191 protein-coding genes and 5 tRNA genes (1 of these 196 running past the window's edge) are annotated in these 230686 nt (G+C 35.0%); 113 read left to right on the top strand and 83 right to left on the bottom strand.

The features are described 5' to 3' along the window. From LNP23_RS07260 to LNP23_RS07250, 4 genes are all read left to right on the top strand, one after another. A protein-coding gene (locus LNP23_RS07260; protein ID WP_230004418.1) for a hypothetical protein crosses the window boundary here: on the top strand, nucleotides 1-430 show its 3' portion. Its footprint begins 386 nt before the window's first position; only the last 430 of its 816 coding nucleotides appear in the window; the start codon falls outside the window, past its left edge; the stop codon is at nucleotides 428-430. Next, entirely contained in the window at nucleotides 430-1044 is a 615-nt protein-coding gene (locus tag LNP23_RS07255) for a deoxynucleoside kinase (protein WP_047772834.1), read from the top strand. The genes LNP23_RS07260 and LNP23_RS07255 overlap by 1 nt, the downstream gene beginning before the upstream one ends. Before the next feature lie 476 nt (nucleotides 1045-1520). Beyond that, nucleotides 1521-1607 carry a type II toxin-antitoxin system HigB family toxin gene (locus LNP23_RS22930; protein ID WP_395426694.1) on the top strand — a complete coding sequence of 29 codons (87 nt, stop codon included), beginning with the start codon at nucleotides 1521-1523 and terminating at the stop codon, nucleotides 1605-1607. A 4-nt stretch (nucleotides 1608-1611) separates the two neighbouring features. Beyond that, nucleotides 1612-1980, top strand: coding sequence for a helix-turn-helix domain-containing protein (locus tag LNP23_RS07250; RefSeq protein ID WP_230004417.1), 369 nt, complete (start codon nucleotides 1612-1614; stop codon nucleotides 1978-1980). 51 nt (nucleotides 1981-2031) lie between these two features. On the opposite strand, the gene LNP23_RS07245 is transcribed toward LNP23_RS07250, so the two are convergent. From LNP23_RS07245 to LNP23_RS07220, 6 genes are all read right to left on the bottom strand, one after another. Further along, nucleotides 2032-4590, bottom strand: a complete 2559-nt coding sequence (locus LNP23_RS07245; protein ID WP_047772831.1) for a sodium-translocating pyrophosphatase — start codon at nucleotides 4588-4590, stop codon at nucleotides 2032-2034. 113 nt (nucleotides 4591-4703) lie between these two features. Continuing rightward, the gene (locus LNP23_RS07240; RefSeq protein ID WP_047772828.1) at nucleotides 4704-5234 is read right to left on the bottom strand and encodes an inorganic diphosphatase; all 531 of its coding nucleotides are present in this window, start codon (nucleotides 5232-5234) and stop codon (nucleotides 4704-4706) included. Between the two features lie 111 nt (nucleotides 5235-5345). Then, nucleotides 5346-5945: a DNA-3-methyladenine glycosylase family protein gene (locus tag LNP23_RS07235; protein WP_230004416.1), complete on the bottom strand. Its 600-nt coding sequence runs from the start codon at nucleotides 5943-5945 to the stop codon at nucleotides 5346-5348. 117 nt (nucleotides 5946-6062) lie between these two features. Further along, on the bottom strand, nucleotides 6063-7115 hold the full coding sequence (locus LNP23_RS07230) for an acyltransferase (protein WP_230004415.1): 1053 nt from the start codon (nucleotides 7113-7115) through the stop codon (nucleotides 6063-6065). Between the two features lie 35 nt (nucleotides 7116-7150). Further along, a complete protein-coding gene (locus LNP23_RS07225; RefSeq protein WP_230005142.1) occupies nucleotides 7151-9652 on the bottom strand; it encodes a DUF5686 and carboxypeptidase-like regulatory domain-containing protein in 2502 nt (833 codons plus the stop codon). Nucleotides 9653-9719: 67 nt separating this feature from the next. Then, nucleotides 9720-10697: a pyruvate dehydrogenase complex E1 component subunit beta gene (locus LNP23_RS07220; protein WP_047772819.1), complete on the bottom strand. Its 978-nt coding sequence runs from the start codon at nucleotides 10695-10697 to the stop codon at nucleotides 9720-9722. Between the two features lie 478 nt (nucleotides 10698-11175). Between LNP23_RS07220 and LNP23_RS07215 the strand changes: the two genes are divergently transcribed. The 4 genes from LNP23_RS07215 to LNP23_RS07200 all read left to right on the top strand — a co-directional run bounded on the left by LNP23_RS07215 (nucleotide 11176) and on the right by LNP23_RS07200 (nucleotide 14684). Beyond that, nucleotides 11176-11922: an electron transfer flavoprotein subunit beta/FixA family protein gene (locus LNP23_RS07215; RefSeq protein ID WP_047772817.1), complete on the top strand. Its 747-nt coding sequence runs from the start codon at nucleotides 11176-11178 to the stop codon at nucleotides 11920-11922. 75 nt (nucleotides 11923-11997) lie between these two features. Further along, nucleotides 11998-12966 carry an electron transfer flavoprotein subunit alpha/FixB family protein gene (locus tag LNP23_RS07210; RefSeq protein ID WP_047772815.1) on the top strand — a complete coding sequence of 323 codons (969 nt, stop codon included), beginning with the start codon at nucleotides 11998-12000 and terminating at the stop codon, nucleotides 12964-12966. Between the two features lie 166 nt (nucleotides 12967-13132). Next, nucleotides 13133-13756, top strand: a complete 624-nt coding sequence (locus LNP23_RS07205) for a bifunctional nuclease family protein (RefSeq protein WP_047772813.1) — start codon at nucleotides 13133-13135, stop codon at nucleotides 13754-13756. Between the two features lie 76 nt (nucleotides 13757-13832). Further along, on the top strand, nucleotides 13833-14684 hold the full coding sequence (locus tag LNP23_RS07200) for a thymidylate synthase (protein ID WP_047772811.1): 852 nt from the start codon (nucleotides 13833-13835) through the stop codon (nucleotides 14682-14684). A gap of 29 nt (nucleotides 14685-14713) precedes the next feature. Here the strand turns inward: LNP23_RS07200 and LNP23_RS07195 are convergent, their stop codons facing one another. After that, the gene (locus LNP23_RS07195) at nucleotides 14714-15010 is read right to left on the bottom strand and encodes an isoamylase early set domain-containing protein (protein ID WP_230004414.1); all 297 of its coding nucleotides are present in this window, start codon (nucleotides 15008-15010) and stop codon (nucleotides 14714-14716) included. 244 nt (nucleotides 15011-15254) lie between these two features. Here LNP23_RS07195 and LNP23_RS07190 point away from each other — a divergent pair, with 244 nt between their 5' ends. From LNP23_RS07190 to porT, 4 genes are all read left to right on the top strand, one after another. Then, nucleotides 15255-15602, top strand: coding sequence for a 2TM domain-containing protein (locus LNP23_RS07190; RefSeq protein ID WP_230004413.1), 348 nt, complete (start codon nucleotides 15255-15257; stop codon nucleotides 15600-15602). Nucleotides 15603-15613: 11 nt separating this feature from the next. Further along, nucleotides 15614-16096: a dihydrofolate reductase gene (locus LNP23_RS07185; protein ID WP_230004412.1), complete on the top strand. Its 483-nt coding sequence runs from the start codon at nucleotides 15614-15616 to the stop codon at nucleotides 16094-16096. Between the two features lie 814 nt (nucleotides 16097-16910). After that, nucleotides 16911-17642: a bifunctional demethylmenaquinone methyltransferase/2-methoxy-6-polyprenyl-1,4-benzoquinol methylase UbiE gene (gene ubiE, locus LNP23_RS07180; RefSeq protein ID WP_047772802.1), complete on the top strand. Its 732-nt coding sequence runs from the start codon at nucleotides 16911-16913 to the stop codon at nucleotides 17640-17642. A 1-nt stretch (nucleotide 17643) separates the two neighbouring features. Then, entirely contained in the window at nucleotides 17644-18351 is a 708-nt protein-coding gene (porT, locus tag LNP23_RS07175) for a type IX secretion/gliding motility protein PorT/SprT (protein WP_047772800.1), read from the top strand. A gap of 9 nt (nucleotides 18352-18360) precedes the next feature. Here porT and LNP23_RS07170 read toward each other — a convergent pair whose 3' ends face one another. Continuing rightward, nucleotides 18361-19089: a TrmH family RNA methyltransferase gene (locus tag LNP23_RS07170; RefSeq protein WP_047772798.1), complete on the bottom strand. Its 729-nt coding sequence runs from the start codon at nucleotides 19087-19089 to the stop codon at nucleotides 18361-18363. A gap of 37 nt (nucleotides 19090-19126) precedes the next feature. Here LNP23_RS07170 and tamL point away from each other — a divergent pair, with 37 nt between their 5' ends. The 3 genes from tamL (at nucleotide 19127) to accD (ending at nucleotide 23742) form a co-directional block, all read left to right on the top strand. After that, complete coding sequence (gene tamL, locus LNP23_RS07165; protein WP_047772796.1) at nucleotides 19127-21682, top strand: translocation and assembly module lipoprotein TamL; 2556 nt, start codon at nucleotides 19127-19129, stop codon at nucleotides 21680-21682. A 61-nt stretch (nucleotides 21683-21743) separates the two neighbouring features. Further along, nucleotides 21744-22811 carry a class II fructose-bisphosphate aldolase gene (fbaA, locus tag LNP23_RS07160; RefSeq protein ID WP_047772794.1) on the top strand — a complete coding sequence of 356 codons (1068 nt, stop codon included), beginning with the start codon at nucleotides 21744-21746 and terminating at the stop codon, nucleotides 22809-22811. Between the two features lie 76 nt (nucleotides 22812-22887). Continuing rightward, nucleotides 22888-23742: an acetyl-CoA carboxylase, carboxyltransferase subunit beta gene (gene accD / locus LNP23_RS07155; RefSeq protein ID WP_047772793.1), complete on the top strand. Its 855-nt coding sequence runs from the start codon at nucleotides 22888-22890 to the stop codon at nucleotides 23740-23742. 322 nt (nucleotides 23743-24064) lie between these two features. Here the strand turns inward: accD and LNP23_RS07150 are convergent, their stop codons facing one another. Both LNP23_RS07150 and LNP23_RS07145 read right to left on the bottom strand, forming a co-directional pair. After that, nucleotides 24065-25111 (bottom strand): NAD(P)-dependent alcohol dehydrogenase, encoded by a 1047-nt coding sequence (locus LNP23_RS07150; protein WP_047772790.1) that lies wholly within the window; start codon nucleotides 25109-25111, stop codon nucleotides 24065-24067. Between the two features lie 95 nt (nucleotides 25112-25206). Further along, complete coding sequence (locus tag LNP23_RS07145) at nucleotides 25207-26454, bottom strand: ABC transporter permease (protein ID WP_047772788.1); 1248 nt, start codon at nucleotides 26452-26454, stop codon at nucleotides 25207-25209. Between the two features lie 165 nt (nucleotides 26455-26619). Between LNP23_RS07145 and purH the strand changes: the two genes are divergently transcribed. The 6 genes from purH to rodA all read left to right on the top strand — a co-directional run bounded on the left by purH (nucleotide 26620) and on the right by rodA (nucleotide 33880). Next, a complete protein-coding gene (gene purH / locus LNP23_RS07140) occupies nucleotides 26620-28146 on the top strand; it encodes a bifunctional phosphoribosylaminoimidazolecarboxamide formyltransferase/IMP cyclohydrolase (protein WP_230004411.1) in 1527 nt (508 codons plus the stop codon). A gap of 55 nt (nucleotides 28147-28201) precedes the next feature. Continuing rightward, nucleotides 28202-29230, top strand: coding sequence for a rod shape-determining protein (locus tag LNP23_RS07135; protein WP_047772784.1), 1029 nt, complete (start codon nucleotides 28202-28204; stop codon nucleotides 29228-29230). A 111-nt stretch (nucleotides 29231-29341) separates the two neighbouring features. Continuing rightward, nucleotides 29342-30166: a rod shape-determining protein MreC gene (gene mreC / locus LNP23_RS07130; RefSeq protein ID WP_047772781.1), complete on the top strand. Its 825-nt coding sequence runs from the start codon at nucleotides 29342-29344 to the stop codon at nucleotides 30164-30166. Continuing rightward, nucleotides 30159-30665 carry a hypothetical protein gene (locus LNP23_RS07125; RefSeq protein ID WP_047772779.1) on the top strand — a complete coding sequence of 169 codons (507 nt, stop codon included), beginning with the start codon at nucleotides 30159-30161 and terminating at the stop codon, nucleotides 30663-30665. Before mreC ends, LNP23_RS07125 begins: the two co-directional genes overlap by 8 nt. Then, entirely contained in the window at nucleotides 30662-32629 is a 1968-nt protein-coding gene (gene mrdA / locus LNP23_RS07120) for a penicillin-binding protein 2 (protein ID WP_230004410.1), read from the top strand. The genes LNP23_RS07125 and mrdA overlap by 4 nt, the downstream gene beginning before the upstream one ends. Before the next feature lie 15 nt (nucleotides 32630-32644). Then, entirely contained in the window at nucleotides 32645-33880 is a 1236-nt protein-coding gene (gene rodA / locus LNP23_RS07115) for a rod shape-determining protein RodA (protein ID WP_047772775.1), read from the top strand. Nucleotides 33881-34323: 443 nt separating this feature from the next. Here the strand turns inward: rodA and LNP23_RS07110 are convergent, their stop codons facing one another. The 6 genes from LNP23_RS07110 to xrtF all read right to left on the bottom strand — a co-directional run bounded on the left by LNP23_RS07110 (nucleotide 34324) and on the right by xrtF (nucleotide 39071). Continuing rightward, nucleotides 34324-35004: a DedA family protein gene (locus LNP23_RS07110; RefSeq protein ID WP_047772773.1), complete on the bottom strand. Its 681-nt coding sequence runs from the start codon at nucleotides 35002-35004 to the stop codon at nucleotides 34324-34326. A gap of 128 nt (nucleotides 35005-35132) precedes the next feature. Then, on the bottom strand, nucleotides 35133-35477 hold the full coding sequence (locus LNP23_RS07105; RefSeq protein WP_230004409.1) for a heavy-metal-associated domain-containing protein: 345 nt from the start codon (nucleotides 35475-35477) through the stop codon (nucleotides 35133-35135). Nucleotides 35478-35534: 57 nt separating this feature from the next. Beyond that, nucleotides 35535-37541 (bottom strand): TonB-dependent receptor plug domain-containing protein, encoded by a 2007-nt coding sequence (locus LNP23_RS07100; protein WP_230004408.1) that lies wholly within the window; start codon nucleotides 37539-37541, stop codon nucleotides 35535-35537. A gap of 113 nt (nucleotides 37542-37654) precedes the next feature. Beyond that, complete coding sequence (locus tag LNP23_RS07095) at nucleotides 37655-38053, bottom strand: HYC_CC_PP family protein (RefSeq protein WP_047772767.1); 399 nt, start codon at nucleotides 38051-38053, stop codon at nucleotides 37655-37657. A gap of 45 nt (nucleotides 38054-38098) precedes the next feature. Further along, nucleotides 38099-38545, bottom strand: coding sequence for an exosortase F system-associated membrane protein (locus LNP23_RS07090; RefSeq protein WP_230004407.1), 447 nt, complete (start codon nucleotides 38543-38545; stop codon nucleotides 38099-38101). Next, the gene (gene xrtF, locus LNP23_RS07085; protein WP_230004406.1) at nucleotides 38535-39071 is read right to left on the bottom strand and encodes an exosortase family protein XrtF; all 537 of its coding nucleotides are present in this window, start codon (nucleotides 39069-39071) and stop codon (nucleotides 38535-38537) included. The genes LNP23_RS07090 and xrtF overlap by 11 nt, the downstream gene beginning before the upstream one ends. A 71-nt stretch (nucleotides 39072-39142) precedes the next feature. On the opposite strand from xrtF, the gene LNP23_RS07080 reads away from it, so the two are divergent. From LNP23_RS07080 to rpe, 10 genes are all read left to right on the top strand, one after another. Continuing rightward, nucleotides 39143-39598, top strand: coding sequence for a GAF domain-containing protein (locus tag LNP23_RS07080; protein WP_047772762.1), 456 nt, complete (start codon nucleotides 39143-39145; stop codon nucleotides 39596-39598). A 166-nt stretch (nucleotides 39599-39764) separates the two neighbouring features. Continuing rightward, nucleotides 39765-40031, top strand: coding sequence for a 30S ribosomal protein S15 (gene rpsO / locus LNP23_RS07075; protein ID WP_047772760.1), 267 nt, complete (start codon nucleotides 39765-39767; stop codon nucleotides 40029-40031). A gap of 178 nt (nucleotides 40032-40209) precedes the next feature. Continuing rightward, nucleotides 40210-42345, top strand: coding sequence for a polyribonucleotide nucleotidyltransferase (locus LNP23_RS07070; RefSeq protein ID WP_230004405.1), 2136 nt, complete (start codon nucleotides 40210-40212; stop codon nucleotides 42343-42345). A 710-nt stretch (nucleotides 42346-43055) separates the two neighbouring features. Further along, nucleotides 43056-43826 carry a hypothetical protein gene (locus tag LNP23_RS07065; protein ID WP_047773250.1) on the top strand — a complete coding sequence of 257 codons (771 nt, stop codon included), beginning with the start codon at nucleotides 43056-43058 and terminating at the stop codon, nucleotides 43824-43826. A gap of 4 nt (nucleotides 43827-43830) precedes the next feature. Beyond that, the gene (locus LNP23_RS07060; RefSeq protein WP_230004404.1) at nucleotides 43831-46611 is read left to right on the top strand and encodes a TonB-dependent receptor; all 2781 of its coding nucleotides are present in this window, start codon (nucleotides 43831-43833) and stop codon (nucleotides 46609-46611) included. A gap of 10 nt (nucleotides 46612-46621) precedes the next feature. Next, the gene (locus LNP23_RS07055) at nucleotides 46622-47842 is read left to right on the top strand and encodes a DUF4249 domain-containing protein (protein WP_047772756.1); all 1221 of its coding nucleotides are present in this window, start codon (nucleotides 46622-46624) and stop codon (nucleotides 47840-47842) included. A gap of 84 nt (nucleotides 47843-47926) precedes the next feature. After that, a complete protein-coding gene (locus tag LNP23_RS07050; protein ID WP_230004403.1) occupies nucleotides 47927-49162 on the top strand; it encodes a DUF4249 domain-containing protein in 1236 nt (411 codons plus the stop codon). Between the two features lie 20 nt (nucleotides 49163-49182). Next, nucleotides 49183-50913 carry a hypothetical protein gene (locus tag LNP23_RS07045; RefSeq protein WP_230004402.1) on the top strand — a complete coding sequence of 577 codons (1731 nt, stop codon included), beginning with the start codon at nucleotides 49183-49185 and terminating at the stop codon, nucleotides 50911-50913. Between the two features lie 282 nt (nucleotides 50914-51195). Next, nucleotides 51196-52059 carry a sigma-70 family RNA polymerase sigma factor gene (locus tag LNP23_RS07040; RefSeq protein ID WP_007804760.1) on the top strand — a complete coding sequence of 288 codons (864 nt, stop codon included), beginning with the start codon at nucleotides 51196-51198 and terminating at the stop codon, nucleotides 52057-52059. 195 nt (nucleotides 52060-52254) lie between these two features. Continuing rightward, nucleotides 52255-52917, top strand: coding sequence for a ribulose-phosphate 3-epimerase (gene rpe, locus LNP23_RS07035; RefSeq protein ID WP_230004401.1), 663 nt, complete (start codon nucleotides 52255-52257; stop codon nucleotides 52915-52917). Here rpe and LNP23_RS07030 read toward each other — a convergent pair. Next, nucleotides 52894-53673: a DNA/RNA non-specific endonuclease gene (locus tag LNP23_RS07030; protein WP_230004400.1), complete on the bottom strand. Its 780-nt coding sequence runs from the start codon at nucleotides 53671-53673 to the stop codon at nucleotides 52894-52896. The genes rpe and LNP23_RS07030 overlap by 24 nt on opposite strands. An 85-nt stretch (nucleotides 53674-53758) precedes the next feature. After that, nucleotides 53759-55942 (bottom strand): carboxy terminal-processing peptidase, encoded by a 2184-nt coding sequence (locus tag LNP23_RS07025; protein WP_047772749.1) that lies wholly within the window; start codon nucleotides 55940-55942, stop codon nucleotides 53759-53761. Nucleotides 55943-56145: 203 nt separating this feature from the next. Here LNP23_RS07025 and surE point away from each other — a divergent pair, with 203 nt between their 5' ends. The 5 genes from surE (at nucleotide 56146) to LNP23_RS07000 (ending at nucleotide 60964) form a co-directional block, all read left to right on the top strand. After that, nucleotides 56146-56925: a 5'/3'-nucleotidase SurE gene (gene surE / locus LNP23_RS07020; RefSeq protein WP_230004399.1), complete on the top strand. Its 780-nt coding sequence runs from the start codon at nucleotides 56146-56148 to the stop codon at nucleotides 56923-56925. Continuing rightward, on the top strand, nucleotides 56918-57190 hold the full coding sequence (locus LNP23_RS07015) for a hypothetical protein (RefSeq protein WP_047772747.1): 273 nt from the start codon (nucleotides 56918-56920) through the stop codon (nucleotides 57188-57190). The genes surE and LNP23_RS07015 overlap by 8 nt, the downstream gene beginning before the upstream one ends. A 68-nt stretch (nucleotides 57191-57258) precedes the next feature. Next, on the top strand, nucleotides 57259-58377 hold the full coding sequence (gene lpxB, locus LNP23_RS07010) for a lipid-A-disaccharide synthase (protein WP_230004398.1): 1119 nt from the start codon (nucleotides 57259-57261) through the stop codon (nucleotides 58375-58377). An 11-nt stretch (nucleotides 58378-58388) separates the two neighbouring features. Next, nucleotides 58389-58874, top strand: coding sequence for a C40 family peptidase (locus LNP23_RS07005; RefSeq protein ID WP_230004397.1), 486 nt, complete (start codon nucleotides 58389-58391; stop codon nucleotides 58872-58874). 53 nt (nucleotides 58875-58927) lie between these two features. Next, nucleotides 58928-60964, top strand: a complete 2037-nt coding sequence (locus tag LNP23_RS07000; protein ID WP_230004396.1) for a ComEC/Rec2 family competence protein — start codon at nucleotides 58928-58930, stop codon at nucleotides 60962-60964. A gap of 13 nt (nucleotides 60965-60977) precedes the next feature. Here the strand turns inward: LNP23_RS07000 and LNP23_RS06995 are convergent, their stop codons facing one another. From LNP23_RS06995 to LNP23_RS06970, 6 genes are all read right to left on the bottom strand, one after another. Next, the gene (locus LNP23_RS06995) at nucleotides 60978-61427 is read right to left on the bottom strand and encodes a thioredoxin domain-containing protein (RefSeq protein WP_047772742.1); all 450 of its coding nucleotides are present in this window, start codon (nucleotides 61425-61427) and stop codon (nucleotides 60978-60980) included. A gap of 272 nt (nucleotides 61428-61699) precedes the next feature. Next, nucleotides 61700-62152 (bottom strand): thioredoxin domain-containing protein, encoded by a 453-nt coding sequence (locus tag LNP23_RS06990; RefSeq protein ID WP_047772740.1) that lies wholly within the window; start codon nucleotides 62150-62152, stop codon nucleotides 61700-61702. Between the two features lie 212 nt (nucleotides 62153-62364). Then, nucleotides 62365-62832, bottom strand: coding sequence for a thioredoxin family protein (locus tag LNP23_RS06985; RefSeq protein WP_047772739.1), 468 nt, complete (start codon nucleotides 62830-62832; stop codon nucleotides 62365-62367). Between the two features lie 50 nt (nucleotides 62833-62882). After that, nucleotides 62883-64367: a peptide MFS transporter gene (locus LNP23_RS06980; RefSeq protein ID WP_047773244.1), complete on the bottom strand. Its 1485-nt coding sequence runs from the start codon at nucleotides 64365-64367 to the stop codon at nucleotides 62883-62885. 1 nt (nucleotide 64368) lies between these two features. After that, on the bottom strand, nucleotides 64369-66045 hold the full coding sequence (locus tag LNP23_RS06975) for a peptide MFS transporter (RefSeq protein ID WP_230004395.1): 1677 nt from the start codon (nucleotides 66043-66045) through the stop codon (nucleotides 64369-64371). A gap of 36 nt (nucleotides 66046-66081) precedes the next feature. After that, nucleotides 66082-68253: a S9 family peptidase gene (locus tag LNP23_RS06970; RefSeq protein ID WP_230004394.1), complete on the bottom strand. Its 2172-nt coding sequence runs from the start codon at nucleotides 68251-68253 to the stop codon at nucleotides 66082-66084. Between the two features lie 185 nt (nucleotides 68254-68438). Between LNP23_RS06970 and LNP23_RS06965 the strand changes: the two genes are divergently transcribed. Then, nucleotides 68439-69752 (top strand): hydroxymethylglutaryl-CoA reductase, degradative, encoded by a 1314-nt coding sequence (locus LNP23_RS06965; protein WP_230004393.1) that lies wholly within the window; start codon nucleotides 68439-68441, stop codon nucleotides 69750-69752. A gap of 94 nt (nucleotides 69753-69846) precedes the next feature. Then, nucleotides 69847-70761: a GYDIA family GHMP kinase gene (locus LNP23_RS06960; RefSeq protein WP_230004392.1), complete on the top strand. Its 915-nt coding sequence runs from the start codon at nucleotides 69847-69849 to the stop codon at nucleotides 70759-70761. 362 nt (nucleotides 70762-71123) lie between these two features. Here the strand turns inward: LNP23_RS06960 and LNP23_RS06955 are convergent, their stop codons facing one another. The 6 genes from LNP23_RS06955 to LNP23_RS06930 form a co-directional block, all read right to left on the bottom strand. Then, nucleotides 71124-73223: a peptidylprolyl isomerase gene (locus tag LNP23_RS06955; RefSeq protein WP_047772730.1), complete on the bottom strand. Its 2100-nt coding sequence runs from the start codon at nucleotides 73221-73223 to the stop codon at nucleotides 71124-71126. Between the two features lie 108 nt (nucleotides 73224-73331). Next, complete coding sequence (locus LNP23_RS06950) at nucleotides 73332-74591, bottom strand: hemolysin family protein (RefSeq protein ID WP_230004391.1); 1260 nt, start codon at nucleotides 74589-74591, stop codon at nucleotides 73332-73334. Nucleotides 74592-74594: 3 nt separating this feature from the next. After that, complete coding sequence (locus LNP23_RS06945) at nucleotides 74595-74789, bottom strand: hypothetical protein (protein ID WP_230004390.1); 195 nt, start codon at nucleotides 74787-74789, stop codon at nucleotides 74595-74597. Nucleotides 74790-74797: 8 nt separating this feature from the next. Further along, complete coding sequence (gene lptC, locus LNP23_RS06940; RefSeq protein WP_047772725.1) at nucleotides 74798-75349, bottom strand: LPS export ABC transporter periplasmic protein LptC; 552 nt, start codon at nucleotides 75347-75349, stop codon at nucleotides 74798-74800. A 50-nt stretch (nucleotides 75350-75399) separates the two neighbouring features. Then, nucleotides 75400-76632 carry a BamG family beta-barrel-assembly machinery protein gene (bamG, locus tag LNP23_RS06935; protein WP_230004389.1) on the bottom strand — a complete coding sequence of 411 codons (1233 nt, stop codon included), beginning with the start codon at nucleotides 76630-76632 and terminating at the stop codon, nucleotides 75400-75402. Next, nucleotides 76625-77359 carry a type III pantothenate kinase gene (locus LNP23_RS06930; protein WP_230004388.1) on the bottom strand — a complete coding sequence of 245 codons (735 nt, stop codon included), beginning with the start codon at nucleotides 77357-77359 and terminating at the stop codon, nucleotides 76625-76627. Before LNP23_RS06930 ends, bamG begins: the two co-directional genes overlap by 8 nt. A gap of 99 nt (nucleotides 77360-77458) precedes the next feature. Between LNP23_RS06930 and LNP23_RS06925 the strand changes: the two genes are divergently transcribed. The 4 genes from LNP23_RS06925 to LNP23_RS06910 all read left to right on the top strand — a co-directional run bounded on the left by LNP23_RS06925 (nucleotide 77459) and on the right by LNP23_RS06910 (nucleotide 81417). Next, a tRNA-Phe gene (locus tag LNP23_RS06925) sits at nucleotides 77459-77534 on the top strand. 1149 nt (nucleotides 77535-78683) lie between these two features. Further along, nucleotides 78684-78759: transfer RNA gene (locus tag LNP23_RS06920), tRNA-Phe, on the top strand. Nucleotides 78760-79690: 931 nt separating this feature from the next. Next, nucleotides 79691-81184 carry an MFS transporter gene (locus LNP23_RS06915; RefSeq protein ID WP_230004387.1) on the top strand — a complete coding sequence of 498 codons (1494 nt, stop codon included), beginning with the start codon at nucleotides 79691-79693 and terminating at the stop codon, nucleotides 81182-81184. Between the two features lie 11 nt (nucleotides 81185-81195). Further along, on the top strand, nucleotides 81196-81417 hold the full coding sequence (locus LNP23_RS06910) for a DUF6814 family protein (protein WP_047777813.1): 222 nt from the start codon (nucleotides 81196-81198) through the stop codon (nucleotides 81415-81417). A 248-nt stretch (nucleotides 81418-81665) separates the two neighbouring features. On the opposite strand, the gene LNP23_RS06905 is transcribed toward LNP23_RS06910, so the two are convergent. From LNP23_RS06905 to LNP23_RS06890, 4 genes are all read right to left on the bottom strand, one after another. Next, complete coding sequence (locus LNP23_RS06905; RefSeq protein ID WP_230004386.1) at nucleotides 81666-84533, bottom strand: alpha-amylase family glycosyl hydrolase; 2868 nt, start codon at nucleotides 84531-84533, stop codon at nucleotides 81666-81668. Nucleotides 84534-84615: 82 nt separating this feature from the next. Next, nucleotides 84616-85713: a SusE domain-containing protein gene (locus tag LNP23_RS06900; RefSeq protein WP_230004385.1), complete on the bottom strand. Its 1098-nt coding sequence runs from the start codon at nucleotides 85711-85713 to the stop codon at nucleotides 84616-84618. A 20-nt stretch (nucleotides 85714-85733) separates the two neighbouring features. Continuing rightward, nucleotides 85734-87341 (bottom strand): RagB/SusD family nutrient uptake outer membrane protein, encoded by a 1608-nt coding sequence (locus LNP23_RS06895; protein ID WP_230004384.1) that lies wholly within the window; start codon nucleotides 87339-87341, stop codon nucleotides 85734-85736. Between the two features lie 36 nt (nucleotides 87342-87377). Further along, complete coding sequence (locus LNP23_RS06890) at nucleotides 87378-90353, bottom strand: SusC/RagA family TonB-linked outer membrane protein (RefSeq protein WP_230004383.1); 2976 nt, start codon at nucleotides 90351-90353, stop codon at nucleotides 87378-87380. A 236-nt stretch (nucleotides 90354-90589) separates the two neighbouring features. On the opposite strand from LNP23_RS06890, the gene LNP23_RS06885 reads away from it, so the two are divergent. From LNP23_RS06885 to LNP23_RS06835, 11 genes are all read left to right on the top strand, one after another. Further along, entirely contained in the window at nucleotides 90590-91621 is a 1032-nt protein-coding gene (locus tag LNP23_RS06885; RefSeq protein WP_230004382.1) for a LacI family DNA-binding transcriptional regulator, read from the top strand. Nucleotides 91622-91801: 180 nt separating this feature from the next. Continuing rightward, on the top strand, nucleotides 91802-93319 hold the full coding sequence (locus LNP23_RS06880) for an MFS transporter (protein ID WP_047777803.1): 1518 nt from the start codon (nucleotides 91802-91804) through the stop codon (nucleotides 93317-93319). Continuing rightward, nucleotides 93312-93971: a beta-phosphoglucomutase gene (gene pgmB, locus LNP23_RS06875; RefSeq protein ID WP_230004381.1), complete on the top strand. Its 660-nt coding sequence runs from the start codon at nucleotides 93312-93314 to the stop codon at nucleotides 93969-93971. The genes LNP23_RS06880 and pgmB overlap by 8 nt, the downstream gene beginning before the upstream one ends. 238 nt (nucleotides 93972-94209) lie before the next feature. Next, nucleotides 94210-96513, top strand: coding sequence for a glycoside hydrolase family 65 protein (locus LNP23_RS06870; protein WP_230004380.1), 2304 nt, complete (start codon nucleotides 94210-94212; stop codon nucleotides 96511-96513). A gap of 25 nt (nucleotides 96514-96538) precedes the next feature. Further along, entirely contained in the window at nucleotides 96539-98653 is a 2115-nt protein-coding gene (locus LNP23_RS06865) for a glycoside hydrolase family 97 protein (RefSeq protein ID WP_230004379.1), read from the top strand. Nucleotides 98654-98808: 155 nt separating this feature from the next. After that, nucleotides 98809-100671, top strand: a complete 1863-nt coding sequence (locus LNP23_RS06860) for a glycoside hydrolase family 13 protein (protein ID WP_230004378.1) — start codon at nucleotides 98809-98811, stop codon at nucleotides 100669-100671. 317 nt (nucleotides 100672-100988) lie between these two features. Further along, on the top strand, nucleotides 100989-101666 hold the full coding sequence (locus LNP23_RS06855) for a glycerophosphodiester phosphodiesterase (protein ID WP_230004377.1): 678 nt from the start codon (nucleotides 100989-100991) through the stop codon (nucleotides 101664-101666). A 140-nt stretch (nucleotides 101667-101806) separates the two neighbouring features. Further along, nucleotides 101807-103015 carry a BaiN/RdsA family NAD(P)/FAD-dependent oxidoreductase gene (locus LNP23_RS06850; protein ID WP_230004376.1) on the top strand — a complete coding sequence of 403 codons (1209 nt, stop codon included), beginning with the start codon at nucleotides 101807-101809 and terminating at the stop codon, nucleotides 103013-103015. A gap of 10 nt (nucleotides 103016-103025) precedes the next feature. After that, on the top strand, nucleotides 103026-103598 hold the full coding sequence (locus LNP23_RS06845) for a Crp/Fnr family transcriptional regulator (protein ID WP_230004375.1): 573 nt from the start codon (nucleotides 103026-103028) through the stop codon (nucleotides 103596-103598). Between the two features lie 60 nt (nucleotides 103599-103658). Beyond that, on the top strand, nucleotides 103659-104330 hold the full coding sequence (locus LNP23_RS06840; RefSeq protein ID WP_230004374.1) for an MBL fold metallo-hydrolase: 672 nt from the start codon (nucleotides 103659-103661) through the stop codon (nucleotides 104328-104330). A 122-nt stretch (nucleotides 104331-104452) separates the two neighbouring features. After that, nucleotides 104453-105178 carry a hypothetical protein gene (locus LNP23_RS06835; RefSeq protein ID WP_230004373.1) on the top strand — a complete coding sequence of 242 codons (726 nt, stop codon included), beginning with the start codon at nucleotides 104453-104455 and terminating at the stop codon, nucleotides 105176-105178. A gap of 314 nt (nucleotides 105179-105492) precedes the next feature. On the opposite strand, the gene LNP23_RS06830 is transcribed toward LNP23_RS06835, so the two are convergent. The 5 genes from LNP23_RS06830 to LNP23_RS06810 form a co-directional block, all read right to left on the bottom strand. After that, on the bottom strand, nucleotides 105493-107052 hold the full coding sequence (locus LNP23_RS06830) for a RagB/SusD family nutrient uptake outer membrane protein (protein WP_230004372.1): 1560 nt from the start codon (nucleotides 107050-107052) through the stop codon (nucleotides 105493-105495). Nucleotides 107053-107063: 11 nt separating this feature from the next. Then, complete coding sequence (locus tag LNP23_RS06825; RefSeq protein ID WP_230004371.1) at nucleotides 107064-110105, bottom strand: SusC/RagA family TonB-linked outer membrane protein; 3042 nt, start codon at nucleotides 110103-110105, stop codon at nucleotides 107064-107066. A gap of 81 nt (nucleotides 110106-110186) precedes the next feature. Continuing rightward, on the bottom strand, nucleotides 110187-111044 hold the full coding sequence (locus LNP23_RS06820) for an ROK family protein (RefSeq protein ID WP_230004370.1): 858 nt from the start codon (nucleotides 111042-111044) through the stop codon (nucleotides 110187-110189). Nucleotides 111045-111062: 18 nt separating this feature from the next. Next, entirely contained in the window at nucleotides 111063-112322 is a 1260-nt protein-coding gene (locus tag LNP23_RS06815) for an MFS transporter (protein ID WP_230004369.1), read from the bottom strand. 136 nt (nucleotides 112323-112458) lie between these two features. Then, nucleotides 112459-115071 carry a glycosyl hydrolase 2 galactose-binding domain-containing protein gene (locus LNP23_RS06810; RefSeq protein WP_230004368.1) on the bottom strand — a complete coding sequence of 871 codons (2613 nt, stop codon included), beginning with the start codon at nucleotides 115069-115071 and terminating at the stop codon, nucleotides 112459-112461. 372 nt (nucleotides 115072-115443) lie between these two features. Here LNP23_RS06810 and LNP23_RS06805 point away from each other — a divergent pair, with 372 nt between their 5' ends. After that, the gene (locus LNP23_RS06805) at nucleotides 115444-116607 is read left to right on the top strand and encodes an AraC family transcriptional regulator (protein WP_047777777.1); all 1164 of its coding nucleotides are present in this window, start codon (nucleotides 115444-115446) and stop codon (nucleotides 116605-116607) included. A 60-nt stretch (nucleotides 116608-116667) separates the two neighbouring features. Here the strand turns inward: LNP23_RS06805 and LNP23_RS06800 are convergent, their stop codons facing one another. Both LNP23_RS06800 and LNP23_RS06795 read right to left on the bottom strand, forming a co-directional pair. Continuing rightward, nucleotides 116668-117657: a tetratricopeptide repeat protein gene (locus LNP23_RS06800; RefSeq protein WP_230004367.1), complete on the bottom strand. Its 990-nt coding sequence runs from the start codon at nucleotides 117655-117657 to the stop codon at nucleotides 116668-116670. Between the two features lie 64 nt (nucleotides 117658-117721). Next, a complete protein-coding gene (locus LNP23_RS06795) occupies nucleotides 117722-118195 on the bottom strand; it encodes a TspO/MBR family protein (RefSeq protein WP_230004366.1) in 474 nt (157 codons plus the stop codon). Between the two features lie 527 nt (nucleotides 118196-118722). Between LNP23_RS06795 and LNP23_RS06790 the strand changes: the two genes are divergently transcribed. From LNP23_RS06790 to LNP23_RS06760, 7 genes are all read left to right on the top strand, one after another. Beyond that, nucleotides 118723-119844 (top strand): diphosphomevalonate decarboxylase, encoded by a 1122-nt coding sequence (locus LNP23_RS06790; RefSeq protein ID WP_230004365.1) that lies wholly within the window; start codon nucleotides 118723-118725, stop codon nucleotides 119842-119844. Between the two features lie 30 nt (nucleotides 119845-119874). Further along, complete coding sequence (locus LNP23_RS06785; protein WP_230004364.1) at nucleotides 119875-120093, top strand: hypothetical protein; 219 nt, start codon at nucleotides 119875-119877, stop codon at nucleotides 120091-120093. Between the two features lie 10 nt (nucleotides 120094-120103). Beyond that, nucleotides 120104-120406, top strand: coding sequence for a type II toxin-antitoxin system RelE/ParE family toxin (locus tag LNP23_RS06780; protein WP_230004363.1), 303 nt, complete (start codon nucleotides 120104-120106; stop codon nucleotides 120404-120406). 3 nt (nucleotides 120407-120409) lie between these two features. After that, nucleotides 120410-121348, top strand: a complete 939-nt coding sequence (locus LNP23_RS06775; RefSeq protein ID WP_047777768.1) for a mevalonate kinase family protein — start codon at nucleotides 120410-120412, stop codon at nucleotides 121346-121348. Between the two features lie 117 nt (nucleotides 121349-121465). Continuing rightward, nucleotides 121466-122056, top strand: coding sequence for a DUF502 domain-containing protein (locus LNP23_RS06770; RefSeq protein WP_230004362.1), 591 nt, complete (start codon nucleotides 121466-121468; stop codon nucleotides 122054-122056). A 50-nt stretch (nucleotides 122057-122106) separates the two neighbouring features. Then, the gene (locus tag LNP23_RS06765) at nucleotides 122107-123063 is read left to right on the top strand and encodes a geranylgeranylglycerol-phosphate geranylgeranyltransferase (RefSeq protein ID WP_230004361.1); all 957 of its coding nucleotides are present in this window, start codon (nucleotides 122107-122109) and stop codon (nucleotides 123061-123063) included. A 194-nt stretch (nucleotides 123064-123257) separates the two neighbouring features. Then, complete coding sequence (locus LNP23_RS06760; RefSeq protein WP_047777762.1) at nucleotides 123258-124166, top strand: pseudouridine synthase; 909 nt, start codon at nucleotides 123258-123260, stop codon at nucleotides 124164-124166. 86 nt (nucleotides 124167-124252) lie between these two features. Here the strand turns inward: LNP23_RS06760 and LNP23_RS06755 are convergent, their stop codons facing one another. Both LNP23_RS06755 and LNP23_RS06750 read right to left on the bottom strand, forming a co-directional pair. Then, the gene (locus LNP23_RS06755; protein WP_047777760.1) at nucleotides 124253-124852 is read right to left on the bottom strand and encodes a DUF937 domain-containing protein; all 600 of its coding nucleotides are present in this window, start codon (nucleotides 124850-124852) and stop codon (nucleotides 124253-124255) included. A gap of 284 nt (nucleotides 124853-125136) precedes the next feature. Further along, nucleotides 125137-125637 carry a DUF456 domain-containing protein gene (locus tag LNP23_RS06750; protein WP_047777758.1) on the bottom strand — a complete coding sequence of 167 codons (501 nt, stop codon included), beginning with the start codon at nucleotides 125635-125637 and terminating at the stop codon, nucleotides 125137-125139. 201 nt (nucleotides 125638-125838) lie between these two features. On the opposite strand from LNP23_RS06750, the gene LNP23_RS06745 reads away from it, so the two are divergent. Further along, nucleotides 125839-126069, top strand: coding sequence for a hypothetical protein (locus tag LNP23_RS06745; RefSeq protein WP_165579382.1), 231 nt, complete (start codon nucleotides 125839-125841; stop codon nucleotides 126067-126069). Nucleotides 126070-126117: 48 nt separating this feature from the next. Further along, nucleotides 126118-126603, top strand: coding sequence for a hypothetical protein (locus LNP23_RS06740; protein ID WP_230004360.1), 486 nt, complete (start codon nucleotides 126118-126120; stop codon nucleotides 126601-126603). Between the two features lie 223 nt (nucleotides 126604-126826). On the opposite strand, the gene LNP23_RS06735 is transcribed toward LNP23_RS06740, so the two are convergent. Both LNP23_RS06735 and LNP23_RS06730 read right to left on the bottom strand, forming a co-directional pair. Next, nucleotides 126827-127930 (bottom strand): glycosyltransferase family 2 protein, encoded by a 1104-nt coding sequence (locus LNP23_RS06735; protein WP_230004359.1) that lies wholly within the window; start codon nucleotides 127928-127930, stop codon nucleotides 126827-126829. Further along, entirely contained in the window at nucleotides 127927-128871 is a 945-nt protein-coding gene (locus LNP23_RS06730; protein ID WP_230004358.1) for a lysylphosphatidylglycerol synthase domain-containing protein, read from the bottom strand. Before LNP23_RS06730 ends, LNP23_RS06735 begins: the two co-directional genes overlap by 4 nt. 170 nt (nucleotides 128872-129041) lie before the next feature. Here LNP23_RS06730 and ruvC point away from each other — a divergent pair, with 170 nt between their 5' ends. The 8 genes from ruvC (at nucleotide 129042) to LNP23_RS06690 (ending at nucleotide 134769) form a co-directional block, all read left to right on the top strand. Continuing rightward, on the top strand, nucleotides 129042-129596 hold the full coding sequence (ruvC, locus tag LNP23_RS06725; RefSeq protein ID WP_230004357.1) for a crossover junction endodeoxyribonuclease RuvC: 555 nt from the start codon (nucleotides 129042-129044) through the stop codon (nucleotides 129594-129596). 62 nt (nucleotides 129597-129658) lie between these two features. Further along, nucleotides 129659-130792: a radical SAM family heme chaperone HemW gene (gene hemW / locus LNP23_RS06720; RefSeq protein ID WP_230004356.1), complete on the top strand. Its 1134-nt coding sequence runs from the start codon at nucleotides 129659-129661 to the stop codon at nucleotides 130790-130792. Nucleotides 130793-130879: 87 nt separating this feature from the next. Beyond that, nucleotides 130880-131656: a cyclase family protein gene (locus tag LNP23_RS06715; protein ID WP_230004355.1), complete on the top strand. Its 777-nt coding sequence runs from the start codon at nucleotides 130880-130882 to the stop codon at nucleotides 131654-131656. Between the two features lie 54 nt (nucleotides 131657-131710). Continuing rightward, nucleotides 131711-132112: a GNAT family N-acetyltransferase gene (locus LNP23_RS06710; protein ID WP_230004354.1), complete on the top strand. Its 402-nt coding sequence runs from the start codon at nucleotides 131711-131713 to the stop codon at nucleotides 132110-132112. Then, the gene (locus LNP23_RS06705; protein ID WP_230004353.1) at nucleotides 132109-132462 is read left to right on the top strand and encodes a DUF4260 domain-containing protein; all 354 of its coding nucleotides are present in this window, start codon (nucleotides 132109-132111) and stop codon (nucleotides 132460-132462) included. Before LNP23_RS06710 ends, LNP23_RS06705 begins: the two co-directional genes overlap by 4 nt. 93 nt (nucleotides 132463-132555) lie before the next feature. Beyond that, a complete protein-coding gene (locus LNP23_RS06700; protein WP_230004352.1) occupies nucleotides 132556-133617 on the top strand; it encodes a DUF4421 family protein in 1062 nt (353 codons plus the stop codon). Between the two features lie 4 nt (nucleotides 133618-133621). Continuing rightward, nucleotides 133622-133993: an MmcQ/YjbR family DNA-binding protein gene (locus LNP23_RS06695; protein ID WP_230004351.1), complete on the top strand. Its 372-nt coding sequence runs from the start codon at nucleotides 133622-133624 to the stop codon at nucleotides 133991-133993. A 71-nt stretch (nucleotides 133994-134064) separates the two neighbouring features. Further along, the gene (locus tag LNP23_RS06690) at nucleotides 134065-134769 is read left to right on the top strand and encodes a PH domain-containing protein (protein ID WP_230004350.1); all 705 of its coding nucleotides are present in this window, start codon (nucleotides 134065-134067) and stop codon (nucleotides 134767-134769) included. Nucleotides 134770-135099: 330 nt separating this feature from the next. On the opposite strand, the gene LNP23_RS06685 is transcribed toward LNP23_RS06690, so the two are convergent. Beyond that, complete coding sequence (locus LNP23_RS06685) at nucleotides 135100-136200, bottom strand: DUF4407 domain-containing protein (protein ID WP_230004349.1); 1101 nt, start codon at nucleotides 136198-136200, stop codon at nucleotides 135100-135102. A gap of 241 nt (nucleotides 136201-136441) precedes the next feature. On the opposite strand from LNP23_RS06685, the gene LNP23_RS06680 reads away from it, so the two are divergent. Continuing rightward, the gene (locus LNP23_RS06680) at nucleotides 136442-139252 is read left to right on the top strand and encodes a TonB-dependent receptor (RefSeq protein ID WP_230004348.1); all 2811 of its coding nucleotides are present in this window, start codon (nucleotides 136442-136444) and stop codon (nucleotides 139250-139252) included. A 75-nt stretch (nucleotides 139253-139327) separates the two neighbouring features. Then, nucleotides 139328-140386, top strand: coding sequence for a phytase (locus tag LNP23_RS06675; protein WP_230004347.1), 1059 nt, complete (start codon nucleotides 139328-139330; stop codon nucleotides 140384-140386). Between the two features lie 199 nt (nucleotides 140387-140585). On the opposite strand, the gene pckA is transcribed toward LNP23_RS06675, so the two are convergent. Next, nucleotides 140586-142190 carry a phosphoenolpyruvate carboxykinase (ATP) gene (gene pckA / locus LNP23_RS06670; protein ID WP_230004346.1) on the bottom strand — a complete coding sequence of 535 codons (1605 nt, stop codon included), beginning with the start codon at nucleotides 142188-142190 and terminating at the stop codon, nucleotides 140586-140588. A 209-nt stretch (nucleotides 142191-142399) separates the two neighbouring features. Next, complete coding sequence (locus LNP23_RS06665; protein ID WP_230004345.1) at nucleotides 142400-142786, bottom strand: DUF423 domain-containing protein; 387 nt, start codon at nucleotides 142784-142786, stop codon at nucleotides 142400-142402. A gap of 193 nt (nucleotides 142787-142979) precedes the next feature. Here LNP23_RS06665 and LNP23_RS06660 point away from each other — a divergent pair, with 193 nt between their 5' ends. Further along, complete coding sequence (locus tag LNP23_RS06660) at nucleotides 142980-144344, top strand: saccharopine dehydrogenase family protein (RefSeq protein ID WP_047777731.1); 1365 nt, start codon at nucleotides 142980-142982, stop codon at nucleotides 144342-144344. A gap of 87 nt (nucleotides 144345-144431) precedes the next feature. Here the strand turns inward: LNP23_RS06660 and LNP23_RS06655 are convergent, their stop codons facing one another. From LNP23_RS06655 to LNP23_RS06635, 5 genes are all read right to left on the bottom strand, one after another. Further along, nucleotides 144432-145907 (bottom strand): M56 family metallopeptidase, encoded by a 1476-nt coding sequence (locus LNP23_RS06655; RefSeq protein WP_230004344.1) that lies wholly within the window; start codon nucleotides 145905-145907, stop codon nucleotides 144432-144434. Next, nucleotides 145904-146275, bottom strand: coding sequence for a BlaI/MecI/CopY family transcriptional regulator (locus LNP23_RS06650; protein ID WP_205625362.1), 372 nt, complete (start codon nucleotides 146273-146275; stop codon nucleotides 145904-145906). Before LNP23_RS06650 ends, LNP23_RS06655 begins: the two co-directional genes overlap by 4 nt. Before the next feature lie 2 nt (nucleotides 146276-146277). Continuing rightward, nucleotides 146278-147237, bottom strand: a complete 960-nt coding sequence (locus LNP23_RS06645) for a DUF6624 domain-containing protein (RefSeq protein WP_230004343.1) — start codon at nucleotides 147235-147237, stop codon at nucleotides 146278-146280. Between the two features lie 11 nt (nucleotides 147238-147248). Further along, nucleotides 147249-147674 (bottom strand): hypothetical protein, encoded by a 426-nt coding sequence (locus LNP23_RS06640; RefSeq protein WP_230004342.1) that lies wholly within the window; start codon nucleotides 147672-147674, stop codon nucleotides 147249-147251. 267 nt (nucleotides 147675-147941) lie between these two features. Then, a complete protein-coding gene (locus LNP23_RS06635) occupies nucleotides 147942-149330 on the bottom strand; it encodes a dipeptidase (RefSeq protein WP_230004341.1) in 1389 nt (462 codons plus the stop codon). Between the two features lie 109 nt (nucleotides 149331-149439). On the opposite strand from LNP23_RS06635, the gene LNP23_RS06630 reads away from it, so the two are divergent. After that, nucleotides 149440-149521 (top strand) — tRNA-Leu (locus LNP23_RS06630). A gap of 368 nt (nucleotides 149522-149889) precedes the next feature. On the opposite strand, the gene LNP23_RS06625 is transcribed toward LNP23_RS06630, so the two are convergent. Next, a complete protein-coding gene (locus LNP23_RS06625; RefSeq protein ID WP_230004340.1) occupies nucleotides 149890-150120 on the bottom strand; it encodes a hypothetical protein in 231 nt (76 codons plus the stop codon). Nucleotides 150121-150241: 121 nt separating this feature from the next. Between LNP23_RS06625 and LNP23_RS06620 the strand changes: the two genes are divergently transcribed. The 3 genes from LNP23_RS06620 to LNP23_RS06610 all read left to right on the top strand — a co-directional run bounded on the left by LNP23_RS06620 (nucleotide 150242) and on the right by LNP23_RS06610 (nucleotide 151999). Beyond that, a complete protein-coding gene (locus LNP23_RS06620; protein WP_230004339.1) occupies nucleotides 150242-150472 on the top strand; it encodes a helix-turn-helix domain-containing protein in 231 nt (76 codons plus the stop codon). A 55-nt stretch (nucleotides 150473-150527) separates the two neighbouring features. After that, entirely contained in the window at nucleotides 150528-150944 is a 417-nt protein-coding gene (locus LNP23_RS06615; protein ID WP_230004338.1) for a hypothetical protein, read from the top strand. A 287-nt stretch (nucleotides 150945-151231) separates the two neighbouring features. Next, nucleotides 151232-151999, top strand: coding sequence for a hypothetical protein (locus tag LNP23_RS06610; protein ID WP_230004337.1), 768 nt, complete (start codon nucleotides 151232-151234; stop codon nucleotides 151997-151999). Between the two features lie 110 nt (nucleotides 152000-152109). On the opposite strand, the gene LNP23_RS06605 is transcribed toward LNP23_RS06610, so the two are convergent. From LNP23_RS06605 to LNP23_RS06550, 12 genes are all read right to left on the bottom strand, one after another. After that, nucleotides 152110-153054: a DUF1574 family protein gene (locus LNP23_RS06605; protein ID WP_230004336.1), complete on the bottom strand. Its 945-nt coding sequence runs from the start codon at nucleotides 153052-153054 to the stop codon at nucleotides 152110-152112. 2 nt (nucleotides 153055-153056) lie between these two features. Beyond that, the gene (locus LNP23_RS06600) at nucleotides 153057-154493 is read right to left on the bottom strand and encodes an MBOAT family O-acyltransferase (RefSeq protein ID WP_230004335.1); all 1437 of its coding nucleotides are present in this window, start codon (nucleotides 154491-154493) and stop codon (nucleotides 153057-153059) included. Between the two features lie 318 nt (nucleotides 154494-154811). Beyond that, nucleotides 154812-156395, bottom strand: a complete 1584-nt coding sequence (locus LNP23_RS06595) for an efflux MFS transporter permease (protein WP_230004334.1) — start codon at nucleotides 156393-156395, stop codon at nucleotides 154812-154814. Between the two features lies 1 nt (nucleotide 156396). Next, nucleotides 156397-157443, bottom strand: a complete 1047-nt coding sequence (locus tag LNP23_RS06590) for an HlyD family secretion protein (protein ID WP_230004333.1) — start codon at nucleotides 157441-157443, stop codon at nucleotides 156397-156399. Nucleotides 157444-157462: 19 nt separating this feature from the next. Beyond that, a complete protein-coding gene (locus LNP23_RS06585) occupies nucleotides 157463-158773 on the bottom strand; it encodes a TolC family protein (RefSeq protein ID WP_230004332.1) in 1311 nt (436 codons plus the stop codon). Nucleotides 158774-159324: 551 nt separating this feature from the next. After that, entirely contained in the window at nucleotides 159325-160149 is an 825-nt protein-coding gene (locus LNP23_RS06580) for an AraC family transcriptional regulator (protein WP_047777711.1), read from the bottom strand. Between the two features lie 210 nt (nucleotides 160150-160359). Further along, nucleotides 160360-160433: transfer RNA gene (locus tag LNP23_RS06575), tRNA-Asp, on the bottom strand. Between the two features lie 1770 nt (nucleotides 160434-162203). Then, a tRNA-Asp gene (locus tag LNP23_RS06570) sits at nucleotides 162204-162277 on the bottom strand. A gap of 86 nt (nucleotides 162278-162363) precedes the next feature. After that, nucleotides 162364-163290 (bottom strand): DUF58 domain-containing protein, encoded by a 927-nt coding sequence (locus LNP23_RS06565; protein WP_047777708.1) that lies wholly within the window; start codon nucleotides 163288-163290, stop codon nucleotides 162364-162366. Next, on the bottom strand, nucleotides 163287-165863 hold the full coding sequence (locus LNP23_RS06560) for a M1 family metallopeptidase (protein WP_230004331.1): 2577 nt from the start codon (nucleotides 165861-165863) through the stop codon (nucleotides 163287-163289). The genes LNP23_RS06565 and LNP23_RS06560 overlap by 4 nt, the downstream gene beginning before the upstream one ends. Before the next feature lie 155 nt (nucleotides 165864-166018). After that, complete coding sequence (locus LNP23_RS06555) at nucleotides 166019-166615, bottom strand: hypothetical protein (protein ID WP_230004330.1); 597 nt, start codon at nucleotides 166613-166615, stop codon at nucleotides 166019-166021. Nucleotides 166616-166642: 27 nt separating this feature from the next. Continuing rightward, complete coding sequence (locus LNP23_RS06550; protein WP_230004329.1) at nucleotides 166643-167014, bottom strand: DUF4082 domain-containing protein; 372 nt, start codon at nucleotides 167012-167014, stop codon at nucleotides 166643-166645. 236 nt (nucleotides 167015-167250) lie between these two features. Between LNP23_RS06550 and LNP23_RS06545 the strand changes: the two genes are divergently transcribed. Together LNP23_RS06545 and LNP23_RS06540 are read left to right on the top strand one after the other, a co-directional pair. After that, entirely contained in the window at nucleotides 167251-167958 is a 708-nt protein-coding gene (locus tag LNP23_RS06545; RefSeq protein WP_230004328.1) for a LytR/AlgR family response regulator transcription factor, read from the top strand. After that, nucleotides 167955-170033, top strand: coding sequence for an ATP-binding protein (locus tag LNP23_RS06540; protein WP_230004327.1), 2079 nt, complete (start codon nucleotides 167955-167957; stop codon nucleotides 170031-170033). Before LNP23_RS06545 ends, LNP23_RS06540 begins: the two co-directional genes overlap by 4 nt. Before the next feature lie 51 nt (nucleotides 170034-170084). On the opposite strand, the gene trxA is transcribed toward LNP23_RS06540, so the two are convergent. Further along, nucleotides 170085-170402 (bottom strand): thioredoxin, encoded by a 318-nt coding sequence (gene trxA, locus LNP23_RS06535; protein WP_012023423.1) that lies wholly within the window; start codon nucleotides 170400-170402, stop codon nucleotides 170085-170087. A 264-nt stretch (nucleotides 170403-170666) separates the two neighbouring features. Between trxA and LNP23_RS06530 the strand changes: the two genes are divergently transcribed. The 3 genes from LNP23_RS06530 to LNP23_RS06520 all read left to right on the top strand — a co-directional run bounded on the left by LNP23_RS06530 (nucleotide 170667) and on the right by LNP23_RS06520 (nucleotide 176902). Continuing rightward, nucleotides 170667-173129: an AsmA family protein gene (locus LNP23_RS06530; RefSeq protein WP_230004326.1), complete on the top strand. Its 2463-nt coding sequence runs from the start codon at nucleotides 170667-170669 to the stop codon at nucleotides 173127-173129. Between the two features lie 240 nt (nucleotides 173130-173369). Further along, on the top strand, nucleotides 173370-173765 hold the full coding sequence (locus LNP23_RS06525; RefSeq protein ID WP_230004325.1) for a (deoxy)nucleoside triphosphate pyrophosphohydrolase: 396 nt from the start codon (nucleotides 173370-173372) through the stop codon (nucleotides 173763-173765). Continuing rightward, the gene (locus tag LNP23_RS06520; RefSeq protein WP_230004324.1) at nucleotides 173762-176902 is read left to right on the top strand and encodes a DUF3427 domain-containing protein; all 3141 of its coding nucleotides are present in this window, start codon (nucleotides 173762-173764) and stop codon (nucleotides 176900-176902) included. Before LNP23_RS06525 ends, LNP23_RS06520 begins: the two co-directional genes overlap by 4 nt. A 59-nt stretch (nucleotides 176903-176961) precedes the next feature. Here LNP23_RS06520 and LNP23_RS06515 read toward each other — a convergent pair whose 3' ends face one another. Then, nucleotides 176962-177195: a hypothetical protein gene (locus LNP23_RS06515; RefSeq protein ID WP_230004323.1), complete on the bottom strand. Its 234-nt coding sequence runs from the start codon at nucleotides 177193-177195 to the stop codon at nucleotides 176962-176964. A 638-nt stretch (nucleotides 177196-177833) separates the two neighbouring features. On the opposite strand from LNP23_RS06515, the gene LNP23_RS06510 reads away from it, so the two are divergent. Both LNP23_RS06510 and wrbA read left to right on the top strand, forming a co-directional pair. Further along, nucleotides 177834-178148: an HPF/RaiA family ribosome-associated protein gene (locus tag LNP23_RS06510; protein WP_047777697.1), complete on the top strand. Its 315-nt coding sequence runs from the start codon at nucleotides 177834-177836 to the stop codon at nucleotides 178146-178148. 228 nt (nucleotides 178149-178376) lie between these two features. Beyond that, nucleotides 178377-179543, top strand: coding sequence for an NAD(P)H:quinone oxidoreductase (gene wrbA / locus LNP23_RS06505; protein ID WP_230004322.1), 1167 nt, complete (start codon nucleotides 178377-178379; stop codon nucleotides 179541-179543). Nucleotides 179544-179916: 373 nt separating this feature from the next. On the opposite strand, the gene LNP23_RS06500 is transcribed toward wrbA, so the two are convergent. After that, nucleotides 179917-180606, bottom strand: coding sequence for a hypothetical protein (locus tag LNP23_RS06500; RefSeq protein WP_230004321.1), 690 nt, complete (start codon nucleotides 180604-180606; stop codon nucleotides 179917-179919). Nucleotides 180607-180958: 352 nt separating this feature from the next. On the opposite strand from LNP23_RS06500, the gene LNP23_RS06495 reads away from it, so the two are divergent. The 5 genes from LNP23_RS06495 (at nucleotide 180959) to LNP23_RS06475 (ending at nucleotide 185791) form a co-directional block, all read left to right on the top strand. Then, the gene (locus LNP23_RS06495) at nucleotides 180959-181450 is read left to right on the top strand and encodes a nuclear transport factor 2 family protein (protein ID WP_230004320.1); all 492 of its coding nucleotides are present in this window, start codon (nucleotides 180959-180961) and stop codon (nucleotides 181448-181450) included. A 263-nt stretch (nucleotides 181451-181713) separates the two neighbouring features. After that, a complete protein-coding gene (locus LNP23_RS06490) occupies nucleotides 181714-183096 on the top strand; it encodes an ammonium transporter (RefSeq protein WP_230004319.1) in 1383 nt (460 codons plus the stop codon). 594 nt (nucleotides 183097-183690) lie between these two features. Then, nucleotides 183691-184368, top strand: a complete 678-nt coding sequence (trmB, locus tag LNP23_RS06485; protein WP_230004318.1) for a tRNA (guanosine(46)-N7)-methyltransferase TrmB — start codon at nucleotides 183691-183693, stop codon at nucleotides 184366-184368. 43 nt (nucleotides 184369-184411) lie between these two features. Further along, complete coding sequence (locus tag LNP23_RS06480; protein ID WP_047777688.1) at nucleotides 184412-185047, top strand: LysE family transporter; 636 nt, start codon at nucleotides 184412-184414, stop codon at nucleotides 185045-185047. Between the two features lie 417 nt (nucleotides 185048-185464). Then, nucleotides 185465-185791, top strand: coding sequence for an MGMT family protein (locus tag LNP23_RS06475; RefSeq protein ID WP_230004317.1), 327 nt, complete (start codon nucleotides 185465-185467; stop codon nucleotides 185789-185791). Nucleotides 185792-185925: 134 nt separating this feature from the next. On the opposite strand, the gene LNP23_RS06470 is transcribed toward LNP23_RS06475, so the two are convergent. Beyond that, nucleotides 185926-187251, bottom strand: a complete 1326-nt coding sequence (locus tag LNP23_RS06470) for a sensor histidine kinase (RefSeq protein WP_230004316.1) — start codon at nucleotides 187249-187251, stop codon at nucleotides 185926-185928. 176 nt (nucleotides 187252-187427) lie between these two features. Next, complete coding sequence (locus LNP23_RS06465) at nucleotides 187428-188774, bottom strand: sigma-54-dependent transcriptional regulator (protein WP_230004315.1); 1347 nt, start codon at nucleotides 188772-188774, stop codon at nucleotides 187428-187430. A 158-nt stretch (nucleotides 188775-188932) separates the two neighbouring features. Here LNP23_RS06465 and LNP23_RS06460 point away from each other — a divergent pair, with 158 nt between their 5' ends. From LNP23_RS06460 to LNP23_RS06450, 4 genes are all read left to right on the top strand, one after another. After that, nucleotides 188933-190177, top strand: coding sequence for an efflux RND transporter periplasmic adaptor subunit (locus LNP23_RS06460; RefSeq protein WP_230004314.1), 1245 nt, complete (start codon nucleotides 188933-188935; stop codon nucleotides 190175-190177). 120 nt (nucleotides 190178-190297) lie between these two features. Further along, nucleotides 190298-191005 carry an ABC transporter ATP-binding protein gene (locus tag LNP23_RS06455; protein ID WP_230004313.1) on the top strand — a complete coding sequence of 236 codons (708 nt, stop codon included), beginning with the start codon at nucleotides 190298-190300 and terminating at the stop codon, nucleotides 191003-191005. Nucleotides 191006-191013: 8 nt separating this feature from the next. After that, nucleotides 191014-191136, top strand: a complete 123-nt coding sequence (locus LNP23_RS22835; RefSeq protein ID WP_255663689.1) for a hypothetical protein — start codon at nucleotides 191014-191016, stop codon at nucleotides 191134-191136. A gap of 3 nt (nucleotides 191137-191139) precedes the next feature. After that, complete coding sequence (locus tag LNP23_RS06450) at nucleotides 191140-193569, top strand: ABC transporter permease (RefSeq protein ID WP_230004312.1); 2430 nt, start codon at nucleotides 191140-191142, stop codon at nucleotides 193567-193569. 168 nt (nucleotides 193570-193737) lie between these two features. Here LNP23_RS06450 and LNP23_RS06445 read toward each other — a convergent pair whose 3' ends face one another. After that, a complete protein-coding gene (locus LNP23_RS06445; RefSeq protein ID WP_047777677.1) occupies nucleotides 193738-195360 on the bottom strand; it encodes a L,D-transpeptidase family protein in 1623 nt (540 codons plus the stop codon). A gap of 431 nt (nucleotides 195361-195791) precedes the next feature. Between LNP23_RS06445 and LNP23_RS06440 the strand changes: the two genes are divergently transcribed. The 4 genes from LNP23_RS06440 to LNP23_RS06425 all read left to right on the top strand — a co-directional run bounded on the left by LNP23_RS06440 (nucleotide 195792) and on the right by LNP23_RS06425 (nucleotide 198441). Beyond that, nucleotides 195792-196922 (top strand): Mrp/NBP35 family ATP-binding protein, encoded by a 1131-nt coding sequence (locus LNP23_RS06440; RefSeq protein ID WP_047777675.1) that lies wholly within the window; start codon nucleotides 195792-195794, stop codon nucleotides 196920-196922. Between the two features lie 196 nt (nucleotides 196923-197118). Then, nucleotides 197119-197358, top strand: coding sequence for a NifU family protein (locus tag LNP23_RS06435; RefSeq protein ID WP_026982674.1), 240 nt, complete (start codon nucleotides 197119-197121; stop codon nucleotides 197356-197358). A 216-nt stretch (nucleotides 197359-197574) separates the two neighbouring features. After that, complete coding sequence (locus LNP23_RS06430; RefSeq protein ID WP_047777673.1) at nucleotides 197575-198060, top strand: hypothetical protein; 486 nt, start codon at nucleotides 197575-197577, stop codon at nucleotides 198058-198060. A 63-nt stretch (nucleotides 198061-198123) separates the two neighbouring features. Next, the gene (locus LNP23_RS06425) at nucleotides 198124-198441 is read left to right on the top strand and encodes a 2Fe-2S iron-sulfur cluster-binding family protein (RefSeq protein WP_047777672.1); all 318 of its coding nucleotides are present in this window, start codon (nucleotides 198124-198126) and stop codon (nucleotides 198439-198441) included. A 378-nt stretch (nucleotides 198442-198819) separates the two neighbouring features. Here the strand turns inward: LNP23_RS06425 and LNP23_RS06420 are convergent, their stop codons facing one another. From LNP23_RS06420 to LNP23_RS06405, 4 genes are all read right to left on the bottom strand, one after another. Beyond that, nucleotides 198820-199326: an SMI1/KNR4 family protein gene (locus LNP23_RS06420; protein ID WP_230004311.1), complete on the bottom strand. Its 507-nt coding sequence runs from the start codon at nucleotides 199324-199326 to the stop codon at nucleotides 198820-198822. 131 nt (nucleotides 199327-199457) lie between these two features. Continuing rightward, nucleotides 199458-200447 carry an aspartate-semialdehyde dehydrogenase gene (locus LNP23_RS06415; protein ID WP_047777668.1) on the bottom strand — a complete coding sequence of 330 codons (990 nt, stop codon included), beginning with the start codon at nucleotides 200445-200447 and terminating at the stop codon, nucleotides 199458-199460. 166 nt (nucleotides 200448-200613) lie between these two features. Then, nucleotides 200614-200991 carry a large conductance mechanosensitive channel protein MscL gene (gene mscL / locus LNP23_RS06410; protein ID WP_047777667.1) on the bottom strand — a complete coding sequence of 126 codons (378 nt, stop codon included), beginning with the start codon at nucleotides 200989-200991 and terminating at the stop codon, nucleotides 200614-200616. 70 nt (nucleotides 200992-201061) lie between these two features. Continuing rightward, complete coding sequence (locus tag LNP23_RS06405) at nucleotides 201062-203530, bottom strand: bifunctional UDP-N-acetylmuramoyl-tripeptide:D-alanyl-D-alanine ligase/alanine racemase (RefSeq protein ID WP_230004310.1); 2469 nt, start codon at nucleotides 203528-203530, stop codon at nucleotides 201062-201064. 279 nt (nucleotides 203531-203809) lie between these two features. Here LNP23_RS06405 and LNP23_RS06400 point away from each other — a divergent pair, with 279 nt between their 5' ends. Then, complete coding sequence (locus LNP23_RS06400) at nucleotides 203810-204415, top strand: hypothetical protein (protein ID WP_047777664.1); 606 nt, start codon at nucleotides 203810-203812, stop codon at nucleotides 204413-204415. Here the strand turns inward: LNP23_RS06400 and LNP23_RS06395 are convergent. Then, entirely contained in the window at nucleotides 204410-205144 is a 735-nt protein-coding gene (locus tag LNP23_RS06395) for a porin family protein (protein WP_230004309.1), read from the bottom strand. The genes LNP23_RS06400 and LNP23_RS06395 overlap by 6 nt on opposite strands. A gap of 190 nt (nucleotides 205145-205334) precedes the next feature. Between LNP23_RS06395 and LNP23_RS06390 the strand changes: the two genes are divergently transcribed. From LNP23_RS06390 to LNP23_RS06380, 3 genes are all read left to right on the top strand, one after another. Continuing rightward, nucleotides 205335-205688 (top strand): hypothetical protein, encoded by a 354-nt coding sequence (locus LNP23_RS06390; RefSeq protein ID WP_047777662.1) that lies wholly within the window; start codon nucleotides 205335-205337, stop codon nucleotides 205686-205688. Between the two features lie 161 nt (nucleotides 205689-205849). Next, entirely contained in the window at nucleotides 205850-208057 is a 2208-nt protein-coding gene (locus LNP23_RS06385; RefSeq protein WP_230004308.1) for a TonB-dependent receptor, read from the top strand. Between the two features lie 245 nt (nucleotides 208058-208302). Further along, nucleotides 208303-209295, top strand: a complete 993-nt coding sequence (locus LNP23_RS06380) for a Gfo/Idh/MocA family protein (protein ID WP_230004307.1) — start codon at nucleotides 208303-208305, stop codon at nucleotides 209293-209295. Between the two features lie 259 nt (nucleotides 209296-209554). Here LNP23_RS06380 and LNP23_RS06375 read toward each other — a convergent pair whose 3' ends face one another. Then, complete coding sequence (locus tag LNP23_RS06375; protein ID WP_047777659.1) at nucleotides 209555-210475, bottom strand: outer membrane beta-barrel protein; 921 nt, start codon at nucleotides 210473-210475, stop codon at nucleotides 209555-209557. Between the two features lie 177 nt (nucleotides 210476-210652). Continuing rightward, nucleotides 210653-215191, bottom strand: a complete 4539-nt coding sequence (gene dnaE, locus LNP23_RS06370) for a DNA polymerase III subunit alpha (protein WP_047777658.1) — start codon at nucleotides 215189-215191, stop codon at nucleotides 210653-210655. A 741-nt stretch (nucleotides 215192-215932) separates the two neighbouring features. Between dnaE and LNP23_RS06365 the strand changes: the two genes are divergently transcribed. Genes LNP23_RS06365 through LNP23_RS06355 form a run of 3 tightly spaced genes read left to right on the top strand, consistent with a single transcriptional unit; the run spans nucleotide 215933 to nucleotide 219663 of the window. Then, on the top strand, nucleotides 215933-216208 hold the full coding sequence (locus LNP23_RS06365) for a hypothetical protein (protein WP_047777656.1): 276 nt from the start codon (nucleotides 215933-215935) through the stop codon (nucleotides 216206-216208). 41 nt (nucleotides 216209-216249) lie between these two features. After that, nucleotides 216250-217035: a GLPGLI family protein gene (locus LNP23_RS06360; RefSeq protein WP_230004306.1), complete on the top strand. Its 786-nt coding sequence runs from the start codon at nucleotides 216250-216252 to the stop codon at nucleotides 217033-217035. Nucleotides 217036-217041: 6 nt separating this feature from the next. Then, nucleotides 217042-219663: a carboxypeptidase-like regulatory domain-containing protein gene (locus LNP23_RS06355; protein ID WP_230004305.1), complete on the top strand. Its 2622-nt coding sequence runs from the start codon at nucleotides 217042-217044 to the stop codon at nucleotides 219661-219663. Between the two features lie 20 nt (nucleotides 219664-219683). Here LNP23_RS06355 and LNP23_RS06350 read toward each other — a convergent pair whose 3' ends face one another. Next, a complete protein-coding gene (locus LNP23_RS06350; protein ID WP_230004304.1) occupies nucleotides 219684-220103 on the bottom strand; it encodes a DUF417 family protein in 420 nt (139 codons plus the stop codon). A gap of 587 nt (nucleotides 220104-220690) precedes the next feature. Here LNP23_RS06350 and leuC point away from each other — a divergent pair. From leuC to leuB, 4 genes are all read left to right on the top strand, one after another. Beyond that, on the top strand, nucleotides 220691-222085 hold the full coding sequence (gene leuC / locus LNP23_RS06345) for a 3-isopropylmalate dehydratase large subunit (protein WP_230004303.1): 1395 nt from the start codon (nucleotides 220691-220693) through the stop codon (nucleotides 222083-222085). A 166-nt stretch (nucleotides 222086-222251) separates the two neighbouring features. Next, nucleotides 222252-222848: a 3-isopropylmalate dehydratase small subunit gene (leuD, locus tag LNP23_RS06340; protein ID WP_230004302.1), complete on the top strand. Its 597-nt coding sequence runs from the start codon at nucleotides 222252-222254 to the stop codon at nucleotides 222846-222848. A 124-nt stretch (nucleotides 222849-222972) separates the two neighbouring features. Next, nucleotides 222973-224493, top strand: coding sequence for an alpha-isopropylmalate synthase regulatory domain-containing protein (locus LNP23_RS06335; RefSeq protein ID WP_047777647.1), 1521 nt, complete (start codon nucleotides 222973-222975; stop codon nucleotides 224491-224493). Nucleotides 224494-224628: 135 nt separating this feature from the next. Next, the gene (gene leuB, locus LNP23_RS06330; RefSeq protein WP_047777645.1) at nucleotides 224629-225693 is read left to right on the top strand and encodes a 3-isopropylmalate dehydrogenase; all 1065 of its coding nucleotides are present in this window, start codon (nucleotides 224629-224631) and stop codon (nucleotides 225691-225693) included. 120 nt (nucleotides 225694-225813) lie between these two features. Here the strand turns inward: leuB and rbp are convergent, their stop codons facing one another. Both rbp and LNP23_RS06320 read right to left on the bottom strand, forming a co-directional pair. After that, the gene (gene rbp / locus LNP23_RS06325) at nucleotides 225814-226167 is read right to left on the bottom strand and encodes an RNA-binding regulator (RefSeq protein WP_047777643.1); all 354 of its coding nucleotides are present in this window, start codon (nucleotides 226165-226167) and stop codon (nucleotides 225814-225816) included. Nucleotides 226168-226313: 146 nt separating this feature from the next. Then, a complete protein-coding gene (locus LNP23_RS06320) occupies nucleotides 226314-226790 on the bottom strand; it encodes a DUF6252 domain-containing protein (protein WP_230004301.1) in 477 nt (158 codons plus the stop codon). A 194-nt stretch (nucleotides 226791-226984) separates the two neighbouring features. Here LNP23_RS06320 and LNP23_RS06315 point away from each other — a divergent pair, with 194 nt between their 5' ends. The 4 genes from LNP23_RS06315 to LNP23_RS06300 all read left to right on the top strand — a co-directional run bounded on the left by LNP23_RS06315 (nucleotide 226985) and on the right by LNP23_RS06300 (nucleotide 229397). Beyond that, nucleotides 226985-227548 (top strand): 30S ribosomal protein S16, encoded by a 564-nt coding sequence (locus LNP23_RS06315; protein WP_047777640.1) that lies wholly within the window; start codon nucleotides 226985-226987, stop codon nucleotides 227546-227548. A gap of 16 nt (nucleotides 227549-227564) precedes the next feature. After that, complete coding sequence (gene rimM, locus LNP23_RS06310; protein WP_047777639.1) at nucleotides 227565-228089, top strand: ribosome maturation factor RimM; 525 nt, start codon at nucleotides 227565-227567, stop codon at nucleotides 228087-228089. 129 nt (nucleotides 228090-228218) lie between these two features. Beyond that, nucleotides 228219-228569: a four helix bundle protein gene (locus LNP23_RS06305; protein ID WP_230004300.1), complete on the top strand. Its 351-nt coding sequence runs from the start codon at nucleotides 228219-228221 to the stop codon at nucleotides 228567-228569. A 120-nt stretch (nucleotides 228570-228689) separates the two neighbouring features. Then, nucleotides 228690-229397 carry a tRNA1(Val) (adenine(37)-N6)-methyltransferase gene (locus LNP23_RS06300; RefSeq protein ID WP_230004299.1) on the top strand — a complete coding sequence of 236 codons (708 nt, stop codon included), beginning with the start codon at nucleotides 228690-228692 and terminating at the stop codon, nucleotides 229395-229397. A 9-nt stretch (nucleotides 229398-229406) separates the two neighbouring features. Here LNP23_RS06300 and LNP23_RS06295 read toward each other — a convergent pair whose 3' ends face one another. Further along, nucleotides 229407-230660, bottom strand: coding sequence for a carboxypeptidase-like regulatory domain-containing protein (locus LNP23_RS06295; RefSeq protein WP_230004298.1), 1254 nt, complete (start codon nucleotides 230658-230660; stop codon nucleotides 229407-229409). Nucleotides 230661-230686 lie beyond the last annotated feature (26 nt).

Below are 230686 nucleotides of genomic sequence, written 5' to 3'. Positions count from 1 at the left end.
GTCAACGCAGAATCAACTTTGGGTTTATAACACATTAAACCAACAAATTGGACTTTTTGACTATCTGAAGAATGAATATAAAATCGTTTCGACTCCATTGACTGAAACGATCCAATATTATCAAACCGATTTTAATGCTTTTTATTGGATAGACAAGAAAAACAACTGGTTCTCCTGCGATATTTTCGGAAAAATAACAGCTCTGGGAAAAGTCCCTGATTTTGATAAAATCGAAATTATCGACCAACACCAATATATTTTCAGGACAAACAATTTATTGTATTTTAAAAGCAGTTCAGATACAAATTCAAGTGCAATTTCTGAAATAGAAATTTCAGAAAAAACCTTTGATAAATTCTGCTACAAAGACCAAATTTTATCTATTTTTACATTTAAAGAAATCATCAATTATAAAATCGTAACACCGTAATGCACATAGCAATAGCAGGAAATATAGGCGCTGGTAAAACAACATTAACCAAGTTACTGGCCAAACATTTTAAATGGGAACCTCATTATGAAGATGTGGTAGACAACCCATATTTAGATGATTTCTACCATCAAATGGAACGTTGGTCCTTTAATTTACAGATTTATTTCTTAAACAGTCGCTTTCGTCAGGTATTGCAAATTCGCGAAAGTGGTAAGAAAATCATCCAGGACAGAACGATTTACGAAGATGCTCATATTTTTGCTCCCAACTTATATTCGATGGGATTAATGACCAGTCGCGATTTTGAAAACTACACTTCCTTATTCGAATTAATGGAATCGTTGGTAAAAGCGCCCGATTTATTAATCTACCTAAGAAGTTCTATTCCTAATTTGGTCGGACAAATTCACAAACGCGGACGTGAGTACGAAAACTCCATTTCGATCGAGTATTTAAGCCGTCTGAACGAAAGGTACGAAGCCTGGATTCAGACCTACACAAAAGGAAAATTATTAATTATTGATGTTGACAATATCAATTTTGTTGATAATCCAGAAGACCTGGGAAATATCATCAACCGAATTGATGCCGAATTGAACGGATTGTTTTAACAGCAAATCAAACGAATATAAATCCTCCTCATTCAAAAAGTAAGGGGGATTTTTAGTTTACAACTTATTGCTTATTTTTAGAGACTTGAAATAATTGGATTAAGATATCAAGTTCAAAAGTTGTAGAGCAATAAAAAATTGGATGTAAAAATTTAGCTTATTAAAAAAAACACTCCATGTTTGTCATTTCGAGGTACGAGAAATCGCACCAGAAATTCCGTGTAGAAAATCGCTAATCTTTGCTGAGCTACTTGTGTGATTTCTCGTGCCTCGAAATGACAAAACGAGTGTATTCTATTCTTATTACTATCTTTTTTTCTCTTCATTGCCATTTCGAGGCACGAGAAATCACACCAGGATTTCCGCATAGTGAGCGACCATTCTTTGTCGAGTTACGTGTGTGATTTCTCGTACCTCGAAATGACAAACGGAGTGTGTTTTGATCTTAATCCAAACAATTTTCGAAGCTACAGAGAATTAATTACGATACTCAAATTGTCTACATTCTATTTGTTGGAACTCATGATGAATACAACAATCTAAAAGACATTAAAAACTTATAGCAATATGGAAATAAAACCTATAAAAACAGAAAAAGATTATGACTTAGCACTTGAAAGGGTAAATACTCTTTTCAACGCTAAACCAAATACCAGTGAAGGTGATGAATTAGATATTTTGGTAACACTTATAGAAAAATATGAACAAATACATTATCAAATTCCTGAACCTGATCCAATTGAAGCCATAAAATTTATGATGGAGCAAAATGGTCTTACAGACGCAGATTTAGGAGTTATCTTAAATAGTCGCTCCAGAGTATCTGAAATCTTTAAGCGCAAAAGAGCTTTGACCATAAAACAAATTAGAATTTTAAACGAGGCCCTTCACATCCCTGCCTCAACTTTAATTAAAGAATACGCCTTAAATCAATAAAAAATGCCTCTGGAAATCCAGAGGCATTTTTATTTTTATGCCACAGCACTTTTATTTTGCTGCTTCAATTTTTGCTTTAACTTCTTCTTCTGTTCCTTCAAAAACTTCTGTAGTTGTTTTTCCGTTTTCCGTTTTAGTAACTGTTCCTTTTGTAACACCATCTACGGTAGATAAATTAACCTCAAGACGTTTTTTCTCATATTTACTTGTATCAAAACAATCTGTTTTTTGATGTACATATTTTCCGTTTGCATCAAAATTAGCCAGACATTTTGCAGTCTCTTCCGGCGTACAGCCTTTTTCTTTACACATTTTAACACATTCTTCTTTGGTCATTCCTGCCATTAAAGATTCATCACCACATTTCGAATGTCCTGCATGTATTTCCGTTTTTTTGCAACAGGAAGCAGCCATTCCGGCTGTATCTGTACCGTGTCCTTCCCCTAAGATTGGTGCAATTACCAAACCAATCAAACAAGTCAGTTTAATTAAAATATTCATTGATGGACCTGAAGTATCTTTAAACGGATCTCCAACTGTATCTCCGGTTACCGCTGCTTTGTGTGCATCGGATCCTTTATAAGTCATTTCACCATTAATCATAACTCCGGCTTCAAAAGATTTTTTAGCGTTATCCCAGGCACCTCCTGCATTATTTTGAAAAACAGCCCAAAGTACACCTGAAACAGTTACTCCAGCCATATATCCTCCAAGCATTTCTGCGATTAACTGATTGTTATCGGCATAAACCAATTTTCCCAACAACACAATTGCAATAGGGAAACCAATCGTTAAAATTCCAGGCAACATCATTTCGCGTAAAGCTGCTTTAGTAGAGATTTCAACACATTTTCCGTATTCCGGTTTTCCGGTTCCTTCCATAATTCCAGGAATTTCCTTAAACTGACGACGTACTTCGTAAACCATGTCCATTGCTGCTTTTCCTACCGAATTCATCGCTAAAGCCGAGAACACTACCGGAATCATTCCTCCCACAAATAACATTGCTAAAACGGGTGCTTTAAATATATTGATTCCGTCAATTCCTGTGAAAGTCACATAAGCCGCAAACAAAGCCAATGAAGTCAAGGCGGCTGAAGCAATCGCAAATCCTTTTCCGGTTGCAGCAGTTGTATTTCCTACTGAATCTAAAATATCTGTTCTGGTACGAACTTCTTTTGGTAATTCGCTCATTTCTGCGATTCCTCCGGCATTGTCAGAGATTGGACCAAAAGCATCAATTGCCAACTGCATTGCTGTAGTGGCCATCATTGCTGATGCTGCTAAGGCTACTCCGTAAAACCCTGCTAATGCATAGGAAATCCAAATGGCGGCTGCGAATAATAATACGGTTGGAAAAGTCGAAATCATTCCCGTTGCCAAACCTGCAATAACATTGGTTCCTGCTCCTGTTGATGATTTTTGCACAATTGCCAAAACCGGTTTTGTACCTAATCCTGTATAATATTCTGTAACGGATGAAATGGCTCCACCAACCACTAATCCAACCAAAGTAGCATAAAAAACTCTCATTGAAGAAATCTGTTGTGCTCCTTCTCCAAAGAATTCCATTGTCATTACTTCAGGTAACATGTGTTTTACCAAAAAGAAACAGGCAATCGCCGTTAAAACAATCGAAACCCAGTTTCCTATATTTAATGCTTTTTGCACTTGTGCTTCTTTTGCATTATCATCTGAGATTTTTACCAATGTTGTTCCGATAATCGAGAATAAAATTCCGAAACCGGCAATTGTCATTGGCAATAAAATTGGGCCTATTCCGCCAAAGGCGTCCTGAATATTTCCACCCATATCTTTAATCACATAGTTTCCTAAAACCATTGCGGCTAATACGGTTGCGACATAAGATCCGAATAAATCGGCTCCCATACCGGCAACATCACCTACATTATCTCCTACGTTATCTGCAATTGTAGCCGGATTACGAGGATCATCTTCCGGAATTCCGGCTTCTACTTTACCCACTAAATCAGCACCAACATCGGCTGCTTTCGTGTAAATTCCACCACCAACTCGGGCAAACAATGCGATTGATTCTGCTCCTAATGAAAATCCGGCCAATGTTTCCAAAACAACGGTCATCGTTTCTGTATCTTTCCAAACTCCATCGGAAAACAGCGTAAAGAAAATTATAAAAAAGGTGGTTAAACCTAAAACTGCCAAACCGGCAACACCCAGTCCCATTACCGTTCCTCCTCCAAAAGAAACTTTTAAAGCTTGCGGTAAACTTGTACGGGCAGCCTGAGTGGTTCTAACGTTAGTTTTAGTAGCGATCTTCATCCCTATATTACCAGCGTAAGCAGAGAAGAGTGCTCCAAAAATAAAGGCAACTACAATTAATAAATGTGTTTTAACTCCCGGAATAAAGGTAATTCCTGCCAATGCAACACTTGCAATAATCACAAAAATTGTCAATAATCGGTATTCTGCTTTTAAGAAAGCAAGCGCCCCTTCATAAATGTGATCTGAAATCTCTTTCATTTTGCCGTCGCCGGCATCTTGTTTTAAAACCCAACTCCTTTTTATTCCCATGAAAAGTAATCCTAAAACTGCCATGACAATTGGCAGGTAAATCATAAATGCATTCATAATATTGTAATGGTTTTTTGGTTAATAGTCAACAAACTAGCAAAACGAATTTAAACAAAAAAGCAATACTCCTGACGGAGTATTGCTTTTTTTATAAAATACAAAGGTTAAAATTATTTAATACTAAACAATCCCTCTGGTTTATTTTCGATATCATCAAAACGTTTTGTGCACTCTGCAATAATAGCAAATGCTTCGTTTACGTCTCCCCATCCTTCAACATCAACCTTTTTGTTTTCAAGATCTTTGTAAACCTGGAAGAAATGCTCGATTTCTTTTACTAAGTGTGGGTTTATGTCTGACAAGTCTGTTAATGAATTCCAGATTGGATCTGAAACAGGTACACAAATAATTTTCTCGTCTGGTCCTTTATCGTCTGCCATATGGAAAACACCGATTGGTTTTACTTCCATAACACATCCTGGGAAAGTTGGTTCAGTTACCAAAACCAATACGTCAAGAGGGTCACCGTCAAGTGCTAAAGTTTCCGGAATAAATCCGTAATCAGCCGGGTACATCATTGAAGAGAATAACATTCTGTCGAAACGCATTCTTTTAATTTCAAAATCGTACTCATATTTATTTCTGCTTCCTCTTGGTATTTCGATTAATACATCGAAAGTTGTTAGTTTGTCTGCGGTCATTTTTGTTTTTTATTAATTCTATAATTTCGGTTGCAAAAGTAACTAAAGAATCTATGTTTACAATAAAAAAACCGCTTAAATTATCTGCATTATCTTTTAAAAAACAAGCATTTAATAGGTAATTTTTCTATTTCGCTTATTTAAGTAATAATGCCAGAGCAAATAGGTCGCATAAGACCGGTAAGGACTCCATTGTCGGGCATGAATTTCCATTTCCTGTTTATCGTGAATATCCAACAATTCTTTGATGGTATTTACCACTGCGATATCTCCAAGCGGAATTAAATCGGGCTCCTGCAAACAAAACATCAGATAGATATCAATAGTCCAGTTTCCGATTCCTTTTAGCCTTATGAGTTCCTCACGTACTTGTTGCGCCGGTTTTATCGCTAAACTTTCAATGTCTAATTCTCTGCTTAAAACAGCTTCTGCTAAAATTTTGATATACAGTGTTTTTTGACGACTCACCCCAAGAGCTCTAAACTCTTCGTCAGACAAAACAGCCATTGTTTCAGGATTACAAATGGTATAGGCTTTTATTTTCAAGAATGTGGCTTTTGCCGAATCTATAGAAACCTGCTGCTCGAGTATGAGCAATACTAATGTTTCAAAACCTTGTGGACGTTTTGGAATTGGGGGCAATCCGTATTTATCAATTATTTCCTGAAATATTGGATTTTTACCGGAGAGGAAATCGATGGCTTCTTGCATAAGATGGATTTTAGCGTCTTCCAAAATTAACTAAAATTATGGATTTATTCCATGCGAAAACATCGGGTCATCAAATTCCAAACGGTCTTATTATCCTGCATTTTTTTCTATTTTCAATTATCCTGAAATATACTTTCCATAAGGCAGTTTATTTACACAATAGATAATTAATGCTGAAATAGACAAACATAAAGCACTAGTAATTGGAATTGCCAAAACAGGATTTATAAAGTCATAGTCAATACCCAAAGACACCAAAAATCGAAGAACTAAAATATGAACCAAATAAATCCCATAACTATAGGTATTTATAAAATTGATTATCTGAACAAGGACAGGATTTGAAATTTTTGAATTTTTAAAGTAAATAAACAATCCCGCAGAAACAATTACAATATTAAAAGTCAGCCCTCCATAAAAATATTCATTAAAACGATTCTCTGCAACTGATAAAAAATAGGTGCCAAAAATCGTAACGATTATACCTAAGAAAAACAACAGTAAAGAAATTTGCTTGAGTGTTTTTACATCATATTTAAATGACTTAATTGACAAATAATACCCTAAGATCAGATAACCCAAAAAACCCGCAAAATAGGTAAAATCAACATTAATCCGAAATTCACGAAAAATAGGCTGATTTAGAAATAAAGTAAAAACCCAGATCGCTATAAAGTAAAGTATCTCTTTTTCATTGGCATTCTGAACCCATTTACTTAGAATTGGCATAAAAAGATAGATCCCAATAATCATGTAAATATACCATAAATGAAAGGAACTTCCTGTCGCAATCAGATTAAGAGCCAGTTTACTCCCTTCTAATAATGACATCTCAGGATGCACTAAAGAGGCGTCACGCAAAGCCAACAGCACATAAAAAAAACTCCAAAAGAGAAAAGGCAAAATTATTCTGGAGAACTTCTTTTTCAGAAAATCACCTAATTCGTATTTTTTGTTGAGCATTAACGCTCCGGTAAGCATCAGGAAAATCGGTACACAAAAACGAACTATGCTGTCATACACATTTCCTGTCCACCAAACAAAATTGGAGATATTCCCATATTTATAAAGGATATCACACGCTACATGAACAAAGATTACGCTAATAGTGGCTAAAACCCTAAGATTAGTTGTCCAATTTAAATTACTAGTTTCTACGGTTGCACTCATAGAAACTAAATTAACAAAAATATATTTACCTTTTACTAAAAATAAAAGCCGAACGATCCTTTTACTGCAAATTTATTTGCATCGGGTGTATTTAAGTAACTTCCTCTCCAAGAGAAATCAATTCGGAATACTTTGAATATATTTCCAATACCGGCATTGTACTCCCAATACACATTTTCAGGTGCATTATAAGGCTGTTGTGAGGCATTTATAGCTCGGTTGGCATTAGATATAGTACCGTGAACGGCTTTTATCCCTACAAACTCTCTCCAGTTTAATTTCCTCATAAAAGGAACTCTGGAGAACAATCTTCCACCAAAATCATGATTCCATTGTAAAGTAGTATACTGATCCGTTATGAATTCATAGAAATTCAAGTTACTAAAGGTATTCTCTATTGTAAAATAAGTTTGATTCCCCGGTATTACACTCATTAACCCCAACGGAATAGTTCCGAAAGTTTTCCCGGTTTCAAGAATAATATTTGATCTTCCTAAAGGTCCGATAATAATGGGTTGCTTGTAGAATAATTGAATTTTTTCGTAGGCAAAATCACTGTCTAAAACACCTTTAAGTCCATAACTGAAATTAACAAAGAAATGACTAAAAGGGCTATCAACAAGTTTTCGTTCTACACCAAAACCAATCGTTTTGCGATTTGGCATAAATTCGAATTGAATGTTTGCTTCGAATTGTTTTACCGCACTTGCTACAACTCCGGCAGGATTTGCAGTTGTTGGCAAAGTCGTATAATAATCTAAACTAAACGTTGGCGAAGCCGATTCTAATGTTCGATACGAAACACCGGCCTGGAAAACGAAATTTTTTAATGGTTCCATTTCGAAGGAAACATTGCTTAAATTGATATTCGTTAATTTTCCGTTACTGCCTGTTGTAAACAAAGCTGAGGACGCAAAACTTCTTCCTAAAATGTCATTGGTTGTAGTTAAACTGGCACCAATCTGCTCGATGTCCCGCCTGTTCCCTCCAGAAATAATGATTCGGTTTTTCTTATCCACCATCCATTTTCCGGAAACACCATATTTAAATTTATTGTCATCAAAACCATACGCCGTGTAAGCCTGTATACGCCAAGGATCGTTTGGCCCAAAATAGGTACGACCTCCTACACGCAAACGCAAACCTTCGACTTCATTGTACCCAAATGTGGAAAAAATAGGTCCGTAATCGAAATTTTTAAACTCGACATAACCGCTTCCTAATATCGAAACTAAACTATAAAGTTGCTTGAATTTTTTAACTGTTTGCAACGTGTCAAGCATTTTATAAATACCGGCTTCGTCTTTATTTAGTTTTTCAAAACGATTTTCTTCCCAAAATTCAGGTGGTCGGTCATAAACCACGTTGTCTATAAAATTGACTTCTTCTTTATAAAATTTATCGGGCTTGGGAATATTAAATTTATGATTCCTGAACAATGTGGTTCGTTTACCATAAACTCCTTTTGATTTCTCTTTTTTATTCAAAGCAAAATCAGACATCATATAGTCACGGGTTAACAGAAAAACGGAGTCATTTTGCACATCAAATTCCTGTTCGATATAAATGTCTTTTACCCAGTTAATATTGGCGCTTTTGGTAACGGCCATATTTATTTTTTTGATGGCAAAAGTGGTGTCATTTACCCAAAAATCTCCTTTAAAAGTCAGTTCATTTTTACGTCTTGGATAAAAAACAATGTTGTAACACCATTTTTTATCGATATAAGTACTGTCTTTCAATACATAGTTATACACATCAATTCCTGTTCTTGAAAGTGGACTCGTAAAGCTCTTATCAAAGAATTTCAGATGGTTATCGTAAATATTGTAATCAGAATAAAGATCCTTTACAAAAGCCTGAATTTGCTGATTACCATTAAATCCTGACGTTTTGTTTCCGGTAATATTTTCTTTTATTTTCTTAATTTTGTTGTCCCCGTAAACATCGTACACCGATTCGCTTATAAAAATAGGCAGATAGGTTTTTCCCGTAACTTCAGAGGTATCAACGTGTTTGAATACAAACTCCATTCCTTTAAAGAGTTTGTTTTTCATGAAAGCACTGTCAATCGTATTCATATCGAATTCGACTTTTTCGTACTTCTGCATTTGATATTGATTGAACTGGTACAAACCGTTTTTACGTTTTCGTTCCCAGATTTTCCTCAAAATATCCAATGCCGGATTGTTCTTTTTGGATGTTTTTCCTGTAAAAATAACAACTTCATTAAGCGCTTCCGCTTCACTTAAAACAATCTTAAAATCATAGTTTACCGCTTTCTCTAACGTAATTTCTTTATCAGAAAATCCTGCCGAGCTCACTAGCAAAATCGTATAGGTATTAGGGGATTCCAGATAAAAACGTCCATCTTCATTAGAAACAATTCCTGTACTTGAGCCTTTAAAAACAACATTGGCAAACGGAATTGGCTGATTAGATTTGTCTAAAACAATTCCGCTCACTTTAGTTTGTGCAGTAGCGATATTCACAAATGCAAATACAAAAAACAGGCTAAATAGAATTATTTTTTTCATCATCTGGTAAAAAAAAACTTCATCAATTAAATATGACTGATGAAGTTTTATAAGTGTTGTTTAAGAACTATTTGTACATTACTTTCTTTACTGCTTTTACAACATCAGCTGCGTTTGGCAACCAGTCTTTTAGTAAAACAGGAGAGTAAGGTGCAGGAGTATCTGCAGTTGTAATACGTTGAATTGGCGCATCAAGGAAATCGAACGCTTGTTCTTGAACGATATACGTTATTTCAGAAGAAATACTTGCAAATGGCCAAGCTTCTTCTAAGATTACTAAACGGTTTGTTTTTTTAACAGAAGTAAGAATAGCATCTTTATCCATAGGACGAACTGTTCTTAAATCGATGATCTCACAAGAGATTCCTTCTTTAGCTAATTCATCAGCAGCAATAAAAGCTTCTTTGATGATTTTTCCGAAAGAAACAATCGTAACATCTTTTCCTTCACGTTTAATATCAGCAACTCCTAATGGAATCGTGTATTCTCCGTCCGGCACTTCACCTTTATCACCATACATTTGCTCTGATTCCATAAAAATTACAGGATCATTATCACGAATAGCTGATTTTAAAAGTCCTTTTGCATCATAAGGAGTTGAAGGTACAACTACTTTAAGACCCGGAGTATTAGCAAACCAGTTTTCTAAAGCTTGTGAGTGAGTTGCTCCTAATTGACCTGCAGAAGCAGTTGGTCCACGGAAAACGATAGGCACATTAAATTGTCCACCTGTCATTTGACGCATTTTAGCAGCATTATTTATAATTTGATCAATACCAACTAAACAGAAGTTAAAAGTCATATACTCTACGATAGGACGACAACCATTCATAGCTGATCCTACTGCAATTCCTGTAAAACCAAGTTCCGCAATCGGAGTATCAATTACTCTTTTTTCGCCAAACTCAGCAAGCATTCCTTTTGAAGCTTTATAAGCTCCATTGTATTCTGCGACTTCCTCGCCCATTAAATATATGGATTCATCGTGACGCATTTCTTCGCTCATCGCTTCACAAATGGCCTCTCTAAATTGTATTGTTCTCATATTTATATTGTATGTTGAATTTTCTGAAGAGCAAAAATAAATATTTTAAATAACTTAAAAGCATAAATTAAATTTAAAATCACAGGAACTTCACTCTCGCTTTAGGTTTTTACTCTAAAAAAAATATTGAGATATTTACGAAATCGATATATTAACGTTTTTATTCTTTAAATAGTATTTTAATAACAAACTCCATTTTATTTGTTTGATTACAATTAAAAAAAACAAACTATTGTAAAATTACGCCATAAATCACATCATTTTCATCGATTATCAGACATTACAAGATTGCAAAATCCCTAAGAATCAACAAAAAAGAATGTATATTTGTTTTTGTTTTCCGATGAAAGGTCATCGAAAATGCGGAATCCTCGAAATCGTAATAGTTTTCAAAAAATATTATGCATGCATAGTATATTATTTCGATTTTAATTTCTAAATTTGTAAATGAATATTATAACTATAAACTATCATACTTATGAAAATATTAGTTTGCATCAGCCACGTGCCTGATACTACTTCAAAAATTAACTTCTCAAATGGTGACTCAGAATTCGATACCAATGGTGTACAATACGTAATTAATCCTAACGATGAGTTTGGTTTAACACGTGCAATCTGGTTCCAGGAACAACAAGGAGCTACAGTAACGGTAGTAAATGTTGGAGGTCCTGATACTGAACCAACTTTACGCAAAGCTTTAGCAATTGGAGCAAACGAAGCAATTCGTGTAAACGCAAACCCAACTGATGGTTTTTTTGTTGCAAAACAACTTGCTGAAGTAATCAAAAATGGTGGTTACGATTTAGTAATTGCCGGAAAAGAGTCTTTAGATTACAACGGAGGAATGGTTCCGGGAATGATCGCAGGAATTACAGGTTCTAACTTTTTAAACTCTTGTACCAGCATAACAGTTGAAGGTAACAATGTAAAAGCCGTTCGTGAAATTGACGGAGGAAAAGAAACTGTAAGCACTACTTTACCTTTAATTATTGGAGGTCAAAAAGGTCTTGTTGAAGAAAAAGACTTGCGTATTCCAAACATGAGAGGAATTATGACTGCAAGAACAAAAGCACTTACTATTCTTGAGCCGGTTGACGCTCCTGTAAATACAAAAGCGGTTAAATTTGAAAAACCAGCTCCTAAATCAGCAGTAAAATTAGTTGCTCCTGATAATTTAGATGAGTTAATCAATTTATTACACAACGAAGCGAAAGTAATCTAGTAATCAGTATTTAGTCACAGTTTTCAGTTAACCAACTTGAAAACTGAAACTTTAAACTTCTAAACAAAAAATAGTATGTCAATATTAATATATGCAGAATCTGCAGAAGGAAAATTTAAAAAAGTTGCTTTTGAATTAGCTTCATATGCTAAAAAGGTAGCCGAAACTTTAGGAACAACCGTAACCGCTTTAACGGTTAACATTAGCGACGTAAGCGAATTGTCAAAATACGGAGTAGATAAAGTTTTAAAAGTAAACAACGACAAATTAGCTGGTTTTACTGCAAAAGCGTATGCTGATGTAATCAAACAAGCTGCTCAAAAAGAAGGAACAAAATTAGTTTTACTTTCTTCTACAACAGACAGTATTTACCTTTCATCTCTTGTAGCAGTATCTTTAGAAGCCGGATTTGCTTCTAATGTCGTTGGTTTACCGGTTAGCACTTCTCCTTTTCAGGTAAAAAGAAATGCTTTCTCTAACAAAGCTTTCAACATTACACAAATCGATACCGATGTAAAAGTGCTTGGTTTAGCTAAAAACTCTTACGGAATTTTCGAAAGCGCAGGATCTGCAACTGAAGAAGACTTTAACCCAACTATTGGAGATAATGACTTTGGAGTAAAAGTAGAATCAGTAGAAAAAGTAACCGGAAAAGTTTCAATCGCTGATGCTGACACGGTAGTTTCTGGTGGACGTGGACTAAAAGGTCCTGAAAACTGGGGATTAATAGAAGATTTAGCTGCTGTTCTTGGTGCAGCAACTGCTTGTTCTAAGCCGGTTTCTGACTTAGGCTGGAGACCTCACAGCGAGCACGTTGGACAAACAGGAAAACCAGTTGCAACTAACCTTTATATTGCAATCGGAATCTCCGGAGCTATTCAACATATTGCAGGAATCAACTCCTCTAAAGTAAAAGTAGTTATCAACAACGATCCTGAGGCTCCTTTCTTTAAAGTAGCAGATTACGGTGTAGTTGGAGATGCATTTGAAATTGTACCACAATTAATTGAGAAACTAAAAGCTTTTAAAGCACAACATTCTTAGATCTCAAAATTCTCTATAAAAATATAGCTGCCTAAAAACAAGATAATCGTATCTTTGCTTTAGGTAGCTTTTTTGTTCCATATTTTTTGATTAAAATTGCACCTTTATTTTTCAATCAAAAAAAGTATTAAAATGAGGCATTAATTGCCCTTTTTTACCCACATATATGAGTCTAGTAAAACTATCCATAAAAGGAATATCATACAGTCAAACTCAAAATGGTGCTTATGCCCTTATTTTGAATGAAGTCGATGGCGAAAGAAAACTTCCCATTGTTATTGGTGCTTTTGAAGCCCAATCGATTGCTATTGCCTTAGAAAAGGAAATAAAACCTCCTCGCCCTTTAACGCACGATTTATTCAAAAACTTCGCAGAAAGATTTGATATTGTAGTCAAACAAGTCATCATTCACAAACTTGTTGATGGTGTTTTTTATTCGAGTTTAATTTGCGAAAGAGACAAAATCGAAGAAATCATTGATGCCAGAACATCTGATGCGATTGCTTTAGCATTGCGCTTTAACGCTCCAATTTTCACTTACAAAAACATACTGGATAAGGCCGGAATCTATTTAAAATCAAATTCTGCAGACACTGATCAGGGCGCTCAGGAAATAGACGATGTATTGTCAAATCCGGAGACTTTTGGGCGCGAAGAAGAAAGCAATCAATCCGGTGATGTTTATGCCAAACATAGCTTACAAGAACTAAACGACCTTCTGGATCAGGCAGTTTCTCAGGAAGATTATGAAAAAGCAGCTAAAATCAGAGACGAGATTTCGAAAAGATAAACATTCTGTTTAATCGTTAAACCGTTTATTTGTGAAATCGATTAAACGATGCAACAGTCAAACGAATAAACCAACTATGAAACAATACTTAGATTTAGTACAACATGTTTTAGAAAACGGTTGTCAAAAAGGAGACCGTACAGGGACAGGAACAAAAAGTGTTTTTGGCTACCAGATGCGTTTTGATTTAAGTGAAGGTTTCCCAATGGTTACGACCAAAAAATTACACTTAAAATCGATCATATACGAATTGCTTTGGTTTTTAAAAGGCGATACCAACATTGCTTACCTTCAGGAAAACGGAGTTAAAATTTGGGATGCCTGGGCAGATTCAAATGGCGATTTAGGACCTGTTTACGGACATCAGTGGCGCAATTGGAACAGTGAAGAAATCGATCAGATTTCTGAATTAATTACCGAATTAAAAACTAATCCAAATAGCCGAAGAATGTTGGTTTCTGCATGGAATCCTTCGGTTTTACCTGATACAAAAAAATCATTTGAGGAGAATGTAGCAAACAACAAAGCCGCTTTGCCGCCTTGCCATGCCTTTTTCCAGTTTTATGTAACAAGTCCTGATGAGACTAAAGGAGAAACAAAAGGCAAGTTATCCTGTCAGCTCTACCAACGAAGTGCCGATATCTTTTTAGGAGTACCTTTTAATATCGCTTCTTATGCGCTCTTAACGATGATGATCGCACAAGTTTGCGATTTGGAACAAGGAGAATTCATACACACTTTTGGAGATGCACACATCTACAACAATCATTTTGAGCAACTGGAATTGCAATTAACACGCGAACCAAAACCATTACCAAAAATGATTTTAAATCCGGAGATTAAAAACATTTTTGATTTTGATTACAAAGATTTCACCTTATTAGATTACGAACCACACGCCGGTATAAAAGGCAGTGTTGCTGTATAAATACAAAATCCGCTTTTTAGCGGATTTTTTTATACTACCAGTACACTATTTTCGCTTCCTGCGAAATCATTCCATTGATACGAGTCTGCTTCGGGATCATTAACATAACTTCCGTCAATTACATATTTAAACTCGTAGATCGCATCTTTAACCAAGTCGTAAGTAGCTTTAAAAGTTCCGTTTTTCAACTTACTCAAAGTACCTTCCTGGGCATTCCAATTGTTAAAATCCCCAACCACAGCTACCGCACTAGCCTCTTTAGCATCAATTGAAAATGTAACTTTACATACCGGTTTTGTTTTTACAAACTGTTTTTTCAAAGCCATAACTATTTAATTTTTAGATTAGTACACCTAAATTACACAAATTCAACTGAACATTCAACATCGGGAAAACCGATTTATGATAATATCAAAAAGGGATTCTATTTTTTTCTCTATTCCTAATTAATTCCATCTTTAATTTTGGATTTCAGATAATTAACTCTTTTAAAAATAAATAATCCATGTTCAAAATATTGTGATTTCAAAATAAATTCTAACTTTATAATCTCATTATTTTTTAAATCTTATGGAAAAAGAAGTGCACGAACAATACGAGTATGCCAGAAGAAGAATCAGACAGAAAAAAGTATTATATTTTCATTTCGTCCTTTTTCTTATAGGCAGTTTGTTTTTATTTATTGCCAATAGGTTTTTTGGATTTGGCGTTACCACTACCAATCAAAATTGGTGCGTTTGGACGATCACAATATGGTTATTTATATTTATACTCCATTTTATAAAAGTGTACATAACAGACCGATTCATGAATAAAAACTGGGAAAGAGAACAAATTGACAGACTTGTTGCTTTACAGCAAAAAAGAATCAGTCAATTAGAGTCAAAAATAAACGAGGATACCGAAAATAAAATTTAGTTCAGAATACCATGATTATAATGATAGCGGCAGTTGCCGAAAACAATGCTCTTGGAAAAAACAATGAATTGGTTTGGCACTTACCAAATGATTTCAAAAGATTTAAAGCTCTTACAACGAACCACCATATCATAATGGGAAGGAAAACTTTTGAGAGTTTTCCAAAACCTTTACCAAACCGGACTCATGTGGTGATAACGCGTCAGGAAAACTATCAGCCCGAGGGTTGTATTGTAGTAAAAAGCATAAGTGAAGCAATCGCAAAATGCCCAAAAAACGAAGATTCTTTTATTATTGGAGGAGGAGAAATCTATACCCTAGCAATGCCTTTTGCTGATGTTTTAGAAATAACAAGGGTACATCACAGCTTTGAAGCGGATGCTTTTTTCCCTGACATCAACAAAGACGAATGGCTGCTAGTAGAATCTGAAACTAATATAAAAGACGAAAAACATCTTTACGACTATACCTACGAAACTTTCGTTAAAGCCTAAAATTAAAAAACATCCTCAAAACGAGGATGTTTTTAATGAAAAATGATCTCCAACTTAGGACTATTCAAGAGTAGAATTTGATAAAAATAACAATCATCTGACATAAATGATTGTTATAAAATTGGATTCGATTTTTTTGAGACACTACTCAAAAAAAAGCCTTTAACACCAAATACCACGAAGGCATTAAAGGCAAAGAAAATTAAAATTTCCAAAAACAAATTTAATCCTAAGAACGTATTGCGCTTTAAAAAGAGTATCACTACAAGAGCCATACTTTAAAAAACTACTGCAAGAACAAATAAATAACAAGCACGGGGAAATTCATTTGATTTAAGTCACTAAGTTGTCAATAATCATTACAAATTCAGATTAACAACAGGACAAAATTGGCCATAAATTCTTACCCTCACAATACCCACTTACCGTGATTTTTGCAAAATACCCTTTTATGGTTAGGGTAAAAAAACCAATACGGATCAAGTTCAGAAGCTGTGGGGAAGTAAAAATTACAACGCTTTTTTCATAAAGAGAAACTATCTTTAAAACTTTTCTGCCAATTCTTTCCTATACATAAAACACTAAACTGTCACCTCTTCAAATAAAGATGAATTCTACAAGAAGCGAAAAATAAATCTAAAATGAACTTACATCACTTATATGGTTTAAATACACCCTCAGTTAACCCCTACTTTGGAACCTAATCCGCCAATACTTCGCTAAATTTCTCCTTTTCTGAAACATTTGATTTACAAATTAAAAAACTGAATTACAGTTAAAGAAGATTTGTATTATATTTGCGTAAATAAAAAAAATGTCTGAAAAAATAACTCCGTATAAAAACTCTACATTAGGCAAAAAAGAACAAGTTGCTCAAATGTTTGATACGATCTCTGGGAACTATGATAATTTAAACCGCGTAATTTCATTTGGAATTGATATTAAGTGGAGAAAGAAGGTATTAAAAATAGTTTCTGATACTAAACCAAAAATCATCCTTGATATTGCCACTGGAACAGGTGATTTAGCTATTTTAATGGCACAAACGAATGCAGAGAAAATCATTGGTTTAGATATTTCAGCAGGAATGCTTGAAGTTGGGAAAAGAAAAGTAGAGGAAAAAAAATTATCAAATGTTATTGAGTTAGTTTTAGGAGATTCTGAAAACATCCCTTTTGAAGACAATCATTTTGATGCCATCACTGTTGGTTTTGGTGTACGAAACTTCGAAAATCTCGAAAAAGGTTTTGCTGAAATTCTAAGGGTTCTAAAGCCAAATGGTGTATTTGTAATTTTAGAAACTTCTGTACCGGACAAAACACCTTGCAAACAAGGATATCGTTTTTACACGAAAAATATACTTCCACTGATCGGGAAATTATTCTCAAAAGACAATTCCGCTTACGGTTATTTATCTGAATCTGCCGCTGCTTTTCCTTATGGTGAGGCGCTGAACAATATTTTACGAAAAATTGGGTTTATAGATGTAGTGGCTATGCCTCAAACTTTTGGAGTTGCAACCATTTACTCTGCTTCTAAGAAATAGTATGAAAAAAACAGTAATCTTAATTTTATTAGCCTTATCGACAAAGGGATATTCACAATTTGCTAAAAACATGTTTAGCAAAGACCCTATTACTAACCTCGAAAACTGGCAAAAACAACGAGTCTATTTTGGTTATTACCTTGGCTTTAATAGTTTCGACTTTAAGTTTGATTACAAAAATCCCGTACAACAGGATATTCAGGTAAAAAAAACAACCGGTTTTAATGTTGGAGTTGTTGCCGATTTAAGATTGCAGGAATATATTAACCTGCGCTTTGAACCGGGCTTGTATTATACCAAGCGTGACTTGTATTACCCACTTCCCGATAAAAAAGATTATTTGAGAGAGGTAAACAGCACCTATATTCATTTTCCTTTATTGTTAAAATTCTCTGCTTTGCGAACAGGAAATATCCGTCCGTATTTAGTCGGTGGAATGTCAACAACGTTGAATCTGTCCAGTAATGCAAAATCGGAAGATGATAATCACGAGCAAAAATTCAGAGTTAAACAATGGACTGCTGCTTATGAGCTTGGTTTTGGAATTGATCTTTTTACAGAATATTTTATTTTCTCTCCTTCTATTAGGGGTATGTTTGGTATTTCGGATGAATTGATTCGAGATAATCCGGGTACACCAAGTCCATGGACAGACAATATTGATTCTATGAAATCGAGAGCAATTTTAGTAAATTTCACTTTTCATTAAAACAAAACACTAACTATTTCGTTTAAACTCACTGAGAATAATTGCTGTTGCGGTAGCTACATTTAAACTTTCGGTTTTTTGCAGCTCTCCAAATCTTGGAATTGTGAGTCGGCTTGTAACCCTTTTTTCAATCTCTTCAGAAATACCGTTCGCTTCATTACCCATAATAATGATCCCGTCCTGCGGTAAATTAGATTGATAAATGTTCTCTCCGTTCATAAATGTTCCAAAAACAGGCAATTTTGTTTGTGAAAGAAACGTGTCTAAATCGACATAATTTACATTTACCCTGGTGATAGACCCCATTGTGGCCTGTACAACTTTTGGATTGTAAATATCAACGGTTTCTTTTGAACAAATAAGTTGCTTAATTCCAAACCAATCACACAAACGCAAAATGGTTCCCAAATTTCCCGGATCACGGATATCATCTAACGCCAGGATTAAACCAGTATCGTTAATTTTGTTTTCTGAAGGCATTTTGAAAACTGCCAGACAGGTATTTGGAGTTGACAAAGCACTTATTTTCTTAAGTTCCTGCTCATTGATAAGCGTGCGCTTTGAAGAATGAACGGTTTCAAAATCATTTTGTGTAGTATACAAATGTTCTAATTCAAAGTTAGATTGCAAGAGTTCCTGAATTACTTTCACTCCTTCGGCGAAAAATAACTGATTTGCAAAACGTTGCTTTTTTTGATGTAAACCTGATATAAGCTTTATTTGGTTTTTACTAACCATAAAATAATGTACTTTTGAATTAAATATTAAATAACACTTGAAAAAGAATTCCACAAAAATACTAGCATTTATTCTAATAGCAATACTTATTTGCGCTTGTAATGCTGTAAAAAGAGTTCCCGACGGGAAAAGTCTTCTTATTAAAAACAATATTCTTGTTAATGGAAAGTCTACAAATGATGAAACGGCATCTAATCAGATGTATCAAAAACCAAACGGAACTTTATTAGGATACAAATTGCGTTTGAATTTATACAACTTAGCCAATTTAAATCCAGATTCTACTTATCAGGCAAAATTCAAAAATAATCCGGGCTTGTACGAGCGCCAGTCGAAACTATTATCTGCAAAACAAGTAGACCGACTTGGGCAGTCTTTTTTATATAAAGGTATTCATGAATTTTTAAAAAATACCGGAGAAGCTCCTGTAATTATCGACACTTCAAAAACAAAAAAAACCTTATTACGTTTGAAATTTTACTATTTCAATAATGGTTATTTTAATGTGAAAACGGCCTATAACATTGACAGTATCGGGCGCAAAAAAGCCAAAATCAATTATAATATTACTACAGGTCCGGCTTATCTTTTAGATTCAGTCAGAACCTCTATTTTAACTCCTGCATTAGATTCCTTATACAAAACGAACAAAGAAACCTCCTTAATAAAATCCGGAAATCAATTTAAAACTTCCGACTTTGAAGAAGAGAAAAATCGTATTACGACCTACTTCAGAAATCATGGTGCTTATTACTTTCAACCTACTTATGTATCGTATGACATTGATACAATCGGCAAAAAGAACAAGGCTGATGTCAATTTAATTATCAGCAACAATACCATTCAGGAAAAAGATTCCAGTCGTACAGAGCCTTTTAAACTATACAAAATTAGTGATGTAAATATCTATACGGATTATTCGGCGGCTAATTCAAAAGGTCAAATTAAAGACAGCACCACCTACAACAACTTTAATTTATACAGTTACAAAAAATTAAAATACAAACCGCGCGCTATTACAGACGCCATTTTTATCACAAAAGGAAGTGTTTTTTCTGATACCCGAACAACACTTTCGTCTCGATACCTGAACAATCTAAAGATTTTTAATTATCCGTCTATACAATACGAAGTCGACAAACGCGACTCAACTGCGCAATCTCTTATTGCCAATGTTTTTTTAACCCCAAGGAAAAAATACAGTTTCGGTGCTACGCTCGATCTGACGCATTCTAATATTCAGGATTTTGGAATTGGTGCCAGTATCTCTCAAACGATTCGAAATGTATTTAACAGAGCAGAAACCTTAGAAATTTCTGCACGTGTAAACATAGGTTCGTCAAAAGACATGGCCAATCCGAATAACAATTTCTTTAATGTTTCGGAATATGGTCTTGATATGAAATTAAATTTCCCGAGAATCTTATTGCCTTTCGGAACAGAAAAAATCATTCCTAAAAGAATGATTCCATCTACCAGTATCTCCAGTGGTTTTTCGAAACAGAGGAATATAGGTCTGGACAAAGAGAATTTTACGGGAGGACTTGCTTATAACTGGTCGCCTAAACGATTCAATACAGCAAAATTCGAATTACTTAACGCACAATTTGTACGGAACTTAAATCCCGACAATTATTTTAATGTCTATACTTCTTCTTATAATGAGTTGAACGATATTGCCAACGTCTACAATACAGATCCCACGAATTTAGATGAAAATGGGGATCTGATCATCACAAAAGGAACAACCAATTTCACCAATCAGGTTCTCAACGGACAAACTAGTCTGACCCCGTCAAATCCTGATTACAAGGAAGTGGAAAGTATCGAAGAACGAAGAGTCCGTCTGACAGAAAATGATTTTATTCTGGCCACTAGCTATACTTTTACCAAAACAACCAAAAAAGATTTAGCGGACAATACATTTTATCAGTTTAAGACAAAAATAGAAACCGCAGGAACCTTATTATCTGCTATTTCAAATATTGCAAGCTTACCTAAAAACACCAACGGTAATTACGAAATATTCAACTTAGAATATTCCGAATATATAAAAACCGAATTTGACTATATCAAACACTGGGATTTTGGAAAAGAAAAAGTTTTGGCCGTAAGAAGCTTTTTTGGAATCGCAATTCCGTTTGGCAATTCCGATTACATTCCTTTCTCGCGAAGTTATTATTCGGGAGGTTCAAATGATAATCGTGCCTGGCAACCTTACTCTTTGGGTCCGGGAAGTACAAATGCATCCAACGACTTTAACGAGGCCAATATGAAAATTGCGCTTAGTGGTGAATTTAGATTTAAAATCTTCGGAGATTTAAAAGGAGCGATCTTTGCAGACGCCGGAAATATCTGGAATGTGCTCGATAATGTCACCGATGAGAAAGCAAAATTTGACAACTTAAACGATTTAGCTGAAATCGCTTTGGGAACAGGATTTGGTTTTCGTTACGATTTAAGCTTTTTTGTTATTCGTTTAGATACGGGCTTCAAGACTTATAATCCGGCACATGAGAAGGGAGACCGCTGGTTTAAAGAATATAATTTTGGTCACATGGTTGTAAATTTTGGAATAAATTATCCTTTCTAATGCTAATTAATTCTTATTTTTGCAACCTAAAAACTAAAAACAACTATAAAAAAAATTAACAATGGCACACAACATTAAACCAGGAGTAGCTACGGGAGATCAGGTACAAGAGATTTTTAAATATGCAAAAGAAAAAGGATTTGCACTTCCGGCAGTAAACGTGACGGGGTCAAGTACTATTAATGGAGTTCTTGAGACTGCAGCAAAACTAAATGCGCCAGTTATCATTCAATTTTCAAACGGTGGAGCACAATTTAATGCTGGTAAAGGATTATCTAATGCTAACGAAAAATCAGCTATCGCTGGTGGAATCGCCGGAGCAAAACATATTCACGCTTTAGCGGAAGCTTATGGTGCAACTGTAATTTTACATACAGACCATTGCGCAAAAAAATTATTGCCTTGGATCGACGGTTTATTAGATGCTTCTGAAGAACATTTTGCAGCAACAGGAAAACCATTATTCAGTTCTCATATGATCGATTTGTCTGAAGAGCCAATCGAAGAAAACATTGAGATCTGTAAAGAATACTTAGCAAGAATGAGCAAAATGGGTATGACATTAGAAATCGAGCTTGGTATTACAGGTGGTGAAGAAGATGGTGTTGACAACTCTGATGTAGACAGCTCAAAATTATATACACAACCAGAAGAAGTAGCTTTTGCTTACGAAGAATTATCTAAAGTAAGTCCTAAATTTACAATTGCAGCTGCTTTTGGTAACGTTCATGGTGTTTACAAACCAGGAAACGTAAAATTGACTCCAAAAATCTTAAAAAATTCTCAGGATTTCGTTCAAAACAAATTCAACACTGGTCACAACCCGGTAGATTTCGTTTTCCACGGAGGTTCAGGTTCTACACTTGAAGAAATCAGAGAAGCTATTGGATACGGAGTAATCAAAATGAACATCGATACAGATTTACAATTTGCTTATACAGAAGGAATTCGTGATTATATGGTTAAAAACATTGACTATTTAAAAACACAAATCGGTAACCCTGATGGTGCTGATGTTCCGAATAAAAAATACTATGACCCAAGAAAATGGGTACGTGAAAGCGAAGTGACATTCAACACAAGACTTGAACAAGCTTTTGCAGACTTGAATAACGTGAATACATTATAATAAAAAAGTTCCAAGTTTCAGGTTTCAAGTTTCACAACTTTGAACTTTAAACCTGAAACAACAAAAAACAACAGATATGGCTTGGTTTAAAAGACAGGAAAAAGGGATTACAACCGCTACAGAAGACAAGATGGACGTTCCGAAAGGATTGTGGTACAAATCTCCTACCGGAAAAATTATTGATGCTGACGAATTAGCAAGAAACTTATTTGTTAGCCCTGAAGATGATTTCCACGTTAGAATTGGAAGCGCAACCTACTTTGAGATTTTATTCGACAACAATGAATTTGTTGAATTAGACAAAAACATGACTTCTAAAGATCCTTTGCATTTTGTGGATACAAAAAAATATGCAGACCGATTAAAAGATGTAATGGAAAAAACTCACCTTAAAGACGCTGTGCGTACCGGAGTGGGGAAATCTAAAGGAAAAGACCTTGTAATCTGCTGTATGGATTTTGCCTTTATTGGTGGATCTATGGGAGCTGTTGTAGGAGAAAAAATTGCAAGAGGAATTAATCACGCAATCCAAAACAAATTACCTTTCGTGATGATTTCAAAATCAGGAGGTGCTCGTATGATGGAAGCAGCTTACTCGTTAATGCAATTAGCCAAAACATCTGTAAAATTAGCGCAGCTTGCTGAAGCTGGATTACCGTACATTTCTTTATGTACAGACCCAACTACAGGAGGAACTACTGCTTCTTATGCCATGTTAGGAGATATCAATATTTCCGAGCCTGGTGCTTTGATTGGTTTTGCAGGCCCTCGTGTGGTACGTGATACTACCGGAAAAGATTTACCGGAAGGTTTTCAAACTGCCGAATTTCTTTTAGAGCACGGTTTCCTTGACTTTATCACGCCTAGAAAAGAATTAAAAGACAAAATCAATTTGTATATCGATTTGATTCAAAATAATGAAATTAGATAGTTTTAAACTTCTAAAATTAAAATCCCAAGATTTGCTTCTTGGGATTTTTTTATATCTAAATATTTGATTAACCTGAAGAGGAAGAAGGCTGTTTTTATTTGGCTAAAGCCCTGCCTTTCTATCAATTTATACCTCCAGCTAAAGCTGGAGGCAATTCAAAAACAAAACCTAAACACAACGCTTTGCAAACTTAGCGCTCAAGACAAAAAAAACCTTGCGTATTTTGCGGTTAAAAAACTTAACTGCAAAACACGCAAGGGTCTACGCAAAGATCGCAAGGATTTAAAAAACTTAGAATCTTAGTTCCTCAGAACCTTAGCAACTACTTCAAAGAAGCCATATCAATCACAAAACGATATTTCACATCGCTTTTGTTCATTCGATCGTAAGCCTCGTTAATATAATCCATATCGATTATTTCTACATCTGATGTGATGTTGTGTTCTGCACAATAATCCAGCATTTCCTGAGTCTCTTTTATCCCTCCGATTAAACTTCCTATGATGCTTCTTCTTTTCATGATTAACGTAAAAACAGGGATTTCTGCAGGCGCCGGAGGAGCTCCCACTACAATCATAGTTCCATTCGTTTTTAACAAATTCAAATAAGCATTATGATCGTGTTTAGCCGAAACGGTATTCAGAATAAAATCGAAACTGTTGGCTAACGAATCCATTGTTTCAGGATTTGAAGTTAAAGCAAAATGATGTGCTCCCAACTTTTTGGCATCGGCTTCTTTAGAGGGAGAATGACTCAACATCGTCACTTCGGCACCAAAAGAAACGGCAAATTTTACCGCCATATGTCCTAAACCGCCTAAACCCAAAACACCTACTTTATGTCCTTTACCTACTTTTAAATAACGCAACGGCGAATAAGTCGTGATTCCTGCGCACAACAAAGGCGCTACTCCTTTTAAATCTAATTTTTCGGAAACATGAAGGGTATAATTTTCATCGACAATAATACTGCTTGAATAGCCGCCACGAGTCGGAATATCTGTTCCTCTTTCTACGCTGTTGTAGGTTCCGGTCATTCCTTCATCACAAAACTGCTCCTCACCTGACTGACAACTTGGACAGGTTCTGCAGGAATCTACAAAACAACCTATCCCGGCCAGTTCTCCAACTTTAAATTTAGAAACTTCACTTCCAACAGCCACAATTCGGCCTACAATTTCGTGACCCGGAACCAATGGGTAATTTATAGGTCCCCAATCTCCTTTTACAGTATGAATATCGGAATGGCAAACACCACTATACAAGATTTCTATCTGAACCTGATGAGCACCAACTTCTTTTCTTTCAAACGTATAGGGTTTTAACGGATTTACAGCATCATATGCCGCATAAGCTTTTACTGGTATCATTTTATTAAATTTTAATTTAGCTATTAAATTTACAATAAAATTCTACACCAAAATAAAACGGGAAGTTGTAAAATCATGAAATTTCAGCATCCAAATTACATTCCCGCTCTGATAGCCTCTACCGGATCTAATTTTGATGCAGAGATCGCAGGCAAGATTCCTGAAATTAACCCGACAATGATCGACAATCCGGATCCAATTATAATATTACTAAAACTTAAGACAAATTCAAAATCCAGTAAACTAGTTAGTAAAATAGACAAAAGCCAAACAATCATAATTCCAATTATTCCGCCTATTAAACAAAGGATAATTGCTTCAAACAAAAACTGAAACAGAATAAATTTGTTTTTGGCACCTAATGATTTCTGAATCCCTATTAAATTAGTTCGTTCTTTTACAGAAACAAACATAATATTAGCCACTCCAAATCCTCCCACTAGAAAAGAAAAGAAACTTATACAAATTCCACCTACACGTAAAGTACCTAAAATACCATCGATAAGATCGGTAAAACCGGAAAGTACATTGACGAAAAAATTATCAATTTCTCCAGCTTTCATTCCGCGAATCCCTCTTATTTTCTGGGCTACTTCTGCTTTATAGGCATCCATATCAACTCCTTTTACAGGCTTCAAAACAATTACAGGTGTCATAGAGTCACTATCGCCATACATTCGTCGTAAAAAATTTGCCGGCAAATAAACAGAAGTATCATTGCTGTCTCCAAAAAAACCGGCTCCTTGTTTTGCTATAACACCAATGACGGTAAAACGCTGTCCGTACAAACGGATATTTTTTCCAATTGGGTCACTTGTTCCAAAAAGGCCGTCGGCGATCTCATATCCCAAAACAATTACCGGAGTCCCCGAATTCGATTCTGATTCATTGTAAAATCTTCCTTTATCAAAACTCAATCCGTCAATATCGACCATTTCAAATGAAGAAGGAACAATATTTACATCGGCAACAGTTTTAGAATCATATTTCAGCGTTTCATGTTTTACAAAAAGCTGATAACCGACCTGATCGGTATTGGTAAGAGAATTTTTCAAAGCAACATACTCATCGTATTTCACATTCGGAAATTGTTCTCTTTTCCATTGTGGGATTTCCGATGGTCCAAAACAATATTTCATCAGATAAATGGTGTTTTTATCTAAACTGCTCAAATCCTTAGAAATTTTACGATCTAACGAATCCACAGCGGCAAGTACGGTAATAATCGAAAAGATACCAATGGTAACACCAAGCAATGACAACAGCGTACGTAATTTATTATTCCGCAAAGCATTTATGGCAAAGCTTAAACTTTCTTTTAACAACCGTAGATAAACCAGCATATGTAAGTATTTTTCTGTAAAGTAAAATTCAAAAAATTAAAATCAAAAACCTAATAAAAGTTAACTTACTCATCAGTAGATTTATTTAGCATAATGTTACATTAATTTTCTTTAAAATAATATATAAAAAAACTACTTTTGCAGTCTGAAAATCATAACTACACAATGAGCACAACTAAAACAATACAATCGGCATTAATTTCTGTTTTTTCTAAAGACGGACTGGAACCAATCGTTAGAAAATTACACGAACAAAACGTAACTCTTTATTCAACCGGAGGAACTGAAGATTTTATTAAAAATTTAGGTATTCCTGTAGTTCCTGTTGAAGACATTACTTCTTTCCCTGAGATCCTTGGCGGAAGAGTAAAAACATTACACCCGAAAATTTTTGGAGGGATCCTGAACCGTCAGGATAATGAAAGTGATGTTAAACAAATGAAAGAATTTGACATTCCACAGATTGATTTAGTTATCGTTGATTTATACCCGTTTGAAAAAACAGTTGCATCCGGAGCTAGCGAACAAGATATTATTGAAAAAATTGATATTGGCGGAATTTCATTGATTCGTGCCGGAGCAAAAAATTTCAAAGACACTGTAATTGTAGCTTCTGTTAACGAATATAGTTTGCTTTTGGATTTGATCACAGAACAAAACGGAGCAACAACTCTTGAGAACAGAAAATTGTTTGCTACAAAAGCATTTCACGTTTCGTCTCATTATGATGGCGCTATCTTCAATTATTTCAATACAGATGAAACCATCTATAAAGAAAGTATTGATAACGGTCAGATTTTACGTTATGGCGAAAATCCACACCAAAAAGGATTCTTTTTCGGAGATTTTGACGCAATGTTCAAAAAAGTTCACGGAAAAGAGTTATCTTACAACAACTTACTTGATGTAGATGCTGCAGTAAACTTAATTAATGAGTTTAAAACGGACGGACCAACATTTGCTATTTTAAAACATAATAATGCTTGTGGTTTAGCTTCAAGAAAAACAATCAATGAAGCTTATTTAGCTGCTTTGGCTTGTGATCCGACATCTGCTTTTGGTGGTGTTTTGATTGCTAATACTAAAATTGATTTGGCTACAGCACAGGAAATCAACAAATTATTCTGTGAGGTTGTAATTGCTCCAAGTTATGATGCTGAAGCTATTACCGTTTTACAAGAAAAGAAAAACAGAATCATATTAGTTCAAAATGAAGTTGAATTACCTTCAAGACAAGTGAGAACATGTCTTAATGGTTTGTTAATTCAGGACAGAAACAATATTACAGATACTAAAGAGCACTTAAAAACCGTTACTACTACAGAGCCGACTGCTCAGGAAATAGAAGACTTAATATTTGCTTCAAAAATTTGTAAAAACACAAAATCAAATACGATTGTTTTTGCGAAAAACGGAACATTAATTTCGTCAGGAACTGGTCAGACTTCAAGAGTTGATGCTTTAATGCAGGCTATTGATAAGGCTAAAGCTTTCGGATTTGATCTAACAGGAGCTTCAATGGCGAGCGACGCATTTTTCCCATTTCCGGATTGTGTAGAATTAGCCAAAAAAGCAGGAATAACAGCTGTTATTCAGCCAGGAGGATCAATAAAAGACGAATTAAGCATAAATTATTGCAACGAAAACAATCTTGCAATGGTATTTACAGGAACACGTCATTTTAAACATTAATTTGTTTAACTTTGTTCGATAATTAATTATAACATTTTAAACCCCTAAAAAACTTATGGGATTTTTTGATTTCATGACCGAGGATATCGCGATAGACCTTGGTACCGCAAACACTTTAATCATACATAATGATAAAGTTGTTATTGATAGTCCGTCAATCGTTGCACGTGATCGAATATCAGGCAAAATCATTGCTGTTGGTAAGGAAGCCAACATGATGCAAGGTAAAACACATGAAAACATCAAGACCATAAGGCCCTTGAAAGATGGTGTAATTGCAGATTTTGATGCCTCAGAAAAAATGATCAATATGTTCATTAAAAGTATTCCGGCATTGAAAAAAAGAATGTTTACTCCAGCTTTAAGAATGGTAGTATGTATTCCGTCTGGAATTACGGAGGTTGAAATGCGTGCCGTAAAAGAATCTTGTGAAAGAGTAAACGGTAAAGAAGTTTATTTGATACACGAACCAATGGCTGCGGCAATTGGTATTGGTATTGATATCATGCAACCTAAAGGAAACATGATTGTTGATATCGGTGGTGGAACAACTGAAATTGCTGTTATTGCATTAGGCGGAATTGTATGTGACAAATCTGTAAAAATTGCAGGTGACGTATTCACAAATGATATTGTTTATTACATGCGTACCCAACACAACCTTTTTGTTGGAGAGAGTACTGCAGAAAAAATAAAAATACAAATCGGAGCTGCGATCGAAGATCTTGAAAGCCCTCCTGAAGATATGTCTGTTCAAGGTAGAGATTTACTTACCGGAAAACCAAAACAGGTAGATGTTTCGTACCGTGAAATTGCTAAAGCATTAGATAAATCAATCCAACGTATTGAAGATGCTGTAATGGAAACTTTATCGCAAACTCCTCCTGAATTAGCAGCAGACATCTACAATACCGGTATTTATTTAGCAGGTGGTGGATCTATGTTGAGAGGTCTTGACAAACGTATTTCTCAAAAAACAGATTTACCGGTTTATATTGCTGAAGATCCATTAAGAGCTGTTGTTCGTGGAACAGGAATGGCACTTAAAAACATTACTAAGTTCAAAAGTATCTTAATCAAATAAGATTCAAAAAATAACAATCAATATCTTTTTATCAGAGTCAGATTGAACCATCTGACTTTGGTAAAACTTGAACCCAAAAGCATATCCTGAAACAAAATAACCGAACAAGAAATGCAGCAAATTTTTAATTTCATTATAAGAAACAGTAATCGATTGCTGTTTTTGCTGCTTTTAGGCATTTCGTTGGCCCTCACAATTCAATCTCATTCCTACCACCGAAGCAGAGTAATCAGTTCCGCTAATTTTTTAAGCGGAGGTGTTTATGAACGCATTAATCGTATCAACGAATATTTGAATTTAAAAACCGAAAACGACGAACTTGTACTTGAAAACGCAAGATTAAAAAGTCTTTTATTCAACAAAGAAGATACAACCAAAATACCTTTAAAAGATACCATTAAAGGGGTAAAACCTGCCGATATCATTGTTTCAAAAGTAATTCACAATTCCTACAGTACACACGAAAACTACATCACCCTGAACTCCGGAGCAAGCGACGGTGTTAAGCAAGATATGGGAGTTATCAATAGTTTAGGAATTATCGGTGTTGTAGACAATACCTCTAACAGATATTCTACTGTGGTAAGTATTTTGAATATGAAATCACAGATCAATGCGAAAATTAAAAAATCAAATCACTTTGGTTCTTTAACCTGGGATGGAAAAAGTACCGGTTTTGTTCAACTGGAAGACGTTCCAAGACTGGCTTCAATCAGAAAAGGAGATACCATTGTTACCGGTGGACAATCTGTAATTTTCCCGGAAGGAATCAATATTGGTACGGTAGACAAAATTTACGTGAAAAACAAAACCAGTTTTTATGTCATAAACGTAAAACTGTTTAATGATATGACCAATCTTGGACATGTTTACATCATTAAAAGCAAAGACAGAGAAGAACTTATTAATTTAGAAAAAAAGGGGAAAGATGAATAGCGCATTGTTACTCAATATTTTTCGATTTATTGTATTACTGGCCATTCAGGTTGTTATTTTCAACAATATGAATTTCCTGGGATACATAAGTCCTTTTCCGTATATTTTATTTATAATTCTCTATCCTGTAAACAGCAACAAATCAGGTCTGATTATCTCAAGTTTTTTACTTGGACTGGCCATGGATATGTTTTGTAATTCAGGAGGAATCCATGCGACTGCTTCTGTTATATTGGCTTATTACAGGCCTTATATTTTCAAATTTTCATTTGGATTGAGTTATGAATATCAAACCATAAAACTAAACGAGTCTTTAACTCCTGAGCGATTCTCCTTTATTTTATTATCGGTTGTATTACATCATATCATACTATTTACACTTGAAGCTTTTCAATTTAAATTCATCTGGGATATTTTGCTTCGAACTTTGTTCAGCTCGATATTTACCATTATCATTTCAGTCATAATAATATATCTTATTAAGCCCAATAAAAGATGAGAAAAGTTCTGCTGCCCTCTTTAATTATTATTGCAGCATCTTTGCTAGTGATCAGGATATTTTATTTGCAAATTATAGATGATTCTTTCAAATTAAAATCAGAAAATAATGCGATAAAAAAAGTGTATGACTATCCTGAAAGAGGTTACATATACGATCGATATGGCAAATTAATGGTTGCCAATCAGGCTTCTTATGACATCATGGTTATTCCACGCGAAATCAAAGAAAACATTAATATTAATGAACTTTGCACGCTGTTGAATATCACAAAAGAGGATTACGAAAAAAAAATAGCAAAAGCCAAAGTATACAGTCCAAGGTTACCTTCTGTATTTTTACCTCAATTAAACAAATCCGAATTTGCTGCTTTTCAGGAGAAAATCAGAAAATTTGAAGGTTTCTATTTCCAAAAAAGATCCCTTAGAGATTACGAAGTAGATTACGGAGCTAATATCTTTGGATTCATCACACAGGTGAATGAAAGATTAATTGCCAAAAACCCGTATTACAACAGTGGTGATTTGATCGGTAAACAAGGGGTCGAAGAAAGCTACGAGGAAATTTTACGCGGAATAAAAGGGGTAAAATACATTCAAAAAGACAAATATAACAGAGAAATCGGCTCTTATAAAGAAGGGAAATACGATACTATTGCAGTAGCCGGAGAAGACATTAATTTAACCATTGATGCTGAACTTCAGAAATACGGCGAAGAATTAATGATCAATAAAAGAGGAGGAATTGTTGCGATTGAGCCTAAAACCGGTGAAATTCTTGCATTAGTTACTGCTCCTTCTTATGATCCCGGTATTTTAGTTGGAAGACAACGATCTAAAAACTATACGCTTTTGTATCATGACTCGATCGCCAAACCATTGTACGACAGAGGTCTTTTAGCAGAATACCCTCCCGGTTCGCCTTTTAAAATCTTAACCGGATTGGTCGCTTTACAGGAAGGTGTCATCAATGAGCAAACTACTTTTATGTGCCATCACGGTTTTAGTTATGGTAGAGGTCGTTTTATGAAATGTCACGGTTTTGGTCCACATCAATTGCACAACGGAATTTACAATTCGTGTAATACGTATTTCGCTCAGTCGTACATGTTAACGATTAACAAATACAAAAACCCGGGACAAGCGGTTGACATTTGGAGCAATCACGTAAAAAGTTTTGGATTAGGTCAGTTTATGGGGTATGATTTACCTACGGGTAAGAGAGGAAACATTCCAACTTCTAAAACCTACAAAAAAATATATCCAAACGGTGGTTGGAGAAGTACAACAATTGTATCAAACTCTATTGGTCAGGGAGAGGTTTTAATGACCCCAATTCAGCTGGCCAATATGATGGCGACCGTTGCTAATCAGGGTTATTATTACACGCCTCATATCATTAAAAAAATTGAAGGAAAAAAAATAGACGCTAAATTCACCACCAGACACGAGACTACGATAGACAAAAAATATTTTCCTCCCGTGATCAGTGGTTTGTTTGATGTGTACAATAAAGGAACGGCTTATTCTTTAAGAGTAGAAGGAATTGATATTTGTGGAAAAACAGGTACAGCAGAAAACTTTGCCAAAATCAACGGAAAAAGAACACAGCTTAAAGATCACTCTATATTTGTTGCATTTGCCCCTAAGGACAATCCGAAGATTGCAATTGCTATTATGATTGAAAACGGAGGTTTTGGAGCAACAGTTGCAGGTCCTATTGCCAGTTTGATGATAGAAAAATACTTACGTAGAAAAATCACTTCAAGAAATGATTTAGAAGTTCGTGTTTTAAACAAAAGTTTGGTAGCGGAATATGCAAAATTAGGAGGAATGAAAGAAGCAAGCGCAATAGAATCCACCCCTAAAGACTCCATCTTAAAAGCTAAGATTATTGTTCCAAAAACAGTAACCCCAAAAACAGAGATCAAAAAAACCACAGTAGACACAACAAAAGAGAATTAATAAAGATTATTTCAAATGAGAAATCAAAGTGTAAAAAATAATATTGACTGGATAAGTGTGGTCATCTATGCTATATTGGTAGTTTTAGGATGGCTGAACATTTATTCTTCTTCATTATTATCTACTGATGGCACTTATGAAAAGCAATTAATATTTATTGCCTGTACGATACCTTTAATATTTGTTGTTCTTTTTGTAGATGGTAAATTCTACGAAAAGTATGCTACTATTATTTTTGGCGTCTCTTTATTATCATTAGCCGGATTATTTCTTTTTGGAAAAACGATCGCCGGTCAGAGATGTTGGTATGCCATTGGAAGTTTTACCATACAACCTTCTGAGTTTGCAAAAGCAGCAACATCCTTAGCTTTAGCGAAATATTTAAGCGATAGTCAAATCAATTTAAAAGAAACCAACAGACAGATTCAGGCTTTAGCCATTGTTTTTCTGCCGGTTCTTCTGATCTTGCCACAACCTGACCCGGGAAGCGCCTTGATATACAGTATTTTTATTGTGGTTTTATTTAGAGAAGGTCTACCTGCATGGTATGTCTGGACAGGATTTTTGGCCATCCTATTATTCGTACTTACACTCGTTCTGGAACCTTACGTTGTGATATTAATTTCACTAGGTGTTTTGACCATCATCCATTTTAAAGGCCGAGTTGTAGATCGAAACCTTCTTTTAAGCGGAATCTTACTCGCTATTGTTTCCTGTTTTGTTTTATCTGTTGATTATGTTTTCGACAATGTCTTCAAGCAGCACCACAGGGATCGTTTTAATATTCTTTTAGGAAAAACGGTAGACATGAAAGGTATTGGATACAACACCAATCAATCTGAAATTGCTATCGGATCCGGTGGTTGGATAGGAAAAGGTTTTCTGGAAGGAACTCAAACCAAAGGAGGCTTTGTACCCGAACAACATACGGATTACATTTTTACAACCGTTGGTGAAGAATGGGGATTTCTAGGCTCAATGGTTGTTATTGCTCTTTTTGTTGGATTATTTCTAAGAGTCATTTACTTAGCCGAAAGACAAAAAACAAAATTCAGCCGCGTATACGGATATTGTGTTGCCGGAATTTTATTCACACACTTTTTCGTAAACATTGCCATGGTTGCCGGAATTTTCCCGACAATCGGGGTTCCTCTGCCCTTCTTTTCTTATGGAGGCTCCGGACTCTGGGGATTCACTATTTTGTTGTTTATCTTCTTAAAAATGGATGCCAATAAGGTTAATGAATGGTAGTGGGGTTAAATTCCAAATTTATGCGTTTAGGGTAAGCTTATTGCAAAGAGCTCTTAACACTCACACTAGCGTTGCGATCTTTGCGGACTATCTTTGTGTCCTTGCCTATACTTTGCGATTAAAATAAAGTAAAGGTTCGCAAATATTTTCTTTTGCACGCAGATTTAGCAGATTAGGCCGATCTTATTCACCTCTTAAAAAAATCTGTGCAATCTGCTAAATCTGCGTGAAAAATTTCTCAAAGCATTAAATTTTTAGTACAGCTTGTATGTGTGTGTGTGCAAAACTCCACAAAAATAAGAATCTAAATTATATATAGTAAGAGCATATTTTTCTTTACTAAAAAAATGGTACAGTCAACAATAGCTTATACTACAAACTTAAAATTCATTACACCCTTAAACACAAAAAAGCCCGAAGTAAACTCCGGGCTTTTTGATTCTTTAGATATTCTCACTTGGTCTTTTCTTTAAAATTTTAAGTAAGACCGGCAAGGTTGAAATGATAATAATTATGATGATTATATATTCAATATGTTGTTTTAAATCTATTCCTTCTTTTAAAAAGACACCGTATAAATAATGTCCAGAGAAGATCAAAATAAACGACCAAAGAAATGAACTCAGTATGTTATAAAACATGAATTTCTTTTTATCCATAGAAACTATTCCGGCAATGATTGGGGCAAAAGTTCTAAAGATTGGAAGGAAACGAGCGTAGATAATAGCTTTACCACCATATTTCTCAAAGAAGTCTTTTGATTGCAATAAATATTTCTTTTTGAACCAGAATGAATCTTCTTTTTTAAATAGGTAATAACCGCTTTTGGCTCCAAACCAATATCCCGTCATATTTCCTAAAACTCCCATTATAGCAACCAAAAGAGAAAGCAAAAATACATTGATAAAATCTCCCGGTATGTGAACAACGCTTTCAACCAAATCACGACTGTAAATCCCTGCCAAAAAAAGTAAGCTATCTCCAGGCAGAAAAAAACCTGCAAAAAGTCCTGTCTCAGCGAATACTATAAACAGAACAATATACAACCCAATTTGAACCCCTCCGACACTTAATGTAATATAAAATTCAGGGTTTATTAATTGAGTCCAGTCAAAATTATTCATATATGCGTTAGGTTATATTTATAAGTCCGTGAAAGTAGCAATAATTTACTTCAACCACAATAAAATGCGGGATTTTAAAGATTAATTAACGATTCAAAAAAAGCCCAGGTAACAACCCAGGCCCTTAATTATTCCTCTCTTACATACTTGCAACAGCTGTGCAAATTATCATAATCGGTTTGGGTTGCTTTTTCCTCTTTGGTATCATGTCCAACTTTAGCAATTGCCTTATTTAAATCTGCCGGAGAAGATTTCTCCTCATTTAAAATCACAGTAAGCTGATGCGAACTAATATCCCAAGAAGCGGTTTTTACTCCCGGCACACTAAAAGCCGCTTTTTCAATACGCTTTTTACATTGTTCACAATTACCGTTTACCTCTGTAGTGTATTTTAAATTCTTATTTTTCTTAGTTTGTGCCTGAGCAGAAAATCCTAAAAAGGTTACCAGTGCAATTAAAATTATTTTGTTCATTTTTTCTATTATTTATTGTTACTATATTATTGATTCTTGTAATTAACCTTAATCTCTTTATTTTATTCTAAATCGCAATCCCGCATAAAACATCTGTCCAAAAATTGGCGCGTATGCAATTGAAGCATCAAAGTTGGGACCAAAAGGATCATCGGCTCCCAGAATTGCTTTTTCCTGTTTATAATTCCCTATGTTTTCTCCACCTATGTAAACTTCAAATACAGGAGAAAAAACACGAGTCACCTGAACATTCATAACCGCATATGAAGGCGAAAAATTAGCAAACTGATCTGCAGCAGGATTAGATGCCGTATAAGGCAATTGCTGTTTTCCCGACCAGTTAAACGTATAATCAAACTTCCACTGTTTATCATTGTTCAAAGCCGTTTCATATTCCAGATTTCCTAAAAAACGATGTTTTGCTTGTAAAGGACGTTGAAAAGTTCCTCTTAAATAATCGGTTTGAATGTCGTAGTATTTATAAGCCGTTCTCAGATTCAGATTGTGAATCAACTCCAAATTAAATTCCACCTGTAAACTATTCGCAAACGACTTTCCTTTTAAATTATAAAACAAAACCTCCTGAGGACTTTGCATGACATCAACAACGACCTGATTTTGAAAATCGGTTCGGTAGAAATCAAAACCTGCTTCGGCATTTTTATTAAACAATTTAAACTTTTGAGAAAAACTCACCCCATAATTCCAGGCAATTTCAGGATTCAATCCATAAATTTTTCCACTATTATCTAAAATAGAAAAGGTTCTTGAACTGGCAAAAAGCTGTTGGTTTTCGGCAAAGATATTAGCCGAACGTTTCCCTCGTCCTGCCGAAAAACGAAGTACTCCATACTCCCAAGGATTATATCGCAAGTGTAAACGTGGTGTTACAAAAACGCCCAGTCGGTTATGACTGTCCACTCTACCCCCTAAAATCAGACTAAAATTATCTGTATTATCATAGGTGTATTCAAAAAATGCTCCAACCGAATTATCAATTCTGCTGTAATCATTCACATTTACAAACTCCTGGTAACGATCGTACGAAAAATTCAAACCGGTTGTAAATTTGTGCTTGGTATTATTGATAATCGAATTGAAAATTAAATTCGAATAATAACTGCTTTGTTTGATATTGTATTGATTCAAACCAAAGTAAGACTCCTGATTATGACTGTTGAAAGCATTCTGAAATCCAATACTCTGAAAAGGCATATCCGGAAAAACATATCCAATTTTTGACGAAACATCAAAACGTTCTGTATTGATTTCCGAACCCCAATAACTTGTTGTTCCTCTGTCTCTGTCTTTATCAAAATCTACTTCTCCGGTTTGTTTTTTATCATTCATATACCTGAAATTGATAAAACTTACCAAACCACTTTCGGCATCATAATACTGATACCGATTCAGAATATTGATTTGTTTTCCTAAGGGATTATCCAGAAAACCATCCTTATTCATATCATTTTTTGCAACACGGGTATTTCCATGAAGAAAAAGACTTGTTGCCCATTTATCCGATATTTTTTTATTGAAATGAGTATTCAATTCAAAACGAGAATCAGTAGATCCGTAAAAGTTCAGAAAAAACGGATCATCGTTTAAAGGCTTTAAAAGTTCCGTATTTATCTGTCCGGAGATACTTTCATAACCGTTAATAACGCTTCCGGCTCCTTTGGTAATCTGCACGCTTTCAATCCAGGTACCCGGCGTAAAAGACAATCCATAAGCCTGTGAAGCCCCACGCACTGAAGGAATATTTTCTTCAGTAATCATTAAATACGGACTCGTTAAACCCAGCATTTTTATTTGCTTTGTTCCTGTTAAAGCATCCGAAAAATTTACGTCAATAGACGGATTCGTTTCAAAGCTCTCAGCAAGGTTACAACAAGCAGCTTTTAATAATTCTTTACTTGTAATAACACTTGTATTAGCAGTGACGGTATAGGATTTTTTAATTCCTTTTTGCTTTTTTGTGATCTTTACTTCCTGTAAATCTTCCTGTGAAAAAACAGAAACGGAAAGCAAAAACACCGCAAAAAGCAGTATATTTTTTTGCATAAGATTGACTTTAATGTGAAATAGAAAACTGTTCTTTAACACTTCTCAAAAAACGAGAAAGGATTAAATAACAAAACACAAGCTATCATTAGCTTGATTCTAAAACATTAAAATCAGGAGTAGAAAATGTACTGACTGTATAATTTGTATAAAGGGGGTGCATTCGCATCAGAATAATACGAAGTAATCTGCTTGTTTTTGAAACCTGGAAGCGAAAGAAAGGCAATTGGTTTAAAATCTTCAATTACGGCAGGAAAAGCAATTTGAAAAAAGAACATCTTAAAGGTAGCATCGTCTGATTTTTTCTCAAAACGAACCACTTTGTCTTTACAACAGGATGATTTTTTTTCTGAAATGCCACAACATTTCTTTTCCGGAGCAACAGAACTCGCAGTATTTAAAGAAACCGAAGCAATCTTGCCTCCACAATAATGCACATCAAAAGCAAACCCGATGTTGGAAACCAACAATAGGAAAGCTAAAAATAATCCTGTGCACTTCTTTAGATTCATACTGCAAAATTATCTAAAAGACTTTTAAAAAAGCCGAATAAACTGTTATTTTTTTAAGTTTTGCATCTGATAATAAAACGCAGGAATAAAAAGCAAGACAAATATGGGCTGAATAATAAATCTTCTCACGTAAAAAAGCAACCATCCTCCGTCGGGAAAATAGGCAACAATTACAAAAAACATCCCAAAGAGAACTACCAGAAAACAGCTGTATAAAAACGCACTGAACTTCAGCATTTCTTTGTCCCGAAATAACACATAAATAAGGATCAGTGATAAAACAGAATTTAAAAAATACCGAAACAAAAGTCCACAAAAAAGTTTAAAAGCATCTACTTCAGGGAAAGCCGAAGTTTTGAAATCAGAACTGAAATAAACCAGGAAAGGATCATAAAACAATGTCTTTTCAAAAGCTCTTATCAAGCCAAAGCCTACTATAATAATAATCGAAAACAGAATTTTGAACTTATGATCTCTTATTTTATTTAGCATACTTTGAAAATTTATTCACCCAAAAAACCCATAAGCTAAAAACCAACCCGTAAATTATTAAAGGAAAAAGAACACCATGAAGAATATGTTCTTGCTCTGGGAAACGAAATAATAAAACCGTTAATAATGCAATTCGAATTACATTCAGAACATAAATTAAAAAAACACCGAACAGAATAAAACCTAAAGTTGTTTTTAATTTCCCTGAAAACGCTAATACAAAAGAAACAAACAGAATCGTAACACTTACCGCATTACATCCCTCCACTATTCTGAGCGTAAATTTAGCATTGTACCAAACCTCAAAATAGGGATTTAAAGGGCTTTTAAAAATTTTACTATCACAATTAAACAATCCCAACAGCCAATCTACATTATGACTAACAACAGCCGTTATCCCATCAACATCAGTTGTGTCAAAACTATCTAAATAAAATTTATAAACTAACGTAAATCCGATATAGGCAGCGAAAAAAGTGCCTATAAAAATCAGAAACGGTTTAAATTGCAGGAAATATTTTTTCAAAAGAAATTTTTAACAAATTTATGTATTTTTTAAATTCAGCATTAAATACTTTTGCATAAAAATCTTGCATTATGACATTTCAGGAATTACAACCAAAAATAAGCGCTATTGTAGCTGATACAGCTGCTGTTAGAGACGAAAAATTACTATCGATCTGTAAACTATTGAACGAAAACGTTGAATATTACAACTGGGTAGGGTTTTATTTTGCCAATCACGAAAACAAGACCCTTCATTTGGGTCCATATATAGGAGCAGAAACGGATCATACGGTGATTCCTTTTGGAAAAGGAATTTGCGGTCAGGTTGCCGAAAGCAATGCTAATTTTGTTGTACCGGATGTTGCGGCGCAAGACAATTATATCGCTTGCAGTTTTACTGTGAAATCAGAAATTGTAGTTCCATTATTTGTTAACGGACTCAATATTGGTCAAATTGACATTGACAGCCATGTTATTGATCCGTTTACAGAGGCTGACGAAAGGTTTTTAGAATTTGTGAATCAAGAAGTTGCAAAATTATTCTAAAAAATAAAGGGATCAAACCATTATCAAATGGTGCTTTTTCGATTAAAATATTTAATATTTAAATTTTTCAATCTTTAAATTTATTTTTTCGAAAAAAAAATGTAATTTTGCACCCGTCTTACAAGAGATGTATGACATACATAAAAATCATTAAATAAATATTGGAATGTATTTAACTAAGGAAAAAAAAGAAGAAATCTTCGCACAACACGGTGATGCTAAAAACACTGGAAAAGCAGAAGGTCAGATTGCATTGTTCACTTACAGAATTTCACACTTAACTGAACACTTGAAAAAAAATCGTCACGATTATAACACTGAGCGTTCTCTTGTACTATTAGTAGGTAAAAGAAGAGCTTTGTTGGACTACTTGAAAAAGACAGAGATCAACAGATATCGTGAGATTATCAAAGTATTGAATATCAGAAAATAATCAATATAGAAAAGAGGTGCGAAAGTGCCTCTTTTTGTTTTTTACGGAATTTATTTATTACAAGCATTTTATAAGAAAAAAAGTTTGGTTTTTCATTGGGTTTTAGAAACAACAACTACACACAACAACAACTACAACACAACTAAAACCCATTGTATAACCAATAAGGAAAAAATTTATGATTCCACAATTATTTGTAGAAAAAATCGATTTAGGTGATGGCAGAAGCATCACAATCGAGACAGGACGTTTGGCTAAACAAGCGGATGGTTCTGTAGTAGTAAGAATGGGCGACACGATGTTACTTGCGACAGCAGTTTCAGCACGTACCGCTAACCCTAATGTTGATTTTTTACCTTTAACGGTAGATTATCGCGAAAAATTTGCTGCAGCTGGTCGTTTCCCTGGAGGTTTCTTCAAAAGAGAAGCAAGACCAAGCGACAATGAAGTATTAACAATGAGATTAGTAGACCGTGTTTTACGTCCACTTTTCCCAGACGATTACCATGCAGAAACTCAGGTTATGATTCAATTAATGTCTCATGACGAAGAAGTTATGCCAGATGCATTAGCTGGTTTAGCTGCCTCTGCGGCTTTAGCTGTTTCTGATATTCCATTTTACAACTTAATTTCAGAAGTTCGTGTTGCACGTATCGACGGAAAATTTGTAATTAACCCAAGTAGAGAAGATTTAGCAAAATCAGACATCGACATGATGATTGGTGCTTCTTTGGATTCTGTTGCTATGGTTGAAGGTGAGATGAAAGAAATTTCAGAAGCTGAAATGGTAGAAGCAATTAAATTTGCTCACGAAGCTATTAAAGTTCAGATTAACGCACAATTACGCTTACAAGCTGCTTTTGGTAAAAAAGAAATTCGTACTTACGAAGGTGAGAAAGAAAACGAAGAAATTTACAAAAAAGTAAAAGCTGCTGCATACGATAAAATTTACGCTATTGCGAAAGTTGGATCTGCTAAACACGAAAGAAGTGCTGCATTTGCTGAAGTAAAAGAAGAAGTAAAAGCTTTATTTACAGAAGAAGAATTAGCTGCTGATGGAGATTTAGTTTCTAAATACTTCTACAAAACAAACAAAGAAGCAGTTCGTAATGTAGTATTAGAATTAGGTGTTCGTTTAGATGGTAGAAAAACAACTGACATCAGACCAATTTGGTGTGAGACTGATTATTTACCAAGAGTTCACGGTTCTGCTTTGTTTACACGTGGAGAAACTCAAGCTTTGGCTACAGTAACTTTAGGAACTTCAAGAGAAGCAAACCAAATCGATTCTCCTTCTGAGCAAGGTGAAGAGAAATTCTACCTGCACTATAACTTCCCTCCTTTCTCTACTGGTGAAGCAAAACCACTAAGAGGAACTTCAAGAAGAGAAGTTGGTCACGGTAACTTGGCACAAAGAGCTTTAAAAAACATGATCCCTGTTGATTGTCCATATACAATTCGTATTGTTTCTGAAGTTTTAGAATCTAACGGTTCTTCTTCTATGGCAACAGTTTGTGCCGGAACTATGGCGCTTATGGATGCAGGAGTTCAAATGGTAAAACCAGTTTCTGGAATTGCTATGGGATTAATTACTGACGGTGAGAAGTTTGCTGTTTTGTCTGATATTTTAGGTGATGAAGATCACTTAGGTGATATGGACTTTAAAGTAACCGGTACTGCTGATGGTATCACTGCTTGTCAAATGGACATCAAAATTGATGGTTTACGTTATGACATTATGGAGCAGGCTTTAAATCAAGCTCGTGACGGTCGTTTGCATATTTTAGGTAAATTAACTGAAACTATTGCTACTCCAAGAGGTGATGTAAAAGCATACGCACCAAAAATCATTACCAGAACTATTCCTGGAAACTTTATTGGCGCTTTAATTGGACCTGGAGGAAAAGTAATTCAAGAATTACAAAAAGCTACCGGAACAACTATCGTGATTAACGAAGTTGATGAGCAAGGTGTTATTGAAATTTTAGGTACAGATCCTGCAGGAATTGAAGCAGTATTGGCAAAAATCCAATCGATTACTTTCAAACCACAATTAGGAGAAGCTTACGATGTAAAAGTGATCAAAATGCTTGATTTTGGAGCTGTAGTAGAATATCTTGCTGCACCTGGAAACGAAGTATTACTTCACGTATCTGAATTAGCTTGGGAACGTACTGAAAACGTTGCTGATGTAGTTAAAATGGGAGATGTTTTCCAAGTAAAATACTTAGGAGTTGACCCTAAAACTAAAAAAGAAAAAGTGTCTAAAAAAGCGCTTGTTCCAAGACCTCCACGTGAGGAGAAAAAAGAGTAATCAGATCTTAGTTTACTAAAGGTTTATTTATAGAAAACCCCAATTCATGTATATGAGTTGGGGTTTTTACATATTGAGAACAATCTAAATCGACAATTCTTCTGCAAGCAGGCATTTGGATCAAGTCAAAAAAATGAACACGAATTACACGAATTTTCACTAATTACTATGTGAACCTTAGAATAGATTAAATCATTTTAATCCTTTAATCAGTGGCTAAAAAATGATTCGTAAAAATTCGTGTAATTCGTGGCAAAACTTTCCAACCAAGAATCTCAAGATTAATCCGTGAAAATTAGTGTAATTCGTGTTCAACTTTTAGATTCGATCCAAGCATTTTCTATTTCATGTAAATACTTAAAATGTAAATACCTCCGTTTCCAGCCAGAAAATCACAAAATCAAAACCTACAGGATAATCCGCGACTAAAGAACAGAATACATTCCTCCATAATGCCTTTCGAAAAACCAGAATATGGTGTAAATAACACAACTATTCAGGTTAATTTATAATTTTACAAATACTACACCTTAGCCCGCTAAATCATTGGGATTTTATTCAATCAAACCCTCGGATTTTTAAGATTTTTTAAAGATTTTATTCTAAATACAGCTACTATTCCTTACATTTTAACACATTTGTGTGTAATACGTAACATTTTTTTGATACATTTGAGATCATCAAATCAAATCATCAAAACCATACAATCTTTGAAAAATTATCAAAATAAGTCAATTTTCCTTATTTTATTTGGATTATTCTTACAAATTTACACCGTACGTAGCCAATCAAGCAATACTACTTCCTTAAACAGCTGGTTTGACAAAACCATTGGCAAAAGCAACTTAGATCTCTATAATGGGCCACGTTATGTGAACCTTTACAGGACTCTTGACAAAAGTCATAGTTTCTACCTGACCAATGACTATAGTAAGGGAGACCTTAATTATCAAAACCAAAATTATCATAATCTTGACCTCAAATACGATGTCAATAATGACATTTTAGTTTTGAAAGCCAATGGCGAATACGACTATTTAGGTATCAGCCTAATCAAAGAAAAAACAGCTTACTTTACGCTTAACAACAAAAGGTTTGTTAATATAAATTTCAACAACCCAACCTGCCCTATCTTCATGAACGGTTATTATGAAGAACTTACTTTCTCTAAGACCAACACGCTTTACATCAAACATCATAAGACCAAGACAAAAGTTATAGACACTAAAAGAATATCAGACGGAACCAACCTGGCCAGTTCTGATGAGTTTAGAGACAAAAACGAGTATATCTTAAAATACAAAGATGTCTACTACAAGATCAGCTCAAAAAGCGATATTATTAAAATTTTTCCTGAGCACAAAAGTGACATAAGAAAGTACTACAACTCTAACTCTCAATTAGAAGAATCCGATAAGAACGTTTTTCTTGAAAATCTAATCAAAAGAATCAACAACCTTATCCCTAATGAAGCCAATTAAAAAAATGAGAAAAATTATACTTACCCTATTTTTATTCGCTTTTCATACATTAACATTTAGTCAGGAAAAAAAGAATAACATCTCCATTGAATTTAAAAATGCTGATCTGAAAACAGCTATTGAAAGCCTCGAAAAAACCAGCGGCTACAAGTTTTATTTTGATGAGAACTGGATAAAATCTAATACTTTTTTGATAAACAAAACCTATACAGACACTTCACTGGACGAAGTACTTGCCGGTGTTTTTGAAAACACGAATCTAAATTACTTCATCACAGATAAAAAAATAATACTGACGAAAAACAGTATCATCCACAGTACATTACCCGATAATTACTTCGAACCTGTAATTGCTACTTCAGCAGTTATTGCGGCAAACAAGACCGTAACAAAACCGCTGTTCCATCAACAACTCGATACAAAAAAACGAAATACTACTGTTAATGGGATCGTATACATAGGGAAAGAGAAAAAGGGAGAAGAACTAAAATCATTCACCTTATCAGGTATCATAAAAAACGAAAAAAACAAAAAACCGCTTTCAAATGTAACCATCAAAGTACGCGATAAAGAGATCAGTACAACAACAAACGAACAGGGATTTTACAAAATCGAACTGCCTTTTGGTCTTAACTATATCCAAATAGAATCTATCAATCATAGAAAAGATACGCAACCTGTTATGATTTATGACAATGGTAGTTTAGACGTATCCCTTCACGAAAGTATTAATGAACTGGACGAGGTTGTTATCAACAAAAATGCCAATAGAAATGTAAAAACAGCTGTAGCCGGAGTTTCTACTATAGACGTGGAAGGAATAAAAAATGTTCCTCTGGTTCTTGGAGAACGTGATATCTTTAGAGTTGCCACTACTTTACCGGGAATAAAAACTACAGGTGAAGGATCTGCAGGCTTCAACGTACGTGGAGGAAAAGACGATCAGAATTTAATTCTTTTAGACAATGCTGTTTTATACAATACCTCACATTTTCTTGGTTTTTTCTCTGCAGTAAACCCGTATACAACCAGCAAAGTTGATATTTACAAAGGGAGTATCCCTTCCCGATTTGGAGGAAGACTATCTTCCGTTTTTGATATTACCACAAAAAACGGTAATCCCGAAAAATTTACAGGTGAAGCGGGACTTGGAGCTGTGACCAGTAATCTTTCGATAAGTACTCCTGTTATAAAAAACAAGTCAAGTTTGATTGTAGGTATTAGAGGTACGTACTCTGAATGGATTCTAAAAAAATTGGAAGACGAATCGCTAAAAAACAGCCAGGCTAATTTTTTTGATGCAATCGTAAAATACAATCACAAAATAACAGCCAATAACACTATTGAATCTACCTTATACTATAGCAAAGACCGTTTTAGTATCTCTTCAGATTCTGTGTACAAATACAGCAACGCACTAGTTTCTTTAAAATGGAATCACTCCTTCAACGCTAAAAGCAAAGCCGATTTAATATTTACAAATAGTGAATACAAGTTTAACATTGACTATAACAACGGAGGAATAAATTCGTTTGATTATGGTTATAAACTAAATGAAAGTCAACTTATTTTAAATGGGAATTACAACCTAAACAAAAAACATGCTTTCAACTATGGTATTTCAAGTAAACTTTATAACGTTGACCCGGGTTATCTTAATCCGAAAAAACCGGATGAAGCAACCCTAATTCCGGTAAACATAGACGACGAAAAAGCAATAGAATCTGCGGTTTATTTTTCAGACAATTTCAATGTAACTGAAAAATTGTTAATCACTTTAGGTCTGCGATATTCAAGATATTCAGCACTGGGCCCAGCAACAGAAAGAATCTATCAAAGTAATTCTCCCATCAACGACGATACCGTCATAGGAACCCAAGATTACAAGAAAAACGAAGTCATTAAAACTTATGGCGGATTCGAACCCCGAATTGCCGCACGTTACTTAATAACAGACGATTTCTCTGTAAAAGCCAGCTATGATAAAACGTATCAATACATCCATTTATTAACCAGCAACACCACGCAATCTCCTACAGATGCCTGGAAGTTATCAGATGCACATATTGCACCTCAAAATGCACAGCAATTTTCATTAGGTTTCTACAAAAACTTAGACGATGATAAATTAGAACTTAGCTTGGAAGGATATTATAAAAAATCAGACAATCTGTTAGATTATAAAGTTGGAGCTGAATTGTTATTAAACAAAAACCCGGAAACACAGCTGCTTCAGGGAGAAGGAAAAGCATACGGAGTTGAGTTACTACTTAAAAAAAATGCAGGAAAACTTAATGGTTGGCTGGGTTATACTTATGCCCGTACTTTTATCAAATCTGACAGTCAGTTTATTGATGAGAAAGTAAACAATGGTCATTATTACCCAACAAATTTTGATAAACCACATGAAGTAAGTGCGGTATTAAACTATAAATTCACAAAAAGATATAGTTTATCTACCAATTTTGTGTACCAATCCGGAAGACCTATCACCTATCCAATTGGAAGTTACGAATACAATGGTCTTAAATATACCTTATACAGCGACAGAAACAAGTTCAGAATTCCGGACTATTACCGTTTAGATGTAGGTTTTAACATTGAGGGCAATCACAAAATTAAAAAGTTATCACATAGCTTTTGGAACATTTCTATATATAACGTCTTAGGAAGAAACAATCCTTATTCTATCTTTTTTGTGACCACTAATGGTCAGATAAAGGCCTACAAAACGTCTATATTTTCGGTGCCAATTCCAACTATAACTTACAATATCAAATTTTAGTAATTTATAGATGAAATATACCATTCGACATATTAATTTGCTGTACAAAACAATTGTTTTGTCTCTTTTTTGTCTTTTCATTAGCAGTTGTACGGAGCAATATGTTTTTAAAACTAATACGTTTGAAAGCATTCTTGTCGTTCAGGCAAACATTACAAATGAATTAAAAAAACAAGAAATTAAAATTACCCGATCCTATCGTCTTGAGGAAAATGGACCAACTCCTGAAGATGGTGCAACTGTTTATGTAACAGATAGTGATAAAAATACTTACGAATTTGAATTTGAAAAATCCTCAGGGTTTTATGTTTCAAACACTCCATTTCAGGCTATTACCGGAAAATTATACCAACTAAACATTACATCCAAGGACGGAAAATCCTATTCGTCTGAAGTTGAAACTTTAACTACTGTAAATGAAATTAAGGTCGAGCCAATAATCGAAACAATCGATGGAGAAAAAGGTGTACAAATAAGGGTAACCAGTAATGATCCAACCTCAAAGTCACAATTTTACAGATTTGAATTCGAAGAAACCTACAAAGTAGTAGCTCCCGATTGGAATCCTAATACAATTATAGTAGACCCGAGTAATCCCGGTCCTTATTTTACTTATCTGGTAGTTCCCCACAAAAAAGAAGCAAGAGTCTGTTACACTACCAAAAAATCTGATGACATCATTTTAATAAGCAACGTTGGCCTTAGTGAAGATCGCATCGATTTACCGATCCGTTTTATAGGTGTTAAGGATCCTATTATTCTTCAGCGTTACAGTATTATTGTACGGGAGTATGTTCAGAATTTAGCCTCATACACCTATTATAAAACATTAAAAAGTCTTTCTACTTCTGCAAGTCTCTTGTCACAAGTGCAACCAGGCTTTAATTATGGTAATTTAAAATCAAATGACGATGCAGACCAGAAAATAGTCGGTTATTTTGAGGTCTCGTCCGTTTCATCAAAAAGAATTTTCTTTAATTTTAGAGACATTTTTATACAAGATCAGTATCCGCCATTTTTTACCCCTTGTTATGTCAAAGAATATGCTAATTGTTGGGGTGAGGTCGGTTGTAGTGGCCCAAAAATACATTCGTTAGTTGCCGGATCGGGATTTGAAGAGGTATATTATGCACAGCGAAACAAGATGGCAACCCTGTTATTTGTTACTGCAGGATGTGGCGATTGTTCTAAAATTTCTTCTAACATCAGACCTTTATTTTGGGTCGATTAAAGAAGTACAGTACACTAATAATAAAAAAATTAGCTGACACAAAATAGTTCGTTAATCAAAATGAAATCACAAATTTATCTCTTTATGAAATCTATAGTTCAACATAGTAACCTTTTATACAAGACAGTTGCCCTGATGCTCTTCTGCCTTTCTATAGGTAGTTGCACTGAGCAATATGTTTTTCAAACCAATACCTTTGAAAGTATACCGGTTGTTCAGGCCAACATTACAAATGAGTTAAAAAAACAGGAAATAAAAATTACCAGATCTTATCGTCTGGAGGAGTATGGTCCAACTCCTGAAAAAGGGGCAAGTGTTTATGTAACCGACAGTGACAACAATACCTATGAATTTGAATTTGAAGATTTCTCCGGTCTTTATGTTTCAAAAAATCCTTTCCAGGCGATTACAGGGAAGTCATACCAATTAAATATCACAACAAACGACGGCAAATCATACTCGTCTGCAACGGAGACTCTGACTCCTGTTAACCAAATTAACGTAGAACCAAAAATAGAAACAATAGACGGAGAAAAAGGGGTACAAATAGTGGTGACCAGTCAAGATCCAAGTTCAAAATCACAATTTTACAGATTCGAATACGCTGAAACCTATAAAATAATATCTCCGGATTGGAAACCAAATAAGTTGACCCCCGATCCAAGTAACCCAGGACCGAACTATACTTATTTGAGTATTCCCAGAGGTAATAGCGAATCAAGAGTATGTTATACCACAAGAAAATCAGACGATATAATATTAGTAAGCAATGTAGGTCTTAGCGAAGACAAAATCAATCTGCCCATACGTTTTATAGATATTAAAGATCCTATTCTTTATGAACGATATAGCATTGTTGTACGCGAGTATGTTCAGAATTTAACCTCATACACTTATTATAAAACACTAAAAAGTCTTTCGACTTCCGCAAGTCTTTTATCACAAATCCAACCGGGGTTTAATTATGGTAATTTAAAATCAAATAGTAATCCCGACGAGAAAATAATTGGCTATTTTGAAGTATCATCCGTTTCCACAAAAAGAATCTTTTTTAATTTCAGAGATATCTTTATAGACGATCCTTATCCTTCGTTTATCGCAGATTGTAGTCAAAAAATAGAATTACCTAATTGCTTTACAGAAAAATTCTGCCGTGGCCCACAAATATATTCTATCGTTACCGGGTCCGGAAGAGAGTACGTCTATTTTGCAACTCTTAGTGGTGGTGGTGACTATGCAAACTATGTTTTTACTCCTGCCCCTTGTGGCGACTGTACTAAAATTTCATCTAACATTAAACCTTTATTTTGGATAGATTAAAAAAAATAACCGGCACAATCATGCTACTAGCAATAAATACTTTTGCTATGGCACAAAATAGTTCGTTGAGCAAAAGTGAACCGATTAGTATCGCTACTAACGAAACCCTATTTGTTCATTTAAACAACACAACCTTAATTGCAGGAGAAACACTGCATTGTAAATTGTATTGTACCAATCCGACCAATAACACCTGGAGTGAAATTAGTAAAATAGCCTATGTTGACCTTGTTAATAGTGACAGCCAAGTTATTTTTAGTAATAAAATCTATTTGGATAACGGAAAAGGACAAGGGGATTTTTTCATTCCAACAACCATTGAAACAGGCAACTACAAACTTATCGCCTATACCAAATGGATGTTGAACAAAAAGGATTTAAAAACAGCAAAAACAGACCTTTTGCTAATAAATCCGTATTTGGTAAGCAACAAAACGAATTCGGCAAGCAAAGAAACCAAAACAACAGGAAACGAATCTGTTACCGAAAATTCAATCAAAGACAAAACGTTTGCCATACAACTGGATAAAACTACCTTTCAGGAAAGAGAACAAGTCGCATTAAAAATAAAATCATTAACCGCTGAAACAAACAAAGGAAGTTACTCTCTCTCTGTAAAAAAAATCGACAATTTACCTTCTAAAAGACAAATGAATGCTGCTGAGTTTGTAAAATTCAACACCAATAATGAGCTGACAAACCGTATGAATGATTCGATCCGTTTTCTTCCGGAACTTAGAGGCGAGATTATTTCAGGCTGCATTACAAACACTAAAAATCCTGGCGAGATAAATCATAAAACCGTGGCTTTATCAATACCCGGTAAAGAATATGCCTTTAAAATAACACAGACAAACCCATCCGGAAAGTTTAATTTTATTCTGGATAAAGACCCTAATTATTCTAATGCTGTTGTTCAAATAATAGGCAATGATAAAAATGACTATAAAATAGACGTTGACAAAAATAAAGGATACAACTTATCTGATCTAAAAAATACAGATGAAACATTCTTAACCTCTGATTACAAAAGCACTATCGAACAACGATCGATCGCTAATCAGATTGAAAATGCCTATTATTCACTAAAAAAAGACAGTATTACCAACGGTTCCAGTGTTTATCCGTTCTATAATCCTTTACAAAAAGAATACATTCTTGGCGATTACACCAAGTTTCCTACTTTAAAAGAAACCATTACGGAAGTTATAAAAGAAATGTACTATCGTGAAAAAGACAATAATTACTCCTTAAATCTTAGAGATATAAATTATGATCTGGAATACTTTTCTGAACCCGCTTTGGTATTAGTTGACGGACTTCTGATTCAGAACGTAAATGAGTTATTTACCTATAAAACAGAAAACATATATAAAGTAAGTATCGTTCCCGGCGTTTATTTTTATGGTCCAAAAGCATTTAACGGTGTTATAAATTTCACAACTAAAAACAATGATTATGTGACTTCAGCGCACGGTAATTTTATTTTAAATACTGAAATTCAAAGACCTCAAAATAAAATCATCGCGTTTAAACAAAATTATAACGACCAAAACAAAGAGAATAGAATTCCGGATTACAGATACCAATTACTTTGGGAACCTCAATTAACTTTAGAAAACAAAGAAAATACCGTTTCGTTTTTCACTTCTGATGTATCAGGAAAATACGAAATAAGTCTCGAAGGTTTTACTGAAAACGGGCTTCCTGTTTCTGCAAAAGAAATCATAGAAGTAAATACTTCTAATTAAATTCACTACCATTAACGAATAAAACTCCTTTCTTCAAATCTTGAAGAAAGGAGTTTTTCGTTATTCAAATTCATTATATTTGAAAACGTATTAGAAACCACTACAATTTTCATTATTAGCGAGACAGAAAACACCTTACTAACTATAAGATTTACAACAAACTAAGCCAACTTCAAAAACTCGATACAATATTTTTAAAATTATTTTCACTTCGTTGTAACTTTTTCTATCCTTCCTACGTATAACTATTTGTACACTTTAAAAAAATAGGGAGACAACAACATGAGACAACTTAAAATCACCAAGCAGGTAACCAATCGTGAAACTGCATCGTTAGATAAATATCTACAAGAAATCGGAAAAGTTGACCTAATTACCGCAGATGAAGAGGTAGAATTAGCACAAAGAATAAAGGCTGGTGATCAAAGAGCTTTAGAAAAATTGACAAAAGCCAACCTACGTTTCGTAGTTTCTGTGGCAAAACAATATCAAAATCAAGGATTAACACTTCCTGATTTAATTAACGAAGGAAACTTAGGTCTAATTAAAGCGGCTCAACGTTTTGATGAAACTCGTGGTTTCAAATTTATCTCTTACGCAGTTTGGTGGATTCGTCAATCGATCCTTCAGGCTTTGGCAGAACAATCACGTATTGTACGTTTACCATTAAACAAAATTGGTTCTATCAATAAAATCAACAAAATGTATGCCTTATTAGAGCAATCTAACGAGCGCCCACCTTCTGCTGAGGAAATTGCAAAAGAACTTGATATGACTGTAAATGATGTAAAAGAGTCTATGAAAAACTCTGGTCGTCACTTATCTATGGATGCACCTCTTGTTGAAGGAGAAGATTCTAACCTTTATGACGTTCTACGTTCAGGAGAATCTCCAAACCCGGACAGAGAATTAATTCATGAATCCTTACGTACTGAAATCGAACGTTCTTTAGAAACATTAACTCCAAGAGAGGCAGATGTTGTTCGTTTGTATTTTGGTCTTGGTGATCAACACCCAATGACTCTTGAGGAAATTGGAGAAACTTTCGACTTAACTCGTGAGCGTGTACGTCAGATTAAAGAAAAAGCAATCCGCAGATTAAAACATACTTCAAGAAGTAAAATTCTTAAAACGTATTTAGGATAAAAATATTTGTTTCAGGTTTAAAGTTTCGAGTTGTTTTAGTAACTTGAAACTTTAAACTTGAAACCTTTTTAACGCAAACAACAGTTTGATTGACTGTTCGTTTTTTGATTGATGATTGAAACTCCGGCTGATTACCGGAGTTTTTTATTTTTTATAAGTACATTTGCAAAAAACAACACAACATACCACTACACAATGAAGAATACACTTATAGCTCCTTCTGTTTTAGCAGCCGATTTTGCCAATTTACAACGTGATATCGAAATGATTAATAACAGTGAGGCAGATTGGTTTCATATTGATATCATGGACGGTGTTTTTGTCCCGAATATCTCTTTTGGAATGCCTGTTTTAGAAGCCATTTCAAGACATGCAAAAAAAACAATCGATGTTCATTTAATGATTGTTGATCCGGACAGATACATAAAAACCTTCGCTGATTTAGGCGCAAATGTACTAAGCGTACATTACGAAGCGTGTACCCATTTACACCGAACGCTGCAAGCAATCAAAGCCGAAGGAATGAAAGCCGGAGTAGCCATCAACCCTCATACCAATATTGATTTATTAGAAGACGTTATCAATGACATTGATCTGGTTTGCATCATGAGTGTTAATCCTGGTTTTGGAGGACAATCTTTTATTGAAAATACTTATGCAAAAGTAAAAAAGCTAAAAGAACTGATTACCCGAAAAAATGCAGCAACACTTATCGAAATTGACGGTGGTGTAACCAATAAAAATGCAAAACAACTAGTAGAGGCCGGAGCCGATGTTTTGGTAGCAGGAAGCTTTGTTTTTAAAGCCGAAAACCCAACAGCAACTATTGCGGACCTAAAAGTCCTGACTACTTTTTAAATTTTTCAAATTCGGAAAGAAATCAATTCCGGTCGTTTTTTCGATCGTTTCTATCGGAACGACAAAATCGTAAAGTGATCGATCGCTATTTTCATTTGGAACTAAAAATGCAATGGCTTTGTGCTGAGTCCCTGATTTAGCCAGAATGATTTTATAAAAATATTTAGGAACAGCAACTTCTTCTGTTCCTATTTTTTTATCCGAATCTTTCAAAACACCTCCGGTAACCACATAAATATCGTTGTATTTTCCTGCCCAGTAGCGTGTTTTCTGTTCTATTCTGTTCCAGATTCCACTATTAAAATCATGTTTTTGAGGCGAAATATTAGAGGTGTAAAAAGTATCGTTATAGGCATTTTTATCAAACTCCATATCACCGGCAGGGCAAAGATGTCCTTTATCATAACCCGATTTTTTATAATTCCTCCAGTCGGCTGAACCTGTTGTTACTTTGGGATCTTCAATAAAATAGGGACGTTTATAATCTCCATTTTTCAAATATTCTTTTTTAAGTTCATACGCCACCCACTCTGCCTGTTCGAACTTTTCATTATAAGACAGCGTGTAGTATTTATGTTTTACAATTTGTTTCGTTGTGGATGTGGGCAAATACGCAACAGTATACAACGAATCTGTACTGTTTTGATTGGAAACAAAAAGAGTTTTTTCTTCCTTTAATTCCTCTTTTACTACTGTTTCTTTTTTACACGAAAAAAACACCATACTTACCAAACTCAAAACAAGAAATCCTCTCATATCATTATACTTTTAATCCATAAAAAAACGCTCCGTAAATATAAACTTTCGGAGCGTTTTAATAACAAATTATTTTTCTTAAAAACTAAGACTTCACTAATTTATCTTTCTTCATTTTTGAAGAATTACTTTTCACCATATTACTTTTGGTTTGTAAATCATCTAAAACATTTAATGCTTCTTCTACATAAACGTCTTTAGATAATGCTTGGTGCCAAGCTTCTCTTTTCTCTTTTAAAGTAGCATCACTTTTAATCTCAAGCTCTTCATAAGGCAAAGATTTAAATACCAGATTGTTTTTATAATCTGAAATTGGTTTGTACTTTTTACCTTCGTTTTCAACCTGTTCCTGAGTCGCTTTAAAGTTTGTAATGTTCAAGCTGTACGTATTCTCTTTGCTCTTCACATCAATCCATTTTGCGTTGTCTTCAATTAAATTGAATTGCGGATTTTGAGCAATTCTGTTTTTACTGTTCGCAATTGCTCTGGTAAAATTTTCGTTTGAAGTCCAGGTAACATAATCAGCCTGATCTATTTTATCCCAAGGCATTGCATTGTCGATATCACGCTCTCCCATTTTCAGATAAGCATAACGATCCGGCATCACCACATCACTATGAACCCCTTCTAATTGAGTTGAACCTCCGTTGATTCTATAGAATTTTTGTCCTGTAATTTTCAAAGCACCTAAGTCGCCATAATTTGCATTACGAACAAACTGATTCAAATCAAGTACATTTTGCACGGTTCCTTTTCCGTAAGTTTGCTTACTTCCAATGATAACACCGCGTTTGTAATCCTGAATTGCCGCAGCTAATATTTCTGATGCAGAAGCAGAGAAACTGTTTACCATAATTACTAATGGTCCGTCCCACTCGATTTTTTTATCTTTATCGTATAAAACTTCTTTCTTTTTACCTGCAGATTTTACCTGAACAATTGGTCCTTCTTCAATAAATAAACCGGCAATATCAACTACTGTAGATAAAGATCCACCACCATCATCACGAACATCCAATACAATTCCGTTGACATCTTCTTTTTTCAATCTCTCTACTTCAAGAGCAATATCTTTTCCGGCATCGCGACCGTCTTTGTTTTCAAAATCGATATAAAATTTAGGTAAATAAATTACACCATATTTCAATCCGTTCTTTTCAACAATACTGGATTTTGCATACGTTTCTTCAATTTCTACTACGTCTCTGATTATCGAAATAACTTTGATGCTTCCATCTACTTTTTTAACGGTAAGTTTAACTTCAGTTCCTTTGTGTCCTTTAATTTTTTTCACAACATCATCCAAACGCATCCCTACAACATCTACAGGCTCTTCGTTTCCTTGTGCTACTTTCAAAATTAAATCCCCTGCTTCAAGTTGTTTTCCTTTCCAGGCAGGTCCACCCGAAATTAGCTCGTCAATTTGAGTAAAATCATTTTTCTTGGTTAATCTTGCTCCAATACCTTCCAGTTTTCCACTGATATTAACATCAAAACGGTCTTTGTCTTCCGGAGCAAAATAACTTGTGTGCGGATCAAAACGTGCCATAATAGAATTTACGTACACAGAAAACCAATCTTCTTTATTTAAATCTTTAATCAGACTGAAATTATCGTCTAGTGATTTTAAAGAACTGTCACGTGTTTCTTTCTCTAAAGCTTCGAAAGATTTTGCTTTGTAAGCAGGATCTGTTTTCTTTTTGTCTTCTTCTATTTTCTGTTTGGCAACAAGTGAAGAAAGGGTAGAAAGTTTAATTTGCTTTCTCCATCTTTCATTAATTTCAGTTGTGTTTTTTGCGTAAGGCAAATGCTCGTAATCAGAATTAAAAGTTTCATCAACACTATAGTTGAATGGCTGCGCTAAGATAGTCTTATATCTCTTTTTGCTTTCCTCCATACGTTTCATCAATCTGGTATAAGTCAGGTTGAAAAAAGTAAGGTCTTTATTTAAAAACTGATCATCCAACATTAGCTCATATTGCTTAAATTCTTCAATATCAGATTGCAGGAAGAATCTTTTTGAAGGATCCAGCGCCTCAATATAATCCTTAAAAATTCCCTTAGAGAACTCATCATTAATTTCTGCCGGACTATAATGTCCTTTTTCTATAACAAAAGCTAATAATTCTAAAAGTGTTTTATCTCTATTTGGGTCCGGATCAACTTTATTATCTGCATTTATTTTGAAAGCAAACAAGGTTACCGACAAACATAATACGGCTATAAGTATTTTATAATTTCTTTTCATAAATTTAATAATAGCATTCATCAATTTTTTAATCTAAGTTACGGTAAAAACTATGCCACTAAAGCCAAGTTCACTATAATTTTTTGTTAAAGGTATAAAAATGTTTGACTTGCCAAAGCCAACTTTTATTTAGTTGATAAATTTTATTTTATTTGTAACTATTCTACAAAAATCTGTCACTACATTTGCTTTTATAATCCTATTAATTACCTAATATTTCTAAAATGAAACACGAAAAACCACTTATATTAGTTACCAATGATGATGGAATTCTGGCACCGGGAATCAGAGCTTTGATAAGTGTTATGGAAACAATCGGAGACGTACTTGTTGTTGCTCCCGACAAACCTCAAAGTGCCATGGGACATGCCATTACGATTAACAACACGCTATACTTGGATAAAATATCTAAAGAAAATGCGAAAACAATCGAATACAGCTGTTCCGGAACTCCTGTAGATTGTGTAAAACTAGCCGTAAATGAAATCTTAAAAAGAAAACCCGATTTATGCGTTTCTGGCATCAATCACGGATCAAATTCTTCTATAAATGTAATTTATTCCGGAACTATGAGTGCCGCTGTTGAAGCTGGAATTGAAGGAATTCCCGCGATTGGTTTTTCTTTGTTGGATTATGACTGGAATGCCGATTTTGAACCTATAAAATCATTCATAAAAAAAATAACCTTAGAAACGCTTGCCAATAAATTACCGGAAGGTGTTGTTCTGAATGTTAATTTTCCAAAGTTAAAAGAGAACGAAATTAAAGGAATAAAAGTTTGTCGTCAGGCCAAAGCGCTTTGGGTTGAAAAATTTGACAAACGACAAACTCCATTTGGTAAAGATTATTACTGGCTTTCGGGAAAATTTGTCAATGAAGACAAAGGAGAAGATACAGACGAATGGGCACTTGAAAATGGATACATCTCAATAGTTCCTGTACAATTTGATTTGACGGCGCACCATTCTATACAGCAACTTAACACCTGGGATTTAAATGAATAAAAAAGAGATACTGGCAGGTTTTATTGTGGGGATTTTCACTTCTCTTTTAGGAAGTTACTTATTCATTACCTTTTTTACACCATTTGACTTCTCAACAGGGATTCAAACTATTAAAGAATATGGTTATTTAGGGAAAATTATCACTTTGGGAACCCTTTTAGATCTTGCTGTTTTTGCTTTTTTCTTAAAACGAAACAAAGAATTTATGGCACGGGGCGTAATCCTGGCAGTGATTGTTTTGGCAATTTCTACTGTATTTATTTAAATCTTATCTTTGCCTTGCAAAAAAAATAGTTGTGTTGAAAAACAGAACACCTCTTCAAAAAAACGAACATGAAATACTACATAATAGCTGGTGAAGCCTCCGGAGACCTACATGGTTCTAATTTAATGAAAGCCTTATACGAGGAAGATCCTCAGGCCGAAATCAGATTCTGGGGTGGTGACTTAATGCAAAAAGTGGGCGGAACTTTGGTAAAACACTATCGCGAATTGGCTTTTATGGGTTTTGTGGAAGTTATTTTTAATCTAAAAACCATTTTAACCAATATTACTATTTGCAAAAAAGACATTGCCGCTTTTCAACCCGATGTTATTATTTTTATTGATTATCCGGGGTTTAATATGCGTATTGCAAAATGGGCTAAAGCTTTAAATTACAAAACACACTATTATATTTCGCCACAAATCTGGGCCTGGAAAGAAAGCAGAATCAAAGCAATCAAACATGATATTGATAAAATGTTTGTCATTTTGCCTTTTGAAAAAAGCTTTTATGAAGACAAACATCATTTTCCAGTAGCTTTTGTAGGGCATCCGCTGATTGATGCGATTCAGAATCAGCCAGCCTTTGATGAAGCTGTTTTTAGAAAAGAAAATCAATTAAGCGATCGACCAATTATTGCTGTTTTACCGGGAAGTCGTCAGCAGGAAATCACCAAAATGCTAAGTGTAATGCTGAGTGTCGTAGACGATTTTCAAGACTATGAATTTGTAATCGCCGGTGCCCCAAGTCAGGATTTTGGGTTTTACCAGCAATTTATCACCAATAAAAATATCAAATTTATCTCGAATAAAACCTATGCCCTGCTTCGATCATCGACTGCAGCTTTGGTTACCTCGGGTACTGCAACTTTAGAAACGGCTTTGTTTAAAGTTCCTGAAGTCGTTTGTTATAAAGGAAGCAACATTTCGTATCAGATTGCAAAACGCATTATTACCTTAAAATACATCTCTCTGGTCAATTTAATTATGGATCAGGAAGTCGTAACCGAGTTAATTCAGAGTGACTGCAATACGAAACGCATAAAAGAAGAGTTATATAAAATACTGGAACCTGCTTACCGTCAAAAATTGTTGCAAAACTATGATATTTTAGAGCAAAAATTAGGAGGTGTCGGAGCCAGTAAAAAAACAGCAAAACTTATTGTTGCTGATTTAAAACCGCTTTAAAAAATTTTATTTTGAAAAAACTACTCGTTTTACTCTTTTCCGCTCTGCTTTTTGCTTCTTGTAAATCAAGCTCCACTGTAGTAGATAAAAAGGAATCAAAGCGGGAGAACAAATATGCAGTAAAACATTTAGTCGATGTAGCAACGGACAATCTTGGTGTGCGATACAAAGCGGGAGGCACGACTAAAAGTGGTTTTGACTGCTCTGGATTGGTTTATACTGCCTTTCAAACCGAGAATATCTCAATGCCAAGAAGTTCTTATGAGCAATCTAAAATCGGGAAAATTATCCAGTTTAAGGATGCTCAAAAAGGTGATTTGATTTTCTTTAAGACCAACAGAAGCAAACAAATCAATCATGTTGGGCTAATTACGGAGGCTAATTCAAACGAAATAAAATTTGTACATTCTTCTACTTCAAAAGGCGTAATAATCTCCTCCACCAAAGAAGCTTATTATCAAAATTCTTTTGCCCAGATCAACAGGGTTCTCGAATAGTCTTTTATAAATAAAATAACTTTTTTCTTACAAATTTTTAATACTTTTAAAACATGAAAGTATTAGATTTTCCGTTGACTAAAATTACGATTGCCTTTATAATGGGCTTATTGGTTTCTTACTATTGGCTACCTGGCTTTTTAGTAACAACTGTCTCTGTCGTAAGTATTGTAATTCTTTTTTCAATCTTTTATTTTGCATCAAAAAAGAATAAAAAACACCTCGTTTTTTTTGGAATAAGCACCTACTTACTTTCCTTTTGGCTGGGTATCATCAGCTTGCTACTGCATACAAATACACTTCAACAATCTCATTACAGTCATTACCAAAAAGGATTCGAAAAGCCACATACTATGTCTTTTACTTTAGTTGAAAAGCTAAAGGGCAATGTTTACAATGATCGTTATGTTGCCGTTTTAAATCCTATTGAAAACAGCTTTTATCAAGGAAAAATTATTGTAAATATCGAGAAAGACAGTGCTTCAAATAGGTTAATTATTGGAAATACAATTCAAACAAAAGCCACTTTACAGCACCTGGGAACAGTAAAAAATCCCTATCAATTTGATTATGGAACTTATCTGGCCAACAAACAAATATATGCCCAGGTTTTTATTTCTAAATCCGAAATCAGAATTAACAAAAAAGTCAACAGAACTATTTGGTTTTATGCCGCAAAGCTACACTCAAGGATCATTTACAACCTTACTAAAGCGGGTTTAAACAAAACCGAAATGAATGTAGCGATGGCCTTAATTTTAGGTCAGCAACAAGAAATTTCACCCGAAACCCTTAAAGATTATCAATATTCGGGGGCAACACATGTTTTGTCTGTTTCAGGACTGCACGTAGGTTACATTATGTTATTTATTCTTTTTCTTCTGAAACCGATCCCCAATACACGTAAGGGCTCTTTTATAAAGCTAATTACCATTTTGGTGGCGCTAGGTCTTTTTGGTATTATCTCTGGCTTATCACCTCCTGTTTTGCGCTCTGTGGTCATGTTTTCCTTTCTGGCTATCGGGAATCATCTTAGAAGAGGCAGCAACATTTATCACACCTTACTGGTTTCTGTATTGTTAATTTTGTTATTTGAGCCTTATTTTTTATTTGATGCGGGATTTCAATTGAGTTATATTGCCTTATTCTCGATTCTTTGGATACAACCATTATTAAAAGAGATTTGGAAACCCACAACCAAAATCCTGACTTATCTGTGGGAAGCTTTAACGATTTCCTTTGCCGCCCAAATTGGAACATTCCCAATTTGTTTGTATTACTTCCATCAATTTCCTTCTTTATTTTTTGTAACCAATATTCTTATTCTTCCGGTCTTATCTTTTACAATGATTGCCGGAATTGTTGTACTGCTCATTTCTGTCTTTACCGGCTGTCCGATAATCTTTATTCAGATTTTTGAAAAAAGCATATATCTGTTAAATACAATCATACACTATATCGCCTCTTTTGATTTTTTTGTTATTCGCGACATTCGCTTTAATTTTTATTATTTACTTAGTTATTATCTACTGATCATTACGAGCGTTATCTGGTTCAAGAAACCAACTTATAGTAAATTAATCGCCACTATGCTTTCTATAGTTTTTGTTCAGCTGGCCTATATTAGCACCAAAAAAGAGGTCGAAAACAAATCGGAACTAATTGTATATCATATCAAGAAAAAAACCATTATCACCGAGCGAACCGGCCAAAACATTACCCTCTTTGCAAATGATACTCTTTTAGGAAAAGACTCCCTTCAAAAAAATATAAGTTCCTATCTGGTGGGGAGTTTTGGAATACTAAAGTCGATCCGTACAATTAAAAACATCTTCTTTTTTAATTCTAAAAAAATCTTCCTGATTGACAGTAGCGGAGTCTATAAAAAAGCTATTTCGCCTGATGTTCTCCTTCTAATACAATCCCCAAAAATAAATCTGGATCGTGTTTTACTTGACTTAAACCCAAAAATAGTAGTATCGGATGGATCCAACTCTTATTCGATTCAAAAACGTTGGGAAATAAGCTGCTCCAAAAGAAAAATCCCTTTTCACTCTACCGGTGAAAAGGGATTCTATAAATTAAACTAGCCACTACTATCTTTTATTCAGACGGATTCAAAATCGAATCACATTCTGATATCCAGCTTCTGGCTCCGCCGTTTCTATAAGATACTTTTCCGAGCATATCAAACGTTGTTTTGCCATTCCTAATTGCTCCATTGACAATACATACTTGTGGTAACTCAATAATTTCGAAAGCATTTTTTAACCTGACATTTTGCTCTTTGATCAAACTGGAGGAAAAATCAGATAAATCGAGTTTTACTAATATCACATTCTTACGAGACCACTTTTCAAATTCAGGGGTTCCAAACACTTCCTCCTGCAGGTTATCGGATGCGCTCGCGGCCGTAAACAAAATTAACATCGGCCTTCTTTGTTCAGCGCTCAAAGCAATTGCATCGGTCACGTTTGTTGTCCAACCAGCATTTTGAGCGTTCATCAAAAATGTAACTAAAAAAAACAGCAATAAAAGTAGTTTTCTATTCATAAAATTGCATAAATTAAGTTAACAAAAAACCAATTTAGCAAAATTTATCTTAAAAAACAAAAATATAATCACTAGAACCAATTCAAAAGTGATATAAAATATATTTTACTATCGAAGCTATAAGGAATACACGCCCTCACATAAAAACAGTAATTTAAACGACACAAAACAATCCTTAAAGAATAAACCTATTTAAAAAAAAACATCCCTTTTTGCACGTTGGCAAAAAGGGACTCTACAAATTAAATTAAGTAACTTAATTTAAATTTTAGTTATTCACTTGGGTGCAAAATAGAATTCGATTCCGAAATCCAAGATTTTGCTCCTCCCGGTTTATAGGAAATTTTTCCCAGGGCACTAAAAGTTGTTTTATTCTTTCTGATAGAAGCACTAGCGTAGCATACTTGCGGAAAATCATTAACGCCGAAGGCATCTTTCAACTTCATGTTTTGCTCTTTATCAGTATCAGATACATTAACATCTGATAAATCCAATTTTACAAGAATAACATTGTCTCTTGACCACACAGCAAAGTCCGGAGTTCTAAAGATTTCATTTTGCAAATTATTCGGCGCATCGGCTGTCGTGAATAAAATTAACATTGGTTTTTTTTGTTCGTTACTTAATGCAATCGCATCCGTCATATTAGTTTTCCAAACTAAGTTTTGGGATTGCATCGAAAATGAACCTAAAAAAACAAGTAGGATAAGTAATTTTTTAGTCATATCAATAGGCTTGGTTAGATTAGATTGACGAAATTAACATAATATTTTAATTTTCCAATTTTATTAGCACAAAAAACAAACTATTTATTTTTCGCTTCTAAAATAAGTATCATTTTAATAATTAAACCCCCGTTAATACGCCTATTCTAAACAAAAAAAACTCCTTACAACGTACTGTAAGGAGTCTTTAGAAAGCTATTTTTAAAATATCTTTATGATTTTTTCGGATGAACAATTCCTTCGGCTACGGCCAACCAGGCAGTCGGACCTCCGGCAACATATCCGGTATGACCAAGGCCTTTAAAATTAACTTTACCGTCTTTAGATTCAGCGCTGGTAAAATAAATGGTTGGAAAACCTTGTATACCAAATGCTTGTTGCAATTCGTTATTCTGATTTTTTAATTCGGGTGTCTGTGGTGTTCTTCTAGGATAATCTAATTCAACTAAAACAACATTCTGACTTGCCCACTTTGAAAATTCAGCCGTTTTTAAAACTTCATTTTGCAGTCGGATACACCATCCACACCAATCGCTTCCTGTAAAAAACAGTAACATTGGTTTGTTTTCTTTATTACTTATTGCAATGGCTTCTTTTACATCTGTATGCCATTTCAACTCTTGAGCCTGGGCAACAAATGCTCCAACCAAAAAGAAAGCTATTAAAAATATTTTTTTCATGTTGTTTATTTTTAACAAATTTAAACAAAATTTGCAATGCAAAATGTCATCTACTTTACTTCTTGCATTAATTTCTTAATTAATGGTGTCGTAACGATTAAAACGATACCGGCAATTAAGGAATAGATTGCCAATTGATAGTATCCGTCTGTATAAGCAATAAGTTTTGACATTAATGTCGTTCCTGTATTGGCATTTGACATTTCTGACCCCAGTTTTCCTGCAGCAAATTGACCAAATGCACTTGATAAAAACCATAAACCCATCATCATACCAAACAATCTTTTTGGTGACAATTTGGTAATTACCGACATTCCGATTGGTCCTATACACAATTCTCCTAGTGTATATACCAGATATCCTAAGGCAAATACGTCTAAAGAACTTAATCCGTTTACATCTACAAAAAATCTTGCGCTATAAAAAACGAAGAATCCGGCAGCTAAAAGGATAAAGGAAAGTCCGAATTTAACAACTGTATTTGGTTCTATTTTTCTTTTGTAAAGAAAGATCCATAACAATCCCACTAAAGGACTAAAAATAATTACATATAATGAATTAATACTATTGTTAACCACATTGGGGTCAATAGTAAAAAACAACAATTTATTGGTCAAATTATCTTTTGCAAATAAAGACAAAGATCCTCCGGATTGCTCAGAAATAGCCATGAACATAAAATATCCGAAGATAAAAACAAACGCAGCCAATAATTTATACTGTTGCTTTCTGTCTTTAATTCTTAGTAATTCGAATAAAAAATACGACAATGCAACCACACCAATAGTGTACATAAAGTATTCTGTAAAATCAGAATTAATTACCATTATATAAACCAATGGTATCACTAGTAATGAACCTACATATACTGCGATCTCATAAAGATTACGTTTTTTAGGTTCGTGATTCTCAAGAGGTGAATTTCCAATTGGTGCCAAATGTTTTTTGGTCAAAAGAAAAGTAATAACTCCAATAATCATTACAATCGCAGCAGACAGGAAGCACAAACTCCAAGAGTAATTTTTACCTAAGTAAATCGGAATCGCTCCTCCTAACATTCCACCAATATTGATTCCGGCATAGAACATTCCGTATCCGGCGTCTCTTCTACCATCATTTTCATGATACAACTCTCCTACCATCGACGATACGTTTGGTTTAAAGAAACCGGTTCCAATAATCGAAAGTGTTATCCCATAATAGAAAAAATCATGGGGTGAAGCTGCAATAAGTAAATTACCTAAAATCATTACTATTCCTCCGAATAGTAATGATTTTTTAAATCCTAAAATTTTGTCGGCGAAAATTCCTCCGATGAAAGTGAAAGCATAAACAAAAGCCTGAATCGCTCCGTATTGCAGATTCGCTTTTCCTTCCAGTAAACCTAATTGGTCTACCATAAAGAATGCTAAAACTCCTCTCATTCCGTAGAAACAGAAACGCTCCCACATTTCAACCAAAAACAAATACCATAATTGCTTTGGATACTTGCCTTTAAAATTCTGTATTTCTTCTAAAGTGATATTTTTTTCCATTTTATCTAACACCATGCATCATTTTTTTCAAAAATGGAGTCAGTGCAAACAATACAACTGCAGCGATACCTGTTAGCACAACAAATACCATGAAAAACTCGTATAAATTATGAATTTCAAATCCTGCAAAAAAGTGATTTGCTGCACTAATTTGATGTTTTTCTAAAAGGACTATTTGTTCTGCTGTAGGTGTTATCGTTTTATCTAAAACAGCCTGAAGATCTATACCTAATTCTTTTGCTTTGGCAAACTTATCACCCGTTGCAGGCAAAATAGAGCCTAAAGTTCCTCCTAAAGCGTAACCTGATGCATTAGACAAGAAAAACACACCATACAATAAAGAAGCAAATCGTTTTGGAGCCAATTTACCTACTAAAGATAAACCGATAGGAGACAAACATAATTCGGCACATGTATTTAAAAAATACAATAAGATCAACCATTTAACCAATAATAATCCTGAAGTTCCAATATAAGAAACCTGTGTCGCGATCATAAAGAAACTAATCGATATTATCACTAGACCTACCGCTAATTTTACAGGAGAGATTGGTTCTTTACTATTGGCTCTTAATGTATCCCATAATATACTGAACGGTACCGCCAATAAAACTACAAACATTCCGTTAAAAATCTGAACCATTGACGGAGGCATTTGCCAGCCAAAGAAATTTCTGTCGGTTTGATTATCTGCAATAAAAGTCAATGATGAACCCGCTTGTTCAAAAGCTGCCCAGAAGAAAATAATAAAAAAGGAAACAATATAAATTACAAATATCCTGTCTCTTTCAATCTTAGTTAAAGAAGTATCCGAAATAATTAATCCTGCCAATGATAAACCACTCGAGTAAATCAAAGTATAAATCAGATTCTGACCTACCACATAGTGAAAAAAGAATCCTAAAGCAACAAAAGCAACTCCTGCAGTTGCAAGGGCTTTGTTAGAGAAATTAGCTTTTTGCGCTTCTCCTTCTTCAAAATCAGAAGCATCATTTTTAGAAGGTAAACCTCCTAGTGGTTTTCCTTCAGGAGAAACCACATATTTATTTTTTAAAAAGTAAAAAACTATAGTCCCGATAAACATGGCTGCAGAAGCTGCCAGGAAACCCCATCTGAAAGCATGAATATCTCTAATACCTCCAGCGTCTTTTACATCTCCTAATAAAGGACAAATAGACTGACCTAAAAAGGCTCCGATATTAATACCCATGTAGAAAATAGTAAAAGCACTATCTAATTTTGTTTTTTCCTGTTTTGGATACAAACTCCCCACCATACTTGAGATATTTGGTTTGAAGAATCCATTACCAAACACAATAACTCCTAATGCAGAGTACATAACTATTTTTGCAAGATCAATATGCTCCCCAAAAATACTTCCGCTGGTAAACAACAACAATTGTCCGATTGCCATTAATAATCCTCCTAACAGGATACAGTTTCTGTTCCCCAAAAAACGATCGGCAACGAAACCTCCTAACATTGGAGTTAAATAACAAAGTCCAAGAAAACCACCATAAATCAACGAGGCTTCTTCTTCCTTCATTAATAAAGAGTTAACAAGAAATAAAGTTAATAAAGCTCGCATTCCATAAAAATTGAACCGCTCCCACATCTCCGTTCCAAACAATACCCAAAGTCCTTTTGGATGCGCCGATTTTACTTGTTTCTCTCCCATATTATTTATTATTTTTTTTAAGGTTATAAAGTTATTCTATAAATTTTCTTTGATAAAGTTAGTCATTTTAGTATAAAGATGAATTCTCGTTTCTGTACCCAGAATATGATGGTCTTTGTCCGGATAAATCTCAGAATCAAATTGTTTGTTAGCCTGAATTAATGCTTCCATCATTTGCATTGAATTTTGCAGATGCACATTATCATCACCTGATCCGTGTATCAACAGAAACTTCCCTTTTAATTTGTCCACATAATTTATTGGAGAATTCTGATCATAGCCACTTTCATTTTCCTGAGGAGTCTGCAGGTATCTTTCTGTATAAACGCTGTCGTAAAAACGCCAGTTGGTTACCGGAGCAACAGCAATTGCCATTTTGAAAACATCATTCCCCTGAAAAATACAATTTGAAGCCATAAATCCACCATAACTCCATCCGAACATTCCGATTCTTGAAGCATCAACATACGGATACGTTCCAAGTACTTTCGCAGCATCGATCTGATCTTCTACTTCGTATTTTCCTAATTCTTTTTGTGTTACTTTTTTGAAATCAGCACCTTTAAAACCAGTTCCTCGACCATCAACACAAACTACAATATAGCCTTGTTGTGTAAGGGATATAAACCAATAATCATCTTTATTGTTCCAATCATTATTTACTTGTTGAGAACCCGGACCAGAATACTGGTACATAAAAACAGGATATTTTTTGGAAGGATCAAAATCTTTTGGCTTTAATATCCAGGTATTTAATTCAATTCCTTTTGCAGTTTTTAAAACAAAGAATTCTTTAACCGGCAAATTATAAGCTACCAATTTATCAGAAAGCGCCTTATTGTTCTCAATCACCTGAATCTCTTTACCCGTTTTTGCTTCGTTTAAAGTATACGTAGTTGGCTGAGCAGCACTAGAGAATGTATTGATAAAGTATTGGAAGTTTGGACTAAAAGTCGCTGCGTTTGTTCCTGTAGTTTTAGCCAGCGCAATTTTGTTTTTTCCGTCTAATGAGATGCGGTAAATTGCTCTGTTAATAGAACCATTTTCAGTAGATTGATAGAAAATAGTTTTTGTTTTTTCGTCGAAACCGTAGTATGAAGTTACTTCCCAGTTTCCTTTTGTAACCTGATTTTTTAATTTTCCGGTTTTGTCATATAAATAAATATGATTGAATCCGTCTTTTTCGCTTGTCCAGATAAAGCTGTTGTCTTTTAAAAAAGTCAAATTATCTGTAATATCAACGTATGCTTTGTCTTTCTCATTCAAAACCACTTTTGCAACGGCAGTTGTCCCATCAACAAATAACAAATCCAGATTGTCCTGATGACGGTTTAAGACCTGTGCAGAGAGTACATTACTATCATTGGTCCATTTTAACCTTGGAATATAAAAATCATTGTAATTTCCAAGATCTACTTTTTTGGTTGCATTTGCGGCAGCATCATAAATATGTAAGGAAACTGCTGAATTCTTCTCTCCTGCTTTCGGATATTTGAAGGTTTCAATTTTCGGATACAGGTCTTTATGATACATTGCCATTGAGAACTCAGGAACTGCACTTTCATCAAAGCGAATGTATGCTAGTTTTTTGCTGTCCTGACTCCAGTCGAATGCTCTTACAAAAGCAAATTCTTCTTCATAAACCCAGTCCGTAATACCATTAATGACTGCATTCTTCTTACCATCTGTCGTTACTGCTGTTATTTTTTTTGAAGTAACATCGTACACATATAAATTATTTTCCTTTGCATAGGCAATTTTAGTTCCATCAGGAGAGAACGTTGGTTCCTGAACCTGAAAATCGAAAAGCTTTGTTAAGGATTTTGAAGTAATATCGTACAAAAAATAATCTGCGATAAAGGAGTGTCGGAAAATCTGTCTGGAGTTGCAGGCAATCAAAATCTTTTTTTCAGAAGAATCGAAAGTGTAACTGTCTATTTTACCAGCTAGCGCTGCGTGATTTTTTGTGTCAATTAAATTGGATACTTTTTTAAGCGTAGCAAAATCATATAAATCGATCTCCATGCTCCCACTTGCCTCATCAGCATTCAATACGGTATACTGGTTTGTGTTTTTCAAGGATTGTAATTTGTCCATTCCTTTGGCCTGAAAAACGCCATGATAAATATTTTCAACAGTGACTTTTTGCTGACCAAAAACAGTCGTAACCAGTAACAATAGTATGACCGTAATTCTACTTGTATTCATTCGTATTATTTTAAAATATAAAAAAGAGCCCAATTTTAGTAAAAAAAATAAACATAATGCCCATTATAAGTGTTAAATGTTAAAAAAAATAACGATTGCGTACTTTCGGATTTTCATTTATAGATTGCAAACAAACCTCTTAAATTGGTATATTTGCCGCAATATTACTATTTAATCTACTGAGAATGAACAACGCCGTTGCCGGATTTTCAAAATTATCCAAAAATGAAAAAATAAACTGGATTGCAAACACCTATTTTTCGACTCCCGACGAGGCTCTTAAAATAATAAGAAATTACTGGAATTCAGACCACAAGCTCCAACAACTGCACGATGAATTCATAGAAAACACCATCACTAATTTATATATTCCGCTTGGAGTTGCTCCTAACTTTTTAATCAACGGGACGTACAAAACAATCCCAATGGCTATTGAAGAAAGTTCTGTGGTAGCCGCTGCTTCAAAAGCTGCCAAATTCTGGGCCACACGTGGTGGATTTAAGGCAACCGTAATGAATACTGAAAAAATTGGACAGGTTCATTTTACATTCAACGGAGATGCTGAAAAATTACAGTTGTTCTTCGATCAAATCAAACCTAAATTTTTCTCAGACACGCAAAGCATTACCAAAAATATGCAACAGCGCGGAGGAGGAATTCTCGATATTCAATTAAGAGACAAAAGAAATTTACTTGACAATTATTTCCAACTGCATGCTACTTTTGAAACCAAAGACAGTATGGGAGCCAATTTCATTAATTCTTGTCTGGAACAATTTGCGACAACTTTAAAAGAAGAAGCTCAAAATTCTGATTTATTTGCCGAAAATGAAACTCTTCAGGTTGTCATGAGTATTTTATCTAATTATGTACCAAACTGTGTTGTCAGAGCCGAGGTTTCTTGCCCGGTTGAAGACTTAACTGAGAAACACATTTCAAATCCGCAGGAATTTGCAGAACGTTTTGTACAAGCTGTTCAAATTGCAGAAGTGGAGCCATTTAGAGCCGTAACCCATAATAAAGGTATTATGAATGGTGTTGATGCGGTAATTCTGGCGACAGGAAATGACTTTAGAGCAGTAGAAGCCGGCATTCATGCTTATGCCTCCAGAAATGGTCAGTATTCGAGTTTATCACATGCCAAAATCGAAAATGGAATATTTACTTTTTGGCTTGAAATTCCACTTGCACTGGGCACTGTTGGCGGACTAACCTCCTTACATCCTTTAGTAAAATTGTGTTTAGAGGTGCTTCAAAAACCTTCTGCAAGAGAACTAATGGAAGTAGTCGCCGTTGCAGGTCTGGCACAAAATTTTGCCGCATTACGCTCGCTAACAACAAACGGAATTCAGGCAGGCCATATGAAAATGCACCTAAATAATATTATCAACCAATTTGAAGCCACCGAAGAAGAGCGTCATTTGATTAAAACGCACTTTAAGACCAATGCAATTTCTCACAGTGCTGTGGTTGAATTTATAGAAAATTTACGAAAATAATCAGAAGTTACTCTCGTGTTTGTTGTCCTTTTATACTCCTCAAATTTTTTGAGGAATATAAAAAAAACATTGTACCGGAGTCAAAAGAGACAGAATGAAAACAACCTTTTACAGTAACGGCAAACTCTTAATTACGGGTGAATATCTGGTTTTGGATGGTGCCAAAGCTTTTGCGCTGCCAACAAAATTTGAACAAAATTTAGTCGTAGAAGATGGAACAAACAAGGAAATTAAATGGAAAAGTTACGATTTTGACCATCAGATTTGGTTTGAAGATTGTATCTCTTTTTCAGATATTATAAACAATCCAATTGCACAAATTGAGACTGTAAAAACGACCTTAATTACGATTTTGCATGAGGCTTATCTCTTAAATCCTGACTTTATTAATCAAGCTCAGGGTTACCATATTACAACGCAGCTTACATTTCCTAAAAACTGGGGATTAGGCACTTCTTCTACCTTATTGAACAATATCGCTCAATGGACCAAAATAGATGCTTTTACGCTACTTAAAAACAGTTTTGGAGGTAGTGGTTACGATATTGCCTGCGCACAACACAATACTCCGATTATTTACCGTCTGGAACAAAATGTACCTGTAGTAGAGCCTGTAACTTTTAATCCGGATTTTACTCAGAATTTATTCTTTGTTTACCTTAATAAAAAACAAAGCAGTAAAACAGCCATAAACGCATACTACAATAATAAAAATCAAAATTTAGCCAACAGCATTACCGAGAATAACAAAATCACGCAGGCGGCCTTAAAGGCAAAAACCTTAACCGAATTTGCTTACGCCTTAGAAAAACATGAAACACACTTAAGTAATATCTTAGAATTGGAAACCATAAAAGAAATTGCTTTTCCTGATTTTAATGGTGTCGTAAAAAGCCTTGGTGCATGGGGTGGCGATTTTGTATTGGTGATTTCAAAAGAAAACCCAAAGGAGTATTTTGCTTCAAAAGGATATGAAACCATTCTTACTTATGCGGAAATGATATTGTAAAATGACACAGTATTACGCAACAATTTAAAAATCATTTGATTATAACATACCAAAAGGAAGCAATCTCGCTGTTTGAGATTGCTTCCTTTTTATTTACAAACACTTTTAAAAAGTTAAATCCAGAAGTACCTTCTTTACAGTAACTTCCTAATTGATTCAGCGAGTTTATATCAAAATCTTCGCTCCCTTGGTAATTTCTTACTTAAAAAATGTGTTTTTCTTCGAAGTGTAACCAGTTGCATTAGCGAAGCATCAATCCTTATTTCTTGCAATTCTGTCCTCACAACTAAGGAAAACAATAAGCAAAAAAAAAGCCATCTCTAATTTTAGCAGAGATGGCTTTTTTAATTATTTTGATAGACCTAGTAGTTAAACTGTAATCTGTTGTCTTCGATTTTAGCATTGTTTTTTAACGCTGGTAAAATTCTGCTTGCATCAGATGCGCTTTGTGCTTTTACCTTTTCGATGTAAGGAGCATGACTTGCAATCGCCGGAGCTTTTACAGTACTAACATTCTTCACTACATAAACTCCTGTATTTCCTTCAATTGGAGCAGAAATTTTATTTGCAGCTAAAGCAAATGCATTACCAACAACTTTTGGCTCTTGTCCAACTCCACCAGGTAAAACTGGATTATCCATAGTTACATTAGCAGCTTGTTGAACAGCAACACCAGCACTTTTAGCAACTGCTTCAAGACTAGATCCTGTCATTTTAGCTTTTAGCATTTCTGCTTTTTTCTTGTTTTTCAAGATTGGCTCTACATAAGGTCTTGCAGCAACTACAGATACCAAACCTGATTTGTTTTCGCTTTTATATTGAGCAATTACGTGACCAATATTAGCGATTTCAAAACGCTTAACATCATTTTTATCTGTTTCTTTATCAAATGCCCATCTTATAATGTTACGTTGATTTCCTAATGAACCAAATGCTTCGTCCATTGCTTTTGCAGTTACAGGAGGAGCTACTTTTAATCCTAATTCTTTTGCTGTTGCATTAAAATCATTCTTAGCAGCATCCATTTCAAATTTAGTTGCCAAAGTAAATACTTTATCAGAAGTTACCTCAGATGGTTCGATTTTTTGAGCTATTGTAGCTAAACGAATTCCGTCTTGTTTGTCTGTGATTTTGATAATATGAAATCCAAAAGGAGTTTCTACTAAACCAACTTTTCCAATTCCGTTACTGAATACAAAATCATTGAAAGGTTTTACCATTTGGTTTGGACCAAAATATCCTAAATCACCACCTTGTTGTGCAGATGAATCATCAGAACTTGTAAAAGCCAACATCATGAAACTATCCGGATTAGCCTGAACCTGAGCTAGAATTTCTTCAGCTTTAGCTTTTGCTTCTTCTTTCGTTCTTTTCTCTTTTGTATTTGGCGTTTGAGAACCTGTATATCCAATTAAAATATGGCTTGCTTTTGCATTAACTCCTGCTTTAAATCCAAGAGATTTAGAAATACAGTAGTATTTACCAAAAACGTAAGGTCCGTAGATTTGACCCGGAGCTAAAGAAAACAATTTATCTGCATCAACTGCAGGCAAGTTATTTTTAGCAACATAAGTAGAATCGTAAGGAACATCAGAATTTGAATTTACAAATTCAGCAATGTTAGTTGCATTTCTGAAACCTGGCAAAGTATCGTTTTTACCTGTTTTTGCATTGTAAACAACACTTCCTGATAACAACGCAGTAATCTTAGCTTTAATTTCAGCTTCGTCTTCTTTTGAAGCTTTATCTTCAACTAAAACATATTGAATTTCACGAGTATCATCCGCTTTGAATTTTTTCTCGTTTTTCTTCATGTAGTCCACAATTTCTGAATCAGAAATTTTCACTTCACTATCTTTAATAGAAGAATACAATCCGGCAACATAAGCAAAATTTACTTTGTTCGCTTCCATTTCGTATTTCAACTTTCCTTCACTAGCAGTTGTGTAAAGTCCTGATTTTACTAATGTATTGTAGATTTGAAATTTTGCATTTAATGTAGCATCTTTCTCTTTATCTGCAATATATTGTTTTGCTTCAGGATTTGATTTAAAGTACTCTTTGAATTTAACGATATCAAACATACCAGCTGCATTTAAGAACATTGGGTTTTTACCAATATTCGGATCAGCTTTCAGAACTTCAATTAAGTGTTTTTCACCTACTCTCAATCCTAATTTTTCAAACTGAGTTGATAATAATGCGATTGAAACCTCTTGGTCCCAAACTCTGTTAGCAGCTTCGGTAGAAGAAATTCCCTGACCACTTTTTTCAACATTACTAACTTTAACTCTAAAGTCTTCAAATGAAATGTCTTTTCCATCGATACTTCCTACATCTTTCGAACTTTGACCGAAAGTCCCTCTGGTGAATAGATCTTGTATTATAAATGCAAATAATGCAAGTGCAATAACTCCTATTAATAAAGCGGAACGCTGTCTAATTTTTGCTAAAACTGCCATTTTTATTATCGTTAATTTTATATTCAGTTTGCGAAAATACAATTATCTAGTTAATAACAATACAACTAGGGTTTTATTTTACACATTTTTTTTCAATTACTAAAAAAATCACTCTTTTATAGTCATTTTTACTAATTCGATTTTCTTATTTGTTGCCTCTTCTATCACGAAATGATAGTTATCAATCACTATTTCTTCCCCTTTTTGAGGAATTTCTTTTGTTGAATTTACTATAAAACCTCCTAAAGTACCGTATGAATCTTCTTCGGGAATACCCAATTTGTAGGTTTCATTCAAATACTCTACATCTAAACGAGTTGAAAACAAATACTTACCCTGGCTCAACTCCTGCTCTATCAATTCCTCATCCAGATCATGCTCGTCTTCGATCTCACCAAAAAGTTCTTCTACAATATCTTCTATGGTAATTATCCCTGCTGTTCCTCCATGTTCATCTAAAACAACCGCGACATTCTTTCTTTTTTTGATCAACAGATTTAACGCGTCTTTTATCGAAATAGTTTCCGGAACAAACTCTACTGTCATCAAAACAGATTTGATTGTTTTTGGCTTCTTAAACAAATCAAAAGAATGCACATAACCCACGATATCATCTAATGAGTTTTGACTCACTACAATTTTAGAATATCCGGTTTCTATAAATACTTCTTTAAGTTCTTCAACACTGTCAAATAAATCCACCGCAACAATTTCTGTACGTGGTGTCATAATATCGCGCGCTTTTACACCCGAAAATTCTAAAGCATTTTGAAAAATCTGAATTTCCGAATCGACTTCTTCATTATCCTCAACAGAACTCATTTGTTCGTTAATATAATTTCCGAGCTCTACTTTACTAAAATACAACTGTACCTGATCTCCCTCTGTTTTAAAAAATTTCTTTAAAACAAAATCTGAAATCCAGATAAAGAAAGTCGAAATATAGTAAAATAGTCTATAAAACAGATAGGCCGGAATTGCAAAAAATTTAATTAAGGAATTGGCATAAATCTGAAAGAAAACCTTAGGAAGAAACTCAGCTGTAATCAAAACTATAAAAGTAGAAATTACGGTCTGAATCAACAAACCAGCAACCTCAGAGAACCGATAACCCAATTGAGTTAGCTGCATCAAGATCAGATCACCCATAAAAAAACCATAAACTACCAGCGCCACATTGTTACCAATGAGCATTGCAGCAATAAATTTAGAGGGATTACCGGTAAGTTTGGTAAGAATTTGAGAGAGAAAATTATCCTGTTTTTTTTCTATTTCAAGATAAATTTTATTCGAGGAAATAAAAGCAATTTCCATTCCTGAAAAAAAGGCTGACAGTATTAAACATAGTATTATAATACCAATCTCCATTTTTTATTGTTTTTTGTTACGATCGTCAAATTTCCTGGCAAATTTTCTCCTGAAGAAAAACATAAAAACAGCTAAACCGGCAATTATAAAACTCATCGTAGAGCCTTCAATTCCTTCGTTTAGCTTTATAACGCCATCATAAATAAAGAAAACTGCAAATAATATGTAAACGTATTGTGTGTATTTTAAATAACCCATAATATAATTTATTCTTCGGCTTCTAATTCGCCTGTTATTCGTTGTGAATTTATCACTTTAAAATCCTTACTAAAATCAATTCCCTGTCCGTAAGAAACCCCTTTTGCATCTGTAAGCTTAAATTTTCTTTCGGTATAAAACCATTCGTTCTTCTGATCAAAATACAACTGCTCTGTCTCCAGCATCTGACCGGTTTCTGATGTGATTTTCACTTTTCCCTGCAAATCAATAATTCCGGTTGGCTTATAGGAAATAGCGTAATTTGATCTTATAAAGGTACGTTTTAGATTTTTATCATATAAAGTAACATCAATTCCCTTTGGAAACTCTGTAAACGGAAAATCGAGATTCGAATAATCCAACATTTTAGAACTAACCAAAACTCCGGTTATACGTCCTGAATCCGTATATTTTATATTTACGGTATCGGCATCACTGCCGGGAACAAACTCTGAAAAGTTACTTTTCTGAACTTCTTTAAAATTACTTTCGCATCCAAAAAACATTGTCACAGCAAGAACTGTGACAATTGTTAGTATATATTTCTTTGGTAAATTCATTTGCCAAATGTAGTAAATTGTACTGAGCTTAAAAAAACATAAAGTTATGTTTAGTTGAATCTGCTTTTCACAAACCATCTATCGTTAAAAGAGAAACTCATGCTAAAATTCATGTAATTTTCTTTAACTAAACCTGATGAAGTAGTTCCCTTTTTACCAAATTCAATTCCAAAATTTACATTTGAAAAAGTCCCTGTAATTGGAAAACCGGCACCCAATGTCATACCAACATCATTAATTGATTCATTATTGATAATCAAACCTACTTTTTCATATTTAAGACCCGCTCTATAGGTAACTCTGCTTAAGTAACTTGAGAAAGAAGTATAGTTAGGAATGTAATAACCCCCAACAGCATATTTTGAAGATTTTTCGTAACGCACATTACTAGCTGTATTGTAATAATTAGCAAGTGAACCTGCATCGCCTTGAAAAGCCATTGTAGTACCTACTAACCATTTTCTCGCTTCTCCAATACCTGCACCAAATGTAAATTTACCAGGAATCTTTAACTTAACCGAATTTTCAGGATAGGTAAACGTGTTCGGATCTCCGTCAACTTCAGTAATTCTGCCATTGTCTGAATTTAAATTACCCGAGAAGGTATAACTCAAACTCGTATACAAGTTCAATTTTTTATCGATCTTCGTCTGATACATTGTACCAATATTAAAGTTCACCCCTGATAACTCAGAAGTATTTGTTTCTCTGGTAGCATTTTGAACATCTGTTTTCATCTCTACGCTTGTAGTCGTGATTTTACCAAAATTATATTGTACATCAGCACCAATATTCCATTTAGGTGTAATTTTATAACCAAGTCCGAAAAACACTTTATTAACTCCACCCTTTCCTTCTAACTGACTGCTTATTGCATCCGGAATAGTGGTTTTGTCATTTGAAATTCTATACCCAACGGAAGTTAAAGGAACCAAACCAATAGCAGCACCAAACTTACCCATCGGAATACCTAAAGCCAAATAATCAAAAGTTGATCTTTGTGCTTTTGAAGTCTCTTTATCCGTTTTTATTTTAGTTGTTCCAAAAGTACCTCCAACACTAAAAGTGGTTTGCCCCAAACTGGCATAACTTGCGGGATTTTCAATATTCAAATGTATCGAATCCTGCTCTACTGCAACTCCCCCCATAGACCTGTATTCAAGAGTTCCTTTGAATCTTGCATCACCAATTCCGTAAAAAGAATAAGGCGATGAAGTACCTTGCTGTGCAAATGAAACGAACGATATAAGTAAACAAGTACTTATTATAATTTTTTTAATCATTGTCGATTTTATATTGAAATGTTTGGTTCAAACTTTCTAAAAGGAAATTTGAATTGGCAAATATGGTATTTTTTAATCGTTTAGCCAAAAAATCTGCATCGCCACCCGTTAAAATTATTATAAAATTTGAAAAATTTGCCCGATACTCCTCGATAAAACCATCAACCTCATAGACAAACCCGTTGACAACACCAGAATGAATGGCCTCTTTTGTAGAATCACCTATATAGTGTTCCGGTACTTCTAAAGTTAGCAAAGGCAATTTGGCCGTAAAATTATGCAGCGCTTCATAACGCAATCTGAGTCCGGGAGAGATTGCACCACCCAAATACTGATCCTGTTCGTCTATAAAATCATAAGTAATACAAGTTCCGGCATCTATCACCAATCTGTTTTGTTTTGGAAACTGCAAAGTGGCTCCGGCTGCCAAAACCATCCGGTCTATTCCTAACGTTTTTGGAGTTGCATATTTGTTTATGAAAGGAAAAACGTCTTCATGTGTCAAAAAATGAATCGTAAGCTGCTTTTCGAAAGTCAAAAAAGCTTGTTTTTCGATATTTCCGACCGACGCAACGACCAAATCAGTACAATTTTGAAATTTTTTTAAAATATTTTCAATTTTATTCTCGAAGTCACTTTTCTCAAAAACGAAGCTCTCCAGAATACTACCTCCCTCAAAGACAGCCGCTTTAATTCTAGTATTTCCAACGTCAACTGTTAAAACCATATTTGTTTTTTTACCTGTGCGAAGATACGAATTGATTTTTTTAAACAAATGTTTTGGATAAACCAAAAATGGTTCTATCTTTGCACCCGCAATCAGCACGGTGCCTTAGCTCAGATGGTAGAGCAATGGACTGAAAATCCATGTGTCCCTGGTTCGATCCCTGGAGGCACCACCAAAACCCGAATAGCAATATTCGGGTTTTTTGTTTTTATACCTTTTCTAAAAAATAAAGACTACTTGTCCTTGATCCCAGATCTGACGTTTATTTAATTCCAAATTTTGAAATTCCAAATTCCAGTCTCGAAGAAGCGGAACGGGTGCAGAAATTGTCTTTCTTGTTTTTAAATTAAACCTAACAGGTTTTTGAAACCTGTTAGGTTTGGCTTTTGAGGTGTTTTTTTCACGCAGATTTTGCAGATTCTAGCAGATTTTTTAGCATTGATTCTGCTTAAATCTGCTAAATCTGCGTGAAACTTTATTTTGTCCCCAACTTATTCTTCATCCCAGATCTCATGTTTATTAAATTCCAAATTTTGAAATTCCAAATTCCAATCTCGAAGAAACGGAACGGGTGCAGAAATTGTCTTTCTTGTTTTTAAATTAAAGCTAACAGGTTTCAAAAACCTGTTAGGTTTGGTTTTTGAGGTATTTTTTCACGCAGATTTAGCAGATTCTAGCAGATTTTTTTAGCATTGATTCTGCTTAAATCTGCGTGAAACTATATTTTGTCCCCAACTTATTCTTGATCCCAGATCTCATCTTTATTAAATTCCAAATTTTGAAATCCCAAATTCCAATCTCGAAGAAGCGGAACGGGTGCAGAAATTGTCTTTCTTGTTTTTAAATTAAACCTAACAGGTTTCAAAAACCTGTTAGGTTTGGTTTTTGAGGTATTTTTTCACACAGATTTTGCAGATTCTAGCAGATTTTTTTAGCATTGCTTCTGCCGAAATCTGCTAAATCTGCGTGAAACTTTATTTTGTCCCCAAAACTCACATGTCATTCTACAAAAATCAACAGCTCTTTGTTAAAGCACCAGGCGCATTTTCTTACAATATAAAGTAAGACCAAAATAAACCTCAAATTAAACCGGTTTGTTATTTTTATTGACCAATCTTATCACTCCCTACAAAGAAAACTCAGGAGTTTACTCAAAATGAGCACACTAGTTTTCTAGGAAAGCCTTCATCTTTCGAAGCTGATTCCTGAAAAACTGTTACAAAATTTCAAACTTTAAAACCTTAGATTTAAATTTTTAAAACAATCGTGTAAAATGTTTTGGATAAACCAAAAATCCTCCTATATTTGCACCCGCAATAAGCATGGTGCCTTAGCTCAGATGGTAGAGCAATGGACTGAAAATCCATGTGTCCCTGGTTCGATCCCTGGAGGCACCACCAAAACCCGAATAGCAATATTCGGGTTTTTTGTTTTTATACTTTATCCTTATTATGGACCAAGTCCAAAAGTTATGGATTCTTACTAGAATCCTTCTTCTGAGTCCGAGAATCTCTCTCGCAAAGTCGCAGAGTCGCTAAGTTTTTTTCTGCTTTTTTTGACCTTTACACCTTTGTTATTTTCGAAAAAAGAAATCCCTACTTCTACAAACCCTTTTTAATTTATAAAATTTAAGGCTCTTTTATTTATTCTGCCACAGATTTAAAGGATTAAAATGATTAATAATTTGTGACGCAGAAAAAATAGACACGAATTACACAAATTAATTCGCGGCAATTGGTGTAATTCATGGCAAACGATTAAAAAAATGCCACAGATTAAAAGATCAAAACAATTAAACAATCTGTGCGAATCCTTTTAATCTGTGGCAAAAAATAATTCGCGACAATTAATGTAATTCATGGCAAACGATTAAAAAGAAAGCCACAGATTAAAAGATTAAAATGATTAAACAATCCGTGCGAATCTCTTTAATCTGTGGTAAAAAAAATAATTCGCGACAATTAGTGTAATTCGTGGCAAACGATTAAAAAACACAGAACACAAATTGATCTTATTTTTCAAATCCGTAAATTAACTTCTCTTTACCATTCGTTAATACCAAAACATTCCAATTTAAATTTTAACACACTACTCTTGCTAATTGCTTTTCGCAACGAAATAGCAGTAAAAAATTACAATAAATAAAAAAGAATGATTGCAACTTTTCAAAGACCTAAAGTACTTTCCTTACAGCAAATCCGAAAAAACCGTTGCTAATAATATAAATTAATATTTCATAAAAAAAGTAGCGAATAAATAAAAAATTATCTTTTATATTCGTAAAAAATTTACATAATGTTTTATTTAGTGTCAAAATCACGTTTTTAATTAATGAGTAAGACTTCGGCAAAAGGAATTTGGAAAGTAATTTCCGCCTCATCCATGGGAACCATGATAGAATGGTACGATTTCTATATTTTCGGAAGTTTGGCCGTTGTCTTATCGACCAAATTTTTTCCGGGCGATAATCCGACTGCTGCTTTTTTATCGACTTTGGCCACTTTTGCAGCTGGGTTTGTGGTGCGCCCGTTTGGTGCTTTATTTTTTGGAAGACTTGGCGACATCATTGGTCGCAAATATACTTTTATGGCTACTTTATTATTAATGGGTGGCTCCACTTTCTTAATTGGATGTATTCCGAGTTATGAAACAATCGGCTTTTTAGCTCCTGTACTGGTGCTGATTCTTCGTTTACTACAAGGACTTGCTCTTGGTGGCGAATATGGCGGAGCTGCTACTTATGTCGCTGAACATGCTCCTGAAGGACAGAAGGGATATTGGACCTCCTGGATTCAAACCACAGCTACTGTGGGGTTGTTTATCTCTTTGATGGTGATTTTGGTGACTAAAAATACGCTTTCGGCAGCAGCTTTTGATTCCTGGGGATGGCGTGTGCCATTCTGGATTTCTATTGTTATGGTTGGTGTCTCTTATTTGATACGAAAAAATATGGATGAATCTCCGGTTTTCGCAAAAGCAAAAAAAGAAGGTACTACCAGCAAAAATCCGCTTAAAGAAAGTTTCGGAAACCGCTATAACTTAAAATTTGTTTTGTTGGCCTTATTTGGCGCTACAATGGGACAAGGTGTTGTTTGGTACACGGGACAGTTTTATGCGATGAGTTTTATGAAAACGGTGATGAATATTAATTCTTCACAAGTTGATAGTTTGTTGGGAATTGCGCTATTACTAGGAACTCCTTTTTTCATCTTCTTCGGATGGCTGAGCGACAAAATAGGACGTAAATATATCATGATGTCGGGTATGTTGCTGGCTATTTTATTCTACAGACCTATTTACAGAACAATGTACACCACAACTGATGTGGAACACAAAACAGAAATCATAGCAAAAACGACACAAACGGTCGAGAATTCAAATAACGGAAGTTCTGTAACTACGACCACAAAAAACTACACGGACGGCACATCCGCTGTCGAGAAAACAACATATGCATCAAAAAAAGAAGCACAAAAAAATATTTCAATTACAATAAACCCAAGTGATAAATGGACTTTAGTTTTTCTGGTCTTTATTCAGGTGTTATTTGTTACCATGGTGTACGGACCGATTGCTGCCTTTTTAGTAGAAATGTTTCCAACTAAAATCAGATACACCTCGATGTCTCTGCCGTATCATGTCGGGAATGGAATTTTTGGAGGTTTACTTCCTGCTATTTCAACCTATTTTGTAACACATGCCAAAGAAGCCGGAAAACCTGACTTTTATCTTGACGGATTATGGTATCCGATCATTATTGCTTCGGTATGTTTTGTAATTGGAATGATTTATATCGATACTAAAAACCAAACCACTCACCTTTAAAATTTTAAAACATGAATGCGATTAAACAAATTTTGGGTGTTTTATGGGTTATCCTCGCGGCGGCGGCGGCTTATTTCTGCGTCTTTGAATTTGGTTTACCAAAACTACTTTCGGACAAACAGGATGATCTAGTTTTTGGCGTTATTATCCTTTTTATCCTTACGCCATTGATTGTCTTAGGTCTGGGTACTTTTGGCTATTTTTCTGTAATTGGAGAGTATAGCAAAAAGTAATAAATTATACTCCGTTGGGTGTAATTCGGAGGAATATGATTTAACACATAGGGATTTAGAATTGACAATTTTAAAACGCTTCAAAAAAAATCGTGTTTTTTATACAGAATCTTTTTAAGCAAAAACATCTTTCAGGCCTTGTTAACTATAGCTCTATGTGTTAAAAAATACAGTCTGCCGGTAAATGAAAACGAAAAAGGCTGTCTCTTATCAGACAGCCCTTTTACCATACTAAAACTAACAAATCATTATTTTTTGATGAATTTCATCACTTGCACTTTGTTATTCTCATCACTTGCTTTAACCAAATACAATCCTGTTTTCAGATCACTTACTGTAAATTGAAAATCTGATTTTCCATTGGTAGCAAAACTTTTCACCAACTGTCCGGAAATCGAGTAGATCTGAACTTTAGTTGTGGTTACATTTAAAGTAAAATAATCTGAAACCGGATTTGGGTACAGACTTACCGTGTTTCCTTTTTCAAAATCTTCGATTGCCAAACTTGCTTGTTTATTACCGTAAATTCGGTATTCTCCCGCCGGTAAACTGATTGGAGCAGCAGCATCCGTAACATTAATCGTTGTATTGTCCATTAAGTTGTACCAGGTTCCTGTATATTGAAAACCGGTTACAACGTTTTGTGTGGTAACGTCAAAATTGGCAATAATTAAAATATCTTTTAATTGTGTTGAAGCCAAACTGCTATTGGTGATTTTTATATTTACACTTAACGAATTTCCGTCAGCAATTGTAGGTGTTCCCAAAAAAACAGGTTCCGTTGTTTTAAGCGTAATCATCTTTGCCCAATCGTTGTAAATTTTATCTCTGTTTGAATCCCCCAACCAGTTCTCTACCCACTGAGGTTGCGGTTTCGTATCTAATTTACAATCTCCCGGTATAGTTGGTGAGGAATCATTTACAGTACCGTTGTTACACGTAAAAATTGATTCGTCCCAGCCTAGTTCTCCAAAATGCCAAATCATTTTTGGCCCCGGAACTAATAAAGAAACTGCTCCAATGGCTGACATTCTTGACAAAGCGGTATTCAATGTTTTTACATTATAAGTTCCATTTGAATTTCCGTATTGGATATTTTTATACATCAAACGTTCCTCATCATGACTTTCTGCATATCCCATCAGGCGATTTGCCTGAAAACCGCGACTTGCACTTGTCATTCTTGAAATATTACTGGTATATCCCATAGACAGTTCGTTGTATGGATCTGTCATTTTACCCCACATCATAATTCCTTTACTTGGTGTTTCGGCAATTCTGTAGTTCGCCCACTCTTTCTCCTCAGCATCCGTTCCTAAATGTTCAAAAATGGTATAATGTGTTGGATCAAGACTCCACGAATAATCTGCATATTTTTTCAATACATCAACCCGATCCTGCTGGAACGCATTGGTACAAGATTCATCTGAAGCAGTACAGGCTTGTGTAAATCCTTTGGTTAAATCCCAACGGAAGCCGTCAATTTTGTATTCTTCAATCCATTGTTTGATCACGCGATCAACATAGTATTGGGTTTTAAGGGATTGATGGTTAAAATCTTCCCCTACACTATAACTGTGCTTGGCAACGGTATTAAAATAAGGATTCTCGGCAGTAGGAGATCCAAAACCATCTCCATCGGGATCGTTCATCCACATTCTTACCATTGGATTTCTGCCGAATGCATGGTTTAAAGCGACATCCAGAATAACCGCAATTCCGTTTTGATGACAGAGATCTATAAGCTCTTTTAATTTATCTGAAGTCCCATAGAATTTATCTAAAGCCATATGAAAAGAGGTATTATAACCCCAACTCTCATTGCCTTCAAACTCCATTACGGGCATCAATTCAATGGCGTTTATTTTAAGATTTTTGAAATAATCTATTTTATCTATTAAATTCTGATAACTTTTGTTAGCATCAAAATCACGAACCAAAACTTCATAAACAACCAACTTCTCTTTTTCAGGTTTTGCAAAATTGGTCACCTGCCAAGGATAAGCCGTTTGTCCCGTTTTAAGTACGGTGACTTCAAATTGTTGTCCGACAGGATAAACCGGCATATTTGGATAAGAAGCAGCAGGAATGTACGGATCATCAAAAGGAGACAATACTAAAGTAGAATAAGGGTCTGCTGTTTTTACCAATGAAGGTGAATTGGCCAGTGGCGTTGCATCCACCACCCAGTATTGATAGGTGTTATTTACTCCCGATACCAAACCTGTTAACTCTAACCAGAATTTACCCGTAGTTGGGTCTTTTCTCATAGCATAAGCTGCTGTTGGCTGCCAGTTATTAAAACTTCCGGCAACGTAAACAAAATCTTTTAAAGGAGCATCCAAAACCAAGGTTGCTTTAGTAGCATCAGTCGTATTATAATTAATTCCATCAATCAAGCCTGCCGGTATTGCCTGCGATACTGTATTGGGATTTACCACTGCTGAAAACTTTTTTACAATTGTAGTCGTTCCCTGAGTGACACTTAATTCATAACTCTGATTGTTTGTAATCCCAACATGAGAATACGAGTAATTTGCAGTACTTGCATTTGTATTAATAACTGCTCCGTTTGCTTTTAAGGTATAACTTGCGGCACCATTTGTGTTTGTAGCTGTAATATTGAAGTTAGCTCCTGAGGTAATAATGGTCGTGCTGTTTTCAATTGGCGCGGTTAGATTGGCCTGAAAAGAACCAACTTCGACCACAATATCCTGCGATTGTTTGTTGCCGCTTCCGTCTTTTGCTTTGACTAGAAATCCTATTCTGCCGATTCCGTTTCTTCCAAAATATACAGATGGTGTAAATGTTTTTGTGTATGTATCTGCTCCGGGATTATAGGTAAACTTACTCGCTTCGTTTGATGCGGTCCAGGATCCGTTAGACGGAGAGTCCATTTGACTGGTATCGTTTACATCATAAGACCATGACCAAAGATATAGCGCATTTCCGGTCACCGACCAGGTTCCTTCGTTGATACTGGTTCCGTTAATCGTAATGGTAATTGGTGTAGTATCCTCAAAGGTTTGTGGATTTATTGAGTAGGTAACGGTTTGATTTTGAGCAAAAGCAGTTACTGCAATCAATAAAAATATTGATAGTAAAGTTTTTTTCATAATAATTGTGGTTATTCGGTTAGTTAGTCAGATTAAAAAAGGGCTATCTAGCAGATAGCCCCTTTTAATATTTGGGAAAATTTTATCCCTGATTAGGAATCATCAAATAGCTTCCGTCTAAATCATTGAAATAAATAACATATTTAGAGGCTGCTACTGGTATATTATCACCTGAACCTCCTCCTGAGAATGGAGTTGATCCTCCCCATGAAACATCCCAGTTATTTTCTGCTCTAAATTTAAGGCCACCATCTTTTAAAGAAGTAATGCCTAAACTCCAAATATGCCCATTGAAAGCAGATTTCAACATAGGTGTTGAGTTATCCCAACCTTTTGGCGTACTGTCTCCAATAATACCAACTGTTGAGTACGTTTTCGCTGCAGAAGCATCGTAAGCAGTTAACTTGTATGTTAATTTTTGCACATCCATTGTAAAGGTATAATATCCGTCAGTTGGAATTGCAAAACTTGCCGGATCCGGATCAGAATCTTTACCTCTATAGGCCAAAGTGCCATCTGAACCACCATACATTGGTGCCCAACTTCCTAAAGTATTTATAGCTTTAAAAGCACCTGCTTTGAAGAATCCTGTAAAGGTATATTCGTTAGCACTTTTACCACTTCTAAACAAAATCTGGTTTCCTTTGTTGTTGTCCCAGCCTGAAACTGTTGCGTCTCCCACCAAATACCAATCTTGAAAATTGTATGCCACTTTTCCTCTGTACGGCGTTACACTAATTGTGATTAATGTTTTTGAAATCTGAGGAACTCCACCGGAAACACTAGAAGCAACTTTTACATCAAACAATGAGGCTACTTCAAGTGGCCCACCAAGATCTATTGCTGCCTGATTTAAATCTTTAACGAGGACTGAAACCTCAGTAATATTACTAGTTGTTTCAAGAGTAATTGCTTTTGCAAAATCGCCTCCTTTTTTATCAATTAACAACTTATAACTTACTACTACGGGGGCAGAATATGCTGCTTTAGACCAAGTAAATTTAGCTGCTTCTTTTGATGCGTCATCTGCATCTAAAATAAATTCTATTCCTGTTGCAGGCGCCGTTATTTCGGGTGTCGAAACAGCATCAACAATTGGTCGATTGTCAACAGCATCAGCATTACATGACACCGCCAATACACCAATAAATGCGATTAAAATTTTATATATATTTTTCATTTCACTGTTTTATAAAGGTGTTAGTATCCAGGATTTTGTTTCAATGTTGGATTTGCAAGAATACTTCTCGCAGGAATAGGCATCAAATCTCTATAGGAATCAGTTCCTGTACCAGCCATAACTCCGCCTTTCCATTGCCAAACTTTAGATGATCCGCTAAATTTACCAAAACGAATTAAGTCGGTTCTTCTGTGGCATTCCCAAAACAGTTCGCGTCCTCTTTCTGCCAGAATAAAATCAAGCGTCAAATCTCCGGTAGAGACGAGTGTAGCTCCAGCTCTGCCTCTAATTTGGTTTATGTAACCTACTGCAGTCGCTAAATTACCTGCAGCTGCTCCTCTTACTGTAGCTTCTGCATACATTAAATAAACGTCAGACAGTCTGTACATTGGGAAATCCGTATCCGGAACATCAGGTCTTTGTGCTTTTGATCCGTCAGAATTAATGTTAATGAACTTTGTTACTGCATAACCATCTGTAAAAGTTCCTACATTGTTGATGTCTAATGATTGTCCATCTGTATAGAATGTACCTCTCTTATCTCCTGTTGCAGTTGCGTCAGGGAAAAGTTCCACAAATTCTTTACGGGCTCTGGTACCAAACCATCCACCATCCATACCTTGATTCGCAGCATCCATACTACCTCCGATAGAAGCGTGAATTATAAAACTCATTCCTCCACCTATAGCTCTAATAGCATTACCATCACTCACAACAGGGAAAATAAACTCACTTTGCGCACCATTTCTATTATTATCTGCAGAGAACAAATAACGATAAGGAACATTTGCAAATGTGTATCCTGAAGAAGCAATGATCTCATTACATAATACTGCAGCTTCGTTATTTCTATCTACACCTGTATATACTTTTGAGTTTAAATAAATTTGTGCCAATAAAAATTTAGCAGCTGTTTTATCCACTCTACCATATTCATTAGTTTTTGAAGCAGCTAAACTGTTATCTAAGTCTTTCAATTCAGCTTCAACAAAAGCAAAAACTTCTGCTCTTGTTTTTTGTACCGGATAAAAAAGTCCAACAGGATCTGCTTCTGTTGTAATAGGCACGTTTCCAAACAAATCCATTAAATTATAGTATGAAAATGCTCTTAAAAAACGAGCTTCAGCTCTAAAAGTAGCGATGTCAGCTTTTAAGTTTGCATCAACACCTCTGGCATTAAGTTTTTCTTCTGTACTTTGTCTTAAAAACTCATTCGCCACACTAATTTCATAGAAGGATCTTGAAAATGCTCCGGCTAAGAATTCATTTGCTGGTGACCAGGTTTGTGTATTCAAAGTTGGTAAAGTACCATCAGCCCAAGCAATAATTGCTTCGTCGGTAGGAAGTTCTTGTGTTACAAAAAGTAATCTTAAATAACTACTAAAATCTCCTCCAAGTCCTGCAATATCCGGTTTACCATCTCCATCATTACCTCCTACATATAAACCCGCGTATAATTTTGCTAATACTTGTTTGTATGAAGATGGGTCCTGAAAAAAGGTCTCAGATAAAAATTCGTTTTTATCACGTGGCGTCACATCTAAGTCGCCCGTACACGAAGTAAGCGTCAGATTTAATCCTAAGATGAATAGGAAAAAATAAGATATATATTTAAATGATATTTTCATTTTGTTTCTTTTTAAATTTTATTTTTCAGTACGCGATTAGAAACTTGCATTTACCCCAAACAAGAATGTTCTGGCTCTTGGGTAAACATTGTTATCAATTCCGTTAAATTTCTCAGGATCTAAACCATCATATTTTGTAAGTACAAAAACATTCTGAACACCGGCAGTAAATCTTAAACTTGCTGATTTTATAATAGTCTTATCAAAAGTATACCCCAGAGTAACGTTATCTAACTTAATAAAAGAAGCATCTTTTATATAGTAATCAGACAGGTAACGAGATGTACCATTATCTTCAAAAGTAAATCCTGTATTTAGATAATCTGTACTCACATTAGATAAGTCAGTTTGTCTTCTTAAACCTGCATCTGAATATCCTAAGTTAGAACTCACATTATCAAAAATGTAATTTCCTAAACTAGCTCTCCAGTTCATTGTAAGATCGAATTTTCCGTAGTTCAAAGTCGAAAACAATCCAAATGTATAATCTGCTGCTGGTTTATGAAATCTATATCGATCTCCATCATCAATTTTACCGTCTTGGTTTCTATCTACATATGCTCCTGCAATTGGTCTTTTATTAGCATCGTACAATTGTTCGTATACTAAAAAAGCTTCCGGCGCATAGCCTACAGAGTTAACCTCAATTTTATTTCCTCCACCACCAGCGATATTATCTCCAGTTAAGTATCCGTAAAAACCTGGAACAGAAACTCCTAAACCTGTGATTTTTCTATCAATATAAGTTGCATTAAAAGCCACATTCCAGTTCAATTTATCACCTTTAATAATGTCAGATTGAACACTAAATTCAAGTCCTTTAGTCCTTAGACTTCCAACATTATAAGTTCCGTTATTTCTGATATTTGCACCATCAGGAACCACAACGTCTGCTAATAAATCACTTGATTTTTTATCAAAGTAGTTTATTGTACCGGTAATTCTGTCATTTAAGAATCCAAAATCAACCCCAAGATTCATCTCTGCTAATTCTTCCCATTTGATATCCTCATTATACCCTTCTGGTCTGGCTGTTTTATAAATAGTGTTTCCAAAAATATACTGAGAATTAATCGTACCAAGTGTAACTCTTCTTAAATAATCATACTGAGCCGTAATGTCTTGTTGTCCCGTTGTCCCGTAACCAACTCTTAATTTTAAACTAGACAAAGTTTCATTATCTTTTAAGAATGATTCTTCAGCAAGATTCCATGCAAAAGCTGCTCCTCCAAAATTTCCCCATCTGTTTTCTTTAGAAAAACGTGAAGTACCATCTCTTCTGTAATTCAATGTCAAAAGATAACGACTGTCATAATTTAAAGTCAAACGACCAAAATAAGATTGTAAATTAACATCCGGATCAACTGTTGTTAACTCATTACGGGTTGGTTGTGTAGTTTCTCCCGATTCGTATTTCTGTTTTTGAAACAATTGGTAGTTATACCCCGCAGTGGCATCAATTTTAAATTTCCCCAGATCTTTAGTATAATTAAAGTACGTATTTAAGTTCTTGTTTTGAAGATTATTAGTGTAACTATTGTAGTTTCCTAAATTTACCCAATTTCCTGAACTAAAAGCATTTGGTTGAAACCCTAAAGCACTTTGTGTACTTTGTCTGTTGTACCCATTACTGTCAAATCTATCAATACCTGCTTCAGCAATAATTCTTAAATCTTCGAAGAAATGAAATTTATAATCTACCCTTACATTCCCCCATTTTCTGGTAGAAGTTGCTCTTTTATCTTCCAGATTTAATCTCGCAACCGGATTTCTTGAAGGCAATAATGGTAAATTTCCGTTAGGCTCCAACCATTCAAAGTAACCTCCATAACGAGATCCTGCCTCATAAACCGGTTGTGTTGGATCAAATCCTATTGCGCCACCAATAATGGCAGCTTCGTCCTGAAATTGATTTTTACCAAAGGCTATATTTCCGCTAATATCAATTTTCAGGTGATTATCAAACAAAACAGGATTTAACGATATCGATGTCGTAGTTCTTTCAAAAGAAGTGTTTCTTAGGATTCCAGGATTATCTACATTACCGACAGATAAACGCACCGGCAATTTATTAAATAAAGCACCGCTTACAGAGATATTGTTGTTTGTTGTTAAGGCTGTATGAAAAATTTCTTTCTGCCAGTCTGTACTTGCAGTGCCCATTAACGCTTTTTGGGCATCGCTTCCTTTTGTGTTAACTAAATTACGGAATTGGTCTGCACTTAACACATCAACTGTATTAGCCACGGTATTTACACCAATTTGCGAGTTAAAATTAACTTTTACTCCACCTTTAGTACCTTTTTTGGTCGTAATTACAATTACACCATTTGCTGCTCTGGATCCGTAGATTGCCGCCGCAGATGCATCTTTTAAAACGGTAAAAGACTCAATATCATTTGGGTCAATAGTAGATAAAATACTAGTTGCACCACTAGGAACTGCATTACTTAAAGGAAGTCCATCCAAAACAATTAACGGCTCATTAGACGCTGTTAAGGAAGATCCTCCACGAATTCTGATGTCTGCTTTAGCACCCGGAGCACCGCCGCCAACAACATTTACACCCGAGATACGACCGCTAATAAGACTTTCCGGAGTTACGTTGATACCTTTGTTAAATTCTTTAGAAGAGATTTGTGATACAGAACCCGTCGCATCCTTTTTCTTAACAGTTCCGTAACCTACTTGTACCACAACTTCCTTAAGTTGATTGGTATCTTCTTCAAGAGAAACTGTTAATGTTTTTTGTCCGTTAAAGGCTATCGTTGACGTCTTATATCCAATAAATGAAACCAGAATTTTGTCGCCGTTTTTCACATTAGACAGCTGAAATTTACCATCAAAATCTGTTGCTGCTCCGCCCGGAGCACCTTGTACATTTACGTTTACTCCCGGAATCGGCTGTCCTGTAGCCAGATCCTTTACAACGCCATTTAATGTGTTCTGAGCCAACACACTAAAAGGTAGTAAAAGGAATAAAAATAACAACTTTTTATAAATTGTTTTCATACTTTTTGTTTAAATTAGTTTTGAGTTTTTGATTGTTAGTTAAGTTTTTAATTTTACTTCGAATCTCAAAATTAGGAATTAATTAACATGCTCAACGAGTTACGATTTTCAGACCGCTACGAAAACGTGGTAGTGTTGAAAACTTTCTATTTTTTGTAATCTTTTAGGTCAAAAATTATCAATTATAAAAATATTAGATACCTTTATTAACAATTAGATTTTTCTCAAATTACTATATGAAACGCAAAATAACCCTGAAACAAATCGCAAAAGAACTCGATGTCTCCATCTCAACTGTTTCGAAATCACTGCGAAACAGCCTTGAAATTGGCGAAGAAACACGATCGAAAGTCCAGGCTTTTGCCAAGTTTTACAACTATAAGCCCAACAATATCGCCCTTAGTTTAAAAAATCGAAAAACCAAAAGTATCGGTATTATCATTCCGGAAATTGTACATTATTTTTTCTCTACCGTGATCAATGGAATTGAGCAGGTAGCCAACGAAAATGGGTATAGTGTGGTCATTTGTTTATCGGATGATTCGTTTGATAAAGAGGTCTTAAACATGGAAATGCTGGCCAACGGAAGTATCGACGGTTTTATCATGTCACTCTCTAAAGAAACCCAGTTTAAAGGCGACTTTCACCACATTACCGAAGTCATCAATCAAGGCATGCCCGTTGTAATGTTTGACCGCGTTACCAACGACATTTTATGCGACAAAGTAATCATCGACGACAAGGCTGCTGCATACGAAGCGGTACAAAGTCTGATTGATAATGGCCGTAAAAAAATAGCCTTGGTTACTACTGTCGACTATGTAAGTGTTGGTAAATTAAGAACGGATGGCTACGAAAAAGCATTGTTAGACAACGAATTGCCTTTTAACGAAGACTTAATCATTAAAATTGAAGATGTAGATACTTGCGAAATCACCATTAGTCAACTTCTGCACGACAGAGCTTTTGATGCTGTTTTTGCCGTAAATGAACTTTTTGCCGTAACAATTATCAAAACAGCTCATAAAATGGGACTTAAAGTTCCCGAAGATCTTGCCGTAATTGCTTTTACCGATGGAATTATCTCCAAATATTCAACTCCAAGTATTACGACCGTAAGTCAAAGTGGAGAAAAAATGGGAAACAAAGCTGCTAAAATGCTTATAGAAAGGCTGGAAGCCGAACATGATGATGACGAAGAAGAAGATGAAAACTACACTACAGAAGTCATCGAAACCCATCTTATAAAAAGAGAATCTACGGACTAAATTTCTTAAAATCAACCCTTTCCAAAGTCATAAAAAATATTTATGACTTTTTTATTAGCATATATCTAAAAATAATTAATACTTTTACCTCCGCTCAAAGCTTTTACTTTTACTTCGAAAAAATAAGTAAGTTTTGATAAGCAAAGCGCTTATCGTCTAATTAATTCTTTAATTACGATAATGGAAAAGCGTAAATTAAGTTTCTGGGAAATTTGGAACATGAGTTTCGGTTTCTTGGGAATACAGTTTGGTTTTGCACTGCAAAACGCAAATACTTCTAGAATTTTTGAAACCCTTGGTGCTAAAATTGACGAAATTCCAATCTTATGGATTGCCGCTCCTGTTTCCGGTCTGATCATTCAACCTGTAATTGGATATTTTAGCGACAGAACATGGACCAAATTAGGCAGACGCCGTCCCTATTTTTTAATTGGTGCGATTCTATCCTCTGTGGCTTTATTCATTATGCCCAACTCTCCGACTTTATGGATTGCTGCCGGAACTTTGTGGATAATGGATGCCTCGATCAACGTTTCGATGGAACCTTTTCGTGCCTTTGTTGGTGATAATTTACCGGAAAAACAACGCACTTTAGGTTTTGCGATGCAGAGTTTCTTTATCGGTACCGGAGCTGTTGTAGGTTCAGTTTTGCCTTATCTTTTTACCAATGTTTTTGGTGTTAGCAATACCGCTGCGGAAGGGATTATTCCTGATTCTGTAAAATGGTCGTTTTACATTGGTGGAATCGTTTTTTTGCTTTCTGTTTTATGGACGGTTTTCAAAACAACAGAATACACCCCCGAAGAACTTCATGCTTTTGAAGAACAAGCTAAAAAAGACAAAGAAGAAATCATCAATCCGAGAACCGACTCTGATGATAACATAAAAAAACAGCTTACTTTGGGCGTACTGCTAGCGGTAGTTGGTACGTTGACCTCTTTCTTGATCTTCGAAAATTCTTTAGCCAAAGAACTATACATTCTTTTTATCGGATTAATTTTCATGGGTGTTTTATTTATGATAGCCTCCCGATTAAGAACTTCGAAAGTTAACAATGGTTTTACGATTATAATGACCGATTTACTGAACATGCCTGCTACAATGAAAAAATTAGCATGGGTACAGTTTTTCTCTTGGTTTGCCCTTTTCTCCATGTGGATCTATACCACACAAGCCGTTACACAACATATTTTTGGCACAACAGACACTACTTCAAAAGTATACAACGATGCTGCCGACTGGGTTTCTGTACTGTTTACTGTTTATAACGGAATCGCCGCCGCAGTTGCTTTCCTATTACCGGTTATTGCCAAAAAAGTAGGGATCAGAGCAACACATTTACTAGCATTATGCGCGGGAGGTGTTGGTTTAATTTCAATTTATTTCATAGGCGATAAACAACTTCTTATTCTGCCAATGTTGGGTATTGGAATAGCGTGGGCTAGTATTTTATCCATGCCTTATGCCATGTTATCCGGTGCTTTACCGGCAGCAAAAATGGGGTATTACATGGGGGTATTCAACTTCTTTGTGGTAATTCCGCAAATTGTAGCGGCTACGATATTGGGATTTGTCATCAAACAATTCTTCCACAATGAACCTATTTACGCTTTAATCATCGGCGGAGTATCCATGATTTTTGCTGGCTTGCTCACGCTAAGGGTAAATAACAGAACTAAAATTGAAATTCATGAATAACAGAAAAGCATTCGTATTCGACCTTGACGGCGTGATCGTCGACACGGCCAAATATCATTTTTTAGCCTGGCAGAAAATCGCTCAGGCATTACATATAAATTTTACACACGAAGACAACGAGTTGCTAAAAGGCGTAAGTCGTATTCGTTCTCTAGATATCATACTTGAATTAGGAAATGTTCAGGCTTCACAGGAAGACAAAGACAAATGGTTAATTCAAAAAAATGAAGATTACTTATCTTATTTAGTTGACATGGATGCCAGCGAAATTCTTCCGGGAGTTTTTAAAACATTACAACTTTTAAAAGATAAAAACCAAGGAATTGCTTTGGGTTCAGCCAGTAAAAATGCAAGACCAATTTTAGAAAAAACAGGGATCCTCTCTTACTTCGATGTTATTGTTGACGGGAACGACGTTACCAATGCAAAACCCGATCCGGAAGTTTTCTTAAAAGCGGCGCAATTACTAAACATTGACCCAAAAAATGCCATTGTATTCGAAGATTCTGTTGCCGGAATTCAAGCCGCAAACAGAGCCGAAATGGTAAGTGTTGGAATTGGTGAGAAAACAGTTTTACACGAAGCCGATTATATTTTTAATGATTTCACCGAAATCGACCAGAGCTTTATTGAGAAACTAATTAGTCAATGAGAGAATTGGTCAATTAGAAAATTAGATAATTTTTTAGAAACTCGAATTATCTAATTGGCAAATTGACACATTATCGAATTTTCACATTGGCACAATATCAAATTAAAAAAAACGTACAACAACCGCAATTCAAAAGATAACAAATTAGAAAAGTTAATTATCTCAATTGACACATTATCGAATTATCTCATTTTCTAATTGACGCATTATCGAATTGCCAAATTATCAAATTATCAAAATGAATCAAGATTATATAAAACCAGACAATTGGTCCATCATAGAAGAAGGATTTGATGCCGGCAGCGTAAAATCCTCAGAAAGCCTTTTTAGTATCGGAAACGGTGCTATGGGACAGCGTGCCAATTTTGAAGAAACCTATTCCGGTGAAACTTTTCAGGGAAGTTATATCGCAGGAATTTATTATCCGGACAAAACCAAAGTGGGTTGGTGGAAAAATGGATATCCAAAATATTTTGCAAAAGTATTAAATGCACCCAATTGGATCGGAATTGACATTGAAATCAACGAAGAAAACCTGGACTTACACCATTGTACGGAGGTAAGAAACTTTCGCAGAGAACTGAACATGCAAGAAGGATGGTACAACCGTTCTTTTGAAGCGGTTCTGAAAAACGGAACTGAAATCGCTGTAAACGTTCGTCGTTTTCTTTCTTTAGATTTGGATGAAGCAGGAGTTATCAAATACGATATTACACCGCTGAATAAAGATGCCAAAATCGTTTACAAACCTTATATCGATGCCGGAGTAACCAATGAAGATGCGAACTGGGATGAAAAATTCTGGGAACCATTGGAGGTAAAAAAAGGTACCAATGAAGCTTTTGTAACGGCACAGACTTTTAAAACGCATTTTAAAGTTACGACTTTCATGCACAATACGATTTTTGCAAATGGTGAAAATGTAAATATTTCGCCTTCAATAATCGACTCAACTGCAGATAAAGTGCAATATACCTATGGGACTATTATTGCAAAAGGACAAACTTCCTCTATTCAGAAAATTGGAGGGTATACGGTTTCTTTAAATCATGAAAATACTTTAACGGCTGCCGAAAAATGTATTAAAGCGGCTTTAAGTTTAGGATACAATACCCTGCTTCAAAATCAGAAGGAGGCTTGGAGTAAAATCTGGGAAATGTCAGATATTACGATCGATGGCGATGTCAAAGCACAGCAAGGAATTCGCTTTAATATCTTTCAATTAAACCAAACTTATTTAGGAAAAGACAGTCGATTAAACATTGGGCCAAAAGGTTTCACGGGCGAAAAATACGGCGGATCTACCTATTGGGATACGGAGGCATATTGCATTCCGTTTTACATGGCGACCAAAGACCAACAGGTGGCCCGTAATTTATTGACCTATCGTTTCAATCAATTAGACAAAGCGATTGAAAATGCGAAAGACAATTTAGGCTTCAAAAATGGCGCTGCTCTTTACCCGATGGTGACTATGAATGGCGAAGAATGTCATAACGAATGGGAGATCACACACGAAGAAATTCACAGAAATGGTGCGATCGCTTTTGCTATTTTCAACTACTATCGTTACACCGGAGATTACTCTTATATTCCCGAAAAAGGATTAGAAGTTTTAATCGGAATTGCGCGTTTTTGGCACCAGAGAGCTTCTTTCTCTAAAGACAAAAACCAATATGTGATTTTGGGCGTTACAGGTCCAAATGAGTACGAAAACAACATCAACAATAATTTCTATACCAATTATATTGCAAAATGGTGTATTGATTATGCTGAAGAACAAATCAAAAAAGTAGCTGTTGAATATCCTGCTGATCACAAACGCATCCTTGAAAAAGTAACGCTTTCTGCTGCTGAAATTCAGGAGTGGAAAAAAGTAGCGGACAATATGTACTTCCCGATTTCAGAAGAACTAGGGCTTTATTTACAGCAAGACGGCTTTTTGGACAAAGATTTAGTTCCTGTAAAAGATTTGGATCGTTCGCAAAGACCGATCAATCAAAAATGGTCTTGGGATCGTGTTTTACGTTCGCCTTACATTAAACAGGCAGATGTTTTACAGTGTTTCTACTTCTTTGAAAATCATTTCTCTAAAGAAGAATTAAAACGTAATTTTGAGTTTTACGAATCGTTTACCGTTCATGAAAGTTCGCTTTCGCCATGTGTACATTCCATTCAGGCAGCTGCTTTGGATAAAATGGATATGGCTTATACGTTCTATTTAAGAACTTCCCGTTTAGATCTGGATGATTATAACAAAGAAGTGGAGGAAGGTTGTCATATTACCTCAATGGCCGGAACCTGGATGAGTATTGTAGAAGGTTTTGGTGGCATGCGTGTGATCGAAGACCAGCTTCATTTTTCACCCAAAATTCCAAAAGAATGGGACGGTTATTCCTTTAAAATAAACTTTAGAAATCGAATTGTGAAAGTCGCTGTAAATCATATTGAAACTATATTTACGGTAGATGGTGATCAGGATTTAACTATTATAGTGAATGACAAACCACTAACGATAAGCAAAATGGCTCAAATCAATTAAAGTCGAAAATTTTAAACTTAAAATCATGAAGAAATTATTTCTTGCAAGTTTCCTACTGTTTGCATTTAGCACAGTAGCCCAAGCGCAACAATTAAAATCACCCGAAGGAAAATTTGTAATGGAATTTTCGCTTCAAAATGACGGAACGCCAACTTATAATTTAAAGTACAAAAATAAAGAAGTTGTAAAAACCAGTAAACTTGGACTTGAACTGAAAGGGGACCAAAAATCTTTGTTGAACGATTTTACAATTGCGGATTCCAAAGCAACCACTTTTGACGAAAACTGGAAACCGGTTTGGGGAGAAGTAGATCAGATTAGAAATCATTACAATGAATTGGCTGTTACTTTAAATCAAAAAGGAACAGACCGTCAAATCGTGATTCGTTTCCGTTTATTTGATGATGGTTTAGGATTCCGTTATGAATTCCCAACGCAAAAAAACCTTACTTACTTTATCATTAAAGAAGAGAGAACTCAATTTGCAATGGCGGGTGACCACACTGCTTTTTGGATTCCAGGGGATTACGATACTCAGGAATACGATTACACCAAATCGAAATTGTCTGAAATCAGAGGTCTGTCTGAAAAAGCGTATACCGCAAATGTTTCGCAAAAATCATTTTCGCCAACTGGTGTACAAACTTCATTGATGCTAAAAACAAATGATGGAATCTACATCAATTTACACGAAGCGGCTTTGATTAATTATTCGTGTATGCATTTGAATCTGGATGATAAAAACATGATTTTCGAATCTTGGTTAACTCCGGATGCAAAGGGCGATAAAGGTTATATGCAAGCACCAAGTCATTCTCCATGGAGAACAATTATGGTAAGCGATGATGCGAGAGAAATCTTAGCTTCAAAAATGACTTTGAACTTAAATGATCCTTCCAAAATTGATGATACTTCATGGATTAAACCCGTAAAATATATAGGAGTTTGGTGGGAAATGATTACAGGTAAAAGTTCTTGGTCGTACACCAACGACTTCCCAACAGTACAATTGGGTGTTTCTGATTTTTCAAAAGCAAAACCAAACGGTACACATGGAGCGACTAATGCCAACGTAAAAAAATACATTGATTTTGCTGCTAAAAATGGTTTCGACGCTGTTTTGGTTGAAGGTTGGAATGAAGGCTGGGAAGACTGGTTTGGTCATTCTAAAGATTATGTTTTTGACTTTGTAACGCCTTATCCGGATTTTGATGTGAAAGGTTTACACGAATATGCCAAATCTAAAGGGGTGAAAATTATCATGCACCATGAGACTTCAGGATCTGTTCGTAACTATGAGCGCCATATGGACAAAGCGTATCAATTCATGAAAGACAACGGTTACGATGCTGTAAAAAGCGGTTACGTTGGAGACATTTTACCTCGTGGTGAAAACCATTACGATCAATGGATTGTCAACCACTATCAATATGCTATCGAAAAAGCAGCTGATTATAAAATTATGGTCAATGCGCACGAAGCAGTTCGTCCAACCGGAATTTGCAGAACTTACCCGAACTTAATTGGAAACGAAGCCGCAAGAGGAACAGAATACCAAGCTTTTGGAGGTTCTAAACCCAATCACGTTACCGTTTTACCTTTTACACGTTTAATTGGCGGTCCAATGGATTACACGCCGGGAATCTTCGAAATGGATATCAGCAAAATGAATCCGGACAACAAATCTCATGTAAACAGCACCATCGCCAATCAATTGGCTTTGTATGTTACCATGTACAGCCCGTTGCAAATGGCAGCAGATACTCCGGAAAACTATGATCGTTTCCCTGATGCTTTCCAATTCATCAAAGATGTTGCGGTAGATTGGTCTGAAAGTAAATATATTGAAGCTGAACCGGGAGATTTTATTACCGTTGCCCGTAAAGCAAAAGGAACAAACAACTGGTTCGTTGGAAATGTAAACGGTGAAACGTCTCGTACATCCAACATTGATTTCAGCTTCCTTGAAAAAGGTAAAAAATATACCGCTACAATTTATGCTGATGCAAAAGACGCACATTACAAAACAAACCCGCAAGCTTACACAATCAAAAAAATTAGTGTAACAAGCAAATCAAAATTATCGCAGTTGTCTGCTCCCGGTGGAGGTTATGCCATTAGCATTATCGAAACTAAATAATTTCTAAAGACAAGTGATTTCCCCCAGAATTACTTGTCTTTTTTTTTTAGAATCCCTTTTCTGTCACATCTAATTTTGTCACATCGAGCGAAGTCGAGATGCAGCAATAGTTCTCGACTTCGCTCGAATGGACAAAACAAAAAAACTTATAAATTATGAGCATTAAAAAAATAAGCCAATCGATCCATAGAATAACGCTACTTGTTCTCTTATTCTCTGCTTCCGCGAAAGCACAGATTCAAAAAGTAGAACCGCCTTTTTGGTACGCAGGAATGAAAAATCCGGAACTACAGATTATGTTCTACGGCAAAAATATTGCACAATACGAAGCTTCCGTTTCAAACAATGTTGTCATTAAAAATGTAGAAAAAACAGAAAACCCGAACTACGTTTTCCTTACCATCGACACACAAAACCTCAAAGCTTCTGAATTGATTTTTTCTTTTAAAATGAAAAACAAAGTCGCTTTTACCCAAAAATATTCCCTTAAAGAAAGAAGAGCCAATTCAGCCGACAGAAAAAGCTACGATGCCTCTGACATGATCTACCTAATCATGCCCGATCGTTTTGCCAACGGAAATCCTAAAAACGACAGTAATGCTTCTTTAACGGATAAAGAGAACCGCAAAGATCCAAGTGGACGCCATGGTGGAGATATCGAAGGAATCATCAAAAACTTAGATTACATCGCTTCTCTGGGAGCAACTACAATCTGGAATACCCCTTTAAACGAAGACAATGACAAACAACATTCGTATCATACCTACGCTCAATCTGATGTTTACAAAATAGATCCCCGTTACGGAACCAATGAAGATTACGTTCGTTTAGCTGCCGAAATGCATAAAAGAAATATGAAACTGGTGATGGATTATGTAACCAATCACTGGGGAATCACCCACTGGATGATGCAGGATTTACCAACAAAATCATGGTTCAACAGAATCGATAATTATGCACAAACACATCACCGTCGTGAAGTAATCACCGACATTCATGCTTCAAAAACGGACAAAGAAATCTGTCTTGACGGATGGTTTGTTCCTTCTATGCCCGATTTGAATTTAAGAAATCCATTAGTAGCAAAATACCTGACTCAAAATGCCATCTGGTGGATTGAATACGCCAATCTGGACGGATTCAGAGTAGATACTTACAATTATTCTGATCCAACGGCTATGGCAAATTGGGCAAAATCGGTTACCGATGAATATCCAAACTTTAATATTGTGGGCGAAATCTGGATGCACAATCAGGCGCAATTGGCCTATTGGCAAAAAGACAGTAAAATTGGGGCTATTCAAAACTACAATTCGAATTTACCAAGTGTAATGGATTTTACGTTACAGGATCAGATTGGTTCGGCTTTTAATGAAGATGAAGCAACCTGGGACAATGGAATGATCAAATTCTACAACAATTTTGCTTTAGATTACCTGTACCCAAACCCGAATAATATTTTGGTTTTCGCCGAAAACCACGACACCAACCGTATCAATGATGGTTACAAATATGATGTGGCAAAATACAAATTGGTCATGACACTACTGGCTACCGTTCGTGGAATTCCACAATTGTATTACGGCTCAGAAATCGGAATGGGTGGTGATAAAAGCAAAGGTGATGGTGGCATTCGTCAGGACTTCCCGGGTGGGTGGATTGGTGACAAAAACAATGCTTTTACCAAAGAAGGAAGAACAGAACTGCAGGCACAATATTTCGATTTTACCTCTAAATTATTCAACTGGAGAAAATTGAATGAGGCCGTTCATTTCGGAAAAATGACCCATTATATTCCGGAGAATAATAGCTATGTTTACTTTAGATATACAGATACTAAAACGGTGATGGTTGTTTTTAATAACAATGCGAAACCACAGACTATTAAAACCGATCGTTTTAAAGAAAACATCAAAAACTATAAGTCCGGAAAAGATGTTATTACCGAAAAAACATTTGATTTAACTACTGAAATTACTTTAGAGCCTAAATCGGCTGTTGTTTTAGAATTGAACTAGGAAAAATTAACTGCAAGGGGCGCAAAGAAAAAAAACTTTGCGCCCCTTGTCTTTACTTTGCGTTTAAAAAATTAGACATAAGGTTCGCAAAGATTTTCTTTTGCACGCAGATTTAGCAGATTAGGCTGATCTTAATTTACTCTTTATAAAAAATCTGCGCAATCTGCTAAATCTGAGTGCAAAAAAATTAGGTATAAAATTAAAAGAGAACCGTCGTAATGCTGTAATTAAACTTTGCGAACCTTGCGGTTAATTTTTTACTTTACACAAAGATTACGAACTCAAAAATCACGAACTTTGCGGTTAAACTAAAAAAGATGCTAAAAATAGCCCATCGCGGTGCCAAAGGCTACGAACCCGAAAACACTTTAAAAGCATTTCAGAAAGCATTAGACCTAAAGGCAGACGGAATTGAACTCGACGTTCACCTCAGCCTTGATGGCCATTTAATAGTCATGCATGACGAAACCATCGACAAAATGACCAACGGGAAAGGTTTTGTAAACACCCTATCTTTATCCGAATTAAAGTCTTTTTTGATCGCAGACCAATACGAAATCCCAACCTTAAACGAGGTTTTTAATCTGATCGACAAAAAATGTCTGATCAATATCGAATTAAAAAATGCGGATACAGCGGCTAAAGTGGTCGCTTTAATTCACCAATACATTTCTGAAAAAAGCTGGAATTACGAACACTTTATTGTTTCGAGTTTTGATTGGAATGCTTTGCTGGAAGTGCATCATTTAGATTCAAAAATCCTTATTGGAGTACTAACCGAAACAGCTCTTGATACCGCTTTGACTTTCGCTGAATCCATAAAAGCATGCGCCATTCATCCGGATTACCAGCTGCTAAATCAGGAAAACACAAGACAAATACAAGAAAAAGGTTTTTGGGTTTTACCGTGGACAGTCAATGAGGCAAAGGACATTCAAAAAATAAAAAGTTACCATGTAGACGGAATCATCAGCGATTTCCCTGATAAAATATAATGCTTTAATTTTGCCACAGATTAATAAGGATTGGAAGGATTTCAAAATCTATGTTAATCCTTTTAATCTGTGGCAAAAAAAAGAACCCACAAAATCAAAAATTCGTGCTAATTCGAGCAATTCGTGGCAAAAAAAATAATATGACCAAAAATTTCGACATAATAATCGTTGGAGGAGGTGCAGCAGGATTTTTTACCGCTATTAATATCGCAGAGAAAAACCCAAAACTAAAAATTGCTATTTTAGAAAGAGGAAAAGAAGTACTCTCTAAAGTTCGCGTTTCCGGTGGCGGAAGATGCAATGTGACGCACGCTTGTTTTGAACCGAATGAATTAGTTAAATTTTACCCGCGTGGTGAAAAAGAACTACGTGGCCCTTTTCATCAATTTTGCTCGGGAGATACCATTGAATGGTTCGAAAAACATGGCGTTGAATTAAAAATCGAAGACGATGGCAGGATGTTTCCCGTTTCAAATTCTTCGCAAACTATTATCGATTGTTTCTTAAAAGCAACCGAAAAATTAGGTATAAAAGTATTAATTGGTCAAAGCGTTCAATCCATTTTTAAAAGTGAAAAGCATTGGAAAATTGATACACAGAACGAAAATTACGCCGCAGAAAAATTAATTCTTGCCACCGGCAGCAATCCAAAAATATGGGAAATGTTGCAAACACAAGGTCACGCGATCGTGAGTCCGGTACCTTCCCTGTTTACTTTTAACATTAAAGATTCCCGTATCAAAGAATTACCCGGAGTTGCAGCTAAGGTAACTGTAACCGTAAAAGATACCAAACTCGAATCAACTGGTCCTTTGTTAATTACCCATTGGGGAATGAGCGGCCCTGCAATCCTCAAACTTTCCGCTTGGGGAGCAAGAACTTTGTTCGATAAAAATTATCAATTCACCATTTTTGTCAATTGGCTTAACGACGTGGACACTGAAGATGCGGAAAAAATACTAAAAGACTTAAAACAAGAACACGCTAAAAAAGCCGTTTCTAAAAAATCACCCTTCGATTTTCCAAATCGTTTATGGGAAAGTTTCGTTTTAGCCTCAGCAATTGACGCGGAAACCAAATGGGCGGATTTATCTAAAATTCAATTGCAAAATTTGGCTTCACAACTTACCAAAGCAAAATTTCAAGTCAACGGAAAAAGCACTTTTAAAGAAGAGTTTGTAACTGCAGGTGGAATTGACTTAAAAGAAATCAACTTTAAAACTATGGAAAGTAAGTTACATCAGAACCTTTATTTTGCCGGAGAGATCGTAAATATCGATGCTATTACGGGTGGATTTAACTTTCAGAATGCCTGGACGAGCGGATTTATTTTAGCCAACAGTATTTAGTTTTAGAGCTATGGAATCCTCCTTAAAAGAACAAATTCTTTCGATTGCTTCCTTTACAGAAAAGGAAATAGAAAAGATTCTTTCTTGTTTTGAATATGAAAAATTTGATGCTAAAACATATCTCTCTTCTATTGGAAAAATCAGCAACAGAATTTTCTTCATTAGTAACGGATTAGCCCGTACCTATTATTTAAAAGACGGAAAAGAGATCACTACTTATTTAAGCTGCGATAATGGTTTTATTTCTTCTTACTCCAGTTTCATCAACCAGACTCCGTCTTACGAGAATATCCATTGCCTTGAAGAATGTGAAGTTCTTTCTATAAATTATGAAAAAATGCAGGATTTATATGCTGCAATTCCAAATTGGGAACGTGTTGGCAGAATTCTCGCGGAGCAAAACTATCTCTGTATGGCCGATCGAATACTAAAACTTCAAATGATTCCTGCAAAAGAAAAATACCTGACTTTTCTTGAAACCGCTCACCCCAAAATCATTCAAAGAACACCTTTGATTCATGTGGCTTCTTTTTTAGGAATCACGGCGGAATCTTTAAGCCGGATCAGACAAAGCATTTCTTAACATTTGTCAAGAGAATTTAAGGGCTGAATTCAAATCTTTGTTTCTATAAAATTTGAAAAGATGAAGACTATAGCCAAAGATGTTTACCAGATTCCTCTATTTCCACGAAATGCGATTAACTGTTATCTGATAGAAGATGTTCTTGTTGATGCCGGAATTAAAAGCTCTGCCGGAATTATTCTAAACGCTTTAAAAAACCACACGGTAACCAAACATGTACTGACGCATGCCCATGCAGATCATCAGGGAAGCAGTAAAACGATTTGTGAAACGTTAAGCATTCCACTTTGGTGCAGCAAATTAGAAAAAACAGCCGCAGAAAACGGAAATGTTACTTTTGAATATCCAAATCCCAAACATTTGATTCCAAAATTTCAACAAAAATTCTGGGCAGGAGAAGGGCATTCCATATCGCAAACCTTAAAAGAAGGAGATGCTATTGCCGGATTTACAGTAATTGAAACTCCGGGACATTCTCGCGGACATCTTTCTTTTTTCAGAGAAAAAGATGGTCTGCTCATTGTTGGAGACGTTTTGACCAATATGAATTTATTAACCACAATAGTTGGGTTACATGAACCTCTCGGTTTATTTACGACTGATCAAGAACTAAACAGAAAATCTATTCTAAAATTAGCCGCTTTAAAACCTAAAACACTCTGTTTTGGTCATGGACCGGTTTTAATAAATAATGGAGAACTAGAAAAGTTTACAGAAAAAATATTCCTTTAAATTTATGAAACCGAAAAAGGAGGTTACTTTTGATTTCCAGATCAATTAACAAGACTTTACATCTTCCATAAGTTTTCATTAAGACAATTCTAATAATTTTACTTTCATCAAACTAACCTTTTATGAAAGTAAAATTACTTACCACAATTTCTTTTTTCACCTATCAACTTTCCATTTCTCAATCTGACAAGTTACTTCATGGAAAAGTTCTTTCCAACAATAAACCCCTCGGAAAAGTAGAAGTCATTAATAAAACGGCGAAGACCAGCACAACGACAAATGATTTGGGAGAGTTTTCTATTGCTGTAAAAGTGAGAGACAGTTTATTATTTTTTTCCAGTGCTTATTTTTTTACAAGACTAAAGATAACTAAGGCAACTATTGCTGAAAACAATCTTCTTGTCAATATGGTTGTCAAACCGGAAGAGTTAAACGAAATAGTCATCACCAACATAAAATTTGATAAAATCAAATACGATCCGGATGCTATCAACAAAATAGATATTTTTAAAAGAGCCAACGATCTAACCCGAACCATTCCGGGTTATAAAGACGGAACAATAGCCAACGGAATGTCACTGACAATTCCTTTTGGAAATGGAAAACCAAAAAAAGACAATCGAAATCAAAATGATTTTAAGAAACTAATTGCCAAAACCTGCCCTCCTGATTTTTTTACTAAAGAGCTGAAATTAAACGCCGAAGAAGTTCCTTTATATCTCGAGTTTTGTGATGCTGACCCAAAGTCTAAAACCCTTTTAGAACACAGCAATATCTTAACCACAATGGATTTTTTGTATGCTAAAAACGAAGAATTTAAGAAACTAAAGTCTGGCGTTAAAAATTAATAAAACAACTTGATGGGTGTAACTTAGCTAAATGTTTTTTTAACACATAGAGACATAGATTTTTATTTTACAATTGGAGAAGTTTCAAGAAAATCATAAATTTTTCACCTATTAATTTAAGACCTTAATTCGGTTTTTAAATTACTGATTGATGCATTGTGGTTTTCCTGCAAGGTCTTTTTCAAGCTTTGTTGGCTATGTCTCTAGGTGTTAAAATGAATTGCATCCAATAGATTAAAACACAAATTCGATATACAAAACCTTTTAACCAGAAGGCTCTGCATACCGAATTTGCTAAACATGAAAATATACGTTTAATACCCTGGATTTTGCTTTAAATTCAAATTAAACAAAGCGTCTGACGGGAGACAATACAACAGATATTTCTCTGAGGAGGTATTCTTTTTCAATTCTCTGACACCTAGAAAAGTTCCAAAACGAATCATATCATTTCTTCTCCATCCTTCCCACCATAATTCTCTGCCTCTTTCAAAATAAACATTTTGGAGTGTTGCTGTTGGAGCCGGAACTCCTGTACGAACTGCAATCTTATCCAAAATATCCTGAGCAGAGCCATTGCCTGATGCGGAACCGCCTCTAAGAACGGCTTCGGCTTCCATTAACAAAGCATCGGCATAACGCATTAAGATAAAGTCGTTTTCGGGATTGTCTAAATTATTTACATCGGGTTGGTATTTTTGAGTTCTGATTCCGGCAGTTTCAATCGTTGGTCCTGAGAGAATTAGTTGTACTTCTTTGGTAAAAAACAAAAGATTTCCGTTTCTGTCTTTTAAAGGAATTGTTCCTCCCGGTGTAATTACTCCTGTAACCTCATCGGTTGTCTCAGGAGCATACATTTGTCCAAATTGAAATCCGATTGGGTTCCCGAAATGCGCGATAATTTCAGGAGTCGAATGCTGGCGACGTTCGTCTGCGGCATTAAATCGATCGTAATATTCTCCTACTGTACAAAAACCATTGTAGCCGTCCGGTGTTTGATTGTAATGCATTCCGTATCGCCAGTAGTCGCCAAGCGCTCCTCCATCACCCAATACATTTTTTGAAGAAAATAAAATCTCAGGCGAAGTGTTATTTTCCGGAACAAAATTATCCCAATACGAAGCGGCTAAACTACTTTTTATGGCTTCTACATGAGCAATGACCTTATTCATATTTGCGGCTTCAAAAATATATGGACCAGCTGGATTTGCTGCTTTGAAAACCCCGATATTCAAATAAATTTTAGCCAATAAAAAATGACCTGCATCACTATTGACTATACTTGCATCTCCCGCAACACGTTCCGGTAAATCATTCAAAATAGCCTCTAATTCGGTAATTACAAAATCGGTTGCCTGTGCTCTGGTCCATACTTTAGGGTCATTTGTTAGCGGAGATCCCGGTTCTCTGTACGGAGTTTGTCCGTATAAATCCAAAACATTGTAATAAAAGAAGGCTCTTAAAAAACGCGCCTGAACAATTTCGGAAGGATTCTTAGACTTTTCGATTATCGTATTACAATCGTACACACTTGCCAACAAACTGTTCCAGGCATTTCTGATTTCGACATTATCGGGCGTCCACGTAAGTGCATGAAATTGTCTCCAGGTACCATTATCATCCCAGTCTCCTCCTCTTGTGGGACCGACTAAGGCATCAGTAGACATTTCGTTAAGGGTATGCATTTGCTCTTGTACCTGAAAATTTCTTAACCCTTGATAAGCGGTTCGCAACAAAGCGGCGGTATTAACAGGAGTATTATCTCCTCCGGTGAGGGTTCCGTCTAAAACTTCTTCATTCAAATTCGTACAGCTAACACCTAAAAACAATGTACTGGCGAAAAAGATACTTTTTATAATATTTTTAGTTTTCATAATTTTTAAAATTAAAATGTTACGTTAAGTCCAAAAGCGATGCCTTTTGATCTTGGGTAGGCCAGATAATCCATACCAGCAGAAGGAACTCCGTTAACTTGTTTATTGATATCTACTTCGGGATCAAATCCGGTGTAATTGGTAAACAATAATAAGTTGGAACCGTTTGCATAAATGCGTACATTTTTACATTTCATTCGTTCAATTAAAGCTCCGGTAAAAGTGTATCCAAATGTTAATTCACCCATTCTCAAAAAATCTCCCTTTTGCAAAAATTTCGTCGAAGGGGAGTTTGGATCTCCTTGCGCTTGCTCCGAATAAGCGGCTTTCTCGGTAACATTTCGACCTCCTAAAAAGGCGCCTTTAAAGAAATAAGCATTTTGTGTATTGTCGTAAATATAATTTCCTGCTACTCCGTAAAAGGAAACTACGGCATCAAATCCTTTGTATCTGAAAGTAGAAGAAAAACCATAATTTAATTTTGGCAATGGTTGTTTGTCTAATAATTGTTTGGAAGCCTCTCCAAGTCCGACTGGCTGCCCTGCGGCATTGGTATAAATAGAATTGCCCGTAGCATCATATCCTTTAAAATCGTACAGATAATAGGAATAAAGCGGTTTATTATTGGTGATTACTTGTGTATAAGCGCCGTCTAATCCCTGACCATTTAAACCACCGGTTCCTACAGTACCTCTGAAGTTTTTCATTTCGTTTTTCAGGAATGAAGCATTGGCTGAAATTTCCCAAGAGATATTTTCCGTCTCAATTATTTTGTAATCCAGACTAATTTCAACTCCTTGATTGATTAGATTTCCGGGTAAATTTTTGTTACGTGGTGTATTGGGCCCCGGTTGTGTTGAGGCTTGCGGAACAGGAAAAATTAAATCTTTAGTATCTCTGTAAAAGTAATCCAGACTACCTGTTAATCTGTTTTTTAACAACGTAAAATCAGTTCCGATACCCCATGATTCTGTCGTTTCCCATTTTAGATCATCATTAGCATTCGAATCGATATTTAAATTTCCGTTATTCCCGTAACTGGCTCTTCCGATTGCTGAATTGGGAGCAAACTCCTGATTTCCTGTAATCCCCCAGTTGGCTCTGATTTTTAGATTATTAAGCAGTCCTTCTTTATTTTCGAATAAATTATCGGCAAAACCAATTGACGGAAATGTTCCGTATTTATTGTTGGCACCCAATTTAGTAGAACCGTCTGTACGAACTGTGGCAGTAAGCACATATTGTTTAAAGAAAGTAGCATCAGCTCTGGCATAAAAAGATTGTAACTCCGAAACATTTTTAAAAGAACTCGATCTAAACTCATTCTGAAGTCCGCCTTCAATATTATCTATTAAATTGGTTTGAGCCAAATCATATCCTTTCCCGGAAGTTACAAAACCACTGGCGAGGTAATAATAATACGAATAACCGACTAAGGCATTCACATTAAAATTGTCACTAAATTTATTGGTATAATTTAAGTTGTTCTCAAAAGTTTTATTGAAATTGGTGATTCCTTGAATCGAGGCTGTACCGTATTTCGTAATAACAGGATCTGATCCCGGAACGGTTCCGAAGAATGCATCTCCCTGAATTTGCATGGTTGGTAAAATTTGACTTTTTCTGGTAGAGCCCGAAGTTTCAACCCCGAATAGGAAATTGTATTTAAAGTGACTTCCTAATCGAAGTACCGCATTAATGCTTCCTAATAATTTATTGGTGTTTGTATAATCTTTATAAGAGTCTAATAATTGTACCGGATTCAGGTAGGTTTCGCTTACCACATTATAATGTCCGTCGGCATTGTAAATTGGTCGCGTTGGATTCCAATATAAAGCTGCACCAATAACATTCCCGATGTAACTCGCGTTGTTTGTTATTAAAGTCGTTTCGTCGTTTATGCTCGCATAAAGCAATTTCGTATCTACTTTTAGTATTTTATCGAAAAAATTATTGGAGTTGAAAAACGAAACGGTGTACTTGTCCAAACCGGTGTTTTTTACAATTCCTTTATTATTGCTTGTAGAAAAAGAAACTCTCGTACTCGAATTCTCGCTTGCCGAATTGAAAGATAAAGTATTGTTTATTGCTATTCCTTTCTGCAATACAGCATCTTGCCAATTGTAATTTCTTCCTCCAAAATCCTGATTATTAATTTGTGGAGTCCCTGTCACAGGATCTGCCGGTATAGAAGGTACTCCGGCTGCTTTACTGGCTGCCACAAACTGATTCGCATTCATGACACCAAAATTTCCGGCTTTTGTACTGAACTGAGTTGAGGTACTAAAGTTGAATTCAGGAACATTAGATTTTCCCTTTTTGGTCGTAATTACAATCACACCATTTGCGCCACGAGCACCGTATATCGCGGTAGACGAAGCATCTTTTAACACCGAAATAGACTCGATATCTGCTTCATTTATAAAATTTAAAGGATTTTTCGCCGAAGAGGTTCCCAGTAAATCAGCCCCTTCTGCCGATACGTCTCCACCGCTTAACGGAACACCGTCTACCACAATCAAAGGTCCGTTACCCGAACGTACAGAAGAAGAACCTCGCACCCGAATGGTTACGGCAGAACCCGGCTCTCCGCTGGTTTGTGTAACTTGTACGCCCGCTACTTTACCTCTTAACAATAAAGCCGGTGAAGTATTTGAAACTCCATCAAAATCCTTAGACGAAAGTACGTCCACCGCCCCTGTTAAATCTTTCTTTTTTGCGGTTCCGTAACCCACTACCACCACTTCATTTAACTCGCTGCGGTCTTGCGCCATCGTTACATTTATCTTGGTTTTGTCCCCTACGTTTACTTCTTGGTTTTTAAGACCTATGTAACTAAAGATCAATACCGCGCCTTTCCCTACATTTTTAATCGTAAATCTTCCATCAAAATCGGTTTGAGCTTCATTTTTGCTTCCTTTTACTATAATCGAAACGCCAGGGAGCGGCCCATTAGAATCCGAAACCAGCCCTGACACTTCCTGCGAATACATCAAGCTAGTACATAGCATGGTTAAAATAACCAGTAAGCCTTTTTGTAGACTATTTTTCATTGTAATACTGTTTTAGTTAATAATTTTGGTCTTTGTTTGTTAGTTCTATTCAAATGGTTTTCAACTGTTTTGGTGCAGTCCTTATACTGCTACACTATTAAAATTGTAAACCAGTGCAGCAGCTCCTAAAACGGCGCTGTTTTTAAGTTGTGATTTTTCTATTTTGAGTTTCTTTAATTCAACAGGAAACATAAAATCCTCAAGTCCCTGCCAAACGGCATCAATAAAAAACTCATATGAATTACTTATGGATCCGCCCAGAATTATGGTTTCAGGATCGTAGGCGTATAAAACTATTTTGACAACCTCAGCCAGGTTTTTTCCGTAATCCTTAAAAACTTCCAATGCTTTTTGATCTCCTTTTTTGGCTTCCAGATAGAGTTTTTCTCCATCTAATCCGCGGGAAGTAAAAAACCCGCTGGCGCAATATTGCTCGATAATTCCATCCTTATAAGATATGCTTCCTATTTCTCCGGCTCCGGTGTTTACGCCCTGATACAGTTTGTTTTCGATAATGATTCCGCTGCCAAGCCCCGTTCCGATAGTCACTCCGACAAAGTTTGTAGCGTTCCTTCCTTTTCCGAAGAAATTTTCACCTAAGGCAAAACAATTCGAATCATTGTTGACGTACACCGGAATTTTAAAATGATTCTCTAGTATTTTTTTCAAGTGAACTTCTTTCCAAGATGGTATTGCAACTACATCGTATACAATTCCTTCTTTCCAGTCTACTACACTTGGTACTCCAATACCAATGCCTTCACAATCGGGCTGATAAACTTGTTCTATGGCTTCTATTAATCGGTCTAAAACTATTTGTTCAGATTCTTTGGCGGGTGTATTTAACAGACATTCGGAAATTATTTCATTCCCTAAAATAAGGCTGGTGTGAATTTTTGTCCCTCCCATGTCAACGCCTATAATTTTTCTTTCCGACATTTTTACAACTTTATATAATTATTGATTTTCTTTTGTTTTCTTTACATTTATTATAGCATTATTTACCAATGGTTTAGCCCAAAAACCAATGCTGAGGATATATCCGAGCGTACCATACAAAACCGTCATGGCATAACGCAACCCAATTATATCGCCCAGTTTCCCGATTAGTAACGACATAACTGCTCCGCCTACAATACCGGTACATAAAATACCCGAGAAGGCTCCATGATTATTTTTAAGAGAGTTTAATGCCAATGAAAAAACTACTGACCACATTACCGAAAGGGCAAAACCGGAGAGTGGAAACGCATAAAGTGAAACCTGTGCGGTACCAAACAGCGCAAGAGTCAGACTTACAATAGCGCCTGTGGCAAACAAAATAAGCACTTTACGACTGTCTAAGAATTTAAGCAAAAGCAATCCCAGAAGACAGCCTGCCGTTAAAAGTCCCCAGAAATAAGCCACCGCTTCAGCACCAATCGTCTGAGGGGAATATTGATGATAATCGCTTAGAAATTTTGACATCCAATTGGCGATTCCCTGTTCTGTGCCTACGTAAGCAAAAGTTCCAAAGAAGAAAAGAAGCACCGTTTTGTTTTTAAGCAAATCTTTGTAAACGCTCCAGGTTCCTGCTTTTTCGTCTTCCTCTAACTCAACTTTCGGGAATTTAAAAAGCAAAATAATAACAGCCATTGTGAGTGCTGTTATAGCAAAAATCCAATATAAGGAAACCCAATTCAGAGTATCGGGAACCAGTTTTGAGAGAATTTCCAGAAACTCGTTTGCATTTGTCCGGTCGTGTTTGATGTTGGTCACCAGATAACTATAAACCAGCGGACTTAAAAATGAAGCCAATCCAAAAAACAATTGTGCCATTACCGAATTGAAAGCAAAATGTTCTTCGCCTCCCGAGACTCTTAACAATGGATTAATGGCTACTTGCAAAGCCGCCATCCCGATTCCTATTAAAAACAACGAAACCAACGCCATAGCATAATAAGGAAACAATCCGAATAAGAGCGAACCTACTGCGGCTATCAAAAAGGAAAACACCATTACTTTTTTCTCTCTGTACTTCTCAAGCAAAACACCTGCTGAGGTTGACATTACACCATAAGCCGCAAAAAACGAAAACGGAAGAAAACCAACCATACCCAATGATAAATGGTAACTATTGATAATATCCGGAATCAATGGCCCCATAATGTTAGTCAGAAAAGAAATAACAAAAAAGGTCAAAAACACCAATCCCACTGTTAACTTACTCGTTTTCATTTATTTGTTTATTAATTAAAAAGTTAGATTTAGGCATGCGTATTCCCTTTGAATAAAAAAGTCTTATTTTGGATTTCTTATTCGCTTTATTTTAAATAGTTGTACTTCACTATTTACAGAAATGATCTTACTGTTATTAGTCTACATTCCAGCCTTTGTATCTAAAAACGGGTTTTTCGCCTTTTAAAGCAGCCACCGGAAAAGTGACTTTTATTGTCCTGCTTTCTTTTGGTACTAATGAGATATAGTTATCGTCCCACAAAACCGGAACTATTGATTTCCCTGAAAGGTCACCAACGATATTTAACTCAATTAAAAACGCGATAGCAGCTGACGGGTTTTTAAGTTCCACCGTAACCTCATAGTTATCTTTTTCCTTTTTAATGGTATGCTGAGCGGCTATTTTTACTTTTGGCAATTTATCCAAATCTTTAAAGTCAGCATATTCCATTAATGGGGTGTGTATCCAGTCTGATTTTTTAAAATCGAATACATCTTTTTTAGTCGACAACCAATAAAAATTATCTGCAATTGATTTTCCATTCTCATCTGATAAATTCATTTTCAGAAAATAGATTTTTGAATATGCTTTATCATCCGGTAAAGCGATCGTTTTAAGTGAAGCATTTCCATTTACAGCAACTGTTTCTTCCTTTTCGAAAATTACTTTTCCGTTAAAATCAAATACCTTGACCTGAGCTTTCAATTTTTTAGTTTTCTGCGGATTCAAATTGCTTACATAAACCGCGTTATCACCATAATTGTAAGCGATATTTACCTGACGAGCCCCCAATCTTGCTCCATAAAAAGCGGCATTTGGCAAGAGATTGTAATCCCAAAACTGCCAGATTAGTTTGGGCCACGGCGAGTTAAACATCCACTGTACGATTCCTGTCGTATTGCTTCTGTTTATTGCAAAAGCTTCGTACATCGAACGCATCGATTCTAAATTTGAGGCCTGACTTTTAAAAGTAAAATCCTCAACATTATGCTGAATTCCGTATCTGTTGTTGAAAGCCGTTGTGAAACGCTCAAGGGTTTGAAATTCATTTCTTCCACAATGAAAATCCCAAGTTGTATTTATAGGCCATAATTTATCTTCGGGAATCATGCTTTTTACAACTTCAAGTGAAGGAACCTGAGGGCCGGGTCCTGTCTCGGTGTTAAAACCAAAAGCACCTCCGTTTTCCGTGTCCACAAACCAATAATTGGGCGCTACATATTCATAAGGACCATTCATTTTTACTCCGGTTTTTCCCGAAATTGTACTTTCCATTCCTTTGCAAGACATTAAAAGAGGTCTCGAAGTATCAATTTCTTTAAACAAAATATTGTATTTTTCTTCCAATTCCGGACGAGGTAGTTTATCACTTCCCATTACCCAGACAAAAATACTCGGATGGTTTCGTAGCCAATTGACATGATCGCGGGTGTAGTTGATAATGAGATTCATGTCTTCGGGAGTTTTGATCGACATAAAATCATCTTCCGGTTTGTCCAGGTACCCTTTCCATTCCCATTGACAGCTCCAACCCACCATCATCAAAAGTCCCATTTCATCGGCCATTTCGTAAATTCTTTCGCTATTTCCCCAAAAACCTTCCATCCTAACCGTGTTCATGTTAGTCTGTTTTACGTATTCTAATTGGGCTTTTACTTTTTCTTCGGTATCGTTTAAGAACATTCCATCGACCCAGCCGCCGCCTTTAATCAGAACTTCAACACCATTTAATTTATAACCTCTGTACCCTTTTGCAGTGATATAATCCTCCACTTCACGGATTCCGAAAGAAGTAGCTTTTGAATAGGAAACTTTTTTATTGGTTTCAATAGACAGGGTCAACGTGTACAAGTTTGGTTTTCCTAATTCGTACGTCCACCACAAACGAGGATTTTTAATATTCAACTGTTTAAACTCTGAAGATTTAAAAACAATGATTCGCTTCTCAAAAGGCTGAAGTGTTACTTTCTTTTCGAAAGTGATGTTTTCAATTTTTCCTTTTAAAAGTGATTCTACCGCTTCGTTGGTATGGTTTACAGCCTCAGCCGAAATTTCCAATGTTGCATTCTTGTATTCTTTTTTATCAATTTTTGAGGTCACAAAGATGTTATTCAGACTTGTTTTGTCTGAAATTTTAAGCTTTACAGGTCTCCAAAGTCCCAATTCGCGATCCGGTGCCATAGGTGCCCAATCGACAAAACCAATTGAGGGCTCATCCGGCTTTTGATGAAAAACTTCAACAGCAAGCACATTCTTTCCCTTTTTTATATGTTTTGAAATGTTTAAAGTAAATATTCTGAAGCCTCCGAACAAACTGTCTGCAGCAGCAATCTTGCTGCCATTCAGCCAAACATTGGCCCGATAATTAATCCCTTCAAATTGCAATTCTGTATTTTTTGAGGCGTCTTCGATAACAAACTCATTTCTATACCACCAAGGCACTCTAAATCGTGTCGTATCTACTTTACTGATATTTTCTCCCATAAAAATATCCGCGTATTCTTTATTGGCAATTAAAGAAGCCATCACCGTTGACGGAACTGTGGTTGTATACCATTTTGAAACTTCAAAACCGGCTACAGAAATCTTATCTCCCGAATTGTTTATTTGGGCAGATGATGCTATAGTCCAGCCTTCTTTTAATTGTTGTTCGAATTTTACATTTTGAGCATTTACAGCCATCATACAGCTCATTACCCAAAAAAGAAATGAAATTAAAATCGCATTAGTATAATTTATATTCTTCATAATTTTTCTTTTAATCTAATTAGGGAGATTACTATTGGTTAAGATTTAAGGTTTGAAACATTTTGGTCTTCTGACTTAGTCATTTAAATTCATCATTTTTTTACTACAAAATAAAAAAGGATACATTTCACTAAAACCAATTAAATGCTTCTAAAAAAGGTTAAAAAAACTAATAATTAAAACATTTTTAAGCATTTCATTAAAAACCACAAAACAAAAGTAGTCTTGTAATTGAATTGATAATGGTATATTTGCGATAATTAATCTTCATTTTGCGAATATTTACAATTCCAAAATTCGAAGCAAACTAGTACTTATTTTCAGATTTCATTTTAATGTAAAGCACTGTATCCCAATTAACATCTAATAAAAATGACACCCAAAGTATTATTGTTAGTTAACTTTTCTGAAGAATATGGCCGAGGGCTTTTAAACGGAATTGCGAAATATTCCAGACTATTTGGCCCGCTTAACTTTTGCCGGATTCCAATTGTAAGCGGAAATAAAAAGGATTTAAAAAATGCCATTGCATGGGCCAGAACCTGGGGTGCTAATGGCATTATAGCGCAAATTGAAAATGAACAGGTATTTGAAAAATTGCTTTCGTTAAACATTCCGATCATTGCACAGGATACTAACGAACGTTTTGCCGGCATTCCAAACATTACCGGACTTTATAAAGAAACGGGACACATGGCCGCTTCTTATTTTATCGAAAAAGGCTTTAAAAATTTTGCTTTTTATGGCTTTGATAATATTGTCTGGTCGCGTGAACGATGTGAAGGGTTTTGCGAAAAAGTGAAAGAAGTCAATTGTAACGTTCACATCTACCAACATCAAAAAGAAGAAACTCCGCCACTATGGAGCTACAAAGAATCACAACTTGCCGATTGGCTTAAAGCTTTACCAAAACCAATCGCCATCATGACCTGCGACGATAATCAGGGGCAACATGTTACCGAAGCCTGTAAAGCCATTGGTATCAACGTTCCCGAACAAGTCTCTGTGCTTGGAGTCGACAATGATCTGAGTATTTGCAATCTGTCTGATCCTCCCTTATCGAGTATTTCTTTAAATACTGAAAAAGCCGGTTTCGAAACGGCACAGCTTCTTAGTAAAATGATGCAAAATAAAGAAGGGATTTACAACGATATTCAGGTAGAACATTTACAAATAATTACCCGTAGATCAACCGATTTTCTGGCGGTAAACGATAAAGAAATAAGCAAAGCGCTTCATTTTATCTATTACAATTATAAAGAAAGAATTGCCGTAGATGATGTTGTGAAGGCCACCGCATTGTCGAGAAGAGTTTTAGAAAAAAGATTCCAATTGGTTTTAAAGCGAAGTATACTCGACGAAATCAATACTCTAAGAATCAAACAGGTCAAACAACTTTTGATCGAAACAGATCTGTCTGTCACAGAGATTTCAGATGTTTGTGGTTACACGGATATTAAAAATCTTTCGAGATATTTTAGCCGACACGAAGGAGTTAATCCTTTAGAATTTCGAAAATTGAAGCAATTGAAATAATACATTATGTTCTGTTTCATTACAAAACACTGGCATTCAGGATTTTTCTAAAAACAGTTTCTATTTCGTGAAATCATTCAAAATTATATAATCATTTAATTTTTTCCATTTAAAATACAATAGTAATAAGACTATCAACAAAATCCCCACAACTATAGAGACAATTAATAAAGCCGTTTCTATTTGATAGGTATAGTCTAAATCAACCCCATCTTTACTATTTTGTAATGCCTTAATTTTGCTTTCTAAATTCCAGGTTCTTTGTTCAAAATATCTAGCTTTACTCTCATATATACTTTTAATTCTGACATTTATTAGTTCGTCTTGAAAACCATAATTCTTAGCGAGGTTGTAAATTCTTTCCGCATTTTCAGGCTCTCTTTTTAGTCTTACCAGATTCCCTAACTCGAAAAGCAAAATCGAAATAACCCTGTCTTTTGGTTTTATAAAACTAATTCGCTCGTTTACCTGATAATAAATTTCTTTTGCCAACTTGTCTACTTCGGCATTCGATAATTTTGTTTTAGGTTCTCTCTTGTCTCCAAAATTAGTATTTATTAAAAACTGACCTGAAACATCTGTCAGATTCTTAATTTTTGCTTCTAAAATTCTCAAGTGCAGCCACTCCGAACCATTATGAGATTCGGGATTAATCTGAATCGATTTTTTAATCCATTCATATGCTTTTTGATTTTCTCCTATTAGTTCATAAAGAGTTCCAATATTTGAAGCTGTTGAATATCGATTAGGTTTAATTCGTTCAATATTCAGATACAATTCTAAGGCTTTCTTATACTTTTTTTGAACAATTAAAACATAACCCTTATCAGACAAATACTCTATATTATTTGTTTTCTTGTATAAACCCTCAAGTTCGGAAATCAATTTTGGGAAGTTATCTAACCCGAAATTATGCCCATGAGGAACAAGACCTTGATAATCTACATAAACTATAACTCCATTTTTTAATTCTTTTGTTTCCCCATTCAAACAAGCAAAAGTCTTAAATGAAATCAAAACCAGAACAACAAAAACTTTAAACTTATTCATATTAACAAAACAATAAATTAAACCTGAAACTTGAAACAAAAAAAACAGGAACCAAAAAACAACATCAATTCAACCACCAAATACTGGCATTCAGAATCGCAGCAAAAGCAACCCAAACCATATACGGAATTAGTAAATACCCTGCTGTTTTGTTGATTTTAATAAATTTCAAATACGTTTCATAAATCATCAATTCTAAAACTGCAATCTCAATCAGAGCCAACATCGGGTTTTTCAATCCAAAGAAAAGATACGACCAAATCGCATTTAAAGTCAATTGAATCAAAAAGAAACCTAAAGCCGTTTTTACCTCTTGATTTTGTTCTTTTATTTTATCCCAAACCAATCCTGCTGCTACCGCCATTAAAACATAAAGAAACGTCCAAACCGGCATGAAAATCCAATTGGGCGGATTAAAAGCTGGTTTTATAAGCGTAACATACCAAGTCTCAATACTGGGTCTTGTAACCGTACTGGCAGAATAACCCACTAACAAACAAACCATTAAAGCAATTACAATTCGGACTATTTTATTCATTATATTTAATTTTAAGCCAAAAATAGACAAAAATGGACTTTAAACCATATAAGTGATGTAAGTTCAGGAAAGTCTATGCGCTACTTCATATTTTCTCGCATAACTTATATCGTTTAAATCTACCACTTTTAGCATCAACAAATAAAAAATAAGCTTTGAACCCTATAAACCAAACAAGCAAAGTAAAACCCAAGCGCTGCCTTATATTTTCTTACATCACTTATATGGTTTAAATATGCCACTTTTAGCATCAACAAATAAAAAATGAGCTTTGAACCCTATAAACCAAACAAGCTCAGTAAAATCCAAGCGCTGCCTTATATTTTCTTACATCACTTATATGGTTTAAATATTCCCCTTTTAGCATCAAACAAATAAAAAATGAGCTTTGAACCCTATAAACCAAACAAGCAAAGTAAAACCCAAGCGCTGCCTTATATTTTCTTACATCACTTATATGGTTTAAATATTCCCCTTTTAGCGACAAATAAATAAGAAAAAGTATCTTTGTCAAAATTTTATATTTCATGTTTACAGCAACTGATTTTATTCCAAATAAATATACTTCGGATATCCAAAAAGGCAATTTTGAGTGGAGCGCTCCCAGCAATATTGCATTAGTAAAATACTGGGGCAAAAAAGACAATCAGATTCCGGCGAATCCATCTGTGAGTTTTACACTTAACAATTGTAAAACGATTACTAAACTGGCTTTTGAGAAGAAAGACACTTCGGCTTCGCTCAGTGTTTCAACTTCACTCAATGCTACTGCTAAGGATTTTTCTTTTGATTTGCTTTTTGAAGGAAAATCAAAAGAAGATTTTAAACCCAAAATTCAGAAGTTTTTAGAAAGAATCGAAGTATATCTTCCTTTTTTGAAACAATACCATTTTACGATTGACACTCAGAATACCTTTCCGCACAGTTCAGGAATTGCTTCTTCGGCATCTGGAATGGCGGCTTTGGCAATGAACTTTATGAGTCTCGAAAAAGCACTGAATCCTGAAATGACCGACGATTATTTCTTTCAAAAAGCTTCCTTTCTTGCACGTTTAGGTTCGGGAAGCGCCTGCAGAAGTGTAAAAGGAAAAGTGGTTGTTTGGGGAAATCAAGCCAATATTGAAGGAAGTTCTGACTTATTTGGTGTTGAATTTCCGTACGCCATTCATGACAATTTCAAGAATTATCAGGACACTATTTTATTGGTCGATAAAGGCGAAAAACAGGTTTCCAGTACCGTTGGACATGATTTAATGCACAACCATCCGTATGCCGAAAGACGTTTTGCTCAGGCGCATGAAAACCTGGATCAGTTAATTGCCATTTTTAAAAGCGGTAATCTGGACGAATTCATAAAAGTAGTAGAAAGTGAAGCCCTGACTTTACATGCTATGATGATGACTTCTATGCCCTACTATATTTTGATGAAACCAAACACTTTGCAGATTATAAATGCCATCTGGAAATTCAGAAATGAAACTCAGATTCCGGTTTGTTTTACGCTTGATGCTGGGGCAAATGTTCACGTTCTGTATCCCGAAAACGTTAGCGAAAAAGTGTTACAATTTATTCAGGACGAATTAGTTGTATTTTGTCAGAATGGTCAGTACATTTGCGACAAAATTGGAGATGGTGCAATTGCATTATAATTTTTGTATCTTTAATTAAAAATTCAGATTATGGACATTCAATTAGAAAAACTCGAGTTGATCAAAATGTTAGCAGATACAGAAGATCCGGCTATCATTCAGTCCATCCGCAAAATTTTTAAGAAAGAAAAAAAAGATTGGTGGGAGGAGTTGACGGAGGAGCAAAAAGAAGAGATTAAAGAAGGGGAAAGACAAATTGAACGTGGAGAATACTCTGATTTTGAAACTTTCATTCAAAAATACATCTAAGATTTAAGTAATGAGGCAAATTGTAATTTCAGATTTTGCTAAAACTAAAATCAAGGATATTTTAGAACACATAGAGAATAAATGGTCAGAAAGTGTTCGTCAAAAATTTGCTCAAAAATTATACTATTGCCTAAAAGTTATTCGAGAAAACCCTGAGGCTTTTCCAAAATCTGAAAGCAATAAAAAAACGCACAAATGTGTTATTACAAAACAGACAACAATTTATTATAAATTCAATATTAAAAGAGTTGAGATAATTGCTGTTTTTGACACCAGACAAGACCCAAATAAAATAAAGAAAGACATTAAATAAATTATGAAAGGACCATTATTTTACTCGAAAATATTACTTTTTGGAGAATACGGAATTATCCGTGATTCCAAAGGACTTTCTATTCCTTATAACTTTTACAATGGTGCTTTAAAGAAAACCGAAGAACCTTCGGCAGAAGCTATTGCATCAAACGCAAGCCTGAAACGTTTCGTAGACTATCTTGAAACCTTACAAACAGAACAACCGGAATTGGTTACTTTTGATTTGACTACATTAAAAAATGATGTTGAAACAGGTATGTATTTCGATTCCAGTATTCCACAAGGATACGGAGTTGGAAGCAGCGGTGCTCTTGTAGCGGCGATCTACGATAAATATGCTACAAATAAAATTACCGTTTTAGAAAATCTAACTCGCGAAAAACTGTTACAGCTTAAAAATATATTTTCTCAAATGGAGAGTTTTTTCCACGGAAAAAGCTCCGGTTTAGATCCTTTAAACAGTTATCTAAGCATTCCAATCTTAATCAATTCTAAAGACAATATTGAAGCAACCGGTATTCCGACTCAAAGTTTTGACGGAAAAGGCGCTGTGTTTTTATTAGACTCCGGAATTGTAGGCGAAACGGCTCCAATGGTAAATATTTTTATGGAAAACCTAAAAGACAAAGGTTTCCGTACCATGCTTAAAAACCAGTTTGTAAAATATACCGATGCCTGTGTCGAAAACTTTTTACATGGTGACATGAAATCGTTATTCACCAACACCAAGAAACTTTCTAAAGTTGTTTTGAATAACTTCAAACCAATGATTCCGGAACAATTTCACGGAATCTGGCAACACGGAATTGACACAAATGATTATTACTTAAAACTTTGTGGTTCTGGCGGTGGTGGTTATATTCTAGGTTTTACTGAAGATTTAGAACGCGCTAAAGTTTCGTTAAAGGACTATAAATTAGAAGTTGTTTATCAATTCTAATTTATAATTTCTCCAAAATTTTACCGTTCCAATAAGTAGAATTCAATTCTATTTGCCTTTTTTGATTTTGTTGCTTTGTCTGATTTTTTTATAAAAATTTAAACTAAACATGTCAATATGAAAAGTATCTTAAGAATTATAAGGACTACTCTTGTGGGAGGAATTCTTTTTTTGGTTCCGCTTGCCATATTTTTTATTCTCCTTGAGAAAGCTTATCATATTGTACAAAAAATAACACTTCCTTTATCGAGTCATTTGCCTAAAGTAAAGATATTAGGATTGGCGCTACAGGAAATAATCGGATTAGTAATCATCATCGTTATCTGTTTTTTAGCAGGTATAGTTGCCAAAACAAAAACGGCAAAAAATCTGGTTACTAAACTTGAGGATAAAATTTTAAGCCTGATTCCGGGATATTCGTTTATGAAAGGCATAAATGAAAACATATTCGGAACTAACGATGAAGAGAATTTAAAAGTAATTTTGGCTCGTGTAGATGATGGTTGGCAATTTGCTTTTTTGATCGAACAAATTAATGAAGACCATTTTACCGTTTTTATTCCGGATGCACCAAATCCAATGGGTGGAGGCGTTTATTTTATGGAAAAAGAACGAATTAAAGAAGTACCGGTTTCACAAAGAGAAGCGCTGCAATGCATAAGAAAACTTGGATTTGGCTCTGCAGCTCTATTAAAAGATGTACTTTAGCATTTAAATCCGTTAATGCTAATTAAAAAACAATAACCTCTAACAAAAAAATGTTAAGCAGAAAGAATAAAATTTTGGCGATGAAAGTTATTAGTTTGTTCTCTGTAGTGAGAGGTTACAACATTCCGATCATTGTTTTAGCACAGTATTTATCTGCCATTTTTATTTTGGCTCCCGAAAAAAGGGCTTTAGATATCTTACTTGATTTTCGCTTATTTTTAATCGTTTTTGCTTCCGCTATTACCATTGCTTCAGGTTATATTATCAATAATTTTTACGACAGTCAGAAAGATTTAATCAACAGACCCAATAAATCGATGTTGGACAGACTGGTGAGTCAGAAGACCAAATTATCGGTTTATTTTACTTTGAATTTTATTGCTGCATTAATGGCTCTAATTGTTTCCTGGAGGGCTTTTTTCTTCTTTTCCGGTTACATTTTCCTCATTTGGTTTTACTCCCATAAAATAAAAAAATACCCTATTGTCGGGAATTTAACTGCCGCTTTACTGGCTGTTATTCCCTTTTTTGCCATCTTACTCTATTTCTACAACGCCATATCATTTGAAGAGATTGAAAACCACATGAGTCACTTTGCGGTAATTTCTGCCCACGCCATGTTTCTGTTTTTATTGTTATTGATTCGCGAAATGATAAAAGATTTAGAAAATCTGAAAGGAGATCTGGCTAATAATTACAAAACTATTCCAATCATATACAACGAAAAGGTTTCAAAACAAATCATAACTGCTCTGACGTTTTTGACTATACTACCCGTTTATATTTTAATCAACATTTACGATGTGGGCTACATGGACATTTACTTCTATGTCTGTTACATCTTTTTGCTTTTTTTCCTGCTTTATCTTTGGAAATCAAATACAAAAGAGCAATTTTTACTGCTTCACAACACGCTAAAATTCTTAATTGTATCAGGGGTTTTCTGCATTGTTTTGATAAACCCAAGCGTTTTATGGCATGGAAAAAGTTTACTGCTTAAGATTTGATTTTTTATAATGAAGATGTAAAATGTGAAATGTCACGTGTAAGATCTAAGATGAAACTGTAAACGGAGACCGAGACTGAAAACTAAATCACAACACTCGGTAAATCAACAAAAAAACAAGGCTATCAATCTAAGAACATTGAACTTAGGATTATTTAGCAAGAATAAACTATCTTTGCACAAATTACAGAATTTATGAACAATAAGGAAGGCAATAATAAAAGAGGTGGTTCTAGACCAAATAGCTCCAGATCAAACTCTAACAAGCCAAAACCTGCCATGCAAAAGCGTGCTCAAGGGCCGAAAAAAGTAAAACCTGCCGTGAAAGCAGCGGAGGAAGAAGCGGCACAAAAACTTAAAAAACAAAATCAGGCACCTAAAAGACAAAAAGCTGCTGACGAAATCCGTTTGAATAAATATATTTCGAATTCAGGAGTTTGCTCACGTCGTGATGCCGACATATACATTCAGTCTGGAAACGTAAAAGTAAATGGCGTTCCGGTTACTGAAATGGGATATTTAGTAAAATTAAATGATGTTGTAAACTTTGACGGTGTTACACTTACTCCTGAGAAGAAAGAATACATCTTGTTGAATAAACCTAAAAACTTTACCACTGCTCTTGACGAAGGTCAGGAATACCGTAATGTTTTAGAATTAGTTCGTGGTTCTACTACAGCTAAAATTGCTCCAATTGGAAGAATGGACAAAAACACAACTGGTTTGTTGTTGTTTACAAATGATACTGATATGATTCGTAAATTTACTTTACCAAGTCAGAAATCATCTAAAATCTATCAGGTTTCTTTAGATAAAAACCTTAAATATGAAGATTTAGAAAAAATCAGTAAAGGTTTAGTTCTTGACGGACACCGCGTTTTTGTAGAAGAAGTGAGTTATATTGACAATGAGCCTAAAAGCGAAATTGGACTTAAATTACGTTCTTCAAATGTAAAAGTGGTTCGTGCCGTTTTTGAACATTTTGATTATGACGTTTTACGTATCGATCGTGTTTCATTTGCAGGTCTTACCAAAAAGAATTTACCAAGAGGTAACTGGCGTTTCCTGACGGATCAAGAAATCATTAATTTGAAAAACGTTTAGTAACGTCTCAAATAAAAATACAAATCCTATTTTGCTTCTGTAAAATGGGATTTTTTATTTTATAACAATTCTGACTAAGGGGAATATTAAAAGAAGTTATGTCCGAAAAGGGTAAAAATGGACCTTCCTAAGCTTGCTTGGTTTTTATCGTCTACCGTTTCGTAACAGGAGAATCCAAGTATTATTTTGATTCCGGGGTGAATACTGTTTAAGATATCTCTTTTCTGCTCTTCCAGCAATAATTTTAAACTATCTAAAAGCTGAACATTATTCTTAAGATACGAAACGACCAGTAGTGCTGAAAAATTAAGAATTTCTCTGGCGGTTTCACTTTTGATTCCGACTTCATTAGAAATCATTTCAGAGATCCGTCCTTTTTTGTTAGCAAAAATCTCTTTCAATAAACCATTTCCTTCTAAGCGATAACAATCGTCAACTGATAAAATTCTACCGGAGGCAAAATCAACCTCTCCGTAAAATGTTGAATCCTCCTCTATCGATGACACTATTTGCTTATAGAAACCCGAATCCTCTGCTTTATTATACAATCCCATCAGAACTGTACCTATTGAAACATCAATTCCCTTTATTAAAAGAGCATCATTTTCAAAATAAAACTTATTCAACTTTGAGACAACATTAGAAGATATGAAACGTCTAAGTTCAATTTGTAGGTTCGGAGTCATACTATTTATTATTTTTAGAATTATTTAAATCCATTCAAAATAATCGACAAAGTGGGGCTTTTAATCGTTTATCTGGATAAAAATATAAAATATTTTAACATTTTCAAAAAATATGTTTAAAATTCACTAAAGGATTTACTGCTTATTTAACATCGAAAGCAAAAAGCCTCAATAAACATAACCCTTTCGTTATCAAAACAAAGGAAAAAAAGAAGGAAAGAAAATTAAAATATTTTTTGAGGAAATCAAAAAAATAAGAAAAAGCTTAAATCCTGAATGAAGATTTAAAACAATAAACTTCGATTCTGCCATACAATACTTATGAAAATCCCCATAAAAATGATGCAAAACAAGAAGTTAATAAATCCCGAAGCAAGGAATCCCAACAAGGATCCTGTTGCTGCTTTTAAGGCGCGACGATGGTTTTTGGAATCATAAATAAGCTCCCCGATTAAAGCACCGAAAAAAGGCCCTAAAATTACTCCAAAAGGAATTGGAGAGAGAATCCCCACTATTAATCCAATATTAGTACCCCAAATTCCGTAGGAGCTTCCGCCAAACTTCTTTGTTCCCTTGGCAGGAATAACATAATCCAAAATGGTAATAATTACGGTTATCAAAAGTGTAATTCCCAAGAGCCAATAATTATTTTCGACAGCCTTAGTTAAGTACAACAACAACAAACCCACCCAACAACTGGATAATCCGGGTAAAACCGGTAAAAAACTACCAAAAATACCAACAATTACACATACAAAACCAAGTAATACCAATATTAAATCCATATTTTTTTTGTAAATTCGTTCTTACAAGCAATTTAATCAACTATAACAATGTCAAGACTTTTGCCCTTATCTTTATTTTGTTTTTTGATCTTTATGAGCAATGTAAATATACACGCACAGGCCAAAAAACTTTCAATAGATGACCAATTAGTTCAAGACAGTATTTATAAAAGTAATAAGAAAAAAGTATTAAATTTTTCTATGAAAGATTTTAATGCGCTTTTCCTCGAGTATTTTAATCGCAGGAGTGATCCAAATATTGTATTAAGCAAAACAGAATTTTATAACTATACCGTTCAGATTGCTACTTTTTCAGATCGCCTTTCGGCTTTATATCCTGAACAGAAAGAAGTTGCAGCACAAAACAAAGAAGAATGGCTTTCAAAAAGCTATGAAGAATATCTCCAATACAAAGCATCCCAAAAAAAATAATCGTATTTTTACAACCGAATCAAATCAGTTCCATTCAACATCAAAATCTTGAGACAACTTCTTCTTTTTATAGTCGTTTTACTTTTCAATTCTTGTCAATATTTTGAGAAGCAGGTTCCGTCTGAAAAAGAATTACTGCAAAAAGAACTAAAATCGATTAACTGGAAAGAAGTAGATGAATTCCCCTCTGTAGTAGATTGCGAAAAAATAGCGGATAAAAAACTGCGTGAACAATGTTTCTTCGAAAAAATGGCACAACTTATTCAGGAAAAATTAGACATCGATTCCCTTTCTATCCTTTATCCCGAGCTTGATACGATTGAAGTAAAAGTGACCGTTTTCCCTAATGCTACGATGCAATTTGAGCCTCAATTCCCAAAAGATTCTGTTGCTTACGACACAATCAAAATTGACAGTATCCTCCACGCGCGTTTAGTCGATTTCCCTAAAGTAAATCCTGCCATCAAACGCGGAATCCCGGTAAAAACCCAGTTTATCCTACCCGTAATTATTAAAGCAAAAGACGCTAAATAAATTGGTTTAAACCATATGAGTTATGTAAGAAATATAAGTTTGTCTTTAATGAACCTATATCACTTACATGGTTCAAATCAGACTCTGTTTGTTTTAAAGACGATACTCTAACCATATAAGTCATTTAAGAAAATATAAGATTGCTTTAAATGAACTTATATTACTTACATGGTTTAAATTACACACAGCTTGATTTAAGATTTAAATGTTTACCCTTTAAATGCTACACTTTAAACCGTCTCTCTTTCCATTCGTAAGAACCGAATAAACTGTACAAAGCTACCGTCGAGCTAAAAAAGGGATATAAGATACTGCTCAGAATAAGGTTTTTTATTCTGGTCTTTCTTAGAAATTGATTTGTGCTATAAAGCAATACAAAATCAATTGTGAACTTTGAAAAGACAAACAAAACAAAAAGCTTCCAAGACCAGATTCCAAAGACAAAAAGTACAGTTCCGATTACAAAACTCAGATTTCCGAAGAAAACAATCAATCCCAGCGTCTTTCCAAAACCGCTCTGATACGAACTTGTTTTGGCTGCCCAGCGTACTCTCTGATAAAACAATGATTTCCAGTCCTGCGTGGGCTGTGTGTGTACAATCGCAGCTTCCGCTTTTAAATAATGAATCTCGTTAGAACATAATTCTACTCCTTTTTGCAGTAAAAAAACATCATCGCCACTCGCTATTTTATTATTGCCATCAAAACCATTTAATTTTTCAAACAAAACTTTTGTGTATGCAAAATTAGCACCGTTACACATAAAGGCTCTTTCTAGTCCAAAACTTCCAATGGTTGCTCCTTGCAAACTGGTAAGATCCAACTGCTGAAAATGATGCAAAAATGAATCCTCACAATCGTAGGTAACCGCGCCCGCTAACATCGAAACCCTATTCTCCTGAATATAATTATCAAAAGTCAGCAACCAGTTTTCCGAAACGATACAATCTGCATCGGTAGTAATAACCCAATCAGTTTTTACATGTTGCATTGCCGTAGAAATAGCGTCCTTTTTAGGAGATTCCGAAACCCTGATCGTGTCGATCACCGAAACCTGAAACCTGAAACCTGAAACCTGAAAATGATCACTGGACTGATCATCCACCAAAATAACCTCAAACAAATCAGTCGGGTAATTGAGCTTTGAAAAACTTGCTAAAAGATGTGGCAAATTATCTGCTTCGTTTCTAAAAGGTACTATAATTGTAAAACCCGTTTGAGGCTTTAAATTTTTCTCTTTGTACTTCTTTACTTTGGTATAACCATAAATAAGCCACCCAATTGTTAGCACATAAATTGCTAATATGACCAACAAAGCCAGACTCATTCTGCGGTTTTAGTTTTAAAATTCAACACATAATAGCTGCCTAAAATAACCGGCAAAACCACATTTAAAAACCACATTAAGGTCGAGATAAAAACAACAATCCATTCATTTACGCCTAAAATTCCAAAGAAATAAATGGCAACACTTCCTTTTACCGCGAAATCCAAAAACTGAAAAGTGGGTAAAGAAGAAGCTAAAAAGTAAACCACTGCAATGGTTGCAATGAGCGTAAAATAAGGCAGTTCGACATCAAAAGCCAGAAATAAAAAATAATACTGATGCGAGAAAACCAAATAACGACAAATCCCTAAAAGTATATTTTTTTGATGAACGGACTTCGGAAGCTCGTTAATCTTATGAAGCAATTTCTCGATGGAGTATCCTTTGATTTTTATTTTCTTCAACGAAAACAAAACAATAAAAAAGAAAAAGAAAACCGCAAACAGTATTGCCACCGTTTTGGTGGTGATTACATTGTATTTGGCATTGAAATACAACAAGCCAAAAACGCCAAAAATCACGGTCAGAACCATTTGAATTCCATTACAGATCAGATTCAGAAAAACCACTTTTTTGGCTTCCCATTTCGAATAAAACAAGGCTTTTCCGGCATATTCCCCTACTCCGTTTGGCGTAAAAATTCCGGCGGTTAAGGCTGCCAAAACTTCTTTGGTGGCTTGTCCTATCGAAATTTCATGCAATACTTTAGCCAGGTTCTGCCATTTTAGAATCTCAAAATAACGATTCAGAACACTCAAAAGCAAAATAAAAGCTATTCCTAAAACGGATTGGTTTTTACGAAATAAAGTAATAAACTTCTGCCAATCGAGTTTGTCGTTATGCGCCAACTGATCGTAAATAAAATAAAATGCACCGCCTACAATCAAAAGTTTGGCCAGAAGAACGAGGAATTGTTTAGCTTTGTGGGGAATTGAAATCATAGCGCAAAAGTAAGCAATTAGAGAATGTGACCATTTGAAAATTAGAAAATGTGTCAATTTGAAAATGAGGAAATGTGTCCTTATCCGTTTTCAACTTGAAACTTGAAACGTGACATTAGACTAGAAGCCAAATTGGCGAAACAAACAAAAAACTTGAAACAAAAACACTCTTGACAAAAGAACGCATCATATTAGGTATTGACCCCGGAACAACGATTATGGGTTTTGGATTGATTAAAGTCATTAATAAAAAAATGGAATTCCTGCAGCTTAACGAATTGCAACTTTCCAAATATGACAATCATTACCAGAAACTTAAAATCATTTTTGAGCGTACCATAGAATTAATCGAAACACATAGTCCGGACGAAATTGCGATCGAAGCACCTTTCTTTGGCAAAAACGTACAATCGATGCTAAAATTAGGTCGTGCGCAAGGCGTTGCAATGGCAGCGGGACTTTCAAGGGATATTCCGATTACAGAATACGAACCCAAAAAGATAAAAATGGCAATTACCGGAAACGGAAATGCCAGCAAAGAACAAGTTGCCAAAATGCTCCAACAGCTTTTAGGCTTAAAAGAACTTCCAAAAAACCTCGATTCAACCGATGGTTTGGCGGCTGCGGTCTGTCATTTTTTCAATTCCGGAAAAATTGTTGCCGGACAAAGCTATTCGGGTTGGGATGCTTTTGTGAAACAGAATGAGGAACGAGTTAAGAAATAGTTTTCAGTCTCAGTTTTCAGTCTCAGAACTGAAAACTGAGACTGGGACTGCAAACTAAAAAAATGAGCGGCATCTACATCCACATACCTTTCTGCAAACAGGCTTGCCATTATTGCGATTTTCATTTTTCGACTTCGATGAAGAAGAAAGAGGAAATGGTTTTGGCTATTGCCAAAGAAATCCGGATGCGCAAAAATGAGTTTGAAGATGAAATTGTAGAAACCATTTATTTTGGCGGTGGAACTCCGTCTGTTTTAGAGAATTCAGAATTACAACTTTTGATTGACACCGTTTACGAGAATTATAAAGTTGCTGAAAATCCGGAAATCACACTCGAAGCTAATCCGGATGACTTGTCTAAAGAGCGAATTTTTGAGTTATCAAAAAGTCTTATAAACCGCCTTAGCATTGGCATTCAGTCTTTTTTTGAAGAGGATTTAAAACTGATGAATCGCGCTCATAATTCGGCGGAAGCCAAAAATTGTTTAGCCGAGGCAACTAAATATTTCGATAACATATCCCTCGATTTAATTTATGGCATTCCGGGAATGACAGACGAAATGTGGAAACAAAATATTGAAACTGCCTTAAGTTTCGGCATTCCGCACATTTCAAGTTATGCTCTTACGGTTGAACCCAAAACTGCCTTGAAGAAACTTATCGATACCGGAAAAATTGCTGAACCCCAGGATGAAGTTGCTTCCAATCACTTTATGATTCTGGTAGAAATGCTTCAGAAAAACAATTTCATTCATTACGAATTATCCAACTTTGGTAAAGAAAACTACTTCTCCAAAAACAATTCGGCTTATTGGCTGGGTAAAAAATACATTGGCGTCGGACCTTCTGCACATAGTTATGATGGCGAAAAGAGAGGCTGGAATGTAGCGAATAATGCACTGTATATCAAATCTATTCAAGATAATGCTCTGCCGATAGAAACTGAAATTCTTTCAAAATCAGATCGCTACAACGAATACATCATGACGGGATTACGAACCATTTGGGGTGTTTCTCTCGAAAGAATTAAAGATGAATTTGGCACTGAATATTTAGATTATCTGAAGCAACAAGCACAAAAATTCTTAAATGACGAATTGCTTTATATTGCTGACAACATTTTAAGACCAACCCAAAAAGGAAAATTTTTGACGGATGGGATAGCATCGGATTTATTTTATTTAAATTTGAAATAAGAAAATTAGCCACGAAGACACAAAGGCGCAAAGTAAATTGTAATTTCATTTTGCGCCTTTGCGCCTTTGCGGCATAAAAAAACAACTGTGTTAGCTAAAATAAACAACTTCGAAATTGACTTATCTAAACCCATAGACATCTCAATCCCATTAACAAATACCGATGAAAACCCAATTGCCTGGTACATCGAAAAACCGACTATTGAACCCGTAGTTTTTGGAGACTGGATTGGCAAAGTTTCGGAAGGAAAATCATCAACTAATTTCAATAATATTTTTTTCAACCCACACGGACACGGTACACACACCGAATGTTTGGGACACATTACAACCGATTTTTACAGCATCAATCAATCCTTGACCCAATTTTTCTTTTCGGCAAAATTGATCACTATTGCACCTGAAACAATTGGAGAAGATTTGCTAATTACTAAAGAGCAAGTCCAAAAAGCAATGAACCTTTCGACTTCACGCAATTTGACAACGGAGGCTTTAATTATCAGAACACTACCCAATCAAAAGGATAAAAAATCAAGAAAATATTCGAATACCAATCCGCCTTATTTGGCCGAAGACGCTGCTGTTTTTATTCGTGAAAGCGAAATCCAGCATTTATTAATTGATTTACCAAGTGTTGACAGAGAGCATGACGAAGGAAAATTGTTAGCCCATAAAGCATTTTGGAATGTAAAAGACACGCTTCATTTAAATCCTGATGCCCGACTAAAAGCTACCATTACAGAAATGATTTATGTTCCCGATGAAGTTAAAGACGGAGATTATATACTAAATTTACAAATCGCTTCGTTTGAGAATGATGCGAGTCCGTCTAAACCAATTCTATTTCAGATTTCAGATTGCTGATTTCAAATCTGAAGCCTTAAATCTACAGTCAAAATCTAAAATCAACAATTAATTATGATTACAGTTTCAACCGATAAAAGCAAACTTGACGTTCCGTTTATTCAGCACTTTTTAAAAGACATTTATTGGGCTGCGGGGCGCACAATCGAAGAGGTACAACGAACTATTGATGCTTCTGTTTGTTTTGGAATTTATCTTGACGACAAACAAATTGGTTTTGCACGTGTGATAACCGATTACGTTGTTTTTGCTTATGTCATGGATGTTTTTATTACTGAAGAACATCAGGGAAAAGGTTATTCGTCTATTCTAATTGAGAAAATGATGAATGAACCGTTACTGAACGAAATTAAAATCTGGAGATTGGCCACAACTGATGCCCATTTTTTATACGAGAAATTTGGATTTAAAGCATTAGACCATCCCGAAAAAATGATGGAAAAAGTGATCAAATGAAAACAGTTATCAAATTAGAAGAATTAGGTTTATTTATACTTGGCCTCTATTTATTCAGTCTTCTGAGTTATGAATGGTGGTGGTTTTTAGTACTGATCTTGGCACCCGACGTATCCATGTTGGGTTATACGGTTAATGCTAAAACAGGAGCTTTTTTATACAATTTATTTCATCATCGTGGAATTGCTGTTTTGTTCTATATTTCAGGTTGTTATCTAAAGATTGAAGTGGCCCAGCTAATCGGAGTAATTCTATTTTCTCACGCTGCAATGGATCGCTTTTTTGGTTATGGTTTAAAGTACGAAACCGGTTTTAAAAACACCCATTTAGGAGAAATTGGTAAAAACTAAACTTTAAAAACCTATTAACTTTCTTCTATCGAATTGTCTTTTGGTAATAAAATACTATATTTAGACTGTTCTTTAATACATCATTTTTCCGAAATGAGAATAGCTGAAAAATTAAATACTACAATTAATCCTTTAAGTTTATTCCAATCTTACGGCAGTCTGTTATTTATTTTTTTCCTCTTCAACTTCGGGTTTGCACAAAATAATTCTAAAAAGGACACTACAAATTTCATTTATTATCCTGACAAAATAATGGTCCGTGCCAATTTGAGTACGCAAACCGATACGTATTTTTATACCGCCAAAGAAAGTCAGAATCTCAAAATTGTTCCTAATAATGACTACAAATTATTCCTTACTGTCGATTATAAGTTTATTGGTTTCAGTTATGGATTTTTCCCGAAGTTTTTCGGAGTAAATAATGACAATAGTCTAAAAGGCAAATCTTCCTTTTCTGATTACAACTTCCGTTTGTTTCTAGGACATTGGCTGCAAAACTTTCAATACAGTAAAGTCCGAGGGTACTATGTAGAGAATACAGCCGACTTCGTGCCGGATTGGACAGAAGGAAAAGATCCGTATCTGCAATTTCCAAATCTCAAAAATGAAACTTTTGGCATGTCAACCTCTTATGTTTTTAATCCTAAATTTTCGCTCAAAAGCATTACTTCCTTTACCGAGTGGCAAAAGCAAAGCGCCGGAAGTTTTATTCCTACTTTAACATACGATTACAACCGTTTTTCATTCGATCAAAACGGAAATAAAAGCAAAGAAGATAACTATAATATAAGACTGGGATTGAGTTATTTTTATAATTTTATAGTTCACGAAAAGTTTTATATTGCGCCTAACTTAACTCCTTCTATCGGCGTTCGTTTTTCAAAAAATAAATCTGCAGATACAGACGGAAATACAATTGAGAAAGAGACGTATTTTACACAGTTCCTTGAAGGTGGCATAAAAATGGGCTATAATTCGAACCATATTCTTTTTGGAGCCAGTTTTAATTTTAATATTAACTGGTACAAAGAAGATCGAAAAAATAGCATTGAGAACAACAAAATATATGGTCTGTTGTATTTTGGGTATCGTTTTGACGCTCCCAATTTTATAGCAAAACCAGCAAAAAAGATTGAAGAAAAAATAAAACTATAAAAATATGAACCTGGAAACTTATTATGAATATTGTCTTTCTAAAAAAGGAGTAACGGAACATTTTCCTTTTGATGAAGATACTTTAGTCTTTAAAGTAGGTGATAAAGTATTTGCTTTAACCTCTTTACAACGATGGGAAAAAAACGAACCAGCTGCAAATTTAAAATGTGATCCTGAGCGCGCACAGGAGCTAAGAGCGGAATATGACGAGATAAATCCCGGGTTTCACATGAATAAAGTGCATTGGAATACGGTTACCTTAAACGGGAATTTACCAACAGCTTTTGTAAAAGAATTAATAGATCATTCCTATGAATTGGTTTTCAAAAGTTTGACCAAGAAAATTCAAAACGAAATTACTGAATTAGAAAATTAGGCATTACATTTGCAGCGTAAGAAAAAAAACTTAGCAACTCAGTTACTTTGTAACTTAGCAACTTATAACACATGAAAGAACAATTTAAAAAGTTTTTAAACGAAGAACAAGACCCTAAAGCGATTGAAAAAATCACTTCTAAGCTTAACGATTTAATGATGAGAGGCGAAGAAGTAGGCTATATTGCTGTTCAGAAAAAACCGGCAATTACTGTTTTTCCTGATAGTATTGTATTAACAAACAAGAGAATCATTATCTGTAAACCTAAAAACTTAGGTCTTTCTATGGATTTTACAGATTACACCTGGGATGACATTGTCGGGACTTTTGTAAAAGAAAACATTCTAGGCTCAGAGTTTTCTTTTTCTACTAAAACAGATATTCAGGTTTCTATCGATTATATTCCTAAAATTCAGGCTCGAAAAATCTTTACTTACGCTAAAGAGCAATTGGACCTGTTAAAAAATCCGGTTGTTGCAACTCCTGTAGTTGAAACTATTCAAACAGAAGAAGTTGAAGTTGAAGAAGAAATCGAAGAAATTGAAACGGAAGAAGTAACTAGTTTTGCAGAAATTATGCCTGCTACTACTCCCTCTTTTACAGAAACTTTTGAGCCAATTCAGCCTCAGGCACCAGCAGGAGATCGTAAATTAAGCGAATTGTCTAAGGAAGAACTTTTCGATAAATTACAGAATTATAAAAAATTATTAGACAACGGATTAATCATGCAGGGGGAATACGATACGTTTAAGAAAGAAATTTTGAGTTATATGTAGCACATTTGCTTAACCGCAAAGGACGCAAAGATTTACGCAAGGCTCGCAAAGGTTAAAAAAAGGCAAAGCCCAACATTATATTATGTTGGGCTTTTTATTTTTCATTTATACCGTATTAATGTGAGATCAATACTCAAAAAAAATGTCCACAGATTACAGGATTAAAATGATTTTTTTAATCTGTGTTAATCCTCTAATCTGTGGCAAAAAATTGTAGCTAGTTTTTTTAAAAGCTCATAGTAACAAAGATCATAGTTCTTAGTTTAACAGATTTGAATAAACCTTTGCGAACCTTGCGTAAATCTTCGCGAACCTTGCGGTTAAACCACGCTAAAGAGTTGCCTTCTGCTTCTCAACAAAATTATGCGCTTGCAGTTCTAACAATTCTGTGGCTTTTTTTCTTTGCAGGTCGTAAAGTTGTTTGTCTTCTGCAATGTCTGCATACACCTTATCGTGCATTTGAGCATTGGTTTTAACCAATAAATCGCGTTGGTATTTGTTCTGTGATAAAGTGGCTTTGATCGCTGTTTCGGCTTCTTCTTGTTTAAAATCAAATTCTCCTTTTGGAGATAATAATTTAGCTATAATCGGTGAAGTTTCGATCGCCAGGAACAACAACATTATAAAAAATGACGGTAGCCAAGGTAATTTATTCAAAGCGTTGATACGCGCCATTAAACCATCAAAACCTTCAATGATTGGCTGCGTTTGTGAAACCTTTTTATCTAAATCTGCCTGAAGTTGTTTTCCGGCTTTTTCTTTCTCTGCAATCTTAGCTTCGTTTGTTGCTTTTAGGGTTGCAAATTCTTTTAAAGAAGCATCGTGTTTCTCTCGTTTTTCTTTATAAACCGGACCTTTCCCTAATTTCTTGGTTCCTGTAGTTCCTTCGGCTTCGGTAATATAGGTTGAATATAAGGCGTTTACTTCCTTCTCTTTCTTTACAATATCTCCTTTTAAAGCTGCAATCTCTGCTTTATTTTTGTCTAAATCTGATTTGAAATAGGTTCCAATTTGTTTTTTATTGGCTAATTCCATTTCATTTTTTTCTTTCAATAAAACCGTATTGATTTCTTTTTCGAAAATTTTAATCTCCAATGGTTTCGAAATTACAATTGCAATAATAACGGCCAACATAATTCGAGGTGTCGCCTGTAGAAATTCGTCTAAAAAACGATCTCTCTTTTTGATGGTCGAAACAATGAAACGGTCTAAATTGAAAATTAGTAAACTCCAGACAAATCCAAAAATTAAGGCCGGATAAATAGAGTCAAAAACGGTGAAAAGTGCATAGGCACTGGCCAGAAAAGCCATAACTGCGGTAAAAAAAACGGTAGCTCCAATACCTACATATTTGGTTTGTTCACCTTCTGAACAACCGTCCAGAAGGTCTCGGTCGACTCCTGAACAAAGGATAAAAAATTGCTTTAACATGATTGATGATTTTTGATTGTGATTGATACGGCAAATTTAGCGCCAATTTTTTGATTCTCATGTAAATAGTCTATTTGTTTTTGTCTGATTCGCTTCTAAATCCTACAAATGAAATGTTATTTTAACTTTAATAGGTTTTTCCTTTTTACTGGAAATCATAACACTATGTTAATTTTTTTCCGTGTGTTTAATAATACTAAGGTTTTAGTTTCGCAACTAAAATCAAACCAAAAAAAACACAATGAAAAACTTCTATTTAGTAGTAACACTCTTTCTATTAACCCTAGCAGGTTATGCTCAGAAAGCGATAATATCCGGAAAGGTATTAGATGCTGATGACAAACTTCCCTTGCCCGGAGCAATGATTCAAATTGTAGGCGAAAACAAATACACCGTTTCTGATTACAATGGTCGTTTTGAATTACTTAATATAAATGCAGGTACTTATCAGGTTTTAGTAAAATACATTGGATATACTTCCATTACTCATGAAATTACAGTACAACAAGGAAAAAACAACGTACTTGATTTCACCCTTAAAACTTCGGGAACAGAATTGAATGAAGTGGTTGTGGGAGACATTTTAAAAGGTCAGGCCAAAGCCTTAAATCAGCAAAAAAATAACAAAAATATAGGAAACGTAATCTCCTCAGATCAAATGGGTCGTTTTCCCGATGCCAACGTAGGAGACGCTTTAAAACGTGTTCCCGGTATCACCATGCAAAATGATCAAGGTGAAGCCCGTAATATTATCATTAGAGGCCTAGCTCCATCACTGAACTCGGTAACATTAAACGGTGACCGAATTCCATCAGCCGAAGGAGACAACAGAAACGTACAAATGGATTTGATTCCGTCTGATATGATTTCTACGATTGAAGTCAACAAAACACTAACTTCTGATATGGATGCAGATGCTATCGGAGGTTCGGTAAATTTAATTACAAGAGCCACTCCAAACGGTGAAAGAATCTCTGCAACACTTGCCGGCGGCTATCTACCAATACGCGAGCACGCAAGTTATACAGCAGGTTTAGTATACGGAAACAGACTTTTCGATAATAAACTTGGTCTCGTTTTTAGTGGTTCTTATAATAATGTAGATTATGGTTCTGATAATATCGAAAACGAATGGGTAAAAGATGATTTCGGAAATCAATATTTGCAGGCATCTGAAATTAGAAAGTACGATGTACAACGTATTCGTCGCAGCGGATCTGTTGCTTTAGATTACAAATTTGATGAAAACAACACCATTTTTGCCAATGCCATTTACAACTGGAGAGACGATCGTGAAAACCGTTTCAGAACTACTTATGATGACATTGAACCTATTTACAATGGAGAACAAATTACTGGTTTTGAAGGTCGTGTAAAACGTCAGACAAAAGGCGGAGTTGACAACAACAGAAACAAAAACAGACGATTAGAAGACCAACGTGTACAGAATTATTCTATTCGCGGAGAGCATTTAATCAATTCTAAATTAGATTTGGATTGGTCTGCCAATTATGCCAAAGCGAGAGAATATCGTCCGGGTGAACGTTATATCGAATACCGCCAGAAAGGTCTTGAAATGACCGAAGATTTATCGGATTTGAGATTTCCTTTAATCACAACAAGCGGAGAAGCGCTAGATAAATTCAAATTTGATTCGGTTACAGAAAACACAGACGATACCAGCGAAAGTGAATTTGGCGCCAAAGTAAACATCCGTTTTCCTTTTACAATTATTCCTTCGCAAAAAGGAAGACTTAGAACCGGACTTCGACTACGTTTAAAAGAGAAAAAGAGAGATAATATTTTCTTCTCCTACGAACCTACAGGTGACGGAATGGAATTACTATCCGGAATCCCGACAAGTTCTTTTGATGGTAAGAACTTCAATCCGGGGAGCAAATATGTTCCGGGAACTTTTGCATCGGCAAACTTTTTAGGAAGTCTTGATTTAAACAATCCATCTTTATTCGACAAAGAAGCTGACGCCGCAGAATATCTGGCAGTTAACTATAATGCTAAAGAAAATATTTATGCCGCTTACGTAAGATGGGATCAGGATTTTAATGATAAATTATCAATGGTTTTAGGTTTCCGTGTAGAGAATACGCACATCGATTATACCGGAAATCGTGTTCTTGACGAAGAAGAATTAGAAAGTAAAATCAACACTACCAATTCCTACACAAACGTATTGCCAAGTATTTCTTTCCAATACAATGCCACTAAAGATTTGGTTTTAAGAGCAGCTGCTACAACGGCTTTGGCAAGACCTAATTATTATGCCTTAGCTCCTTATGTGAACAATATTGCGGCGGACAAAGCAATTACAGCCGGAAACCCGGATCTTGATGTTACTTACTCCTACAACTATGATTTCATGGCAGAGAATTATTTCAAATCTGTGGGATTAATTTCAGGTGGTGTTTTCTACAAAAAGCTAAATGATTTCATTTACAACTACAGCGACAATCAATATACAGCTGCAAAATTCGCAAATGATTTCCCGAATCAAATAAACCCAATTCCGGTTGGCGAAAACTGGTCATTTGTACAATCTAGAAACGGAGACAATGTGGATGTTTATGGTTTTGAAGTTGCTTTTCAACGTCAGTTAGATTTCTTACCTGGGAAATTCCTTAAAGGTTTTGGCATTTATCTGAACTATACCTACACCAAATCTAAAGCAAAAGGAATTGCTGACGAAGATGGAAACGAAAGAAACAACATTAGCCTTCCGGGAACAACTCCGCATATGTTTAACGGGTCATTATCTTGGGAAAACAAACGTTTTTCAGCCAGAGTTTCCACCAACTTTACCTCCGATTATTTAGACGAGCTGGGTTCAGAATCGTACAAAGACAGTTATTATGACAAGCAACTTTTTGTTGATGCTAATGCTTCTTTCAAAATTACACCTAAACTGCGTCTTTTTGCCGAAGCCAACAATTTAACTAACCAACCATTGCGCTATTATCAAGGAATTGAAGCGCATACCAAACAAGTAGAATACTATCAAGCCAGATATAATTTTGGTTTGAAGTTAGACTTGTAACAATCCATATATATAATTCTTAAATTAGACAGAGTTTAACCGCTCTGTCTAATTGCATTTAAAAAAACAAACAAAATGAAAAATATATCAGCACTGACTTTTTTACTTTTTACACTTTTATGCATCGCTTGCAAGGACGACAAATTAGCGCCTGTCGCTAAAAATGCAGTAAAACCAACCGTAGTTACAAAAGCTTTACCGCATGACACAGATGATCCTTCTATTTGGATTCACCCCACAGATTCCTCAAAAAGTATAATTATAGGAACAGATAAAGACACTGATGGCGCTTTGTATGCTTTTGATTTGAATGGAAAAATTCTAAAAAAATCAATTCCTTTAAAAAGACCAAACAATGTTGATATCGCTTACGGTTTATTAATTGATGGTAAAAAAATAGATATTGCCGTTACTACAGAACGTGAAAGTGACAAAATAAGAATCTTTAGCTTACCAAATTTAGAGCCAATTGATAATGGTGGAATTCCTGTTTTTGAAGGCGAAACTTTAAGAGATCCTATGGGAGTTGCGTTATACACACGTCCAAGCGACAAGAAGATTTTTGCTGTTGTAGGAAGAAAATCAGGACCATCAGGAAGTTATTTATGGCAATATGAACTTTCTGCTTCCGGAAAAACAGCAACTGCCAAAGTAGTTCGAAAATTTGGAGCCTACAGCGGGAAAAAGGAAATCGAAGCTATCGCAATTGACAACGAATTAGGAACTATTTTATACTGTGATGAACAATTCGGAATTAGAAAATACAAAGCAGATCCCGCCCTAAAGGACAACAAAGAACTGGCTCTTTTTGGGAAAACCGGATTCAAAGCAGATAATGAAGGAATCGCAATTTATAAAAAAACAGACTCGACAGGTTACATTTTAGTATCCAACCAACAAGCAAATACTTTTATGGTTTATCCGAGAGAAGGTGCCAACGGAAATCCAAACGAATATCCTTTATTAGCAGAAATCCCAACCTCAACAATTGAATGCGACGGAGCAGATGCCACCAGTGCAAACTTAGGAGGAAAATTCAAAAACGGCCTCCTGGTAGCCATGAGCAACGGAATGACATTTCATTACTATACCTGGGATTTGATGCAACAACGAATTGACAAAGCCAGGAAATAGTTTTCAGTCGCAGTCGCAGTTTTCAGTTTTTACCCGGAACTGAAAACTAAAAAGTGTCAGGCTGAGCGAAGTCGAAGCCCTTAATAACGTAAAACCCTTCGACTTCGCTCAGGGTGACATCGCAAATCAAAACTGAGACAAAAACAAAAAAGCTGTTCATAACGAACAGCTTTTTTTAAATTTGAATTAGTAATTTTCCTTATTCTGTAATCGGTGCACCAGCCAAAATTTCGGCATTGGCAAATTCTTCAAATTTGGCAAAATTAGCTTTGAATTTCTGAGCTAATTCAATTGCTTTTTTATCGTATAAATCTTTGTCTTCCCAAGTATTTCTAGGGTTAAGGATTTCATTTGGAACATTTGGACAAGTTTGCGGTTTTGCAATTCCAAAAATCTCATGATTTTCAAAAGCTACATTGTCTAATTCACCGTTTAATGCTGCAGTGATCATTGCACGAGTGTATTTTAATTTCATACGGCTTCCTGTTCCGTATGCTCCACCTGTCCAACCTGTATTGATCAACCAAACTTTTACGTCTGCGTCTTTCATTTTTTTAGTTAACATTTCTGCATAACGTGTTGGGTGTAACGGCATAAATGGCGCTCCAAAACAAGCTGAGAAATTAGGTTGTGGCTCTGTAACTCCTGCTTCAGTTCCGGCAACTTTAGCCGTATATCCTGAGATAAAGTGGTAAGCAGCCTGACCTGGAGTTAATTTTGAGATTGGAGGCAAAATTCCGAAAGAATCTGCCGTCAAAAAGAATATATTTTTAGGATTATGTCCTATAGATCCCGGTTGAATGTTATCGATGTGTGTGATTGGGTAACTTACACGTGTATTTTGTGTAATTGAAACATCATCAAAATCCACCTCATTAGTTCCCGCTTTGAAAACTACATTTTCTAAAAGCGCTCCTTTTTTAATTGCTCTAAAGATATCCGGTTCGTTTTCTTCTGTTAAATTAATAACTTTAGCATAACAACCACCTTCAAAGTTAAAAACAGAATTTTCACCAGTCCAACCGTGCTCATCATCTCCAATTAACTTACGTTGCGGATCTGCTGATAAAGTTGTTTTTCCTGTTCCGGACAATCCAAAGAAAATTGCCGTATCTCCTGCTTCACCAACATTGGCGCTACAGTGCATTGGTAATGTATTTTTGAAAACCGGTAAAATGAAATTTAAAGCAGAGAAGATTCCCTTTTTCATCTCTCCTGTGTATCCTGTACCACCAATAAGTGCTATTTTTTTAGTAAAATCTAAAATAGCAAAATTAGACTGACGTGTTCCGTCTACAGCAGGATCTGCCATAAAACTTGGTGCACAAACTACAGTCCATTCCGGGCTAAAGTTAGCTAATTCTGACTCTTCCGGTCTTAAAAACATATTGTAACAAAACAAGTTAGACCAAGCCGTTTCTGTTACTACACGAACATTTAATCTATAATTTGCATCAGAACAAACATAAGAGTCTCTAACAAAAACTTCTTTATTAGATAAAAACTGTGTTACTTTATTATATAGTTTTTCGAAAGCTTCAGAAGAAAACGGGATATTTACTTTTCCCCACCATACCTGATCTTCGGTAATACTGTCCTTTACGATAAAACGATCCTGAGGAGATCGACCTGTGAACTCGCCTGTATTAATTGCCAATGCTCCAGTAGAGCTCTCAACACCTTGGCCTGACTGCAAAGTAATCGCATGCAATTCATCAGCTGATAATTGATAGCGAACTTTTGCATTTTCAATTCCTAGTTCCTTTAACGAAATCGATTGCGTGTAAAGTGTGTTAGCGTCCATAAATTTTGTTGTTGTGTATGTTTCTTTTTTTAGTGAACAAACATAATTTTTACTTTGATTCTTAAGTAGTTATACTTTTGAAATTCGAATTGTTATATTTTTTACCAATACAGATAAAAACCAATAAAAATTCACATAAGCAATATCATATGTTATTTATGAGACAAAATTAAAGATTAATTTTTAGATAGAATTTTTTATTCTGAATTTTATGATTTTTTCTTCAAAATAGTAGCAAATAACACCAGCCAAGCTAGAATTAATAAAAATCCTCCCAAAGGTGTTGCGAATACTATAATTTTCGAGTCAAAAACAGTGTAGTCTTTTGTAACTAATAAATAGATAGACCCACTAAACAGTAGGACACCAGCGACAGTAAGGTTGTAGATTGTTTTTAAAGTCTTCTCGGCAATCTCTTTTCTGGTTGAAAGAAAAAACAGAAAAAAAGCATGATACATTTGATAACGAACTCCAACTTCAAACGTATTTAATTGATCGACCGATAACCATTTTTTTAACAGATGAGCTCCAAAAGCACCTAAAATAATAGCCACCATCCCTAAAAAAGCACCTGTCAAAACAATTTTTCTTTTCATTTTTTCTATGTTTTTTAATATTCAAACAAAAATACTGCAAACAATCTGAAAAGCTTTTCACTTTTTAAAAATCTTTTTCAATAAAAGGAATTCGACTGTTTTACTCTTAAAATTAAAAATAAATGATTTTTTTCAACTCTTTATATTGTTATATTTATAACATTTTAATATATTTGTGTTATAAATATAAATTATGAGAAGCATTTTAATTATTGGAGCCGGTCGATCTGCCTCTTCCCTGATCCGTTATTTACTGGCAAAATCTGAAAGCGAAAAGTTACATCTTATTGTAGCCGATTTATCTTTGGCTTTGGCCGAAAAGAAGACGCAGAAACACCCGAATGCCACTCCAATGGCTTTAGATATATTTAATACTGCAGAAAGAAAAGCGGCAATAGAAAAGGCATCCATTGTAATATCGATGTTGCCGGCTCATTTGCATATTGAGATTGCAAAAGATTGTCTTCAATTTAAAAAACATCTTGTTACTGCTTCTTATATCAGCGATGCCATGCAGGCTTTGGACGAAGAAGCAAAAAAGAACAATTTAATTTTCATGAACGAAATTGGTCTTGATCCGGGAGTCGACCATATGAGCGCCATGAAAGTAATTGATGAAATCAGATTGAAAGGCGGCAATATGTTGCTTTTTGAATCTTTTTGTGGCGGATTAGTAGCACCTGAATCCGACAATAATTTATGGAATTACAAATTTACCTGGGCACCAAGAAATGTAGTTTTAGCAGGTCAGGGTGGCGCCGCCAAATTTGTACAAGAAGGCACTTATAAATATATTCCGTATTGTAATTTATTTAGAAGAACTGAATTTCTTGAAGTGGAGGAATACGGAAAATTTGAAGCATACTCCAACCGTGATTCGCTAAAATACCGTTCTATCTACGGTTTAGATGATATCCTGACTTTGTACAGAGGAACCATCAGAAGAGTTGGTTTTTCTAAAGCCTGGAATATGTTTGTACAACTGGGCATGACGGATGACAGTTATGTGATGGAAGATTCTGAAAATATGAGTTACCGTCAGTTTGTGAATTCTTTCTTGCCGTATCACCCAACCGATTCTGTTGAAATCAAAACACGACTGATCTTAAAAATTGATCAGGACGATATCATGTGGGACAAACTTTTGGAATTGGATTTATTCAATCCGAACAAAAAAATAAATCTGCCCAATGCTACTCCTGCGCAAATCTTAGAAAAAATACTTTCTGACAGTTGGACTTTAGAGCCTGACGATAAAGATATGATTGTAATGTATCACAAATTTGGATACGAACTTAATGGAGAGAAAAAACAAATTGACTCTAAAATGGTTTGTATTGGAGACGATCAGACTTATACAGCTATGGCAAAAACAGTTGGCCTGCCGGTAGCTATGGCCACCTTGTTGATTTTGAATGGAAAAATCACAACACCAGGCGTACAACTTCCTATAAACAAAGAAGTTTATTTGCCAATTTTAAAAGAATTAGAAGAGTATGGTGTCGTTTTTAACGAGCAAACCATGCCTTATTTTGGATATAACCCGGACCTATTCTAGTTTCTGGTTTATTTTTTTTTCGAGATTTTTTTTTTTAGTTTTTAATTTTATCCGCTTCTGTTTTTCAAGAAGCGGATTTTTTTATTCTTACTCTGCCGACTGAACGGTAATAGGCAAGCTGTACATTACCGCTACCGGCTCCCCGTTAACTTTTCCGGGTATCCATTTTGGGCATAATTTAAGCACTCTTATTGCTTCTTCTCCACTTCCGTACCCAACATCTCTCAGCAATTTAAAATCAGCCAAAGTCCCGTCTTTTTCTACCACAAAAGTGACATAAACCCTACCCTTCAATTTTACATCTGCCGGCGTTGTTGGCATTTTATAATTCTGACCTACAAATTTATAAAATGCCACCACCCCGTCAGGATGAACAGGATTCTCTGTTAAATCAGACGTTTTATAAACAATCCCTTCTTCTTTTTTTACTTTTTGATTCTTTGAGTCGTACAAATCAATTTCAACAGATTCCGGCCCTCCTTTTTCTAGCTTTTCTTCCAATTCCTCATTATTTGGCGGAAATTTCGATCCCTCAAACACATTTGGAACCACCTTTTTCTCTGCGGGAGTAAGTTCTTTGTATTTTTTCTCCGCTACCACAGTTCCTTTATCATCTTTAATTTTAAAAGTTGTATTATCATAATAAGTAGCAAAAAGACTTGCCTTTTTAGTGGTTTCTTTACCCGAAGTTGCTTTTGCTTTTAGCTCCTGCGCTACAGTTTTGGCACACAAAAGATACACGAGCCCGGTTAGTAATGGTAAAAGAAGTGTCTTTTTAAACAATCCTCTTGAAACTGATGTTGTAGTTGTCATCATAATTAATCTTTTTTTGGTTATAGAATAGTTCAAATTACTGGCCAGGTAATATATCGGACTTTGATTCGCTTTGGACAGTAATAAATGCTGATAAAACGAAACATTGTTATGTGATTTGACAACTTTACTATCAGCAAGAAATTCGTGATTGAGTTGTATTGCTTTTTTGTAGAAAATAAAAATAGGGTTGAACCAAAAAATCGTTTTAATTAATTCAATCAACAAAACATCCACAGAGTGTTTTTGATTCACATGAATCAATTCATGAGTAAACAATTCGCTTTCTATTTTTTTGTTTTGATAGTCTTCTTCATTCACAAAAATTGTATTCAAAAAAGTATAAGGCAGTGTTTGTTCTTTCAACAAAACCAATCTTACATTTTGATATTTTAATACCGAAACTGCATTTGTCTTTTGAATTAATTTATACAAGTTTTTTACAAATCGAAAAAACAAAACTGCTGTAATTATTCCATACAAAAGCCAACCCATAATCTCGTAAACAGGCGTTTTCTCTTCTACTATTTCTGCCGTGATCTTCCCGGGAACTGCAACACTATTGGTCGCAACACTCGAAACTTCTCCTATTATCTCGATAGTTACAAACGGAATAACAAACGAAATGAGAAGACTCCCCAACAAGAAAAACCTGTTAAACTGATTAAATTTCTCTTTTTCCAAAAGCAAATAATATACACCCAGAAGCACACATAATGCGATCGTCGATTTTATAAGAAAGGCTGTCATTTTTTCTTCTTTTGAATTTGTGAATCGATTATTTTCTTAAGCTCCTCCAATTCCGAAGTCGACAAATCAGTTTCTGTCGTAAAAAACGAAGCAAATTGCGAGGCCGAATTATTAAAGAAATTACTAATCAGACCGTTGACATGTTTCGAGAAATAAGCTGTTTTTTTAACCAACGGGTAGTACTCTCTCGAATTACCAAATTCATTATAAGCGATGAATTTTTTATCAATCATTCGCTTCAGCAAAGTTGCTACTGTTGTTGTGGCCGGTTTTGGTTCCGGATAAGCTTCCAACAAATCTTTCATGAAAGCTTTTTCGAGCTTCCAAAGATGCTCCATTAATTGTTCTTCTGAGTTTGATAGTTGCATAATTATTTAAGATTTTCTAGTTTTTCCAATTCAGGTAATTCTTTTTTATAAGCTTCTAAATTCCAAACGAGACCGACTTTTGGTGCATATTCCGCCATAGTCCCAAGCCCGACTTCGGCACGTCTCTTATCTACATTATCCGGATCAATCATTGGCGAAATATGGGGCTTTCTCGTTGCCCTGTCCATTGAAGTCTGACTTCCGTAAATTTGTTTTCTTCCTTCTCTTAATGCCACACGATCTTCAAGCAAAGCCAATGAGCCGGCTTTTGCATCTCCTTTTTTAACCGCATCCCGCATCATCGGAAGGTATTTTTGCTGGGTTTTCAAAGGTGCGTGCTGAATAACCAAAAACAAGGTTTGATTCGCTTGTTCACCAACCGTGTTTTTCCCCACCCATCCTCTTTCGTCCAGGATCTTTGCTACTTTAATCAAATTCAAGCTGTCTTTATAAATCATTATCGCGCCAATACTGTCTATCTTTTTCTTGTCAGACTTTTTATCTTTATAAACAGCCATAAAGTCTTTTCGAATATCCTGATCTTCATCATAGATCGCAAGCAGCTCTTTCTGTAACGGTTTGTCATAATTCGCCTCAATACCATCCATTTTCTTTTGAAACTTCTCAATTAACTCCTTCCATTCTTTTTGTGAATGCAATACCGTTAAATCTCTGTCTTTTTTTAAATGACCCAAATTCTCGTAACCGTTATCGATTGCCAAATTCAACCATTTAAAAGCACTTTTTGACTCATTTGCTAATGCAGCCGAACAAGCTCCGTTATACAAATGAGCAGACTTTACAGCTTCTTTTTTGAATGCTTTTTCATAAAACCCTACCGAAATTTTATATGCTCCACCAGCATAACACGAATCGCCTTTACGAACAAAATCGCTATAAGTTTGCGCTTGAAGCAAAATACTATTGAATACAACTAAAATAAAAACAAACCTTTTTTTCATAACCTGAATACTTACTTATTAATTTTTTGTTCTGATACTAATTCTCCGTTTTCGTACTTTTTAATCCCTTTTAATTTTCCTTTATCCGAATAGAATTTCCAATCTCCAAAATAAAACCAATGTGATTGCAAAGTCGTTATTTCCAATTTTGTATTTCCTTTGGACTCTAGTTTTCCGTTTTCATAGTAGTTTTTCACTACACAGATTCCGTTTTTGTATTTCTCCGTTTTATAAATTTTTCCATTTATATAGGTCTTCCACTTTTTTACAGGCTCATCATGCTTGTAATATTCTATTGACTTATATTCAACATTATCCTGAACATAAACATCCATCCACTTCCCTTCCTTCTTTTTATCGATTTTCTGATTAATTAGTGCGGTTTTGCATCCGAGAAATGCAAACAGGAATAATATAAAAAGTGTTTTCTTGTTCATTTTTGCTCTACACTTATAGATGTTGCTCTACAAATGTAGAAATAAAATTTAATTGCGCAAGTTTTCTTTTGAAAAAGATACTGAGACACTAAGATCTAAGTAAGACCCTAAAAATTCTTGCTGCGGCAAGCTATCGAAATGAAATTCCAAAACTCAAAACCCAAATTCCAAAACTGAGGTTAGGCAACAAAAAAAATCCGCTCATTTCTGAACGGATTCTATTGAATTTATCTTTATCTAAGTTTGACAAAGAGTAGAAATCTAAAATTACTTAGACAGCTCTACGAAATACTTGTAAAACAATGGGATCGTTTCGATTCCTTTCAAGTAATTGAAAATTCCAAAGTGTTCGTTTGGCGAGTGAATTGCGTCACTATCCAATCCGAATCCCATTAAGATGGTTTTGCTTTTTAGTTCTTTTTCAAACAAAGCTACAATTGGAATACTTCCTCCTGAGCGAACCGGAATTGCAGGAACTCCAAAAGTTTCTGTGTAAGCCATATTTGCTGCTTTATAACCAATACTATCGATTGGCGTAACATATCCTTGACCACCGTGATGCGGAGATACTTTTACAGTAACACCAGCCGGAGCAATGTTCGTAAAATGTTTAGCAAAAAGTTCTGTGATTTCTTCCCAATCCTGGTTTGGAACTAAACGCATTGAGATTTTTGCGAAAGCTTTGCTTGCAATAACCGTTTTTGCTCCTTCACCTTGGTAACCACCCCAGATTCCGTTTACGTCTAAAGTCGGACGAATCGAATTGCGCTCATTCGTTACATATCCTTTTTCTCCGTAAACATCATTTAGGTCTAAAGCTTTTTTATAATTTTCTAAACTGAAAGGCGCTTTTGCCATTTCGGCTCTTTCTTCAAGAGACAATTCTTCAACCTTATCATAGAATCCCGGAATGGTAATATGATTGTTCTCATCATGAAGAGAAGCAATCATTTTTGCCAAAACGTTAATTGGGTTTGCTACTGCTCCACCATACAATCCGGAGTGTAAATCACGGTTTGGTCCCGTAACTTCAACCTCTACATAACTCAAACCACGTAAACCTGTAGTAATTGATGGTTGTTGGTTAGAAATCATTCCTGTGTCCGAAATCAGAATCACATCGTTTTTTAGTTTTTCCTGATTACGTTCTACGAACCAACCTAAACTTTTAGATCCCACTTCTTCTTCACCTTCGATCATGAATTTTACGTTACAAGGCAAGGTATTGGTTTGTACCATATATTCAAGCGCTTTTACGTGCATGTACATCTGACCTTTGTCGTCACAAGCTCCACGTGCGAAAATTGCTCCCTCAGGGTGAATTTCGGTAGTTTTAATAACCGGTTCGAAAGGAGGAGATGTCCATAAATCGATTGGATCCGGTGGTTGAACATCATAATGTCCGTACACTAAAACTGTAGGCAGATTTGGGTCGATTATTTTCTCCCCATAAATGATTGGATAACCCGGAGTGTCGCAAATTTCGACTAAATCACAGCCTGCTTTTGTTAAACTTTCCTTAACAGCTTCGGCTGTATCGATAACATCTTGCGAATATGCAGTGTCGGCACTTACCGACGGAATTTTCAATAATTCGATCAACTCATTGATAAAGCGATCCTTATGTTGTTGAACGTAAGCCTTAATATTTTCCATTTAAATGATTTTTATAGAAATTCAAAAGTAGCAAAAAAAAAAGATTAATTTTTTTTGAAAAAAGGCTTTGAATATTCGAAGTTATGTCTATCTTTGCACCCACAATTGAGCGGATATGGTGAAATTGGTAGACATGCCAGACTTAGGATCTGGTGCCGCAAGGCGTGTAGGTTCGAGTCCTATTATCCGCACTGAAAAAGCTTCTGAGAAATCAGAAGCTTTTTTGTTTTATGGAGGTTTTGGTTTTTCGTCAACTTAAAATACCCTAAAAATAAATCTGACAGGTTTTTGAAACCTGTCAGATTTACTTCTGGAAAACCGAGGAAATAACTTCTTCTTGATCTTAAAATTTTCCTCCAAAGAATAATACCCTAAAAGACAAAGCTGACAGGTTTTTGAAACCTGTCAGCTTTACTTCAGGAAAAGGAAGGAAATGACTTTATATAAGGAACGAGAAATCACGTCCGCAACTCGACAAAGATTGGCGACTTACTATACGGAATTCCTTGTGTGATTTCTCCTTCGTCGAAATGACACGGTGTGCAAAACCTCTGTTACTTTACTCAATCTCCAAATAAGGATCTAAAACTTCTGTCAATTCATTAAGCCAATAAAAATCGTCCTTAAGATTGGTTTTTTCAAATGGAAAGACTTCACGTTCCTCCATTACGCTCAAAGCAATTAAATAATTAAATCGTCGTATGGTCTTTGCCATATCTTTCGGATCTATTTTGTTTGCAAAAAAATCTGTTAGTCTGGTCTCGACTTCTGAAATGTTACTTGTAGTCATAATTTTAAATTTTAAAAAAGCACTTCTGTAAGTATTTTATTATTTTTTAATTAATCAAATATAACACTTTTAGACACAAATTTGTGTCTAAATAAAAAATAAATCTTATGACTTTTGAAATATGGATATTTCAGAAGAAACTTTTATAATAAATCTTGGGATTCATATTAGACAACTACGTGAAAAGAAAGGCATATCACAAGAAGATTTAGCTAATGATTGTGATATTCCAAGAAATCAAATAGGAAGAATAGAAAGAGCAGAAGTAAATACAGGTATAAGAACTCTTATAAAAATTGCTAATGCCTTAGATATTCATCCTAAAGAACTACTAGACTTTTCTATAAAATAAGATCACTTTTTATTAGTTACATTTTTTTGATTCTTAAATCAAAGTCCTTTAAAAAATGCAAATATCAAAACAAAGAAAAATAGAACTGTTTATCATTTCATTGCTAAGTCTAATTATCTTAGGCTATTTTATTCATTTTAGAAACGTGCATGTAAAGTTCTATAACAAAACTGGAGAAAATATTGATTCATTGATAATAGCGGAAACTTTTATTGGGCACTTAAAAAAGGACAGCTCTACAGAATCTATCGATTTTAAACACTTCACTTTTGATGACAGTATACCATACGAACAAATTAGCGCAATACTAAATAGTAAAAAATCATATCAACTTAACTGGAGTTGGTGTGGCACAGGAAGAAATACAGAATCTAATGGGTCGTATATCTTTGATCTAAAAAAAGTAATAGATCAAAAAGGGAATACTTGTTTTTATCTAACAAATCATAATCAAAAAATTTTCTGGGAATAAAATTGGCAGTTCCCATCTGCTCTATTTTATTTTTTCGTATAGAACTTCTTTAAAATAACTGTCCTCTAAAACTTTCATCTATACAGAAGCAAATGTAACTCTTTAAAAAAACTAAGTACACCATGACAACACCCCAACAAAAACGTTAAAAATCAGAAAATCAGAAAGAAAAAATTTTAGAAGTCAAATTTATCCTATATTTGTATCAAATAATTAATCTATCGAATATTATGGGAGGAGACGCGTAAATATAAGAAAAAACTGTAGTTTTGTAAGAAACTGCATTTATGAGTTCTAAAAACTTCACTACAACTATCTGTAGTATTTTTTCAGGAAAATTTGCCTTTTTTGCTTCTTTGGCATCAATATTAGGGCTTGTTTTTTTATTTATTGCCAACAAACTGGCACTATTCATTGCATTGGCATTCTTCTGCTTAATGCTTTTAACTTTTACGATTTATCTTATCTATACACTCTACAAAGTCTTAGACATAAAACAGACTGATCATGAGAATAGATCTACATTTATTAAATACGAAACACTTGACGGAAATTGTATAACATACGAAACGTACAAACTAATACAAGTAAAAAAACCTGTGCTCACAGAAATGGATTACAATTTTAAATGGACAGGCACTCATTTACCCAAAATAACATCTGACCTACAAGAGGTCATCAACATTGTAGATGAACATGACCCAACAAAGTACGACAGAGCCTTATTAAAGTTCAAAAAACCAATATACTATAATCAAAGTTGTGTACTGCATTTTAAAGCCATACTGGATGATGTAGACAAAGTTTCATTACCACACGTTGAGACAAGAGTAACCAGTGAAGTTGACATTATACATTATAGAATAATCCTCAAAAACAAACCTTTAGAATTTTCGAAAAATGCAATTTTAGAAAAAAGAAAAATAACCTCCGCAATAAATGCTTCTTTCGAAAAAATAAAAGAAATTTCCTTTGACAGCACCACTAAAAGTTATGAATATCATTTACTGAATCCTGAAATTGGGTATTACTACAGAATCCGTTGGAAGAAATAATAATATCAGATCCATAATTTAAAAAACACAGGCACGAATCCTGCACAGGAAAAATGTATCCCCTGTACATAAAAGTTTAAGGCTTTTATCAGTAAATTTTAAGTTTTCAACTACTCTTTTTTAACCTTCGCTATCAATGCTTTATTTTGAAATTTAACTATACTATCCATTTTTAAACTAAATTTCTTTGCTCCAATTTCATTTAAATGATCTCCATCATAAAAATCTTTAGCTACAAATGATTTGTCATTTATAAAATTATAATATTCCAATCCCTTATTTTGCTCCTTTAGCTGATTAAGAACACCAATTGTTTTGGCCAATTGCTGTGGCTTTAAATTCTCTACATAAGTTTTATATGCGGGACTTATAAATAGAATGACTTTTATATTTTTAGTTTTTGCAAAAGAAAGTATTTTATTTAAGGCCGAAACCTGCACAGGAAGAACAGTTCCCTTAGCTGAAGTATGTCTTAAAGCGGCAGATTTTCCTGTTTCCAATAAGTCTTGATTATTGGCAGAATTATAACTCGTTCCCCAGCCAAGTTTATCACAAGCAAGATCATTTCTGTTTTTAGTCCAATATTTAAAAGCTCTATTGATATTTTTACCAAACTTTCCGTTAAGCAACTCAAAGTTGTCATTAAACTTATCTCTGGTACTTACACCGTAATATATTTTGTAATTCTTTACACGCCATTCTTCCGAACCATCTGTAAGACTTCCGTACAATGAAAAATAATCAACCGGTAAGATAATATATTTTAAATTCGACCAATTGTTCTCATATTTTTTCAGGATCTCAAAATCATAATCTAAACTTTGAGATATATGGGCTGCATTAAAACTTTTTGCCTCCAATAACTCTGGCTTTATACCAAAATACACATGGGAGTTTCCCAAAAAAAGTACACTGATTTTGTTAGAATACTTATCTAAATAGTCTCTTTTAAAGGAATAATCATTAGGTATAATTCTTAATGATAATTCAGTTAATACAAGTAGCATAAGTACAGGTAAACTGAAAATCATAATGTTCTTCGTGAATTTTTTCATAATTAAAATTGAAAATAAATAAATTGCTGTTCATTACCAGCAAAATCAAATATTAGATATATTAAAGCATAGTAGAATCCCCATCTAATAGCTTTATTCCATTTTCCACCTATTTGGGCTATTGCATATTGCTGATCTCTTCCAAACCATTCCACTATGATGAAAATTAAGAGAAACAAAAATATTTTATTAGTTAAAAACTCCGGTTTTGTAAACAATGTAGTCGAGAATATTTGAGAAATATAACTCATCGCATGGTGTAGATTCTCTGCTCTAAAAAAGATCCAGGCAAATACGGTTAAGCCAAAAGTCACTATTATTTGAAACAGCTCTTTAAATGTTGGCAGATTTTTACCTTGAGCCACAACATCCAGATTGACTCTGTTTGTATTAAAAATAATGGACGGCATAATATACATCGCATTTAGAAGTCCCCAAATTATGAAAGTCCAATTTGCACCATGCCAAAAACCGCTGACTAAGAAAATGATAAACGTATTTCTAACTTTCATCCATGTACCTCCTTTACTTCCTCCTAAAGGAATGTACAAATAATCTCTAAACCAGGTAGAAAGCGAAATGTGCCAACGTCTCCAGAATTCGGCAATATCTCTTGAAAAATAAGGAAAAGCGAAGTTCCTTAACAACTCTATTCCAAACAATCGAGCCGTTCCTAATGCAATATCAGAATAGCCGGAAAAATCACCATATATTTGAAATGCAAAAAGGATTGCACCTAAAACAAGAGTACTTCCGGAATAATCTGCCGAGTTATTAAATATTGTATTGGCAATTTCTGCGCATTGGTCTGCAATGACTACTTTCTTAAATAAACCCCATAAAATTTGTCTTAACCCGTCTACAGCTTTGGCGTAATCAAAAGTTCTTTTCTTTTGAATTTGCGGCAAAAGATGCGTTGCGCGTTCTATAGGACCAGCCACAAGTAGCGGAAAAAAACTAACAAAGAGCGAATAGTCAATAAAGTTTTTTTCTGCTTTTATACGTCCTTTATAAATATCTATCACATAAGACAGTCCATGAAAAGTATAGAAAGAAATCCCAACCGGCAAAATCAATTTTAAGGTCCAAGGACTTACCTGAAAGCCCAGATGCGAAACAGCTTCGGCAAATGATGAAGCAAAGAAGTCATAGTACTTAAAAATTCCCAGAAACCCTAAATTGACCGAAATACTTAACCAAAACCAGAATTTCTTACTATTTTCATTTTTAGCATCGCACATTTTTAAACCTGTATAGTAATCCAACACCGTTGAAAATAGCAATAAAAACAGGAATCGCCAGTCCCAGCAAGAATAAAAAAAGTAGCTTGATAGTAGAAGTAATATATTTTGAGATCGGAGAGATTTATTTGTAACGAACCAATAAAAAATAAAAACTACAGGTAAAAATAGTGCAAAACTAATCGAATTAAAAAACATCTTATGATTTTATCTTATGGTTATAGTGGGTTTTAAACCTCTTTAAAAGTTTAAAATTACATTTGGATGCCAAAGAAACAAATATAATATCGATGTAGCAATTCTTAACTTTAGTAATATTTATTTTCAACAGTTAAAAATTAGTTTTAACAGAAGAAAAGACTAATATCGCTTGATATCTCCTCTCTTTTGATATCGATTCACAAAATTTTATTCCGACCATAATAGCAAAAAAAAAACAGTTAACCACAAGGCAATTCACCTATGTATCTTTCTTTTTTTGGAATTTGGAACTTTAAAAATTTGGAATTTCCAACCTTATCCAATCCAAACCTTACTCTTAACCAAATTCACCGTCTGCTTTAGATGCTGATTGAACGCAATCAAAACGATCAAAACCAATAGACCATAACCCACAATCGTATAAATTTCCATATCTGCCAGTAAAGTCGATTGTTTAGCTACAGTACCAAAAATCTTTTTTATAGCTAATGTATTGGCATTTTCTGCCGTATATCCTTTAGCCATAAAACTTTGCGTTGTTTTGGCAATTACCTCCTGTGTTTCGGCGCTATTATCGTTTACAAACTGACTTAATTTCAAGAAGTGTTTTTTATTTAAAAATGCCATCGCATTCTGCATAATACAAAAACCAATCGTACTCCCCCAGAAACGTCCTGAAACTCCAATAATTCCTGATGACGCAGCCATTTTAGGCGGTACTGATGATGTGGTGAACAAAATTAAAGGCACAAACAAAAGCCCCACTCCGATTCCCTGTAAAACATACGGAATTATAATATCACTCAAAGCAACGTCGGGCACAAAAAGAAACGTGAACCAAAAATGAAACAAGGCTATAAGCGAAAAACCGATTAAAAAAATATACTTTGTGGATATTGATTTTATCAAAAAGAAAGCCGCCAGAATCAATCCGATTACATTTCCTATTCCGTTAATGTATTGCACTCCGGCTACACGGGACGGATCCCAATTCCAAATCTGGAACATAGCAGCATGACAAAGACTAAGCGTTGCTCTGCTGATATAAAAAAGGAAAAACAACAAAAATCCGATTCGAAGATTGGCATATTTAAAAACTTCGAAGTTAAAACTCGGTCGTTTTACCGAAAGCTCTTTAAAAACAAACAAACCCGCCGTAATCAAAGCAATCATCAACATAAGAATCATTTGCGACGATTCAAACCAGTATTTTTTCTCGGCATACACAAAAAAATAAGCTCCTGTGAGAATTGCAGTCAATACCAAAACATAACTTATCCAATCGATCTGATATAACGGAATTTTCTTTGTAATCCGATGACCTTTAAATGTAATCCAAATCAAAAAGACATTCAAAACCTGCAGCATTCCCGAAACGTATAACATGTATTTCCAGTCGTAATGATCCAGAAACCAAACGGCAATATTCATAATAAATGGCGTTGACAATAATAATGCTCCATAATAAAAGGAGAATCCAATTACAATTGCATATTTAGAATTAAAACGTCCTATCAACAATTGTCTAATAGTAATTACGGGTAACGCCATTAGAATTCCTTCGAAGACCCTGAGTAGCAAAAAAACAGTAAAATTAGTAACGTATGCTGACGAAACTATCGTAATTCCTACCAAGGAATAAACCGCCATAAGGTAGTTTTTGGTCGGAAAAAAACTGGAAAATCGGGCTTCAATCAAAATTGTCGCCAGCAAGGTTCCGTAGGTCACACACATTGCGAACTGCAAATCTTCGGGTTCAATATCCAGAAAACTTGCTGCATAGGTTACGTTTGAAGTATACACTCCAAGCAAAATCATAGAATGCAGTAAACAAACAAACAGAATAATTACAATTGCCCAATTGGGAACCCAGGATTTAAAAATGTCTTGGTCATTCATTTTAATCGTGTTGAGCAATAACGGTTGTATTCATTCCGGCTCTTAGAAAATCTGTTTGCGCATCGTTCTCCTGAAGTTTTATTTTTACTGGAATTCTTTGTTCAATTTTCACAAAATTTCCGGTAGCGTTATCCGGTGGCAATAATGAAAATCGCGCGCCACTTGCAGGTGACAACGAGGTAATCACCCCAACAAAATCTCTTCCTTTTACCGCATCTGCTTTAACAGTTACTTGCTGTCCTACTTTTAAGTATTGCAGTTGTGTTTCTTTAAAATTTGCTGTCACCCATTTTTCTTTACTCACAATCGCAACCAACGATTGCCCTTCTTTAATCAGTTGTCCGGGCTGAATTGTTCTTTTTCCAACCCAACCGTCATAAGGCGCAGTAACAACCGTATAAGACAAATACAAAGCCGCGTTGTCTGCGATCGCTTGCTTCGAATGAATTACAGTTGTCGCAGTAGGAACATTTGCCGCTGCCTGAGAAGTACTTAAACTTGCCAATTGAATTCGGTTTTTAATCTCCTGGCAATGCGCCTGAGCCAATTCGTAATCTGCTTTCACTTTTTCTAATTGTTGTTGCGTTGCCGCTTCTTCTTTTACCAAGGCCCTGTAGCGATCGTACTCTGATTTTGCCTTCCATAAATCGGTTTTCGCAGCCAATAATTGCGATTCACTAATCGCCGAAGTTCCCGATGTCGTTCTCACATTTTTTTCAGCAACAACACTATTTTGTTTCGCATTTTGAACATCAGCCAAAGCCACATCCAACTTTGATTTATATTCTCTGTTATCTACCACAACCAGTGTATCGCCTTTATGCACCAACTGATTTTCTTCGTAACGAACTTCCTCAACATAACCTGTAATTCGGGACATAATCGGGGTAACATATTGCTCTATTTGTGCATCGTTGGTTTCTTCGTGGTTTTTAGTAAAAACATAAAACCAGATTCCCAAACTAATTCCGCTCACAATAAGCACAATTGCTACTAATTTTACAAAAACATGAAAAAACGCACCGGTCTTTTTTCCTTTATTTGCCATAAATTCTATTCCTAATTTTTTATTGAATTTTAAACTCTTCTTTTAGCATTCCTGCCGTGCGCAACAATTCGTAATGTTTCATTGCCGCGTCAATACGGGTTGAAATTTTATTGAATTTAGCTTGTAATAAAGCATTATCTGCATCGACCATTTCGGTCACCAAGACCAACTGATTGAAGTATTTCAGTTTTACAATTCGGTAATTCTCATTAGCCAGTTCCAAAGCCTTATCGACCACTTTAAATCTTTCGAGAATTTCCTGATATTGGGTATGGTTTCTATACAATTCGTCTTTTACCTTGTCTTTTACAATTTCGGATTGCAGGACCTGCCACTGAATTTTGGTGTTCGCGATCTCTACTTTGGTTCTGTTTTTATACAGACCCGAAAGATCAAAACTGGCTGCGATACCAACCTGTCCCAATGAATACAGATACGGATCTGGCGGGAAGAACTTATAATTCGGATAGTTTAAACTGTAATTTCCAAAGAAATGAATGCTTGGGTAATAATTCCCTTTTACCAAATTCAATTCTGTTTTTTTGACTGCAAGTTCCTGACTGGAAATCCTCATTTCTTCGTTTTGCAAAGCATGAGTCATATAAGAGTCATACGGATCAATACTGCTCATTTCATCAATATCTGCCGTTGTATCAATAGCTATTTCCTGCTCTTCAGATACTTGAAGCAGCGTTTTGAAATCATGAAGTGCAATTTTGATGTTTTTTGAATTGGTCAGCGCATTCAATTCCCGATCCGAGAGTTGCAACTCAGCACGAATCACTTCGTTTTTAGTTACCGTACCGTGTTTTTGCAGCGATTGAACTTCTTTGAGTCGGTTGTATTCTTCTTTGATATTCTCTTCAATGATTTTCTGAAGTTGCATCATTTTGTAAATTCCCAAATAGGTTCCAATGACTTCCAATTGAATATCATTTTCTGATTTCTCCTTTTTTATAAGAGCAATTTTACTTTCCTGATTGGCAATCTTAATAGCATTGTTGATTTTATTCCCAACATAAATTGGCATTTTAACAGCGGTACCAACCTGATAGATTTCAGGAATTGTATTGGTAACTTCTTTGTCTTTCAGGAATCCTCCTTTGAATTCTGTCAAATTGGTGATTCGGGAATACATTCCGTTCAATTCAACTTCAGGTAAACGAAGTTCTTTGTTTTCTTTAATATTTTCTTCTGAAAGCGTAACTTCAAGATTGGATTTGAGAATATTTCTGTTGTGCTCTCTGGCTATTTTAATTGCTTCTTTTAATGAAATCGTAGCAACCTGCTGAGCGTATGAAGTGGTAAATCCTATAAAAAAAAGAAACAAAGTCAATCTTTTAAGGGATTTTTCCGGTGTGGAAATCGGTTTTATAAGGAACATGAATACATAAAATAAATTATGGTGCAAAGTTCCTGCATTTTTTTAATGACTGATGCCTCTAAAAAGTCAATAACATATTCATTTCGGACATTTCTAAAAATTCTTATTTTAAGCGAAACCGTTTTAAACTATTGAAAAATAATGCGCTAAATTCTCACGCAGATTTGGCAGATTAAGCGGTTTTTTTTAACCTTACTAAAGGCGGAACTTTGCGGCGTGAGGTGTTAGTAACCAACCAGGATTCTTCCTCTTCCAAATATTGGATGCGATTCCTCCTTCGTCGAAACAATAAAAATCAGCCCAATCTGCTAAATCTGCGTGAAACTTCTCTCGCAGATTTAGCAGATTTTTTTTAATCTTACTAAAGGCGGAACTTTGCGGTGTGATATGTTAGTAACCAACCAGAATTCTTCCTCTTCCAAATACTGGATGCGATTTCTCCCTTCGTCGAAACAATAAAAATCCGCCCAATCTGCTAAATCTGCGTGAAACAATCTTTATCTAGTTCGCACCAAAATCTCCTCACCCCCCAGATAATCAGACGGGCGTTGTCCTAAAATCTTAAAAAAAGTATTGCTAAACGTGGGAACACTATTATAGCCCACTTCCTGAGCCACTTCTTTTACAGAAAGTTTTCTTTCTAATAATAGCTCAATTGCTTTTAAGATTCTCCTGATGGTATAATATTGAATGAATGACATCTTAAGATCCTTTTGAAACAAGCGATACAAAGAGCGTTCGCTATAGCCGAATTCATGCGCAACTTCAGCAAACAAAATCGTTTCTCCCAGATTGTTTTCTATGTGTCGCAGAATTTTACCCAATCTCGGGTCTTTCGGCAAAGGCAATTCTAAAGGTAAATTGATCAGACAGATTTGAGGAAGAATCGCTTTTATCGCTTTAGCAATTACAAAATTTGGACTTCCATCCTTAAGATCACCGTTCCATTGATTCGTAAAAAGCATCATTTGAAGCAGCAGATTATTTACCGGATAGATTCCTTCATTTTGATAAAAATCATTTTCATTCTTTTCAACAGGAAAATACAGATTTCGCATCATCACATTTTCAGATTTTGGATGAATGCTGTGTTCTACTCCACCCGGAATCCATATAAAATGTCGTGCGGGTAAAAAATAGGTTTTGGTTTCGGTCGTAACAAACACCACATCGCCTTCGGCATAAAGCAACTGTGCTTTGTCATGTTTATGCGTCGGAACAAATAATTCCCCCATTACATCATGATGACAATAAATGCTTTTTTGATCGGCATCTACTTTTTTGATGTAATACTTATCTACTTTATGATTTGTTTGTTCCATCGAAAAATAAAGATTTCAACCGCAAGGAATGCAAAAGGAAAATCGCAAGGTTTACAAAATACAACCATTACAGCTTTACAAACTTGTTTAAATCCAAACGCTTTTTGCAGTTTAATTTATTATCTATTAAATATAAGGAAGAAAATGAGACGATCGAAAGTACTAAAAATAAAAAAGCCTTTCCGTTAAGAAAGGCTTCTTCCAATATTGCGGTCTGGACGGGACTCGAACCCGCGACCCCATGCGTGACAGGCATGTATTCTAACCAACTGAACTACCAAACCAACTGCGTTATTGTGGGTGCAAAACTACGACAGAAGTTCTGATTTCACAAGCTTTTTCACGTTTTTTAAACAAATAAAAATGTTAATTTTTCGAACACCCTGATAATTAGATTCGTTGAAATTAAAATTCTAATCTTTTAAAATTCCAAATTCCAATTTTGGGGATGAAAAGTCTTCTTTTTTATGCCGCAAATGTTTTTTTTCACCATATAAGTGATGTAAATTCATTTGAAAATTTTCTTCTTTGCGTGCTTTGCGCAATCTTTGCGGAACTGGCGGTTAAGATTTCCGCACAATTTTGGGTTTTGGAATTTTAAAAGATTGGAATTTATAAAACAAATAATTCTTTTCACCATATAAGTGATATAAGTTCATTTAATCCAAATTACGCAATAGAAACTTGAAAGGAATAAATCTGCGTTTGCTGAGCTTGTTTTTACGGAGTTTCTTACGGAGATTTCTCCTTCGTCGAAAGGACAAACCGTGTGTGTGTCTTTTTTAGATAAACTAAATCTGCGTGCAAAAAATTAGTCATAAAATTAAAAGGATTCATATTACTACAATTAAACTTTGCGAACCTAGCGTAATCTTTGCGAACCTAGCGGTTAAAATTTCGACACAATTTTGGGTTTTGGAATTTTAAAAGATTGGAATTTCTAAAACAAATAATTCTCTTCACCATATAAGTGATGTAAGTTCATTTAACCCAAATTACGCAATAGAAACTTGAAAGGAATAAATCTGCGTTTGCTGAGCTTGTTTTTACGGAGTTTCTTGCGGAGATTTCTCCTTCGTCGAAAGGACAAACCGTGTGTGTGTCTTTTTTAGATAAACTAAATCTGTGTGCAAAAAATTAGTCATAAAATTAAAAGGATTCATATTGCTACAATTAAACTTTGCGAACCTAGCGGTTAAAATTTCGACACAATTTTGGAATTTGGGATTTCAAAAGATTGGAATTTATAGAAGCAAATAATTCTCTTCACCATATAAGTGATGTAAGTTCATTTAACCCAAATTACGCAATAGAAACTTCAAAGGAATAAATCTGCGTTTGCTGAGCTTGTTTTTACGGAGTTTCTTGCGGAGATTTCTCCTTCGTCGAAAGGACAAACCGTGTGTGTGTTCTTTAGATAAACTAAATCTGCGTGCAAAAATTAGTCATAAAATTAAAAGGATTCATATTGCTACAATTAAACTTTACGAACCTAGCGGTTAAAATTTCGACACAATTTTGGAATTTGGAATTTTAAAATATTGGAATTTATAAAACAAATTATTCTCTTCACCATATAAGTGATATAAATTCATTTAATCCAAATTACGCAATAGAAACTTCAAAGGAATAAATCTGCGTTTGCTGAGCTTGTTTTTACGGAGTTTCTTGCGGAAATTTCTCCTTCGTCGAAAGGACAAACCGTGCGTGTGTCTTTTTTAGATAAACTAAATCTGCGTGCAAAAAATTAGTCATAAAATTAAAAGGACTCATATCGCTACAATTAAACTTTGCGAACCTTACGAAATCTTTGCGAACCTAGCGGTCAAAATTTCGACACAATTTGGAATTTGGGATTTCAAAAGATTGGAATTTACAAAAACACCAATTGGTATAAATCAAAAAAGCCATCCACAAAAGTGGAAAGCTTTTCATTGGTCTAACTACTAAACCAGCTACGAGTTACAAATTCGTAGCAAAACAACACAACTAATCTTAGATACCGTATTTGGGCAAAAAAGCCTTTCCGTTAAGAAAGGCTTTCCCCAATATTGCGGTCTGGACGGGACTCGAACCCGCGACCCCATGCGTGACAGGCATGTATTCTAACCAACTGAACTACCAAACCTCTGCGTTATTGCGGTTGCAAAGATAGTATAGAATTTCGTTTCTGCAAGCGTTTTTGTAAAAAAAATAAAATAAATTTTCAAAATATTAGCCAAAGTTTTGTTTTTCAACTAAATATGTCGTGAGTATTTTTTCAAAATTATCGCCAACATTTACCGGAACGTACTTAATTTGGTTCTTTGCACAGGTCAATGACAATTTTTTAAAGTACTCCTCTGCCCTTTTTTCATATTCTTCTTTTACATTATCTGCAAAAATTGACACTTCTTCCCCTGTCTCTACATCTATAAACTTGCGAGGGGTATTGTCAAAGTCAAATTTAAGCTCTGTTTTATCATCGATCACATGAAACAAAACCACTTTGTGTTTATTGTGCTTCAAATGCTGCAGTGCATTAAACAGTTTTTCATCTTCTTCTGTCTGCAACATATCTGTAAACAGGATAATCATCGAGCGGCGATGTATTTTTTCAGCGATCTGATGTAAATAAGTAATCGTATCGGTGCTTTTTTTGATTTTTGGTTGCTCTAACAATTGCTCTAATTTGTTGAGCAGCATTCTATGATGGCGGTCACTTCCTTTTTCGGGAGCGTAATATTCATAGGTATCGGAGAAAACACTCAAACCAACGGCATCACGCTGTTTCTTAAGGATGTTCATCAAAACTGCTGAGGCCAAAACCGAAAAACCAATCTTCTTTTCATAAAAAGGCTGATTTGATTTTAGTTCCGGATAATGCATCGACGACGAATTATCGACAATAATATGACAACGCAAATTGGTTTCTTCTTCAAAACGTTTGGTATACAAACGGTCTGTTTTGGCAAATAATTTCCAATCGATGTGTTTGGTACTTTCTCCCGCATTATACACCTTATGTTCGGCAAATTCAGCCGAAAATCCATGAAACGGACTTTTATGCATTCCGGATATAAAACCTTCTACCACCTGATTGGCCAGCATTTCGAGATGCTGAAAACTTGAAACTTTCTCTATTTCTGATTCGATTTTCATTCGGTTTCTTTTTTAATTTTTTGAGCACGATATAAACCGTCTGTTGCCTGCAATACTTTTCTTTTAAGAATTGGACTAAACTCCGGATTCTCTTTTAAAAATCGCTGTACTTCGTCAAAAGCATACTTTGAAGAATATTTACCAATGGTATTATTCAACCAGTCCTTTGGAAAGAAAATATCTCCTGTACGTTGAATTTCGTCTGTCAAATCTAATGAAAATCTAATATACTTTTGCGCACTTTCCTGACGTAACGGATGATGTATATTAGCCAAGCCAACAGAAACCCACGATTCTTTCTCTCTGTTTTTATCGTCTTTTAAAGACTCCACAAAAACATTTCGAACGGATTCTTCTTCAGATAAAGAGGGAAGTAGAAACTCAAAACGTTTTTGCTTGTCCGGATTTGAAATTGTTGTTCTGGTTTTCTCTAAAATCTCAACGGCTTTTTCATGTTTAAATATAGCCAAATTCATAGCGATATTGGTATAATCGTCTTCGTTTAATTTCAAACCTGAAACAACCGTTTCTTTAGTCCAGATCTTATATAACTTTTCTTTCCCTGAATCTGAATAGGCAATTGAACTAAACAAATTAAACAACGTCTTTTTGATATTTCCCGGTAAATTAGCCTGCAAACGTTCGTAAACGATATCTTCCAATTGTTTTTGCTTTGCGTTTTGTTGTTTTTCGGTAAGGAATTTCCAAAAAACCGAACTGGTCTGATTGGCGATTATTTTTAGAACCAATTCATTTTGTTCGCTTTGAATTCCTTTCACAAAACAATCAAACGCTTTAACGGGTAAAGCATTTCCTGTCAAGGTATTTTCATACATATTGCTATAGGTTGAAGCTCTTGCAACCTCATCTTTTAAAGTCAAAACAGCTTCCAGATTCTTCCCGTCAAGCGGAAAAACACCATATCCAAAACCGTTGTAATTGTAAACCACACTAATCGGTTTTGGGAGTCCGGTTAACTCTTTTAAAAGAAGGCTTTTACCTTTTAGATTAACACTTACCACTTGTACCTTATCGGCATAAACCAAACCAATTTCAAAAATCTGAGGCCATACATTTGCCGATTTATCTTCTGCCTCTTGTAAAATTTCAAACTTCGAGATTCGGTTTTGGGCATCGTATTCTATTTTGTCTTTCAATAAGGGTCTTCCTGATTTATTCACCCATACCGTACTCCATTTTTGCATATCGAGTGGTGTTTCTGCATCTAGAATTTCAACCAGATTATTCCAATCCGCATTATCATTGGCGTATTTTTTAATGTATTTTTCAATTCCTTTCTGAAAAGCTACTTTCCCCATCGAAGCCTCTAATTGACGCATCATTATAGGTGCTTTGTTGTAAATAATACTTCCATAAAGAGAACCTGCATCTTTTAGATTTGCTAAGTTTTGCCTTATCGGATGTGTTCCTAATGATCGATCTTCGGCGTAAGCACTAGCATAGTGAGCTGTAAAAAACTGCAGATTGTGATTGACCTTCGGAAAAATCGGATTCATAATTTTATCTGCCATAAAATTTGCAAATACCTCTTTCATCCAGACATCATTGAACCATTTCATCGTCACCAAATCTCCAAACCACATGTGCGATGTTTCGTGAGCGATTAATTTGGCACGGTCCAGTTTCTCGCTATCGGTTGCTGTATTATCCAAAAACAAAGTCGATTCTTTGTATTGAATGGCGCCAACATGCTCCATGCCGCCATATTGAAAAACAGGAATCGAAGCGTAATCCAGCTTTTGAAATGGAAATTTACAATTCGTATATTTTTCTAAGAAATCCAACGATTGTTGGTGCAATTTAAAAATAGTATCGGTACTGGTTTGCAGTTTTTCGGGATTGTTTTCCCGATACAACATCGTCATCTGCCTATTGCCCGGTTTTTGAGTAACGCTTTTAAATTTTCCGGCAACAAATGAAAACAAGTAGGTACTCATCTTATCCGATTCCCCAAAAGTATATTTCACAAAATCACCTTGTTCTTGTTTGTCCTTTACAAAACCACCTGCCAAAACTGACCATTCTTTTGGAACGGTAAGACTCAATTTATACGTTGCTTTAAGATCAGGCTGATCAAAACACGGAAATAAGGTACTCGCTCGATCCGGAACTAATAAAGTATACAGAAAATCATCGTTGCGGTTTAAGGATAAATTCCCGGCAATAAAGGAAATTACAACTGTATTTTTACCTAAAATTAAATTTTCAGTCGGAATAACGACATGCCCTTTCTCCTGCAAAATGACACTGCTTTTTCCGTTTATTTCGATTGTTTTTAGGTTCTGCGCTTTCTCTTTAAAATCTAAATACAAAGGCTCTTTTAAAGTAGATAAGGTAAGATTCAAAACCAGATTGGAGTTGATATCCTGCTCTTTTTGATTTGGAATCTCAAATGACAATCCGTAAGACACCTCTGAAATTTGTTGTTTCCGAAAACGGGCCAATTGCTCCGAGACACCGTTGTCTAAAATAAGAGTTCCTTTTTGTTTCGTTTGTGAGCACCCAATTGCTGCGATTGTAAAACAGAGAAGAAAGCTGTAGAAAATTTTCATTTTTAAGGATATTAAGATTTGCTAAAATTAAAGAAGACTTCCTTAGCTTTTACTATAGATCCTGACTTTTTATTCGATTTAATCAAATAGAAATAGGTTGCTGTTAAAATATAACAACAACCTATTGGTAAACTTAATTTCTTATTGGAATTAAATTATTCCTTAATATTCAAAGATTCACACACTTCCGAATAGGACATTTTTGAATAATCCGGCAGTACTTTCTTTGCTGCTTTTACGCCTCCCGGAATAATAATATAACGATATTCTAAACTCTGAGGCAAAGTTAACATTACAGGCTGCCCCGGAAAAGCCTCTGCTACGGCTGCTGTAAATCGACAAGAATCAAACGTATGTCTGTATATCAAGATCTTGTTTAAATTGTAAATAGAACTTATTTGATTGGTAGCTCCTCCTGCATCACTGATATAGGGAAGATTGTAAGGACCAAGAGAACCAATACGAAAATACGTCAGGATTACACCACTTTTTAAAATGTCAGCACTAAGCTCCGGTACATTTAAATGTCTTACTCTCAAACAAGTTCCGTCAACCGTTGTATCACGGCTTACATAAGGAGAGGTCTTCCAATCGCTATAAATAACATTTGCAGAACCGGTTGCTCCGTTGGTACCATTGGTTCCGTTAGTTCCATCCTTTCCATCTGCTCCATCCGATCCGTCATCTGGTTTAGAACAAGAAGACAACATGGTTAAGATCATAATTCCCAGCATTAAAAAATTCTTTTTCATTTTTTCTGTTTTTTAAATTATTAATAATCAAACTTGTGATGTCTTTTTCAAATAAAAACAACACCAATAGGCCAACGACTTCCTTAATAGACGTCCTTGCATTCTAAAATATTCTGAATCAAAATCCCAAATCGTTACCCGCAGCCCCGGACTTGCGCCAGGCAATTTTACCGTAATTGCTTTGATGTTTCCTTTTACAGTAGGAGTAAAAACCAATCCCAACTCTTCTGATGGGTTATTCATATAATCGTATCTCTTTAATCCGACTTGAGCAACAACTGAGTTTAACGGGTTCTCCACTTCATAATTTGTGACAGTCTCTTTATTATTGTCGCTGCTGCAGGAGACACTAAAGAGAGCAGCCAATAAAACGGTGAAAAATATTTTTATAGTTTTCATAGTCATTTTAGTTTTAAATCTTAGTAAATAGCTCTTATTTAATTCAATAGCCTTAATTTTGTAAAAGTCAAAACGGGACAAACGACAGTTCCTTTTTCTAATGAATTAATTCCAAAACAAATTTGCACGATTAAAACCGACACAAAAACAGCTAATAGACGAACAACATTTTAAATAGACAGACGACTGTTTTTTAGTTATTCTTATCGTTTTTTGCATTTACTAAATTCTGTTTTATGATAAAAAAATACACCTGCATTATTATCGACGATGACGAAATAGACAGACTAACGGTTCTTTCTTATGCAAAGAAGTTCCCTGTGCTGGATATTTTAGGTGTTTTTGAATCGGCAGAAAGAGCGCTTCCTTTTATAGAAAAAGAAAAAGTTGACATCTTATTTCTGGACATCGATATGCCGGGTTTAAACGGAATCGATTTTAGAAAACAAGCCTTGGCTATTCCGGTTTGTATTTTTATAACGGCACACCCCGAGCATGCCGTAGAGAGTTTTCAGATCGAAACATTAGATTTCATCGTAAAACCTTTAAAACAGGAACGTTTCACACAAACGATAAATCGTATCGAAGAGTTTATGGAAATCAAACTCAAAGCCTCGCTTTTTGAAGCAAGTATTGGCGGTGATACCATTTATATCAAAGAAGGCCATGAACAAACCAAGGTTAAACTCCATGAAATTCTATACCTCGAAGCTCTTAAAGATTACACACTGCTGATCACAAACAAAAAGAGGCATTGTGTTTTATCGAGTATCGGAAATTTATTAAAAGAAGATCATTTTCAGTCTTTTATCCGAATCCATAGAAGTTTTGCCGTTCAGAAACAATTTATTCAAAAAATAAATGCGACCGAAATTGTACTAAACAACAACATCGCTATTCCTGTTGGAAGAAGTTACAAAGAAAATCTAAATCTGTTCTCATGAGAAAAATAGGTTTTTTGTTTTTTCTCTTATTTGCGATTGCTGCTTATCCGCAACAAGAGCCCGATTTAACCCCATACAAGTCTACAGAACAAAAACTTAAAGTCTGGCTAAAATATGCCGATACTGCTTTAGATTCAGAAAATTATTCCAAATTGTTATGGATTACAGAGAAAGGAATTGATCTCGCCAAAAACCATCCTGCTTATCTTGGTCGCTTTTACCTTTATCGGGGGATTAGTTATGAATTCAGCAACAATCAATATCAAAAAGCTTTAGCAAATTATGAACTCGCGTTACAGTATGCCAAAAGCAGCAAACAAATTAAAACCGAAACATCGGCTTTAATGCGCCTCAATTATACGTATTATGCGCTTAATGAAACAGCCAAAAACAAAGAGCTGATTCTTTACATTAAAAAAGTGCTGGATACCACAAAAAGCAATTATATGAAGGCCGTTCTCTACGGAAGTCTTGGAGAATATTATCTGAATTATTCGGAGTACGAGCCTTTTATTCAGTATCAATTAAAAGCAATCAATTATAAAAAACTTCTTGAAAAAAGCGTCGCTAATACCGAGAATATTGGGGTTTCCTATAGCCAGATTGCCAGTGCTTATGTAAAAATGAAACAGTACCATAAAGCCATTGAATACTTAAACGATGCCAAACCTTATATCAAAACTTCTCCCTATATAAGCGCTTTCTCGTGCAACTACTATATGCAATCTTTTGTTGCATTAAATAACCTTGACAGCATTAAGAAATACTACAATTTAATCCATACCTACCCATCAGTAAACGATTCCTTATTTCTTAATTTAAGTTTTGCCAACCGAAGCATGTCTGAATATTACATCGGGAATCATCAGTCAAACACCGCTTATAAATACGCTCAAAAAGCTGTTTTATTCGGTCAAAAATCAAATGATGATGAAATTCTCATGGAAGCCAACACCATAATGGGAAAAGTATGGTATGAAAAAGGCAATTATAAAAAAGCAATCGAAACGCTGACCCTGGCTTCTAAAAGCGCCCTTACTTACGACAAAGAGTCCTTTGTAACCATCAATAAAAAACTTTCTGAAAGTTATGCTGCTCTGGGGAATTGGAAAGAAGCCTACCGATACAATAAAATCTACAGCAAATACAATGACGAAATGCTGCAGGAATCAGCCAAACAAAGTATTGCCAACGCCGAAGCCCATTATCAAAACAAAACGAAAGGGCAGAAAATAAAGAATCTTTCGATTGAGAACACCATAAAAAACATTCAGATTAAAGAGTCGGAGAGACAACGTCTCTTTTTAATTGGTGGACTTAGTCTGGTTGCCATTATTGGATTGTTGTTGTTTAATCAAAGTCGGAATCGCAAAAAAACGAATCAGAAACTGCAGCTTTTAAACAAAGAACTCGACGAAGCCAATAAAATAAAAGCACGCTTTTTTGGCATTCTAAATCATGACTTAAGAAGTCCGATTTCGAATTTAATCCACTTTTTACACCTACAAAAAGAAAGTCCGGAGCTACTCGATGAAGCCACAGCTTTGCGTATGCAAAACAAAATTATTACCGGAGCCGAGAATTTATTATCGTCTATGGAGGATATATTATTGTGGAGTAAGGGACAAATGGAAAACTTTAAACCGCTGCAAAAGAAGGTTACGGTAGCGCTTTTATTCGAAGAAACACAGAAACATTTTTCGAGTGTAGAAAATGTAACATTTGTATTTGAAAATCCCGAAAATATCATCCTTGAAACCGATGAAAATTACCTCAAAACAATTATTCGGAATCTTACCGGAAATGCTATTCAGGCGCTTAATAAAACTTCGGACGGGGTAATAATCTGGAAAGCCCGCCAAGAAAACAACAGCTATTTTCTTTCTATAACCGACAATGGTTCAGGCGGAACTCGGGAAGAATTTAAGGCCTTATACGATCATTCTGAAGTAATCGGAATTAAAAATGGTTTAGGATTGCATTTGATTCGGGATCTGGCAAATGCCATTAATTGCAAAATCGAAGTGGTGACAGCCCTTGGTTCCGGAACAACTTTCACCATTCTATTTCAATAAAAAAAGGTTTGACTTTCGCCAAACCTTTGAGTATAAATTATAATCTCACGATTACAACAAAGCGTCTAAACTATCTGCATAGGTTTGTTTCGGAGCAACTCCTACTTGTTTCCCTACTACTTCACCGTTATGAAAAACCAAAACAGTTGGTATGTTACGTACACCATATTTTGCAGCAAATTCCTGGTTTGCATCTACATCTACTTTCCCAACAACTACTTTTCCTGCGTATTCGTCACTTAATTGGTCAATGATTGGACCAACCATACGACAAGGACCGCACCATGCTGCCCAAAAATCTACCATTACCGGTTTATCTGATTTCAAAACTACTTCATCAAAAGTAGCATCTGTGATTGCTAATGCCATAATAATTTCATTTAAAGTTCATCCCTTTGATAATTCTCCGGGAACATTTTCTAATTAGTTCTTTAACTTGGGTACAAATTTAGAAATTTAAAACCAATCAAGCGCCATTCGTAAATTAGTTTTCATTATAAATGCATTGTCATAAATTATACCAATAGTAAATTCTTTATTCCCACACCCTGAATTACAAGTCATTAAAAGACATCTTTTTAAAAATACTTTCCTTTTTTAATGTATCTTTAATAATTCGGAAAATTCGTTCAGATGAAAGCAACTTTACTTCAAATAAAAGATTTTTTGCAATCAGTGCATTTTAAAAAATACGCGAAACGCTTTGGCCTTTTTGTCTTAGGATGTATAACGCTCCTTCTTATTGCTTCGGGCGCTTTGTCTTTTTATTTCAATCGGAATAAACCGGAAATTATCGCTAAAATCAATGCTAAAATCAACGAAAATATCAATGGAGAATTTCATATTGGCGATTTTCAATACAAGTTTTTAACTGGTTTTCCGAACTTTACGCTGGCCTTAAAAGAAGTCGAACTCAAAGACAGACAATGGAAAACACATCGTCATACCCTATTAAAAGCAAAAGAAATTGAAGTCCGTTTGAATGTCTGGAGTTTGCTGCAACACGAAATCAACATTCGTAAAATCCTGATCAACGAAGCCGACATTTATCTCTACAAAGCTGCAAACGGTTATTCGAATTCTGATATTTTTAAACCCAAAAAGAAAAAATCATCAGAAAACAAATCTGAAACAGAAACCACAATTGGTCAAATCAACCTCAACAACGTTCATTTTATTCTGGACAATCGTGTTGGTCATAAACTTTTTGATTTTGATGTTGCGAGTTTAAAATCAAAGGTAGATTACGATGGCGACGACTGGCAAACGGATTTGTTTTTAAAGACTACTGTTAAAAGTTTAGCGTTCAATACCGTTCATGGGAGTTTTGCCAAGCAAAAAATACTTCAAGGTACTTTTGACATTTCGTACTCGTCTGAAAACCAAAAAATAAGCGTAGACACCCAAGGCTTACAAATCGGAACGGATTCTTTTGACATCATTGCTTTTTTTACGGTCGGTAAAACAAATTCGCCTTTCGGAATCAATATCGGAACTACCATTTTATGGCAAAATGCTTCGAACTTATTATCGGATAACATCAGTTCTAAGCTTAACCGATTTAATCTAAAAAAAGAAATCCAGGTCAATTGTGACATCAAAGGGGATTTTAATGATCAAGGCGACCCCAGAATTGTGGTTCAGGCCGAAGTCGCCAACAATGAACTCACTATTCCCGACGGGCTTTTTACCGATTGTAATTTCAAGGGGATTTTTACCAACAATTTCAAACCAAAAGAGGGTTTTAATGATGCCAATTCGGCTATTGTTCTGAGTCATTTCTTTGGAAAATATCAAAAAATGCCCATTAAAATTCCGCAGGTTGTCATCAATAATTTAGAAAATCCCATCGCTACAGGAAACATGAGTTCTGATTTTGATATTCAGAATATCAACGAAATGTGCAGTGACAAATGGATTAATTTTACAAGTGGTCATGCGCATGCAGGTTTGAAATTTCAATTTAATATTGTCGATTTGTACATCACCAAACCCCGATTTACCGGTGATGTCAATATCAGTAACGCTTCTTTTGATTATATCCCTAAAAAGATTCATGCTAAAGAAACTAACATTCAGCTCAACTTTACTCAGGAAGCACTGCTCATCAAACAAATTACCTACAAACATAAAAACAACAGTTTTCGCATAGACGGAAAAATCGATAATTTCCTGAATCTCTATTACGATGCTCCCGAAAAAATGGTAATCAACTGGAATATCTATTGTCCGAATATCGACGTCAAACAATTTCTGGGAATTCTAAAAAACTCTCAAGCCAAAAAAGTAGCGCAAAAACCGGTCAAAAATGTCAATTTTTCGAATCAAATGCGCTCCGTAATCGAGAAATGTGCCGTTGTTATCAACCTCAAAGCCGACAAAATCAATTACGGAAAACTGACCGCCACCAACACTTCGGCGACAATCCAGATGATTAATTCGAAGCTATCTTTAAAAAACGGTTCGTTACAAACTTCCGGCGGATCGATTGCTTTTAGCGGGTCGATTGAGCCCAGAGGAAACAATTACACCTTTCAATCTAACGCACAGGTTAATCGCGTTGATATTGCGAATTTTCTGCGTTCGTTCAACAATTTCGGAATCCGTTCTTTTAGCCCAAAAGACATTAAAGGAAAACTCAGTTCCCATGCCAATGTTACCGGTTTAATCAACGACAAAGGCGAACTCATCACCAATTCTATGACCGGAAATCTGGGCTTTACTGTCAATCAGGGTGCCTTATTGGACTTTGAACCCATTGTAAGGATTGGCAAGTTTGCGTTTCCGTTTCGCGATGTCAAAAACATTACTTTCAGCGATTTGTCCGGCAATGTAAATCTACGCGGAGAGCGAATCGACGTTCATAACTTAACCATCAGTTCGAGTGTTTTAAATTTTGATGTCGAAGGGATTTATTCCTTTGGCCGTGGCACCAATCTGGCCCTCACCATCCCTTTACGAAATTCCAAAAACGATGTCAAACTCGCCAGCAAAGCTGAGCGTGATGCGGTTCGGGAACGTGGGATTGTGTTGCATTTGATTGCGCTGGATGATGAGGGGAAGATGAAGATTAAGTGGGGGAAGAGGGGGAAGTAACGATATCTCTTCTTAAGCGAAGTTGAAGAATCACAAGCTGTTTTCAATTGTCAGGCCGCATTCTTTATTATGAACCCTACCACAAAAGTATCCTGTTTCTATCTATGCTAAGAATTTACTTTACACAAGAAGATTTATTTTAATAGGAAAACAGCAAAAAATGTAGTTAATATGATTTATATTTCCATAAAAATTATTCTCTTTATCAGCTTTACTTTTATAAATCTATTTCTATCATAAATGTCTAAAATCATAAATGTTACTTGTGCAATAATTTTAAAGAATGAAAAAATTTTAGTTGCGCAGAGAAGTACAAAAATGAAATTACCTTTAAAATGGGAATTTCCGGGTGGAAAATTAGAATTTAATGAGAGTGAAATTGATTGCATTAAAAGAGAAATTAAAGAGGAAATAAATATTGAGATTGAAATATTGCAAAAACTATCAAATAATATTCATGATTATGGCAATTTTAAAATCAATTTAATTCCTTTTTTAGCTTGTTATATTTCAGGTGATATTAAATTAGCAGAACACACAGATTATAGATTATTAGAAAGATCTGAACTATTAAACATTGATTGGGCTGAAGCAGATATACCAATCGTTGAAGAATTTTTAAAACTTGAAATATGAACCAAGGATTATATGAAGAATTAGTTACCAAACTGATAACCTATAAAATAAATGAACTAAACAAAGATACTTTCCAAATAAAAAAAGTTTCAATAGACAAAGCTGAAGCATCTCAAATATTATCACAGCATATTGGTAAAACAATAAAACATGCTTTTACACTGATAAAAGGCGAAAATATTGTTGAAACTCAAATTGAAATTGCCAACAAAATAATCTTACTTTTAAAAGAAGAATTAAAGAAAGAAGAATTTGAGGATGATTTAATTGAAACAGAAGGTAAAATATTGAAAGCTGTTTTTACAAAAGTTGATACTCATTTTACTGACTTAGATCTACACTTAAAAGAAATCACACCTTATACAAGACTTATTCATAGTGAACTCTTTACGGGAGGAAATTCAGGAACAACTTTAGAAAGTGAATTGCGTAAAGAGATATTATCTTCAGATAAAATTGATCTATTAGTTTCTTTTATAAAATGGAAAGGAATTAGAATTCTAGAGCGTGAATTAAGAGAATTCACAGAAAGAGGAGGAAAACTTAGAGTCATTACAACTACTTATATCGGTGCAACAGATTCAAAAGCCGTTGAACTTTTAGCTTCTTTAAAAAATACTGAAGTGAAAATTTCATATAATACTGGTAACGAAAGATTACATGCAAAAGCATATTTATTCCAAAGAAATTCAGGATTTCACACAGGCTATATCGGCTCCTCTAATTTTTCTCGTTCAGCGCTAACAGACGGATTAGAATGGAATTTAAAAATAACAACCAAAGAAGTTGGACATATTATTGATAAATTTAGAAAAACGTTTGAATCGTATTGGGAAAACTCAGAATTTGAATTATACGATCAAAATATTCATTCTGTAAAATTAGTTGACGCTCTAAAACAAGGAAAAATCTCGAAAGAAAATACTTTTACAACATCTTATTTCGATGTTAAACCTTATAATTATCAAAGTGAAATACTTGAAAAATTAGAAGTTGAAAGATTAGTTCATAATAGATATAAAAATCTTTTAGTTGCTGCAACTGGAACAGGAAAAACAGTTATTTCAGCATTTGATTATAAAAATTTCAGAAAGAATAACCAATCATCTAAATTACTTTTTGTCGCTCATAGAAAAGAAATTTTACAACAAGCAAAAACAGCTTTTCAAGGCATTTTAAAAGATCATAATTTTGGTGATTTATGGGTAGATGGTCTTGAACCTAGTTCTAACGAATATGTTTTTGCTTCAATTCAAACCTTGAACAACAGGCTTGAAAACATTAACCTTTCTCCTGAATATTATGATTTTATTATTATTGACGAAGTTCACCATATTGAAGCTAAAACTTATAGACCAATTATAAATTATTTCAAACCTAAAATACTATTAGGTTTGACTGCCACACCTGAAAGAATGGACGGGGCTGACATATTAAAAGATTTCTGTAATCGTATTGCTGCTGAAATTAGGCTCCCAGAGGCATTAAACAAGAACCTATTAACTCCTTTTCAGTATTTTGGAATAACCGATAGTATTGATTTAAGTAATGTCAAATGGGAGAAAGGTAAATATTTAGCAAGTGAATTGACCAGTTTATATACCAAAAACAATATTCGCGTTGGACAAATAATCGACAATCTTAAAAAGTACACAAATGACATAAATGATGTTCGAGCTATTGGTTTTTGTGTGACTATTGAGCATGCTAATTTTATGTCTGAAAAATTCAATTTGGCAGGTTTAAAAGCAGCATCTTTAACCTCCAAAAATTCTAAAGAACGAAATACGATTAGAGAAAAGTTCAAGAACAAAGAATTCAATTATTTATTTGTCGTTGATATTTTTAATGAAGGTGTAGATATTCCTGAAATTGATACCGTCTTATTTTTAAGACCAACCGAAAGCTTAACTGTTTTTCTACAACAATTAGGTCGTGGTTTAAGATTGTCTGAAGGAAAAGATTGTCTAACAGTTTTAGATTTTGTTGGAAATGCAAGACCAGAATATGATTTTGAAAATAAGTTTAGAGCCTTAATTGGAAAAACAACTACTTCTGTTCAAAAAGAAATTGAAGATGACTTCCCACATTTACCATTGGGTTGCTCAATTATTTTAGAGAAAAAAACCAAAGAAATAATTCTAGAGAATATTAGAAAAGCAACATCATTAAATGTAAATCAACTTTTAACTAAAATCGTAAATTTTAAACATCAAACTAATTTGCCTTTAACCTTAAGCAATTTTATTGAAGTTTATCATATTCCTATTGAAACAATATATAAAAAAGACAACTGGTCAAGACTATGCTATCGAGCGGGAGTAATTGATGATTTTGAAAACATAAATGAAAAGCAAATATATTCAGCAATTAAAAACAAGTGGTTTTCTACCAATTCTACTAGCTATTTCAATTTCATCTTGTTGATTGCTAAAAAAGGCTTTAACATTAAAATTGATGATTTCGACGAAAATCAAAAAACCATGCTATTAATGCTACATTATGATGTATGGCAAAGCGCTGCAGGATTCGAATCTTTAGAGAAAAGTATAATTCAAATTGGCAAAAACAAAACTCTTACTAATGAAATTATAGAAGTTTTAGAGATATTAATTGATAAAATTGGATTTAAAGAAATTGAGATTGAATTACCCTACAATCAACCACTAAAATTGCACGCTAGATATACAAGAGATCAAATACTAACAGCTTTCCGTTTAAGTACATTTAATAAAAAATCATCTAACAGAGAAGGTGCAGCAGAAAATAAAAGCTTAAATACAGAAGTCCTCTTTATTAATTTAATTAAATCCGAGGAAAATTTTTCTCCCACAACTATGTATGATGACTATGCAATAAGTGAAACATTATTTCATTGGCAATCACATAATGCTTATGGACCAGAAACGACAAAAGGAGCTTCCTATATAAAACACCTTAAAATCAATAAAAAAATATTACTTTTTATCAGAGAAAAAGGTAAAGATGAAAATGGGAATGCACTAGGATATGTATTTATCGGAGAAGGTATATTTAAAGAAACCGAAGGTTCAAAACCAATGAATATCAAATGGGAGCTAAATGAGCCTATACCAAATTATCTTTGGAAAGAATCTGCAAAAATGTCAATAGACTAATTTTAATGTTATATATCAAACAAAAAAAGCCACTTTCTCAGTGGCTTTTTTACATTGAATCATTCAACATCCAGATAAGGATCCAGAACCTCAGCTAATTTATTCAGCCAGTAGAAACTGTCGTCGAGATTTGTTTGATCCGACTCTAAGGATTCATTTTCTCGCATAACATTTAAGGTAAGCAGATAATTTACTTGACGAATTGTTTTAGCCATACTTTTAAGATCAATTGATTCATTAAAGAAATCAATTAATCTTAATTCTGTTTCTTTCGAAAGGGTGTTTGTACTCATAATTTTTACATTTAGGAAATAATAAAACTCGTATGGCTTAGATGTCCTACGCTGTAAAGAGCGTTACAGTTGTTTCCAATACCGCCACCATACCACACGAGTAATTTTTTTTTCTGAATCATAATCTTTACATTTAGGATTGTAAACATATGAAAACAAGAAAAATATATGTAATTTCCTTAACTTCTGACTTCCGCTATTTTATAACTGTCTATGACGATTCCTCGTTTCTCTTTCTGACTATAGAAAATCAAATTAGCAAAGAAGACAAAGCATAAAATATAAAACCCGCATAGCTTAGCTGTCCTACGCTGTTAAGTTGGCGTTGCAGTTGTTTCCAATACCACCAGCATACTATACAGGTAGAAGTTTTTCGAATTCAGATCCTTAAAATTTAAGATTGCTAATATACCCAAAAAAATTACGCTACTTACATGGGCTTCTTACAATTTAGTCTGATTACGGCTGCGGAACTTCGCATGTGATTCCTCCTGCGTTGGAATTGACAAACGAGGCGTAAAATCTCAAAAAAAATCTTAATGTTTTATTAACTCAATTGTTTTTTAATTGATAAAATAATAGCTTTGAGAAACAAGATTTAAACCAATCAAGTATTAAACATATAAACAATAAGTAATATGAAAATTCAAATTAACACCGACAAAAACATTGAGGGACACGAAAGATTAGAGGCTTATTTTTCTGGTGAATTAGAAAAAACACTGGCTCGTTTTGAAGACAAAATTACACGCATAGAAGTACATTTCGGAGACGAAAATGGTGAGAAATTCAGTCTGCACGACAAAAAATGTGTTATTGAAGTTCGTACCGCAAAATTGCAACCGGTTACCGTTACAGAACATGCCGAGAGTATCGAAAAAGCCTTTCAGGGTGCCTCTGCTAAAATTAAAAAATCACTTACTACTACTTTCGAAAAAATGAAAGCGTATTAATCCATATACTAACAACTAAAAAATGGCATTGTCTTACGGGATAATGCCATTTTTTAGTTTTCAGCTGTTTTTCCTGCTCTCAAAATTTATCAATCAATTAAGATAATAATAACGGTTTTCGGTATTGCATGAAGTAAATTTGCAGCCCCTAAAGAGCGTCTTTTTTACCTTACATGAATTGATTTCTGTTTTAGGTTTTTCAATAACAAATCATTTAAAAATACATCCATGAAAAAGCAACTACTCGTATTACTAACAGCAATTTTTATTGGCTTTGGTGTAAATGCGCAAGTAAAAACAACCGAAACAACGGTACTGGTTCTGATTCATTCTCAAAACGGAGGAACCTATAAAATGGCAAAAGCAATCGCCGAAGGAATTCAGGATTATCCGAACTCAAAAGCAATACTTAAAAGAGTTCCCTCGATAAATTCAAAAGAAAAATTAAACGCTGATGTAGAAAAACTACCTGTTGCAACGATAGAAGAATTAGTCAATTATGATGGAATCGCTTTTGGAAGCCCCGTTCATTTTGCTAACATCAGTGCAGAGATGAATTCTTTTTTCAGCCAGAGTATCCCACTTTGGACATCAAGAGCATTAGAAGGAAAACCGGCAACCGTATTTATGTCCGCAGGATCGGGAGCAGGAAAAGAAGCCGCCATTTTATCTTTTTGGAATATTCTGGCCTCACACGGGATGATTATTGTACCAACAGGAATTATGGGAACTGCAACTTTAGACAAAACCGTTCCACAAGGAAATACGCCTTTCGGAGCTACGTCATTGGCAGGATCAACCGGAACAAGACCTTCTCCAAGTGAATTGAATCTGGCGAAGGAACAAGGAAAAGCTTTGGCCAGAGCTGCTTCAGGATTGAAAAATACCGAAAGCGCTAAAATTCTAAAAACAACTTCGGTAGAATCTAAAGTTGGTTTTGACATCAATAAAACGTTAAAAGACAATAACATCACACTTCCGGAGGCTCCAAAACCGGTTGGGAATTATGTGCCGTTTACCATTTCAGATCATAAAGTTTACATCAATCAAGTAGCCTTAAAAGACGGTAAAATTCTAAATCCCGGTAAAATTGGCGCAACCGTTACGGATGAACAAGCCAAGGAAGCTACTTATCAAACGATGCTAAATGTAATTGCGGTGCTAAAAGAAGCTTGTGGTGGTGATTTAAACAAAGTAAAACAATGTGTACAACTAACGGGTTATTTTAACACTACTCCGGAATATACACAACATGCGGCTATCATGAATTCGGCTTCGAATCTTACTGCTTTGGTTTTTGGAGAGAAAGGTAAACATGCCAGAGCTACAATTGGTGCTTTTTCTTTACCAATCAATTCGGCTGTGGAGATTCAGGCGGTTTTTGAAATCGAGTAAAGGACTGGAAATTCCAAATTTTTAAATTCCAAATTCCAAACTTTTGGAGATGTAGAGGCGTAAAGGTGCAGAGGAACAAAGGTTAAAAAACTGACAACTCCTTTGTGTTAAAACCAGTTTTAAAAAATACGAATCCTCTTCCTGATAAAATTTCTATTTTATACTATTGTCACCCTGAGCGAAGTCGAAGACTCGTTAAGTTAAAAAGGGGCTTCGACTTCGCTCAGCCTGACATTTGGAGGGGGAGAGAGGGAACTTTGCGATTTTGCGACTGCGAGAACCCAAAAGCAAGAAGGTTTAAAAACCTATGACAAAATAAAAAACCCGAATACAAACTTCTGTATTCGGGTTTCTATTTATATGAAATAATGTTTTACGATTTTGGTAAAGGCGCACCAACAGCAACATCACAACGATGTCCGGGTTGACCGTGTGCGGGATTCATTCCTTCGGCTACTTTTGTTTCGGTTTCAGTACTTAATAAGGCTGGAACTGCATTGTTTGCGGCTGGTGGTGTTACCGTAAATTTCTGTGTAGAAGTTCCGCTTTGTGAAGGGGTTCCTGCTTGCGAAGTGGCCACTGGTTTAGTACCTACCGGAGAGTTCAACGGTGATCCGACCGGAATATCGCATCTGTGTCCGGGTTGTCCGTGTGATGGATTCATTCCTTTTGCTACTTTTACAGGAGCAGCAGCCGTTGTTGTCGTTGTAACTACGGGTTGATTCGGTTTTACTTGTACGGTTTGTACCGGTTGCCCTGCAGTTGTTTGCTGCGTTTGCTGTGCTTGTGTCGGAGCTGAATTTAAAGGTGCTCCAACGGCAATATCGCAACGATGTCCGGGTTTTCCGTGTGCCGGATTTATCCCTCCTGTTGCATTCATAACCGTATTTTGATTGGCAACGGGTGCCTGAACTACCGGATTGACTTTCGTCGTATCTTTCATCAATCCTAATTTTATCAATTCTGATGTTGGAGTATTCTCCTGTGGTTCCAGTTCTTTTTTACAAGACACTAAAACTAGAGAAGAGATAACCAGGGAACTTATAAAGATTTTCGGGTTCATAACAGTGGTATTTTAAAGTAATCAAATATACTGGTTTTTGATTGATTTCTAATTTGTATTTTATTAAAAAAATTGAAACCATATAAGCGATGTAAGTGCATATTATAGTATGTAAAATCTTTGTCTTGATTTAACCGCAAGGTGCGCAAAGGTCTACGCAAGGTGCGCAAAGTTTTTTTTACAAAGCTTTGCGGACTTAGCGTTTAAATAAACACAGCAATAAAAATTCTTTGCGCACCTTGCGGTTAACCCTCAACACAGAGCCACAAAGTTTATATGAACTTATATCACTTATATGGTTTAAAAAAACTTTCACTATATTTCTTAACTCTAAAACCAAATAATCTCACTCATGAAAAAAGCACTGTTACTCCTACTCTTCATCACCACTTTTACGAATGCCCAAAATGCCGAAAAAGACAAAATCAATCAAATACTAAACAGTTGGCACAAAGCAGCTGCCGATGTAAAATTTGATGCATATTTTGATTTAATGGCCGAAGATGCCATTTTTATTGGTACAGACGCCACCGAAAATTGGGTAAAACCAGACTTTAAAACATGGGCAAAACCCTTCTTCGACAAAGGAACAACTTGGAATTTCACCACCTTAGAACGTCATATCTTTTTTGACAAATCCGGAAAAACAGCTTGGTTTGATGAATTACTAAATACCCAAATGAAAATTTGCCGCGGATCGGGTGTTTTGGTAAAAGTTGGGAAAGAATGGAAAATTCAACATTATGTTTTATCCATGACTGTTCCGAATGACGAAGTTGATGCTGCTATTAAAATAAAAGCTCCAATTGAAGACGTATTAATCGCAAAACTTCAGAAAAAATAAACATTTCTTCGTTTTCTTATTACAATTATAACTTTTCGGACCTGTTACAGAAGTAATCTCTCCTTTACTTGTAACACATTTATCAATTAGGGCTCTTTTTTTGATAGTCAAAATAGAATACTATCAAAAAAACGAGCCTTGTTTTGAAAAATTAACTAAAATTAGACAATTACCCCTGTTTTTCAAGCCATTAAATCCTGAATATTTATTTTTTCATAACTTTAACCCTAAAAAAAATAGGGTTCACACAAAGTATTTGAAAAATGAAAATAGAAAAACGCTGGATCATTTCCTTTATTATTATCAGTATTGTTTGTATTACAGGAGCCTTTTGGCCCACTGTTACAGAAAACAATTATGTATTGTCTGAATTTGGCACCACCGATCATATCGTTACTGCCGATGTTGCCTGGATGTTGACATCCTGTTGTCTGGTTTTGATTATGACTCCGGGATTGTCTTTCTTTTATGGTGGAATGGTTGGCAAGAAAAACGTTATTTCGACTATGCTGCAGAGTTTTATCTGTTTGGGTGTTGTAACACTTTTATGGGTAACAGTAGGTTTCAGTCTGGCTTTTGGTGATCCTGTCGGTTTTGGCTCAGGAGACCATTTTTACAGTTTCTTTGGCAATCCGACCACTTTTGCTTTTATGGATTATGTGGGTGTTCTTCCGCATAAAAAACTGGCCAGTACGATTCCGTTTATGTTATTTGCTTTGTTTCAAATGAAGTTTGCCATAATTGCTCCGGCGATTATTACGGGTTCATTTGCAGAACGCGTTCGTTTTATTTCGTATTTAATTTTTATCAGCTTATTTACTATTTTCATATACGCCCCATTATGCCACGTGGTTTGGTATCCGACCGGTATTTTGGGAAGTTATTTTGGTGTGAAAGATTTCGCCGGAGGAACTGTAGTACACATGAGTTCGGGTTTTGCAGCACTGGCCGGAGTTTTGGTTTTGGGAAAAAGAAAAAACAGTCTGCACATCCCCACTAATATTCCTTTCGTATTATTAGGAACGGGTATGTTGTGGTTTGGCTGGTTCGGATTCAACGCCGGTTCTGCACTTGCTGCCAACGGAACGGCCGCAATGGCATTTGCGACCACCACTACCGCATCGGCAGCGGCAATGTTAACCTGGGTTTTCTTTGACAGAATGAACGGCAGGAAAGTTTCGGCTTTGGGAGCTTGTATCGGAGCGGTTGTCGGATTGGTTTCTATAACGCCCGCTGCGGGTTATGTTTCGGTTCCTGAGAGTATGTTTTTTGGATTTATTACGGCTTTGGTCTCCAATTCTGTAGTTAATTGTAGTCTTTCCAGAAGATTTGATGATACGCTTGATGTTTTTGCCTGCCATGGTGTTGGCGGAATTATGGGAATGATTCTGACTGCTATCTTTGCTCATGGCGAAAATGCCAGTTTATTACATGGTGGTTGGAATGTCTTTGGGCATCACATGATGGCATTGGTTTTGGTTTCGATCTTTACTTTCTTCGGGGCGTATTTCCTGTTCAAAGTAACCAATTTCATTATTCCGTTGCGTGTTTCTGAAGAAAACGAACATATTGGTTTGGACTTATCACAACATGACGAAACACTCGATCCAAAATTATTAGCGGTCGCGGAAGTAGAATATCATTAAAAAAACTAACACGAATCACACTGATTTTCACTAATTTCTTTGCCCTTAAACTTTATGCGATAAAATTAATTCTTGTAATTAATTTAAGTTGCGAGTTGTTTTATGTTTGAAATTAGACCGCCTATACCTCATTTTTGAATTATAACAACGTAAATTTCTAGTAAAAATTAAAATATTTTCAAAAGTATCATTTTTAATAGCCTCCTGCTTCAGCTGGAGGATTTTAAGTAGTTCAAGATTTAATGGCTTTAGCCGAATTATACCACGGTTCTTTCGGCTAAAGCCAATTATTCACCTCTCAATCATATACCTCCAGCTGAAGCAGGAGGCAAATCAATCTTTTTGTGTTTTCGTCAAATAGGATTAACTAGCTACTTGAATTAATTAGTGGCGAAAAAACTAAAAACAGATTAAAAACAGGCCACAGATTAAGGGATTAAACTGATTTTTCATTTCGAATACTTTATTAAAACAAGAAAATCACTTTAATCTTCTAATCTGTGGCAAAAAAATCAATCCTACTAATCGTTTTTAAACCGTTACAGGTAATTCATTCGTTTATATTCCTTAATTTTGCTGAAAATTTTTGTAAAAGTGGGAAGTAAAAATAAACTAAAAAGATTCAGAGAAAACGAAACATTTCAAAACGTTTTTCAACCAACCAGAGAAGAAGTTGTAGGCAATTTAATGCCCCTAAGAGGAAAATGGAATTCTGATTTCTTTAAAAATGACAATCCATTAGTTTTAGAATTAGGATGCGGAAAGGGTGAATATTCTGTTGGATTAGCAGAAAAATATCCCAACAAAAATTTTGTCGGAATTGATATCAAAGGGGCTCGTTTCTGGAGAGGTGCTAAAACTGCTGTAGATACCGGTTTGCATAATGTTGCTTTTGTTAGAACTCAAATCGAATTGATCAATCATATTTTTGCTGATAATGAAGTAGATGAAATCTGGATTACTTTTCCGGATCCGCAAATCAAATACAAAAGAACGAAACACAGAATGACAAACTCTGAGTTTTTGCAATTGTATAAAAAAATCCTTAAAAAAGACGGTGTTGTAAACCTTAAAACCGACAGTGAATTTATGCACGGGTATACCCTTGGATTATTACACGGTGAGGGACACGAGGTTCTATATGCGAATCACAATGTATACAAAAACGAAGGAAGTCCGGAAGAAGTTACTGCTTTTCAAACTTTCTATGAAAAACAATATTTAGAAATTAATAAGGCAATTACGTATATTCGTTTTAAAATTAAAGACTAATTTAATTTTAAAATCAACTTTTTATAACCCATCAATCAACTGAATGGCATTACTTACTCCTTTAATTTCTGGTTTCATAGCTGCTTTCATTGGAATTATTCCGCCCGGATTAATCAACATGACAGCCGCTAAAATAAATCTAAAAGAAGGAAAAAAGAATGCTTTATGGTTTACTGTCGGGGCCGTACTGGTTATTTTATTTCAGGTTTCGCTGGCTGTTTTGTTTGCGCGCGTAATTGATAACCGTCCGGATGTTGTGACTTTATTACGTGAAGTTGGTTTTGGTATTTTTTCTATACTAACGATTTATTTTCTGTTTATAGCAAAAGAACCTAAAGCCAAAAAATCAAAAATTAAAAAGAGCAGCAAAAGAAGCCGCTTCTTTTTAGGCATGCTTCTTTCGGGTTTAAATTTCTTTCCGATTCCTTATTATGTGGTTGTGAGCGTCACTTTGGCCTCTTACCACCTTTTTGCCTTCGAAAACAACATTATCTTTACGTTTGTTTTAGGTTCTGTTTTGGGTTCCTTTATGGCTTTATACAGCTATATTGCTTTCTTCGGGAGAATCGAAAAGAAAACAGATTATATGATGCGAAACATGAATACCATCATTGGGAGTATCACCGGACTGATCTCTATTGCCACGCTTTTTAATATTCTAAATTACTATTTTAGTTAAAAAATACAGGCCACAGATTAAAGGATTAAAATGATTAATGATCTCTAGTGCAAAAAAAAGTTGCCACGAATTGCACTAATTACACTAATTAATTCGTTTAATTCGCGGCGAAAAAATAAGAATGATTAATAGCTGTAGTGCAAAAAAAGCTAACACGAATTGCACTAATTACACTAATTAATTCGTTTAATTCGCGGCGAAAAGATAAGAATAATCAAAACTTAATTAAGCTAACTTTTTATTTATCAGTCCTGTAAATTTATTTGTATAGAATTAAAAAAAATCACACCCATTAAAATCATTGAAATCTTTTTAATCTGTGGCAAAAAAATAATTCGTGCCAATTGGTGAAATTAGTGGCAAAAAGATCATGATAATCAAAACACATTTAATTAATCTGCAACAAAAAATCAACTTATGGCTGAAGAGAATTTTTTCGAAAGAGTTTATACTATTGCCAGACAGATTCCTTACGGAAAAGTAACTTCGTATGGCGCTATTGCAAAAGCTTTAGGAACTGCTCGTTCTGCACGAATGGTGGGTTGGGCAATGAATGCCTGTCATGATATGGATGATATTCCCGCACATCGCGTTGTTAACCGAAAAGGGCTTCTGACCGGAAAACATCATTTTGACGGAACCAATCTAATGCAGCAATTACTCGAAAGCGAAGGGATTAAAGTCGTCAACCATCAGATTATAGATTTTGAGAAGCATTTTTGGCAGCCTGAGATAGAATTATAGTGTTTTTTTTTCACCATATAAGTGATATAAGTTCATATTAACGTTACGCTAAAACTAAGCTTTGCCTTAAACTTTATGCAAAGAGTTCGCAAAGTTTAAATGAACTTACATCACTTATATGGTTTAAACCTTTTTTAAATAAGACAAATAACAAAGTTGGTTTTATCTTCATCTGTCTGATAACTTAAATAACCGCCATGTGCTTCTATAATGTTTTTAGAAAGCGTTAAGCCAATTCCCGCGCCGTCTTTTCTGGTGGTGAAAAACGGCAGAAAAACTTTGTCTTTTATGGCTGGATCAATTCCTTTTCCGTTATCTGAAATAATGATAAAAAACCGATTGTTCTCGGAGTAACTGGACAAAAACATTTTCTTTTCACTTTTATCTTTCAAGGCATAAACACTGTTGGTAATTAGATTAATAATCACTTGCTCCATTTGATTTTTATCAATCAGAATAGAACGTGAACTATTAATTTCATTGATCAATTCGATATTTTCAGCCTTGAGAATGGGGGTCATAATTCTCATACAATCCTCAAAAAGCGCATTTATAGGGGTCATTACTTTATTTGGCGTTGGCAACATCGCCAGTTTTCGATAATTTTCGACAAAAACCTGCAAATGATCACTTCTGTTTATGATCGTCGAAATACTGCTTTTGATATCATCAAAATCTTCTTCTTCGAGTGCCTCCTGATCGACAATGTGGAGTAAATTCTGTGAAAGCGCACGAATTGGCGTCAAGGAATTCATTAACTCGTGCGAAATAATCTTCATTAAATTAATCCACGCCTCCTTCTCTTTCTTCTCTATTACACGCTGAATACTATCCAATAAAATAATAAAATACTCTTTGTTGTAGGTTTTGGTATGGGAGGTTTGCAGCATAAAAGTCTGCAAGTCTTGTGATTCTATTTTAATCGAAATCGCTGTTTTTAACTCGGCAAACTCTACTTTTTCAATTTCATCACAAAGTGACGGCAGATAATTTTTAAGGTATTTCCAATGACTGACTTTTGGAACTTTAAAGAGGTTAGAGAAACAATCGTTCATCAAAAAAATATCCCATTCTTCATTCTCCTTTTCCAAAATCAAAGTGGCTGTGTCTATACTATTCAAAATCGAACGATAAACAAGTTCTTTGGAGGTCTGCTCCTGCTTCTGCACTTTTAAAGTATCGTACAACAGGTACAGGTTTTTGAAATTGCCCTTTTTATTCTCTTCCGGGAAATTGGTCGAAAAATCATTTTGCAAGATCGAAAGCAATGTTTTGTCATAAAACAACGATTCATTTTTGATATAGAAATACATCTCAAATAATACTATGACCACAAAAGCACCAACTAAAACTGCATTGTAGTAAAACGTCTTATAAATTAAAAAAACGCAAAGAAAAAAGAGCGTCATAACCAACAAAACTCTTATAAACAAAGCATTATAGAACTTCCAGTTTTTCATTATTTTATTTTTTTTATGCCACAGATTAAAAGGATTGAATTGATTTTCTTGCCACGAATTATTTTTTTGCCACGAACGAATTAGTGTAATTCGTGTAATTCGTGGCTATTTTTTACGCCACAGATTTTTAATCCTTTTAATCCTCTAATCTGTGGCAAAATTATTCTCACCGCAGTTTACAAATTCTTTAAATCGTATTTTTCAATTCTTCTGTATAAAGCGGCTCTGGACAAACCCAATTCTTCAGCCGTCTTGCTAATGTTTCCGTTGTGTTTAAACAATGCTTTTTCGATTGCATTTTTTTCCATTTCAAACAATGGATTGTCGTCAGTTTCATCTGGCTCATCAAAGTCAAGAATATCCAAATCAGTTACAGAAATGGTATTGTTTTCAGCTAAAATCAAAGCACGTTCAATCTTGTTTTCCATTTCACGGATGTTTCCTTTCCATGGGTATTTTTCTAAATATGGTGCCACATTGTCTTCAAAACGCCAATTCTCCTGTTGGTACTTCTCAGCAATCTTATCTAAAATAAAATCAGCCATCGGAACAATATCATCTTTTCGTTCCCGGAGCGATGGTAAATGAATTTCCATCGTATTGATTCGATACAATAAATCTTCTCTAAAGGTTTTGTTTTTTACCTCGGCCTTAATATCACTGTTTGTGGCTGCAATAATCCTCACATTTAAAGGCCTCGCTTTACTTTCACCCAAACGGGTTACGGTTTTGGTTTGTAAAACATGTAATAATTTAGCCTGAAGATGTAATGGAATATTCCCGATTTCGTCCAAAAAAATAGTGCCTTCCGAAGCCATTTCAAATCTTCCGGGGGTGTCAGTCTTTGCATCGGTAAAAGCTCCTTTGGCGTATCCAAAAAGTTCACTTTCGAACAAACTATCGCTTAGAGATCCTAAATCAACATGTACAAAAGGCTGCTTTTTTCGCTCTGAATTCTGATGAATAAAATCGGCGAAGACATATTTTCCGGTTCCATTTTCTCCCAGAATTAAAACGTTAGCATCTGTTCTGGCTACTTTTTCAGCAATAGAATATGCTTGTTTTATTTTTACCGAAGTCCCCACAAAGTATCTTTTCTCTATTGTTTCATTCGGCGTTTTCTTATTATTTTTTCTGCTTTCAACAACTGCATTGTCAATAATTTCGAGTAATTTATCATTGTGCCAGGGTTTTAAAACATAATCGAAAGCACCAATTTTGATCCCTTCAACAGCCGTATCAATTTTACCAAAGGCTGTCATTAAAATAACAACGGTTTGTGGCGAAAGTGTTTTAATTTCTTTGAGCCAGTGAATCCCTTCGCGTCCGTCTTCAAAACCAATTCGGTAATTCATGTCCAATAAAACCACATTAATTTCATTTTCACTTAAAATTGAAATGATTTTTTTGGGGCTGTTTGTCGTAAAAATGGTTTCAAAATGTTTTTTAAGAATCATTTTCGCCGAAAAAAGAATTTCTTCCTGATCGTCAACGATTAATATTTGAGCTAATTTTTTTCGCATGGTATTTATTTTTGTTCGATTTCGAACGGTCAACTGTCCATTTTCGAACAGTCCTTTTTTTGATCGCTTTTAAAGTCTCTTTAAAATCAAGGCTTTACAAATAATACTTTTTGTGGCACAATATTTACCTATTGACTATCAGTAAATTATTTAAAGAAATGGACACAGTAATCCCTCGTAAAAATAGAAAATTTAGAAACCTCACAATACTAATTGGTGTTTTTTTAGTTTTGGCAGCACTCTTCTTTTATTCGTTTAGCACTAAAAGAAGTCTAAACGTAAAAGCAAATGAACTGACTGTGCAACAAGTTGAAAAAGCTTTTTTTGAAGACTTCGTTGTTTTTCAAGCCAAAGTAGAACCTTTGAATGTGATGCTTGTAAATGTAACCGAGGGAGGATCGGTAAAAGAGATTTTTGTAGAAAATGGCGCTATGGTTACTAAAGGACAATCTTTGGCCCGCTTGTACAACCCAAATACTGAACTGAACTATCTAACTCAGGAAACAGCCATTATTGAGCAAATCAACAATCTAAATACAGGTAAACTGAATATTAGAAATCAGGAATTGAACTTAACCAAGGATTTGGTTTTAATTGAACATGATTATAATGACGCCAAAAGATTGTATGATATGAACTCGAAATTGTTTGCCAAAGATGTGATTTCGAAAAATGACTGGAATACCTTTAAAGAGGGCTTGCGTTTTCAGGAAGAACGAAAAAAGACGATTCAGCAAAGTATTCAAAAAGAAAAGGCAAGCAATCAGGTTCAGATTTCACAAATCAACCTTTCGATACAAACCATGGAAAGAAGTCTTGATATCTTGCGAAACAACAAAAAGAACTTTTTGATCACAGCGCCTGAGTCCGGAAGACTGACTTCATTCGAACCTGTTCTGGGGAAAACATTTCAAGCTGGTGCCAGCATCGGAAAAATAGATTCTAAAAAAGGATACAAACTTATTGCTGATGTGGATGAGTTTTATCTGGAAAAAGTTCGTGAAGGCTTAAAAGGTCAGGTCGAATTTAAAGGGCAAAATCTTGAGGTTTTAGTAACCAAAGTTATTCCGGAAGTAAAAAGCGGTCATTTTACAGTAGAATTAGCTTTTACTTCTAAAGAAAAAATCACATTACAAGACGGCTTAAGTTTTGGAGTAAAACTAATTTTATCCGAGAAAAATAAAACTCTGGTCATTTCAAAAGGAAGCTTTAATCAGGAAACTGCCGGAAAATGGATTTTTGTAGTCAAAGGAAACAAAGCCGAAAGAAGAAATATTAAACTAGGACGCGAAAACCCTTCTTATTATGAAGTTTTGGAAGGTTTAAAAGAAGGCGAATCTGTGATTACTTCTTCTTATACAGATTATAAAGATGTTGAGGAATTATCGATTAGCACAGAGTAGTTAGTTTTCAGTCACAGTCGCGGTCGCAGTCACATTTTACAGCTAACATTTCACAAATAACAAATAACCATCAGTCATCAATCAAAAAACGTTTTTAACAACAACTTACACCTTAAAAATATGATAACTATTGAAAATTTAACCAAAGTTTTTAGAACCGAAGAAGTAGAAACCTCTGCTCTAAGCGGCATTAGCTTAACCATTAAAAAAGGAGATTTTTTAACTATTATGGGGCCTTCGGGTTGTGGCAAATCGACTTTACTAAATATAATAGGATTACTGGACAGCGCCTCTGAAGGAAGTTATAAATTACTGGATCAGGAAATGATCGGCTTAAAAGAAAAAGGAAGAGCGCAGGTTCGCAAAGAAAATATTGGTTTTATTTTTCAAAATTTCAATTTAATTGATGAGCTTTCAGTTTACGACAATATCGAATTGCCTTTGCTTTACAACAATGTAAAAGCTGCTGACAGAAAACCAAAGATTGAAGCCATTGCAGAAAAACTAAATATCTCGCACCGTTTAAAACACTTTCCGCAACAACTTTCAGGAGGTCAACAACAAAGGGTTGCCGTAGCGAGAGCCTTAGTAAACGACCCTAAAATTATTCTTGCCGATGAGCCAACGGGAAATTTGGACAGTAAAAACGGCAATGAAGTAATGGAACTTTTAACAGATTTGCACGCTAAAGGCGCTACAATTCTGATGGTTACCCACTCTGATTATGATGCTTCTTTTTCGCAAAAAACAATTCACATGAAGGATGGGGTTATCTTCTCTGAAAAATTAAATCAGAGAAATGTTGATGTTTTTATGGACGCTAAATAAAAATCAAAATGATCAAATTTATTGTAACTGCAATTTTAATCCTGGTAGGATTTATCTGCAAAGTGATGACTATAGAAAATAAAAATACAGTTTCGGTTTCGGCTTTAACTGAGCTAATTATAAAAGGATAAACAATGATTTCTAACTGGTTCAAAATATTTATTTATCATTTAAAGCAAAACAAATTGTTTTCGTTTTTGAATGTTTTAGGGTTAAGCATTGGAATTGCGAGCATTATTTTCGCCATTTTATATTGGAATAATGAACATTCTTATGATCAATGGAATCCCGAAAAAGAAAACACTTACATGGTACTGAACAAGATTGGCAGAACAGGCGATACCTGGGGTTCAAACTCCATTCCGTTTGGAGAAACCTGTAAAGCCACAATTCCCGAAATTGAAAAAGTATGTTTTTTTAATACTTGGTACGATGAGGATATTATTAAGTACAAGAGTCAAAAATTATTGGTTAAAAAAATCACTACCAGTGATGAGAATTTTTTTGATTTTTTTCCTTTCGAAATCTTAAAAGGTCCTAAACAAAATATTCTAAAAGAGAAAAATAGTGTTGCGGTTTCAGAAGATCAGGCCAAACTGCTTTTTAAGGATGAAGATCCTATCGGTAAATCTATCACATATGGAGGCGCAAATTATACTGTAAAATCTATATACCGCATTACCAGACCCTCTTCAATAGAACCAAATTATGTGTTTAGCGGGGTAAAAAGAGAAGGTGATCTAAACAGCTGGGGGAATTTTAATTATGGTTTACTGATCAAAATTAAAAAAACCGCGGACGCATCTCTTGTTTTGAAGAAAATGCAAAACGTAAATTATATAAACAGAACTTTAAAAGATGCAAAGGAAAACGGACAAACTCCTGAGCAGTATCTAAAAGAAAATGGTGAAATAAAAGTAATAATCGATCAGTTAAAAACGTCTCGATTATATGGCACAAAAAGCGCAGCAGGCCAAAACTATCCTGAAGGTATCGGTAATCTGAAATTACTTTATATCATGGGAGGTTTGTCTCTTTTGATTCTGGTTTTATCATTGGTAAATTATATCAATTTAGCAACCGCATCAGCAATCAAACGTGCTAAAGAAGTAGGTGTACGTAAAATTGTCGGGGCTTCAAAAAGTCAGATCATGAGGCAATTTATATTTGAAACGGCAATCATTGTTCTTTTAGCCATTTTGTTTGCCTTGGCCATTGTAGAACTTTCACTACCTTACTATAATACCTTCTTAAACAAAAATTTGACTATGAATGGTAGCGAATTTTATCTGCAACTCATTTTTATTTTTGGATTAGTAATTGTCTGTGCAGGTATTTTTCCCGCCATTTATATTTCAAATTTTGAAACCCTAAAAGTTTTAAAAGGGAATTTTTCAAGAAGCAAAAGTGGTATCTGGGTTCGAAATTCGATGCTTATTTTTCAATTCGGAATCGCAACATTTTTCATCATTGGTGCCTTAATTGTCAATGCACAGGTTGATTATATGACAAACAAAGATCTTGGATTTAGTGGTGATCAGATAATTTCCATTCCGTTTAACAAACCGGATCGCTTGAGAAGAACAGAGCAGTATTTGACAGCAAAGCAGGAAATCAAAAAAATACCCGGCGTTATAGATGTTTCCACATTTGCCGGTACTTTTGGAGGAAGCACAAGCTCCAGTTCGGGATTTAAACACAATGGTATTTTTGTACAGCCACGAAATGTCGAAATGGATTTTGGCTTCCTGGATATGATGAAAATTAAAATCGTAAAAGGACGTGATTTATCTCCTCAATTTGCCTCTGACACGGTAAGCAATATGCTTATGAATGAAACATTGGTTAAAGCTTTAAATATAAAAGATCCTATAAATACAATTATAACATCGGGTTGGGGAAATGAAAAAGGCAATCTGAAGTTTAAAATTGTTGGAGTTGTAAAAGATTTTAATGTAAGCGGCTTACAAAATAAAATTCCGCCAATGGTCTTTATCAACCTTAAAACTTTAAAATGGAATAATTTTAATAATATTCTGGTAAGAGTTTCTCCAAATAATATGACCGAAACATTAGACCAATTAAGAATGTATTGGAATAAAAATGTAAACCCGGATTATCCTTTTGATTATGAATTTGTAAACAAAGGTTTTGCTAAAACATTTGAGGAACATGTAAAACAAAAAAATCTCTTCTTTATTCTAAATATGGTTGTAATTATAATTGCGATCTTCGGATTGTTCGCTTTGGCATCCTTTTCGATGGAGAGAAGATTAAAAGAAATTGCCATCAGAAAAACATTAGGAGCTGAAACTGACATTTTATTGAAAGAATTATCCAAACAATATATTTTTTACTGTTTATTAGGTTTTGCAATTGGAATTATTCCCGCCTATGTTTTACTGCAAAAGTGGCTAGAAGATTTCGCTTTCCGAATCGGAATTTCATTTGTTCCCTTTAGTATTGCCTTACTTTCTTTGTTGGTTTTAACACTCCTGATTGTTTTAACCAAAGCCTATCAAGTCACCAAAATAGATATATTGAAGTATTTAAAATACGAATAGACTTCCTGTTTTTTTTAAAAGTTTTCAGTCACAGTCTCAGTCTTCAGTTCAAAACTAAGACTGAGACTGTGACTGAGACTGAGACTTGTAGACCATTACCATTTTTTTTATCTAAACCCAACAGGTTTCAAAAACCTGTTGGGTTTGTTTTTTTGACGTCGTAAAAAATTATTTCATCGTAACTGAATCTGAATACAGTAATTTATCTAAACTTTCGTCTCTTCCGTAAACATCAGGAAAAAAACTAATTTCGCCATTATCATTTACCCAAGAGGTAAAATAACCAATGTAAATCGGGATTTTTCTTTTAAGCATACAAGTCGTTTCTTTCTCCCCGCTCATCGCAGTATCAATTTTATCAACGGGCCAATCCGGATCGTCTTTTAAAATAGCAAGTGCCAGATTTTTTGCTTCTTTTACATTGATACAACCATGACTGAACGTACGTTTTTCGAACTCAAATAAACTTTTTGCAGGTGTATCATGCAGGTAAATATCATTTGGATTTGGAAACATAAATTTAACCAGTCCCAACGAATTTTTAGGCCCTGGTTTTTGTCTTACGCGACCACCGTTCCACTCCATATTATGATCTGCCAGATAATTCTTATCACTGGCCATCTGAAGTTTTAATTCGTTTTTAATAATACTGGTTGGCACATACCAATACGGACTGAAAACAATTCGGTCCATATTACCGCTAAAAATTACCGTTTCGGTCATTCTGGTACCCACAAAAATATCCGATACCAGATCATATTTTCCATCCTTCACATAAATCAGTCTGAAAGAAGGAATGTTTACCATAATATATTCGCTGGCCTTAGACAGTTTAGTAGGGATCCATCTGCAACGCTCCATATTAAGCATAATGGTTTTTATACGTTTAGAGATCGGTTCATTCAGCTGATCAATATGCTCTTTCGTTAAAGCATAGTTTAACTTCAGACCGTATCTTTTTTTGTAGTTCAGCACTCCCGCCATAAGCTCTTCGTCATAAACATCACTCTTAGAATCCTGAGCAAGATCTCCGACCACAAAAAGACGTTGTCGTACATCTTTTATCGTATTGGAGATGTCAAAAGGTTTTAGATCTTTATACGTCGCCGCATTAATCGAAATGGGCTGCCACAAATTATCAGTCTCAATTTTTCGGTATTTTTTTAATGCTTCTTGAAGTTTGTAATACTGACCGAACAACAAATTATCATCTTTATTTAAACGATTGGAATCTACAATAAGCGAGTCCAGAATTTTGGGATACGAAATTGTCTTGGCTGGTAAATACCACCCTATCTTCTTGAGCGTTGCCGGATCTACACCCGAATAAACGTTACTGGCGTAAAAAACGTACATATTGGTAAGCAGTAATTCGGTGTCGAGTTCCGTTGGTTTTTCTTCCGAGCTTTCATTAAAAGCCTCATCAATCTCGTCTTTATAGGGCATTTTATTTTCTATACCCTGATCTTGTAATACGTTTACTTTCTGATAGAGTAAATTCCCAAATTCAGTGATGTTTTTCTCATCATACCAAATCGATTTGTAATTTCTTTTGGTATAAATATCCAAAACATCCTTCTTGTATTTCTTTAGTTTGGAATATTTTTTAAAAAACTGTTCTATAGAAGCGTCGTCAAGAGAGACTGACTGAAGACTTTTTTTAGAAACAATCCCATTTTCAATATTAACCGATGTATTCTTCGCTTTTATTTCATCAACATCCAATGATGTAAAAGAAAACACTAAAAAACTCATCGCAATAATTACAGTGAAAGAAGTAAAATTTCGCATACTTTTACGGATTAAATTTTTAGAACTTTGTTTAATTACAAAAACATTAAAAAGCTATAAAAACTTCTGAAAAACAAGTTTTTAACATTTTCGGAATTACTTGGAAATCATCAATTTGGGGTACTCAAATATAGCCAAGATTATTGACAATTAACGCATAAAATCTTCTAAATTAGTGTGCGGTTTTTTCTGCTTAATTAAAAAAAACAGTCCCTAAAACAATCTGTAAAAAAACAACTGTTTTTTTTGAGTTCTTAAAGACGAGAACTTCAAGTTACCTAGAATCATTTTGAACAATCTCGCTATCAACAAATCCAATCTAAAAAAAGTTAAAATTCGAACATAATCCGTTATCTTTGCACTCTGAAATCAGTTTAAATAAAAACAGTTTTTAAATTAATTTCGCTCAATAGAAAAACACGACGTTAAAAATGAAATTAGACAGAAAAGAAATTCTTAAAGCTCTAGAAACAATTACTATAGCGGGAGAAGGAAAAAATATGGTTGAAAGCGGAGCTGTAGCCAATGTAATTACTTTTGGCGATGAAGTTGTAGTCGATTTAGTGATTCATACGCCTGCTATGCACATCAAAAAAAGAGCTGAAGATGATATTAAAAAAACAATTCATGAATTAATATCACCTGAAGCAAAAATTAAAGTAAATATTAAAGTGGAAACTCCTGAGAAAAACGAAATTAAAGGTCGTGCCATTCCGGGAATTAAAAATATAATCGCCGTTGCATCCGGTAAAGGTGGTGTTGGAAAATCTACTGTTACTGCAAATTTAGCTGTAACATTAGCAAAAATGGGCTTTGCAGTTGGTATTTTGGATGCCGATATTTATGGGCCATCAATGCCAATTATGTTTGATGTAGAGAATGAGAAACCCGTTTCGACTACTGTTGACGGGAAATCGAAAATGAAACCGGTTGAAAGCTATGAGATCAAAATACTTTCTATCGGATTTTTCACCGCTCCAAGTCAGGCGGTAATCTGGAGAGGTCCAATGGCTTCAAAAGCATTAAATCAAATGATATTTGATGCAGACTGGGGAGAATTAGATTTTATGTTAATCGACTTACCTCCGGGAACAGGTGACATTCACCTTTCGATCATGCAATCGTTACCAATTACAGGAGCTGTAGTGGTAAGTACACCACAAGCTGTAGCTCTTGCTGATGCAAAAAAAGGAGTAGCGATGTTTATGCAGGATAATATAAATGTTCCTGTTTTGGGAATTATAGAAAATATGGCGTACTTTACACCAGAAGAATTACCTGACAATAAATATTATATCTTTGGACAAGAAGGGGCTAAAAACCTGGCTGAAGATCTAAATGTTCCTTTCTTAGGTGAAGTGCCAATTGTACAATCTATTCGTGAAGCAGGAGATTATGGTCGTCCGGCAGCTTTGCAAACAGCTTCAGTAATCGAGACTGTTTTTGAAGAGATTACCCGAAATGTTGTACAAGAAACAGTAAACAGAAACGATAGTTTACCTGCTACAGAAGCCATCAAAATCACAACTATGGCAGGTTGTTCAGCAGTAAAGAAAAATTAGATAATTTAGACTATGCTATTATTGGACAATGAGATAATTCGATAATGAGACAATTCGGCAATGAGATAATTCGATAATGAAATAATTGGTGTCATCACTAATTCACACATTTTCTAATAGGCACATTTTCTAATTGACACCTCTTCTAATTAACACATTCTCTAATTGACACATTTTCTAATTGACACATTAAATTATGACAACAGAAGAATTAACAAGCAACGTATTATTGGCTCTTGACGAGATCAGACCATTTTTAAATTCTGATGGAGGAGACATTACACTTATCTCTATTGACGATGACAAACATGTCAAAGTTCGTCTTGAAGGAGCATGCATTAGCTGTAGCGTGAATCAGATGACTTTAAAAGCTGGCGTTGAAACGACAATAAAAAAATACGCACCACAGATTGAAACTGTAGTAAACATCATGTAATCAAAACATTGTTTTTGCAAGTTTTTCAGTTTCAACAAATTAACAAGAATAATAGGCCTTAAGCTGTTTTTATTTGAATAAATCAAAAAAACATTCAGAAAAACGCTTGTTTTTGCGGTTTTATCAAAAAACAACACAAAGATTTAAGAGATTTCATTGCGTTATTGTTACATAATTAACTTAAATTTGTGACATAACCCTTAAATCACAAATCTTATGAGAAATTATTACGCTCTAATTTTATTGTTATTTTTTGTTTCAGTAAGCCATGCACAACAAAGCCAAAAAACCTTAGTAGTTGACAAAGCCTGGGTAAATGACTCTGAAGAATGGTCGGATTTTAAATATGCGGGGCAAATTGTATTCTCAACCAATGCAAGCAACGAAGAAGGAACATTAAGAATTGGCAATTATGATTTTTTATATGATATCTGCGAAGGAAAAGCTAAATTTGCCAACAAAGCAACATATAGCGCAGCAGAATTTGCTCATCCAAGAAAAGTTTCTGTAACGACAGACAAACAAGGAGTTGTAAATTCAACTTACGAAGGAACTTTAATCTTTCAAGCTGATAAAGATTATTATTCCGTAATTGCTGTAGTTACTCTATTGGAGAAAGAAGGAAATATGCTGGGAGTAAAAATGCATTTAAAAGACAACAACGCAAGAGAATATGCTTTTAGTTTAAAACCTAACAGTTAATAGTAAACATCAGGATCTGTTCACGTTTTCAAATCCGAAGTAAGAAAAATTCCAACAATTAAAATGGATGTATTAATAAAGATTAAAGATCGAGAAGGAGTTATACACGAATTACAGGCTCCAACTGATATGGCAATGAATATAATGGAGTTATGCAAAGCATACGAACTTCCTGTTGAAGGAACCTGTGGGGGAATGGCAATGTGTGCTTCCTGCCAGTGTTATGTTCTGAATGATGTTGCATTACCGGAAATGGGAGATGAAGAAGAAGCCATGCTTTCGGAAGCATTTTATGTTAAGTCAAATAGTCGTTTAGGCTGTCAGATACCAATCACTACAGATCTTGAAGGATTAGAACTGGAATTAGCACCAGAATATTAAAGTATAAAAAAGCGGGAATCTAATAAGAATTCCCGCTTTTTTTATGTCAAATAAAAGCACACCTTATTTTGGATCAAGTTCGAAAATTATGGGAAGTAAAAATATCGCAGAGTCGCAAAATCGCAAAGTTTTAATGAAAAAGCAGAAAAACTTTGAGACTCCATGACATTTTAAAAAACCCAAAGTAAGAAAGAAGAAAACAGAAAGGCGGAACTTAAAAATAAAAAAACTTTGCGTCTTTGCGTCTTTGCGAGATCGTCAAAGCGAGAAGTTGGGAAATAGGTACTTAAAAAAAGCATAAGATCTACCACTTCTAACAAAAGGAAATTTCTAAAAATTATCCCACAATTTTTGAACTTGATCCCTTATTTTTACCAATTAACTATTATTCAAATCTTCCGGATTAAAAGGCTCAAATTCTCTTTCAGAAAATGCCTCTGTCAAAATTCCGGATGAACATAACCAATTTATTGTCTCTTCAAGCGTATCCCCGACTTTATAAATCATTTCTTGATGTCGTGGCAAAATATAGTATTCCTTTTTAAATAAGATGATTTCATCTCCATCAAAGGTATCTCCAACTCTGATTGAGCTTACAACTTCTTCTTTAGTCAAAACATTTTTCCCCTCATCCCAAAACCAATATTCTGTTATACGATCTCTCCAAGCTGCAATGGTTACTATTATTGTTTCGGGAAGAAAAATTCGCACATAGGTCCCTCCAAGGATTCCACTGCCGTATTTTAAGACATACTCCTTATAGCTCTCATCAAAAACAAAGTCTAAAGTTTTTTCACAAGCCAGAATTTCTTCATGCACAGCAAGAAACAGATCCGTTTTATTCGTCTTATAGTTCGGGATTATTTTATACGTTTCTAAGTTCATTCCATTTGTATTTCTAATTGTTAAATATAGTTTTTTTCTACAAAACCAAGTTGAATCTCATAAAAAAACCGCAATCACATAGCTGTAATTACGGTTTCTTTTTTATAACATTCTTCTTTAACCTCTGACCCCTAAACCAAACCAGCTGCGATTAAGTACTCAGCAATCTGAATGGTATTTGTAGCTGCCCCTTTTCTCAAGTTATCGGCAACAATCCACATGTTTAAGGTGTTCTCCTGGCTTTCATCACGACGGATTCTTCCAACAAAAACATCATTTTTACCTTCCGCATATAAAGGCATTGGATAGGTAAAGGTGTCTATATTATCCTGAACCGTTACTCCGTCTGTGTGGTGTAAAATTTCACGTACTTCATTTACATCAAAATCATTTGTAAACTCGACATTTACAGCCTCACTGTGACCTCCAACAACCGGTACACGAACTGCAGTAGCCGTAACACGAATCGTTTTATCTCCAATGATTTTTTGAGTCTCGCGAACTAACTTCATTTCTTCTTTAGTATACCCGTTCTCTTCAAAACTATCGCAATGTGGGATTGCATTTCTGTGAATTGGGTATTTGTAAGCCATTTCTCCCTGCGTTCCTGCATACTCGTTTTCAAGCTGTCTAACCGCTTTTACACCTGTTCCGGTAATAGATTGGTACGTAGAAACAATAATTCTTTTAATATTGTATTTTTTATGCAAAGGAGCCAATACCAATACCATTTGTATAGTAGAGCAGTTTGGATTTGCAATAATTTTATCTTCTTTTGTTAATGTCGATGCATTGATCTCAGGAACCACTAATTTTTTTGTAGGGTCCATTCTCCATGCCGAAGAATTATCAATAACAGTAGTCCCGGCAGCAGCAAATTTTGGCGCCCATTCTAACGAAGTATCTCCTCCGGCAGAAAAAACAGCAATATCCGCTTTCATATCGACAGCCGTTTGCATGCCTACAACTTTATATTTTTTTCCTTTAAATTCAATTTCTTTCCCTATCGATCGCTCAGAAGCAACAGGAATTAATTCGGTAACAGGGAAATTTCTTTCCGCTAAAACTTTAAGCATTACTTCGCCAACCATACCAGTGGCGCCTACAATCGCTATTCTCATTTTTATATTTTTAGTATGAATTAATGTAAATCTTTACACAAAAGTAGGTATAATAAAAAACAAAACAAGAGGTTCACAAAAAATAACAAAATGTTACAAATGAAACAAACATGAAAAAAACCGCCTCAGTTAAGAAGCGGTTAAATTAGACTTAGTGTAGCGGTATTTATTTTTTTAACAAATCTCTAATTTGCGTAAGTAACTCTTCTTGAGTTGGTCCTGCAGGCGGAGCAGCAGCAGCAACTTCTTTCTTTTTTGAAGCATTAATTCCTTTTATAATCAGAAATAATACAAAAGCAACAATGATAAAATTGATCAATGCCGACAGAAACAAACCGTACTTAACACCTCCAAAAGCCGTCAATTCTTCGATTTTAGATAAATGTGCAGCTTCTAAAGCCGGCTTCAATAGCAATGGCGTAATTACATCGTCAATAAATGAGCTGATGATTTTACTAAAAGCAGCTCCAATGATTACACCGACAGCCAGATCAACCACGTTGCCTTTCATTGCAAATTCCTTAAATTCAGAAAAAAATCCCATAATTGATTTGTTTTAATTTATACTTAATTGAATCTCGAAAATACGTAATTTTCTCCAAAGTTCATCAAAATTACCTGAAAAATACTCTTTTCACACGTTGTGAGATACTCGTTAGAATTTCATATGGTATTGTTTTTAAAGCATTTGCGATTTCAGTTACCGTTGGATTTTCTCCAAAAATGATCACAGAATCTCCTTCTTTACAATCAATTTCGCTGACATCAATCATTAACATATCCATACAAACACTTCCTACTATTGCTGCTTTTTGATTTTTAACGATCACATAACCAACTCCATTTCCCCATAATCTTGAAATCCCATCCGCATAACCAATCGGAATAGTTGCAATTTTAGTTTCCTTAGTCGCCATGAATCGTCGACCATAACCAACGCTATCACCAGACGGAATTGTACGAACCTGAGAAATAATTGATTTCAACGTACCTACATTCTCTAAAAACTTTTGCTCAGCAGCATCATTTGAAACGCCATAAAGACCAATTCCCAAACGCACCATATTAAACTGCGCATCCGGAAAATTACTAATCCCCGATGTATTCAAGATATGACGAATAGGATTCACCCCCAATTCAGTCATTAATTTTGACGACAATTTTTCGAATAAACGAATTTGAGAACGTACAAATTCAAAATGATCCTTATCATCACTGGTTGCCAAATGTGATAAAATACTTTGTATCCGAATTGTCGAATTTCCTTTTAAAGTTGCAATCAATTCATCGATCGTATTTTCTTCAAAACCCAAACGATGCATTCCGGTATCTAATTTAATGTGAACTGGAAAGTCCTTAAGATTCTTTTCACGGGCAATTTTCAAAAAGGCATTCAATCCTTTTATACTGTAAATCTCAGGCTCTAACTGGTATTGAATAATTGACGGGAAACTGGTAGACTCCGGATTCAAAACCATGATAGGCAATTTGATTCCACCGCTCTTAAGCGAAATTCCTTCATCAGCGAAAGCCACACCTAAATAATCAACTTTATGATGTTCCAGTAACTTTGCAATTTCCAAGCCCCCGTTTCCATATCCAAAGGCTTTCACCATCACCATCATTTTTACATTGCTGCCTAATTTAGATTTAAAGAAATTCAGATTATGACTGATTGAATTCAGATTAATCTCCAGTATCGTTTCGTGGGTTTTCTCCTCTAGCAGCGTGACAATTTCTTCAAACTGAAAGGACCTTGCTCCTTTGATCAGAATGGTTTCATTGGCAAAATTCAGACTTTCAAAATTGGCGATAAAATCAGCCGTACTGGCAAAAACTACCGCGTTTGAAAATTTATCCGAGAAAGAGGAAATTGTATTTCCAATTCCAATGACACGATTTATTTTATTATCGGCAATTAGTTGGGCTACTTTAGAATACAACTCTTCGTTTGAAAATCCGCTCTGAAAAATATCCGATAAGATTACCGTTTTTGATGCATTCTTTTTCTGACTCTCCAGAAAGTCTAAAGCGATTTTGAGCGATTGAAAATCGGAACTGTAACTATCGTCAATAATACTGCAATTATTAATTCCGTTTTTTACTTCAAGACGCATTTCTACGGGGTACAACATTTGCATTCGATTCTGGATCGTCGCAAAATCATATTTAAAATAAAGTAAAACCAGCAAACAGGAAATCGCATTTTCTATGGAAGCCGAGTCCTGAAAAGGGATTTCTAAATTGAAAATTTCATTTTTATACTGATATTCAATTTGCGTTTTATCATTTTTGCTTTCTTTTTTCAAGATAAAAACTGTTGCCGATTTATCCGTGAAACTCCACGAAAAAAGAACCTGTCCTTTTAATTGGTTTTCTTTTACAAAAGCTGCCAGGCACAAATCAACAATTTCATTCTTCTGATAAACAACAAGTGCCGAATCTTTAAACAGTCGTAGTTTTTCGTTTATTTTCTGTTCTAAATTCAGAAATCCTTCGTCATGTGCCGATCCAATATTCGTTAAAACACCAATAGTAGGTTTAATGATTTTCTCCAGATTAATCATTTCATTAACCGTGGAAATTCCGGCCTCAAAAATGCCTAAATTATGCTTTTCGTTTATCGCAATAACTGAAAGCGGAACACCTACTTGAGAATTATAACTTTTAGGACTTCTTATCACATTAAAATCAGGGCTCAGTAAAAAATTAAGCCATTCTTTTACAATGGTTTTTCCATTGCTACCGGTTAGTCCGATTACAGGAAAATCAAAAAGATTACGATAATAAGCTGCAAATTCCTGCAAAGCTTTTAAAGTGTCTTTTACGATTAAAAAATTAGCCCTCCCTTTACAGTTATCAGGCACATATTGCACCACAAAACTTTGAACACCTTTGTCTATAAGCTCAGAAATATATAAATGAGCATCATTATTAACACCTGATAAGGCAAAAAACAAGGTTTGAGATCCGTTTTGCAACGAACGGCTGTCAATCGAAACATGATCAACAAAAATAGCTGTATGTAAACCAATCCATTCGGCTTCAAGAACCGGAATAAGGTTTCTTAGGTTTATGCTCATTTAAAATTCTTTTTGTCAAATTTAAAACATTACAAACAGAAAAGAGTTGTGATTTTCTTAAAATAAAGGAGTACTTAACGGTAATTATTGGTTTTAAAAATCGGAATAGAGTTCGCCATGAATTGCTTTAATTTTCACAAATTGTCACTGTTCTTAAATTTATTAGAAGAAATATACTCTTTGAAATTAGCGAATAAATAATCCGTGAAAATTAGCGCAATTCGTGGCAAAAAACATTAATTCATTTATATTTGTTGAACACCTTTTAAATAATGCGCTTTGAAAAAAATACTTCCATTATTCTCCTATATCCTTCATCCTATTTTCATCTCGATGTATGCCACTTTGTTTTATCTGTATTGCAAAGAAGATATTTTTACGGACAGGGAAAAATACTATGTTTTATTTCAAATTCTGATTATTACCATTTTGGTTCCGGTGTTGTTTTTTATGTTGCTTCGCTCTACCGGACACGTAAAATCGGTTATGGTTCACGAAGCTTCTCAGCGTAAAATCCCCTTAATTTTACAATGTTTTTTATATATCCTATTAGTAAAGAGAAGTATTGTTATCACCCGTTATCCGGAACTTCATTTCTTTTTTCTCGGGGCTTTGTTCAGTACCATTTTAGCGCTGGTGCTTATTCTTTTTAAAACAAAAGCGAGCTTACACATGATGGCCATCAGCGGACTCACCATTTTTATACTTGGATTAAACATTCATTTTCAGATGCAAAACCCGTACTGGACTGCTTTATTAGTTTTATTGACGGGAATAGTAGCCTCATCACGTTTGGAAATGCAGGCACATACCAACAAAGAATTAATTATTGGTCTTGCAATCGGAACACTTCCGCAGTTGTTATTCTTGTATTTGTGGTTATAAAATATAAAAAATCAAACCGGCATTAATCGTTTTAACACCAACCGTTTCACCTTCGTTCGTCTTGACTGCCTGAAACAAAGGATTCAATCCATAATACACATAAATGTTCCAGGTATTATATCCTGTGGCAAGGTAGACTCCATATTGAAATTTAGCGATGTACGGATTGTTGGTGATTTTATAGGTAGTCTCTCCGTTATCCAAAACCGATTTATTAGAGAACATATAACTAAATTTAACTCCTCCGTAAATCCTCCAAAATTTATAACTTTCATACGTTGAATTTCTCCAGCGAAACTCCAGCGGAACATCCACTAAATATTGCCTGAATCTATTGGTAACAAATTCATTGTAATCTGTTACCCCATGCACTAGCGCTCCCGAAGCATCTTTGGAAATAGTCAGATTCTGATAGAAATTCTGATAGCTTAACCCTATCCCGGTTGCAATTGCAATAGTCCTTTTTTTATTGATTGGCATGTCACGCAAAAAACCACCGGAAAGCCCCACAGAGAATTTATCCTGCTTAAGACCAGTCGGAGCATTCGTAAAAAGATTATAGGTAACCGAAAAATAAAACTGATCTTCCCGATATAACGAATCGATTTTAACAACCGGTTCTATTTTAGGCGTCGTTTCTTCCTGTGAAAAAACAGAAAAAAAAGACACTAAAAACAAACAACTGAAAAGTAATCGCATATCGTATTTTGGTTTTAAAGAGTTTTTCAAGCAAACGTTTTTTGAAGTTGATTTATTTCACTTACAAATATAATATAATGACAGCTTAGGTGACAATTAGAACGCAATTATTCTCTTTTCCCTTAAAAATAAAACGTTTTACAGCGCTATTATTAAGAAATTCAAAACAGAAGTAAAAAATAAATTCATTTTTGATTGTTCTTTTATACCTTTGTACGGCATGAAGAAAAAGCAACTCATATTAAGTGTCTCTTTCGCTCTAACAGTATTGTTCTCAATATTGTTTCAGTCGATACACAGTTATGAGCATATTGTAAAACAGCTCTCGGAAAAACAATGTCATCACGACTACAATGATCCAAGCGGCGAAATTACACACCAACATCATAATTATGACGTTTGTTTTGTATGCCACTTTTCTTTTGAAAGTTCAATACTTCCGGAACAATTTTCATTTCAATTTCATACCGCAACAGAAGGAATTCCTTATTTCTTTACCCATTCAGAAAAGATATTCTCCTTTCCTGAAAGCGCCTATTTGTTACGTGGACCACCTGTTGGTATAGTTGCCTGAGTTTCGAAACACTCGAAACATAAATTATAACTTTCTTACTTAAACTTAAAAAGAAAACTACATCTCCCCGTTCTGACTGAATCAGAATAGGCAGACATTATTGTTGTTATCCTTTTTTATTTAAAGAAGAAAAATCCATTTAACTATAGCATCATTTTCCAATGAAAAAAATAATCGTAATCCTTATTTTAGGATTTTCAGGGCTGCTTTCAGCTCAAAACTCTGTTTCCGGAATCGTATCCAACCTTCAAAATCAACCCATACCGGGCGTTTCAGTTTATGCACCGGAATTGCACAAAGGCACCACTACTGATGCAAACGGAAAATACGAATTCACTAATCTGCCAAACGGAAGCTTACGTCTTTCCTTTACTTTTGTCGGTTTTACTGCCGAGAACAAAACAATTGCCAAACTTGTAAAAGAAAACACCTTAGATGTTACACTTCAGGAATCCATTTTTGAAATGGATGAAGTAATTGTCTCTACTCCTTTTAATAAATTGCAGTCACAAAACGTAATGAAAATTGAGCATGAAAGCATCAAAACATTACAGCAAAAAGGAACTTCGACTTTAATTGAAGGCTTAGCCACAATTCCGGGAGTTTCTCAAATTTCAACGGGAACTTCAATCGGAAAACCCGTAATCAGAGGACTTAGCGGTAATCGTGTTTTAGTATACTCGCAAGGAGTTCGTATCGAAAATCAACAGTTTGGAGACGAACATGGTTTAGGTTTAAATGATGCCGGAATTGAAAGCGTTGAAGTAATCAAAGGCCCTGCATCTTTATTATACGGATCGGATGCTTTGGGTGGTGTTTTGTACTTTAATCCGGAGAAATTTGCTGATGCGAATACATTCAAAGCCAATTTCAGTCAAAAATATTTCACCAATACAGAAGGAAGTAATTCCTCTATTGGATTAAAAACCTCTACAGACAACTGGAAATTTTTAGCCCGTGGAAGCTTCAACACCCATTCAGACTATAAAATTCCTGATGGAGATCGCGTAACCAATACCCGTTACAACGAAACCGATTTTAAAACCGGAATCGGATACAGCAACTCTAGTTTCTCGAGTGTTTTAAGATACAATTACAACAAATTAGACATCGGAATTCCGGAAGAAGGAATCGCAGAGCAATCTTCAAGTAAAGACACCCAGTTCCCGAGACAAGGAATTTTTAATCATTTGTTCAGTTTAAACAACGTTATCTTTTTTCAGGACTCTAAATTAGATGTTGATTTGGGTTATATTTCTAATGACAGAAGCGAATTTGAGGACAGTAACAATGCAGCTTTACGAATGAAATTGAACACCTTCAATTACAATGCAAAATACCATTTTCCAAAATTTGGTAAAATCGAAGCGATCCTTGGTGTACAGGGAATGCATCAAACCAATAAAAATTCGGGCGAAGAATTTTTAATTCCGGATGCCACTACCAATGATTTTGGTGTTTTTGGAACAGCAAATTACGAATGGGACAATAGTGTTATCCAAGCCGGACTGCGTTTTGACAATCGAAATATCACTTCGCAAGCACACGGAGTTGCAGATGAAGAAGGTTATTTCCAAGCCTTAGACCGCTCTTTTGACAGCTTTAATGCTTCATTAGGTTACAAAACCAAATTAGCAGAACCTTTGACGTTACGTTTAAATGTAGCTACCGGATTCAGAGCACCAAACTTAGCCGAATTAACTTCAAACGGAGTTCACGAAGGAACCAACCGATACGAGATTGGAAATGCTAATTTAAAAACAGAGCAAAACGTTCAGACTGACCTGAATTTAGAATACAAGAACACCCATTTTGAGTTTTTTATTAATGGATTTTACAACCATATAAATAACTACATCTACACTTCCCCAACAGGAGAAATCTTAGATGAAAATGATGTTTTTGCTTATGTACAGGACAATGCAAAATTATATGGTGGTGAAGTTGGTTTCCACTTTCACCCGCATCCACTGGATTGGTTGCATTTTGAAACCAGTTTTGAAACGGTAACAGGTAAAAAAGACAACAAGGATTATTTACCTTTAATTCCGGCTAACAATTGGAACAACACGCTTAGAACTGAATTTAATATTAAAAACTGGCTAAAAGAAGGATTTGCTTCTTTTAACGTTTCATCGACATTCAGTCAGGATAATGTAAGCGGTTTTGAAACAGCTTCTAAAGGATATACTTTGGTGAATTTAGGTTTTGGAGGAACTGTAAAATTAGGTAAAACTTCTTTTGATGTAAACTTGAACGGAAACAATTTATTTGATCAAAAATACATTGCACACCTTTCCAGATTAAAAACAGACGGGATTCCTAATATTGGAAGAAATATAGTTTTAGGGATTAACTTCAACTTATAATTTTTCACTTAATCACAAGAACCACAAAAAGTAGACTTTAACGCTTTTTTTAGCCACGAATTTCACGAATTTTCCCGAATTATTTTTTGGGGATAGTTTATGAAGTTCGTGGCTATTCTTTTTTGTCTTTTTTGCCACACCAAGCTTTTCAAAAAAAAATTCGAGCAAATTAGTGTAATTCGTGGCAACCCTTTTTTTAAACAATCCTTTTCTCCTAAATTTGAAATACCTAAAAAAGCCAAAAAATGAAAATTGTAAAATGGGGAATCATTGGTTGCGGAAATGTAACCGAAGTTAAAAGCGGACCTGCTTTTCAAAAAACACCAAACTCTGCTTTAGTTGCCGTGATGCGCAGAGATCCTGTACTTGCGGAAGATTATGCAAAACGTCATAATGTCCCAAAATGGTATTCCAATGCCGTTGACTTAATCAACGATCCCGAAGTCGATGCGGTTTATATTGCGACGCCTCCTTCTTCCCACAAAGAATACACTATTTTGTGTGCTAAAGCCGGAAAACCGGTTTATGTAGAAAAACCTATGGCACTCACATTTGAAGAATGCAACGAAATGATAAACACCTGTAAAGCCCATAATGTGCCCTTGTTTGTGGCTTACTACAGAAGACGTTTACCCCGATTTCTTAAAATAAAAGAACTAATTGACCAAGGAAAGATAGGAACTGTAAGACATGTAAATTGTGTTTTGTACCACCCTTTCGAGCAACGTTACGATGATGAAATTAATTTGCCTTGGACGGTTTTACCGCATCTCTCAGGTGGAGGAATTTTTGTGGATCTAGCTTGTCATACGCTCGATTTTCTGGATTACTTATTTGGACCAATCCAATCCGTTCGTGGTCATGCGAGTTCCCAACTTTTGGCTTATCCGGCAGAAGATACGGTTTCGATGTCCTTTTTGTTTGAAAATGGGATTCACGGTTCCGGTTTATGGAACTTTGCCAGTTTTGAACGTTATGACAATACCGAAATTGTGGGGGATAAAGGAAAAATCTCTTTCTCTTCTTTTGGCAATGATCCCATTCACATTCAACTTGTAAATGGTGAGAAAGAAAGCATTACCATCGAAAACCCACTTCACATACAACAACCACTTATAGAAACCATAGTTGCTGAACTTTTAGGAGACGAAAATGCTTCGCCCTCTAATGGAGTCTCCGCATCAAGAACCACCTGGGTGATTGATGAAGTTTTGAAGGAATTTAGAAGCTTGAAGTAGAAACACAGCTTATCTTGGTTCAACTATAAAAGCAAACACCTCAACTTTAGTATCACATTGTCATTTCGACGAAGGAGAAATCACATCAGAAATTCCACATAGAAAATCGCCAATCTTTGTCGAGTTACGAGTGTGATTTCTCCTTCGTCGAAAGGACAAAAAAAAGGGCCAAAAATTGAAATTTCACCCCTAACAAACAAAAAGAGGATACTCAAAATTGAATATCCTCTTTTTTCTAAAAACTAAAATTGCTATAAAATTATAGGCTGTATTTAAGACCTAAAGTCAAACCTAAACCACTAATTCCAACATAAGAGCTTAATTCATCCATCGGTTTATCTTTATTAACACCATTTGGATTAGTTAAAGCATTATTAGAATTAACATCTAAACGATCTTGATAATTTGTATGAATTTGAGCTGTTGTTCTAGTTGCTAAAGCATCCTGTCCATTTTGAGTAAACTTAGTAGTTTCTTTTGTTTTTCCGTGAACAGTAAAGTTACGGTATTCTAGTTCTGCAAAAGCAGAAATATGTTTTCCTAATTTGTAAGAAGTCCCTAAAGCAGCAGTAAATCCTATTGTTGGATTTGGTTTTACCTTATCAACACTATGAACAGCAACTGTCGCTGGATTAGCAACACCAGTTGGAACAACCGCATCAGTAGTGATTTCTAAATCTCCGTGAATTGGTACCAAAACCCCAACTTTAGTATACGGTTCAAAACCATGAGATTCTCCTAAAAACATAACAAGTGCTGGAGCAACATCAAAAGCAGTAATTTGACCTACCGATTTAAAATTATAAATTGGTTTTCCTCCTGATACGAAAATAGCATCAGTCGTCGTTTGTGCCATCTTTTTATCAGTACTTGAGTAATAATTAACTCCTAACTCAACTCCCAAACGTACTGAAAAACGATATCCTGCTGTAATTCCTGTTCTAAATCCTTGTCCAAAAGAACCTGTAATACTTTCTTCAGACACTAATTTCCCTCCTGCATAAGTTCTATTTAACGCATCATTTCCTCCTACTGTTGGAAATTCTGTCGAAGCTGTTTGATTAAAGTATGACCCTCCTAATTTAAAATACCAGCTTTCCGGTTTCTCTGCTTTTTCTGTTTGCGCCATTGTGGCCATAGAGCAAACTAATAATCCTAATAGAAATAGGTTCTTTTTCATAATTTTGTTTTAATTAATTTATACAAACTTAAATTATTTTAACATAATTCACGAGTTTGCATGGTTAGACTTGGAACGAAATCGTTGTAATTTTGGGCAATATTACTAAAAAACTATTATGCATGCATAATTTTAACTAAAAAAAAATGCATTCTTTTAAATTTTAACTGTTAAAATTTAGTTCAGCTTAAAATTAATCTGCATTTTTTCTAATTCCTCTAATAGTTCTGTCGAAATCTTAACCTTTAGTCTACGGCTTGGCATGGTTAATTTGGTCACCACTTTTATTTCTTCGACCTCATTTACTTCCTGAATTTTGGTTGCTTCAATTGCATTTTCCTCACCATCGTTCTCCTCTTCAAAAACAGCGTCTTCTGTTTCTTCAAAATCTGTTGGTGTTTCTACCTCAACCAATCGCTTCACCTTTTCTAATTCCATGATTTCAAAAGTCACCGAGTTATCGCCTTTATTTTCATTAAATAAATGACTCAATTTATGAATGAACTCGGTTTGCAAGTCTTTAATATTTAATAACAAAATCAATTTTTTAGCAAATGTCTCCAAAATATCCTGCAGCTGTCTCACCTCAACAAACTGCATCCTTGGATCCGTTTTTTTACCGGTATCTCTGTTTACCCAACCGTCTTTAATTAAGATTTTCAAATAAACGAATTGGTTGTTGTATAAGAAATGGTAGAATTTTAGGTATTCCTCTCCAAAAATTTTAAACTCAAAACTTTCATCATATCCCTCTAAGGTGAAAATTGCCCAATCCTTACCATTTTTAGCCGTTCTCCTTTGAAAATTACTAACAATACCGGCAAAGTTTAAACTCTTACCGACGTAAAGTTCCATGCTTTTTAAAGCTTCTAATCGGGCATTACAGAAATATTTCATTTCGAATCTAAAATCATCCAGTGGATGACCCGAAATATAAATTCCAACGACTTCTTTTTCTCTTGAAAGTTTCTCCATTGTACTCCAGTCTTCACAAGGAGGTACAATAGGCTCTGCGATTTGCACTTCACTTGTTTCTCCAAACAAACTCACTTGCGATGAATTTTCGTTTTCCTGAAACTTCGATCCGTAACGTATCGCTTTTTCATAAAACGTAATTCCATCTCCGTCATCATGAAAATACTGCGCTCTTGTAGTCCCTTCAAACGAATCAAAACCACCGGCAAGAGCCAGATTTTCGATCGCTTTTTTATTGGCTGCACGCAAATCAATTCGTTTGGCCAAATCAAAAATAGACTTATACTTCCCGTCTTTTCTGGTTTCAACAATCGTTTCTACTGCTCCCGAACCTACTCCTTTGATCGCACCCATTCCAAAACGAACAGCGTAATCATCATTTACTGTAAATTTATAGTACGACTCATTCACGTCTGGACCTAATACTGCCAATCCCATACGTTTACATTCTTCCATAAAAAAGGATACCTGTTTGATATCATTCATATTGTTCGAAAGAACCGCTGCCATATATTCTGCCGGATAATGTGCTTTTAAGTAAGCCGTTTGATACGCAATCCAGGCATAACAAGTCGAGTGGGATTTGTTGAAGGCGTAACTCGCAAAAGCCTCCCAGTCTTTCCAGATTTTCTCCAAAACCTTTGCATCATGTCCTTTTTTTGCAGCTTGTTCTACAAATTTAGGTTTCATTTTATCCAGTACGTCCTTTTGTTTCTTACCCATCGCTTTACGCAAAACGTCGGCCTCACCTTTTGTAAAATCGGCCAATGATTGCGACAAAAGCATTACCTGCTCCTGATAAACTGTAATTCCGTAAGTCTCCCCTAAATATTCTTCACAGGCATCTAAATCGTATTTAATTTCTTCTTCCCCGTTTTTTCTTCGAACGAAAGAAGGAATATACTCTAACGGTCCCGGACGATATAAAGCATTCATGGCAATTAAATCTCCAAACACCGTCGGTTTCAGTTCTTTCATGTATTTCTGCATCCCGGGCGACTCGTATTGGAAGATTCCAACGGTTTCTCCTCTTTGGAAAAGCTCATAAGTCGGAGCGTCATCAATAGGAAATTCATCGGGATTTAGATCGATTCCGTTTCTGTATTTTACCAGTTTAACGGTATCTTTTATCAGCGTAAGGGTCTTCAGACCCAAGAAGTCCATTTTAAGCAATCCGGCACTTTCTGCGACCGAGTTGTCAAACTGAGTTACATATAAATCCGAATCTTTTGCGGTTGTAACCGGAACGAAATTGGTAATATCCGATGGCGTAATGATTACACCACAGGCATGGATACCTGTATTTCGCATCGATCCTTCCAGAATTTTTGCTTGTTGAATGGTTTCACCCGCCAAATCATCTTCATTAGCAATAGCGATTAATTCCTTTACATTATCAAATTCATCCGAACGAAGTGCTTTTTTAATATCGTCTTCACTTTCAGAAATAAAACGCGCCAAATTCCATTTTGACGGCATCATTCCCGGAATCAATTTTGCAATTCTATCAGCTTCAAATAGTGGTAAATCCAGTACACGAGCCGTATCACGAATCGCAGATTTAGTCGCCATTTTACCATAGGTAATAATTTGCGCTACCTGATTTTTACCATATTTATTGATTACATAATCCATAACACGACCACGACCCTCGTCATCAAAATCGATATCAATATCGGGCATGGATACACGATCCGGATTCAGGAAACGCTCAAAAAGCAGATCGTACTTAATCGGGTCAATGTTGGTAATTCCTAAACAATAAGCTACTGCAGAACCCGCCGCAGATCCACGACCGGGACCTACCGAAACATCCATGTTTCTGGCTTCGGCGATAAAATCCTGACAAATCAAAAAGTAACCCGGATATCCGGAATTCGAAATCGTCAACAACTCAAAGTCCAGACGTTCCTGAATCGATTCGGTAATTTCACCGTATCGCCTTTTTGCCCCCGTCATGGTAAGATGACGCAAATATTTATTTTCACCGCGAACACCACCGTCAGCCTCGTCTTCTACCACTAAAAATTCCTCGGGAATATCAAATTTCGGAAGCAATACATCGCGATAAAGTGAGTAAATCTCCACCTTGTCGACAATTTCCTGAATGTTGATAATCGCATCAGGCAAATCAGAAAAGAGCTTTTTCATCTCTTCTTGCGACTTGTAATAGTATTCCTGATTCGGTAATCCGTAGCGGTAACCTCGGCCACGACCAATTGGTGTTGCTTGTTTTTCACCATCTTTTACACACAACAAAATATCGTGTGCATTGGCATCTTCCTTATTTAAATAGTAGGTATTGTTTGTCGCAATTAACTTGACATTGTGTTTCTGTGAAAATTCAATCAGGGTTTTGTTCACACGATTTTCATCTTCCTGATTGTGGCGCATAACTTCAAGATAAAAATCATCCCCAAATTGCTCTTTCCACCAAATCAAGGCTTCTTCGGCCTGATTTTCACCGACATTCAGAATTTTACTCTGAATCTCTCCGTATAAATTCCCGGACAACACCATAATGTCTTCCTTGTAGTACTCGATAATTTTTCGATCGACTCTGGGAACATAATAGAATCCGTCGGTAAACGCAATCGAAGACATTTTAGCCAGATTGTGATAACCTTTTTTGTTTTTGGCTAATAATACAATCTGATTACCGTTGTCTTTTTTACTTTTATCTAAATGATTGTCGCAGACATTAAATTCACATCCGACAATTGGCTTAATTTCCATTTCTGTTGGCTCTTCACCAGCATCAACCAAAGCTTTATTTTTACCGGAAGCCGCTTTATTATGATTCATCACCGCACTCACAAAGTGGAAGGCTCCCATCATGTTTCCAGTATCTGTCATCGCAACCGCCGGCATACCATTTTTGGCCGTAGCCGCAACAATATTACCAATACCTATAGTAGATTGTAAAACCGAAAACTGTGTATGATTGTGTAAATGCGAATATTTCGCTGCTATAAAATCTTGTTGATCAGACTCCGAAACAACAGTTTCTTTTCCATCGGATTCTAAGGCTCGCAACTGTTCTCTGATTTTATCAGACGCTGCTTTTAAATTGATGTGTTTTAGACCAATAAGTTTGATCGGCTGCGGGTTTTTATTTTGAAATTCTCCAAAATAATCCTTCGGTACATCTAATTCTTCTTTGGTAAAAACCTCTCTTCTGATTAACTCCAGGAAACAACGCGTAGTTGCCTCAACATCGGCAGTTGCGTTGTGCGCTTCCGCGAAAGGCTTATCAAAAAGATAACTGTGTAATTCTGTAAGAGTTGGTAATTTGAATTTTCCACCTCTACCTCCCGGAAGCTGTAATAAGGAGGCCGTAACTTCGGTACAGGTATCTAAAACAGGCATAGAACTCATTGGAGAGTCCACGCCCATTCTATGAAATTCAGCACCCATAATATTAACGTCAAAACCCAAATTCTGACCTACAATATATTTGGTTTTACTTAAAGCGATATTGAATTTCTCCAAAACTTCGGCAAGCGTAATTCCATCGGCTTCTGCTAATTCTGTAGAAATTCCGTGAATACGTTCTGCGTCATACGGGATATTAAATCCGTCAGGTTTTACCAGATAGTCCTGATGTTCTATCAGTTTCCCCATATCGTCATGCAACTGCCAGGCAATTTGTATACAGCGAGGCCAGTTATCAGAATCGGTTATTGGAGCATCCCAACGTTTTGGTAATCCAGTAGTTTCAGTATCGAATATTAAATACATAGGTTTAAAAGACAAAAATTAAACCCCCAAATTCAAAACTTCATCATTCATAAAACACTGATTTCATGAACCATAAAGAACTTTAAATTAAAAAATGGAGGAAGTTCAAATTTAGTCTTTTTTAGGCTATTGACGAAATACATTTTATCAACATCAGGATTTTTCCCGACATTCTCTTTTTTGAGCAAAATCCTATCGGGATTGCTATTTTTTTCCAAAATAAAACCTGTTAATTTTTCATTAATTTCAATCCTTTTCTGCGAATCAGCTGCGTTTTATGCTGTTACCCCCTATTAATTAAACTGAAAAAACCAGAAAACGATGAAAACAATATTCACATTAGTCCTCACAGTTCTTACGTCTGTTGGTGCTTTCGCAAACAACGACTCAAAAAACATTATTAAACCTTTCGCAATCAAAAAATAATGCACTAGAAACAATTTTAGAATCAAATTCCATAATGGCAGATGAAGCAACTTTAATCGCTATTGATTGCAGAGATAGCAACCTTTATTACGTACATTGTCATTATTACTCCCCTGAAACACTAGCAGAAATACTTAAGGAGGCTTGCCGATAAAGCCACATAAGTTTTTTGTTAATTGTACTACTATTCCTCCGTAATTATACGTGATTAAAAAAAAACCTGTTAAATTTTTAATTTTTATATGGTTTTATTCTATAAATTAGCCTGCTTTATGCTGTTAAAATTTTATTAATTTAACCAAAAACCTAAAAATTATGAAAACAATATTCACATTAGCCATTACAGTTCTTATGTCTGTTGGAGTTTTCGCAAATAGCAGCTCAAAAAACATAAATCCAGAAGTAAATAAGGAAATCAACAAATCCTTTGTAATCGAAAATAAAATTGTTGAACCCGTTTTAGAATCAAACCCATTAATCCAAGTATACGATGTAACTGTTGATTGTGGTGACGGAACCGGCTGGGCATTTACTTGTGACGGATGTTCCATTGGACAAATAGTAGATTTAGCTTTAGAACTTTGTAGCTAAAATCTAAAAACAACAGCATAAAGCATTATAAAATGATACTTATGAAAAAACTACTACTCCTCACAGTATTTACAATTTACACCTACTCTTATGCTCAAAACAAAGGAATTGTGTATTATGGGCACATCGAAAGTCCGGGCAAGGGAGGTCCTAATGGCTTAGATTTTAACTCTTACCTTATTTTTGACCAAAACCAGTCCTATTATGTTAGCGCCAAAGATTCTCTGGAAAATGAATCTAATATTGAAAATCAAAAGAAAAAAAAGGCAGAAGGGGAAATCAAACAGATTTACCTCGGGAAACATACCTTAGAACAAGGGAAACAGGTATATTACGACAGAGCCAAAGATAGTTTGTGGTGGAATAAAAAATATTCTAATGAGATTTACGGAAAAGAAAAGCGTGTAGCAATAGAATGGAAAATTGACCCTGAAACGAAAAAAATTGGAAATCTTCTTTGCAATAAAGCAACCGGGCATTTTAGAGGACGGGATTACACCGTCTGGTTTACCAAAGAGATTCCTGTTCCGTTTGGGCCTTGGAAACTGCAGGGATTACCCGGATTAATACTCGAAGCTTATGACACCAAGAAGGAATTATACATCTATTTCAAATCACTAGAATACCCGTCGAAAAATGTATCTGTTCCGAAAATTAAGCCCATCAATCAAGGCACTCCTACCAATTGGGTCTCAATTGACGAGTATAAAATGATTTTAGAAAAATTGATAGAAAAAAACAAAAACAAGGCTATTTTATTAGGGAAAGAACATGGTGTTACGATAAAAGCAGCTGGAATGAATGATATTAGCACCGAAATATTCTGAAATTAAATGCTAAAACTATTCTCTTTTATTTTTTTCATCCCTTTTATTGCATTTTCCCAAAATATTAAAATATCGGGAACTATAAAAGACAAACAGAACAGAAGCGTCGAAAGGGCTTCTGTTGTTATTTTAGACAACTCTGGAAATATTCTATTCTATACTTTTGCTAATGAAGATGGAAACTATACTCTTCAATTAAAAAAACCAGCCAGCGGAATTGTAAGTATAGAAATTTCTTGCTTAGGCTTTGCTAAAAACACAAACGTAATTGATCTCAGCACAAAGACCGAAATAAATCACTCTGTTTCTCTGGAATCCCAACAAGAAAGTTTGAAGGAAGTCGTAATAGAATCGCACAAAAAAGTAAGAATCAATCAGGATACGACCACTATAAAGGCGAGCGCTTTTTCTAACCAAACAGAGCAAACAATAGAAGACATTTTAAAAAAATTACCCGGTATCGAAGTCCAAAAAGACGGCTCTATAAAAGCCCATGGAAAACCTATTGATAAATTACTTGTTGAAGGAGAAGATTTGTTTGATAAGAACTACACCTTACTGTCCAAAAATCTGGATGCAAAAACACTTGATGAAGTTCAAATAATAGAAGCATTTGAAGATAATCCCATTTTCAAAAAAATGAATAATTCGGATAAAGTTGCGTTGAATCTGAAGTTAAAAAAAGACAAGCAAAATATCTGGTTCGGCAACATAACGGCCGGAGCAGGCATAATTTCTGAAAACCGATGGAAAGAAGGTATTAATCTCGGACTATTAAAAAAGAAGATCAAAATCTTTTACTTGGCGGACTACAACAATTCAGGCGAAAAAGCAACTTCACTTATAAAAGAATCCAGTATAAATCTTGATTTTTTTGGAGCAGACCGAATCGAAAAAAAGGCAAGAAAACAATACGTTATCAACAGTAATGAAAACAGTTCTTTCAGTAAATCTCAAAGCGTCTTTAACAAAGCACTATTTAATTCTTTAAGTTTTACCACAAAACTTAAACCTTCCTTAACCCTTCGTGGGGTTGGCTATTTTACTAATGACCATCAAATTCAGCATTCTTTTTCAGAAACAATTTACAACATAGACCCACAACCTATAATCAACTCCGAAGCCAATCACTATTCCGGCAAAAAAACACTTTCATCAGGAGAAATTGAACTTAAATATTCAGGGAATGAAGACAATTATCTCACCAACTTATTTATTTACAAGAACAATCCTGATGTTATAAATTCAAATCTCTTATTTAATAGTGAGCAAATCAATCAGAATTCTAAAAACAGCAATTATACTTTTTACAATCATCTTAACCACAGTTACAGCTTATCGAATCAAACAATATTAAACAATTATATTTATTTGGGAAGCGATTATTTGAATGAGAAAAACAGATTAAAATCTCCCTTTTTAAATGAATTCTTCAAAATAGATCCGGAAGCTCAGATTGACCAAAAGGGGGATACTAAAAACCAGTATTTTGGAATCAAAAGTAAACTGATTTCGAAGTACAAAAAACTAGAATCTGTTCTTGCTTTTCAATACGAAAAAAGCAAAGAATCAATCGTTTCAGATTTTCTTATCGACCAAAAACAAAAGACAGACTACCAGGTAGACACAAACACAAATCAAACCATATTTTCTTTCGATGCGGGAATCCGGTACAATTTTACTTCTGAAACAGATTTTACAGCTAATCTGAAATATGTTCAAAATAATTTTGCACGCAATATTTCTCAGCAACATTTTCATTTTTTTAATCCTGTATTTTCATTTAATCTAAAAAAAACACGCTTAGGGACATTCCGGTTAAACTATTCCGAAAACAGTTCTCTGCCTGAAATCAATTATCTAAAAACAAACTATTTACTGGCAGACTACCGAACTTTCGAAAAGGGAGTTTCTGATGTTGCACTTTTAAAAAACAAAACCATTTCTTTTTTACACACCTTGTACAAAGATGAAAAGGGATTTTCTGTTAAGACCAATTTAGTCTATACAAAATTGAAGAAAACGCTTAATATCGATAACCTGATTACTCAGAATTTCAACTTCAAAAACTATATCGTTACAAACGGAGGAGAAAATTATAACGCCTCTTTTAGCTTCATTAATTACCTGAAAAAACTAAAATGGGCCACCAAGATAGCCACACAACAAACCTGGAGTAATACTCCGACAAAAGTAAACAACCAAGACTTTACAAACCTAAAAAGTTACAATAGTCAGTATTCCTTTTCAGCAACAAGTTATTATAGCTTAGTCGTAAACTTTGATTTTGGTTTCAATTACAACTACTATCAGACAAATTTCAATAATACACTTACTACCAATACAACCAAAGATGCTTTCATTAACTGTAACTATAAAATTTCAAAAGTATGGTTAGCCGAAGTCAATACGACCTATTATAAAATTAATACTCAAAATTACAGTTTTGTAAACATTATTGCCAACTACACTCCTGAAAACAGCCGCTTTTCTTATCGCCTCCTGTTCAATAATGTAACCAACGAGAACGAATTTACATTGGTTACATTAGATAGTTACACCTCTTATAAAGCTACTATAGATTTAGTTCCCCGGTATTTACTTGCAACAGTAAAATACCGCTTTTAACCCAAATGAGAAACCATTTTTTATTCTTTGCTTTTCGCATAAACCATCAGCGAAATAGCCAAATAAGGAATATCTTTAAGAATAAAAAAGTCCGTAACAGGAAAATTCTCAACCATTTTAAAAACACCCGGCGTTGTAAAAAGAAAACTCAATGTAGTTACAAAAATAACCGCCGATGCCAAACCCGAGTACATCGCTATTTTTTTATTAAAAAAAGACAATGCCAACCCTATTCCTGTAACTACTTCAAATATTCCTATTACGTTCGAAACTTGTTGCACTGACATTACTTTGTACATCCAGCCCATTGCAAAATGATTTTCGACTAAACCTTTTATAGCTCCTGCCTCTACAGCAGTAAACTTAAAAAGCCCAACCCAAAGCAAAATAATAACAGTTCCGAAAACACCAATTCTGTAAGCAATCTGATTTAAATTCATGATTTTATTTATTTTTATTAGAAATATCAAAATTAAGAGCCTTTTCGCGAGGCAAATGTCAGATAGTTGTCATTACACCTAAATTCGTCCTAAACAACCTTAATATCTTTTATTTCCATTCTAAAAAACAAAAATTCACTTTCTTGGATGTCGTAGTATTGGAATCAAAAAAAAACAAATAAAGTCTTTCAAAAATCTTTGTTTTATACCTCAAAAAAGAGCTTTTATCCACGGTTTCAGAAATTCAAAAACAAAATCAAAACTATCAATAATCACTATTTTACAGCATTAAAACCTATAAAATCAGTCATTTTGCATTGAATCTAAGGTAAAATTGCTAATTACAAAAAACTGCAGCAACCTTAAAACTAACCCTCTTTAAAAGAAATACAAAATCAATTTCCACTTCAATTTTGGAATTCAGTTTTACGGAATAAAAGCGAATCTTAATTTGTATTTTAGTTTGGGTATCGTATATAATGCAATATTGAAATTGACTACTTTATATCTTTATTTAATTTTGTTTTCCTATTATAATTACCAAAGAATTGCGGTAGTTATAAAATTACAAATAAAAAAAATAAAAAATGAGTAAGACATTATTTGACAAAGTATGGGATTCACATGTAGTACGTAAAATTGAAGATGGACCGGATGTGTTTTTTATTGACCGTCATTTCATTCACGAAGTTACGAGTCCTGTTGCTTTTTTAGGATTAAAAGCCAGAGGCGTTAAAGTTTTATATCCGGAACGTACTTTTGCAACTGCCGATCACAATACACCAACTATAAACCAACATTTACCGGTTGAAGATGCTTTATCAGCCAATCAGCTTAAAGCGCTTGAAGATAATGCCGCAGAATACGGTATTTCGCACTGGGGATTAGGACATAAAAAAAATGGAATTGTACACGTAGTAGGTCCTGAAAACGGAATTACTTTGCCAGGTGCCACTATCGTTTGCGGAGATTCGCACACCTCTACTCATGGTGCTTTTGGAGCGATTGCTTTCGGTATCGGAACTTCTGAGGTTGAAATGGTACTTTCTACACAATGTATTATGCAGCCTAAGCCAAAGAAAATGCGTATCAACGTAAACGGTGAATTAAGCAAAGGTGTTGGTCCAAAAGATGTTGCTCTTTATATTATTGCACAATTAACCACTTCAGGTGGTACCGGATATTTTGTTGAATATGCCGGTGATGTTTTTGAAAACATGACCATGGAAGGCCGTATGACCGTTTGTAACCTAAGTATCGAAATGGGTGCTCGTGGTGGTATGATTGCCCCCGATCAAAAAACATTTGATTTCCTTGAAGGCAAGCTATACGCTCCAAAAGGCGAAACCTGGGACAATGCAGTTGCTTACTGGAAAACCCTAAAAACGGATGCTGATGCTGTTTTTGATGCTGAACTAAACATCAAAGCTTCAGACATTGAACCTATGATTACTTATGGTACTAACCCGGGAATGGGAATTGGTATCTCTAAACATATTCCGAACGCCAACCAAGTGGAAGGCGGTGAGGAAACCTATAAAAAATCTCTTGCCTACATGGGCTTTCAGGAAGACGATGTTATGATTGGAAAACCAATTGACTATGTTTTCTTAGGAAGTTGCACCAATGGACGTATTGAAGATTTCAGAGCTTTTGCTGAAATTGTAAAAGGAAGAAAAAAAGCAGAAAATGTAACTGCTTGGTTAGTTCCAGGTTCTCACGTTGTAGAAGCTCAAATTAAAGAAGAAGGTATATTGGATATTTTGACAGAAGCCGGTTTCGTGTTACGTCAACCGGGATGTTCTGCCTGTCTGGCAATGAATGATGACAAAGTTCCGGCAGGAAAATACGCAGTGAGTACTTCAAATAGAAATTTCGAAGGCCGTCAAGGTCCGGGTTCAAGAACACTTTTAGCAAGTCCAATTATGGCTGCCGCTGCTGCCGTTACCGGAAAACTAACAGATCCTAGAGAGTTATTTTAGATTGAAGATTTTAGATTTCACTTTGCGAATGGCATTGCTGCTTTAAAATCTAAAACCTTCAAAAAAAACTCACTTACATTATTTAACAGAAAATCATTTTAGCGTTTACGATTTCGTCCTACTTAAGGAAAATCTAAAATCTAAAATCCTAAAATCTAAAATTACAATGGCATACGATAAATTTAATATCCTTACCAGCAGTGCTGTGCCGCTGCCAATTGAAAACGTAGACACCGATCAAATCATACCGGCCCGTTTCTTAAAAGCTACAAAACGAGAAGGCTTTGGAGACAACCTTTTTAGAGATTGGAGATACAATGGAGACGATACTCCGAAAACAGATTTTGTTTTAAACAATGTTACCTACTCAGGGCAAATTTTGGTTGGGGGAAAAAACTTCGGTTCAGGATCTTCCAGAGAACATGCTGCCTGGGCGGTTTATGACTATGGATTCCGTGCTGTAGTTTCCAGTTTCTTCGCTGATATCTTCAAAGGAAACTGTCTTAATATTGGTGTTTTACCTGTACAAGTAAGCCCGGAATTTGCTGAAATTATTTTCAACGCCATCGAAGCCGATCCTAAAACAGCATTGGAAATCAATTTACCCGAACAAACGATTACTTTATTAGCAACAGGTCAAAAAGAATCTTTTGCCATTAACGGATACAAAAAGAACAACATGATCAATGGCTTTGACGACATTGATTACCTGCAAAACATTAGTGAAGATATTGTGGCTTTTGCCGATAAACTTCCATACTAAAAAAATCCAACTCACGCTATTGGGCCCGACTGGTTTTTTGAAATCAGTCGGGTCTTTATAAGTTAGACCAATCAAAACAACACAACTAAATTTTACTTTTAAAAAAGGAATTCCGAAACTGGCTATGAAAAAAAGAAAAATTGAAATAATGGATACGACACTCCGTGATGGCGAACAAACCTCAGGAGTTTCTTTTTCTGCTGCAGAAAAACTAACCATTGCACAATTGTTGTTGGAAGAACTAAATATTGACCGAATCGAAATTGCTTCTGCCCGTGTAAGCGAAGGCGAATTTCAAGGCGTAAAAGGCATTATGTCCTGGGCCGAAGAACGAGGTTATACCAAACGAATAGAAGTTTTGACTTTTGTTGACGGCGGTCTTTCGATTGAATGGATGAAAAAAACAGGAGCCAAAGTTCAAAATCTACTAACCAAAGGCTCTCTGAATCATCTAACCCATCAATTAAAAAAAACACCGGAACAACATTTTTCTGAAATTGCCCAAACCATTACACTTGCCCAAGAAAACAACATAGACACTAACGTTTATCTGGAAGACTGGAGCAACGGCATGCGCAATTCTCCCGAATATGTATTTCAATACTTGGATTTTTTAACACAACAGCCTGTAAAAAGAATTTTACTCCCGGACACTCTTGGCGTATTAATTCCATCACAAGCTTTTGAATTTATTTCAAAAATCACAGCCCGATATCCTAATATCCATTTTGATTTTCACGCTCATAACGATTACGATTTAAGTGTAGCCAATGTTATGGAAGCTATAAAAGGAGGCATTCACGGCCTACATGTTACCGTAAACGGAATGGGAGAACGAGCAGGAAACGCCCCTCTGGAAAGTACCGTCGCAGTAATAAACGATTATATGCCCGAAGTTAGCATTAGCATAAAAGAGACCTCTCTTTATACTGTAAGCAAATTGGTGGAGACTTTTACCGGTTACCGAATTCCTGCCAACAAACCAATTGTCGGCGATAATGTTTTTACACAAACCGCGGGTATTCATGCCGATGGTGACAACAAAAACAACTTATATTTTAATGATTTGCTTCCAGAGCGCTTTGGACGAAAAAGAAAATACGCACTCGGGAAAACTTCAGGAAAAGCTAATATCGAAAAAAACCTGCAGGAATTAGGTTTAAAACTAAACCAGGAAGATTTAAAATTGGTAACACAAAGAATCATCGAATTAGGAGACAAAAAAGAAACCGTTACAAAAGAGGACCTTCCTTATATTATTTCTGATGTTTTAGACAGTCATACTTACGAAGAAAAAATAAAAATCGAGTCCTATATATTAGTACACTCAAAAGGGATGCGTCCGTCAACCACTTTATGCCTGATATTTGACGGGGAGATAATCGAAGAAAACGCACAAGGAGATGGTCAGTTTGATGCCTTTATGAATGCTTTGTCTAAAATTTACAAACAAAAGAAATTAACGCTGCCAAAATTAATCGACTATGCGGTCAGAATTCCCCCGGGAAGTAGTTCTGACGCTTTATGCGAAACCATCATCACCTGGGTAAACAATGGAAAAGAATTCAAAACCAGAGGTCTGGATTCTGATCAAACTGTTGCCGCTATTATTGCCACTCAGAAAATGCTGAATGTGGTTACCTAAGTTGCTAAGGTTCTAAGGCTCTAAGATTCTAAGTTTTAAAATCTTTGAATTTAGATGCTAAGTTCCTCAAAACCCTAAAACTTAGAAACTCAGTCACTCAGAAACTTAGAAACTAAAAAAACAAACAATAAAATAATGAAATTTAACATAGCCCTATTAGCAGGAGACGGAATTGGTCCTGAGGTAATTAATGAAGCCGTAAAAGTATCTGATGCTATTGCAAAAAAATTCAATCACGAAATAACCTGGACACCGGCACTTACAGGCGCCTGTGCCATTGATGCGGTTGGTGTTCCTTATCCTGATGAAACACACGAAATCTGTATGAAAGCAGATGCCGTTTTATTTGGAGCAATCGGACACCCGAAATATGATAACGATCCAAGCGCACCCGTTCGTCCGGAACAAGGTTTATTATTGATGCGTAAAAAACTAGGTTTGTTCGCCAATGTACGTCCAACCTTTACTTTTCCTTCTCTAATTGACAATTCTCCTTTAAAAAGAGAAAGAATCGAAGGAACTGATTTAGTTTTCTTAAGAGAACTTACCGGAGGAATTTACTTTGGCGAAAAAGGAAGAAAAGATGGTGGAGAAACTGCTTTTGACAATTGCGTCTACACCAGAGTTGAAGTACAACGTTTGGCCAAAAAAGGTTTCGAACTAGCCATGACCCGCAGCAAAAAACTGTGTTGTGTGGACAAAGCAAACGTATTAGAAACTTCTCGCTTATGGAGAGAAACCGTACAAGCAATGGAAAAAGACTATCCGGAAGTAACCGTTTCTTACGAGTTTGTTGATGCGGTTGCCATGCGTTTAGTACAATGGCCAAATTCTTATGATGTTTTAATCACCGAAAATTTATTTGGAGATATCTTAACAGACGAAGCTTCTGTAATCTCAGGTTCCATGGGATTAATGCCTTCAGCTTCTGTTGGTACACACACTTCACTTTACGAACCCATCCACGGATCTTATCCACAAGCAACTGGTTTAAATATTGCGAACCCTCTGGCAACGATTTTATCTGCTGCTATGATGTTCGAAGACGCTTTTGGACTAAAAGAAGAAGCGGAAGCTATTAGAGCTGTTGTCAATAAATCGTTGGAACAAGGATTTGTTACAGAAGATTTAGCCCCAAAAGGTGCAAAAACATATAAAACCAGCGAAGTTGGAGATTGGTTGGTTGCGAATTTGTCTTAAAAATAACCGTAGAGACGCACGTAGAGACGCACTGCTGTGCGTCTCTACGGAAGGCACAATACGGCACAAAAAAAAGGCGTCAATAAAAATTGACGCCTTTTGTATATTTAGAAAAAAATATTAATATCCTCCTCTGTTACCACCACGGTCATTTCCACCACCACGGTTGTTTCCGTAACCTCCGCGAGAATCACCTCCACGGTTGTTATTGAAGCTTCTTCTTTCACCTTCAGGTTTCGGTTCAGATTTATTAACAACAATTGCACGTCCTTGAACAGTAGCTCCGTTCAATTCATCAATTGCTTTTTGAGCTTCGCTATCGTTTGGCATCTCAACGAAACCAAATCCTTTGCTTCTTCCAGTGAATTTATCAGTAATGATTTTAACTGAATCAACTGCTCCGTAAGCCTCGAAAGACTCTCTTAAATCTGCTTCCTCAATACTGAATGGAAGGCTTCCAACAAAAATGTTCATATGTACTTATTTATAATAATGTAGCAAATGTAATCTTATTTTTCTCTAATCCACTATATATTAGTTTATTTATGCTTTTATTTTGATTTAAAAAAGTAAAAATCAACCAGAATCAAGCAATGAGAAATCAAATTACAAGCAATGTCTTATTGGACAGGTTCTAGTGGCACTTTGTAAAACACTCCCTCTGTAAAATGGACTTCTGATTTTTCGGTATTATTTTCTTCCGGATTCACCGCACTAAATTTAAAAGTTCCTGAAATCGTGTTGGTTTCCGTATTATATTCCGTAATCACAATCAGCCCGTCCCCAATATTGGTTCCTGTAGAGAATCCTTCTACTTCAGCCGGAAGCGTATTTAAATAGGATGCTTTTGAAATTGCATCAACACCAAGAACATAGTTTTTTTCACCTGAAGAAGCCGTTTGCAGACTCACTTTTTCAAAACCCAATGTTCCTTCAATGACTACTCTCCCATCTGTTCCAATGTGTGCGCTATAACTCTGGGCTCTCCAAAAATCATTATCTTTTAAAGCTTGAAATGCAGGGTTATTGAACTTTATCTCTTCTGTACAAGAGGTGAGTACAAGAAGTAATGAAAGAAAATAAAAATATTTTTTCATACAGAATAATTTAATGCAAAAGTATTTGATTTAAAAGAAATAGCTAAAAAGCAAGCTCAAAAACAACAAAATTTTAAGAATAATACACCTTAAAGACATTTAATATAGTTTTGAACGCACAATTCAGAAAAAAATTATATCTTTGCGCCCTTAATTAATAGGGGTCGAGTACCTCAAAATTTAATCAAACGATTATGTCAGTAAAAATTAGATTACAAAGACACGGTAAAAAAGGAAAACCTTTTTACTGGGTTGTAGCTGCAGATGCACGCTCAAAAAGAGATGGTAAATACTTAGAGAAAATCGGTACTTACAATCCAAACACAAACCCAGCAACTATCGACTTAAACCTTGATAGTGCAGTTAAATGGTTACACAATGGTGCACAACCAACTGATACTGCTAGAGCTATCCTTTCTTATAAAGGTGCTTTATTGAAACACCACCTTGATGGAGGTATTCGTAAAGGTGCTTTAACTCAAGAGCAAGCTGACGTTAAATTAGCTGCTTGGTTAGATGCTAAATCTGGAAAAGTTGACGCTAAAAAAGACGGTTTAACAAAAGCACAAGCTGATGTTAAAGCTAAAGCTTTCAAAGCAGAACAAGAAGTTAACGCTAAGCGTTTAGCTGCTGCAGCTCAGGCTGAAGCTGATGCTATTGCTGCTGCAACTCCTGCAGCTGAAGAAGTTACTGAAGTTGAAGTATCAACTGAAGAAGCTCCTGCTGCTGAAGAAAATAACGAAACAACTGAAGCATAAATATTAGTTAGCGAGAATGCGTAAAGAAGAATGTTTTTATTTAGGTAAGATCGCTAAAAAATTTAGTTTCAAGGGGGAAGTCTTGGCTTATTTAGACACAGATGAACCCGAGTTATACGAAAACTTGGAATCAGTGTTTGTTGAATGCAACAAACACTTGGTTCCTTTTTTTATTGAAAAAAGCTCTTTGCACAAAAACGATTTTCTTAGAATTCGTTTTGAAGACATGAATACCGAAGAAGATGCAGATGCCATCATGGGTAATGCAATTTATCTTCCTTTAAATATGTTACCAAAACTTAGCGGTAACAAATTTTATTTTCACGAAGTTATTGGTTTCGAAATTGAAGACCAACGTTTAGGCGTTTTCGGAAAAATAGTTGCCGTAAACGATACTACTGCACAACCTCTTTTTGAAGTTTTAAATGGCGAAGTCGAAATGCTGATTCCGATGATCGACCATTTCTTAGTCAAAGTAGATCGTGAAAACAAAAAAGTCATCATGAACCTGCCGGAAGGACTGGTTGAAATGTACCTTTAATTTAAATTCCAAAATTTTTAAAATTCCAAATTCCAAATTTTACAACCTTGCGGTTGTTTTTTAATTTGACAGAAAAATCTTATTTTATTGATATAAAATTGTTATTTTTGGTTTGTAATAATTTATATTATGAACAAACCTTATGATTTGGAGGAACGAACATTTTTGTTTGCTCGCGAATGTCGACTTTATATTAAAACTTTACCCAAAACTGCATCTAATATTGAGGATGGGAAACAATTAATACGATCGTCTGGTTCGGTTGGTGCTAATTACATTGAAGCTAACGAAAAATTAAGCGATAAAGATTTAGCTTTCAGACTTAAAATAGCCCGAAAAGAAGCAAAGGAATCTAAATATTGGCTGCGCTTACTCCACGATTTAAACACCGACCAAAATACATACTCCGAATCTCTTTTAATTGAAATAGAACAATTACGAAAGATTTTATCAACAATAATTACCAAAACTGCACACTAATTAATCAAGATTTTAGTCTTACTTTTGCACCACAAAATTAGATTGCAAATTCCTTCTTCAAGCAAGACATCCCTCTTAATTGGAATTTGGAATTTTAAAAAATTTGGAATTTACTAAGTTATGTTTACATTCAAACAATTCTCTATTCAACAAGACAAAACCGCTATGAAAGTCGGAACTGATGGTGTCTTATTAGGCGCTTGGGCTACCATAAATCATAATCCGTTTAGCGTTTTAGACGTTGGTGCGGGAACGGGAGTTATTGCTCTTATGCTTGCGCAACGTACAGCTGCAGAGCAAATAGACGCTTTGGAGATTGACGAAGATGCTTACGAACAAGCTGTAGAGAATTTTGAAAATTCTCCATGGGGAGACCGTTTGTTTTGCTTTCACGCAGGACTGGATGAGTTTATAGAAGAACCTGAAGATGAATATGACTTAATTGTTTCCAATCCTCCTTTTTATTCTGAAGATTATAAAACTGAAAGTGAACAACGCGATTTAGCCCGTTTTCAGGACGCTATGCCTTTTGAAGAATTAATTGAGGCTGCCGATTTATTGCTTTCTGAGAATGGAATATTTGCAGTTATCCTTCCTTATAAAGAAGAAGATAGTTTTATTGCCCTGGCAAAAGAATCAGAGCTATACCCTACCAAAATAACTCGTGTAAAAGGAACTCCAACTTCAAGTATTAAGCGCAGTTTAATGGCTTTTAGCCGAAACGAAAATACCGAAATTGAAATCGACGAACTAACAATCGAAATCGAAAGACATGTTTATACTCCCGAATATATTGCGCTAACACAGGATTTCTATCTGAAGATGTAGCGAGAACCTTTACAAATCATTGTTTTTAATCTCCGGAATAAAATTGTTATTATTCCAATATTCCGGGTCTTCTGCTACTTTTACATCTAACTTTAGTCGATCTATAGGGCGTACTATTGGCAGTACTTTATCTGTATTGACATCTTCAGACATTAAATCGTAATTTGAATTTGCCTCTCCTATTTGTTTTTTCTCTACTGTTGAAAAATAACGGCTTTCTTTTTTTTCATTGCAATAATTTACAAAATATTTACCGTTTACGCATTTATAAGTCTGCGTCATTTTCACGGATGATTGAATCCATACATGATCACTATCATTTGACCGGTCTGCATTTAAAATTACATATTGCTCAAACTTCACCACAGCAAAAGAAACGGTATCGATATAGATAAACCCACTTACCGATTTAGGTGAAGGATTACCAAAACCTGTTGAATACACATCCGGCACTAAATTCTGAAAACTGATTACGTACACTTTCTTTCCGGCGTACTCAATTGTTTTTTCTTTTTTCAACTCAAATGAAGCAGCTTCATAGAGTACATTTTGGCTACTCAACACTATATTTCGAAAGACAACAACTCCAAAATACCCTATTCCTTCCCAATTTTCTTTTGAAGTTTCTTCCGCCTTACCTTTAAATTGAAGAATCTCCCCAAAATAATTCGTCGCTGCATCTTTTGAAACCCTAATTCCATTTGGACTATAGGTCATAATAGAAGCTGCTTCATTAACAGAAAACACACCATCCTTTTTACATTGCGCTCTAAAAAAGAATTTCTGATTAAATGGCTCCTGATAATAATTATCCTTTATATGCTGTCTTACTTTTTTTAAAATTGTTTCCGGAGAATCCGATTTTGCTTTATTTTTTGAAGACAAAACCACCATATCATTCAAAACGATTTCAGCCTCTGTTTCTTTATTTAATGCGATATGAAAGGATTCATGCTTTAGTTTTTCAAGCTGAGAAACCAAAATAGTATCGGAATAATAACCCACAGCCGAAATAACCAACTGATCATTAAAACTACTTTTTGGAATATTGAATTGGAAAATTCCATCCTCATTTGCGACACTACTTTTATTACAATTAAGCAGATACAAATCGGCATTTGGAATTACCTCTTTTGTTTTTGAATCTTTAATATCTCCTGAAATGCTAAAAGTGAGCACTACATTTGAGTTTTTAGCCCATTTCCCCTGAGCCCCTACCCATTGAAACCACGCAACAAAAACAATAAAACAAATTTTTTTCATTCTTTACTTTATACGAAGAAACTTTT

The organism is Flavobacterium cupriresistens, from assembly GCF_020911925.1.
Classification (GTDB): domain Bacteria; phylum Bacteroidota; class Bacteroidia; order Flavobacteriales; family Flavobacteriaceae; genus Flavobacterium; species Flavobacterium cupriresistens.
The sequence above is the reverse complement of the archived record's forward strand: the minus strand, read 5'-3'. Positions and strand labels throughout refer to the sequence as shown.

What these genes read in the sequence shown, in the direction of transcription:
- LNP23_RS07255 (WP_047772834.1), top strand. Translation starts at nt 430, where the DNA reads ATGCACATAGCAATAGCAGGAAATATAGGCGCTGGTAAAACAACATTA.
- LNP23_RS07250 (WP_230004417.1), top strand. Translation starts at nt 1,612, where the DNA reads ATGGAAATAAAACCTATAAAAACAGAAAAAGATTATGACTTAGCACTT.
- LNP23_RS07245 (WP_047772831.1), bottom strand. Translation starts at nt 4,590, where the DNA reads ATGAATGCATTTATGATTTACCTGCCAATTGTCATGGCAGTTTTAGGA.
- LNP23_RS07240 (WP_047772828.1), bottom strand. Translation starts at nt 5,234, where the DNA reads ATGACCGCAGACAAACTAACAACTTTCGATGTATTAATCGAAATACCA.
- LNP23_RS07235 (WP_230004416.1), bottom strand. Translation starts at nt 5,945, where the DNA reads ATGCAAGAAGCCATCGATTTCCTCTCCGGTAAAAATCCAATATTTCAG.
- LNP23_RS07230 (WP_230004415.1), bottom strand. Translation starts at nt 7,115, where the DNA reads ATGAGTGCAACCGTAGAAACTAGTAATTTAAATTGGACAACTAATCTT.
- LNP23_RS07225 (WP_230005142.1), bottom strand. Translation starts at nt 9,652, where the DNA reads ATGAAAAAAATAATTCTATTTAGCCTGTTTTTTGTATTTGCATTTGTG.
- LNP23_RS07220 (WP_047772819.1), bottom strand. Translation starts at nt 10,697, where the DNA reads ATGAGAACAATACAATTTAGAGAGGCCATTTGTGAAGCGATGAGCGAA.
- LNP23_RS07215 (WP_047772817.1), top strand. Translation starts at nt 11,176, where the DNA reads ATGAAAATATTAGTTTGCATCAGCCACGTGCCTGATACTACTTCAAAA.
- LNP23_RS07210 (WP_047772815.1), top strand. Translation starts at nt 11,998, where the DNA reads ATGTCAATATTAATATATGCAGAATCTGCAGAAGGAAAATTTAAAAAA.
- LNP23_RS07205 (WP_047772813.1), top strand. Translation starts at nt 13,133, where the DNA reads ATGAGTCTAGTAAAACTATCCATAAAAGGAATATCATACAGTCAAACT.
- LNP23_RS07200 (WP_047772811.1), top strand. Translation starts at nt 13,833, where the DNA reads ATGAAACAATACTTAGATTTAGTACAACATGTTTTAGAAAACGGTTGT.
- LNP23_RS07195 (WP_230004414.1), bottom strand. Translation starts at nt 15,010, where the DNA reads ATGGCTTTGAAAAAACAGTTTGTAAAAACAAAACCGGTATGTAAAGTT.
- LNP23_RS07190 (WP_230004413.1), top strand. Translation starts at nt 15,255, where the DNA reads ATGGAAAAAGAAGTGCACGAACAATACGAGTATGCCAGAAGAAGAATC.
- LNP23_RS07185 (WP_230004412.1), top strand. Translation starts at nt 15,614, where the DNA reads ATGATTATAATGATAGCGGCAGTTGCCGAAAACAATGCTCTTGGAAAA.
- ubiE (WP_047772802.1), top strand. Translation starts at nt 16,911, where the DNA reads ATGTCTGAAAAAATAACTCCGTATAAAAACTCTACATTAGGCAAAAAA.
- porT (WP_047772800.1), top strand. Translation starts at nt 17,644, where the DNA reads ATGAAAAAAACAGTAATCTTAATTTTATTAGCCTTATCGACAAAGGGA.
- LNP23_RS07170 (WP_047772798.1), bottom strand. Translation starts at nt 19,089, where the DNA reads ATGGTTAGTAAAAACCAAATAAAGCTTATATCAGGTTTACATCAAAAA.
- fbaA (WP_047772794.1), top strand. Translation starts at nt 21,744, where the DNA reads ATGGCACACAACATTAAACCAGGAGTAGCTACGGGAGATCAGGTACAA.
- accD (WP_047772793.1), top strand. Translation starts at nt 22,888, where the DNA reads ATGGCTTGGTTTAAAAGACAGGAAAAAGGGATTACAACCGCTACAGAA.
- LNP23_RS07150 (WP_047772790.1), bottom strand. Translation starts at nt 25,111, where the DNA reads ATGATACCAGTAAAAGCTTATGCGGCATATGATGCTGTAAATCCGTTA.
- LNP23_RS07145 (WP_047772788.1), bottom strand. Translation starts at nt 26,454, where the DNA reads ATGCTGGTTTATCTACGGTTGTTAAAAGAAAGTTTAAGCTTTGCCATA.
- purH (WP_230004411.1), top strand. Translation starts at nt 26,620, where the DNA reads ATGAGCACAACTAAAACAATACAATCGGCATTAATTTCTGTTTTTTCT.
- LNP23_RS07135 (WP_047772784.1), top strand. Translation starts at nt 28,202, where the DNA reads ATGGGATTTTTTGATTTCATGACCGAGGATATCGCGATAGACCTTGGT.
- mreC (WP_047772781.1), top strand. Translation starts at nt 29,342, where the DNA reads ATGCAGCAAATTTTTAATTTCATTATAAGAAACAGTAATCGATTGCTG.
- LNP23_RS07125 (WP_047772779.1), top strand. Translation starts at nt 30,159, where the DNA reads ATGAATAGCGCATTGTTACTCAATATTTTTCGATTTATTGTATTACTG.
- mrdA (WP_230004410.1), top strand. Translation starts at nt 30,662, where the DNA reads ATGAGAAAAGTTCTGCTGCCCTCTTTAATTATTATTGCAGCATCTTTG.
- rodA (WP_047772775.1), top strand. Translation starts at nt 32,645, where the DNA reads ATGAGAAATCAAAGTGTAAAAAATAATATTGACTGGATAAGTGTGGTC.
- LNP23_RS07110 (WP_047772773.1), bottom strand. Translation starts at nt 35,004, where the DNA reads ATGAATAATTTTGACTGGACTCAATTAATAAACCCTGAATTTTATATT.
- LNP23_RS07105 (WP_230004409.1), bottom strand. Translation starts at nt 35,477, where the DNA reads ATGAACAAAATAATTTTAATTGCACTGGTAACCTTTTTAGGATTTTCT.
- LNP23_RS07100 (WP_230004408.1), bottom strand. Translation starts at nt 37,541, where the DNA reads ATGCAAAAAAATATACTGCTTTTTGCGGTGTTTTTGCTTTCCGTTTCT.
- LNP23_RS07095 (WP_047772767.1), bottom strand. Translation starts at nt 38,053, where the DNA reads ATGAATCTAAAGAAGTGCACAGGATTATTTTTAGCTTTCCTATTGTTG.
- LNP23_RS07090 (WP_230004407.1), bottom strand. Translation starts at nt 38,545, where the DNA reads ATGCTAAATAAAATAAGAGATCATAAGTTCAAAATTCTGTTTTCGATT.
- LNP23_RS07080 (WP_047772762.1), top strand. Translation starts at nt 39,143, where the DNA reads ATGACATTTCAGGAATTACAACCAAAAATAAGCGCTATTGTAGCTGAT.
- rpsO (WP_047772760.1), top strand. Translation starts at nt 39,765, where the DNA reads ATGTATTTAACTAAGGAAAAAAAAGAAGAAATCTTCGCACAACACGGT.
- LNP23_RS07070 (WP_230004405.1), top strand. Translation starts at nt 40,210, where the DNA reads ATGATTCCACAATTATTTGTAGAAAAAATCGATTTAGGTGATGGCAGA.
- LNP23_RS07060 (WP_230004404.1), top strand. Translation starts at nt 43,831, where the DNA reads ATGAGAAAAATTATACTTACCCTATTTTTATTCGCTTTTCATACATTA.
- LNP23_RS07055 (WP_047772756.1), top strand. Translation starts at nt 46,622, where the DNA reads ATGAAATATACCATTCGACATATTAATTTGCTGTACAAAACAATTGTT.
- LNP23_RS07050 (WP_230004403.1), top strand. Translation starts at nt 47,927, where the DNA reads ATGAAATCTATAGTTCAACATAGTAACCTTTTATACAAGACAGTTGCC.
- LNP23_RS07045 (WP_230004402.1), top strand. Translation starts at nt 49,183, where the DNA reads ATGCTACTAGCAATAAATACTTTTGCTATGGCACAAAATAGTTCGTTG.
- LNP23_RS07040 (WP_007804760.1), top strand. Translation starts at nt 51,196, where the DNA reads ATGAGACAACTTAAAATCACCAAGCAGGTAACCAATCGTGAAACTGCA.
- rpe (WP_230004401.1), top strand. Translation starts at nt 52,255, where the DNA reads ATGAAGAATACACTTATAGCTCCTTCTGTTTTAGCAGCCGATTTTGCC.
- LNP23_RS07030 (WP_230004400.1), bottom strand. Translation starts at nt 53,673, where the DNA reads ATGAGAGGATTTCTTGTTTTGAGTTTGGTAAGTATGGTGTTTTTTTCG.
- LNP23_RS07025 (WP_047772749.1), bottom strand. Translation starts at nt 55,942, where the DNA reads ATGAATGCTATTATTAAATTTATGAAAAGAAATTATAAAATACTTATA.
- surE (WP_230004399.1), top strand. Translation starts at nt 56,146, where the DNA reads ATGAAACACGAAAAACCACTTATATTAGTTACCAATGATGATGGAATT.
- LNP23_RS07015 (WP_047772747.1), top strand. Translation starts at nt 56,918, where the DNA reads ATGAATAAAAAAGAGATACTGGCAGGTTTTATTGTGGGGATTTTCACT.
- lpxB (WP_230004398.1), top strand. Translation starts at nt 57,259, where the DNA reads ATGAAATACTACATAATAGCTGGTGAAGCCTCCGGAGACCTACATGGT.
- LNP23_RS07000 (WP_230004396.1), top strand. Translation starts at nt 58,928, where the DNA reads ATGAAAGTATTAGATTTTCCGTTGACTAAAATTACGATTGCCTTTATA.
- LNP23_RS06995 (WP_047772742.1), bottom strand. Translation starts at nt 61,427, where the DNA reads ATGAATAGAAAACTACTTTTATTGCTGTTTTTTTTAGTTACATTTTTG.
- LNP23_RS06990 (WP_047772740.1), bottom strand. Translation starts at nt 62,152, where the DNA reads ATGACTAAAAAATTACTTATCCTACTTGTTTTTTTAGGTTCATTTTCG.
- LNP23_RS06985 (WP_047772739.1), bottom strand. Translation starts at nt 62,832, where the DNA reads ATGAAAAAAATATTTTTAATAGCTTTCTTTTTGGTTGGAGCATTTGTT.
- LNP23_RS06980 (WP_047773244.1), bottom strand. Translation starts at nt 64,367, where the DNA reads ATGGAAAAAAATATCACTTTAGAAGAAATACAGAATTTTAAAGGCAAG.
- LNP23_RS06975 (WP_230004395.1), bottom strand. Translation starts at nt 66,045, where the DNA reads ATGGGAGAGAAACAAGTAAAATCGGCGCATCCAAAAGGACTTTGGGTA.
- LNP23_RS06970 (WP_230004394.1), bottom strand. Translation starts at nt 68,253, where the DNA reads ATGAATACAAGTAGAATTACGGTCATACTATTGTTACTGGTTACGACT.
- LNP23_RS06965 (WP_230004393.1), top strand. Translation starts at nt 68,439, where the DNA reads ATGAACAACGCCGTTGCCGGATTTTCAAAATTATCCAAAAATGAAAAA.
- LNP23_RS06960 (WP_230004392.1), top strand. Translation starts at nt 69,847, where the DNA reads ATGAAAACAACCTTTTACAGTAACGGCAAACTCTTAATTACGGGTGAA.
- LNP23_RS06955 (WP_047772730.1), bottom strand. Translation starts at nt 73,223, where the DNA reads ATGGCAGTTTTAGCAAAAATTAGACAGCGTTCCGCTTTATTAATAGGA.
- LNP23_RS06950 (WP_230004391.1), bottom strand. Translation starts at nt 74,591, where the DNA reads ATGGAGATTGGTATTATAATACTATGTTTAATACTGTCAGCCTTTTTT.
- LNP23_RS06945 (WP_230004390.1), bottom strand. Translation starts at nt 74,789, where the DNA reads ATGGGTTATTTAAAATACACACAATACGTTTACATATTATTTGCAGTT.
- lptC (WP_047772725.1), bottom strand. Translation starts at nt 75,349, where the DNA reads ATGAATTTACCAAAGAAATATATACTAACAATTGTCACAGTTCTTGCT.
- bamG (WP_230004389.1), bottom strand. Translation starts at nt 76,632, where the DNA reads ATGATTAAAAAAATTATAATAAGTACTTGTTTACTTATATCGTTCGTT.
- LNP23_RS06930 (WP_230004388.1), bottom strand. Translation starts at nt 77,359, where the DNA reads ATGGTTTTAACAGTTGACGTTGGAAATACTAGAATTAAAGCGGCTGTC.
- LNP23_RS06915 (WP_230004387.1), top strand. Translation starts at nt 79,691, where the DNA reads ATGAGTAAGACTTCGGCAAAAGGAATTTGGAAAGTAATTTCCGCCTCA.
- LNP23_RS06910 (WP_047777813.1), top strand. Translation starts at nt 81,196, where the DNA reads ATGAATGCGATTAAACAAATTTTGGGTGTTTTATGGGTTATCCTCGCG.
- LNP23_RS06905 (WP_230004386.1), bottom strand. Translation starts at nt 84,533, where the DNA reads ATGAAAAAAACTTTACTATCAATATTTTTATTGATTGCAGTAACTGCT.
- LNP23_RS06900 (WP_230004385.1), bottom strand. Translation starts at nt 85,713, where the DNA reads ATGAAAAATATATATAAAATTTTAATCGCATTTATTGGTGTATTGGCG.
- LNP23_RS06895 (WP_230004384.1), bottom strand. Translation starts at nt 87,341, where the DNA reads ATGAAAATATCATTTAAATATATATCTTATTTTTTCCTATTCATCTTA.
- LNP23_RS06890 (WP_230004383.1), bottom strand. Translation starts at nt 90,353, where the DNA reads ATGAAAACAATTTATAAAAAGTTGTTATTTTTATTCCTTTTACTACCT.
- LNP23_RS06885 (WP_230004382.1), top strand. Translation starts at nt 90,590, where the DNA reads ATGAAACGCAAAATAACCCTGAAACAAATCGCAAAAGAACTCGATGTC.
- LNP23_RS06880 (WP_047777803.1), top strand. Translation starts at nt 91,802, where the DNA reads ATGGAAAAGCGTAAATTAAGTTTCTGGGAAATTTGGAACATGAGTTTC.
- pgmB (WP_230004381.1), top strand. Translation starts at nt 93,312, where the DNA reads ATGAATAACAGAAAAGCATTCGTATTCGACCTTGACGGCGTGATCGTC.
- LNP23_RS06870 (WP_230004380.1), top strand. Translation starts at nt 94,210, where the DNA reads ATGAATCAAGATTATATAAAACCAGACAATTGGTCCATCATAGAAGAA.
- LNP23_RS06865 (WP_230004379.1), top strand. Translation starts at nt 96,539, where the DNA reads ATGAAGAAATTATTTCTTGCAAGTTTCCTACTGTTTGCATTTAGCACA.
- LNP23_RS06860 (WP_230004378.1), top strand. Translation starts at nt 98,809, where the DNA reads ATGAGCATTAAAAAAATAAGCCAATCGATCCATAGAATAACGCTACTT.
- LNP23_RS06855 (WP_230004377.1), top strand. Translation starts at nt 100,989, where the DNA reads ATGCTAAAAATAGCCCATCGCGGTGCCAAAGGCTACGAACCCGAAAAC.
- LNP23_RS06850 (WP_230004376.1), top strand. Translation starts at nt 101,807, where the DNA reads ATGACCAAAAATTTCGACATAATAATCGTTGGAGGAGGTGCAGCAGGA.
- LNP23_RS06845 (WP_230004375.1), top strand. Translation starts at nt 103,026, where the DNA reads ATGGAATCCTCCTTAAAAGAACAAATTCTTTCGATTGCTTCCTTTACA.
- LNP23_RS06840 (WP_230004374.1), top strand. Translation starts at nt 103,659, where the DNA reads ATGAAGACTATAGCCAAAGATGTTTACCAGATTCCTCTATTTCCACGA.
- LNP23_RS06835 (WP_230004373.1), top strand. Translation starts at nt 104,453, where the DNA reads ATGAAAGTAAAATTACTTACCACAATTTCTTTTTTCACCTATCAACTT.
- LNP23_RS06830 (WP_230004372.1), bottom strand. Translation starts at nt 107,052, where the DNA reads ATGAAAACTAAAAATATTATAAAAAGTATCTTTTTCGCCAGTACATTG.
- LNP23_RS06825 (WP_230004371.1), bottom strand. Translation starts at nt 110,105, where the DNA reads ATGAAAAATAGTCTACAAAAAGGCTTACTGGTTATTTTAACCATGCTA.
- LNP23_RS06820 (WP_230004370.1), bottom strand. Translation starts at nt 111,044, where the DNA reads ATGTCGGAAAGAAAAATTATAGGCGTTGACATGGGAGGGACAAAAATT.
- LNP23_RS06815 (WP_230004369.1), bottom strand. Translation starts at nt 112,322, where the DNA reads ATGAAAACGAGTAAGTTAACAGTGGGATTGGTGTTTTTGACCTTTTTT.
- LNP23_RS06810 (WP_230004368.1), bottom strand. Translation starts at nt 115,071, where the DNA reads ATGAAGAATATAAATTATACTAATGCGATTTTAATTTCATTTCTTTTT.
- LNP23_RS06805 (WP_047777777.1), top strand. Translation starts at nt 115,444, where the DNA reads ATGACACCCAAAGTATTATTGTTAGTTAACTTTTCTGAAGAATATGGC.
- LNP23_RS06800 (WP_230004367.1), bottom strand. Translation starts at nt 117,657, where the DNA reads ATGAATAAGTTTAAAGTTTTTGTTGTTCTGGTTTTGATTTCATTTAAG.
- LNP23_RS06795 (WP_230004366.1), bottom strand. Translation starts at nt 118,195, where the DNA reads ATGAATAAAATAGTCCGAATTGTAATTGCTTTAATGGTTTGTTTGTTA.
- LNP23_RS06790 (WP_230004365.1), top strand. Translation starts at nt 118,723, where the DNA reads ATGTTTACAGCAACTGATTTTATTCCAAATAAATATACTTCGGATATC.
- LNP23_RS06785 (WP_230004364.1), top strand. Translation starts at nt 119,875, where the DNA reads ATGGACATTCAATTAGAAAAACTCGAGTTGATCAAAATGTTAGCAGAT.
- LNP23_RS06780 (WP_230004363.1), top strand. Translation starts at nt 120,104, where the DNA reads ATGAGGCAAATTGTAATTTCAGATTTTGCTAAAACTAAAATCAAGGAT.
- LNP23_RS06775 (WP_047777768.1), top strand. Translation starts at nt 120,410, where the DNA reads ATGAAAGGACCATTATTTTACTCGAAAATATTACTTTTTGGAGAATAC.
- LNP23_RS06770 (WP_230004362.1), top strand. Translation starts at nt 121,466, where the DNA reads ATGAAAAGTATCTTAAGAATTATAAGGACTACTCTTGTGGGAGGAATT.
- LNP23_RS06765 (WP_230004361.1), top strand. Translation starts at nt 122,107, where the DNA reads ATGTTAAGCAGAAAGAATAAAATTTTGGCGATGAAAGTTATTAGTTTG.
- LNP23_RS06760 (WP_047777762.1), top strand. Translation starts at nt 123,258, where the DNA reads ATGAACAATAAGGAAGGCAATAATAAAAGAGGTGGTTCTAGACCAAAT.
- LNP23_RS06755 (WP_047777760.1), bottom strand. Translation starts at nt 124,852, where the DNA reads ATGACTCCGAACCTACAAATTGAACTTAGACGTTTCATATCTTCTAAT.
- LNP23_RS06750 (WP_047777758.1), bottom strand. Translation starts at nt 125,637, where the DNA reads ATGGATTTAATATTGGTATTACTTGGTTTTGTATGTGTAATTGTTGGT.
- LNP23_RS06745 (WP_165579382.1), top strand. Translation starts at nt 125,839, where the DNA reads ATGAAAGATTTTAATGCGCTTTTCCTCGAGTATTTTAATCGCAGGAGT.
- LNP23_RS06735 (WP_230004359.1), bottom strand. Translation starts at nt 127,930, where the DNA reads ATGAGTCTGGCTTTGTTGGTCATATTAGCAATTTATGTGCTAACAATT.
- LNP23_RS06730 (WP_230004358.1), bottom strand. Translation starts at nt 128,871, where the DNA reads ATGATTTCAATTCCCCACAAAGCTAAACAATTCCTCGTTCTTCTGGCC.
- hemW (WP_230004356.1), top strand. Translation starts at nt 129,659, where the DNA reads ATGAGCGGCATCTACATCCACATACCTTTCTGCAAACAGGCTTGCCAT.
- LNP23_RS06710 (WP_230004354.1), top strand. Translation starts at nt 131,711, where the DNA reads ATGATTACAGTTTCAACCGATAAAAGCAAACTTGACGTTCCGTTTATT.
- LNP23_RS06705 (WP_230004353.1), top strand. Translation starts at nt 132,109, where the DNA reads ATGAAAACAGTTATCAAATTAGAAGAATTAGGTTTATTTATACTTGGC.
- LNP23_RS06700 (WP_230004352.1), top strand. Translation starts at nt 132,556, where the DNA reads ATGAGAATAGCTGAAAAATTAAATACTACAATTAATCCTTTAAGTTTA.
- LNP23_RS06695 (WP_230004351.1), top strand. Translation starts at nt 133,622, where the DNA reads ATGAACCTGGAAACTTATTATGAATATTGTCTTTCTAAAAAAGGAGTA.
- LNP23_RS06690 (WP_230004350.1), top strand. Translation starts at nt 134,065, where the DNA reads ATGAAAGAACAATTTAAAAAGTTTTTAAACGAAGAACAAGACCCTAAA.
- LNP23_RS06685 (WP_230004349.1), bottom strand. Translation starts at nt 136,200, where the DNA reads ATGTTAAAGCAATTTTTTATCCTTTGTTCAGGAGTCGACCGAGACCTT.
- LNP23_RS06680 (WP_230004348.1), top strand. Translation starts at nt 136,442, where the DNA reads ATGAAAAACTTCTATTTAGTAGTAACACTCTTTCTATTAACCCTAGCA.
- LNP23_RS06675 (WP_230004347.1), top strand. Translation starts at nt 139,328, where the DNA reads ATGAAAAATATATCAGCACTGACTTTTTTACTTTTTACACTTTTATGC.
- pckA (WP_230004346.1), bottom strand. Translation starts at nt 142,190, where the DNA reads ATGGACGCTAACACACTTTACACGCAATCGATTTCGTTAAAGGAACTA.
- LNP23_RS06665 (WP_230004345.1), bottom strand. Translation starts at nt 142,786, where the DNA reads ATGAAAAGAAAAATTGTTTTGACAGGTGCTTTTTTAGGGATGGTGGCT.
- LNP23_RS06660 (WP_047777731.1), top strand. Translation starts at nt 142,980, where the DNA reads ATGAGAAGCATTTTAATTATTGGAGCCGGTCGATCTGCCTCTTCCCTG.
- LNP23_RS06655 (WP_230004344.1), bottom strand. Translation starts at nt 145,907, where the DNA reads ATGACAGCCTTTCTTATAAAATCGACGATCGCATTATGTGTGCTTCTG.
- LNP23_RS06650 (WP_205625362.1), bottom strand. Translation starts at nt 146,275, where the DNA reads ATGCAACTATCAAACTCAGAAGAACAATTAATGGAGCATCTTTGGAAG.
- LNP23_RS06645 (WP_230004343.1), bottom strand. Translation starts at nt 147,237, where the DNA reads ATGAAAAAAAGGTTTGTTTTTATTTTAGTTGTATTCAATAGTATTTTG.
- LNP23_RS06640 (WP_230004342.1), bottom strand. Translation starts at nt 147,674, where the DNA reads ATGAACAAGAAAACACTTTTTATATTATTCCTGTTTGCATTTCTCGGA.
- LNP23_RS06635 (WP_230004341.1), bottom strand. Translation starts at nt 149,330, where the DNA reads ATGGAAAATATTAAGGCTTACGTTCAACAACATAAGGATCGCTTTATC.
- LNP23_RS06625 (WP_230004340.1), bottom strand. Translation starts at nt 150,120, where the DNA reads ATGACTACAAGTAACATTTCAGAAGTCGAGACCAGACTAACAGATTTT.
- LNP23_RS06620 (WP_230004339.1), top strand. Translation starts at nt 150,242, where the DNA reads ATGGATATTTCAGAAGAAACTTTTATAATAAATCTTGGGATTCATATT.
- LNP23_RS06615 (WP_230004338.1), top strand. Translation starts at nt 150,528, where the DNA reads ATGCAAATATCAAAACAAAGAAAAATAGAACTGTTTATCATTTCATTG.
- LNP23_RS06610 (WP_230004337.1), top strand. Translation starts at nt 151,232, where the DNA reads ATGAGTTCTAAAAACTTCACTACAACTATCTGTAGTATTTTTTCAGGA.
- LNP23_RS06605 (WP_230004336.1), bottom strand. Translation starts at nt 153,054, where the DNA reads ATGAAAAAATTCACGAAGAACATTATGATTTTCAGTTTACCTGTACTT.
- LNP23_RS06600 (WP_230004335.1), bottom strand. Translation starts at nt 154,493, where the DNA reads ATGTTTTTTAATTCGATTAGTTTTGCACTATTTTTACCTGTAGTTTTT.
- LNP23_RS06595 (WP_230004334.1), bottom strand. Translation starts at nt 156,395, where the DNA reads ATGAATGACCAAGACATTTTTAAATCCTGGGTTCCCAATTGGGCAATT.
- LNP23_RS06590 (WP_230004333.1), bottom strand. Translation starts at nt 157,443, where the DNA reads ATGGCAAATAAAGGAAAAAAGACCGGTGCGTTTTTTCATGTTTTTGTA.
- LNP23_RS06580 (WP_047777711.1), bottom strand. Translation starts at nt 160,149, where the DNA reads ATGGAACAAACAAATCATAAAGTAGATAAGTATTACATCAAAAAAGTA.
- LNP23_RS06565 (WP_047777708.1), bottom strand. Translation starts at nt 163,290, where the DNA reads ATGAAAATCGAATCAGAAATAGAGAAAGTTTCAAGTTTTCAGCATCTC.
- LNP23_RS06560 (WP_230004331.1), bottom strand. Translation starts at nt 165,863, where the DNA reads ATGAAAATTTTCTACAGCTTTCTTCTCTGTTTTACAATCGCAGCAATT.
- LNP23_RS06555 (WP_230004330.1), bottom strand. Translation starts at nt 166,615, where the DNA reads ATGAAAAAGAATTTTTTAATGCTGGGAATTATGATCTTAACCATGTTG.
- LNP23_RS06550 (WP_230004329.1), bottom strand. Translation starts at nt 167,014, where the DNA reads ATGAAAACTATAAAAATATTTTTCACCGTTTTATTGGCTGCTCTCTTT.
- LNP23_RS06545 (WP_230004328.1), top strand. Translation starts at nt 167,251, where the DNA reads ATGATAAAAAAATACACCTGCATTATTATCGACGATGACGAAATAGAC.
- LNP23_RS06540 (WP_230004327.1), top strand. Translation starts at nt 167,955, where the DNA reads ATGAGAAAAATAGGTTTTTTGTTTTTTCTCTTATTTGCGATTGCTGCT.
- trxA (WP_012023423.1), bottom strand. Translation starts at nt 170,402, where the DNA reads ATGGCATTAGCAATCACAGATGCTACTTTTGATGAAGTAGTTTTGAAA.
- LNP23_RS06530 (WP_230004326.1), top strand. Translation starts at nt 170,667, where the DNA reads ATGAAAGCAACTTTACTTCAAATAAAAGATTTTTTGCAATCAGTGCAT.
- LNP23_RS06525 (WP_230004325.1), top strand. Translation starts at nt 173,370, where the DNA reads ATGTCTAAAATCATAAATGTTACTTGTGCAATAATTTTAAAGAATGAA.
- LNP23_RS06520 (WP_230004324.1), top strand. Translation starts at nt 173,762, where the DNA reads ATGAACCAAGGATTATATGAAGAATTAGTTACCAAACTGATAACCTAT.
- LNP23_RS06515 (WP_230004323.1), bottom strand. Translation starts at nt 177,195, where the DNA reads ATGAGTACAAACACCCTTTCGAAAGAAACAGAATTAAGATTAATTGAT.
- LNP23_RS06510 (WP_047777697.1), top strand. Translation starts at nt 177,834, where the DNA reads ATGAAAATTCAAATTAACACCGACAAAAACATTGAGGGACACGAAAGA.
- wrbA (WP_230004322.1), top strand. Translation starts at nt 178,377, where the DNA reads ATGAAAAAGCAACTACTCGTATTACTAACAGCAATTTTTATTGGCTTT.
- LNP23_RS06500 (WP_230004321.1), bottom strand. Translation starts at nt 180,606, where the DNA reads ATGAACCCGAAAATCTTTATAAGTTCCCTGGTTATCTCTTCTCTAGTT.
- LNP23_RS06495 (WP_230004320.1), top strand. Translation starts at nt 180,959, where the DNA reads ATGAAAAAAGCACTGTTACTCCTACTCTTCATCACCACTTTTACGAAT.
- LNP23_RS06490 (WP_230004319.1), top strand. Translation starts at nt 181,714, where the DNA reads ATGAAAATAGAAAAACGCTGGATCATTTCCTTTATTATTATCAGTATT.
- LNP23_RS06480 (WP_047777688.1), top strand. Translation starts at nt 184,412, where the DNA reads ATGGCATTACTTACTCCTTTAATTTCTGGTTTCATAGCTGCTTTCATT.
- LNP23_RS06475 (WP_230004317.1), top strand. Translation starts at nt 185,465, where the DNA reads ATGGCTGAAGAGAATTTTTTCGAAAGAGTTTATACTATTGCCAGACAG.
- LNP23_RS06470 (WP_230004316.1), bottom strand. Translation starts at nt 187,251, where the DNA reads ATGAAAAACTGGAAGTTCTATAATGCTTTGTTTATAAGAGTTTTGTTG.
- LNP23_RS06465 (WP_230004315.1), bottom strand. Translation starts at nt 188,774, where the DNA reads ATGCGAAAAAAATTAGCTCAAATATTAATCGTTGACGATCAGGAAGAA.
- LNP23_RS06460 (WP_230004314.1), top strand. Translation starts at nt 188,933, where the DNA reads ATGGACACAGTAATCCCTCGTAAAAATAGAAAATTTAGAAACCTCACA.
- LNP23_RS06455 (WP_230004313.1), top strand. Translation starts at nt 190,298, where the DNA reads ATGATAACTATTGAAAATTTAACCAAAGTTTTTAGAACCGAAGAAGTA.
- LNP23_RS22835 (WP_255663689.1), top strand. Translation starts at nt 191,014, where the DNA reads ATGATCAAATTTATTGTAACTGCAATTTTAATCCTGGTAGGATTTATC.
- LNP23_RS06450 (WP_230004312.1), top strand. Translation starts at nt 191,140, where the DNA reads ATGATTTCTAACTGGTTCAAAATATTTATTTATCATTTAAAGCAAAAC.
- LNP23_RS06445 (WP_047777677.1), bottom strand. Translation starts at nt 195,360, where the DNA reads ATGCGAAATTTTACTTCTTTCACTGTAATTATTGCGATGAGTTTTTTA.
- LNP23_RS06440 (WP_047777675.1), top strand. Translation starts at nt 195,792, where the DNA reads ATGAAATTAGACAGAAAAGAAATTCTTAAAGCTCTAGAAACAATTACT.
- LNP23_RS06435 (WP_026982674.1), top strand. Translation starts at nt 197,119, where the DNA reads ATGACAACAGAAGAATTAACAAGCAACGTATTATTGGCTCTTGACGAG.
- LNP23_RS06430 (WP_047777673.1), top strand. Translation starts at nt 197,575, where the DNA reads ATGAGAAATTATTACGCTCTAATTTTATTGTTATTTTTTGTTTCAGTA.
- LNP23_RS06425 (WP_047777672.1), top strand. Translation starts at nt 198,124, where the DNA reads ATGGATGTATTAATAAAGATTAAAGATCGAGAAGGAGTTATACACGAA.
- LNP23_RS06420 (WP_230004311.1), bottom strand. Translation starts at nt 199,326, where the DNA reads ATGAACTTAGAAACGTATAAAATAATCCCGAACTATAAGACGAATAAA.
- LNP23_RS06415 (WP_047777668.1), bottom strand. Translation starts at nt 200,447, where the DNA reads ATGAGAATAGCGATTGTAGGCGCCACTGGTATGGTTGGCGAAGTAATG.
- mscL (WP_047777667.1), bottom strand. Translation starts at nt 200,991, where the DNA reads ATGGGATTTTTTTCTGAATTTAAGGAATTTGCAATGAAAGGCAACGTG.
- LNP23_RS06405 (WP_230004310.1), bottom strand. Translation starts at nt 203,530, where the DNA reads ATGAGCATAAACCTAAGAAACCTTATTCCGGTTCTTGAAGCCGAATGG.
- LNP23_RS06390 (WP_047777662.1), top strand. Translation starts at nt 205,335, where the DNA reads ATGAAGAAAAAGCAACTCATATTAAGTGTCTCTTTCGCTCTAACAGTA.
- LNP23_RS06385 (WP_230004308.1), top strand. Translation starts at nt 205,850, where the DNA reads ATGAAAAAAATAATCGTAATCCTTATTTTAGGATTTTCAGGGCTGCTT.
- LNP23_RS06380 (WP_230004307.1), top strand. Translation starts at nt 208,303, where the DNA reads ATGAAAATTGTAAAATGGGGAATCATTGGTTGCGGAAATGTAACCGAA.
- LNP23_RS06375 (WP_047777659.1), bottom strand. Translation starts at nt 210,475, where the DNA reads ATGAAAAAGAACCTATTTCTATTAGGATTATTAGTTTGCTCTATGGCC.
- dnaE (WP_047777658.1), bottom strand. Translation starts at nt 215,191, where the DNA reads ATGTATTTAATATTCGATACTGAAACTACTGGATTACCAAAACGTTGG.
- LNP23_RS06365 (WP_047777656.1), top strand. Translation starts at nt 215,933, where the DNA reads ATGAAAACAATATTCACATTAGCCATTACAGTTCTTATGTCTGTTGGA.
- LNP23_RS06360 (WP_230004306.1), top strand. Translation starts at nt 216,250, where the DNA reads ATGAAAAAACTACTACTCCTCACAGTATTTACAATTTACACCTACTCT.
- LNP23_RS06355 (WP_230004305.1), top strand. Translation starts at nt 217,042, where the DNA reads ATGCTAAAACTATTCTCTTTTATTTTTTTCATCCCTTTTATTGCATTT.
- LNP23_RS06350 (WP_230004304.1), bottom strand. Translation starts at nt 220,103, where the DNA reads ATGAATTTAAATCAGATTGCTTACAGAATTGGTGTTTTCGGAACTGTT.
- leuC (WP_230004303.1), top strand. Translation starts at nt 220,691, where the DNA reads ATGAGTAAGACATTATTTGACAAAGTATGGGATTCACATGTAGTACGT.
- leuD (WP_230004302.1), top strand. Translation starts at nt 222,252, where the DNA reads ATGGCATACGATAAATTTAATATCCTTACCAGCAGTGCTGTGCCGCTG.
- LNP23_RS06335 (WP_047777647.1), top strand. Translation starts at nt 222,973, where the DNA reads ATGAAAAAAAGAAAAATTGAAATAATGGATACGACACTCCGTGATGGC.
- leuB (WP_047777645.1), top strand. Translation starts at nt 224,629, where the DNA reads ATGAAATTTAACATAGCCCTATTAGCAGGAGACGGAATTGGTCCTGAG.
- rbp (WP_047777643.1), bottom strand. Translation starts at nt 226,167, where the DNA reads ATGAACATTTTTGTTGGAAGCCTTCCATTCAGTATTGAGGAAGCAGAT.
- LNP23_RS06320 (WP_230004301.1), bottom strand. Translation starts at nt 226,790, where the DNA reads ATGAAAAAATATTTTTATTTTCTTTCATTACTTCTTGTACTCACCTCT.
- LNP23_RS06315 (WP_047777640.1), top strand. Translation starts at nt 226,985, where the DNA reads ATGTCAGTAAAAATTAGATTACAAAGACACGGTAAAAAAGGAAAACCT.
- rimM (WP_047777639.1), top strand. Translation starts at nt 227,565, where the DNA reads ATGCGTAAAGAAGAATGTTTTTATTTAGGTAAGATCGCTAAAAAATTT.
- LNP23_RS06305 (WP_230004300.1), top strand. Translation starts at nt 228,219, where the DNA reads ATGAACAAACCTTATGATTTGGAGGAACGAACATTTTTGTTTGCTCGC.
- LNP23_RS06300 (WP_230004299.1), top strand. Translation starts at nt 228,690, where the DNA reads ATGTTTACATTCAAACAATTCTCTATTCAACAAGACAAAACCGCTATG.
- LNP23_RS06295 (WP_230004298.1), bottom strand. Translation starts at nt 230,660, where the DNA reads ATGAAAAAAATTTGTTTTATTGTTTTTGTTGCGTGGTTTCAATGGGTA.